The 227,819-nt window shown below is 68.1% G+C and carries 214 protein-coding genes, 4 tRNA genes, 2 pseudogenes and 1 riboswitch (2 of these 221 only partly in view); of the genes and pseudogenes, 138 read left to right on the forward strand and 82 right to left on the reverse strand.

Annotated elements, in window-relative coordinates; genetic code table 11:
* From ASF51_RS14435 to ASF51_RS14455, 5 genes are all read left to right on the forward strand, one after another.
* Positions 1-76: the end of an ABC transporter ATP-binding protein gene (locus ASF51_RS14435; protein WP_055931299.1), read on the forward strand. Its footprint begins 800 nt before the window's first position; the window shows 76 of its 876 coding nt (coding positions 801-876); the start codon falls outside the window, past its left edge; the stop codon is at positions 74-76.
* Positions 73-852, forward strand: coding sequence for an ABC transporter permease (locus ASF51_RS14440; RefSeq protein ID WP_055931302.1), 780 nt, complete (start codon positions 73-75; stop codon positions 850-852). The genes ASF51_RS14435 and ASF51_RS14440 overlap by 4 nt, the downstream gene beginning before the upstream one ends.
* A 59-nt stretch (positions 853-911) precedes the next feature.
* Positions 912-2,060: an ABC transporter substrate-binding protein gene (locus ASF51_RS14445; protein WP_055931305.1), complete on the forward strand. Its 1,149-nt coding sequence runs from the start codon at positions 912-914 to the stop codon at positions 2,058-2,060.
* Positions 2,061-2,173: 113 nt separating this feature from the next.
* Positions 2,174-3,499, forward strand: a complete 1,326-nt coding sequence (locus ASF51_RS14450; RefSeq protein WP_369797324.1) for an aspartate aminotransferase family protein — start codon at positions 2,174-2,176, stop codon at positions 3,497-3,499.
* A gap of 275 nt (positions 3,500-3,774) precedes the next feature.
* Positions 3,775-4,710, forward strand: a complete 936-nt coding sequence (locus tag ASF51_RS14455; RefSeq protein WP_055931310.1) for a LysR family transcriptional regulator — start codon at positions 3,775-3,777, stop codon at positions 4,708-4,710.
* Positions 4,711-4,719: 9 nt separating this feature from the next.
* Here the strand turns inward: ASF51_RS14455 and ASF51_RS14460 are convergent, their stop codons facing one another.
* From ASF51_RS14460 to ASF51_RS14470, 3 genes are read right to left on the reverse strand one after another with little or no spacing between them, the layout of a single operon-like run.
* Positions 4,720-5,511 carry a hypothetical protein gene (locus ASF51_RS14460; RefSeq protein ID WP_235497267.1) on the reverse strand — a complete coding sequence of 264 codons (792 nt, stop codon included), beginning with the start codon at positions 5,509-5,511 and terminating at the stop codon, positions 4,720-4,722.
* On the reverse strand, positions 5,508-6,404 hold the full coding sequence (locus ASF51_RS14465) for an ABC transporter ATP-binding protein (RefSeq protein ID WP_055931312.1): 897 nt from the start codon (positions 6,402-6,404) through the stop codon (positions 5,508-5,510). The genes ASF51_RS14460 and ASF51_RS14465 overlap by 4 nt, the downstream gene beginning before the upstream one ends.
* A complete protein-coding gene (locus ASF51_RS14470; protein ID WP_055932192.1) occupies positions 6,401-6,757 on the reverse strand; it encodes a GntR family transcriptional regulator in 357 nt (118 codons plus the stop codon). The genes ASF51_RS14465 and ASF51_RS14470 overlap by 4 nt, the downstream gene beginning before the upstream one ends.
* Positions 6,758-6,883: 126 nt before the next feature.
* Here ASF51_RS14470 and ASF51_RS14475 point away from each other — a divergent pair, with 126 nt between their 5' ends.
* The 7 genes from ASF51_RS14475 (at position 6,884) to ASF51_RS14505 (ending at position 11,723) form a co-directional block, all read left to right on the forward strand.
* Positions 6,884-7,447, forward strand: coding sequence for a DUF177 domain-containing protein (locus tag ASF51_RS14475; protein ID WP_369797325.1), 564 nt, complete (start codon positions 6,884-6,886; stop codon positions 7,445-7,447).
* A gap of 27 nt (positions 7,448-7,474) precedes the next feature.
* The gene (gene rpmF, locus ASF51_RS14480; protein WP_044442139.1) at positions 7,475-7,678 is read left to right on the forward strand and encodes a 50S ribosomal protein L32; all 204 of its coding nucleotides are present in this window, start codon (positions 7,475-7,477) and stop codon (positions 7,676-7,678) included.
* 50 nt (positions 7,679-7,728) lie between these two features.
* Positions 7,729-8,463, forward strand: coding sequence for a ribonuclease III (gene rnc / locus ASF51_RS14485; protein WP_055931314.1), 735 nt, complete (start codon positions 7,729-7,731; stop codon positions 8,461-8,463).
* Position 8,464: 1 nt separating this feature from the next.
* The gene (mutM, locus tag ASF51_RS14490; RefSeq protein WP_055931316.1) at positions 8,465-9,370 is read left to right on the forward strand and encodes a bifunctional DNA-formamidopyrimidine glycosylase/DNA-(apurinic or apyrimidinic site) lyase; all 906 of its coding nucleotides are present in this window, start codon (positions 8,465-8,467) and stop codon (positions 9,368-9,370) included.
* Positions 9,371-9,432: 62 nt separating this feature from the next.
* On the forward strand, positions 9,433-9,666 hold the full coding sequence (locus tag ASF51_RS14495) for a type II toxin-antitoxin system ParD family antitoxin (RefSeq protein ID WP_055931318.1): 234 nt from the start codon (positions 9,433-9,435) through the stop codon (positions 9,664-9,666).
* A complete protein-coding gene (locus ASF51_RS14500; RefSeq protein WP_055931319.1) occupies positions 9,663-9,953 on the forward strand; it encodes a type II toxin-antitoxin system RelE/ParE family toxin in 291 nt (96 codons plus the stop codon). The genes ASF51_RS14495 and ASF51_RS14500 overlap by 4 nt, the downstream gene beginning before the upstream one ends.
* A 120-nt stretch (positions 9,954-10,073) precedes the next feature.
* A complete protein-coding gene (locus tag ASF51_RS14505) occupies positions 10,074-11,723 on the forward strand; it encodes a DUF4407 domain-containing protein (RefSeq protein ID WP_157412175.1) in 1,650 nt (549 codons plus the stop codon).
* A gap of 14 nt (positions 11,724-11,737) precedes the next feature.
* On the opposite strand, the gene ASF51_RS14510 is transcribed toward ASF51_RS14505, so the two are convergent.
* Positions 11,738-12,457, reverse strand: coding sequence for a YoaK family protein (locus ASF51_RS14510; RefSeq protein WP_235497268.1), 720 nt, complete (start codon positions 12,455-12,457; stop codon positions 11,738-11,740).
* A 106-nt stretch (positions 12,458-12,563) separates the two neighbouring features.
* On the opposite strand from ASF51_RS14510, the gene ASF51_RS14515 reads away from it, so the two are divergent.
* The 5 genes from ASF51_RS14515 (at position 12,564) to ASF51_RS14535 (ending at position 18,964) form a co-directional block, all read left to right on the forward strand.
* Positions 12,564-13,661, forward strand: coding sequence for an acetamidase/formamidase family protein (locus ASF51_RS14515; protein WP_055931324.1), 1,098 nt, complete (start codon positions 12,564-12,566; stop codon positions 13,659-13,661).
* Positions 13,654-15,216: an AtzH-like domain-containing protein gene (locus tag ASF51_RS14520; protein ID WP_082480077.1), complete on the forward strand. Its 1,563-nt coding sequence runs from the start codon at positions 13,654-13,656 to the stop codon at positions 15,214-15,216. Before ASF51_RS14515 ends, ASF51_RS14520 begins: the two co-directional genes overlap by 8 nt.
* A gap of 428 nt (positions 15,217-15,644) precedes the next feature.
* Entirely contained in the window at positions 15,645-16,862 is a 1,218-nt protein-coding gene (locus ASF51_RS14525; protein WP_082480080.1) for an alanine--glyoxylate aminotransferase family protein, read from the forward strand.
* Positions 16,859-18,106: an allantoate amidohydrolase gene (locus tag ASF51_RS14530; RefSeq protein ID WP_055931331.1), complete on the forward strand. Its 1,248-nt coding sequence runs from the start codon at positions 16,859-16,861 to the stop codon at positions 18,104-18,106. Before ASF51_RS14525 ends, ASF51_RS14530 begins: the two co-directional genes overlap by 4 nt.
* A gap of 3 nt (positions 18,107-18,109) precedes the next feature.
* Positions 18,110-18,964, forward strand: a complete 855-nt coding sequence (locus tag ASF51_RS14535) for a MurR/RpiR family transcriptional regulator (protein ID WP_055931334.1) — start codon at positions 18,110-18,112, stop codon at positions 18,962-18,964.
* A gap of 114 nt (positions 18,965-19,078) precedes the next feature.
* On the opposite strand, the gene ASF51_RS14540 is transcribed toward ASF51_RS14535, so the two are convergent.
* From ASF51_RS14540 to ASF51_RS14550, 3 genes are all read right to left on the reverse strand, one after another.
* Positions 19,079-19,714 (reverse strand): NADPH-dependent F420 reductase, encoded by a 636-nt coding sequence (locus ASF51_RS14540; RefSeq protein ID WP_055932203.1) that lies wholly within the window; start codon positions 19,712-19,714, stop codon positions 19,079-19,081.
* Positions 19,715-19,769: 55 nt separating this feature from the next.
* Positions 19,770-20,726, reverse strand: coding sequence for a nucleoside hydrolase (locus ASF51_RS14545; RefSeq protein WP_055931337.1), 957 nt, complete (start codon positions 20,724-20,726; stop codon positions 19,770-19,772).
* Between the two features lie 63 nt (positions 20,727-20,789).
* Positions 20,790-21,425, reverse strand: a complete 636-nt coding sequence (locus ASF51_RS14550) for an NTP transferase domain-containing protein (RefSeq protein ID WP_055931342.1) — start codon at positions 21,423-21,425, stop codon at positions 20,790-20,792.
* 95 nt (positions 21,426-21,520) lie between these two features.
* Here ASF51_RS14550 and uraD point away from each other — a divergent pair, with 95 nt between their 5' ends.
* Together uraD and uraH are read left to right on the forward strand one after the other, a co-directional pair.
* On the forward strand, positions 21,521-22,024 hold the full coding sequence (gene uraD / locus ASF51_RS14555) for a 2-oxo-4-hydroxy-4-carboxy-5-ureidoimidazoline decarboxylase (protein WP_055931344.1): 504 nt from the start codon (positions 21,521-21,523) through the stop codon (positions 22,022-22,024).
* Positions 22,021-22,365: a hydroxyisourate hydrolase gene (gene uraH / locus ASF51_RS14560; RefSeq protein ID WP_055931346.1), complete on the forward strand. Its 345-nt coding sequence runs from the start codon at positions 22,021-22,023 to the stop codon at positions 22,363-22,365. The genes uraD and uraH overlap by 4 nt, the downstream gene beginning before the upstream one ends.
* Before the next feature lie 123 nt (positions 22,366-22,488).
* Here uraH and ASF51_RS14565 read toward each other — a convergent pair whose 3' ends face one another.
* The 3 genes from ASF51_RS14565 to allB are packed head-to-tail and all read right to left on the reverse strand — an operon-like array spanning position 22,489 to position 26,227.
* Positions 22,489-23,895 carry a guanine deaminase gene (locus ASF51_RS14565; protein WP_235497270.1) on the reverse strand — a complete coding sequence of 469 codons (1,407 nt, stop codon included), beginning with the start codon at positions 23,893-23,895 and terminating at the stop codon, positions 22,489-22,491.
* A gap of 7 nt (positions 23,896-23,902) precedes the next feature.
* Positions 23,903-24,808, reverse strand: a complete 906-nt coding sequence (gene pucL / locus ASF51_RS14570; protein WP_055931356.1) for a factor-independent urate hydroxylase — start codon at positions 24,806-24,808, stop codon at positions 23,903-23,905.
* 42 nt (positions 24,809-24,850) lie between these two features.
* Positions 24,851-26,227, reverse strand: coding sequence for an allantoinase AllB (gene allB, locus ASF51_RS14575; RefSeq protein ID WP_055931359.1), 1,377 nt, complete (start codon positions 26,225-26,227; stop codon positions 24,851-24,853).
* A 176-nt stretch (positions 26,228-26,403) separates the two neighbouring features.
* On the opposite strand from allB, the gene ASF51_RS14580 reads away from it, so the two are divergent.
* Together ASF51_RS14580 and ASF51_RS14585 are read left to right on the forward strand one after the other, a co-directional pair.
* On the forward strand, positions 26,404-27,447 hold the full coding sequence (locus ASF51_RS14580; RefSeq protein WP_055931360.1) for a methylenetetrahydrofolate reductase C-terminal domain-containing protein: 1,044 nt from the start codon (positions 26,404-26,406) through the stop codon (positions 27,445-27,447).
* Positions 27,448-27,647: 200 nt separating this feature from the next.
* On the forward strand, positions 27,648-28,595 hold the full coding sequence (locus tag ASF51_RS14585; protein WP_157412176.1) for a hypothetical protein: 948 nt from the start codon (positions 27,648-27,650) through the stop codon (positions 28,593-28,595).
* 82 nt (positions 28,596-28,677) lie between these two features.
* Here the strand turns inward: ASF51_RS14585 and ASF51_RS14590 are convergent, their stop codons facing one another.
* From ASF51_RS14590 to ASF51_RS14620, 7 genes are all read right to left on the reverse strand, one after another.
* The gene (locus ASF51_RS14590) at positions 28,678-29,286 is read right to left on the reverse strand and encodes a pyridoxal 5'-phosphate synthase (protein ID WP_055931365.1); all 609 of its coding nucleotides are present in this window, start codon (positions 29,284-29,286) and stop codon (positions 28,678-28,680) included.
* Positions 29,283-30,110 carry a creatininase family protein gene (locus tag ASF51_RS14595; RefSeq protein ID WP_055931368.1) on the reverse strand — a complete coding sequence of 276 codons (828 nt, stop codon included), beginning with the start codon at positions 30,108-30,110 and terminating at the stop codon, positions 29,283-29,285. The genes ASF51_RS14590 and ASF51_RS14595 overlap by 4 nt, the downstream gene beginning before the upstream one ends.
* Entirely contained in the window at positions 30,107-31,426 is a 1,320-nt protein-coding gene (locus ASF51_RS14600; RefSeq protein WP_055931371.1) for an FAD-binding oxidoreductase, read from the reverse strand. The genes ASF51_RS14595 and ASF51_RS14600 overlap by 4 nt, the downstream gene beginning before the upstream one ends.
* Positions 31,427-31,540: 114 nt before the next feature.
* Positions 31,541-32,716, reverse strand: a complete 1,176-nt coding sequence (locus tag ASF51_RS14605) for an ABC transporter substrate-binding protein (RefSeq protein ID WP_157412177.1) — start codon at positions 32,714-32,716, stop codon at positions 31,541-31,543.
* A gap of 118 nt (positions 32,717-32,834) precedes the next feature.
* Positions 32,835-33,707, reverse strand: a complete 873-nt coding sequence (locus ASF51_RS14610; protein ID WP_082480081.1) for an ABC transporter permease — start codon at positions 33,705-33,707, stop codon at positions 32,835-32,837.
* Positions 33,704-34,474, reverse strand: coding sequence for an ABC transporter ATP-binding protein (locus ASF51_RS14615; protein ID WP_157412178.1), 771 nt, complete (start codon positions 34,472-34,474; stop codon positions 33,704-33,706). The genes ASF51_RS14610 and ASF51_RS14615 overlap by 4 nt, the downstream gene beginning before the upstream one ends.
* 8 nt (positions 34,475-34,482) lie before the next feature.
* A complete protein-coding gene (locus tag ASF51_RS14620; protein ID WP_055931378.1) occupies positions 34,483-35,748 on the reverse strand; it encodes an amidohydrolase family protein in 1,266 nt (421 codons plus the stop codon).
* Between the two features lie 205 nt (positions 35,749-35,953).
* Between ASF51_RS14620 and ASF51_RS14625 the strand changes: the two genes are divergently transcribed.
* Entirely contained in the window at positions 35,954-36,910 is a 957-nt protein-coding gene (locus tag ASF51_RS14625; RefSeq protein WP_055931380.1) for a PDR/VanB family oxidoreductase, read from the forward strand.
* A gap of 18 nt (positions 36,911-36,928) precedes the next feature.
* Here ASF51_RS14625 and ASF51_RS14630 read toward each other — a convergent pair whose 3' ends face one another.
* A complete protein-coding gene (locus ASF51_RS14630; protein WP_055931383.1) occupies positions 36,929-37,615 on the reverse strand; it encodes a FadR/GntR family transcriptional regulator in 687 nt (228 codons plus the stop codon).
* 222 nt (positions 37,616-37,837) lie between these two features.
* Here ASF51_RS14630 and ASF51_RS14635 point away from each other — a divergent pair, with 222 nt between their 5' ends.
* From ASF51_RS14635 to ASF51_RS14655, 5 genes are all read left to right on the forward strand, one after another.
* Positions 37,838-39,016: a hypothetical protein gene (locus ASF51_RS14635; RefSeq protein WP_055931386.1), complete on the forward strand. Its 1,179-nt coding sequence runs from the start codon at positions 37,838-37,840 to the stop codon at positions 39,014-39,016.
* Positions 39,017-39,018: 2 nt separating this feature from the next.
* Positions 39,019-40,428 carry an amidohydrolase family protein gene (locus ASF51_RS14640; protein WP_055931389.1) on the forward strand — a complete coding sequence of 470 codons (1,410 nt, stop codon included), beginning with the start codon at positions 39,019-39,021 and terminating at the stop codon, positions 40,426-40,428.
* Positions 40,425-41,180, forward strand: a complete 756-nt coding sequence (locus tag ASF51_RS14645; RefSeq protein ID WP_055931392.1) for a cysteine hydrolase family protein — start codon at positions 40,425-40,427, stop codon at positions 41,178-41,180. The genes ASF51_RS14640 and ASF51_RS14645 overlap by 4 nt, the downstream gene beginning before the upstream one ends.
* A gap of 92 nt (positions 41,181-41,272) precedes the next feature.
* Positions 41,273-41,749, forward strand: coding sequence for a cupin domain-containing protein (locus tag ASF51_RS14650; protein WP_055931395.1), 477 nt, complete (start codon positions 41,273-41,275; stop codon positions 41,747-41,749).
* Positions 41,749-42,537: a creatininase family protein gene (locus ASF51_RS14655; RefSeq protein ID WP_055931398.1), complete on the forward strand. Its 789-nt coding sequence runs from the start codon at positions 41,749-41,751 to the stop codon at positions 42,535-42,537. Before ASF51_RS14650 ends, ASF51_RS14655 begins: the two co-directional genes overlap by 1 nt.
* Here ASF51_RS14655 and ASF51_RS14660 read toward each other — a convergent pair.
* The gene (locus ASF51_RS14660) at positions 42,506-43,822 is read right to left on the reverse strand and encodes an amidohydrolase family protein (RefSeq protein ID WP_055931401.1); all 1,317 of its coding nucleotides are present in this window, start codon (positions 43,820-43,822) and stop codon (positions 42,506-42,508) included. The two genes, ASF51_RS14655 and ASF51_RS14660, sit on opposite strands and share 32 nt — an antisense overlap.
* A gap of 88 nt (positions 43,823-43,910) precedes the next feature.
* Here ASF51_RS14660 and ASF51_RS14665 point away from each other — a divergent pair, with 88 nt between their 5' ends.
* Both ASF51_RS14665 and ASF51_RS14670 read left to right on the forward strand, forming a co-directional pair.
* Positions 43,911-45,068 (forward strand): XdhC family protein, encoded by a 1,158-nt coding sequence (locus ASF51_RS14665; protein WP_055931403.1) that lies wholly within the window; start codon positions 43,911-43,913, stop codon positions 45,066-45,068.
* Positions 45,065-46,429 (forward strand): 8-oxoguanine deaminase, encoded by a 1,365-nt coding sequence (locus tag ASF51_RS14670; protein ID WP_055931406.1) that lies wholly within the window; start codon positions 45,065-45,067, stop codon positions 46,427-46,429. Before ASF51_RS14665 ends, ASF51_RS14670 begins: the two co-directional genes overlap by 4 nt.
* Before the next feature lie 24 nt (positions 46,430-46,453).
* Here ASF51_RS14670 and ASF51_RS14675 read toward each other — a convergent pair whose 3' ends face one another.
* Together ASF51_RS14675 and ASF51_RS14680 are read right to left on the reverse strand one after the other, a co-directional pair.
* A complete protein-coding gene (locus ASF51_RS14675; protein ID WP_082480083.1) occupies positions 46,454-47,158 on the reverse strand; it encodes an SDR family NAD(P)-dependent oxidoreductase in 705 nt (234 codons plus the stop codon).
* Positions 47,145-48,860: an IlvD/Edd family dehydratase gene (locus ASF51_RS14680; protein ID WP_055931409.1), complete on the reverse strand. Its 1,716-nt coding sequence runs from the start codon at positions 48,858-48,860 to the stop codon at positions 47,145-47,147. The genes ASF51_RS14675 and ASF51_RS14680 overlap by 14 nt, the downstream gene beginning before the upstream one ends.
* Positions 48,861-48,960: 100 nt before the next feature.
* On the opposite strand from ASF51_RS14680, the gene ASF51_RS14685 reads away from it, so the two are divergent.
* Positions 48,961-49,962, forward strand: coding sequence for a zinc-binding dehydrogenase (locus tag ASF51_RS14685; RefSeq protein WP_235497271.1), 1,002 nt, complete (start codon positions 48,961-48,963; stop codon positions 49,960-49,962).
* A 59-nt stretch (positions 49,963-50,021) separates the two neighbouring features.
* Here ASF51_RS14685 and ASF51_RS14690 read toward each other — a convergent pair whose 3' ends face one another.
* The 3 genes from ASF51_RS14690 to ASF51_RS14700 all read right to left on the reverse strand — a co-directional run bounded on the left by ASF51_RS14690 (position 50,022) and on the right by ASF51_RS14700 (position 55,108).
* Entirely contained in the window at positions 50,022-52,856 is a 2,835-nt protein-coding gene (locus ASF51_RS14690; protein ID WP_055931415.1) for a molybdopterin-dependent oxidoreductase, read from the reverse strand.
* The gene (locus ASF51_RS14695; RefSeq protein WP_055931418.1) at positions 52,853-53,674 is read right to left on the reverse strand and encodes an FAD binding domain-containing protein; all 822 of its coding nucleotides are present in this window, start codon (positions 53,672-53,674) and stop codon (positions 52,853-52,855) included. Before ASF51_RS14695 ends, ASF51_RS14690 begins: the two co-directional genes overlap by 4 nt.
* 87 nt (positions 53,675-53,761) lie before the next feature.
* Positions 53,762-55,108, reverse strand: coding sequence for an HNH endonuclease signature motif containing protein (locus ASF51_RS14700; protein WP_162236966.1), 1,347 nt, complete (start codon positions 55,106-55,108; stop codon positions 53,762-53,764).
* A 346-nt stretch (positions 55,109-55,454) separates the two neighbouring features.
* Between ASF51_RS14700 and ASF51_RS14705 the strand changes: the two genes are divergently transcribed.
* Positions 55,455-55,772: a hypothetical protein gene (locus ASF51_RS14705; RefSeq protein ID WP_157412179.1), complete on the forward strand. Its 318-nt coding sequence runs from the start codon at positions 55,455-55,457 to the stop codon at positions 55,770-55,772.
* Between the two features lie 39 nt (positions 55,773-55,811).
* Here ASF51_RS14705 and ASF51_RS19440 read toward each other — a convergent pair whose 3' ends face one another.
* Genes ASF51_RS19440 through glp form a run of 4 tightly spaced genes read right to left on the reverse strand, consistent with a single transcriptional unit; the run spans position 55,812 to position 58,611 of the window.
* The gene (locus ASF51_RS19440; protein WP_157412180.1) at positions 55,812-56,321 is read right to left on the reverse strand and encodes a molybdenum cofactor biosynthesis protein MoaE; all 510 of its coding nucleotides are present in this window, start codon (positions 56,319-56,321) and stop codon (positions 55,812-55,814) included.
* On the reverse strand, positions 56,311-56,832 hold the full coding sequence (locus ASF51_RS19445) for a molybdenum cofactor biosynthesis protein B (protein ID WP_055931427.1): 522 nt from the start codon (positions 56,830-56,832) through the stop codon (positions 56,311-56,313). The genes ASF51_RS19440 and ASF51_RS19445 overlap by 11 nt, the downstream gene beginning before the upstream one ends.
* On the reverse strand, positions 56,829-57,308 hold the full coding sequence (moaC, locus tag ASF51_RS14720; protein ID WP_055931432.1) for a cyclic pyranopterin monophosphate synthase MoaC: 480 nt from the start codon (positions 57,306-57,308) through the stop codon (positions 56,829-56,831). Before moaC ends, ASF51_RS19445 begins: the two co-directional genes overlap by 4 nt.
* On the reverse strand, positions 57,301-58,611 hold the full coding sequence (gene glp / locus ASF51_RS14725) for a gephyrin-like molybdotransferase Glp (protein ID WP_055931435.1): 1,311 nt from the start codon (positions 58,609-58,611) through the stop codon (positions 57,301-57,303). The genes moaC and glp overlap by 8 nt, the downstream gene beginning before the upstream one ends.
* A gap of 157 nt (positions 58,612-58,768) precedes the next feature.
* Between glp and ASF51_RS14730 the strand changes: the two genes are divergently transcribed.
* The 7 genes and pseudogenes from ASF51_RS14730 to ASF51_RS14760 all read left to right on the forward strand — a co-directional run bounded on the left by ASF51_RS14730 (position 58,769) and on the right by ASF51_RS14760 (position 63,367).
* Positions 58,769-59,110, forward strand: a complete 342-nt coding sequence (locus ASF51_RS14730) for a hypothetical protein (protein WP_055931438.1) — start codon at positions 58,769-58,771, stop codon at positions 59,108-59,110.
* 41 nt (positions 59,111-59,151) lie between these two features.
* Entirely contained in the window at positions 59,152-59,556 is a 405-nt protein-coding gene (locus ASF51_RS14735; protein ID WP_055931441.1) for a molybdopterin-binding protein, read from the forward strand.
* Positions 59,553-60,365, forward strand: coding sequence for a molybdate ABC transporter substrate-binding protein (gene modA, locus ASF51_RS14740; RefSeq protein ID WP_055931444.1), 813 nt, complete (start codon positions 59,553-59,555; stop codon positions 60,363-60,365). The genes ASF51_RS14735 and modA overlap by 4 nt, the downstream gene beginning before the upstream one ends.
* Positions 60,365-61,210, forward strand: a complete 846-nt coding sequence (locus tag ASF51_RS14745; protein ID WP_082480090.1) for an ABC transporter permease — start codon at positions 60,365-60,367, stop codon at positions 61,208-61,210. The genes modA and ASF51_RS14745 overlap by 1 nt, the downstream gene beginning before the upstream one ends.
* A pseudogene (locus tag ASF51_RS14750) lies at positions 61,207-61,896 on the forward strand (sulfate/molybdate ABC transporter ATP-binding protein); the annotation flags it as partial. The gene ASF51_RS14745 and the pseudogene ASF51_RS14750, both read left to right, overlap by 4 nt.
* A 144-nt stretch (positions 61,897-62,040) precedes the next feature.
* The gene (moaA, locus tag ASF51_RS14755) at positions 62,041-63,126 is read left to right on the forward strand and encodes a GTP 3',8-cyclase MoaA (protein ID WP_082480093.1); all 1,086 of its coding nucleotides are present in this window, start codon (positions 62,041-62,043) and stop codon (positions 63,124-63,126) included.
* 1 nt (position 63,127) lies between these two features.
* Positions 63,128-63,367 (forward strand): MoaD/ThiS family protein, encoded by a 240-nt coding sequence (locus tag ASF51_RS14760; RefSeq protein WP_055931458.1) that lies wholly within the window; start codon positions 63,128-63,130, stop codon positions 63,365-63,367.
* Here the strand turns inward: ASF51_RS14760 and ASF51_RS14765 are convergent.
* The 4 genes from ASF51_RS14765 to ASF51_RS14780 form a co-directional block, all read right to left on the reverse strand.
* Positions 63,364-63,936, reverse strand: a complete 573-nt coding sequence (locus tag ASF51_RS14765) for a DinB family protein (protein WP_055931461.1) — start codon at positions 63,934-63,936, stop codon at positions 63,364-63,366. The two genes, ASF51_RS14760 and ASF51_RS14765, sit on opposite strands and share 4 nt — an antisense overlap.
* 8 nt (positions 63,937-63,944) lie before the next feature.
* The gene (locus ASF51_RS14770) at positions 63,945-64,445 is read right to left on the reverse strand and encodes a hypothetical protein (RefSeq protein WP_055931464.1); all 501 of its coding nucleotides are present in this window, start codon (positions 64,443-64,445) and stop codon (positions 63,945-63,947) included.
* A 37-nt stretch (positions 64,446-64,482) separates the two neighbouring features.
* Complete coding sequence (locus ASF51_RS14775) at positions 64,483-65,517, reverse strand: hypothetical protein (protein WP_055931467.1); 1,035 nt, start codon at positions 65,515-65,517, stop codon at positions 64,483-64,485.
* Positions 65,518-65,627: 110 nt separating this feature from the next.
* Positions 65,628-66,896, reverse strand: coding sequence for a ThiF family adenylyltransferase (locus ASF51_RS14780; protein ID WP_055931469.1), 1,269 nt, complete (start codon positions 66,894-66,896; stop codon positions 65,628-65,630).
* A gap of 77 nt (positions 66,897-66,973) precedes the next feature.
* Between ASF51_RS14780 and ASF51_RS14785 the strand changes: the two genes are divergently transcribed.
* From ASF51_RS14785 to ftsY, 5 genes are all read left to right on the forward strand, one after another.
* Complete coding sequence (locus ASF51_RS14785; protein WP_235497272.1) at positions 66,974-67,867, forward strand: endo alpha-1,4 polygalactosaminidase; 894 nt, start codon at positions 66,974-66,976, stop codon at positions 67,865-67,867.
* 79 nt (positions 67,868-67,946) lie between these two features.
* Positions 67,947-71,480: a chromosome segregation protein SMC gene (gene smc, locus ASF51_RS14790; RefSeq protein ID WP_055931474.1), complete on the forward strand. Its 3,534-nt coding sequence runs from the start codon at positions 67,947-67,949 to the stop codon at positions 71,478-71,480.
* A gap of 39 nt (positions 71,481-71,519) precedes the next feature.
* Positions 71,520-72,182 carry a lipoyl(octanoyl) transferase LipB gene (gene lipB, locus ASF51_RS14795; protein WP_055931477.1) on the forward strand — a complete coding sequence of 221 codons (663 nt, stop codon included), beginning with the start codon at positions 71,520-71,522 and terminating at the stop codon, positions 72,180-72,182.
* The gene (gene lipA, locus ASF51_RS14800) at positions 72,179-73,177 is read left to right on the forward strand and encodes a lipoyl synthase (protein ID WP_055931480.1); all 999 of its coding nucleotides are present in this window, start codon (positions 72,179-72,181) and stop codon (positions 73,175-73,177) included. The genes lipB and lipA overlap by 4 nt, the downstream gene beginning before the upstream one ends.
* A 23-nt stretch (positions 73,178-73,200) precedes the next feature.
* A complete protein-coding gene (ftsY, locus tag ASF51_RS14805; RefSeq protein WP_055931483.1) occupies positions 73,201-74,076 on the forward strand; it encodes a signal recognition particle-docking protein FtsY in 876 nt (291 codons plus the stop codon).
* An 88-nt stretch (positions 74,077-74,164) separates the two neighbouring features.
* On the opposite strand, the gene ASF51_RS14810 is transcribed toward ftsY, so the two are convergent.
* Entirely contained in the window at positions 74,165-75,040 is an 876-nt protein-coding gene (locus ASF51_RS14810; protein WP_055931486.1) for an LLM class flavin-dependent oxidoreductase, read from the reverse strand.
* Positions 75,041-75,118: 78 nt separating this feature from the next.
* Here ASF51_RS14810 and ASF51_RS14815 point away from each other — a divergent pair, with 78 nt between their 5' ends.
* A complete protein-coding gene (locus ASF51_RS14815) occupies positions 75,119-76,159 on the forward strand; it encodes an alcohol dehydrogenase catalytic domain-containing protein (protein ID WP_055931489.1) in 1,041 nt (346 codons plus the stop codon).
* A 15-nt stretch (positions 76,160-76,174) separates the two neighbouring features.
* Here the strand turns inward: ASF51_RS14815 and ASF51_RS14820 are convergent, their stop codons facing one another.
* Positions 76,175-77,521, reverse strand: coding sequence for an MFS transporter (locus ASF51_RS14820; RefSeq protein WP_055931493.1), 1,347 nt, complete (start codon positions 77,519-77,521; stop codon positions 76,175-76,177).
* Entirely contained in the window at positions 77,518-77,949 is a 432-nt protein-coding gene (locus ASF51_RS14825) for a MarR family winged helix-turn-helix transcriptional regulator (RefSeq protein WP_055931495.1), read from the reverse strand. The genes ASF51_RS14820 and ASF51_RS14825 overlap by 4 nt, the downstream gene beginning before the upstream one ends.
* Positions 77,950-78,043: 94 nt before the next feature.
* On the opposite strand from ASF51_RS14825, the gene ffh reads away from it, so the two are divergent.
* Positions 78,044-79,615, forward strand: coding sequence for a signal recognition particle protein (ffh, locus tag ASF51_RS14830; RefSeq protein ID WP_055931497.1), 1,572 nt, complete (start codon positions 78,044-78,046; stop codon positions 79,613-79,615).
* Between the two features lie 108 nt (positions 79,616-79,723).
* Here ffh and ASF51_RS14835 read toward each other — a convergent pair whose 3' ends face one another.
* Positions 79,724-80,500 carry a M23 family metallopeptidase gene (locus ASF51_RS14835; RefSeq protein WP_055931500.1) on the reverse strand — a complete coding sequence of 259 codons (777 nt, stop codon included), beginning with the start codon at positions 80,498-80,500 and terminating at the stop codon, positions 79,724-79,726.
* A gap of 74 nt (positions 80,501-80,574) precedes the next feature.
* On the opposite strand from ASF51_RS14835, the gene ASF51_RS14840 reads away from it, so the two are divergent.
* On the forward strand, positions 80,575-81,399 hold the full coding sequence (locus ASF51_RS14840) for an LLM class F420-dependent oxidoreductase (protein WP_055931503.1): 825 nt from the start codon (positions 80,575-80,577) through the stop codon (positions 81,397-81,399).
* Positions 81,400-81,537: 138 nt separating this feature from the next.
* Here the strand turns inward: ASF51_RS14840 and ASF51_RS14845 are convergent, their stop codons facing one another.
* Positions 81,538-82,683, reverse strand: a complete 1,146-nt coding sequence (locus ASF51_RS14845) for a glutamate--cysteine ligase (protein WP_055931506.1) — start codon at positions 82,681-82,683, stop codon at positions 81,538-81,540.
* A 247-nt stretch (positions 82,684-82,930) separates the two neighbouring features.
* Between ASF51_RS14845 and rpsP the strand changes: the two genes are divergently transcribed.
* The 5 genes from rpsP to trmD all read left to right on the forward strand — a co-directional run bounded on the left by rpsP (position 82,931) and on the right by trmD (position 86,119).
* Entirely contained in the window at positions 82,931-83,365 is a 435-nt protein-coding gene (rpsP, locus tag ASF51_RS14850; RefSeq protein WP_055931509.1) for a 30S ribosomal protein S16, read from the forward strand.
* Positions 83,366-83,367: 2 nt separating this feature from the next.
* A complete protein-coding gene (locus tag ASF51_RS14855; protein ID WP_055931512.1) occupies positions 83,368-83,604 on the forward strand; it encodes an RNA-binding protein in 237 nt (78 codons plus the stop codon).
* Positions 83,591-84,214, forward strand: a complete 624-nt coding sequence (gene rimM / locus ASF51_RS14860; protein WP_055931515.1) for a ribosome maturation factor RimM — start codon at positions 83,591-83,593, stop codon at positions 84,212-84,214. Before ASF51_RS14855 ends, rimM begins: the two co-directional genes overlap by 14 nt.
* Before the next feature lie 702 nt (positions 84,215-84,916).
* Positions 84,917-85,270, forward strand: a complete 354-nt coding sequence (locus ASF51_RS19605) for an endonuclease domain-containing protein (protein ID WP_255354447.1) — start codon at positions 84,917-84,919, stop codon at positions 85,268-85,270.
* A 117-nt stretch (positions 85,271-85,387) separates the two neighbouring features.
* Positions 85,388-86,119 (forward strand): tRNA (guanosine(37)-N1)-methyltransferase TrmD, encoded by a 732-nt coding sequence (gene trmD / locus ASF51_RS14870; protein ID WP_055931520.1) that lies wholly within the window; start codon positions 85,388-85,390, stop codon positions 86,117-86,119.
* Here the strand turns inward: trmD and ASF51_RS14875 are convergent.
* A complete protein-coding gene (locus ASF51_RS14875) occupies positions 86,075-86,737 on the reverse strand; it encodes a helix-turn-helix domain-containing protein (protein ID WP_055931522.1) in 663 nt (220 codons plus the stop codon). The genes trmD and ASF51_RS14875 overlap by 45 nt on opposite strands.
* Before the next feature lie 185 nt (positions 86,738-86,922).
* Here ASF51_RS14875 and ASF51_RS14880 point away from each other — a divergent pair, with 185 nt between their 5' ends.
* Positions 86,923-88,473: an NCS1 family nucleobase:cation symporter-1 gene (locus tag ASF51_RS14880; protein ID WP_055931525.1), complete on the forward strand. Its 1,551-nt coding sequence runs from the start codon at positions 86,923-86,925 to the stop codon at positions 88,471-88,473.
* Between the two features lie 41 nt (positions 88,474-88,514).
* On the forward strand, positions 88,515-89,255 hold the full coding sequence (locus ASF51_RS14885) for an aspartate/glutamate racemase family protein (RefSeq protein ID WP_055931528.1): 741 nt from the start codon (positions 88,515-88,517) through the stop codon (positions 89,253-89,255).
* 34 nt (positions 89,256-89,289) lie between these two features.
* Here the strand turns inward: ASF51_RS14885 and map are convergent, their stop codons facing one another.
* The gene (gene map, locus ASF51_RS14890) at positions 89,290-90,063 is read right to left on the reverse strand and encodes a type I methionyl aminopeptidase (protein WP_055931530.1); all 774 of its coding nucleotides are present in this window, start codon (positions 90,061-90,063) and stop codon (positions 89,290-89,292) included.
* A gap of 84 nt (positions 90,064-90,147) precedes the next feature.
* Here map and ASF51_RS14895 point away from each other — a divergent pair, with 84 nt between their 5' ends.
* From ASF51_RS14895 to ASF51_RS14935, 9 genes are all read left to right on the forward strand, one after another.
* Positions 90,148-90,651, forward strand: a complete 504-nt coding sequence (locus ASF51_RS14895) for a hypothetical protein (protein ID WP_055931533.1) — start codon at positions 90,148-90,150, stop codon at positions 90,649-90,651.
* Between the two features lie 152 nt (positions 90,652-90,803).
* Complete coding sequence (rplS, locus tag ASF51_RS14900; RefSeq protein WP_044442052.1) at positions 90,804-91,154, forward strand: 50S ribosomal protein L19; 351 nt, start codon at positions 90,804-90,806, stop codon at positions 91,152-91,154.
* 101 nt (positions 91,155-91,255) lie between these two features.
* Entirely contained in the window at positions 91,256-92,002 is a 747-nt protein-coding gene (lepB, locus tag ASF51_RS14905; RefSeq protein WP_055931537.1) for a signal peptidase I, read from the forward strand.
* Positions 91,939-92,661 carry a ribonuclease HII gene (locus ASF51_RS14910; protein WP_369797321.1) on the forward strand — a complete coding sequence of 241 codons (723 nt, stop codon included), beginning with the start codon at positions 91,939-91,941 and terminating at the stop codon, positions 92,659-92,661. Before lepB ends, ASF51_RS14910 begins: the two co-directional genes overlap by 64 nt.
* A gap of 12 nt (positions 92,662-92,673) precedes the next feature.
* Positions 92,674-92,997: a DUF2469 family protein gene (locus ASF51_RS14915; protein ID WP_044442048.1), complete on the forward strand. Its 324-nt coding sequence runs from the start codon at positions 92,674-92,676 to the stop codon at positions 92,995-92,997.
* 108 nt (positions 92,998-93,105) lie between these two features.
* Positions 93,106-93,468, forward strand: coding sequence for a YraN family protein (locus ASF51_RS14920; protein WP_055931540.1), 363 nt, complete (start codon positions 93,106-93,108; stop codon positions 93,466-93,468).
* A complete protein-coding gene (locus ASF51_RS14925) occupies positions 93,465-94,997 on the forward strand; it encodes a YifB family Mg chelatase-like AAA ATPase (protein ID WP_055931543.1) in 1,533 nt (510 codons plus the stop codon). Before ASF51_RS14920 ends, ASF51_RS14925 begins: the two co-directional genes overlap by 4 nt.
* Positions 94,994-96,253 (forward strand): DNA-processing protein DprA, encoded by a 1,260-nt coding sequence (locus ASF51_RS14930; protein WP_055931546.1) that lies wholly within the window; start codon positions 94,994-94,996, stop codon positions 96,251-96,253. The genes ASF51_RS14925 and ASF51_RS14930 overlap by 4 nt, the downstream gene beginning before the upstream one ends.
* 4 nt (positions 96,254-96,257) lie before the next feature.
* Positions 96,258-97,124 carry an SDR family oxidoreductase gene (locus ASF51_RS14935; RefSeq protein WP_055931549.1) on the forward strand — a complete coding sequence of 289 codons (867 nt, stop codon included), beginning with the start codon at positions 96,258-96,260 and terminating at the stop codon, positions 97,122-97,124.
* An 18-nt stretch (positions 97,125-97,142) separates the two neighbouring features.
* Here ASF51_RS14935 and ASF51_RS14940 read toward each other — a convergent pair whose 3' ends face one another.
* Positions 97,143-98,165: a LacI family DNA-binding transcriptional regulator gene (locus ASF51_RS14940; RefSeq protein WP_055931552.1), complete on the reverse strand. Its 1,023-nt coding sequence runs from the start codon at positions 98,163-98,165 to the stop codon at positions 97,143-97,145.
* Between the two features lie 195 nt (positions 98,166-98,360).
* Between ASF51_RS14940 and ASF51_RS14945 the strand changes: the two genes are divergently transcribed.
* The 6 genes from ASF51_RS14945 (at position 98,361) to ASF51_RS14970 (ending at position 106,713) form a co-directional block, all read left to right on the forward strand.
* A complete protein-coding gene (locus ASF51_RS14945; protein WP_082480102.1) occupies positions 98,361-100,412 on the forward strand; it encodes a beta-galactosidase in 2,052 nt (683 codons plus the stop codon).
* A gap of 3 nt (positions 100,413-100,415) precedes the next feature.
* Positions 100,416-101,321, forward strand: coding sequence for a carbohydrate ABC transporter permease (locus ASF51_RS14950; RefSeq protein ID WP_055931555.1), 906 nt, complete (start codon positions 100,416-100,418; stop codon positions 101,319-101,321).
* Complete coding sequence (locus tag ASF51_RS14955; protein WP_055931557.1) at positions 101,318-102,181, forward strand: carbohydrate ABC transporter permease; 864 nt, start codon at positions 101,318-101,320, stop codon at positions 102,179-102,181. The genes ASF51_RS14950 and ASF51_RS14955 overlap by 4 nt, the downstream gene beginning before the upstream one ends.
* Before the next feature lie 54 nt (positions 102,182-102,235).
* Positions 102,236-103,570 (forward strand): ABC transporter substrate-binding protein, encoded by a 1,335-nt coding sequence (locus ASF51_RS14960; RefSeq protein WP_055931560.1) that lies wholly within the window; start codon positions 102,236-102,238, stop codon positions 103,568-103,570.
* Positions 103,571-103,589: 19 nt separating this feature from the next.
* Positions 103,590-105,728, forward strand: coding sequence for an alpha-galactosidase (locus tag ASF51_RS14965; protein ID WP_055932241.1), 2,139 nt, complete (start codon positions 103,590-103,592; stop codon positions 105,726-105,728).
* Positions 105,729-105,795: 67 nt separating this feature from the next.
* Positions 105,796-106,713: a tyrosine recombinase XerC gene (locus ASF51_RS14970; protein ID WP_055932243.1), complete on the forward strand. Its 918-nt coding sequence runs from the start codon at positions 105,796-105,798 to the stop codon at positions 106,711-106,713.
* A 73-nt stretch (positions 106,714-106,786) separates the two neighbouring features.
* Here the strand turns inward: ASF51_RS14970 and ASF51_RS18825 are convergent.
* A pseudogene (locus ASF51_RS18825) lies at positions 106,787-107,251 on the reverse strand (murein hydrolase activator EnvC); the annotation flags it as partial.
* A 132-nt stretch (positions 107,252-107,383) separates the two neighbouring features.
* Here ASF51_RS18825 and ASF51_RS14975 point away from each other — a divergent pair.
* The 13 genes from ASF51_RS14975 (at position 107,384) to ASF51_RS15035 (ending at position 119,838) form a co-directional block, all read left to right on the forward strand.
* Positions 107,384-108,874 carry a sugar porter family MFS transporter gene (locus tag ASF51_RS14975; RefSeq protein WP_055931562.1) on the forward strand — a complete coding sequence of 497 codons (1,491 nt, stop codon included), beginning with the start codon at positions 107,384-107,386 and terminating at the stop codon, positions 108,872-108,874.
* Between the two features lie 9 nt (positions 108,875-108,883).
* The gene (locus ASF51_RS14980) at positions 108,884-109,807 is read left to right on the forward strand and encodes a metallophosphoesterase (protein WP_055931564.1); all 924 of its coding nucleotides are present in this window, start codon (positions 108,884-108,886) and stop codon (positions 109,805-109,807) included.
* Between the two features lie 254 nt (positions 109,808-110,061).
* On the forward strand, positions 110,062-111,096 hold the full coding sequence (rpsB, locus tag ASF51_RS14985) for a 30S ribosomal protein S2 (protein ID WP_055931567.1): 1,035 nt from the start codon (positions 110,062-110,064) through the stop codon (positions 111,094-111,096).
* A gap of 51 nt (positions 111,097-111,147) precedes the next feature.
* Positions 111,148-111,975 (forward strand): translation elongation factor Ts, encoded by an 828-nt coding sequence (gene tsf / locus ASF51_RS14990; RefSeq protein WP_055931570.1) that lies wholly within the window; start codon positions 111,148-111,150, stop codon positions 111,973-111,975.
* 187 nt (positions 111,976-112,162) lie between these two features.
* Entirely contained in the window at positions 112,163-113,395 is a 1,233-nt protein-coding gene (locus ASF51_RS14995) for an LCP family protein (protein ID WP_055931573.1), read from the forward strand.
* A gap of 51 nt (positions 113,396-113,446) precedes the next feature.
* A complete protein-coding gene (gene pyrH / locus ASF51_RS15000; RefSeq protein ID WP_055931576.1) occupies positions 113,447-114,172 on the forward strand; it encodes a UMP kinase in 726 nt (241 codons plus the stop codon).
* Positions 114,173-114,221: 49 nt separating this feature from the next.
* Positions 114,222-114,776 carry a ribosome recycling factor gene (gene frr / locus ASF51_RS15005; protein ID WP_055931579.1) on the forward strand — a complete coding sequence of 185 codons (555 nt, stop codon included), beginning with the start codon at positions 114,222-114,224 and terminating at the stop codon, positions 114,774-114,776.
* A gap of 10 nt (positions 114,777-114,786) precedes the next feature.
* Positions 114,787-115,746, forward strand: coding sequence for a phosphatidate cytidylyltransferase (locus tag ASF51_RS15010; RefSeq protein WP_235497274.1), 960 nt, complete (start codon positions 114,787-114,789; stop codon positions 115,744-115,746).
* Between the two features lie 34 nt (positions 115,747-115,780).
* Complete coding sequence (locus ASF51_RS15015) at positions 115,781-116,335, forward strand: DivIVA domain-containing protein (RefSeq protein ID WP_055931582.1); 555 nt, start codon at positions 115,781-115,783, stop codon at positions 116,333-116,335.
* 125 nt (positions 116,336-116,460) lie between these two features.
* Positions 116,461-117,156 (forward strand): lytic transglycosylase domain-containing protein, encoded by a 696-nt coding sequence (locus ASF51_RS15020; RefSeq protein ID WP_157412183.1) that lies wholly within the window; start codon positions 116,461-116,463, stop codon positions 117,154-117,156.
* 45 nt (positions 117,157-117,201) lie between these two features.
* Positions 117,202-118,803 (forward strand): sodium:proton antiporter, encoded by a 1,602-nt coding sequence (locus ASF51_RS15025; protein ID WP_055931588.1) that lies wholly within the window; start codon positions 117,202-117,204, stop codon positions 118,801-118,803.
* A gap of 14 nt (positions 118,804-118,817) precedes the next feature.
* Positions 118,818-119,117, forward strand: a complete 300-nt coding sequence (locus ASF51_RS15030) for a hypothetical protein (RefSeq protein ID WP_055931591.1) — start codon at positions 118,818-118,820, stop codon at positions 119,115-119,117.
* A gap of 10 nt (positions 119,118-119,127) precedes the next feature.
* Entirely contained in the window at positions 119,128-119,838 is a 711-nt protein-coding gene (locus tag ASF51_RS15035) for an alpha/beta hydrolase (RefSeq protein WP_055932249.1), read from the forward strand.
* 10 nt (positions 119,839-119,848) lie between these two features.
* Here ASF51_RS15035 and ASF51_RS15040 read toward each other — a convergent pair whose 3' ends face one another.
* Positions 119,849-120,901 carry an AI-2E family transporter gene (locus ASF51_RS15040; RefSeq protein ID WP_055931594.1) on the reverse strand — a complete coding sequence of 351 codons (1,053 nt, stop codon included), beginning with the start codon at positions 120,899-120,901 and terminating at the stop codon, positions 119,849-119,851.
* 163 nt (positions 120,902-121,064) lie between these two features.
* On the opposite strand from ASF51_RS15040, the gene ASF51_RS15045 reads away from it, so the two are divergent.
* Both ASF51_RS15045 and ASF51_RS15050 read left to right on the forward strand, forming a co-directional pair.
* The gene (locus ASF51_RS15045; protein ID WP_055931596.1) at positions 121,065-122,903 is read left to right on the forward strand and encodes a hypothetical protein; all 1,839 of its coding nucleotides are present in this window, start codon (positions 121,065-121,067) and stop codon (positions 122,901-122,903) included.
* Positions 122,900-123,862, forward strand: a complete 963-nt coding sequence (locus ASF51_RS15050; RefSeq protein WP_055931599.1) for a tetratricopeptide repeat protein — start codon at positions 122,900-122,902, stop codon at positions 123,860-123,862. Before ASF51_RS15045 ends, ASF51_RS15050 begins: the two co-directional genes overlap by 4 nt.
* A 93-nt stretch (positions 123,863-123,955) precedes the next feature.
* On the opposite strand, the gene glgB is transcribed toward ASF51_RS15050, so the two are convergent.
* A complete protein-coding gene (gene glgB, locus ASF51_RS15055) occupies positions 123,956-126,169 on the reverse strand; it encodes a 1,4-alpha-glucan branching protein GlgB (protein ID WP_055931602.1) in 2,214 nt (737 codons plus the stop codon).
* Positions 126,169-128,250: a maltotransferase domain-containing protein gene (locus tag ASF51_RS15060; RefSeq protein WP_082480109.1), complete on the reverse strand. Its 2,082-nt coding sequence runs from the start codon at positions 128,248-128,250 to the stop codon at positions 126,169-126,171. The genes glgB and ASF51_RS15060 overlap by 1 nt, the downstream gene beginning before the upstream one ends.
* A 171-nt stretch (positions 128,251-128,421) precedes the next feature.
* Between ASF51_RS15060 and glgP the strand changes: the two genes are divergently transcribed.
* Positions 128,422-130,989, forward strand: coding sequence for an alpha-glucan family phosphorylase (gene glgP, locus ASF51_RS15065; protein WP_055931605.1), 2,568 nt, complete (start codon positions 128,422-128,424; stop codon positions 130,987-130,989).
* Positions 130,990-131,035: 46 nt separating this feature from the next.
* Here the strand turns inward: glgP and glgX (ASF51_RS15070) are convergent, their stop codons facing one another.
* Positions 131,036-133,084 carry a glycogen debranching protein GlgX gene (gene glgX, locus ASF51_RS15070; protein ID WP_055931608.1) on the reverse strand — a complete coding sequence of 683 codons (2,049 nt, stop codon included), beginning with the start codon at positions 133,082-133,084 and terminating at the stop codon, positions 131,036-131,038.
* Between the two features lie 53 nt (positions 133,085-133,137).
* Between glgX (ASF51_RS15070) and ASF51_RS15075 the strand changes: the two genes are divergently transcribed.
* Positions 133,138-134,334: a cysteine desulfurase family protein gene (locus ASF51_RS15075; protein WP_055931611.1), complete on the forward strand. Its 1,197-nt coding sequence runs from the start codon at positions 133,138-133,140 to the stop codon at positions 134,332-134,334.
* A gap of 220 nt (positions 134,335-134,554) precedes the next feature.
* Here the strand turns inward: ASF51_RS15075 and ASF51_RS15080 are convergent, their stop codons facing one another.
* Positions 134,555-135,532, reverse strand: coding sequence for an endonuclease/exonuclease/phosphatase family protein (locus ASF51_RS15080; protein ID WP_082480124.1), 978 nt, complete (start codon positions 135,530-135,532; stop codon positions 134,555-134,557).
* 134 nt (positions 135,533-135,666) lie between these two features.
* On the opposite strand from ASF51_RS15080, the gene ASF51_RS15085 reads away from it, so the two are divergent.
* The 8 genes from ASF51_RS15085 to gatB all read left to right on the forward strand — a co-directional run bounded on the left by ASF51_RS15085 (position 135,667) and on the right by gatB (position 145,340).
* Complete coding sequence (locus ASF51_RS15085) at positions 135,667-136,110, forward strand: Fur family transcriptional regulator (protein ID WP_055931617.1); 444 nt, start codon at positions 135,667-135,669, stop codon at positions 136,108-136,110.
* Between the two features lie 42 nt (positions 136,111-136,152).
* The gene (locus ASF51_RS15090; protein WP_055931620.1) at positions 136,153-137,652 is read left to right on the forward strand and encodes a catalase; all 1,500 of its coding nucleotides are present in this window, start codon (positions 136,153-136,155) and stop codon (positions 137,650-137,652) included.
* 175 nt (positions 137,653-137,827) lie between these two features.
* Complete coding sequence (gene trxA / locus ASF51_RS15095) at positions 137,828-138,211, forward strand: thioredoxin (RefSeq protein ID WP_055931623.1); 384 nt, start codon at positions 137,828-137,830, stop codon at positions 138,209-138,211.
* Between the two features lie 130 nt (positions 138,212-138,341).
* Positions 138,342-139,544, forward strand: coding sequence for a tRNA 2-thiouridine(34) synthase MnmA (mnmA, locus tag ASF51_RS15100; RefSeq protein WP_055931626.1), 1,203 nt, complete (start codon positions 138,342-138,344; stop codon positions 139,542-139,544).
* Positions 139,544-141,865 carry an NAD-dependent DNA ligase LigA gene (gene ligA, locus ASF51_RS15105; RefSeq protein WP_055931629.1) on the forward strand — a complete coding sequence of 774 codons (2,322 nt, stop codon included), beginning with the start codon at positions 139,544-139,546 and terminating at the stop codon, positions 141,863-141,865. The genes mnmA and ligA overlap by 1 nt, the downstream gene beginning before the upstream one ends.
* 123 nt (positions 141,866-141,988) lie before the next feature.
* Entirely contained in the window at positions 141,989-142,288 is a 300-nt protein-coding gene (gene gatC, locus ASF51_RS15110) for an Asp-tRNA(Asn)/Glu-tRNA(Gln) amidotransferase subunit GatC (protein ID WP_055931632.1), read from the forward strand.
* On the forward strand, positions 142,288-143,823 hold the full coding sequence (gene gatA, locus ASF51_RS15115) for an Asp-tRNA(Asn)/Glu-tRNA(Gln) amidotransferase subunit GatA (RefSeq protein ID WP_055931637.1): 1,536 nt from the start codon (positions 142,288-142,290) through the stop codon (positions 143,821-143,823). Before gatC ends, gatA begins: the two co-directional genes overlap by 1 nt.
* Positions 143,823-145,340 (forward strand): Asp-tRNA(Asn)/Glu-tRNA(Gln) amidotransferase subunit GatB, encoded by a 1,518-nt coding sequence (gene gatB / locus ASF51_RS15120; RefSeq protein ID WP_044442839.1) that lies wholly within the window; start codon positions 143,823-143,825, stop codon positions 145,338-145,340. Before gatA ends, gatB begins: the two co-directional genes overlap by 1 nt.
* Before the next feature lie 66 nt (positions 145,341-145,406).
* Here the strand turns inward: gatB and ASF51_RS15125 are convergent, their stop codons facing one another.
* On the reverse strand, positions 145,407-146,336 hold the full coding sequence (locus tag ASF51_RS15125) for an SDR family oxidoreductase (protein ID WP_055931640.1): 930 nt from the start codon (positions 146,334-146,336) through the stop codon (positions 145,407-145,409).
* Positions 146,337-146,423: 87 nt separating this feature from the next.
* Positions 146,424-147,026 (reverse strand): TIGR03086 family metal-binding protein, encoded by a 603-nt coding sequence (locus tag ASF51_RS15130; protein ID WP_055931643.1) that lies wholly within the window; start codon positions 147,024-147,026, stop codon positions 146,424-146,426.
* A gap of 67 nt (positions 147,027-147,093) precedes the next feature.
* Between ASF51_RS15130 and ASF51_RS15135 the strand changes: the two genes are divergently transcribed.
* Positions 147,094-147,624, forward strand: coding sequence for a GNAT family N-acetyltransferase (locus tag ASF51_RS15135; protein WP_055931645.1), 531 nt, complete (start codon positions 147,094-147,096; stop codon positions 147,622-147,624).
* Positions 147,625-147,634: 10 nt separating this feature from the next.
* Here the strand turns inward: ASF51_RS15135 and ASF51_RS15140 are convergent, their stop codons facing one another.
* On the reverse strand, positions 147,635-149,326 hold the full coding sequence (locus ASF51_RS15140; RefSeq protein ID WP_055931647.1) for a long-chain-fatty-acid--CoA ligase: 1,692 nt from the start codon (positions 149,324-149,326) through the stop codon (positions 147,635-147,637).
* Between the two features lie 98 nt (positions 149,327-149,424).
* On the opposite strand from ASF51_RS15140, the gene ASF51_RS15145 reads away from it, so the two are divergent.
* The 6 genes from ASF51_RS15145 (at position 149,425) to ASF51_RS15170 (ending at position 153,997) form a co-directional block, all read left to right on the forward strand.
* Positions 149,425-150,504, forward strand: coding sequence for a type III polyketide synthase (locus ASF51_RS15145; protein WP_055931649.1), 1,080 nt, complete (start codon positions 149,425-149,427; stop codon positions 150,502-150,504).
* On the forward strand, positions 150,501-151,049 hold the full coding sequence (locus ASF51_RS15150; protein ID WP_082480137.1) for an isoprenylcysteine carboxyl methyltransferase family protein: 549 nt from the start codon (positions 150,501-150,503) through the stop codon (positions 151,047-151,049). Before ASF51_RS15145 ends, ASF51_RS15150 begins: the two co-directional genes overlap by 4 nt.
* Positions 151,046-152,092, forward strand: a complete 1,047-nt coding sequence (locus ASF51_RS15155; RefSeq protein ID WP_235497275.1) for an NAD(P)/FAD-dependent oxidoreductase — start codon at positions 151,046-151,048, stop codon at positions 152,090-152,092. Before ASF51_RS15150 ends, ASF51_RS15155 begins: the two co-directional genes overlap by 4 nt.
* 45 nt (positions 152,093-152,137) lie before the next feature.
* Positions 152,138-152,593, forward strand: a complete 456-nt coding sequence (locus tag ASF51_RS15160) for a helix-turn-helix transcriptional regulator (RefSeq protein WP_055931651.1) — start codon at positions 152,138-152,140, stop codon at positions 152,591-152,593.
* A 10-nt stretch (positions 152,594-152,603) separates the two neighbouring features.
* On the forward strand, positions 152,604-153,005 hold the full coding sequence (locus ASF51_RS15165; RefSeq protein WP_055932264.1) for a VOC family protein: 402 nt from the start codon (positions 152,604-152,606) through the stop codon (positions 153,003-153,005).
* Positions 153,006-153,067: 62 nt separating this feature from the next.
* Complete coding sequence (locus ASF51_RS15170) at positions 153,068-153,997, forward strand: oxygenase MpaB family protein (RefSeq protein ID WP_055931653.1); 930 nt, start codon at positions 153,068-153,070, stop codon at positions 153,995-153,997.
* 24 nt (positions 153,998-154,021) lie between these two features.
* Here ASF51_RS15170 and ASF51_RS15175 read toward each other — a convergent pair whose 3' ends face one another.
* Entirely contained in the window at positions 154,022-155,026 is a 1,005-nt protein-coding gene (locus ASF51_RS15175; RefSeq protein ID WP_055932266.1) for an aldo/keto reductase family protein, read from the reverse strand.
* Positions 155,027-155,099: 73 nt separating this feature from the next.
* On the opposite strand from ASF51_RS15175, the gene ASF51_RS15180 reads away from it, so the two are divergent.
* From ASF51_RS15180 to dinB, 4 genes are all read left to right on the forward strand, one after another.
* Positions 155,100-155,396, forward strand: a complete 297-nt coding sequence (locus tag ASF51_RS15180) for a DUF6412 domain-containing protein (RefSeq protein ID WP_055931655.1) — start codon at positions 155,100-155,102, stop codon at positions 155,394-155,396.
* A gap of 66 nt (positions 155,397-155,462) precedes the next feature.
* Complete coding sequence (locus tag ASF51_RS15185) at positions 155,463-156,227, forward strand: membrane protein insertase YidC (protein ID WP_055931657.1); 765 nt, start codon at positions 155,463-155,465, stop codon at positions 156,225-156,227.
* A 19-nt stretch (positions 156,228-156,246) separates the two neighbouring features.
* Positions 156,247-156,798, forward strand: a complete 552-nt coding sequence (locus ASF51_RS15190; protein ID WP_055931659.1) for a DUF1697 domain-containing protein — start codon at positions 156,247-156,249, stop codon at positions 156,796-156,798.
* Positions 156,795-158,027 (forward strand): DNA polymerase IV, encoded by a 1,233-nt coding sequence (gene dinB, locus ASF51_RS15195; RefSeq protein ID WP_055931660.1) that lies wholly within the window; start codon positions 156,795-156,797, stop codon positions 158,025-158,027. Before ASF51_RS15190 ends, dinB begins: the two co-directional genes overlap by 4 nt.
* A 321-nt stretch (positions 158,028-158,348) precedes the next feature.
* Here the strand turns inward: dinB and treZ are convergent, their stop codons facing one another.
* The 4 genes from treZ to ASF51_RS15215 form a co-directional block, all read right to left on the reverse strand.
* Positions 158,349-160,112: a malto-oligosyltrehalose trehalohydrolase gene (treZ, locus tag ASF51_RS15200; protein WP_055931663.1), complete on the reverse strand. Its 1,764-nt coding sequence runs from the start codon at positions 160,110-160,112 to the stop codon at positions 158,349-158,351.
* Positions 160,109-162,457 (reverse strand): malto-oligosyltrehalose synthase, encoded by a 2,349-nt coding sequence (gene treY / locus ASF51_RS15205; RefSeq protein WP_055931665.1) that lies wholly within the window; start codon positions 162,455-162,457, stop codon positions 160,109-160,111. The genes treZ and treY overlap by 4 nt, the downstream gene beginning before the upstream one ends.
* Positions 162,458-162,466: 9 nt before the next feature.
* On the reverse strand, positions 162,467-164,668 hold the full coding sequence (glgX, locus tag ASF51_RS15210; protein ID WP_055931668.1) for a glycogen debranching protein GlgX: 2,202 nt from the start codon (positions 164,666-164,668) through the stop codon (positions 162,467-162,469).
* A 74-nt stretch (positions 164,669-164,742) separates the two neighbouring features.
* Positions 164,743-165,672 (reverse strand): LLM class F420-dependent oxidoreductase, encoded by a 930-nt coding sequence (locus ASF51_RS15215; protein ID WP_055931670.1) that lies wholly within the window; start codon positions 165,670-165,672, stop codon positions 164,743-164,745.
* Between the two features lie 64 nt (positions 165,673-165,736).
* On the opposite strand from ASF51_RS15215, the gene ASF51_RS15220 reads away from it, so the two are divergent.
* From ASF51_RS15220 to ASF51_RS15245, 6 genes are all read left to right on the forward strand, one after another.
* Positions 165,737-166,069, forward strand: a complete 333-nt coding sequence (locus ASF51_RS15220; RefSeq protein WP_055931674.1) for a hypothetical protein — start codon at positions 165,737-165,739, stop codon at positions 166,067-166,069.
* Between the two features lie 27 nt (positions 166,070-166,096).
* Positions 166,097-166,199, forward strand: a riboswitch (TPP riboswitch).
* A gap of 69 nt (positions 166,200-166,268) precedes the next feature.
* Positions 166,269-166,910, forward strand: a complete 642-nt coding sequence (locus ASF51_RS15225) for an ECF transporter S component (protein ID WP_055931676.1) — start codon at positions 166,269-166,271, stop codon at positions 166,908-166,910.
* A 20-nt stretch (positions 166,911-166,930) separates the two neighbouring features.
* Positions 166,931-168,385: an ABC transporter ATP-binding protein gene (locus tag ASF51_RS15230; protein ID WP_082480141.1), complete on the forward strand. Its 1,455-nt coding sequence runs from the start codon at positions 166,931-166,933 to the stop codon at positions 168,383-168,385.
* Positions 168,382-169,164: an energy-coupling factor transporter transmembrane protein EcfT gene (locus ASF51_RS15235; protein WP_055931679.1), complete on the forward strand. Its 783-nt coding sequence runs from the start codon at positions 168,382-168,384 to the stop codon at positions 169,162-169,164. Before ASF51_RS15230 ends, ASF51_RS15235 begins: the two co-directional genes overlap by 4 nt.
* Entirely contained in the window at positions 169,161-169,661 is a 501-nt protein-coding gene (locus tag ASF51_RS15240; RefSeq protein ID WP_055931682.1) for a hypothetical protein, read from the forward strand. The genes ASF51_RS15235 and ASF51_RS15240 overlap by 4 nt, the downstream gene beginning before the upstream one ends.
* A 62-nt stretch (positions 169,662-169,723) precedes the next feature.
* A complete protein-coding gene (locus tag ASF51_RS15245) occupies positions 169,724-169,978 on the forward strand; it encodes a hypothetical protein (RefSeq protein ID WP_055931685.1) in 255 nt (84 codons plus the stop codon).
* 24 nt (positions 169,979-170,002) lie between these two features.
* Here ASF51_RS15245 and ASF51_RS15250 read toward each other — a convergent pair whose 3' ends face one another.
* The 4 genes from ASF51_RS15250 to orn all read right to left on the reverse strand — a co-directional run bounded on the left by ASF51_RS15250 (position 170,003) and on the right by orn (position 172,463).
* Positions 170,003-171,256 (reverse strand): D-alanyl-D-alanine carboxypeptidase family protein, encoded by a 1,254-nt coding sequence (locus ASF51_RS15250; protein ID WP_055931688.1) that lies wholly within the window; start codon positions 171,254-171,256, stop codon positions 170,003-170,005.
* A gap of 35 nt (positions 171,257-171,291) precedes the next feature.
* The gene (locus ASF51_RS15255; RefSeq protein ID WP_055931691.1) at positions 171,292-171,642 is read right to left on the reverse strand and encodes a metallopeptidase family protein; all 351 of its coding nucleotides are present in this window, start codon (positions 171,640-171,642) and stop codon (positions 171,292-171,294) included.
* A 76-nt stretch (positions 171,643-171,718) separates the two neighbouring features.
* Positions 171,719-171,794 (reverse strand) — tRNA-His (locus ASF51_RS15260).
* Between the two features lie 48 nt (positions 171,795-171,842).
* The gene (gene orn / locus ASF51_RS15265) at positions 171,843-172,463 is read right to left on the reverse strand and encodes an oligoribonuclease (RefSeq protein WP_055931694.1); all 621 of its coding nucleotides are present in this window, start codon (positions 172,461-172,463) and stop codon (positions 171,843-171,845) included.
* 44 nt (positions 172,464-172,507) lie between these two features.
* Between orn and ASF51_RS15270 the strand changes: the two genes are divergently transcribed.
* The 5 genes from ASF51_RS15270 (at position 172,508) to ASF51_RS15290 (ending at position 175,839) form a co-directional block, all read left to right on the forward strand.
* Complete coding sequence (locus ASF51_RS15270) at positions 172,508-172,726, forward strand: SCO4848 family membrane protein (RefSeq protein WP_055931697.1); 219 nt, start codon at positions 172,508-172,510, stop codon at positions 172,724-172,726.
* Between the two features lie 39 nt (positions 172,727-172,765).
* Positions 172,766-172,838 (forward strand) — tRNA-Arg (locus tag ASF51_RS15275).
* A gap of 163 nt (positions 172,839-173,001) precedes the next feature.
* Positions 173,002-173,487, forward strand: a complete 486-nt coding sequence (locus tag ASF51_RS15280) for a hypothetical protein (RefSeq protein ID WP_055931700.1) — start codon at positions 173,002-173,004, stop codon at positions 173,485-173,487.
* Positions 173,474-174,334 carry an FAD:protein FMN transferase gene (locus ASF51_RS15285; RefSeq protein WP_055931703.1) on the forward strand — a complete coding sequence of 287 codons (861 nt, stop codon included), beginning with the start codon at positions 173,474-173,476 and terminating at the stop codon, positions 174,332-174,334. The genes ASF51_RS15280 and ASF51_RS15285 overlap by 14 nt, the downstream gene beginning before the upstream one ends.
* Positions 174,335-174,354: 20 nt before the next feature.
* Positions 174,355-175,839: an FAD-dependent oxidoreductase gene (locus ASF51_RS15290; protein WP_235497276.1), complete on the forward strand. Its 1,485-nt coding sequence runs from the start codon at positions 174,355-174,357 to the stop codon at positions 175,837-175,839.
* Between the two features lie 29 nt (positions 175,840-175,868).
* On the opposite strand, the gene ASF51_RS15295 is transcribed toward ASF51_RS15290, so the two are convergent.
* The 3 genes from ASF51_RS15295 to ASF51_RS15305 all read right to left on the reverse strand — a co-directional run bounded on the left by ASF51_RS15295 (position 175,869) and on the right by ASF51_RS15305 (position 178,075).
* Positions 175,869-176,663, reverse strand: coding sequence for a hypothetical protein (locus tag ASF51_RS15295; protein WP_055931707.1), 795 nt, complete (start codon positions 176,661-176,663; stop codon positions 175,869-175,871).
* A 76-nt stretch (positions 176,664-176,739) separates the two neighbouring features.
* Positions 176,740-176,991: a hypothetical protein gene (locus ASF51_RS15300; protein ID WP_055931710.1), complete on the reverse strand. Its 252-nt coding sequence runs from the start codon at positions 176,989-176,991 to the stop codon at positions 176,740-176,742.
* A gap of 76 nt (positions 176,992-177,067) precedes the next feature.
* A complete protein-coding gene (locus ASF51_RS15305) occupies positions 177,068-178,075 on the reverse strand; it encodes an aldo/keto reductase (protein ID WP_055932272.1) in 1,008 nt (335 codons plus the stop codon).
* 206 nt (positions 178,076-178,281) lie between these two features.
* Here ASF51_RS15305 and ASF51_RS15310 point away from each other — a divergent pair, with 206 nt between their 5' ends.
* From ASF51_RS15310 to ASF51_RS15325, 4 genes are all read left to right on the forward strand, one after another.
* The gene (locus ASF51_RS15310) at positions 178,282-178,854 is read left to right on the forward strand and encodes a single-stranded DNA-binding protein (protein WP_055931713.1); all 573 of its coding nucleotides are present in this window, start codon (positions 178,282-178,284) and stop codon (positions 178,852-178,854) included.
* 103 nt (positions 178,855-178,957) lie between these two features.
* Positions 178,958-179,485: a hypothetical protein gene (locus ASF51_RS15315; protein ID WP_235497277.1), complete on the forward strand. Its 528-nt coding sequence runs from the start codon at positions 178,958-178,960 to the stop codon at positions 179,483-179,485.
* A 39-nt stretch (positions 179,486-179,524) separates the two neighbouring features.
* The gene (ettA, locus tag ASF51_RS15320) at positions 179,525-181,207 is read left to right on the forward strand and encodes an energy-dependent translational throttle protein EttA (RefSeq protein WP_055931718.1); all 1,683 of its coding nucleotides are present in this window, start codon (positions 179,525-179,527) and stop codon (positions 181,205-181,207) included.
* Between the two features lie 11 nt (positions 181,208-181,218).
* Positions 181,219-181,704 carry a thioesterase family protein gene (locus ASF51_RS15325; protein ID WP_055931721.1) on the forward strand — a complete coding sequence of 162 codons (486 nt, stop codon included), beginning with the start codon at positions 181,219-181,221 and terminating at the stop codon, positions 181,702-181,704.
* Here ASF51_RS15325 and ASF51_RS15330 read toward each other — a convergent pair.
* Positions 181,685-182,581 (reverse strand): acyl-CoA thioesterase II, encoded by an 897-nt coding sequence (locus tag ASF51_RS15330; RefSeq protein ID WP_055931723.1) that lies wholly within the window; start codon positions 182,579-182,581, stop codon positions 181,685-181,687. The genes ASF51_RS15325 and ASF51_RS15330 overlap by 20 nt on opposite strands.
* Positions 182,582-182,628: 47 nt before the next feature.
* Here ASF51_RS15330 and ASF51_RS15335 point away from each other — a divergent pair, with 47 nt between their 5' ends.
* Complete coding sequence (locus tag ASF51_RS15335) at positions 182,629-183,285, forward strand: hypothetical protein (RefSeq protein ID WP_055931726.1); 657 nt, start codon at positions 182,629-182,631, stop codon at positions 183,283-183,285.
* Between the two features lie 25 nt (positions 183,286-183,310).
* Here ASF51_RS15335 and ASF51_RS15340 read toward each other — a convergent pair whose 3' ends face one another.
* The 4 genes from ASF51_RS15340 to pepN all read right to left on the reverse strand — a co-directional run bounded on the left by ASF51_RS15340 (position 183,311) and on the right by pepN (position 189,203).
* Entirely contained in the window at positions 183,311-184,966 is a 1,656-nt protein-coding gene (locus ASF51_RS15340; protein WP_055931729.1) for an FAD-binding dehydrogenase, read from the reverse strand.
* Positions 184,967-185,025: 59 nt separating this feature from the next.
* Positions 185,026-185,469: a globin gene (locus ASF51_RS15345; protein WP_082480259.1), complete on the reverse strand. Its 444-nt coding sequence runs from the start codon at positions 185,467-185,469 to the stop codon at positions 185,026-185,028.
* A 1-nt stretch (position 185,470) separates the two neighbouring features.
* Positions 185,471-186,517 carry a mechanosensitive ion channel family protein gene (locus ASF51_RS15350; protein ID WP_157412185.1) on the reverse strand — a complete coding sequence of 349 codons (1,047 nt, stop codon included), beginning with the start codon at positions 186,515-186,517 and terminating at the stop codon, positions 185,471-185,473.
* A gap of 136 nt (positions 186,518-186,653) precedes the next feature.
* Positions 186,654-189,203, reverse strand: a complete 2,550-nt coding sequence (gene pepN / locus ASF51_RS15355) for an aminopeptidase N (RefSeq protein WP_055931732.1) — start codon at positions 189,201-189,203, stop codon at positions 186,654-186,656.
* 111 nt (positions 189,204-189,314) lie between these two features.
* Here pepN and ASF51_RS15360 point away from each other — a divergent pair, with 111 nt between their 5' ends.
* Genes ASF51_RS15360 through ASF51_RS15375 form a run of 4 tightly spaced genes read left to right on the forward strand, consistent with a single transcriptional unit; the run spans position 189,315 to position 192,911 of the window.
* Positions 189,315-189,806 (forward strand): ribose-5-phosphate isomerase, encoded by a 492-nt coding sequence (locus tag ASF51_RS15360; RefSeq protein WP_055931735.1) that lies wholly within the window; start codon positions 189,315-189,317, stop codon positions 189,804-189,806.
* 3 nt (positions 189,807-189,809) lie between these two features.
* Positions 189,810-190,796: an Fpg/Nei family DNA glycosylase gene (locus ASF51_RS15365; protein ID WP_055931738.1), complete on the forward strand. Its 987-nt coding sequence runs from the start codon at positions 189,810-189,812 to the stop codon at positions 190,794-190,796.
* Position 190,797: 1 nt separating this feature from the next.
* Positions 190,798-191,424, forward strand: coding sequence for an FMN-binding negative transcriptional regulator (locus ASF51_RS15370; RefSeq protein ID WP_055931741.1), 627 nt, complete (start codon positions 190,798-190,800; stop codon positions 191,422-191,424).
* Positions 191,421-192,911: an amidohydrolase gene (locus tag ASF51_RS15375; RefSeq protein WP_055931744.1), complete on the forward strand. Its 1,491-nt coding sequence runs from the start codon at positions 191,421-191,423 to the stop codon at positions 192,909-192,911. The genes ASF51_RS15370 and ASF51_RS15375 overlap by 4 nt, the downstream gene beginning before the upstream one ends.
* A 245-nt stretch (positions 192,912-193,156) precedes the next feature.
* On the opposite strand, the gene ASF51_RS15380 is transcribed toward ASF51_RS15375, so the two are convergent.
* From ASF51_RS15380 to ASF51_RS15395, 4 genes are all read right to left on the reverse strand, one after another.
* Positions 193,157-194,455, reverse strand: a complete 1,299-nt coding sequence (locus ASF51_RS15380; RefSeq protein WP_055931747.1) for an HNH endonuclease signature motif containing protein — start codon at positions 194,453-194,455, stop codon at positions 193,157-193,159.
* A 305-nt stretch (positions 194,456-194,760) separates the two neighbouring features.
* Positions 194,761-195,042: a hypothetical protein gene (locus ASF51_RS15385; protein WP_055931750.1), complete on the reverse strand. Its 282-nt coding sequence runs from the start codon at positions 195,040-195,042 to the stop codon at positions 194,761-194,763.
* A 9-nt stretch (positions 195,043-195,051) separates the two neighbouring features.
* On the reverse strand, positions 195,052-195,975 hold the full coding sequence (gene ppk2 / locus ASF51_RS15390; RefSeq protein ID WP_055931753.1) for a polyphosphate kinase 2: 924 nt from the start codon (positions 195,973-195,975) through the stop codon (positions 195,052-195,054).
* A gap of 162 nt (positions 195,976-196,137) precedes the next feature.
* The gene (locus ASF51_RS15395) at positions 196,138-196,626 is read right to left on the reverse strand and encodes a Dps family protein (protein ID WP_055931756.1); all 489 of its coding nucleotides are present in this window, start codon (positions 196,624-196,626) and stop codon (positions 196,138-196,140) included.
* A 165-nt stretch (positions 196,627-196,791) separates the two neighbouring features.
* Between ASF51_RS15395 and ASF51_RS15400 the strand changes: the two genes are divergently transcribed.
* Both ASF51_RS15400 and ASF51_RS15405 read left to right on the forward strand, forming a co-directional pair.
* Entirely contained in the window at positions 196,792-198,234 is a 1,443-nt protein-coding gene (locus ASF51_RS15400) for a sensor domain-containing protein (RefSeq protein ID WP_235497278.1), read from the forward strand.
* Positions 198,235-198,238: 4 nt separating this feature from the next.
* Entirely contained in the window at positions 198,239-198,919 is a 681-nt protein-coding gene (locus tag ASF51_RS15405; protein WP_235497279.1) for a response regulator transcription factor, read from the forward strand.
* A gap of 40 nt (positions 198,920-198,959) precedes the next feature.
* On the opposite strand, the gene ASF51_RS15410 is transcribed toward ASF51_RS15405, so the two are convergent.
* Positions 198,960-202,802, reverse strand: a complete 3,843-nt coding sequence (locus ASF51_RS15410) for an SCO7613 C-terminal domain-containing membrane protein (RefSeq protein WP_055931759.1) — start codon at positions 202,800-202,802, stop codon at positions 198,960-198,962.
* 123 nt (positions 202,803-202,925) lie between these two features.
* Positions 202,926-202,999 (reverse strand) — tRNA-Gly (locus ASF51_RS15415).
* Positions 203,000-203,201: 202 nt separating this feature from the next.
* Here ASF51_RS15415 and ASF51_RS15420 point away from each other — a divergent pair.
* Positions 203,202-203,279 (forward strand) — tRNA-Pro (locus ASF51_RS15420).
* A 74-nt stretch (positions 203,280-203,353) separates the two neighbouring features.
* Entirely contained in the window at positions 203,354-204,700 is a 1,347-nt protein-coding gene (gene tig / locus ASF51_RS15425) for a trigger factor (RefSeq protein WP_055931762.1), read from the forward strand.
* Between the two features lie 73 nt (positions 204,701-204,773).
* Here the strand turns inward: tig and ASF51_RS15430 are convergent, their stop codons facing one another.
* Positions 204,774-205,367, reverse strand: coding sequence for a TetR/AcrR family transcriptional regulator (locus tag ASF51_RS15430; RefSeq protein ID WP_055931765.1), 594 nt, complete (start codon positions 205,365-205,367; stop codon positions 204,774-204,776).
* Between the two features lie 60 nt (positions 205,368-205,427).
* Here ASF51_RS15430 and ASF51_RS15435 point away from each other — a divergent pair, with 60 nt between their 5' ends.
* From ASF51_RS15435 to ASF51_RS15445, 3 genes are all read left to right on the forward strand, one after another.
* Positions 205,428-205,817, forward strand: coding sequence for a hypothetical protein (locus ASF51_RS15435; RefSeq protein ID WP_055931768.1), 390 nt, complete (start codon positions 205,428-205,430; stop codon positions 205,815-205,817).
* A gap of 23 nt (positions 205,818-205,840) precedes the next feature.
* Positions 205,841-206,614, forward strand: coding sequence for an aminoglycoside 3'-phosphotransferase (locus ASF51_RS15440; RefSeq protein WP_235497280.1), 774 nt, complete (start codon positions 205,841-205,843; stop codon positions 206,612-206,614).
* Positions 206,615-207,028: 414 nt separating this feature from the next.
* The gene (locus tag ASF51_RS15445) at positions 207,029-207,775 is read left to right on the forward strand and encodes a hypothetical protein (RefSeq protein ID WP_157412186.1); all 747 of its coding nucleotides are present in this window, start codon (positions 207,029-207,031) and stop codon (positions 207,773-207,775) included.
* A 145-nt stretch (positions 207,776-207,920) separates the two neighbouring features.
* Here ASF51_RS15445 and ASF51_RS15450 read toward each other — a convergent pair whose 3' ends face one another.
* On the reverse strand, positions 207,921-209,213 hold the full coding sequence (locus tag ASF51_RS15450) for a DUF445 domain-containing protein (protein ID WP_055931774.1): 1,293 nt from the start codon (positions 209,211-209,213) through the stop codon (positions 207,921-207,923).
* A 138-nt stretch (positions 209,214-209,351) separates the two neighbouring features.
* Between ASF51_RS15450 and ASF51_RS15455 the strand changes: the two genes are divergently transcribed.
* The 4 genes from ASF51_RS15455 to ASF51_RS15470 all read left to right on the forward strand — a co-directional run bounded on the left by ASF51_RS15455 (position 209,352) and on the right by ASF51_RS15470 (position 213,330).
* The gene (locus tag ASF51_RS15455) at positions 209,352-209,963 is read left to right on the forward strand and encodes an ATP-dependent Clp protease proteolytic subunit (protein WP_055931777.1); all 612 of its coding nucleotides are present in this window, start codon (positions 209,352-209,354) and stop codon (positions 209,961-209,963) included.
* A 33-nt stretch (positions 209,964-209,996) separates the two neighbouring features.
* Complete coding sequence (locus tag ASF51_RS15460) at positions 209,997-210,677, forward strand: ATP-dependent Clp protease proteolytic subunit (RefSeq protein ID WP_055931780.1); 681 nt, start codon at positions 209,997-209,999, stop codon at positions 210,675-210,677.
* A 168-nt stretch (positions 210,678-210,845) separates the two neighbouring features.
* A complete protein-coding gene (gene clpX, locus ASF51_RS15465) occupies positions 210,846-212,123 on the forward strand; it encodes an ATP-dependent Clp protease ATP-binding subunit ClpX (protein WP_055931783.1) in 1,278 nt (425 codons plus the stop codon).
* Between the two features lie 19 nt (positions 212,124-212,142).
* On the forward strand, positions 212,143-213,330 hold the full coding sequence (locus ASF51_RS15470; protein ID WP_200926141.1) for a benzoate/H(+) symporter BenE family transporter: 1,188 nt from the start codon (positions 212,143-212,145) through the stop codon (positions 213,328-213,330).
* Here ASF51_RS15470 and ASF51_RS15475 read toward each other — a convergent pair.
* The 6 genes from ASF51_RS15475 to ASF51_RS15500 all read right to left on the reverse strand — a co-directional run bounded on the left by ASF51_RS15475 (position 213,293) and on the right by ASF51_RS15500 (position 220,223).
* Positions 213,293-214,228, reverse strand: a complete 936-nt coding sequence (locus ASF51_RS15475; RefSeq protein WP_082480163.1) for a siderophore-interacting protein — start codon at positions 214,226-214,228, stop codon at positions 213,293-213,295. The two genes, ASF51_RS15470 and ASF51_RS15475, sit on opposite strands and share 38 nt — an antisense overlap.
* Positions 214,225-214,473, reverse strand: coding sequence for a hypothetical protein (locus ASF51_RS15480; RefSeq protein ID WP_235497281.1), 249 nt, complete (start codon positions 214,471-214,473; stop codon positions 214,225-214,227). The genes ASF51_RS15475 and ASF51_RS15480 overlap by 4 nt, the downstream gene beginning before the upstream one ends.
* Entirely contained in the window at positions 214,470-215,087 is a 618-nt protein-coding gene (locus ASF51_RS15485; protein WP_055931791.1) for a hypothetical protein, read from the reverse strand. The genes ASF51_RS15480 and ASF51_RS15485 overlap by 4 nt, the downstream gene beginning before the upstream one ends.
* Positions 215,088-215,128: 41 nt before the next feature.
* Complete coding sequence (locus ASF51_RS15490) at positions 215,129-215,578, reverse strand: GNAT family N-acetyltransferase (protein WP_055931793.1); 450 nt, start codon at positions 215,576-215,578, stop codon at positions 215,129-215,131.
* A 31-nt stretch (positions 215,579-215,609) separates the two neighbouring features.
* Positions 215,610-218,222 carry a valine--tRNA ligase gene (valS, locus tag ASF51_RS15495; RefSeq protein WP_055931796.1) on the reverse strand — a complete coding sequence of 871 codons (2,613 nt, stop codon included), beginning with the start codon at positions 218,220-218,222 and terminating at the stop codon, positions 215,610-215,612.
* Positions 218,223-218,324: 102 nt separating this feature from the next.
* Positions 218,325-220,223: a phosphoenolpyruvate carboxykinase (GTP) gene (locus tag ASF51_RS15500; protein WP_082480167.1), complete on the reverse strand. Its 1,899-nt coding sequence runs from the start codon at positions 220,221-220,223 to the stop codon at positions 218,325-218,327.
* A 134-nt stretch (positions 220,224-220,357) separates the two neighbouring features.
* Here ASF51_RS15500 and ASF51_RS15505 point away from each other — a divergent pair, with 134 nt between their 5' ends.
* Positions 220,358-221,797, forward strand: a complete 1,440-nt coding sequence (locus tag ASF51_RS15505; RefSeq protein ID WP_055931800.1) for a helix-turn-helix transcriptional regulator — start codon at positions 220,358-220,360, stop codon at positions 221,795-221,797.
* Between the two features lie 65 nt (positions 221,798-221,862).
* Here ASF51_RS15505 and ASF51_RS15510 read toward each other — a convergent pair whose 3' ends face one another.
* Together ASF51_RS15510 and ASF51_RS15515 are read right to left on the reverse strand one after the other, a co-directional pair.
* Entirely contained in the window at positions 221,863-224,574 is a 2,712-nt protein-coding gene (locus tag ASF51_RS15510; RefSeq protein ID WP_055931803.1) for an amidase, read from the reverse strand.
* 148 nt (positions 224,575-224,722) lie between these two features.
* Entirely contained in the window at positions 224,723-225,316 is a 594-nt protein-coding gene (locus tag ASF51_RS15515; RefSeq protein WP_055931806.1) for a TetR/AcrR family transcriptional regulator, read from the reverse strand.
* 120 nt (positions 225,317-225,436) lie between these two features.
* On the opposite strand from ASF51_RS15515, the gene ASF51_RS15520 reads away from it, so the two are divergent.
* The gene (locus ASF51_RS15520) at positions 225,437-227,068 is read left to right on the forward strand and encodes an ABC transporter substrate-binding protein (RefSeq protein ID WP_055931809.1); all 1,632 of its coding nucleotides are present in this window, start codon (positions 225,437-225,439) and stop codon (positions 227,066-227,068) included.
* A 24-nt stretch (positions 227,069-227,092) separates the two neighbouring features.
* Positions 227,093-227,819, forward strand: the 5' portion of a protein-coding gene (locus ASF51_RS15525) for an ABC transporter permease (protein ID WP_055931812.1). Its footprint extends 218 nt past the window's final position; only the first 727 of its 945 coding nucleotides appear in the window; it begins with the start codon at positions 227,093-227,095; its stop codon lies off the right edge, out of view.

Below are 227,819 nucleotides of genomic sequence, written 5' to 3' on the forward strand. Positions count from 1 at the left end.
CGTGGTGTCCGTGCGCGAGAGCCTGCACGGCGAGGCCGCGGGTGCGCCGGCAGCGCGAGGGGTCGACATCCGATGAAGCAGTCAGCCTCGCTGCCGCGCACGATCCTCGCACCCGTGCTCCTCGGGGTGCTCGCGGTCGCCCTCTGGCAGCTGGCCGTGGTCGCCCTCGAGATCAAGCCGTTCGTGCTGCCCTCGCCCGTGTCGATCGCGACCGAGTTCTCCTCGAGCGTGTCGAGTGTGTGGACGTCGAGCCTCGTCACCGGGGCGAACGCGCTCATCGGCCTGCTGATCGGCGCGATCGTAGGCATCGTCGCCGCGATCATCGCCACTGTGCTTCCGATCACCGACGAACTGAGCGCCCCGCTGGTCGCCGCGGCATCCGTCATACCGATCGTCGCCCTCGCCCCCGTGCTGTACACGATGTTCGGCGCAGACAAGGAGACCGCGAGGCAGCTCGTGGCGGCGCTCGCGGTCTTCATTCCCGTGTACCTCAACACGCTGCGGGGCCTGCGCCAGGCCAGGCCGGTGCACCGCGACCTCATGCGGGCATACGGCGCCTCGTCATGGCAGGCCACGCGGGCTGTCACCCTGCCGGGCGCCGTTCCGTTCCTCTTCATCGGGCTGCGGATCGCTTCGAGCCTCGCGGTGATCTCCGCGCTCATCGGCGAGTACTTCGGCGGTCCCATCGGGGGGCTCGGCAAGTCGATCACCTCGGCGGCGGCCTCGAGCAACTACTCGCTCGCCTATGCCTACGTTCTCGGCGCGATCATCCTCGGCCTGGTCTTCTACGTCGTGACCCTCGGTCTCGAGAAGATCGTCTCGCCGCACCGGGCCCCGTCGACGGGCCCCTGACGACGTCCGCCGATCCCGGCGGCCCAAGCACCATTCACCGCACCAACACAGGAGGAACAATGAAACACAGCAAACGCCTCATTGTCACCGGCGCCATCGCGGCCGTCTCAGCGCTCGCGCTGGCAGGCTGCAGCTCGAGCGGCTCCGACGATTCCACCGATTCGGCGAGCGGAGAACTCACGCCGGTGACCCTGCAGCTGCAGTGGTTCGCCCAGGCGCAGTTCGCGGGCTACTACGCCGCCCTCGACCAGGGGTACTACGAAGACGAGGGGCTCGACGTGACGATCCTCGAGGGTGGCGCAGACATCGTTCCGCAGGACGTGCTCTCGGGCGGCGACGCCGACTACGCCATCTCGTGGGTTCCGAAGGTTCTCGGCTCCATCGAACAGGGCGCCGAGATCACCGACGTCGCGCAGATCTTCGAGCGCAGCGCCACCACGCAGATCTCGATGAAGGACAAGAACATCACGACCGCGGCCGACCTGGCCGGCAAGAAGGTCGGCAGCTGGGGCTACGGCAACGAGTGGGAACTCTTCGCCGGAATGCAGAAGGCCGACGTCGCCACCGACGACATCTCGCTGGTGCAGCAGGCGTTCGACATGAACGGCTTCCTCGCCGGCGACATCGACGCGGCGCAGGCCATGACCTACAACGAGTACGCCCAGGTGCTCGAGTCGGTGAACCCGGCGACGGGCGAGCTCTTCACGCCCGACGACCTCAACGTCATTGACTGGAACGACGAGGGCACGGCCATGCTGCAGGACGCGATCTGGGCCGACTCGGCCAAGCTCGCAGACGACGACGCGTACGCCGACCAGACCGTCAAGTTCATCAAGGCCTCGATCAAGGGCTGGATCTACGCGAAGGACAACCCCGAGGAGGCTGCGGAAATCGTGACCGCCGCCGGCTCCACGCTCGGCGAGAGCCACCAGCTGTGGATGACCAACGAGGTCAACAAGCTGATCTGGCCGTCGACATCCGGCGGAATCGGCATGATCGACGAAGACGCCTGGAAGCAGACGGTCGACATCGCCATGGGCACCAAGAACGAGACCGGCGCAACCGTCATCTCCGAGGAGCCCCCGGCGACCGCCTACTCGAACGACTACGTCACGAAGGCTCTCGACGAGCTGAAAGAAGAAGGGGTCGACGTCGAAGGCGCCGACTTCACGCCCATCGAGGTCACCCTCAAGGCGGGTGGCGAGTAACACCAGCGTCACCATCACCATCGTTCCCTGAGCCCGTCGAAGGGAGCCCGTCGAAGGGCTTCCCTTCGGCGGGCTCAGGGAACGCAACACAGAAAGAACAGGCACCACACGTGATTCCCACATCAGACGACGGCAAGCGCGCGTACGACCTCGACCGGGCCTACGTGTTCCACTCCTGGTCGGCGCAGGCCGCCCTCGATCCCATGGTCATCGCCGGGGGGTCGGGCACGCTCGTGTGGGACCACGACGGCAACGAGTTCCTCGACTTCTCGAGCCAGCTCGTCAACGTGAACATCGGCCACCAGCATCCGGCCGTGCGCGACGCGATCAAGGCCCAGGCCGACGTTCTCACCACCGTCGCGCCCGCCCACGCCAACCTCGCCCGCGGCGAGGCTGCCCGGCGCATCCTCGATCGCGCCGGCTCCGGCTTCGGCAAGGTCTTCTTCACCAACGGCGGTGCGGATGCGAACGAGAACGCGATCCGCATGGCCCGGCTCTACACGGGGCGCGACAAGGTGCTGTCGACGTATCGCTCGTATCACGGCAACACCGGCGCGGCCGTGGTCGCGACGGGGGACTGGCGCCGCGTTCCGAACGAGTACGCCCGCGGACACGTGCACTTCTTCGGCCCCTTCTCGTATCGCTCGGAGTTCTGGAGCGACAGTGTCGCGCAAGAGGGCGAGCGGGCCCTGCACCACCTGCGCCGCGTCATCCAGAGCGAGGGCGCGTCGTCGATCGCCGCGATCCTCATCGAGACCATCCCGGGCACGGCCGGAGTGCTCGTGCCGCCGCCCGGCTACCTGGCGGGGGTGCGTGCGCTCGCCGACGAGTTCGGCATCGTGCTGATCTTCGACGAGGTGATGGCTGGCTTCGGCCGCACGGGGGACTGGTTCGCGTTCCAGTCGCTTGCCGATGAGAACGGTGACATCGTCGTGCCCGACCTCATCACCTTCGCCAAGGGCGTCAACTCGGGCTACGTGCCCGTGGGCGGCGTCGTCATCTCGCCGTCGATCGCCGCGGCGTTCGACGACTCGGTCTTTCCCGGCGGGCTCACGTACTCCGGGCATCCGCTCGCGATGGCCTCGATCGTGGGTGCGCTCGACGCCATGGAGAGCGAGGGGATCGTGGCCAATGCGAAGCGCGTGGGAGCGGATGTCATCGGGCCGGGCCTGCGTGCGCTGCAGGCCAAGCATCCATCGATCATCGGAGAGGTGCGGGGCCTCGGCGTCTTCTGGGCGCTCGACCTGGTGGCCGACCCTGAGACGCGCGAGCCGGTCGCTCCCGCGGTGATCGCAGCGCTGAAGAAGTCGCTGCTCTCGCTCGGGCTGCTGCCGTTCTTCGCCGACAACAGGTTGCACGTCGTGCCGCCCTGCGTGGTCACCGACGACGAGGTCGCCAAGGCGCTCGACATCTACGACCGGGCGTTCTCGAGCCTCTGACGCGGTTGGTGCAGCGGCGGCTCATGGCCTGCCGCTGCACCGTCGGTGTCAGCGCGTGGGCTGGGGTCGGTAGCCATCCCGAACGACGGTCACGATGCTGGCGGCGACGCCTGCGAGTGCGAGAAGAGAGAATGAGACGAGTGCGATGATCATGGTTCCTGTCCTTTCCGGGATGAGTGATGTTGTCTCAACTCTGGCCTCGCCAACCATGTATCACAAGTGAATTGTCCTTTGCTCACTGTGTAGTCCAGCTTCCGTGATCTAGACTGCTGATCATGGACGTCGGACGACTCAATCTGTTGCGCGAACTCGCCGAGCGGGGGAGTATCACCGAGGTGGCCAGAGCCACCCATCGCACCGCATCGGGAATCTCTCAACAGCTGCGCAAACTCGAGTCCGAGGCGGGTCTTCCGCTCACCGAGAAGGTGGGTCGAGGCATCGCCTTGACCGACGCCGGCAGGGCTTTGGCCCGCAGTGCCACCGACGTGGCCATCGCGCTCGAGAAGGCCGAGGCGGTGTGGGACGAGTTCCGCAACGACCCCACGGGCACGGTGTCGCTCGCCACGTTCCCGACGGCAGGGCAGATGCTGCTGCCGGGCATGCTCAAGCGCGTGGCCGAGACCGGCGGGCTCACGGTGCACTGCTCCGACCGCGACCCGGAGTCCGAGGGCTTTCCCTCGCTCACCAGCGACTTCGACATCGTTCTGGCCCACTCGCCGAAGCCCGCGGCCTTCTGGAACGACAAGAACCTCCTCGCCATCCCGCTCATGACCGAGCCGCTCGACATCGCGCTCCCTCCGGGGCACCGCCTGGCCGACAAGGACTTCCTCGTGCCGAGCGACCTGATCGGCGAGCAGTGGATCGGCGTGCCCTGGGGCTACCCGTTCGAACGCACGCTCAACGACATCTTCGAGGCCGCGGGGGTTCCGGTGAACTTCTTCCAGCGCTTCGGTGACACCCGCGTCACCGAGGCCCTCGTGGCGGCCGGCCTCGGCGTCGCCGTGCTGCCCTGCTACACGGCCGCGGGCGCCTATCGCGACCGCATCGTGTTGAAGAATCTGCAGGGCGTCGTCGCCGAGCGCCACATCGCTATTCTCATGCGGCCCGATCGCGCCGAGCGCCTGGCCGTGCGCACCGTGGTGGATGCGCTGCGCGCCGAGGCGGCCGCCGTGGTCGAGGCGAACAAGCACCGCAACCCGCCGGCCGCCTAGCGGTCGCCGTCAGTTCTTCGGGGTGGCCCTGCGCAGGATGAAGTATCCCGTGACGGCGGCGACTACCGTCGGCACCAGGCTCCATGCGATCACGCCAGACGGTCCGTTCGAGTCGAACCAGGCACCGACCGCGGGCCAGCTGTTCGTGAACGAGACCAGCGCGATGCCGGCGATCAGCACCAGGCCGAGGGTTCCGAACAGCGCCAGCATGCCGTTGTTACGCCAGCGCTGGTAGATGGTCGCGATCGCGGCGCCGACGAAGTAGAAGAACAGGTACGTCGCGAAGTAGAGCCCGAAGCGCTCGATCCACGACGCATCCGCGCCGCCGAAGTAGTAGCTGGCGAACATCGTGCCGCCGAGCCCCCACCCGTCGGTCGCCACCTCGATGGCGGCCAGGATGGTGAGGCCCGCGCTGTAGACCGCCGAGAGGGCGACGAAGGTGAGCGCACTGCCCAGCCAGAAGTCGCGGCGGGTCACGCTGAAGCCCAGCGCGAACGGGAAGGTGTAGGCCACTGCCTGGATGCCCAGCACCAGCATGTACACGAAGATGTAGAACAGCGCCCCGGAGTAGGCGATGCCGTCGCGAGCGTCGGCCCTGTCGGCCTCGTCGGTCACCGAAGCGAAGATGATCCACCAGATCGTGACGTTGACGACGAAGATGCCACCCATGATCATCCACGGCACGGCGAAGACGCTGTAGCGATTCACGAGGTGCAGGCGAACGACCGAGAGGATGCGACTGCCGGCGTCGTGTCCGTCGGCCATCGGCTCTGTCGGTTCGGTTCGAGTGACGGTGCTCATGCGCTCTGCTCCAATGCTGTCTCGGTCTGGTTTCCGCCGGTGAGGCGCACGACCAGCTGCTGCAGGGACACGGGCGAGAGTTCCAGCCCCATCTCCGAAGCGCGTGCGCGATCCTGCGGGGAGAGTCGGCCGACGGTGACCGATGCGAGTCCGCCGATGCCGTCTCGGTGCAGCACCTCGCGGTCGGCGACGAAGGCGTCGACGCCCTGCCGGGTGCCGACCACGGTGGTGGCCGAGCCGCGGAGGGTCTCCGCGTCGTCGTCGATGAGCAGCCTTCCCTCGTCGATCACGAGAACGTGCTCGAGCAGGTTGCTGACCTCGTCGATGAGATGCGTCGAGAGGATGACGGTGCGGGGGTGGTCGCCGTAGTCCTCGAGGAGCCGGTCGTAGAAGATCTGCCGGGCCACGGCATCCAGACCCAGGTAGGGCTCGTCGAAAAACGTGAGCGGGGCGCGGGATGCTAGCCCGACGATCACGCCGATGGCCGACAGTTGGCCGCGCGACAGCTTCTTGATGCGCCGGTTCAACGGAAGCCTGAAATCGGCGATCAGGCGGTCGGCGAAGGCCGCGTCCCAGTTCGGGAAGAACCAGGGCGCGCTGGTGAAGACGTGCCGGGGCTTGAAGTCGTCGGGGTAGCGCTGGCTCTCCTTGATGAAGCACACGTTCTTCAGCACGCCGGAGTTCTCGACCGGGTTCTCGCCGAAGACGCGGATGTCGCCGCGCGTGGCGAAGTCCTGGCCGGTCAGAAGCTGCATCAGCGTGGTCTTGCCGGCTCCGTTGCGTCCGAGCAGACCGTGGATCGTGTTCTTCTGCACACTGAAGCTGATGTCGTCGACGGCTGTCGTGTCGCCGAATCGGCGGGTGAGGTGGGATGCCTCGACTACTGCACTCATGCGGTGCCTTCCTTTCTGATCATGTCGATCACCTGCGTCTTGTCGATGCCGAGCTTCTCCGCCTCGACGATCAGGGGCGCGATGAATTCGTTCTGGAACTGGTCGCGGCGCTTGGCGACCAGACGATCGCGGGCGCCGGACGCCACGAACATGCCGATGCCGCGCTTCTTGTAGAGGATTCCGTCGTCGACGAGCACGTTGACTCCTTTGCCTGCGGTTGCGGGGTTGATGCGGTGGAATGCGGCGAACTCGTTCGTCGACGGAACCTGCGTCTCTTCGGGCAGCGCACCGGCGATGATGTCGTTCTCGATCAGCTCCGCGATCTGAACGAAGATCGGTCGGGAGTCATCCATGACGATCACTCTTGGTTGGTTCGTTACTCATGTAACTAACCAACCAGCCTCCCGTCAAAATGTCAAGACTTTCCCGTGCGGACCTTCAGGGGAGCGTCCGTCGGGACGGGGGTAGACTCGAATGTTGTGAACAAATTCAAGAAGACGCCCTACACGGTGGGGGTGCACGATCTCATCCACCGTCCTGGCGAGATGCGCGAGCACGAGCTCGAGATCGTTGTTCCCGAGAAGCTCGGCGAGGGCCTCGTGGCCGTTCAGGCCGACTCGATCCTCGATGTCGACCTGCGTCTCGAGGGCCTGCACGACGGCATCCTGGCCTCGGTTCATGTCTCCGGAACGGCCGACGGAGTCTGCGGTCGCTGCCTCACCGACATCCATCTGCCGGTAGAAGTCGAATTCCAAGACGTTTTCGCGTATTCTCTTGACGAAGCTTTTGATTACTCGGTTCTCGACGATCACGTCGACCTCGAACCGATGATCAGGGATGCGGTGGTACTTTCACTGCCGTTCCAACCGGTCTGTCGGCCGGATTGCCCAGGACTCGACCCGGAGACGGGTGAAAAGCTGGCCGATCAGCCGCATGGCGAACCTCAGCAGATCACCGATCCGCGCTGGGCTGCGCTCGCAGGCTTCGAAGCTTCCACACAGACTGACCAAGCAGACACCGACGCGTCCACGCGACCCGAGTGACCTGAACGATAGAGAGAAGAGAAGATCATGGCTGTTCCGAAGAGAAAGATGTCGCGGGCTTCCACCCGCATGCGTCGCGCTCAGTGGAAGGCTACGGCCCCCACCCTCGTCAAGACGATCGAGAACGGCAAGACTGTCTACAGCCTGCCGCACCGCGCCAAGATCGTCGAGGACTCCGCAGGCACCCCCCTGTTCATGGAGTACAAGGGCCGCAAGGTCGCAGACATCTAAGACTCCTGCTGTCGGCAACGACATCAGAAGCGTCACCAAGGAGCGCCTCGATGGTTTCGGAACATGAAACCGACGGGTCGCTCCTTTTGGCGACTCTGCAGATCGATCTTCCCGACGATCTGCTGGAGCTCGCCCTGACCCACCGCTCGTACTCCTACGAGCACGGCGGCATCCCCACGAACGAGCGTCTGGAGTTCCTCGGCGACTCGATTCTGGGGCAGGCCGTCACGGTCATGCTCTACCACCGCTTCCCCGACCTCGAGGAGGGCGAGCTGGCCAAGCGTCGCGCCAGCCTCGTGTCGACGGTCGCCCTCGCCGAGATCGCCCGCGGCATCCAGCTGGGCCGTTTCGTGCGGCTGGGCCGGGGCGAAGAGCTCACGGGTGGACGAGACAAGGCCTCGATCCTCGCCGACACGATGGAAGCCGTGATCGGCGCCAGCTATCTGGGTGCGGGTCCGGATGCGGCGACCGCCCTCGTGCTGAGACTCGTCGCGCCGCTGGCCACGGCCCCGGGCCACTTCCGCATCTCGATGGATCCGAAGACGTCGCTGCAGGAGGTCGCGGGACAACAGGGCCTGGCCGCCCCCGTCTACGAACTCACGGAGTCCGGGCCCGATCACCAGAAGGTGTTCGTGGCGACCGTGCGCGTGACGAGCGCCGCCGGTGTCGTCGTGGCCGAGGCATCCGGCACCGGCCCCTCGAAGAAGCAGGCCGAGGCATCCGCCGCCCGCGACGCCGTCGCGGCCCTGTCGGCCGCACCGACGACCGACGCGGTCTCGGCCTAGCGTGCCCGAACTCCCCGAAGTCGAGGTCGTTCGCGCGGGCCTCGAAAGAGCCGTCTCCGGCGCGGTCATCACGGCCGTCGAGGTCTTCGAGCAGCGTTCGCTCAAGCGGCACAGCCCCGTGGTGGGCGCGTTCGTCGACCTGCTCGAGGGTCGCCGGATGCTGTCGGCGGTTCGCCGAGGCAAGTTCCTCTGGTTTCCGCTCGACGATGCGACAGACGCCGGAGGACATGCCCTCGTCACGCACCTCGGCATGAGCGGACAGGTGCTGCTGCGCACCCCGGGCGTCGAGGAGGACGGCCTGCTGCGCATCCGGCTGCACATCGAGCATCCCCAGCACGGCGAGTTCTGGGTGAACTTCGTCGACCAGCGCATCTTCGGATCGATGGCGGTCGACGGCCTCGTTCCGACGCCCGACGGGCGCGCGGCCGGCCGGGGGAGCGAGCTCGCCTCCCTTCCCGGCCAGGTGTCGCACATCGCCCGCGACCCGCTCGATCCCGCGTTCAGCGACGCGGCCTTCTTCGCCGCGCTCGCCCGCAAGAACACCGGCATCAAGAGGGCGATGCTCGACCAGAACCTGATCAGCGGCATCGGCAACATCTATGCCGACGAGTCGCTGTGGGCGGCGCGCATCCACTACGAGCAGCCCGCGTCATCGCTGTCGCGCGCCAAGGCCAAGCTGCTGCTCGCCGAGGTGCGACTGGTGCTCGAGAAGGCGCTCGCCGAGGGCGGCACGAGCTTCGATGCCCAGTACGTGAACGTGAACGGGGCGTCGGGTTACTTCTCGCACAGCCTCAACGCCTACGGCCGGCAGGGCGAGCCGTGCCCCCGCTGCGGGCGCCCGATCGTGCGCGAGAGCTTCATGAACCGCGGCTCGCACTTCTGCGCGCACTGCCAGCGGCTGCGCTGAGCCGACTTTCGTGGAATCGGGTCACCCTTCGACTGCGTACCAATATTTGGTACATTGGCCTCATGGCGACGAACACATCCATCAGTCTCGACGATCACTTCACGGGCTTTCTTGCGCAGGAGGTGGCCACCGGGCGGTATCGCTCGGCCAGCGAGGTGGTCCGCGCGGCACTGCGGCTGCTCGAAGACCAAGAAACGCAGATGTCGGCGCTGCGCGCCGCGCTTGTTGCCGGTGAGCAGAGCGGCGATGCCGAGCCGTTCGACTTCGACGCGTTCGTCGCGTCGAAGAAACGGTGAGCACGTACCGACTCACCCCTGCCGCGCAGCACGACCTCTCGTCTATCTGGGATTTCACGGAGGAACGCTGGGACGGGCGTCAGACGGAAACGTACATCACCGAGATCAGGTCAGCGATCGAACGCGTGGCAGCCGATGCCGAGCGAGGGCGAGCCTGTGACGACATTCGTGAGGGATACCGGCGTTACGCGATCGGCAGCCACCTGATCTTCTTCGTCGAACGCGGCGGCGGCATCGACGTGATCCGCATTCTGCACCAGCGGATGGACCCGACCCTTCATCTCTGACGGTCCGGACAAACGAATGCGACGGACGCTCGCGCTGGGCTGATTGAGAGCACGCTCACCGGATGCTCAGGGTAGGTGGATGCATACTTGCCGCTGACCATTCGACAGGAAGGACTCGGCGTGAGCGAGAACGACGAATCGACCGGGCCCCAGCTGGAGCCCTGGTTCAGCGAGACCCCGAAGCCGCGCAAGCGTCCCGAAGCGGAGACGGTTCCGATCGAGGCTTTGACCGCCGATCTGTCGAACGACTCGACGAACACCGCGCCGACCGAGCAGCTCTCGTTCGAGCAGCAGGAACAGCCCTGGTTCGAGCGAGACATCGACGCCCAGACCGCCGAGACCGCCCAGACCGCCGAGCCCACCCTGTCCGGCCAGCCCGACGCATCCGGCACCGAGGGCGACGCAGCGACGGCCGAGGCCGCGGCCGCCGAGAACGGCGAGAGGCCGAACGCACGCCGTCGCCGCCTGCGCCGCACCAGCCTGGCCGTGCTCGGAGGAGCACGCCCCGACGCCATCGAGGGCGCGCCCGGTGACCGCCAGGCCTACTCGTCCATGGCCCTCATCCTGATGTTCACGGCCACCGTCGCCGCACTCTCGATGTCCTTCGCGCTCGGCATGGTGTTCCACGCCGACTGGTTCTGGTTCATTCCCGTCGGCATCTTCTGGGGTGCGGGAATCTTCGCCATCGACCGCGCCCTCACCATCCAGCTCTCGAATACCAAGGGTGCGTGGAAGACCACCTTCGCTGTCGTGCCCCGCGTGCTGCTTGCGGCCATTCTCGGCGCCGTCATCTCGACTCCGGTCACCCTGCAGATCTTCGCGCCGGAGATCAGCGCCCAGATCCTCGTGATGGAGGCCGAGTCCCGCACGGCCTTCGCCGACCAGCTCGCGAGCGACCCCGTGCTCGCGACCGAAGACGACGTGCGCGCCACGATCGCCAGCAACCAGGCGATCATCGATACGAGCGACGCGGTCGATCCCCTCGACGACCCCACCTACGCCGCGGCCAAGGCGGCAGAGGACGCCGCACTCGCCGATCTCAACGCCAAGACCGCCGCGTGGCAGGCCGAGGCGAACGGCACGGGAGGATCGGGGCAGGTCGGAGACGGCGCCGTCACCGAGATCGCGAAGCAGGCCGTCGACGCTGCCCAGGTCATCTACGACCAGGCGCAGGAGGCATCGGCGGCAGCCCTGACCAGCGCCCAGACCGCCCTCGGATCCCAGCTCGCCGAGTCGAAGACCACCGCCGAGGCCGCGCTCACCAAGGCCCAGGCCGAGCTGGCCACGATCGAGCAGCGCAAGGCAGACTTCCAGGCCCAGAACGATGCGGCCGTCTCCTCGAGCGACGGCATCAGCAACCGGCTCACCGCGCTCGACCGGCTCAGCGCCGAGAGCCCGTCGGCCGGGCTCGCGCACGTCATGGTTTTCCTGCTGTTCTTCGCGATCGAACTGCTGCCCGTGATCATCAAGCTGCTGCGCAACCTCGGCAACAAGGACTCCGTGCACGACGAGACCGCACGCGAGCACGATCGAACCGAGATCAACCGGGTGCGCCAGCAGTTCGCACTCGAGCGCGACCAGGCACTTCTGGATGCCCAGATCACGTCGGGCAGGCTGGCCACACTCCGGCAACTGGCCGAGCACGAGGAAGAACTGGCGCTGGCCACGGGCAAGGAGCGCAACGTCGGACTCGACGACCGCGTTCGCCGCAAGAGCCAGGACTTCTTCGACGAGTGGGATCGTGACCAGTCGGCCCAGCGCCAGCGCTGATCAGGGCGGCCTGATCAGGCAGTGGCTTCGACCTCCGACGGCTCCACGGGCGCGTGGTGCGGCCGGCCGGTGAGGTGTCCGGTCAGCGCGACCACGAGAGTGATGAAAGCGGCCAGCGCGACGCCCCAGCCGATGTGGACAGTCATCAGCAGAGCACCCACGGCGGCGCCTCCACCGATGAGCAGGATGGCGCCGGCCCGCCGGAACCACGGCTGACCCGAGCCGCCGGCCAGTCGCGAGTCGGCGGCGAGACCCGTGATGGTCGACGTGACCACGACGGTGGTCACGTCTTTCACGGCGATGTGCCGGGCCGTCGCGGCCTGCACGCCCATCACCAGGGCGAAGAAGCCCGTGAAGATGTACTCGTAGGGAGCAGGGGGAGGGCCGTCGTTCACGAAGAGGGCGATGGCGAGGCCCACCATGACCGTGCCGACGATGCTGAAGAGCACGGTGGTGCGGGTGGTCCAGCCGACCTTGACGGGGCGCAGTACTCGCCCGCCGATCGCTGCGCCCAGCATGAATGCGAACAACGCCACGAGCGGGCCGATGACCGGCAGGTCGTCGGCGCCCGCGAGGGCCATTCCGAGGATCACCACGTTGCCGGTCATGTTGGCCGTGAAGACCTTGTCGAGGCCGAGGTAGCCCACGGCGTCGGCGATGCCGGTCGAGAAGGTGAGTGCGAGCATCAGGCCGAGGTGCAGATTGGCGGGCTTGCTTCGGAGTCGGCGGAGCACTGGGCACCTGCTCTTTCGATGTCGTGGTTGCGGGCGGGGCGGCTGGCGCACGATACTCTCGAAGCGACCGACCCCATCTTTCCAGACTTCGGAAGGCCCGCACCGGATGCCCGTGACAGCCCCGCTCCAGCCCGGCCAGGGATTCGTCCAGGCCGCCCACTACCTGCCGGCCACGATCGGCAACGTGCTGTGGGGCAGGCTGCCCTGCGAGAGCGATGCGGCTGTGCTCACGATCGACTCCGGCGACGAGGTCACGATCGACACCATCAGCCACGAGGGCGTGCTCGAAGACCAGGGCCGCGATCCGGCCGCCTTCTTCGCCGCACACGGTGTGGCGCGCGAGAATGTGCTCGACGACGCGATCGCTCTCGCGGCATCCGGATACCAGCGCGACCCCAAGGTCGACGGGCCGCACGTCGTGACCGGGCCCATCCGCATCCGGGGGGCGAAGCCGGGCGACCTGCTCAAGATGACCGTGCTCGAAGCGACCCCGCGCGTGCCCTACGGAGTGATCTCGAACCGGCACGGCAGAGGGGCGCTGCCCGGGGAGTTTCCTCAGGTCGAGGGCTCCGTCAGCATCTTCGCGGCCGTCGACCACGACCCCGACGGCAGCCAGGTGGGCACCCTGCCGCTCGTCGCGGGGGGAGAGCGCTCGGTGCGGTTTCCGCTTCACCCGTTCCTCGGCATCATGGGCGTCGCGGTCTCGGGGTCGACGCGTCCCCACTCCGTGCCGCCCGGCCCGCACGGCGGCAACATCGACATCAACCTGCTGACCGCGGGCAGCTCGCTCTACATTCCCGTGCAGGTCGACGGGGCCCTCGCCTACGTCGGCGACCCGCACTTCGCCCAGGGAGACGGAGAGGTCGCGCTGACCGCGATGGAGGCCTCGCTGCGCGTGACCGTGCGGTTCGAGGTCGTGCCGCAGAGCGACGCGCTCACCGCCTTCGGAGCCCTCGTCGGGCCGCTCGCCGAGACGCGGGAGTTCCTCGTTCCCACGGGAATGGACGCCGATCTCGACGAGGCGGTGCGCCGATGCGTGCGGGCCGCGATCTCGCTGCTGCACGCCCGCTACGGCATGCAGGAGGACCTGGCCTACGCCTACCTCAGCGCCGCCACCGACTTCAACATCTCCCAGGTCGTCGACCTGGTCACCGGCGTGCACGCCCGCGTGCGCGTCTCCGACTTCGAAGGACATCATGCCTGATCAGATTCCTCCCACGTCCGTCACCGGCGAGTTGCCCGACGGCCTGATCGACGCCTTCTGGGCCTACGAGAACGCGCTTCTCACGAACGACCTCGAGGCGCTCGACTCAGCCTTCGCTCCGGGCGACACCACCCTGCGCGGAGACGCCGGCGGCCTGCTGGTCGGCCACGACCGCATCAGCTCCTTCCGTGGCGCCCGGGGTGGCGCCCCCGTTCGCACGATCACCTCGATCCACGTGCGTGTGCTCTCCGACGAGTACGCGCTCATCGTCAGCGAGAACGAGCCGCGCTCCGGCGGGCGCGGGCTCGTCACACAGCTGTGGGCGCGGCATGCGGATGCCGGGGGCTGGGTCGTCGAATCGGCCCAGGTCGCGGGCGCACCGGCCGCCATGAACACCGCCATCTGGCGAGTGCTCGGCAACCCGCTCGTCGCCTCGACCGCCTCCGACGGCGGCCCGCTCGCAGGCGAGACGGTCGCGGTGAAAGATCTCTTCGATGTGCAGGGCTTCGCCGTGGGCGGCGGAGTCCCCGAATTCCTGGCCGAGGCCGAACCCGCCCAGGCGCACGCGCCCGCGGTAGCCGCCCTGCTCGCGGCCGGCGCATCCATTCGAGGAATTGCGCAGACCGACGAATTCGCCTACTCGATCGCCGGAAAGAACGTGCACTACGGCACCCCGCCCAACGTGAAGGTGCCGGGCGCGATCCCCGGCGGCTCGTCGAGCGGACCGGCAGCGGCCGTCGCGCTCGGGCACGCCAGCATCGGACTCGCGACCGACACGGCCGGGTCGATCCGGGTGCCCGCGTCGTACCAGGGTCTCTGGGGGCTGCGCACGACGCACGGCGCGGTCGACGCCGGCGGGCTGCTGCCCCTGGCCGAGTCGTTCGACACGATCGGATGGCTGACGAGGTCGCCCTCCGTGCTGCGTGCCGCTGCCGCGAGCTCGCTCGACGGCGACGCGCAGCAGTCGGTCGAGCCGCGGTTCGTGATCTCGACCGAGCTGCTCTTCGCGGCCGACGACTCGATTCAGGGCGCGATGGTGGATGCCGTGGGCCGGCTCGAGGCCGACGGCCTCATCGGCGAGGTCGGCGTGGTCGACCTCGGCGACACGTCGGGATTCTTCGAGGCGTTCCGCACCGTGCAGGCTGCCGAGGCGTGGCGTCGTCACGGCGACTGGATCACGGCGCACCCCGGGGTGCTCGCTCCCGATGTCGCTTCCCGATTCGAGTCGGCGTCGACGGTGACCGCCGAGGCCGAGTCCTTGGCCCGCGAGGTACTGCCGGCCGCTCGCACCCAGCTCGACGACGCGCTCGCCGGGCGCATCCTGCTTCTGCCGTCGACGTCGTCGACCGCGCCGAGCGTCGGAGCGGACTCCGATGAGATCGACCGCACTCGCGCCGCGACCCTGGCGATGACCTGCTTCGCGGGCATCGGTGGGTATCCGGCGCTGTCGGTTCCGCTGCTCGAGGTCGACGGTGCGCCCGCCGGCCTCTGCCTCGTGGGCCCGCGCGGCACCGACCTCGCGCTCATCGACATCGCGGCCCCTTTCGTCCGCTGACGGCCCGTTCCCTGAGCCTGTCGAAGGGGCCCCAGTCTCCACCCCGTTCCCTGAGCCTGTCGAAGGGCCGCGCTGTCACCGCCGTTCCCTGAGCCTGTCGAAGGGCTGCCGCGCATCGACTCGGCGCATATGCATTCACAATCGCTGCTGAGGGTGCCTTCGCGCCGAGTCGATCTGGGAGGCCCGATCGACTCGGCGAAGATGCACCTTCACGAGGCGAGGAGGGTGCGTTCGCGCCGAGTGGATTCGCGATCCCTTCGACAAGCTCAGGGAACGAGGGTGGTCAGGGAGCGCCATTCGTAACACGCATGAAACGCACGTTCCGTAGAATCGAAGCCTGAAACAGGTGAATCATTCTCAGCGAAAGCGGTCAGCTCATCTCCCTCTCGTCACTGCCCCAGCCCATCAACCCGCCCCAGCGACTCCTTATGGGACCGGGGCCGATCAACGCCGACCCGCGAGTGCTGCGCGCCATGTCTGCGCAACTCGTGGGCCAGTACGACCCGGCGATGACGGCCTACATGAACGAGACCATGGAGCTCTACCGCGGAGTCTTCAAGACCGCGAATGAGCAGACGCTCGTGGTCGACGGCACCTCGCGGGCCGGCATCGAGGCCGCGCTCGTCTCGCTGATCGAGCCCGGCGACCGCGTGCTGGTTCCCATCTTCGGCCGCTTCGGCCACCTGCTGCGCGAGATCGCGGAGCGCTGCGGCGCCGAGGTGCACGTCATCGAGGTTCCCTGGGGCGAGGTCTTCGCGCCCGAGGCCATCGAGGCAGCGATCATCGAGGTGCAACCCTCGCTGCTCGCGGTCGTGCACGGCGACACCTCCACCACGGTTGCGCAGCCGCTCGACGAGCTCGGTGCCATCTGTGCGCAGCACGGCGTGCTCTTCTACACCGATGTCACCGCCTCGCTCGCGGGCAACACCATCGAGACGGATGCCTGGGGCATCGACGCCGTCACCGCGGGCCTCCAGAAATGCCTGGCCGGGCCCTCCGGTTCGGCTCCCGCCACGTTCTCGGCGAAGGCGGTCGAGCGCATCGTCGCGCGCAAGAGCATCGAGGCGGGAATCCGCGAGGCGGGCGACGCGGTCACCGCGCATCCGATCCGTTCCAACTACTTCGACCTCGCGATGATCTTCGACTACTGGGGCCCGAAGCGGCTCAACCACCACACCGAGGCCACGACCATGCTCTACGGGGCACGCGAGTGCGCCCGCCTGCTGGTCGACGAGGGCATGGAAAACGCCGTCGAACGGCACCGCCTGCACGGCTCGGCCATGCTCGCCGGTGTGCAGGGACTCGGCCTCGCGGTGTTCGGCGACCTCGCCCACAAGATGAACAACGTCGTGGCCGTCATGATCCCCGACGGGGTCAACGGCGACGCCGTGCGCGGCGAGTTGCTGAACGACTTCGGCATCGAGATCGGCACCTCCTTCGGCCCGCTGCACGGCAAGGTCTGGCGCATCGGAACGATGGGCTACAACGCCCGCCGCGACACCGTGCTCACGACGCTCGCCGCCCTCGAGGCCGTGCTGCGCCGGGCAGGCGCATCCGTGACCCCCGGCGGCGGAGTCGGGGCGGCCTACGAGATCTACGCCGACGCCGACCGGGCCGTTCGGGCGTCGTCGGGAGCCGGCGCATGACGCAGCCCGACTCGACCAGCGCGCACGCCATCCTCGAGCGCTGCGACGAACTCGCCACTTACTCCTCGATGGAGGACGGGCTCATCGAGCGCGTGTACCTCTCGCCCCAGCACGCGGCGGTCAATGCCCTCGCCGGTCGCTGGATGACCGAGGCGGGCATGACCACCTGGCAGGATGCCGCCGGCAACCAGTGCGGTCGGCTCGAGGGCGCGACCCCCGGCCTGCCCGCGCTGCTGCTCGGATCGCACCTCGACACCGTCCCCTCGGCCGGACGCTACGACGGAATCCTCGGCGTCTTGTCCGCCATCGCCGTGGTCGACCGCATCCGCTCGTCGGGGCGCACGCTTCCGTTCGCCCTCGAGGTCGTGGCGTTCGGCGACGAGGAGGGCACCCGCTTCGGCCGCGCCCTGCTCGGCAGCCGCGCGCTCGCGGGCACCTGGCTCGACGAGTGGTGGCAGCTCGAAGACGAAGACGGGGTGTCGTTGCGCGACGCGTATGTGCATTTCGGCCTCGATCCGGATGCCGTGGGCGAGGCCGCGCGGTCGCGCGGAGATTTCGTGGGCTACCTCGAGACCCACATCGAGCAGGGGCCGTACCTCGAAGACGAGAACAAGGCGCTGGGCGTCGTCTCGTCGATCGCCGGAGCGCGCCGCTTTCTGCTCACGATCACCGGCCAGGCGGGCCACTCGGGAACGCCCTACGAGCGTCGCCGCGACGCCCTCGCGGGTGCGGCCGAGGCCATCACCACCATCGAGCGCATCGCCCGCTCGGCCCAGCTCATCGCCACGGTGGGCCACCTCGAGGTGTTCCCCGACGCGGTCAACGTGATTCCCGGAAAGGTCGAGTTCAGCCTCGACCTGCGCGGCGAGTACGACACCGAGCGCGACAAGGTGTGGCTGCAGATCGAGGAGGCCATTCTCGAGATCTGTCAGCGACGACGGCTGCGGCTCACGAGCATCCAGACCCACTCGGCCAAGGCGGCCGTCTGCGCGCGCCGGCTGCGCGATGCGATCTCCGACGGCATCCGGTCGACGGGCGACACACGACCCATGTCGCTGTTCTCGCGCGCCGGCCACGACGCCATGGCCATCGCCGAGATCGCCGACATCGGCATGATCTTCGTGCGCTGCAAGGGCGGCGTGAGCCACAATCCCGAAGAGCACGTCACCGAGGCCGACGTGGCGAAGGCGCTCGACGCGTTCGAGGCCACCGTTCTGCGGCTCGCCGACGGCTACGAGGGGTAGTCCATGATCGCGGCCGCGCCCACGATCGGGCAGCGCATCGACGCGCAGTACGGCGCCCTGTCCCGACAGGAGCAGCGTGCCGCCGACTTCATCCTCGATCACCTCGGCGACCTTGCCGTGTACAACGCCACCGAGCTCGCGAAGCTCAGCGGGGTGTCGAAGGCCACGGTGTCGAGGCTGTTCCGCCGGCTCGGGTTCTCGGATTCGGCCGAGGTGCGCGAGCACGCCCGCGGTCTGCGCAGTCAGGGTGCACCCCTCGGGGGAATCGGCGCCGCCGCGGGCACCCCGTCGGCTCTCGCTGCGCACGCCGTGCAAGAGCAAGAGAACTTGCAGAAGCTCCTGGCCGGCCTCGACGACGGGCGACTGGATGCCGCGGCCCGGCTCATCGCGGGCGCCGGCGAGGTCGTGCTGATCGGCCTGCGCAACAGCTACCCGCTCGCGCTGCACTTGCGGCAGCAGCTCGCGCAGGCTCGCGATCGGGTGCGGCTGGCGCCCGTTCCCGGGCAGTCGCTGGGGGAGGACATCGCGGCTCTGGGCTCGCGCGACGTTGTCGTACTCGTGGGCTTCCGCCGCCGCCCCTCGGGGTTCGGGCTGATCATGCAGACGCTCAGGGAGCGCGGCGTTCCCGTGATCCTCATCTCGGACTCGTCGGCTCGCCGGCACGCTGAGGGCGCCGCGTACTGGCTGGAGTGCCCCGTCGACAGCGTCTCGGCGTTCGACAGCTATGCGGCAGCCATGAGCCTGGTGAACCTGCTCGCGAGCGGGGTGCTCGGCGTCGATGTGCGCGATGGACGGACCCGCATCGCGTCGATCACCGGCGTGTACGACGCCCTCGACGAGCTCGAAACCCCCTGGTAGGACTCTCGATCTGTGCTCGGCTCGGCGCTAACGGAGCACGTTCTTAGCGACACGCCGACGCTTCACGGCTGACGCGCCGCGAGGATGTCGATCTGTGCTCCGTTAGCGTCGGGGTCAGCGGGTCGCTGCCGCCAGCATGTCGGTGATCTCCGCTACCGTGCCGCGCGGGCCGTAGGCCGGAGTACCCGGCTCGACGCGCCAGCTGTTCGCCAGCGAACCGTCGTCGACGACGTCGAAGCCGAATCCGTCGATGAGGCTGGAGACGATGGTCTTCGCATCGCCGTTGTCGCTGGAGATCACGAGCGCCCGACGGTTCTCTGTGCGGGGGGCCTGTGCCTCGGAGGTGAGCTTCGCCGCCTCGATGTGGTTGAACGCCTTGACGACCTTCGACGTGGGCAGGTGCTTCTGCAGGAGCCCGGCCGACGTGGTCGACTTGGAGTCGAGCTCGGCGATGTTGCCGTCGCGCTGCGGGTAGTAGTTGTTGGTGTCGATCACGATCTTGCCGGCGAGCGGCTCCACGGGAACCGACTCGTAGGCCTTCAACGGGATCGTCACGATCACGAGGTCTCCGGCCTTGGCCGCCTCTTCGGCAGTGGCCGCTCGCGCCTTGGGGCCGAGCTCCTCGACGAGCGCGCTGAGGGTCTCGGGGCCGCGCGAGTTGCTGATGACGACGTCGTAGCCGCTGGCGATGCTGAGGCGCGCCAGCTGGCTGCCGATATGTCCGGCCCCGATGAGGCCGATGGTCGTGATTCCGGGAATAGTCATGACCGGATCAACGCACGTACCCCGCCGAGGATTCCTGTTGTCAGGCGAAGCTCAGCAGCCGGTCCATCAGCAGAGGAGCGTACGGCCGGTCGAGTTCGAGCACCACCCGCACGTGGGCGCCTCGCTGCGGCGGGTAGCCGTTGTAGACGCCGCGCATGTCGCAGATCGTCTGTCCGCGCCCCGGCCCGTCCGTCGCATCCACCGTCACCCGCACCAGCGGGGCGAGGGTCGGAACGATCTCACCCGTGCTGATCGCCACGGCCAGCGGATCGTGCAGAGCCGAGCACGGCCTGCCGAAGACCGATACGTAGAAGTCGAAGTAGACACCGAGCATGTCGGCCAGCATCGGCGCGATCGCGCCGGGCGCCGAGCGCAGCCGTTCGCGGTCGTCGGCCTCGATGAGCTCGCCCATGGTCACGTCGAGTCCGACCATCGTGATGGTCCAAGGGGCATCGAACACGATCTCGGCCGCGTGCGGGTCGTTGATGATGTTCGCCTCGGCGACGGGTGAGGCGTTGCCGGGAACCAGCGCGGCGCCGCCCATGATCGTAAGATCTCCGATCAGTTCGGGAAGGCGAGGTTCTAGTTCGAGCGCGAGGGCCAGGTTGGTGAGCGGTCCGATGGCGATGACCCGAAGCTCGCCCGGGTACTCGCGGGCCATGCGCACGATGAACTCGGGCCCGGATTCGGAGAGCGGATCAACGTGCGACTCGGGAAGCTGAACGCCGCCGATGCCGTTGTCTCCGTGGATGTGCGGCACCCCGCCGTCGAACTCCGCCATGCGGAAGTGGTGCGCACCGATGGCCACGGGCACGTCGGTGCGGCCGGCGAGCGAGAGCAGCCGCAGCGTGTTGTCGGCAGCCTGCGCCGCCGAGGTATTTCCCGAAACGGTCGAGACGCCTACGAGGTTCACGTCGGGGTCGCTCAGCAGGTGGAACAGGGCGAGCGCGTCGTCGACCCCGGTGTCGCAATCGAGCAGGTAGGGGCGTGCGGGCATCGGGTTTCCTCCACAGGATCGGGCTGGGGCTTCCTTCGATTATGGCGCGGCGGCGCGGGCGTCTCAGACCGCGGTATCGTCGGGCGTATCGACGTCGACGCCCGATCCCAGGTCGGAGCAGTCGACCAGTCGCACCCCGTGCGCCACGAGGTAGGGGCGCGCCCCGACGTCGCCGGTCACGCTCTCGGCAAGCGCCTCCCAGTGGTCGCGGCCGATGACCACCGGATGCCCAGGGCGACCCGAGAAAACGGCCTGGCGCAGGGTGTGGCGACCCACGGCATCCGGCTCGGGCGCGATCAGCCGCCGCACCTCGGCGGGGCCGAGCGACGGCACGTCGACGGTGACGATCGCGACGGCGACGGGTGCGGACTCGGATGCGGGCTCGTACTCGAGGGCTCTCGCGGCGGTGAGGCCACGACGCAGCGACGCGGCCATGCCCGTCTGCCAGTCTTCGGCGCGCACCACGTGAACCGATCCGTTGTGTATGAAGGAGCGCTCGACCAGAGCCTCGGCCTCGTCGGCTGCGGCGCCGAGAACGACGATGACGGGGGAGCATCCGCCCGCGAGCAGGCTGCGCACGGCGTTCGCGAGCCACGACGTGCCATCGGCGGACTCGACGAGCGCCTTCGGTCGGCCGAAGCGTATGCCGCCGCCTGCCGCGAGCACGATTCCCGCGACGGGTGCGGGTGCGTTCGACATGGCCTCATCGTACGGCTCGCGGTGGAGCCGCCGAATAGAATTCAGGTGTCGCCCGCGAACGACCGCGGGGCGCATTCTGCCCGAAAGGCCGACCAATGAATGACCTCTCCGTCGACCATCTGCGCGTCGACCTGCGCGCCTGCCTGGCTGTTCCGCGGTGGATCGACGAGGTCGCGGAGCAGGCTCCGTTCGCCTCTGTCGACGATCTGCTCGAGGCCGGTCGAACGGCCGCGAACCCGCTGACTCCCGACGAGGTCGAGGCGGCGCTCGCCGATCATCCGCGCATCGGCGACAAGCCGGAGGGTGAGGGTGCGGCGCAGGCCTTCTCCCGCTCGGAGCAGGCGTCGCTCGATGACGACGACGCCGAGACCGCGGCGGCCATCGCCGAGGGCAACGCTCTGTACGAGAAGCGGTTCGACCGCGTGTTCCTCATCCGCGCGGCGGGACGCAGCCGCGGCGAGATCCTCGCCGAGCTGAACCGTCGCATCCGCCTCGACGACGACGAGGAGTTCACCATCGTCGAGCAGCAGCTGCGCGAGATCGCCCTGCTCCGACTCGAGAAGACGTTCACCGAGCGCGGCATCGAGCCCGCCGAATGAGCGCGCGCAGCCACATCACCAGCCACGTGCTCGACGCGGCCACGGGAACGCCGGCGACTGGTGTGCCGGTCACGCTGTCGCACCTCTCTGCCGACGGCTGGGTCACTCTCGCCGAGGCGGTGACGGACGCCGACGGCCGGGTCTCGCAGTTCGGTCCCGAGACCGTGCCGGCCGGCCGGTACCGGGTGACGTTCGATACGCAGGCGTACTTCGCGTCGCTGGGGCAGACAGCATTCTATCCCGAGGTGCAGGTGGTGTTCGAGCTGTCCGAGGTCGACGCGCACTATCACGTGCCGCTTCTGCTGAGCCCGTTCGCGTATTCGACGTACCGCGGCAGCTGAGGGAGGCGCGCGTTCGAGCGCGCCTCCGGCGGGCAGGCGCGCGCTCGCCGACCGCGCGTTCGCCCGCTAAGGGCGCGCTCGGCGAGGTGAGGCGAGGCGAGACGGCACGGCACGACGCGCGAACTACTCCGGCGACACAGCCCGCCTGCCCTGCACGAACGTGCCCACGATCGCCGGCTCGCGCAGCCCCATGAGCAGCGCGAACAGCTCCCGGTCGGTGTCGACCTGATCGTCGTCGGCACGAACCCGCCCCTCGAGCAGCATCGCGAGCGGCTCCCAGCGTGCCGGGTCGATCAGCAGAAAGTCGGCGTCTTTGCCCACGTCGAGGTTGCCGAAGCGCTCCTCCATGTCGAGCGCCCGAGCCCCGGCGAGAGTGCCCGTGAACAGCAGCTCGGCCGGATGAAGCGACACGCTCGCCTCGCCGGGCTCGCTGATGTGCACCTTGAACGCGTCGTTGAGCACCCTCGAGATGAGCCACTCGTCGCCCGCGCCCACGTCGGTTCCGAGGGCCACGGTCACACCCGAACCGGTCGTGCGCGTCCACGGCATCGTGCCCGATCCGAGGAACTGTTGCGAGGTCGGGCAGTGCGCGATCGACGATCCGGTCGCCGCGAGCCGAGCCAGCTCGTCGTCGGTGCAGTGCACCGCGTGCGCGAAGATGCTGCGCCGCCCGAGCAGCGTCGAACCGCCCACCTGCGACCCCGGCAAGAACTTGCCGTCGTACGTGTCGAGGTAGCTGCCCGTCTCGTACACGGCCTTGACCGCGGCGATCTCGCCGCCGACGGCGCTGTCGTTCTCGCTCAGATGACTGTGGAAGTACACGCCCGCGGAGCGCACCTCGTCGTACAGCTCGCCGAGCGCACGCAGCGTCTCGCGCGTGACCGACAGGCTGAACCGCGGCACGATCGCGACCTGGATGCGCGCCGTCGCCGCATCGCCGGTATCGACGGCGTGCCACCTCGAGATCTCATCGCGCACGAGCGCGATCGCCTCGGCCTCGCCGGTGATCAGCGCGCCCGCCGACTCCGGCCCCACGGTCTGGATGCCGCGGCCCGACACCACGCGAAGCCCGGCATCCCGCGTGGTGCGGAAGAGGGCATCCTGAGCGTGCGGAAAGGCGGAGCCGAAGACCATGGCGGCCGTTGTGCCGGCGGCGACGCGGCGACGCGTGAAGTCGCGCGCAATGCGCTCGGCGAATTCGGGATCGGCGAGCCGCGACTCGGCAGGGAAGATGCAGTTGTCGAGCCACTCGAGCAGCTGGCCGCCGCCGTACGAATCGGTGGAGTACGTCTGCGGAAAGTGCACGTGCGCGTCGACGAAGCCCGGCACGATGTAGCCGCCCCTGTTGTCGACGACGGATGCGCCGGCGAACGTCGACGGCAGCTCGGCGGCAGCGCCAATCCATTCGATCGTGCCGGCATCAGACACGACCAGCGCGCCGTCGGGAAGCGACACGAGGTGCTCCCGCGCATCCACAACATTGGGGGAGCCGGAGACGTGAAAGATGTGCCCCCGGTAGATGGTGCTCACGGGCGGTCTACGCGAGGTTCGCCGCGGGTGTCCACGCGGGTCCGGCATCCGGCGCGTCGTCGCGCATGACGGTGGCCTGGATGAGCCCGTAAGGGCGGTCGTCGGCGTGGAACACCTCGTTGTTGTTCTCGACCCCGAAGGTCTCGAGGTTGTAGAGGAAGTGGTGCTTGTTGGGGGCGGAGAACTTGATCTCGGCGATGAACGGGTACTCCTCGAGCACGGCCTTGCCCATCTCGTAGAGCGTCTGCTGCAGGGCCAGCGAATGCAGCGTGGCGAACTGGGCGATGAGAATGCGCTTCACTCCGGCGTACACGGCGTTCCAGTCGACCTCGGTCTCGGTGAACCGCCACTGCGCGACGAGGGCCGTGGCCATCACGCGGTCGGTGGTCGGCTCGAGGCGCGTGTACTCGTCTTCGAGGAATCCGTGGAACTCGCTGCCCGTCGACTTGAGGATCACGAAGTCATTGAGCCCGCCGATGACCCACGTCTTCTGTTCTGCGCCTTTTCCCTCGACCGTGATGGAGGCGGTGCGCACCTCCTGGCCGAGGCGCACGAAGGTGTGCTCGTGCTCCACACCATCGACAATCGCGTGCTCCCATGCATACTCCTCGATCTCGATGCGGGCGCCCTCCACGGGAACGACGTCGTCGACGAAATGGCGGGCCAGCTCGAGCCCGTACGCCTCGATCGACTCGATGCCCTTCTCCTTGGCGTAGGAGTAGGCGGTCTGCTTCTGCGTGTCGGTGGGCAGCACCTGCGACTGGTCGCCCACGAGGTGTGCGGCCGAGAAGTCTCCGCGCAGGGCCGTCGACACGTTCAGGTCACGGATCTCGTGACGCGCGCTGTCACGCGTGATGCGCACGACGCGGTTCTCCGCCTTGCCGTACTGGTTGGGTCCGAGAACGATTGCCATGGGTGAACTCCTGCTGTCGAGAAAGGGTGGGTGTCGTCGGGGTCAGACGCGTGAGAGCAGTCGACCGGTGGGGGTGGATGCGGGCGCGTCGTCGACGGCGCCTGACGTGTAGACCGGCACGCCGGCCAGCCACGTGACGGCGACCAGGCCGGTGAGCTCGGAGCCGTCGAAGGCCGAGACCTTGTTCTTGTGCAGCAGTGCGTCGGCGCTCGCGGTGAAGGCGGCCTCCGGGGCGAACGCCACGAGGTCGGCGTCGGCTCCCACCTCGATGCGGCCCTTCTGCGCGAGGCCGGCGAAGCGGGCGGTCTTGGTGGACATCCACTCGACGACGGTCTCGAGCGGGATGCCGCGTGCCTTCGCGCCTGTCCACACGGCGCTGAAGCTGAGCTGCAGGCCCGAGATTCCGCCCCAGGCGAGCTGGAAGTCGCCGTCGTGGGCGAACTTGAGCTCTTTCGTCGAGGGGGAGTGGTCGGAGGCGACGATGTCGATCAGCCCCGACTCGAGCGCCTGCCACAGCAGCTCGCGGTTGCCCGCGTCGCGGATCGGCGGGCAGCACTTGAACTGCGTGCCGCCGTCGGGGATGCCCTCGGCCGAGAAGCTGAGGTAGTGCGGACAGGTCTCCACCGTGATCGGCAGACCCTCGGCCTTGGCCGCCTCGATCTGCGGCAGGGCGCGGGCGCTCGAGAGGTGCAGGATGTGTGCGCGGACGCCGGTGGAGCGCACGGCCTCGATGATGTGCGCGATGGCGTCTTCCTCGGCGAGGTCGGGGCGGCTCGAGACGAAATCGAGGTAGTCGGGGCCCCCGTGGCTCTCGGCATTCTCCGACATCGCCTTCTCCAGCACCGCCGGGTCCTCGGCGTGCACGATGAGCAGGCCGCCGAACTCGGAGATCTCGAGCGCGGCGGCGAACAGCTGCTCGGTCTCGAGGTGGGGGAACTCGTCGACCCCGGAGGGCGAGAGGAACGCCTTGAACCCGAACACACCGGCGTCGTGAACGGACTTCAACGATCCGAGGCTCGAGGGGATGGCGCCGCCCCAGAACCCGACGTCGACGCTGGCCTGGGGAGCGGCCGCCTGGCGCTTCAGCTCGAGCGCCTCGACGGTAGTGGTGGGCGGGATGCTGTTGAGCGGCATGTCGATGATGGTGGTCACGCCTCCGGCCGCGGCGGCGCGGGTCGCGCTGGCGAACCCCTCCCAGTCGGTGCGCCCGGGTTCGTTCACGTGCACGTGGGTATCGACGATGCCGGGAATGAGAACCTGGTCGTCGGGCAGGGTGACCGTCTCTGCGGCGTCGAACGGGGCATCCAGCTCGGCGATCGCCACGATCACGCCGCCGGCCGTGGCGACCGACGCGGGGCGGAACTCGCCATCGATGAGCACCTTCTCGGCCCTCACGACCAGGTCGTACTGTTCTGCCATGGTGTCGTGATCTCCTCGTTCGTCGGTGGTTCTATCGACGGATCAAGCCTACTGACGGGGCCCGATCCGCCGAGGCGGGTTCGGAAACACCCGTGTTACACGCCGGAGCTAACATGAAATGTTCGCACCCCCGAAGATGAAACTCGTCGGGCCTGCGACTCTTCGGAAGGACCCTCGTGGAATCGCTTCTCACCCCTGCCGCCGCCCACGCGGGCTGCCCCAAGAACATGGAGTACGGGCCGTGCGGAGGGGTCGACTTCGACGGCAGCTGCGAGGTGGCCGACTTCCGCTGCGTCTTTCTCGGCGACCCCCTCGTGACCTGGCACGGCGCAGTGCCGTCCGAGCCCGACGTCGTGCCGCGCTCATCCGGCGCCACAGAGATGATGGCGCTGATGGACACACGCCCGATCGTCGTCGCCGATTTTCCTGCACGGGCGATGGATGCGGAATCGCTGGCAGAGTGCGCTTCCCTGCTCGCCGGCCCCGTCGACGCGGCGCTCGCGGGCGACCACGGCAAAGCGCGCGTGCAGTTCTCGCCCAGCTACCGGGCGTCGCTCATTCGCGCTGCCGGGCTGCAGGTGTGGACGGGCATCAACTGTCGCGACCGCAACCGCGTTGCCATCGAGGGCGAGCTCGCGGGCCTGGCGCATGTCGGCGTCGCCGGGGTGCACTGCGTGACCGGCGACCACACCCTGCTCGGCTCCCGCCCCGACGCCGCGCCGGTCTTCGACCTCGACTCGCCGCAGGTCGCCGCCCTCGCGCGGGCCGCCGGCCACCTCGTCTCGGTGGGGGAGTCGCCGACCACGCCGCCCGTCGAGCTCCGGGCGGCGCGACTGCTCGAGAAGACGCGCGCGGGCGCCGACGTCTGCTTCGTGAACCACTGCGGGGGTGTGGATGCCGTGGGCCGGTTCGTGCGCGAATCGCACGACCTCGGCGTGACGGCCCGGTTCATCCCGTGTGTGCCGATGGTCACGGATCACGCGAGTGCGCAGCTGTTGCGGTCGTTCACCACGCTCGTGCTTCCGGAGGGGTATCTCGACCGCATCCTGTCGGCCGCGGATCCGCGCGAGGAGGGCATCCGGGCGGCCGTGGAACTGGGCCTCGAGCTGCTGGAGATCGAGGGCGTGGCGGGAGTGAACCTCTCGGGCGGAGCGGGACCGGGCCGCGAGGCGGAGTTCGCGATCGTGCTGGCAGAGACGGCGCAGCGCCTGGCCCTGTGACGCTCGGTCGTTTCGTCACGCCGGGGCCGCTTTTGTGCACGAATACCTCCAATCGTGCAGAGGTGGCGTGCGCAAATGGAGGCATTCGGGCACAGTCACCGCCGCTCTTCCATTCCTGTCCCTTGTCGAGGCACGCCGATCTATCCACAGGCGGCGGATCCTGCGCCGCTAATGCCGGGGTGACCCGGTTGGCTGTGGTCATGGATACCCCCTCGCCTGACGATCCCCTCGTTTTCGCTCGCGATGTGCGGAAGACAGGAGAGAATCCGAACTCACTGACTCGGGCTGTTCGACGCAACGAGCTCGCACGCATCGCTCCGGGCAGCTACATGTCACGTCAGCACTGGGACGCGCTGAACGAGATTCAGAGAACGACGCAGCGGGCACGCGCTGCGTCGGAGCGATGGAAGTCGGCGCCTGTCTTCTCTCACTGGACCGCAGCCGCGATCCACGGGATACCTTTGATCGGCGCGTGGCCCACCCGAATTCATGTCATTGTCGAGCGAGACTCCTCGGTGCGTTCGCGCGGGGAGATCGTTCGCCATGCGGTCGGGGTGAATCCGGATGACGTCGTGCTTATCGATGGAATGCTCGTGACCTCGGTGGCCCGCACTGTCCTCGATCTCGCCGTCGATGCCACGTTCATGTCGGCCGTTACCGCTGCGGACTTCGCCCTGTGTCATAGGAGGGAGGCGCGGATCGAGAAGCCTGCGCTCGACGAGATGTGGGAAAGACGACTGCCTTTTCGTGGCCACGTCCGTGCTCGACGGGTGTTGGACTTCGCCACGCACCTTGCGGAGAGTCCTTTGGAGTCGGGCAGCCGAGTGAACATGCACCTGCTGGGATTTCCGGCGCCCGAGTTGCAGGTTGAGTGGCGCGACTACCGAGGACTCATCGGATACAGCGACTTCTTCTGGCGCGCGTTCAATCGTGTGGGCGAGGCAGACGGACGCGCCAAGTACTTCGACGACGCGCTGACCCGCGGCAAATCGCTCAAACAGATCCTCTTTGACGAGAAGATTCGTGAGGATCGGATACGCGCTCTCGGTCCGGGCTTCTCACGATGGGACTGGGACATCGGAATGAACCCGCGCCGGCTGAAGCCGTTCCTGCTTGCGGCTGGGCTTCCGATCGTGCCGCGGCGGTGACCGTGCCCGAATACCTCCATTCGTGCAGTGGAAGCGAGCGCAAATGAAGGTATTCGGGCACGAAAGCACTCCCAGGCGAGGGTCAGCCGGGGAGGGTGGCCGTGCTCCAGGTGCCGTCGGCCGCGCGGCGGTACTCGGTGCGGCGGCTCGCCGTGAGCGGGGTCCCGTTCCAGAACGTGATGCGCGTGGGCTCGATCACGAAACCGAGCCAGGTGTCGGGCGGGGTCAGGGTGCCGTCTGGGTGCGCGGCGTCGAACTCGGCCCACGCCTCCTCCCGCTCGCCCGTCGGGCGCAGCGCGAACTCGGGAGAGTTGAGCCACGCCAGCAGCTGCAGGTAGCGGGAGCGGCGCGCGTACGCGACGCTCTCCTCCTCGGCCGACGCCCGCCGAGCGACGCCCTGCACCGTCAGCTGCCGGAGCTCCGCCGGCCACGCGATCGAGAACGCCACCTCGGCGTGGGCCGCGATGTCGGCGACCTTGCGGGAGCGCGAGTCGGTGTGCACGAAGAAGCCCCCCTCATCGAATTCGCTGAGCAGCACGCTGCGCGAATCCGGGCGCCCCTCGGCGTCGACCGTGGCCAGCGCGATCAACGGACGCGCGTGGTCGTCGTTCGTCGGCAGCCACTCGGTCAGCACGGCGAACGCGTCGGCAGGGATCACCGCGGCGGCCGGAGCCGGGTCGGTCGAGGTCACGCCGACGGTCCGGCGGGGTCGAAGCGCGCGATCTCGGCGAACGCCGCCGCGGCCTGCGCCACGGAGTGCTCGAACAGCGCCGCGCCGTACGCCGCGTTGGCGGCGGTCGGGTCGCCCAGCACGCCGTCGGTTCCGAAGTCGTTCGACAGCCAGCCGAACGACACGGGCTTCTTGAACCCGATGTGTTCGAAGTCGGCCAGATGCTCGGGAACGCTGCGCTGTGCCAGCGACAGATCGACCAGGTCGGGGCGGATGTGCATGATGAGCGACGTCTCGCTGTGGCCGCCATGGATGCCGAGGCCCAGCTCGTCGGGCCCGTCGCCCGTGCCGTCGGCCATGGGAGGCACGATCGGTCCGAGCAGGAACGTCTGCAGCCCGAAGCGGCGGCGCAGCTCGCGGCAGGCGACCTGCAGCAGGGCGAGGTTGCCTCCGTGTCCGTTGAAGAACGCCACCTTGTTCGCGGGCGTGGCCGCGATCGAGTTGCCGAGGTCGACGATGGTGTTCATCATCGTCTCCCACGTGAGCCACATGGTTCCGGATGCCCAGTGGTGCTCGTCGCTCTTGGTGTAGGCGAGGGTGGGAAGGATCCACGCGTCGACGCCCTGCCAGGCCGCGCGTTCGACGGCGGCGTTCGCGATCGCATCCGCGAGCAGGTAGTCGGTCATCAGCGGAAGGTGCGAGCCGTGATGCTCGATCGCGCCCGTGGGGATGACGACGACGGAGTCGGCGTCGAGCGCGGCGGTGGCGGCGGGACCGGACAGCTCGACGAGCTTGCGCGTGCCCAGGTCGTTCACGACCGCGTCGTTCGCATGCGCGCCGCTCATGCGTCGGCTCCGACAGTCGGCTTGCCCTGCAGCTTGCCCGGGTTGAGGAGTCCCTGCGGGTCGGTGGTCTCGGCGAGGGCGAGCGTGCGCTCGACCTCGTGGTCGACGAACCAGATGTGCGGGTTGTGCACGCCGACGCCGATCGCGGCGAGCTTGCCGAAGCCCTCGTAGACCTTCTCGGCGCTCTCGTAGATACCCGCGAGCATGCCGATCGGGCGGTTCCTCTGGGCTTCGATGTGCAGCATGCCGCCGGGGTACACGGCGTGCACCTCGTCGATGCGGTCGACGAGGGCGTCGCCCGCGACCTCGATGTGGAAGTACTTTCCCGGGTCGCTCTTCTGCAGCCACTCGATCGGGTGGTTGTACGAGATCATGCTCAGCTTCATGGCGGTCTGGGCCCCCTCGCGCACCTCCTCGACGCGGCCGCCCGCGGCCTCGATGAGAGCGGTCGCGGCCGGAACAGCTGCGATGTCGATGATCGCTCGCAGGCTCGCCCGGTCTTTCGGGATGCCCGGGTCGGCCGGAAGGGCGTTGGCCAGAACCGGGAGGTCGGCCGACACGAGTCGCGGCGTCGGCTCGAGCCGCCCGATCTCGCGGATCACCGAGATGGCCTCGTTGAACGTGTCGAAACTGGCGAACAGGCCGCGCCAGTCCTGCAGCGGCTCGAGGGCGATCGTCGCCTGCGCGATGATCCCCGCGGTGCCGTAGGTGTGCACATAGGGCTGCGCCTCGTCGCCGTCGACGTGCACGAGCTGCGCATCCGCCGCTGCGTGCACCACGTCGAGCGCGAGCACAAAGCCCTCGTGGTTGGAGCCGTGGGCGATCGACCCGGTGCCGCCGGAGCCGCCGGAGAGGAAGCCGCCGATCGAGGACTGGGCCGTCGACGGATACATGAGGATCTGCTGGCCCGACTCACGGGCGGCCTGCTCGATCGTGACGATCGGGGTGCCTGCGAGCGCGGTGAGGAACCCGTTTCCGACCTCCACCACCCCGCGCAGCTTCGACAGGTCGAGCACGAGGCCGTTCTCGATCGGAATGGCCTGTCCGTAGTTGCCCGTGCCCTTGCCCCGGGGCGTGATTCCCACCGAGTGGCGAACGGCGGCGGCGACGACCTGCGCCACCTGCTCTGCCGTCGTCGGGAACGCGACGATGTCGGCGAGCCCGAGGGGGAGCTGTTCGGTGATGATCGGCGACAGGTACGAGCCGTCGGCCGAGGCCTTCTCGCGGGCTCGCAGTTCGGTCGTCACTCCCCGCTCGCCCAGGATGTCGGTGAGCTCGGCGGCGAGGGAGGTGATGTTCTCGGGCAGATCGGTCATGGTGCAGGTCCTTAGATGGTGCCGAATGGTGATGGCCCTGCGCCTGCCGTCCGACGCCCACACGAGGTGAGCGTCGGACGGCAGGCGGAGGGCCGACGGTGGTGCAGTCGCGGGTTACTTGAGACCGATGCTCTGGTCGAGGAACTCGTTGGTGAACAGGTCGGCGGGCGTGATGCCCTCGACGGGCGGCGTTCCGAGCTTGGTGAAGATCGGAGTGTCGCTGTCGATGATCTTCTGCACGCGGGCCTCGTCGAAGTCGCCGATGTAGTCGTTGTCGCCGTTGCTGACGAGTCCGAGGTCGATCATGGTCTTCACCGAGTAGTCGGCGACGCCCTCCGAGTAGACCCAGCCGGTGTCGTACTGGTCGACGAGGTCGAGGATCAGCGCGTTCGTGGCGGCCGGGTCGTCGAAGTAGTCGACCTCGGCCTGCTGCAGAACGGGCACGAGTGCGGTGAGGCACGGGCTCAGCTCCTCGAGCTCGCCGGTGCGTACGGTGACCGCGGATGCGTAGATCTGGTAGCCGGCATCGTGGATCAGCTGGAACTTCACCGGCTTGTCCCAGGCGTCGACCTCGTTCTCGTAGATGTAGGGCTCGGCGCTCGCGAAGCCCTGCTGCGCGTCCTTGCCGCCCGAGGCGACGAAGTTGGCGGGCGTGCCGTCGTAGCCGCCGTCGGCCTGGGCCTCGGGCACGATGCCCGCTCCGATGAAGTAGTCCATGTACGCGGCTCCGCCGAAGTACTTGATGACGGCTCCAGCCTTGGTGAGATCGGCGATCGTCTCGACGTCGGGGTACGTCTCCGGATCCCACATGATCATCTGGGGGTTGATCTCCATCGGAGCGAAGACCGCCGTGGTGGGCATGTCGGGCGAGAGCCGGAGCGACTCGTCGGTGTTGGAGTATCCGAGCGTGATGTCGGAGTCGGTGTACATCTGCGAGCTGACCGTCTGGAAGCCGATGGCAGGGCCGCCGGCGCGCACCTCGAGGTTGACGCCCGTGTACTCACCGCTCGAGTACAGCGGACCGGAGACGCTCTTGTTGCTGGCGTCGATCACGGCGTCGTCTCCGAACATGGAGTAAAGGTGGCCGTGCTCCGATTCCGGGTTCCAGTCGGTCTGGATCGTGACGGTCGCCGGGCAGCCGGCTGCGGCCAGGTCGATCGCGCCGATGGTGAGATCCGACGCGGCGTCGGTGGCCGTGTCGGTTCCGCCGGAGGCGCAACCGGTGAGGACCAGTGCGGTTGAGGCGAGAACGCCCGCGGCCATGAGTGACCTCGATCGAGTGATACGCATGTCTTCTCCTTGAGTGATGTGCAGGGTGTGGAGGGTGCTGTTCGGTGCTGTGAACGGGTGCTGCTGAATGACGTGCTGAGTGACCGATGAGTCGAGGGGGCGTGCTGTCGCCCGGCGCCTACTTGCTGTAGTCGTACCACTTGCCGACGGCGAGCTTGCCCAGCCAGCCGAACACGAGGAAGACCACGACGCCGAAGAGCGCCGCCGTGATGATCGCCGCGAAGAGTTCCGGGCCCTGCACGCGCGACTGGTAGTTGCTGATGAGTGCTCCGAGGCCGGGCTCGCCACGACGGAAGAAGAAGTCGCCGACGATGGCGCCGACGACCGCGAGGCCGGCGGAGATGCGCATGCCCGCGAAGATCGCGGGAAGGGCGGCGGGGAACTCGAGCTTCGTCAGCACGGTCCAGCGATTCGCCTTCTGCAGCTGGAACAGCTCGCGCTGGCCCTTGTCGACCGACTGCAGGCCGAACAGGGTGTTCGAGACGATCGGGAACAGCGCGATCAGGATGCAGACGATGACGCGGGCGGGAAAGTCGAAGCCGAACCAGAAACCGATGAGCGGAACGAGCGCGAGGATCGGGATGCACTGCAGGATGACGGCGTAGGGGAAGAGCGAGCGCTCGATCCACCGCGCCTGGCTCATGGCGACGGCCCAGACGAAGCCGATGACGATGGCGATCGCGAGGCCGGTCAGGGCGACGCCGGCCGATCGGGCGAGCGCCTCCATGATGTCTCCGAGCGTCTTCGGGTCGAAGAACGCGTCGGTGAAGATCGTGTGCGGCGGCGGAACGAGGAACGACTGCTTCGGGTCGATGACCACGTAGCTGACGAAGTACCACAGGGCGACGATGACGACGAAGACCAGCACGGGCGGCACCCACGACGGAAAACGTGCGCCTCTGCGTGCGGGCATCTCCGATGCCCGGGAGATGGTTCTGATCTTCGGGTTGCTGGTGGTCACGGGCCCGGTCGGGGGAGCGGTGGTGGTCATGAGTGTCCCTCTCGGAGCGCGTGGGAGACCTCGCCGGCGAGTTCGGCGAACTCGGGAGTGAAGCGGATCTCGGGGTCGCGGGGGTAGGCGAAGGGAACATCGAAGGTCTCGACGATCTTTCCCGGTCGGCCGGACATCACGACGACCCGTGTCGAGAGGTATACGGCCTCGGAGACGGAGTGCGTGATGAAGAGGCCGGCGAACTGCTGCTCGGTGAAGAGCTTGATGAGTTCGTCGTTGAGGCGCTCGCGGGTGATCTCGTCGAGGGCGCCGAACGGCTCGTCGAACAGGAACAGCTCGGGGTCGAGCGTCAGGGAGCGGGCGAGGGAGGCGCGCATGCGCATGCCGCCCGAGAGCGTCTTCGGCAGGTGCTTCTCGAAGCCCTTCAGTCCGACGAGCTCGATGGCCTCGGCGGCCTTGGAGACGCGCGTCTTCTTGGGGATGCCGTTGAGTTCGGCGAGCAGTTCGACGTTCGCCTGCACGGTGCGCCAGGGCAGCAGGGTCGCGTCCTGGAAGACGTAGCCGATGCGCTTGGTCGCCACGTGCGTCTCGCCGGCCGTCGCGGGGGTGAGTCCGGAGGCGATGCGGAGCAGCGTGGACTTGCCGCATCCCGACGGGCCCACCACGGTGACGAACTCGCCTTTCTTGACCGTGAGGTCGACGCCGGAGAGCGCGGTCGTGCCGTTGGGGAACGTCATGGCGACGTCGGAGAAATTGAGAAGCTCGGTCGTCGTTGTGGCCACAGGGGGATCTGTCGTCAGCGTCATTCGGCTCATCACCTCTTTTCGAGAAGGAGTTCGGTCGGCTCGGTGGTTCGAGCCGGGAGGGCTGTGTGGTGCGTGACCTCGCTGAAGGCGACGAGGCGCCCCGCGTGGATCACGTACCGGTCGGCGGGCGCGTTCGCGACCACATCCGCAAGATTGTCGCCGCGCACGGCGAGCAACTCTGCTTTCGCACCGACGGAGACGCCGGCGGGTTCGAGGTTCATCACCGAGCGGGCCCCGGTGCTGACGGCGGCGTACGCCTCGGTCAGGGTGAGGTGTCCGGCGGTGACGAGAAGTGAGGCGGTTTCGAGGGCGTCGCTGCGGCCGACGGGGTTGAACGGGTCGCGCACGTTGTCGGCGCCCGCACCCAGCCGCACCCCGGCATCCAGAAGCCTGCGCACGGCCGTGAGGCCGCGCGGCGTCGACACCGGATGCTGCCAGCCCTGCAGATAGAGATTGGTGATCGGCAGGGTCACGATTCCGATGTCGCTGGCCAGCACCTCGTCGATGACACGATCGAGTTCGCCCTGTTCGAGGGTGCCGAGGCGCACGCAGTGGCCGGCGGTCACGGGCCTCGAGTCGGGCCAGTCGCGCACGGTGCGCGCGAGTTCGGCGAGCGTGTAGCCGCCGGTGAGGCTCTCGTCGGTGTGGATGTCGACGCCGACGCCGCGGGCGGTCGCGATGGCGAGCAGCCTCTGCAGGTCGGCGCTCTGGTCATCGGCCAGATGCGGGGCACCGCCGACGAGGTCGACGCCGAGGTCGAGGGCTGCCTCGACGTCGGCCGTGGGAATCGTGGGCCCGGCGAGGGCGGCGAGCTCGATGTGCATCAGCTCGCTGAGTTCGTCGCGCACCTGAACCAGTGCCTGCACGCCGCGCAGGGGCTCGTCGCCCGACAGCACGTCGACGTGGCAGCGCACCGCGGTGGTTCCGTTCTGCAGCAGCAGCAGGGCTGCCCGGCGGGCGCGGTCGGCGATCGACTCGACACTCATCGTGGCCGAGTAGGTCTTCCACGACTCGATGGCCAGCCCGAGGTCGCCCATGGGCGGTTCGATCAGGTCCCAGGACAGCGCCTTGTCGAGGTGGGCGTGGGGTTCGGCCGGTGCGGTGAGCAGCACGAAGCCCGTCAGATCGAGGGTCTCGGATGCGGCGACCGGCGTGGAGCCGCCCGCCGGACGGATCGCGGTGACCGTGTCGGCGGTGATCTCGACGTCGACGACGGAGCCGTCGTCGAGGGTCGCCGAGCGGAGCAAGGAGATGTCTCTCGGCAGTGCGCTCATTCTGTGCCTCCCGATGAACTTCTGGGGCCCGCGCCGGCCGGTGGTGACTTCACTCTAAGAGGTGGATATTTCGACGACGTAACACGAACATTTCCTCCGGTGACGATGCGAGGAATGCTCGACGCCTGCGGTCTCGCCGGGGCCGTGCGCGAGGTACTGTCTGGAGATAACGTCGCCCGAACCTCACCGAAAGTCCTCGCCTCACATGTCTGTGCACCTCACCGAGATCCCCGCCGTCGTCTCCCGCATCGTCGATGTGGCCGACGGGGTCAAGACGATCGAGTTCCGTGCCGTCGACGGTTCCGAGCTGCCCGTGTGGACGCCCGGCGCCCATCTCGACGTGGTCATCCGCGATGGCGTCGAGCGGCAGTATTCGCTGTGCGGCGATCCGGCGTACAGGCAGTCCTACCGCATCGGCGTGCTGCGCGAAGACGGCGGTCGGGGCGGTTCCCTGTCGATGCACACCGAGCTGGCGGTGGGCAGTCGCGTGCGACTGCGGGGCCCGTTGAACCACTTCGAGCTCGTGCCCGCCGACAGCTACCTCTTCATCGCGGGTGGTATCGGCATCACTCCTCTTCTCCCCATGATCCGCTCCGCCGAGATGGCCGGGGCGACCTGGACTCTCGCCTACGCCGGTCGCAGCCGGCGAACGATGGCGTTCCTCGACGAGCTCGAGAGGCAGTTCGGCGACCGGGTGCGCGCGTACACCGCCGACGTCGACGAGCGAATGGATGTCGCGGCTCTCGTCGCCGGGGCGAGTGACGGCACCCTCGTCTACTGCTGCGGGCCCGCCAGGCTGCTCGCCGCGGTCGAGGACGCATCCACCTCGCTTCCGCACGGCAGCCTGCACCTCGAACGATTCGAGGCGCGCGAGACCGGCGCGCCCATCCTCGACGATTCCTTCGAGGTCGAGCTGACCCTGTCGGGGGAGACGCTGACGGTGCCGCCCGACCGGTCGATCCTCGACGTCGTCGAGGAGGCCGGAGTACTGGTGCTCTCGTCGTGCCGGGAGGGGACCTGCGGAACCTGCGAGACCCCGGTGGTGTCGGGCGAGGTCGATCACCGCGACTCCGTGCTCACCCCAGACGAGCAGGCCGACAACGAGGTCATGATGATCTGCGTGTCGCGGGCCGCCTGCCCGCGTCTGGTGCTGGAGCTCTGAGGCTGGAGTTCTGACGCCCTAGAGAGCTTCGGACTCGGCATCGATCGCGCGGTCCTCCACGAGCCGGCGCACATCGGCCAGGTGGTTCTCCATGGCGAGGCGCGCCGCCGCGGGCTCTCCGGCGACCACCGCGTCGAGGATGTCGCGGTGTCCCTCGATCGAGCGCCGGCGGGCATCCGGCGTGGCGTGAGAGTGGCGACGGGGCTCGAGGGTCCAGTCGTTGGTCACGCCCACCAGCGTGCTCAGCAGGGGATTGTGCGCGGCGTGCGCCAGCTCGAGATGGAACTCGACGTCGAGCCGCAGCGACTCGTCGGCGCTCAGCGCGTCTGCGCTTCTGCGAAGGGTCTCCTCGAGCCTCTGGATGTTCGTGGTCGCGCGCCGGGTCGCGGCAAGAAATGCGATGGTCGGCTCGACGATGTCGCGCAGCTCGGCCGCGTTGCGCTGCTCGACCTGCTGCTTCGACAGCTCGTCGAGAAGCGAGAGCCGCTCGGCGGTGGGCTCGGCGACGGTCGTGCCTCTTCCCTGGCGCCGGTCGATGAGGTTGCGCGACTCGAGGTCGTGCATGGCCTCGCGCAGGGAGGCTCGAGAGACGCCGAGCGTCTTGGCGAGCACCCGTTCGGGCGGAATGCGGTCGCCGGGCTGCAGCTCGCCGTCGACGATGAGCTGCTCGATGTGCGAGGCGATACCCGTGATGAGAGCGGCCATGCAGGCGTTCCCCTCCCTCTGATCATCCTCATGCTAGGGGTAGAGAGCGGGTGGGCTCCGCAACGCGGTTCGACCCATATTTCGGGAGTATTTCGGGCTCGTTATTTTTGTCGTCATCGACGAATGTCGAGTATTTCCATGGCCTACCGTGGCGAGAGTCAGATGGTCAGACCAATCCTGATTCCCCCACACACGCACACGACCCGCACCGGGAGCACACCCATGACGTCACGCCACTCGAAGGCCTTCCTGGTATTCGGCCTCATCGGAACCGCGGCCATAGGCCTCACCGCCTGCAGTGCCGGTTCGACCCCCGAGGCGACCAGCTCCAGCAGCATGGAGATCGGATCGGTCGACCTGAAGGCGGCCGGATGTCCCGCCACCATCTCGATCCAGACCGACTGGAACCCGGAGGCGGAGCACGGAAGCCTCTACGAGATGCTCGACCCGTCGGCGGTCACCGTCGACACCGACGCCAAGACGGTATCGGGACCGCTGATGGCCGGTGGCGAGTACACGGGCGTCGACCTCGAGGTTCGCGCCGGAGGCCCGGCCATCGGATTCCAGAGCGTGCCCGCACAGATGTACACCGACGACACGATCACGCTCGGCTACGTCTACAGCGACGAGGCCGTGCAGAACTCGGTCGCCCAGCCGACCGTCGGAGTGTTCGCACCCCTCGACAAGACGCCCACGATGATCATGTGGGACCCGGCCACCTACCCCGACGTCGACACCATCGAAGACCTCGGCAAGACCGACGCCTTCGTGCGCTACTTCGGCGGATCGGCCTACATGGAATACCTGATCGGCAGCGGACTCCTGAAGCAGGAGCAGACCGACGGCGGCTACGACGGCACCCCGGCGAACTTCGTCGCCGCGGGCGGCAAGGACGCCCAGCAGGGCTACGCCAGCGCCGAGCCCTACATCTACGAGAACGAGGTCTCGGCGTGGATGAAGCCGGTCAAGTACCAGCTCATCAACGACGCCGGCTGGGAGATCTATCCGGTCGTCGTGTCGGCCCGCACGGAGGACATGGAAGACCTCAAGCCCTGCCTCGCCGCGCTGGTTCCCGTGATGCAGCAGGCCGACGTCGACTACTACAGCGACCCCTCCACGGCGAACGGGCTCATCCTCGACCTCGTCGAGCAGTACGACACCGGCTGGGTCTACTCGCAGGGCGTCGCCGACTACTCGGTCGAGACACAGAAGGAGCTCGGACTCGTGGGCAACGGATCGGACGAGGTCGTCGGAAACTTCGACATGGACCGCCTGCAGAAGTTCGTCGACCTCGCGACTCCCATCTACGAGGGGATCGGCAGCGCACCGACCGAGGGTCTGACCGCCGACGACATCGCGACGAACGAGTTCATCGACGACTCCATCGGCTTCACGAAGTAATCATGACGACACCACGCAGCATCCTGATCACGGGCGCCACCCTGCTGCCCGTGGCGAACGACGCCCCGGAGACCATCTTCGACGGCTGGATGCTCGTGGAGGACGGCATCATCGCGTCGCTCGGGGAGGGCGAACCTCCCCGGGTCGACGCGCATGTCGAGGTCGTCGATGTGGCGGGCGCGTTCGTGGCGCCGGGATTCGTTTCGGCCCACAGCCATCTCTTCACCAGCGGCTCACGTGGACTCGGTGTGAACGAGACGCTCTACGGCTGGTGCACCGCGATGTTCGCCGTGACGGGTGCGGCGACGCCGGAGCAGATCTACTGGTGCACGCTGCACGGCGCCTTCGACATGCTCAACAACGGCGTGACGACGGCGTTCGACTTCACCGACGGGAGGCTCGCCTGGGAGCCGCTCGTCGACGGCCGACGTGTCGACGACGGGCCGCAGGAGCTGCGGGCCCTCGAGTATCTGACCCGGCAGGCCGACGCGAAGCTCGACAGCGGAATCCGCTTCGTGAACTCCGTGATGATCGACGACACCGTCGGCACCCGAGAGGATGTTCTCGCCCGGCTCGGCGGGATCGTCGCGCACTGCGAATCGCTCGACCGCGACTTCATGCTGCGCGCCGCGATCTCGGGAGCCGGCCAGTGGTCCCCGAATCCCGACTGCGCCGAGATCGAGGTCGAGGCGATGCGTCGCTTCGGGCTCATCAACCAGGCTCATCTGCTCGAGACGCGCGAGGCCGTCGAGCTGCAACGCGAGAAGTTCGACCGCTACGAGGCGGCGGGCGCCCTCGGGCCCGACTTCATCTTCGGGCACTTCATCCAGACCACGCCCGACATCCTGCGCCGCACGGCCGACGGTGGAGCGAGCATGTCGTGGCAGCCGAACGCGAATGGCCGACTCGCCTCGGGCGTCGCGGCCATTCCCGAGATCCGGGCCCTCGGCATCCGGGTCGGCATGGGCCTCGACGACCAGGCCTGCACCGATATCTCCGACCCGTGGCAGAACATGCGCATGGGCATGTACGCCGTGCGCGCCACGACCGGCGACCCCGATTCGCTCTCGACGGCCGACATGCTGCGGATGCATACACTCGGCTCGGCGGAGATTCTCGGCATCGACGACAGGGTCGGCTCCCTCGAGCCCGGCAAGTTCGCCGACTTCGTGATCGTCGATCCCCGGTCGCCCGACATCGGGCCCCTCTGGGAGCCGATGTCGAGCTACGTGCTGGCGTGCGGCCTGCGCAACCTCAAGAAGGTGTACGTCGGGGGAGTGCTGCGCTCGGTGAGCGGCGACGCGATCGACCCCCTGGCCTCCGAGGCGAGTCGTCAGATCCACCGCATCCTTCCCGAGATCACCACGGGCGCGCCCCTGGCCGCCGCGGCCCTCGCCGGAGCCCGCTCGTGAGCACTCCGTTCTCGCCGCACGGCTGGCCCGTCGTCGACGGCCGCGTCGACCTCACCCGCACCGGCCGCGCTCCGGAGCCCGTCGACCTCGAGGCTCAGCCGCAGCCACTCACCCTCGACCTCGACCGCACCGCGATCATCGTGGTCGACATGCAGAACGACTTCTGCGCGCCCGGCGGATGGCTCGACGGCATCGGCGTCGACGTCTCGCCGGCGCTCGCGGCCATCGAGCCGCTGAACGACATCCTTCCGGCGCTTCGCGGCGCCGGCGTGCCCGTGATCTGGCTCAACTGGGGTAACCGGCCCGACCGGCTCAACCTGCCGGCGAACGTGCTGCACGTCTACGACGCCGACGGCTCGGGCGGCGGCATCGGAGATCCGACGGAGAACGGCGACGCCGTGCTCACGAAGGGAAGCTGGGGAGCGGCCATCGTCGACGGCCTCGAGGTGGCGCCCACCGACATCCATGTCGACAAGTTCAGGATGAGCGGCTTCTGGGACACCCCGCTCGACAGCATCCTCCGCTCCCTCGGCGTCGACTCGCTGCTCTTCGCCGGTGTCAACGCGGACCAGTGCGTGCTCGCGACCCTCACCGACGCCGCGTGCATCGGCTACGACTGCGTGATGATCGAGCAGGCCAGCGCCACCACGTCGCCCGACTTCTGCCTGGCCGCCACGGTCTACAACGTGCGCCAGTGCTTCGGCTTCACCACCACACCGGATGCGCTCTTGAACGCGCTTCCTCGACCCTGACCACGAAACACCTTCCGACACCCCGAACAAGCACACCCCGAACAAGCACACCCCGATCAAGCACACACCCCGAACAAGCACAGGAGAGCCCCATGGCCGCCGCACCCATCCTCAAGCACCTCAGCGATCTGAAGGCCCACCGCATCACCCCTGGCGACACCGTGCGCCTCGTGCCGCTCGCCGGCCCCGACGACGACTCTCCCGCGAGCGTCTTCTTCGAGATCTGGGACCCGTCGGGCGTGCAGCCGGACAACTCCCACCCCGACTCCGTCGAGATCTTCGTGTTCCTCGAGGGAGAGGGCGAGGCCTTCAGCGACGAGCACTCGGTGAAGGTCGCCGCGGGCGACGTGCTCATCCTGCCCAGCGGCTCGGTGCACCACATCAAGAACACCTCCGAGACGGAGCGCCTCTACGCCGTCACGATCATGGCGAACGACCTGGGATCTCAGGAGCTCGGCGCGACGACCGGGTTCGAGCACCTCGTGAAGAGCGGCGGAGAGGTCGAGTTCGAGGACTCCGACAAGGCCGTGCTCTTCGCGAGCCTCCGCGCGCTCGCCGGCCCCGCCTGATGCCGCATAGGCCCCTGCTCGCCCGCCTGTCGACCACGCGGGTCGCGGCGATCGATATGACCGACGCTGTCGTCATCCAGCCGATCGGCGCCTTCGAGCAGCACGGCCCGCACCTGCCGCTCGACACGGATGCGCTGGTGGCCGAGACGGTCGCGGCGCGCGCGGTCGCCGGCCTGCCCGACGACTCCAACGTGTGGATCCTGCCGACGCTGCGCTACGGCAAGTCGAACGAGCACGCGGGCCGCGTGGGCACCATGACCCTCAGCGCCTCGACCCTCATCTCCCTGCTGCTCGACGTCGGCGAATCGGTCGCCGCCTCGGGCTTCCGCAAGCTGGTGTTCGTGAACGCGCACGGCGGCCAGCCGCAGCTGCTCGAGATGGTGTCGCGAGACATCCGGGCGGCCACCGGCCTGCAGGTCTTTCCCGTGAGCGCCATGCACCTCGGCGAGCCCGAGGGCATGACCTGGGACGACGAGGGCTTCAGCATTCACGGCGGGCAGTCGGAGACCTCTGTGGTGATGGCGATCGACGAGAGCCTCGTCGATCTCGACGTGGCGGCCGCCGACGGCGTGGCACTGGGGAGCCTGTTCGCGGGCTTCACCCACCTGACTCTCGAGGGGGCCGTTCCCACGGCGTGGCTCACGAACGACGTGTCGACGAATGGCGTGATCGGCGACCCGCGGCGCGCGAGCCCTGAGCTCGGTGCGCGCGTGCTCGGCCACTGGAGCGGCGCCCTCTCGGAGGCGCTGCTCGAGATCAAGCGGTTCGAGTGGCCAGAACTGCGCTGAGCCGCGAGGCCAGCTCGCGCTGGTCGTGGTCGACGAGCTCGTAGTCGCGCACGACCACGCGGCCTGCCACGACGACGTGCTTCGGCCGGCGGCCGGGATTCGCCCAGAGCAGGCCGGCGACGGGATCGGCGACCCCCGCGTCGGCGACCCCCGACACGTCCCAGACGCACAGGTCTGCGGCGGCGCCGTGGCGCAGGTGGCCCAGTTCGTCTCGGCCCAGCCCCCGTGCGGAACCCTCGGTCGCCATGCCGAGCACCTCGCGCGCGGCCAGGGCCGGGCCGACGAGAGGCGCGACCTGCATGGCCAGGCGCGCGTCTGCGAGCAGGTGTCCGGCGTCGTTGCTGCCACCCCCGCTCGTGCCGAGGCCCACCGGGATACCCGCGGCGCGCAGGGCGGCGACGGGCGCGATTCCCCAGCCCATCGGCAGATCGCAGCCGGGCGCGTGCGTCGCCGTGACGCCGGTGGATGCGAGTCGGGCGATCTCCTCGGGCGTGACGGCGCAGAGATGGGCGATCGTGACGTCCGGCGCGAGCCAGCCCCACTCGTCGAGCAGCTCGATCGGTCGGCGGCCGTACTTCTCGAGGGCGATCGCCACGTCGACCTGCTCGTTGGCCTGCGTCCTGCGGCGCAGCCCGTGCCGCTCGGCGACCTCGCCGAGAAGGCGGAACGTCTGCTCGCTGTCGCTGTGCACCCCGGCCGGCCCGACGGCGAGCTGCAGCATCCCGTCGTTCGAGACGCCGCCCTCGGCGTTGGCCACCAGATCGGCGACGATGCGTTCTGCCGAGAGGGCGGCCTGCTCGGGGTCGTCGCGGGCGGAGCCGCGCACGAAGACCAGGCGCCCGCCCAGCTCGGCGGCCGCCGACGCGGTGGCGCGAGCGATACCCACGTCGTCGCACCCCTCAGGCCACGTGAGGTGGTGGTCGGCCACGGTGGTGACGCCCGAGAGCAGCCCCTCGGCGACACCCACGAGCCCCGCCGTGCGCGCGAGTTCTGGGTCGATGCCGACCGCGCCATAGGCTGCCGCCATCGTCTTCAGCCACTCGCTCATCACGACACCGCGCGTGCCCGGAAGCGTTCTGAATGCGCTTTGCAGCAGGTGATGATGCGCGTTGACGAGACCCGGCGTCACGACGCAACCGGATGCATCCAGCACCTCGGTCTCGTCGCTCTCGCTCGTCGCCGCGATCGCGTCGGAGACGACGAACCCGTCGACCAGGGCCAGATCAGCGGTGCTCTCGCGGGTCTCGTCGATGAGGGTGGTCACGGCATTGCGGATGAGAAGCATTGACCAGTTCTAGCACCTCCGTGTGTCAGGATTGTTGCAGTCGCAACGAGGCCTCTCCACCGCCCTCCTCGCCGAAAGAGACGCTCCCATGCTCGACATCGCAGACGACCTGCTCGAGGCTCTCGGCGAGGGCCGCCGTCTCGCCGTCGCGACCGTCACCACCGTGGATGGCTCGGCCCCGCGGGCCCTCGGCACCTCGATGGCCGTCGACGACCGAGGGCGCGTGCTCGGCAGCATCTCGGGCGGGTGCGTGGAAGGCGCCGTCTACCAGGCGGCCGAAGGCGTGCTCGAGACGGGCGAGCCCGTTCTCGCCGAGTTCGGCTTCACCGACGGAGACGCCTTCGCCGCCGGCCTCAGCTGCGGCGGACGCATCGAGGTGTTCGTGCACGAGATCGCTATGTCGGGCGCTCGTGGGCGGCTCGGCGACCGGGTCGTGCACGAGCTCAAGGCCACCCGCGACCGGCGCCCCGCGGGCATCGCCGTGGTGGTCGCCGGCGCAGCGGTGGGAACCGTGATCGCCGCGACGGCCTCGGCGACCGAGGTCGAACGCGACGGGCTCGATCTCGCCACCGCGCAGCGCATCCTGCACGAACTCACGGCGCGGGTGTCGTCCGGCCTCTCGGGCACCGTCGACATCGAATGCGACGGCGAGCCGCTGCGGGTGCTGTTCGTCGTGGCGGCGACGGCCCCCCGCATGATCATCTTCGGCGCCGTCGACTTCTCGGCCGCGCTCGCCGACGCCAGCAGCCTTCTCGGTTACCACGTGACGGTATGCGACGCGCGGCCGCTGTTCGCCACGTCGCAGCGCTTCCCCTCGGCCGACGAGGTCGTCGTCGCGTGGCCCTCGGAATACTTGCGCACCACCCCAGTCGACGAGCGAACCGTGATCTGCGTGCTCACCCACGACGAGAAGTTCGACATCCCCTTGCTGTCTCTGGCTCTTGGACTGCCCGTGGCGTACGTGGGGGCGATGGCGTCGCGCACGACGCACGAACGTCGCGTCAGGGCTCTCGAAGACGCGGGTCTGAGCGCGGCCGAGCTCGGGCGCCTGCACTCGCCGATCGGTCTCGACCTGGGCGGCAGCACACCGCAGGAGACCGCGGTGTCGATCCTCGCCGAGGTGATCGCAAGTCGAACCGGCTCGGCCGGGGTGTCGCTGCGCACGCAGACCGGGCCCATCCATCGCACCGAAGCGGCCCGCACCGAGTCGGCTTCAACGGTCTCGACCGGGGCGGCCCGGCCGTGACCGGCGCGCGCACCGTGATCGAGGGCGCCTACATCGCCACGGTCGACGCCGCCGACACAGAGCACGTCTCCGGTCACGTGGTGATCGACGGCACCGACATCGTCGCGGTCGGCCCCGGTGCTGCGCCGCAGTGGGCGACAGAGGGGCCGGTGACGCGCATCGACGCACGCGGGCACCTGCTCACTCCGGGCCTCATCAACACGCACCACCACCTCTACCAGTGGCTCACCCGAGGCATCGCCCAGGATTCGATCCTCTTCGACTGGCTGACCGCGCTCTACCCGATGTGGTCGAAGATCGACGCCGAGGTCGTGGCGGCCGGCGCTCTCGGCGGCATGGCCGTGGCCGCTCGATCGGGATGCACCACCCTTGCCGATCACCACTACGTGTTCCCGCAGAACTCCGGCGACATCCTGGGCGCGATCGTCGACGCTGCCGGCAGGCTCGGAATCCGCCTGCATGCGACCCGGGGGTCGATGGACCTCGGCCGAAGCCAGGGAGGGCTGCCGCCCGACTTCGCCGTCGAGACGACGTCGGCGATCCTCGATGCCAGCATCGACGCGGTATCCCGTTTCCACGACCCCTCCCGCGATGCCATGACGCAGATCGCCCTCGCGCCCTGCTCGCCGTTCTCGGTGACCTCGGATCTGCTGAGGGAGTCGGCCGTGCTCGCCCGCTCGCTCGGCGTTCGACTGCACACCCACGGGTCGGAGACGGTCGAGGAGGACGCCTTCTGCGCCGAGAAGTTCGGCCGCACGCCCACCGAGTACCTCGACGACCTCGGCTGGCTCGGCGACGACGTGTGGATGGCGCACTGCGTGCACCTCGACGACTCGGCGATCGCGCGGTTCGCGGCGACGGGAACGGGCGTCGCGCACTGCCCCTCGTCTAACGCGCGCCTCGCCGCCGGCATCGCGCCGGTGCCGCAGCTGCTCGCCGCCGGTGTGCCTGTCGGTCTCGGCGTCGACGGCTCGGCATCGAACGAATCCGGCCAGCTCGGCACCGAGATCCGTATGGCGGTGCTCATGAACAGGCTCCGCGCGGGCGCCGACGGGATGTCGGGTCGCGCGGGGCTGCGCCTCGCCACCATGGGCGGCGCCCGGGTGCTCGGCCGAGAACGGGAGATCGGTTCGATCGAGGTGGGCAAGCTCGCCGACCTGGCCCTGTGGAAGGTCGACGGGATCGAGCACGCCGGCATCGCCGACCCGGTGGCCGCCCTCACCCTCGGCGCTCAGCCGCCGCTGGCGCTGCTGCTCGTGAACGGTTCGGCCGTCGTGCGCGAGGGAGAACTGACCCGCCTGCGCGAGGCCGACGTCGCGCGCGACGTGGCCACGGCATCCGCTCGCCTTCGGTCGCGCTGACCGGCGACCGTCGCCCTGCCGGGGTCAGTACGTGGCGCGGCCTCCGCTGATGTCGTAGACGGCGCCGGTGGAGAAGCTGACCTTGTCGGAGACGAGCCACGCCACGAGTTCGGCGAGCTCCGACGGCCTGCCGAGGCGCTTCATGGGGATGAGGTTCGTCATGTACTCGAGCACCTCGGGAGTGTTGTGCTGATTCATCGGCGTCTCGAACACGGCGGGGGCCACGGCGTTGACCAGCACGCCCGAGGTCGCCAGCTCCTTGCCGAGCGACTTCGTGAGGCCGATGACCGCGGCCTTCGACGCGGAATACACGCCCAGGTTCGGGTTGCCGTCCTTGCCCGCCATGCTCGCGAAGTTCACGATGCGACCCCAGCCGCGCTCGCGCATCCCGGGCACGAACGCGCGACAGGCGTTGAACGTGCCGGTCACATTCACCGCGAAGACGGCTTGCCATTCGTCGTCGGAGACCTCCCAGATCGGCTTGTTCGGTCCCACGATTCCCGCGCAGTTCACGAGGATGTCGATGGGCCCGACGTCGCCGGCCACGCGCGCGACCGCAGCCGGGTCGGACACATCGAGCACGACGTCGGCGCCCGGGGCGAGGTCTGCCGTGATCACCTCGATGCCGTCGTCGGCGAGGCGATGGGCGGATGCCGCGCCCAGTCCGCTCGCCCCACCGGTCACGAACGCCCGGCGGCGCGGCTGGCTGGCCTGGTCAGTGCGATTCACGAGACACCTTCGATCCGGATGAGCCTTGCAGGAAGTCGAGGTCGGCACCCGTGTCGGCCTGGGTGACGTGCTCGACGTAGAGGCGCTCCCAGCCACGCTGCGGGTTCGCGAACCCGGCGACGGTGGCGGCGTTGGGCCGGCGCGCGTCGAGCTGTTCCTGGGTCACGTCGAGGGTCAGCCGCCTGGCGGGCACGTCGAGAACGATCCAGTCGCCGGTCTCCACGATGCCGAGGGGGCCGCCGGCCGCGGCCTCCGGCGTCACGTGCAACACCACGGTTCCGTAGGCGGTGCCGCTCATGCGGCCGTCGCAGATGCGCACCATGTCGCGCACGCCCTGCTCGAGCAGCTTCTTGGGAAGGGGCATGTTGGCCACCTCGGGCATTCCCGGGTAGCCCCTCGGCCCGCAGCCGCGCAGAACGAGCACGCTGTCGGCGTCGACCTCGAGGAGGGGGTCGTCGATGCGCGCGTGCATGTCCTCGATGGTGTCGAAAACCACCGCCCGACCGCGGTGCACCAGCAGGTGCGGGGATGCGGCGGCCGGTTTGATGATGGCACCACCGGGCGCGAGATTGCCGCGGAGGACGGCGATGCCGGCATCCGGAATCAGCGGGGTGTCGCGGGGCGTGATCACCTCGGGGTCCCAGATGCGCGCCTCGTCGAGGTGGTCGACCAGGGGGAGGCCCGTGACCGTGAGCGCTGTCGGATCGAGCAGGTCGCGCACCTCGCGCAGCACAGCCTGAAAGCCTCCGGCGCGGAAGAAGTCGTCCATCAGGAATCGACCGGCGGGCTGCAGATTCACGAGCAGCGGAACATCGGCGCCGATGCGGTCGAAGTCGTCGAGAGTGAGGTCGATCCCCAGTCGCCCGGCGATCGCGAGAAGGTGCACCACCGCGTTGGTCGACCCGCCGATCGCCGCCAGAGCCACGATCGCGTTGTGGAACGAGGCACGCGTGAGAAACGTGCTCGGGCGTCGGTCGGCCTCGATCAACTCCACGATGAGCCTGCCGCTCGCGTGCGAGTTCTCCAGCAGCCGGCTGTCTGCGGCGGGGGTGCCGGCGACGCCGGGAAGCACCGTGCCCAGGGCCTCCGCGACGAGCGCCATCGTCGAGGCGGTGCCCATCGTGTTGCAGTGACCCCGACTGCGGATCATCGACGACTCGGACTTAAGGAACTCCTTCTCCGAGAGCGTGCCCGCGCGCACCTCCTCGCTGAGTCGCCAGACGTCGGTTCCGCAGCCCAGCGCCACGCCTTGGAAGGTGCCGGTGAGCATGGGCCCGCCAGGCACCACGAGAGCGGGGATATCGACCGATGCAGCAGCCATCAGCAGCGAGGGGATCGTCTTGTCGCAGCCACCGAGCAGCACCACGCCATCGATCGGGTTGGCGCGGAGCATCTCCTCTGTGGCCATCGCGGCCATGTTGCGCCACAGCATCGCGGTGGGTCGCACCTGGGTCTCACCGAGGGAGACCACGGGCAGGTTGAGCGGAATGCCGCCGGCCTCGTAGATGCCCTGCTTGACGCTCTCGGCCACCTCGTCGAGGTGGGAGTTGCACGGGGTGAGGTCGGACGCGCTGTTGGCGATCGCGATGTGCGGTCGGCCGTCGAACGCGTTCTCGGGCAGCCCCCTCCGCATCCATGCCCTGTGGATATAGGAGTTGCGGTCGGTTCCCTCGTACCATTCGGAGCTTCGTCGCTCTGACATTCGATTGCTTCCGCTCGAGTCGGTGCCTGCCTACACTGGCCTACACGATGCACACTACAGTCAACGTCGACGCGGGCGCCACGCCGTGAGGGCGTTCGTCGTGACGGCCCCCGGCGAGTCGGCTGTGGTCGAGGTCGACGCGCCCGTAGCCGCGGCAGGCCAGGCGGTGATCGACGTGGAGCGCGTCGGCGTCTGCGGCACCGACGTCGAATTCTTCACCGGCGACATGGAGTATCTGCACTCCGGCCACGCCGCCTTTCCGTTGCGCCTGGGCCACGAGTGGGCGGGCACGGTCGCGTCGGTGGGGGCCGGGGTGGATGCCGATGCCTGGCTCGGCCGGCGCGTCACGGGAGACACGATGCTCGGCTGCGGCGCCTGCCGGCGGTGCGATCGCGGCGACCAGCACGTGTGCGCGAACCGCTTCGAAGTGGGCATCCGCGGAGGCTTCGCCGGTGCGCTCGCGGAGCAGCTCGTGGTGCCCGTCTCGTCGCTGCATCGGCTGCCGGATTCGGTCGACGCGACGCTCGGGGCGCTCGTGGAGCCCGGGGGCAACGCGCTGCGAGCGGTGCGCGCCGCGGCCCTGTCGCCCGGAGACCGCCTGCTCGTTCTGGGGCCGGGAACCATCGGACTCCTCGTCGCCCTGATCGCCCGTGCCCACGGTGCCGAGGTGCATCTGCTCGGTCGCGAGCCCCGCTCACTCGATGGTGCGCGTTCGCTCGGCTTCACGGGCGTCTGGACCGATGAGACCCTGCCCGATCTGCCGTTCGACGCCGTGATCGACGCCTCGAATGCGCCGACACTCCCCGCTCGGGCGTTGGAGCTCGTCGAGCCGGCGAAGCGGGTGGTGTACATCGGACTGGCGGGCGTACCGAGTCTCATCGACACGCGAACGCTCGCGTTGAAGGATGTGACGGCCGTCGGCATCCTGAGCGCATCACCCGGGCTGGCGGGAACGATCGAGCTGTACGCCTCCGGTGCCGTCGACCCGAGCCCGCTCGTAGCGGCCACGGTCGGACTCGGCGAGGTGGGCGCGGTGCTGGCCGGACACCGCCCGCACGGAGCCGGCGACGGCCCAAAGCTGCACGTCGACCCGCGCCGGTGAGTGCAGGCACCGCTGAGTGCAGGCGCCGCTGAGTGCAGGCGCCGCTCAGTGCACAGCCGCTAGTTCTGCAGCAGGCGCCAGATGCGGTCGCGCGACATGGGCAGCTCCGTGGGTCGACGACCGATCGCGTCGGTGACGGCGTTCGCGAGGGCCGGGGCCACGGGGTTGTAGGGTGCCTCGCTCATCGACTTGGCGCCGAACGGGCCCAACGGGTCGCGGGTATCGGCGAAGTAGACCTCGGTGACGGGCAGGTCGGAGAGCTGGGGGATGTGGTAGTTGCGCAGCACGGTCGTGAGCACTGTTCCCTCGCCGTCGTTGATGATCTCTTCGTAGAGCGAGGACCCGATGGCCTGCGCCACGCCGCCCTCGATCTGGCCTCGCAGCTGGGCGGGGTTCAGCACGAATCCGGCATCGGCAGTCTGGATCGACTGCAGAATCAGCACCTCGCCGGTGAGCGTGTTTACGGCGACGCGGAACGCGTGCACGTTGAACGCGATCGAGCGTCGCGCCCCGTCTTCGTTGGCCGTGGCGGTGAGTCCCTCGGGTGCGACGAGCTCGGAGATTGGGAGCCGGCGATCGCCTGATGAGAGCGCGCCGTCGTCGAGGGTCCAGTCGTCGGGTGCGGTCTCGGTGTGGTCGGCCGCGAGTTGCCGCAGCTGGCGCGCGAGAGCCTGCGCCGCGGCGAGCACCGCCTTGCCCGCGACGACCGTTCCCGCAGACCCGAACGCGCCCGTGTCGTAACGGGCGGCGTCGGTATCGCTCTGCTTCACCCGGATGCGCGAGGGCGTCGTCGACAGCGCCGTGGCGGCGAGCTGGGTGTGCACCGTGGTCGTGCCGTTTCCGAACTCCGCCGTGCCGACGCCGATCGTGAAGCCGCCGTCGGCATCCGCGGTGACGGTGACCTCGGAGAAGTGACCGCGCGGGGGCATCGTGGCGATCATCGACGAGGCCATTCCCTGACCCACCCGCCAGTCGGCACCCGTCGGTGCAACCGCGGAGTTGCCTCGGGCGAGCGCCTGCTCGGCCAGGTCGAGGCACTGGTCGAGCCCGTAGCCGCCCAGGATCAGGTCGTCGCCTTCGACGTGCGTGACGATCAGGGGGTCGGTGGCGGTGACGGAGTTGAGCCTGCGCAGCTCGAACGGGTCGATGCCCGTCACCCGGGCGAGCTCGTCGAGCGCGGATTCGATCGCGAAGATCACCTGCCCCAGGCCGTAGCCGCGGAAGGCGCCCGACGGAACGTTGTTCGTATAGACGCATCGGGCATCCACCCGCTTGTTCGGGGCGTTGTAGAGGCTGATCGACTCGGAGCACGAGTGGTACATGGTGCCCGGGCCGTGGTTGCCGTAGGCACCGGTGTCGGAGAGCAGCTCGACCTTCATCGCGGTGAGGAGGCCGGCGGTGTCGGCGCCGAGCGTGACCTGCACCTCCATCGGGTGCCGAGTGGGCGAGAGCGTGAACTCGTCTTCGCGGGTGAACTCGTACTGCACGGGGCGCCCCGTTGCGAGAACGGCGAGGCTCACGATGTCTTCCGTGAGGATCTCCTGCTTGCCGCCGAAGCCGCCCCCGACTCGTGCCGTGAAGACGCGAACGGTCGACGGGTCGCGGTCGAAGAGCCTGCAGATCTCGGTCTGCACGAGAAACGGCACCTGCGAGCTCGTGCGCAGCACCAGCCTGTCGGCCTCGTCGATCCATCCGATCGTGGCGTGGGTCTCGAGGTGCGTGTGCGCCACGCGCTGGGTCTGCCAGGTGCCGCTCACGGTGTGCACGGCATCGGCGAGCCCCTGCGCCACGTCTCCGTATTCGCCGTGCAGTTCGGCCACCAGATTGTGCTGGGGGTCGACGATGCGCGACGTCGTTCCGTTCTTGTCGCCGTGGATGCTCGGCGCCCCGTCGAGCGTCGACAGGTGCGGGTCGAAGACGGCCGGCAGCACCTCGTAGTCGACCTCGATGAGACGCGCCGCGGCTTCGGCGATGCCGACGGATTCGGCCACGACGGCGGCGATGCGTTGGCCCCGGTAGCGCACGACGTGATCGAGGATGAGAGTGTCGTCGGGGTCGTCGAGCCGGGACTCGTGGCGCGCGGTCGAGAACAGGGTCTGGGGGGAGTGCTCGTGCGTCAGCACGGCGTGCACTCCGGGCAGGGCTGATGCGCGCGTCGTGTCGATCGCCGTGATGCGCGCGTGCGCGTGCGGCGACTTCAGAACGACGAGGTGCAGCAGCCCGGGGATCGCGACGTCGAGGGTGAAGGGCTCCTGGCCGCTGACCACCCGTTCGCCGGCGGGTGCGCCGACCGAGGTTCCGATGGGCGCGCCGGTCGCCGGCGCCTCGATGGATGGCACCTCGATCAGCGGAGTGTCGGCACCGGCTGCCCGCGGCCGGGTCTTGATCACGGGGGTCGTGCGCGACTCGGGAAGCAGGGTGCCCGCCGCGCGCGCATCCGGCTCGAGTTCGACGCCGCACGAGTCGGTGTGAACGTGGTCGATGGCCTCGTCGATGGCGCGGTAGCCGGTGCAGCGGCAGAGGTTGCCCTTGAGCAGGCGGGGCAGGTCGGCCATGTCGTCGTCGTCGAAGGTCGACGCGGTGACGACCATGCCGGCGGTGCAGAACCCGCACTGGAACGCCGCATGGTCGACGAACTTCTGCTGCACGGGCGAGAGCTCGCCGGGCAGGCCGAGCCCGGCGGCCGTGGTCACGTCTTTGCCCTCGACCCGGAACGCCGGATAGACGCAGGAGTGCACGGGCGTGCCGTCGACGAGCACCGAGCAGGCGCCGCAGTCGCCGGTGTCGCAGCCCTTCTTGACCTCGAAGTGCTCGTGGTCGCGGATGAAGGTGCGCAGGCTCTGGCCGGCGCGGGGTTCGGAGTCGAACGCCTCGCCGTTGATGGTGAACGTCATCGTTTGGCTCCCTCGGAGAGTTCGACCCGGATCTGCTCGGCCAGCACGCCGCTCACGGCGAGCCGCCAATCGGCCGCGCCGTGCGCATCCGTGAACCAGCTGTCGATGCCTTCGATCGCCGCGTGCAGCTCGGATGCCGTGGGCAGGGCGGCGAAGCGCAGCTGCTCCGGTCGCACGGTGGCCGCCGAGACAGTGAGCACGAAATTGCTGTCGACGGGGTCGAGGCGGCCGATGACGACCGCGCCGCTGCGGCCGAGCGCCGAGAGGGCGATCTTGCGATACGCGGTGACGGAGTCGAGCGATCGGGCGGGAACGTGCAGCGATCGCAGCACGTCGCCGGGCTCCAGCGCGGTCGTGGTGTTGCCTGTGACGAGTTCGCTCACCGGAACGCGCTGGTCGCTGCCGTCGGCCTTCCAGATGAGCGCCTGCGCGTCGAGCGCGCTGAAGAGCGAGGTCATGGGACCGGCCGGCAGGGCCGTGCAGATGTTGCCGCCGATGGTGGCGACGTTCCAGACCTTGAACGAGCCGAACAGGGCCGTGCAGCACTGGCGGAAGAGCGGATGCGCCTGCCATCCGTGGTCGTCGGGCAGCGTGGAGAGCTGGGTCAGCGTCGTGGTCGCAGCGACCTCGAGCCCCTCGTCGGTGACCATGAACGGCTGCCACTCGAAGGTCTGCAGATCGACGAGGGTGTGGATGCTCGGGTTCGGCTCGGCGAACAGCACGCTTCCCCCCGCGAGCGGGACGGCTCCGCCGCCGAGGCTGCTGAGATCGGTGCGTGTTCGAGCGGGAATGACCCGGGTCACGGTGTTGAGGTCCATGTACGTCTCCTCGTACCGAAGGATTGCTGTGGTGCTGTCCTCCAGTACACCTCACACATGTGTCGAGCGTGTAAACCGCGCCGGAGTTCATGCCCGCCTGCGTTTCACGGCATGGGCTGCGCCTGCGCTGAGAGAGGGGTTGTGCCGCACGGCACCGGAGAATCGCAATCGCCGAGGCCGTTGTCGTGGATCGGCCGATCGAGGGGGAGTGAGCCAGTACCGGTTCTCGTACCGGTCGTCGGCGGAGGACGCGTCTCGGTGGATCCTCCACCCGTTCGAGTGCAGGAGCAGATGGTGGTGTTTGCAGAGAAGCACACCGTCGTGGATGTCGGTCTTCCCTCCTGTATGCCAGTGCTCGATGTGGTGAATCTCGCAGAACGATGGCGGTTTCTCGCAACCGGGCCATACGCATCCGCCCTGGACCGCGTTCAGAGCGAGGCGTTGAGCAGGCTGAAAAAGTCGATGTTCGCGACCGAGATCGAGGGGTGATCCGTCGGCGGAGATGACGACGGGCTGGTAGCCCGTGTCGCAGACCAGTCGATCGACCGTCTTCATGGTGACGGCAATGCCGGTGCCCTCGATGAACGCGATGCCATCGCCATCGGGCCTGGTCAATTCGGAGGCGGTGACGACGATCTGGACTGCGGGGCGCTTCTTCGCGAGAACAGCGCCGTGCTCCACGGCTGCTCCGGCCCTGACGAGCGCGACAAGCGCGCCGGCGGTGAGCTGCTCGATTGTGCGCGGGTCGTCTTGCACCAGTTGCGACTGGGCCATGGCTTTCTTGTCGGCGAGACGCGGACCACCGATCCGTGGCCCGAGGAGGAGGTCGAGGGCGCTCTTGACGAACGTTCCGTCTTCGGGGGCGAAGACGGCGCTGAGGTGCACCATGCCTTCGCGGTCGCGCCAGACCTTCGCCTGTTGCCGTGTGTACTGCTCGTTCTCCCTCTCGGCCACTCCTTCACGGTCGATAAGGGCACGGGCCGCACGGGAGTCTCGGTAGACGGTTTCTGGCAGGTCTTCGGGATGAAGAAACGACAGAACCTGTTGCGCGGCGGCCGCGAGGTCTGCAGCCGACACCTGCGCGGTCGGCTCTCCCAGGCCCGAGTGGAGCGCTTCGAATCGATCAGGCGTTATCTCGCCGGCGATCATTCGAGCGCTGATCGCGGCATGCCACGGCGGCGTGACCGGCGAGTCATCAGACGCGTCGGAAGCCTCGTTCGGTCGTGGAAGAGGAACCGCCTGCATGATCGATCTGCCGAGCCCGTCGAGCTTCTTCGCCTCTGACCTCGAGCATCCGGTGAGCAGGGCGATCATGTTCTGCGGATTGACGTGCCCCTCGGCCTTCGCCATGCCTGCGGGCCCGAGTTCGCGACGTGAACGCTGATGGATCTCCGCTGCTCCCAGCGCGAGAACCCGGTCGGTTGCATTCTTCACCACCGAGGCAAGACGCATGAGAGTTTTCAGCTCGTCGCCGGACGCGCCCGAGAGGTTCACGGAAGCGCACATGGTCGAAAGCCGAGTCTCAAGGGCTCGCAGTTCATCGAATACGGCTTCCATGAGTATAGACTACCATTCGACTATTAATAGAACAAGTGTTCGATGCGTCGAATTGCGTGACGTAGCTCGTGTGGTTGGCCAACTCTCTGATCGCACCCCGGCGGCTCAGTACCATGAGCGGATGATTGCTCTCGCCTTAACAGCACGAGCGCTCAGAGTGTTTCAGGCCATGTGGGTGATCGGGTTCCTCGTTGGAACGACCACTCACACGGCGGATCTGATCATGGGCGGAGTGGACGCCTACAGCGGCTTCCCTCTGGGCGTCCGGCTGTTCTGGGTGACACTGACGATCCTGGATCCGGCCACCGCTCTGCTGATCATCTGTCGACGACGCTCCGGCGTCGTGCTCGGAAACGCCGTGATCATCGCCGACATCGCCGTGAACTGGACCGTCTTCGCTGTCGTCGGCGGACTCTCCTACTTCGGCGTCATCAGTCAAAGCCTGTTCGCGGTGCTCATCGTCGTCACGGCTCGCCCCCTGTGGAGATGGTTCGGGCCATCTTCTTCACGACAACGCGCCGACACGAACAAGGTGGCCTGAGCACCCACGATCGTGACGCGGGCGACCAGCGCCCGGGAGTCACCCGAGCGCGGCCACCCACTCCGTCGAGCCGTCGGTGAATCCCTGTTCCTTCCAGATCGGAACGCGCGCCTTGATCTCGTCGACCAGCTCGGCACATGCGGCGAAAGCCGTGCCCCGGTGCGCCGAGGCGACGGCGCACGCGAGAGCGACGTCGGTGATCGCGAGGTCGCCCACCCGATGGGCCGCGGCGATGGTCGTTCCCGGATGCGCGAGGGCGACCTCGGCGACGACCTCGCGCAGAACGGCGTCGGCCGTCGGATGCGCGGAGTACCGCAGCCAGGTGACGCCCTTGCCCTCGTCGTGGTCGCGCACCACGCCGGCGAACGTCACGACGGCACCCGCGTGATCGTTCTCGACCGCGGCCACGCACTCGTCGACCGACACGACCTCATCGGTGACGCGGGCGAACGCGACGACCGCCGGCGCGGACTCGCCGAAGGCGGCAGCCGCAGCGGCAGCGGCAGCCGCAGACGAAGCCGAAGCAGCCCCCACAGACTCAGCGCTCATGATCTCCTCCGTGCAGCTGATCGATCACATGGTCGAGCAGGTCGTCCAGAACGGCCAGTCCGTCTTTCACGCCCCCCGTCGACCCCGGCAGGTTGACGACGAACGTCGTTCCACGGGCGATGCCCGCGTGCCCTCTCGACAAGGCAGCGAGGGGCGTCGACGCGGAACCTCGCAGGCGGATCGCCTCCATGACCCCCGGCAGCTCGCGATCGAGCAGCGGGAGTGTGGCCTCGGGCGTGCGATCGCTCGGGTTCACGCCCGTTCCGCCCGTCGTCACGACGAGATCGACACCTGACGCGACGGCATCCTGGAGCGCGGCGGCGACCTCCTCGCCATCCGGAACCACCTGCACCAAGGGCTCTGCCCACCCGCGACTGCGCAGCCACTCGGCGATCACAGGGCCGGTGCGGTCGTCGTAGACGCCCGTCGCGGCCCGCGTCGAGGCCACGATGACACAGGCTGTGCGCGTGCGATCGCTGCTGCTGTCGGATTCGCCTGCGTCGACCGTCATTCGGCGACCCAGTCGCCCGACTTGCCGCCGGACTTCGCCGTGACGTGGATGTCGGTGATCACCACGTGCTTGTCGACCGCCTTGATCATGTCGTAGAGGGTCAGGGCGGCCACGGAGGCCGCGGTGAGCGCCTCCATCTCGACCCCCGTCACGCCGCGCGTCTTCACGGTGGCCGTGATCACGATGCGGTCGTCGTGGGGTGCGAAGTCGATCGTGGCGCCCGACAGGGGCAGCGGATGGCATAGCGGGATGAGCGACGACGTCTGCTTGGCCGCCATGATCCCCGCGACCCGCGACACCGCGAGCGCCTCGCCCTTCGGCAGTTCGCCCGCGAGCAGGAGCTCGAGCACATCGGGGCGGGTGATGACCGTGGCGACGGCGCTCGCGCGCCTCGACGTCTCGGCCTTGTCGGTCACGTCGACCATCAGCACGGCGCCATCGGCGCGCACGTGGGTGAGGGCGGGTTCGTCAGTCATCGATTCTCCAGACGTCGACCGGGTCGCCGACATCGGCATGGCCGAGTCCGACCGGCAGGTGAACAAGCGCGGTCGAGGCCGCGTAGGAATGAAGGAGGTGCGAGCTCGGGCCGCCCACGAGGCGCACGCGCCCGTCGGGGTCGATGGATGCGCGGCGCACCTGATGCTTGCCGGCCGGCGACTCGACGGCCTCGACCAACGGCAGCCGCAGGGTCTCGCGTTCGGTTCGGGCGAAGCCGGCGAGGCGGCGCAGGAGGGGGCGCACGAAGATCTCGAACGACACGAGGGCGCTCACCGGGTTGCCCGGGAACGTGACCACCGGGATGCCGTCTGCATGGCCGGCCGCCTTGACGAGACCCAGGCCCTGCGGTCCGCCGGGTTGCATGGCCACGTGCGAGAACTCGACGCCGAGCGGGCCCAGAGCGTCGCGCACGACCTCTCGGGCGCCGGCGCTGACGCCTCCGACGGTGATCACGAGGTCGGCCGTGGGGGCGCCCTTCTCGATGATGCGCAGCAGGTCTGCCGCGTCGTCGGAACGGCACGGCCAGGCGACCACGGTGCAGCCGCACTCGATGAGCGCCTGGCTCAGCACGGCGCTGTTCGAGTCGTAGATCTGGCCGGGCTGAAGCGGGGTTCCGGGCTCGCGGATCTCGTGACCGGTGGCGACGAGCAGCACCCGGATGCGCCGGAGCACGTCTATCTTCGTGAGCCCGGTCGCCGCGATCACGCCGAGCTGCGCCGGGCCGAGAACGGAGCCTGCCGTCAGCAGCAACTCGCCCCGGGCGACGTCGCTTCCGCGGCGTCGCACGAACTCGTCGGAGTCGGGGACGGCGGCGAAGTCGACCGTCAATGCGGCGCTCCCATCGGCATCGAGCGTCGGGCGGAAGTGGTCGGGAATCGCGCGCTCGATGGGAACGACGGCGTCGGCGCCGGTCGGCAGAGGCGCGCCCGTCATGATCGGGGCGGCGGTGCCCGGCTCCAACTCCGAGATGGTGTCTCCCGCGTTGATCTGGGGGTCGACGCGGAGCCGCACCGTCGCATCCGGTGTCGCACCCGCCAACTCGACGGAACGCACGGCGTAGCCGTCCATCTGCGAGTTGTCGAACGGCGGCAGGTCGGTGGGGGAGGCGAGGTCTTCGGCCAGCACGCGATGGCGGTAGGCGTCGGGGGCCCCGGCGATGCGTGCGGCCGAGAGCGAGATCGACTCTGTTGCGCGCCCCTGCGAGAGAGGCGCGAGCAGCGCCTCTACCGCGGCGCGGTGCTGATCGAGCGAGAGCGAGGCCATGGTCTCATTCTTGCTCATCGGTTCTTCCACGAGCGTGGATGGGGGACCGAATAGTTCGAGACAGGCCCCGAACGCGGGGGTGACCGGGCCACGGAGCTGCGCATATGGTCGAGAGCACAGCGTCGCCCGGTCCACTCGACTCGCTCACCGGTACGCAGCCAACGAGGAGTATCGAATGTCGCCCACAGTGCCCGTGACCGCTCGCCCCTTACCCGCTCCGTTGCGCGTCGTGACCATCGTGTTCACCGTGCTCGCCTCGATCGGGCTCGTCGTGGCGGTGGCCCTTGTCGTCGCCACACTCGTGGCCCTGGGCGACGCGAGCGAGGACGCGGCGTGGTACCTCGGGTTCTCGGTGATCGCATCCGTTCTGAACGTGGTCGCGGCTGTGGTCGCGCTCGTGCTCGGTATCGTCGGCCTGCGGCGAGTCAGGAATCGTGTCTCGCTCGTTGCGGTCCTGGTCGGGGCAGCGGTCCTTCTGGTGCTGGTGGCGCAGCTGATCATCGCGGCTGCGGCGTAACTGTCGCTAATCACCGCAAATGAGGAGCTAGGCTCTCATTTGTGACGCAGATACGGATAAAAGACGCCGCGCTCTTTCTTGGAGTCAGTGACGACACTGTGCGGCGCTGGATCGACAACGGCGCACTCGAAGCATCCGTCGACGAGGCGGGGCGCAAGGTGGTCGACGGTGTCGACCTGGCGCGTCTTGCGCAGGAGCATGCGGCCAACCCCGCCGATCCCTCCGACATGAACAGCTCGGCCCGCAACCGCTTCGTCGGTCTCGTCACGCGCGTCACGAGCGACGTCGTGATGAGCCAGGTCGAGCTGCAGTGCGGCCCCCATCGTGTCGTCTCGCTGATGAGCACGGAGGCGGTGCGCGATCTCGATCTCAAGCCCGGATCCGTGGCCGTGGCCGTGATCAAGTCGACCAACGTCATCGTCGAGGCATCTCGGAGCGCCTCGTGATCAGACGACCCTTTCTCGCCGCGCTCGCTCTCGCCGGTGCCGCGACGTTGCTGGCTGGGTGCGCGTCCCCTTCGACAGGCTCAGGGAACGGATCCACGGAGTCGCCAAGCGAGACGAGCGCAACTCCCGTCGTCGAGCAGACCCTCACCGTCTTCGCCGCAGCCTCGCTGAAAGACACGTTCACCGAGCTGGCCACCGAGTTCGAAGAGTCGCACCCCGGAGTGACCGTCTCACTGAATTTCGCGGGCTCCGCCGACCTGGTGTCGCAGGTCACCGAGGGCGCGCCGGCCGACGTCGTGGCGTTCGCCGACGAGAAGAACATGGCGAAGCTCACCGACGCGGGCCTCATCGACGGCACGCCAGAACTCTTCGCAAGCAACACCCTCGAGATCGCGGTTCCACCGGGCAACCCCCAGGGCATCACGTCCTTCCAGGACCTGGCCAAGCCCGATGCAAAGGTCGTCATCTGCGCCGCGCAGGTTCCCTGCGGCTCCGCCACGGTGAAGATCGAAGAGGCCACCGGCATCACGCTCACCCCGGTGAGCGAGGAGTCCGCCGTGACCGACGTGCTCGGCAAGGTCTCGTCGGGCGAGGCGGATGCCGGGCTCGTCTACGTGACAGACGTCGAGGCCGCGGGCGACACGGTCGAGGGCGTCACCTTCCCCGAGTCCTCCGGAGCCGTGAACACGTACCCCATCGGTGTCGTCGCCGCGTCGACACTGCCCGACCTCGCATCCGAATTCTCGACCCTGGTCACCGGCGCAGACGGCCAGAAGATCCTCGCTGCGGCGGGCTTCGCGAAGCCCTAGTGCCTGACACCGTCCGACGGCCGGCATCCCGACGCCCGGAATCCCGGCAGCGCGCATCCCGGCGCGCGACCCTCGGCGGCATCCCCGCCTGGGTGGCGGCTGTCGCCGTCGTCGGCGCCCTGCTCATCGTCGTGCCGATCGTCAGCCTGGCGACGCGCGTCGACTGGGCACACTTCGGCTCGCTCATCACGAGCGAGTCGTCGCTCGCTGCCCTCGCCCTCAGCCTGCGCACCTCCGTCGCGAGCACCGCGCTCTGCGTCATCCTCGGCGTGCCCCTCGCCCTGGTGCTCGCGCGCACGAGCTTTCCCGGCAAGCGCATCTTGCGGGCCCTGATCCTGCTGCCCCTCGTTCTGCCCCCGGTGGTCGGAGGCATCGCCTTGCTGGCCGCCTTCGGTCGACGCGGTCTGCTCGGCGCGCCTCTCGAGGTGCTCGGAGTCACTATCGCGTTCTCCACCGTCGCGGTCGTGCTCGCGCAGACCTTCGTCGCCCTGCCGTTCCTCGTGCTCAGCCTCGAGGCCGCGCTGCGCGCGGCCGGGTCGCGGTACGAGGCCGTCGCATCCACCCTGGGCGCCTCGCCGAGCACCGTCTTCCGCCGGGTGACCCTGCCGCTCGTTCTCCCCGGGCTGGTCACCGGGGCCGTCCTGGCGTTCGCCCGTGCGCTCGGCGAATTCGGGGCGACGCTCACGTTCGCGGGCAGTCTCGAGGGCGTCACCCGCACCCTTCCGCTCGAGATCTACCTGCAACGCGAGACCGATCCCGAGGCCGCGGTGGCGCTCGCCCTCGTGCTCGTGCTGGTGGCCGTGATCGTGATGGTCGCCACGTACGGACGGAGGGAGATCCGATGAGCCTCGACGTTCGCGCGGTCGTCGAACCCGGCCGGCTCGACGTGCGCTTCACGCTCGGCGAGGGCGAGACCCTGGCCGTCCTCGGACCGAACGGCGCCGGCAAGTCGACCCTCCTCGACGTCCTGTCGGGACTTGTGCGACCCGATTCCGGCCACGTGCGCCTCGACGGCACGACGCTCGTGTCGACGGGAGGCGACGAGCGCGACAGCTGGGTGGCGCCCCACGCCCGTGGCGTCGCGCTCCTCGCTCAGGAGGCTCTTCTCTTTCCTCACCTCAGCGTGCGCGACAACGTGGCCTTCGGCCCCCGCAGCGCGGGCGCAGACCGGGCCGCGGCCCGACGCATCGCCGAGCGATGGCTTCGCCGGGTGGATGCCACGGGGCTGGCCGACCAGCGCCCGCGCCGGCTCTCGGGTGGCCAGGCCCAACGCGTCGCGGTGGCCAGGGCGCTCGCGACGGAGCCGCGGCTGCTGCTGCTCGACGAACCGTTCGGCGCCCTGGACGCGGGTGTCGCCCCTGCGATGCGCCGCCTGCTGGCCGAGGTTCTCGCCGAGCGCGCGGTCGTGATCGTGACCCACGACCCCCTCGACGCACTGGCGCTCGCCGACCGGGTGATCGTTCTCGACGAGGGGCGCATCGTCGAGGAGGGTCCGACCCGCGAGGTGCTCCTCACCCCTCGCACCGAGTTCACGCGACTCCTCACGTTCGGGCTCGGCGCGATCTGAGCGTCTCGTCTTCGACGAACGTCGCATTTTCGGCGAACCTCTGATCTTTCGCGAACCTCGGGGGCCGCCGCACGGTCCGCGTCGCCGCGAACGACGTAGGCTGGAGAAATGAGCATCATGCTCGGCATGCCGACGATCCCGATCCGCCTGGGCCAGCCCCAGGCATCCGATCGCCCTGCCGTGCCGGGCCTGCTCGACCGCTTCGGGCGCACGGCCACCGATCTGCGCATCTCGCTGACCGACAAGTGCAATCTGCGCTGCACCTACTGCATGCCGGCCGAGGGCCTACCGTTCCTCGCGGGCCCCAAGCTGCTCACCCGCGAGGAGATCGCGCGGCTTGCGCGCATCGCGGTGGAAGAGCTCGGCGTGCGGCAGATCCGCTTCACCGGCGGCGAGCCGCTGCTGCGCAAAGATCTCGTCGAGATCATCGAGGACTGCGCGGCTCTCGAGCCGCGACCCGAGATCTCGCTGACCACCAACGCGATCGGTCTCAAGAGTCGTGCCGTAGCGCTCGCCGCTGCGGGCCTCGATCGCGTCAACGTGTCGCTCGACTCCATCTGCGCCGAGACGTTCGCTACGATCACGCGGCGCCCGTTCCTCAACCGGGTGCTCGAGGGCATCGACGAGCTGCGCACCGTGGGGCTGGAGCGCACCAAGATCAACGCGGTGCTGATGCCGGGCATCAACGACGACCAGGGCGTCGAGCTGCTCGAGTGGGCGCTCGCGGGCGGACATCAGCTGCGTTTCATCGAGCAGATGCCCTTGGACGCCGACCACTCGTGGACCCGCGACGGCATGATCACGGCGGCGCAGATCCGCGAGAAGCTCGAGGTGCGCTACGTGCTCACGCCCGACGAGGCTCCCCGTGACGGCGCCCCGGCAGAGCTGTACCAGGTGCGCGACAAGTCCGACCCGACCGGCACGCTCCTCGGCATGGTCGGCATCATCGCCAGCGTCACCGAGAACTTCTGCGACGACTGCCGCCGCACGCGAGTGACCGCCGAGGGCGGCGTCCGCAGCTGCCTCTTCTCCGAGGGCGAGACCGATCTGCTCGGTTCTCTTCGCGGCGGGGCGACCGATTCTGCCATCGCCGATCTCTGGCGCGCGGCGATGTGGGCGAAGCCGTCCGGTCACGGCATCAACGCGGCCGGGTTCGAGCAGCCGGCTCGTTCCATGAGCGCGATCGGCGGCTGACATGCAGGTGCAGGTGAGGTACTTCGCCGCGGCCAAAGCCGCCACGGGCGTGGCCGAGGAGACCAGGGAGATCGGCGAGGCGCAGACGATCGGCGCCCTGCTCGACGAGCTCGGTGACGACCCGCGAGCGGTGTTCGCCCGCTGCTCATTCATCCTCAACGAGGTCACCACCACCGACCGTGACATCGTCCTCCGCGACGGCGACCGCCTCGACGTGCTGCCCCCGTTCGCCGGCGGCTAGGCTCGGCGGGCCTCTGCGTCGACTCGGGCGCGGTACGCGGCCCATTCGTCGGGGGAGCGGCCGGGGATGTTCGGGTCGCCTGAGCGCAGGCCCACCTCTCCATCGAGGGTCTCCCGCAAGATGTCGGCGTGTCCGGCATGCCGGGCGGTCTCCGCGATCATGTGCACGAGTATCTGATGCAGCGTGACCTGGCGGCGATCCGGCTGCCACCAGGGAACCTCGCCGACGGCGTCGAGGCTCAGCGCCTCGATGGTCGCGTCGCTGTGCGCCGCGGAGTAGTGGTGGAACTCGACGATCTCGGCGCGCGACTCGGCGGCGGGAACCCACATGTCGGCATCCGGTTTGGCGTCGTCGGCAAGCCACGGAACCACACGATCGGCGGGCCGATCGAATGTCTCACCGAAGTAGCCCAGCTGCACGCTCGCCACGTGCTTGACGAGGCCGAGCAGGTTCGTGGCCGTGGGCGTCAACGGCCGACGCGCGTCGTAGTCGCTGAGCCCCTCGACCTTCAGCAGCAGGCCGTCTCTGGCCCGCTGCAGGTACCCGTGCAGAACCGCCTTGTCATCCATGAGAGACCCTACTGAAAGACGCTGCGGAGGATGAGGGTTTGGCCGTCAGCAGACAGGTGCACGGTGCTTCGGAAAGTGTCTTGCGAGAACGCGGCGTCGAGTTCGGGCGAGGCGAGGTACTGGCCGTCTGGCAGCTGCTCGTCCAGGGGCGACTCCACAACGGGTGCGGTCGTGGTGTCGACGGCCTTGTAGTCATCGAGAAGGGCCTGGTAGTCGGCTTCCGAAAGAGTGACGATCGCGTCTATCCAGTAGGTGGACGGTCCGGGTACCGAGTCGTCGCCCATGCGCCCGGACAGCCAGGTGGCCGACTCGGCGCTCTCCAGCAATCCGAAGCGGGAGGTGAGCGGTGCGAGGTCGGTTCGCAGTTCGCCGGTGCCGCCGCGCTGCATGGGGGTGTCTGTCGTCATCGGGCTCTCCGGATTTCGTGAAGTCGAGTCATGGGGAATGATCGCGCATCCGCCGAGCATGAGGCCTGCAGCGGTCACCAGGGTTGCCGCGATGCGGATCACGGCTGTTGCTGGCCTTCTCGTGGGGGTCTGTGCGGCGTCAGCGTTCACTGGGCTCCTCCGGTTCCGAGACCTGGGCCGAGGCGGGGTCTCCGACGGTCCAGGTGACTGTGCGAGTCACAGACCCTGAGCTGTCGAACGGCTTCGCCCATCCGAGTTCCGTGAACCTGCCGTTCTCGTCATCGGGTTCGCCGGAGGCGATGTCGTTCTGGCCGGAGTTGAAGTTGTAGTGATCCTCAGCGTGCACCGTCACCGTCATCGTCACCTGATCGCCGGTGACCGAGACATCCGCGCTGCTCCACTGCTGGTAGCCGCCGATCGTCTTCGCCCAGTTCTCCGTCTCGGGGTACGCCGACGACGCCGTCGGCTCACCGGTGAACTCGAACGTGTCGTGCCCCGCTGCGATCAGCTCTTCGGCCGCCGCCTGAGCCCTGGTGATCTCGCCGTCGACGTTGCTGGCGATCGAGGAGTCCTCCCGAACAGCTTCCTCGTAGTCGAACTCGAGCGGGTCGCCGTTGTTGTCCCAGTAGTGCCCGTACGCGTCCATCGCATCGTCGAGGTCGGGTTTCAGAACGCCGGCTCCTGCCAGCATGGCCTTCCACTTCGCGGCGGACGCGTAGTCTCCCGGCCCCGGACTGTCGGAGTCGTACTCGAAGTCCTCGTCCCACTCGATGTCGGGCCGCGAGGGCGGCCCCACCGTGTACTGGCCATCGGCCGTCGTCGACGGGGTCTCATCCGATGCCGAGGTCTTCGATCCCGGGCTGAACGACGCCGGCGTCGCGCTGTGGGGCGAGCTCGAATCCGATCCGCCTCCGCTCGTCGCATCCTGCTCGTCGGCGTTGCGTTGCACGGTCTCGTTCGCTGCGGCAAGCAGCACGCTCGCGCTCTGGAGTCCCGGCCCGAGCTTGCTGTGCCAGAGGGCTGTGAAGTCTGCGCCATCGGGGCCGACCCACGCCGACTGTCCGACGGTCACCGACAGCGACGCGCGAATACCGGCGAGCTGCTCGCCACCCTGTGCCAGGGTGCGCGCGAGGCGTCGGAGCTCGGCGACGTCAGCGCCAACGAATCCAGCCATTCCGACCCCGTCCCGTCTCCTCGGATTCCTGAGACTCTACGCACACGAGCGCAGAAGGTCGATGGGGACAACTCCCCACTCGGCGTTCCGACGTGACCGACGAACTCCGCTCAGTACCGCGCCTTCTCCGGTTCCACCTCGGTGACCCATGCGTCGACCCCGCCGCCGAGGTCGGAGATGTTCGACCAGCCGTTCTGCGCCATGTAGTCGCGGGCCTGTCCCGAGCGACCGTCGTGGTGGCAGTAGAGGATCACGCGGTCGTCCTGCGGCATCTTCTCGCGCGCCTCGTCGCTGAGCAGCTGGCTCATCGGAATCAGCTCCGAGCCCTCGATGTGCACGATGTCGCGTTCCCACGGCTCGCGCACGTCGACCAGCACGAAGCTCTGCTCGCCGCGCTCGCGGGCGTCGAGCAGGGCCTTCAGCTGGGCCGGCGTCATGCGCTCGGCGGTCGGTTCGGGCAGGGCGGTGGATGCGTCGGGCTGGGTCACGGGGGTGCCTTTCGGTTGGTCGGTCGCGGGGGATTCCGGGGGTGTCGGGGTGGTCTGCGGCGAGAACTCCGAGGCGGACGACGGGGCCGCCGCCCGCTCGCGCGGAGCCGCGCCGCGAGCGGCCGGGCCGAAGCGGATTTCGCGCCACGTCGCATCCAGGCCGTCGTGCACGAGCAGCCGGCCCAGCAGCAGTTCGCCGAAGCCGAGCAGCAGTTTGATGGTCTCGGTCGCCATGACCGAGCCGATCGAGGCGCAGATCGAGCCGAGCACTCCCGCGGTGGCGCAGGTCTCGCCCTCGACGGCCGGGGGCTCCTCGGTGAACAGATCGCGCACCGTGACGCCCGTGCCGAGAGAGGCCGGCGGCTCGGCCCAGAAGACCGTCGCCTGGCCGTCGAATCGCAGCACCGACCCCCACACGTAGGGCTTGCCGAGCAGCTTGGCCGCGTCGTGGGCCAGGTAGCGGGTCTCGAAATTGTCTGTGCCGTCGACGATCACGTCGTAGTCGGCGACCAGAGCGAGCACATTCGCGCTCGTCACGCGAACGACCAGAGGGAGGACGTCGACCAGAGGGTTCAGCTCGGCGAGGGCCGCCGCCGCCGCCTCGGCCTTGCGGCGCCCGACGTCCGCTGTGCCGAACAGGGTCTGGCGTTGCAGATTGGAGGGCTCGACCGTGTCGGAGTCGACGACGCCGACGGTTCCGACGCCGGCCGCCACGAGGGAGGTGAGGATGGGCGATCCGAGTCCGCCCGCGCCGAGCACGAGCACGCGCGACGCCTTGAGCCGGCGCTGGCCGTCGATGCCGATCTGCGGGAGCGTGAGCTGTCGGGCGTAACGGCTGAGCTCGGCCGGCGTCAGCGCGGGGCCGGGCGAGACGAGCGGGGGATGAGCCATTCCGGCGGGAGTCCTATCGGATCGATGCCCCGGTGCGACCGGGAGCGAGCAGACGCTTCAAGCGTACGCCGCCTAGCATGAGCGATATGCAGGCAAGGATCTCGACGGCGTTGGCCGCAGGCGCAGCGACCATCGCCATTCTCGGGCTGCTCGCGGCCTGCACAGCGGATGCCCGGGAAGACGACCAGGCATCGCCCACGCCGACGGGGAGCACCTACCTCGTCGCGACCTCCGATACCGTCACCCTCCCGCCCTTCGGCGAACCGGCCGACTACCAGCTCGGAGGCAGTTACGACATCGACGCCGACGTGAAGATCGTCACTCGCGACAGCACGTCCGAGCCCGCCGAGGGCGTGTACTCCATCTGCTACGTCAACGGATTCCAGTCGCAGCCCGGCGACGACGAGCGCTGGGTCGTCGACAATCCCGACCTCGTGCTGCGAGACGACGACGGCACGGCGATCATCGACCCGAACTGGCCCGACGAGTTCATCCTCGACACGTCGACGCCCGAGAAGAGGCAGCGCATCTCACGCATGATCGGGGCATCCATCGAAGCATGCGCCGACCAGGGGTTCGATGCCGTCGAGATAGACAACCTCGACACCTACTCGCGCAGCGAGGGCCGGTTGAGCATCGACGACAACCTCGCACTCGCGAAGCTCTTCGCCGACCGCGCCCACGGGCGTGCCATGGCGATCGGTCAGAAGAACTCCGCCGAACTGGGAGATCGCGGCCGGAGCGCCGCCAACTTCGACTTCGCCGTCACCGAGGAGTGCTTCCGGTTCGAGGAATGCGGCGCGTATGCAGACGTCTACGGCACCGCGGTCATCGACATCGAGTACACCGACGACCTGCCCGTGCCGTTCGACGAGGTCTGCGCCTCCGACGACCGGCCGGCCACGACCATCCTGCGCGATCGCGATCTCGTCGCGAAGGGCGAGCCCGAGCACGTGTTCGAGCATTGTTGACGAGCCTCGCCCGCGTAACGGCGCGGGTTCGGTACCGTAGAGCAACCAGTGGCAGCCAGAACGAAGCGGAGGGTCCCGGGTGTATCTCAAGAGCCTGACCCTCAAGGGCTTCAAGTCGTTCGCGCACCCCACCACCTTCGCCTTCGAGACGGGCGTGACCTGCGTCGTCGGTCCGAACGGATCGGGCAAGAGCAACGTCGTCGACGCCCTCGCCTGGGTCATGGGCGAGCAGGGTGCGAAGACCCTGCGCGGCGGCAAGATGGAGGACGTGATCTTCGCCGGCACGGCGACGAAGGGCCCGCTGGGCCGGGCCGAGGTCATCCTCACGATCGACAACTCAGACGGCGCCCTCCCGATCGACTACTCCGAGGTCACGATCAGCCGCACCCTGTTCCGCAACGGGGGAAGCGAATACGCGATCAACGGCGAGGGCTGCCGCCTGCTCGACGTCCAAGAACTCCTGAGCGACTCCGGCCTCGGCCGTGAGATGCACGTGATCGTGGGCCAGGGCCAGCTCGATGCCGTGCTGCACGCCACCCCCGAGGGGCGACGCGGCTTCATCGAAGAGGCGGCCGGAATCCTCAAGCACCGACGCCGCAAGGAGAAGACGCAGCGCAAGCTCGAGGCCATGCAGGCCAACCTCACGAGGCTCAGCGACCTCGCGGGCGAGATCAGGCGCCAGCTCAAGCCCCTGGGTCGCCAGGCCGAGATCGCGAAGGAGGCCCAGTCGATCGCCATGATCGTGCGGGATGCCCGGGCCCGGCTGCTCGCAGACGAGGTCGTGACGCTGCGCACCGCCCTCGCCGACCACGGGCGCTCCGAGAACGAGCGCCGCACTGAGCGCATCGTGCTGCAGGAGCGCCTGGAGCAGAATCAGCTGCGTGTCGCCCGCATCGAGGGCGCGCAGGTGGGCGACGCCGTCGACATCGCCCGGCGCACCAGCTTCGGCCTCGAATCGGTGCAGGAGCGCCTGCGCGGCCTCTACACCCTGGCCAACCAGCGGCTCGCGCTGCTGGGTTCGGATGCCGAGGGTGCGGCCGCAGGGCCCACGGTCACACCGCAGATGGTCGCCGACGCGGTTGACGAGATCGCTCGGCTCCGCGGGGAGGTCGCCGCAGCCGAACTGGCTCTGGTGGCGGCGCAGGCCGGCTCCGTGTCGGCGCGCTCGGCGCTCGACTCGGTCGACGAGGAGATCGCCGCGCAGAGCGCCCTCGTCTCCAAGCACGACCTCGAGATCTCGAAGCTCCAGGGGCAGGTCGACACCGCGAACTCCCGACTCGCCGCCGTGCGCGGCGAGGTGCTGCGCCAGACGAATGCCCTCGAGGCCGCGACAGCGCGTCGCGAGTCCGCGCAGGCCGAGTTCGCCCTGCTCGAAGCCGAGGCCGCCGTCTCGGGAACCTCGGAGACCGATCTCCACGAGGCCTACGAGTTCGCCCAGGCCCGACTCTTCGAGGCCGAGGCCGAGATCGAGACCCTGCGCGAGACCCTTCATGGACACGAGCGTGAACGCGATGCGCTCGCAGCCCGCACGAGTGCATTGACGCTGGCGCTCGACCAGAAAGACGGCACCAGCGACCTGATCGCCGCCAAGGTTCCGGGCGTGCTCGGCCTCGTGGCCGACAACGTCACGGTCGATCCGGGCTTCGAGGCCGCCATCGCGGCAGCCCTCGGAACGCTCGCCGACGCCGTTCTCGCCGAATCGCTCGACGCGGCGCGCACAGCGATCGACCTGGCCCATGGCGACGAGCTCGGCCGGGTCGAGATCGTCGTGGCCGACGCCGACGCGCACGAGTCTCCCATCGCATCCGATATCGCCGGAGCGACCGCCGCCGTCGACGTGATCGCGGCCCCGGCCGGTGTGCTGGGCCTGCTCGCCCGGACGCTGATCGTCGACGATCTCGCCACGGCCCGCGAGGTGTGGCCGTCGGTGGCGCATCAGGCGGGGGTCACTCTCATCACCCGGTCGGGTGACGTTCTCACCGAGTACGTGCTGCGCGGCGGCTCCGGAGCCAAGCGCAGCCGGATCGAGTTGAGGGCCGAGCGCGACACCGCATCGGTGAGCCTCGACGAGACGGTCTCGCTGATCGAGAGGGCGAAGTTCGCCCTCGCCGAGCAACGGGGCATCGTGCAGGTCGCGAAGGAGCAGTCGGCGAACGCGCTCGCGGCCCTTCGGGAGTTCGATTCGGCGCTCGCGGCCCAGACCGAGAAGCTGGCGCGGCTGAAGGCCCAGCTCGACGCCTCGACCGGAGAGTTCGATCGTCTCGGCACAGCCTTGGCGGCGTCGGAGGAGACCGTGGCCCAGGCCGAGCGCGCGGCGGCGACGGCGAAGGACGAGCTCGAGACCGCGCAGTCCCGACCGCGCCCGATGCTCGACGTGAGCCAGCGCGACACGCTGTACGCCGAACTCGAGGGGGCCAGGGAGCGCGAGATCGAGGCGCGACTGCAGCTCGAGACCGCTCGCGAGCGGGTGCGCGCCGAGGAGGCGAGGCGGGTCGCGCTCGAGAAGCAGGTCGAGGCCGACAGGGCTGCTGCCGAAGAGGCGGCGAGGCGCGCGGTCATTCGGCGCCGCCAGATCGATGCGGCCACCGACGTCGTGCGGTCTCTGCCCGCCGTGCTCACCTCGGTCGACGCGTCTGTGGCCGAGGCTCGTCTCGAGCAGGCACGGGCGGAGGCCGAGAGGGCTGAGCAGAACCAGGAGCTGCTGGCCCTGCGCCGCGACGAGGCGGCCCTGCGCGAGCGGCTGCAGGCGATCACCGAGAACGTGCACGGGCTCGAGCTGCAGATCTACGAGAAGAAACTGCACCTGTCGAGCGTGCTCGAGCGGGTCGGCAGCGAACTGGGTCTGGTCGAAGACGTGCTGGTCGCCGAATACGGGCCCGACCAGCTCATCCCCGATCCGGATGCTGCATCGCCTGAGCCTGTCGAAGGGCAGCCCGCAGGCATCCCGTTCGACCGGGCCGCGCAGCAGGCCCGACTCGCGAAGGCCGAGCGCACGCTCGCCGAGCTGGGCCGGGTCAACCCGCTCGCGCTCGAGGAGTTCGACGCGCTCGAGCAGCGGCACAAGTTCCTCACCGAGCAGCTCACCGACCTCACGAAGACCCGTGCAGACCTGTTGACGATCATCGACGAGATCGACGTGAAGATGCAGGTGATCTTCGATGAGGCGTTCACCGACACGAAGGCCGCGTTCCACGAGGTGTTCCCGATCCTGTTCCCGGGCGGAACGGGCAGCATCAGCCTCACCGATCCCTCGAACCTGCTGACGACCGGCATCGAGGTCTCGGTCAAGCCGGCGGGCAAGAAGATCGAGCGGCTGTCGCTGCTGTCGGGTGGAGAACGATCGCTCGCCGCGGTGGCCCTGCTGATCGCGATCTTCAAAGCTCGGCCGAGCCCGTTCTACATCATGGACGAGGTCGAGGCGGCGCTCGACGACGCCAACCTGGGCCGCCTCCTCACGATCTTCGAAGACCTGCGTCAGACGAGTCAGCTCATCGTGATCACGCACCAGAAGCGCACCATGGAGATCGCCGATGCCCTCTACGGCGTCTCGATGCGGCAGGACGGCGTCTCGGCTGTGGTCGGCCAGCGAGTGGGCGAGAACCAGTCGGCATGATTAATTGGACCGCGTCCATTAAATAGTTAGACTGCCGGAATGACTCAGCTTCTTCTGGCCGGTTTCGGTGACGATGCCGTGGAGTATGCCGACGGATGGGCGCTTCAGCGCGGTGTGCACGAGGGCGTCGTCGCGGGCGATGCGCCCGACACGGTGGTCCTGCTCGAGCACCAGTCGGTCTACACGGCGGGGCGTCGAACGGATGCGTCGGAACGGCCCACCGACGGAACTCCCGTGATCGACGTCGATCGCGGAGGCAAGATCACGTGGCACGGCCCGGGTCAGCTCGTGGGCTATCCCATACTGCGGCTCGCCGAGCCGATCGATGTCGTGGGCTACGTGCGACGGCTCGAGGGGCTGCTCATCGACGTCCTGATCGAACTCGGAGTCGACTGCGGTCGGGTCGAGGGGCGCTCCGGCGTGTGGGTGTCGAAGAACGGGGCCGATCTCAAGATCGCGGCCATCGGCATCCGGATCGCCCACGGTGTGACCATGCACGGATTCGCCCTCAACTGCAGCAACAGCCTCGAGCCGTACTCGCACATCGTGGCGTGCGGTATCCGCGACGCCGGTGTGACGACCGTGAGCGAGTGTCTCGGTCGCGTCGTGACGCCACAGGAGGTCGCGCCGCTCATCGCCGACCGATTCAGCGACTCGGCGGCGCTCGCAGGCTTCGCGTCGTCGGTGGGGGTCGCCGCGTGAGCGCCGTGCCCGAAGGACGCAAGCTGCTCCGGCTCGAGATCCGCAACGCCGAGACGCCCATCGAAAAGAAGCCCGAGTGGATCAAGACGAAGGCGCGCTTCGGCCCTGAGTATCGCGCCCTGCAGAACCTCGTGAAAGACGAGGGGTTGCACACGGTCTGTCAGGAGGCCGGCTGCCCGAACATCTTCGAGTGCTGGGAGGACAGGGAGGCGACCTTCCTCATCGGGGGCTCGCAGTGCACGCGTCGGTGCGACTTCTGCCAGATCGACACCGGCAAGCCGGCCGACTACGACACCGACGAGCCGCGTCGGGTGGCCGAATCGGTCGAGAAGATGAACCTGCGTTATGCGACCGTCACCGGCGTGGCCCGCGACGACCTGCCCGACGAGGGTGCGTGGCTGCACGCCGAGACGGTGCGCGAGATCCATCGGCGCAACCCGGGAACGGGCGTCGAGATCCTCGCCACCGACTTCTCGGGCAACAGCGAGCTGCTCGCAGAGGTCTTCTCGTCGAGGCCCGAGGTCTTCGCCCACAACGTCGAGACCGTTCCCCGCATCTTCAAGCGCATCCGCCCGGCCTTCCGATATGAGCGATCGCTCGACGTGCTCACGCAGGCCAGGGCGGCGGGCCTCATCACCAAGTCGAACCTCATCCTCGGCATGGGGGAGGAGCCGGCCGAAGTGAGCCAGGCGCTGCGCGACCTGCACGATGCCGGCACCGACATCATCACGCTCACGCAGTACCTGCGACCGAGCCCGCGCCACCTGCCCGTGTCGCGCTGGGTCAAGCCGGAGGAGTTCGTGGCGTTCAAGCAGGAGGCCGAGGAGATCGGCTTCCTCGGGGTGCTCGCCGGCCCGCTGGTGCGCTCGAGCTACAGGGCTGGCCGCCTGTGGGCCCAGTCGATGGCCCGCAAGGGTTTCGAGCTGCCCGAACGGCTCGCCCACCTCGCCGCCGAGGCCGAACGTTCGGACGGCTTCGTGCAGGCTGTCGGCTAGGGGCGCGCCGGTAGTCTTGTCGCATGGCTGAACGCACCCCCTGGTCTCTGTCCGGCGCCCTCCGAGGCATGTTCACCAAGCCCACGATCGACGCGAACACGTGGGAGGACCTCGAAGACGCGCTCTTGAAGGCCGACTTCGGCCCCGATGTCACCGACTCCGTCGTCGGCGACCTGCGGGCGAAGGTCGACCGCTTCAAGACGACCGATCCCAAAGACCTGCAGCGCATGCTGCGCGAGACCATGGAAGAGCGGCTGTCGCGGCTCGACACGACCCTGCATCTGTCGGAACGCCCCGCCATCGTGCTCGTCGTCGGAGTCAACGGCGTCGGCAAGACCACGACCATCGGCAAGTTCGCGAAGTTCCTCGCCACCTACGGCCGCTCGGTCGTGATCGGCGCGGCCGACACCTTCCGCGCCGCCGCCGTCGAACAGGTCGCGACGTGGGCCGAACGGGCGGGCGCCGCCATCGTCCGTCCGCAGCACGAGGGCCAGGACCCGGCGTCGGTCGCGTTCCAGACCATCGAGTACGCCAAGCTGCACGGCACCGAGATCGTGGTCATCGACACCGCCGGCCGCCTGCAGACCAAGGGCGGGCTCATGGACGAGCTCGGCAAGATCCGCCGGGTCATCGAGAAGCAGGCCCCTGTGGCCGAGGTGCTGCTCGTGCTCGACGCGACCACAGGCCAGAACGGGCTCGCGCAGGCCGAGGCATTCATTCAGCACGCGGGCGTGACCGGCCTCGTTCTCACCAAGCTCGACGGATCGGCGAAGGCCGGCTTCGTGCTGGCCGTGCAGGAGAAGACGGGCATTCCCATCAAGCTCATCGGCCAGGGCGAGGGCATCAACGACCTCACCGGCTTCACCCCGCACGTCTTCGCGCAGAACCTCGTGGGCTAGCCGCTGCTCGTTCCCTGAGCCCGCGGCCCCGTTCCCCGAGCCTGTGGCCCCGTTCCCTGAGCCTGTCGAAGGGAAGCTCCCCGAAGCCCTAGAACCGCGAGGCCACCTCGTAGAGAACCTCTTCGTCGCCCGCGTAGATGCCCTCGGCCCGCGGCCAGTGCGAGATCACGTCGGTGAACCCGAGCTGCGCAGCTCGCCCGCCCATGTCGTCGAACGCACCGACGCTCTCGAGCGAGAACTGGCCGCCCGAGTCGAGCGACAGGTAGCGGTCGATGGATGCCGGGTCGCGGCCCGCCTTCTCGGCCGCGTCGTCGAGACGGCCGGCCAGGGTCGCGACCGCTGACCACCACTCTTCGCCCGTGGCGCCGTCTTTGCCTGTGGTGACCCAACCCTGGCCCTGTTCGGCTACGAGGGCCAGGCCCTTCGGCCCGTTGGCGGCGAGCACCATCGGAACCCGCGGCTGCTGCACCGGAATGCCGACCATGCGCGCGTCGACGGCCGTGTGCCACTCGCCGTCGAAGCTGATGCCCCGGTCGTTGTCTCCTTCGTGCCGCAGCAGCTCGTCGAGCAGCGTCACGAACTCGGCGAAGCGCGCGTGGCGTTCGCGGGGCGTGTACTCGCGCTGGCCGAGAACGAACGCGTCGAACCCCGTGCCGCCGGAGCCGATGCCCAGAAGGAACCGGCCGCCAGAGATGTCGTCGACGGTGGCGATTTCTTTGGCGAACGGCACCGGATGCCGGAAGTTCGGCGACGAGACGAAGGTGCCCAGGCGGATGGTCTCGGTGACGACGGCCGCCGCGGTGAGCGTGGGAATGGTCGCGTTCCACGGTTCGTCGGCGAGGGATCGCCACGAGAGGTGATCGTAGGTCCACGCGTGGTCGAACCCGAGCCCTTCTGCCGACTGCCATTTTCGGCGGGCGATCGACCAGGGGTCTTGGGGCAGGATGACGATTCCGTGGCGCATGAGTCCGAGTCTAGGGACTGCCTCCGACGGCGATCGAGAACGGTATCGTCGGAGACGTTCCACCAGAGAAAGAGACTCATGCGCGCTGTTGTATTCACCGAGTTCGGCGGTGTCCCCGAGCTCCGAGAGGTGCCTGACCCGGTTCCCTCCGCCGCGGGAGTCGTCGTCAGGGTCGAGACGACAGGCGTGTGCCGAAGCGACGCCCACGGGTGGCTCGGCCACGACGATGGAATCGCCCTGCCGCATGTTCCCGGGCACGAACTCGTGGGCCGCATCGCCGCCGTCGGGCCGGAGGTCACGAACTTCCGAGTAGGGGAGCGGGTGACGGTTCCGTTCGTGTCGGCCTGCGGAAAATGCCCCGAATGCGCAGACGGCAACGGCCAGGTCTGCCGCAACCAGACCCAGCCCGGGTTCACCCACTGGGGATCCTTCGCCGAGCTGGTCGCCCTGCACAACGCGGACATCAACCTCATTCGCGTTCCCGACGAACTCGACTCGGGCGCTGCGGCGCTTCTTGGCTGCCGTTTCGCGACCGCGTATCGAGGACTCGTGCACCGGGCACGGCTTCAGCGCGGCGAGAGACTGCTCGTCGTCGGCTGCGGCGGAGTGGGCCTGAGCGCGGCGATGATCGGTGTCGCCCTCGGTGCCGAGGTGATCGCCGTCGATATCGACCCCGTCGCGCTCGACCGGGCGTCATCACTCGGAGTTGCGCACACGATCGACTCGTCCGGCTTCTCCGAGTCCGAGATCCTCGATGCGATCGCATCCCTGGCCCCCGCCGGTGTGCAGGTGTCCGTCGAGGCCCTGGGCCGGCAGGCAACAATGCGGCTCAGCGTGCTCGCCCTCGCGCCCCTGGGCAGGCAGGTGCAGATCGGCCTGTTCTCCGCAGAGCCCGTGATGCCGATGCCGACGATCATCGCCAGGGAACTGTCGCTGCACGGCAGCCACGGCATGCCGGCGACGGACTACCCGGCGCTCCTCGACCTCGTGCTGAGCGGCGCCCTCGACCCGGCGCGCCTCATCGAGCATCGCATCCCGTTGGCCGAGGCCCCGGCCGCGCTTCAGGCCATCGCCGCGGGAGACCGTTCATCGGGAGTCACAGTCGTCGATATCGCGTGACGCGGCGGCCCGCACTCAGGCCCGGCGGGCATCCGCCTCGTCGAGAGCCAGGTCTTCCTCGAATTCCTCCGTCGTCTCGGGCGACCGACGCGGCACATAGGGTCGACCGTCGTGGCTCACGACGAACCTCGGATGCGCGGCACCGTCGTAGTGCAGCCGCAGGTGCCGGAACACGATGAGCCAGCCGAGCCCGATCGCGGCCGCGACGAGACCAGAAGCGGCGGCGACGCCGATGGCCCAGCGGGGACCGAACGTGTTGGCGACCCAGCCGACGATGGGTGCGCCGAGGGGCGTGCCGCCCATGAAGACGGCCATGTAGAGCGCCATCACGCGCCCTCGCATCTCGGGCGCCGTCGTGGTCTGCACTGTGCCGTTCGCGGTCGTCATCAGGGTCTGCGCCGAGAGACCTACGAAGACGAGCACCGCCGCGAACCCCCAATAGCTGGGCATCACGGCCGCGACGAGACAGCTCACTCCGAAGGCGGCGGCGGCCACGAAGGTGAGCCGGAGCCGCGGTCGATCCCTGCGTGCAGACAGCAGGGCGCCCGTGACGGAGCCGATCGCCATCACCGACGAGAGCAGGCCGAATGCCTCGGCCCCACGACCGAATTCGACGCTCGCCATCGTCGAGGTGAAGATGGCGAAGTTCAGGCCGAACGTGCCGATGATGAAGACGATCACGAAGATCACCAGCAGGTCCGGCCGTGAGCGCACGTAGCGGAACCCCTCCAGCAACTGGCCCCGACCCTGCGGCGCGCGCTTGGTCGCCCGCAGCTGATCCACCCTGATGAATGCGAGCGACGCGAGAACAGCCCCGAACGTCACCGCGTTCAGCAGGAACACCCAGCCGGCGCCGATCGCGGCGACGAGGATGCCGGCGACGGCGGGCCCGATCATGCGGGCCGCGTTGAACGACGCCGAGTTGAGGGCCACGGCGTTCGAGAGGTTCGAGCCGCCGACCAGCTCGGAGACGAACGTCTGCCGCACGGGCGCGTCGATCGCCGACGCGATGCCGAGCAGCAGGGCGAACAGGTAGACGTGCCAGAGCTGGGCCACGCCTGTCACCACGATCAGTCCGAGACCGAGCCCCAAGATGCCCATGGATGCTTGGGTCACCATCAGCGTGCGTCGCCTGTCGAGACGGTCGGCTATCAGGCCGGACCAGGGAACCAGGAGCAGCTGCGGGCCGAGTTGAAGCGCCATCACGATGCCGACCGCCGCCGCGTCGTGGTTCGTCAGCTCGGTGAGAACGATCCAGTCCTGGGCGGTGCGCTGCATCCAGGTGCCCACGTTCGAGACGAGGGCCCCGGCGAACCAGATGCGGTAGTTGACGCTCGAGAGCGAGCGGAACATCGCGCTCATGGAGCAACGATCGTTCTCAGAATGACCGTCGCCTCCTCGAGCACGCGTCGTTCGGCGGGGGTGAGCGCGGAGAGACGCGAGTGCAGCCATGCGTCGCGCCGGCGCCTCGTCTCCTTCACGACCGCGAAGCCGCTCTCCGTGGCCGTGACGAACACCTTGCGGCCGTCCGAGGCATCCGGTGTTCGTGTGACCAGGCCCGCGGTCTCGAGCACGTTGAGCGTGCGGTTCATCGACGGGGGAGTGACGTGCTCCCAGACGCTGAGCTCGTTCGGTGTGTGGGGACCCGTGCGCACGAGGTAGGCGAGCACGCTGAACTGCGAGTCGCCCAGGTCGATGTCGGCGCGCTCGTTGCGCAGCCTGCGGGAGAGGTGCATCGTGACGCCGCGCAGCTCCGAGCTGAGCGCGGGAAGCGAAAGAGGTTGAGCCATATCGTTAGCCTAACTCATTAGCTAGGCTAACGACCCCGCATTCGTCGAGCCTGTCGAGACGCCCCCTTCGGCGGGCAGGTAAACTTGCCTCACCATGGCTACTTTCGGAAACCTGTCTGACAGGCTCGCAGAGACCTTCAAGAACCTTCGCACCAAGGGCAAGCTGAGCCCTGCCGATGTCGACGCGACCGTGCGCGAGATCCGGCGCGCCCTGCTCGACGCCGACGTCGCGCTCGAGGTCGTCAAGGACTTCACCGGAAAGGTGCGCGAGCGTGCCCTGGGCGACGAGGTCAACAAGGCCCTCAACCCCGCGCAGCAGGTTGTGCAGATCGTCAACGAAGAACTGGTGGCGATCCTCGGTGGCGAAGCCCGTCGCATCCAGTTCGCGAAGAAGCCGCCGACCGTCATCATGCTCGCCGGTCTTCAGGGTGCCGGTAAGACCACCCTGGCGGGCAAGCTCGCCAAGTGGCTCGCGAAAGACAACCACACCCCCCTGCTGGTCGCCGCCGACCTCCAGCGCCCCAACGCCGTGAACCAGCTGCAGGTCGTGGCGGGCCAGGCCGGCGTCGCCGTGTTCGCGCCCGAGCCGGGCAACGGAACCGGCAACCCGGTGAAGGTCGCGAAGGACTCGATCAAGTTCGCCATCGACAAGCAGTACGACGTGGTCATCGTCGACACCGCCGGCCGTCTCGGTGTCGACGCCGACATGATGAAGCAGGCCGCAGACATCCGCAAGGCCGTCGACCCCGACGAGGTGCTGTTCGTCATCGACGCCATGATCGGTCAAGACGCGGTCGCCACGGCCAAGGCCTTCCAGGACGGCGTCGACTTCACCGGTGTGGTGCTCACGAAGCTCGACGGCGACGCCCGCGGTGGAGCCGCACTCTCGGTCGCCTCCGTCACAGGACGCCCGATCATCTTCGCGTCGACGGGCGAGTCGCTCGACGACTTCGAGCCCTTCTACCCCGACCGCATGGCGAGCCGCATCCTCGACCTCGGTGACATCCTGACCCTCATCGAGCAGGCCCAGTCGGCCTTCGACGAGGGCGAGGCCATGAAGATGGCCGAGAAGTTCGCCACCGACACCTTCACGCTCGAGGACTTCCTGTCGCAGATGCAGCAGCTCCGCGGGGCCGGCTCGATTAAGAAGATGATGGGCATGCTCCCCGGCATGGGCGGCATGAAGCAGCAGCTCGAGAACTTCGACGAGCGCGAGATCGTGCGCACCGAGGCGATCATCCAGTCGATGACCAAGGCCGAGCGGCAGAACTCGAAGCTGCTCAACGGCTCGCGCCGCGTGCGCATCGCCAAGGGATCCGGCATGACGGTCACCGACGTGAACCAGCTCGTGCAGCGCTTCGAGCAGGCAGCCAAGATGATGAAGACCGTCGCCAAGGGCGGCATGCCCAACATCCCCGGAATGGGCCCGGTTCCCGGCGCCCACGGCGGACGCAAGCAGGTCGCCAAGAAGAAGGGCTCGAAGTCGGGCAACCCGGCCAAGCGCGCAGCAGAGGACGCGGCGCGTGCCGCGGGCATCAAACCGGATGCGACGCCCGTCACCGCAGGCGGCTCGGGCTTCGGTCTGGGGCTGGGCAAGGGCAAGGCCGCGCCCGGTGCGCCGAGCGAAGAAGAGCTGGCCTCGCTGCAGAAGTTCCTGGGCCGCTAGCGGCGCGACCCCCGCTCCCTGAGCCCGCCGTTCCCTGAGCCTGTCGAAGGGCGTCTCGACAAGCTCGACGAACGCGAACCGCCGTTCCCTGAGCCTGTCGAAGGGCGATCAGTAGCTGGCGTTCGCCTCGAGATAGGGAATCGGGTCGAACCGCACGCCGTCGGCGAAGAACAGCTCGAAGTGGCAGTGCTCGACGGTCGCGTTGCCGGTGTCGCCGGTGAGACCGATCACTGTTCCGGCGGTGACCTCTTGGCCGACCGTCACGGTCACCGAGCCGTCTTCGAAGTGCATGTACATGCTGCAGAGGCGCTGGCCGCCGATCATTGTGGCGATGGCCACATAGTTGCCGGCCGAGCCGTTGTAGCCCGACGCGGTGACGATGCCGTCGCCGATCGCCTGGATCGGGGTTCCGTCTCCGGCGAGCATGTCGATGCCGTCGTGCATGCCCTCGGCGCGCGGACCGAATCCGTCGCCGATCTTGACGGGGTGGTCGTAGGGCCAGGTCAGCCGGGTCGTCTCGGCGGGGGCGTCTCGCTGGCAGCCCCAGCCTCCGGGGCTTCCGCCCGTCGACGCTGCGACGGCCTTCGCCACGGGCGTGGGTGTCGGCGTGGGGGTGGGCGTGTTCACGGTGTAGCCGTCGCGCAGCACGCTGGCGTCGGCGGCGGATGCATCGACCGAGAGCGACTGGTCGGCCGTCTGAGGTCCACCCGTTGCTCCGGTCATTCCGAACGACGAGCCGGGGCCGAATGCGGCTGCGGGAAGCGATGTGGCGACGGCCAGGGCCCCCACGAACAGCAGGGCCGCCGGGGGGAGAAACCGGGAGGCGAGGTTGCGACGGGTGCGCTGAGGGCGCACGTTCGCAGACTTCGGCTCTATCGACTTCACCTGTTCATTGTGAGGTGCGATGTCGGATGCCGCAAGGTGAGTGCGCGATCACGACGGATAAGTAGGCTCTGATCATGACGACACACTCTTCGCGCCCCGTGCGTATCGGCATCCAGATCGCACCCCAGCACTCCGACTACACGACCATCCGCGACACTCTTCGACAGCTCGAGGAGCTCGGCGTCGATATCGCCTTCAACTGGGACCACTTCTACCCCCTGTCGGGCGACCCGGCGGGTCTGCACTTCGAGGGCTGGAGCATGCTCGCCGCCTGGGCCGAGCAGACGTCGACGATCGAGTTCGGACCGCTCGTCACGTGCAACAGCTACCGCAACCCCGACCTGCTGGCCGACATGGCCCGCACGGTCGACCACATCAGCGCCAAGACCCCGGGTGCGGAGGGCCGGCTCGTGTTCGGCATCGGCTCGGGCTGGTTCGAGCGCGACTACGACGAGTACGGCTACGAGTTCGGCACCGTGGGCCAGAGACTGGATGCGCTGGGTGAGGCGCTCCCGCGCATCGAGGCGCGCTGGGGCGTGCTCAACCCGGCTCCCACCCGCAAGATCCCCGTCCTGATCGGCGGCGGCGGCGAGAAGAAGACCCTCAAGCTGGTCGCCAAGCACGCCACGATCTGGCACAGCTTCTCCGACGTGCCGACGTTGCAGCACAAGCTCGAGGTCCTGAAGGCCCACGCAGCTGACGTGGGTCGCGACGTGTCCGAGATCGAGATCTCGAACGACGTGAAGCTGACCGGTGCCTTCGGGTCTGCCGACGCGGCTGTGCTCGACGAGAAGGCCGAGGTGGGCGTCACGCTCTTCACCCTCGGCATCACCGGACCGTCGATCGACCTCGGACCGGTGAAGGACCTGCTCGCCTGGCGCGACGAGAAGAACGCCTAGGCCTCTTGTTCCCTGAGCCCGTCGTTCCCTGAGCTTGTCGAAGGGCCCTTCGACAAGCTCAGGGAACGGGGCCTCCCGAACCCATGCCCTTCGACAAGCTCAGGGAACGGGGTCTCCGGGCCGTGCCCTTCGACAGGCTCAGGGAACGGGGTTCCCGAGGCCGTGGCGCAGTTCGCGAGTCAGCGACGCGACCACGGCCTTGAGGCTGCCGCCGTTCGCCTCCGCCACGCGCAGCTGTCGCTGGTAGCTGGCGCCGTGCTCGAGAATGAGGTTCACCTGGGCGAGCTCGTCGACGCAGTCGAGCTGCTCGGCGATCGGCGCGAGTGTGACCAGCAGGTCTCGCACGTCGTCGGTGACCAATTTCTCGGCGCCATGCGCATCCACGATGATCTCGGCGTCGAGGCCGTAGCGCGCGGCGCGCCATTTGTTCTCGCGCACGTACCAGGGCTGCAGTGTGGGCAGCGTCTCGCCCGCGTCGAGGCGCTGCGACATGTACTCGACCAGGCACTGGATGAGCGCGGCGACAGCGCCGATCTCCTCGGGGCTCGACAGCCCGTCGCAGGCGCGCATCTCGAGCGTTCCCCACTGGGGCGAGGGCCGGATGTCCCAGCGCACCTCGGTGTGGTCGTCGACGATGCCCGTGACCTTCATGTCGTCGACGTACGCCTCGTATTCGCTCCACTCGGCGAATTGGTAGGGCAGGCCTGCGGTCGGCAGCTGCTGGAACATGAGCGCCCTGTTCGAGGCGTAGCCCGTGTGTTCTCCGGCCCAGAACGGACTCGACGCCGACAGCGCCTGAAGATGCGGGTAGTAGTTCAGCAGTCCGCCGAGAAGGGGGAGCACCTTGTCGCGACTCTCCACGCCGACGTGCACGTGGATGCCCCAGATCATCATGTTGCGACCCCACCACTGGGTGCGGTCGATGAGCTTGTGGTACCGCTCCTTGTCGGTGACCTGCTGATCGAACCACTGAGCGAAGGGATGCGTGCCCGCGCACATGAGCTCGACGTCGAGCGGATCTGTGATGGCCCGCACCTCGGCGAGCTGTCCCTGCAAGTCGTCGACGGCATCCGATACCCGCGTGTGCACGCCCGTGACGAGCTCCACGGTGTTGAGCAGCAGCTCCTCGGTGATGCGCGGATGAGCGTCGCCGTCGGGGCCGCGAAGCGACTGGAGCACCTCGCCGGCCACGTTGACCAGATCGCCGGAACTCTGCTCGACGAGCGCGATCTCCCATTCGATGCCGAGTGTCGAGCGTTCGGAATGGGCGAACGAGATCTCCATGAGCGGCTCCGATCGATATCAGCGGGTGGCCTCATCCTGACAGACTCGGCGGATCGGACTCCTGAATTACGCGCGGGCGGCGAATATCTGACAGAATGATCTGTCGAGTCTGCCCGCCCGACCCTCTAATCAGGTTGCGGCAGAACCCTCGAGAACTTTTTACGCCGAGTGTGCACCCCACGCTCACGGCTGCCAGTTCACCCACATTTAGGCCCAGCAGGGCCGAGAGAAAAACCTAGGAAGAATTGTGGCTGTAAAGATCCGTCTGAAGCGCATGGGTAAGATCCGTGCACCGTACTACCGCATCGTCGTCGCCGACTCGCGCACCAAGCGCGATGGTCGTGTCATCGAGGAGATCGGCCAGTACCACCCCACCGAGGAGCCGTCGGTCATCAAGATCGAGTCCGAGCGCGCCCTCTACTGGCTCGGCGTCGGCGCACAGCCGACCGAGCAGGTCGCCGCGCTCCTGAAGCTCACGGGCGACTGGGGCAAGTTCAAGGGCGACAAGGACGCGGTCTCCACCGTGCGCGTCGCAGAGCCCAAGGAGGCGTTCGTCGCCGACGAGAAGAAGAAGCCTGTTCTGAAGCCCAAGGCTGAGGTCAAGGTCGAGGCTCCTGCCCCCGCCGCCGAAGAGGCGCCGGCTGCCGACGAGGCTCCCGAGGCCGAAGCAGAGAAGGCCTAGCCTTGCTCGCTCCTGCTCTCGAGCACCTGGTCAAGGGCATCGTCGACAAGCCTGCCGACGTGCATGTCATCGCGAAGAGCTCGCCGCGCGGCGAGGTCCTCGAGGTGCGTGTGCACCCCGACGACCTCGGTCGCGTGATCGGTCGTGCGGGTCGCACGGCCAAGGCTCTCCGCACACTCGTCGCCGCGCTGGCTGATGGCAAGCGCGTTCGTGTAGACGTGGTGGATACCGATTTCTAAGAACGAGACGCAGCAACTTCGGGTTGGTCGTCTCCTGAAAGCCCACGGGCTCAAGGGAGCGATCAAGCTGGAGCTCTTCACCGACGACCCGGCACGACGCTTCGTGCCGGGCGCGGTGTTCACCCTCCAGGTTCCCACCGGCTCGCCGTGGCACGGCAAGACCCTCGAGCTCATCGAGCTCAAGTGGTTCAACAGCCACGCCGTCGGCTTCTTCAAGGGCGTGCCCGACCGCACGGCCGCCGAGGGGCTGGTCAAGGCGATCCTCTGGATCGACCAGGACTCCGACGAGCAGTCGGCCGAGGAAGACGCCTGGTTCGACCACCAGCTCGTCGGCCTCGACGTCATCCGCGACGGCGAGAAGATCGGCGTCGTGCGCCAGGTCAACCACATGCCGGCGCAAGACCTGCTGGTCATCGAGCAGGCATCCGGCGAGGTGCTGGTTCCGTTCGTCAAGGCGATCGTTCCGGCGGTCGACATCACGGCGGGCACGATGACCATCACGCCGCCTCCGGGCCTCCTCGAAGAACTCCCGGAGTCCGACGACGACGAGGCTCCCACTGCGGAGCCCCCGGCCGAGGACACCCCGACCGAGAAAAGCCAGACCGAGTAGACGCTTCACCCGTCAAACGGGAGGAGATCCGGTAGACCGACGCGAATAGAGCGTCGGATTGCCGAATCTCCTCCCGTTTCCGGTTAACCCTTGTCCACAGATCGTCCCGTCCTCGGTTTCGCAGCCCGGGCGCAGGGCATCCTTCTGGCTATGACCAGCTTCAGCCTCCTCCTCGGACCAGACGGTGTCGCATCCATTCGGTCCATCGAGCAGAGGGGCGTGCCCCGTGCGAGGGTCCTGCGCGCGATCCAATCCGGCGAAGTTCGACGTATCCGAAACGGGTGGGTAGCGCGCCAGGGAGCTGCCGAAGACGCGGTGCAGGCCGTTAGAGTCGGTGGTTCACTCAGCTGCTTGTCCGTGCTGAGGCGCCGAGGGATCTGGTGCGACGATGACCACCTGCTTCACGTGCGAGTCGGGCGACACGCAGGCCACTTGTCGGCGCCCCACGATCGCGCGGTCGAACTGCGGCGTCCCGAGGCCCACGGCATCCGCTTGCACCGTGATCGGGGCGCTTCGCTCCCGAACAGGGCTGTTGATCCCATGCCGATCGTGCTGGCGCACGTCTTCCGATGCCAGCCGCGAGAGAATGTGATCGTCTCTGTGGACTCGGCGCTTCGGGGCGGGCACATTCTTCTTCCCGAACTGCGCGACGTCGTCGCACAATTGCCCGCGAGGTACCGTCCGTACCTCGATCTTGTCGACATGTCGGCGGAGTCGGGGCTCGAGACGAAGGCACGGCTCCGGCTCCGAACACTGGGTATTCCGTATCGAGCGCAGGTGCGGATCTCGCGAGTGGGACACGTGGATCTCCTCATCGGCGAGCGCCTCGTGCTCGAGCTCGACGGGGAGGCGTGGCATTCTGGGCCGCTCGCGTATGCGGAGGACCGTCGGCGGGATCTCGAGTTGATGCGTCAGGGATTCATCGTGATGAGGCTGAGCTTTTCGCAGGTGATGGGTGAGTGGGCATCGGTGGAGTCCGTCATTCGAGCGCTTGTCTCGCGGCGGGAGCATCTGTGGACTTCGCGACACCGCCGTGACGGCTTGGATCGACGGTGAAACGGGAGGAGATTTAGCAGACCGTCCTAAATAGGAGGTCGATTTCGCGTAACTCCTCCGCTTTTCGTTGCCGCTCGACGGCAACCCGGGGCAGGCCAGCGCAGCTAGGCTTTCAGGATGCGTATCGACATCGTCTCGATCTTTCCGAGCTTCTTCGACGCGCTCGACATCTCGCTGCTCGGCAAGGCGCGCCAGTCCGGTCTCATCGAGCTCGGCGTGCACGACCTGCGCGACCACACCCACGACAGGCACCGCAAGGTCGACGACACTCCCTTCGGCGGTGGCGCCGGCATGGTCATGAAGCCCGAGCCGTGGGGCGACGCGCTCGACACGATCCTCGATGCCGCACCCGAGGCATCCGGCCGGCCTCTCGTCATCTTCCCCTCGCCGGCCGGCGAGGTGTTCACGCAGGCCATGGCGCGCGAGCTGTCGACGCGAGAGCACCTGGTGTTCGGATGCGGTCGGTACGAAGGCATAGACCAGAGGGTCTTCGACGAGACGGCCGAGCGCGCCGAGGTACGCCTCGTGAGCCTGGGCGACTACGTGCTGAACGGCGGCGAGGTGGCCGTCATGGCGATGATCGAGGCGATCGGGAGACTCATCCCCGGGGTGGTCGGCAACCCCGAGAGCCTCGTCGAGGAGTCGCACGAAGACGGACTCCTGGAGTATCCGAGCTACACGAAGCCCGCCGAGTGGCGCGGCCGCGAAGTGCCGCCGGTGCTGCTGAGCGGCAACCACCGCCTCATCGCAGAATGGCGCCGCGAGCAGCAGCTCGAGCGCACGGCGCGTGTGCGCCCCGACCTGCTACGCGTGCACGATCACCCAGACGGCGACGCAGGGCTCGCCTGATCGGTTGCTCAGGCGGTGCGGCCTCGTCGCGGGAAACGTGATCGAGTCGCCTGCCGAGAGGGTGACGTGCTCGCCCTCGAACGTGATCGTGAGAGTGCCAGAGGTGATGCTGCCGATCTCGAAACCGTCGTGCCGGATGAGGTCGCCGTGGGCGCTGCCGGTCGAGCCCGCAGGGTAGGTGGACTCGAAGATCTCGAGGCCGGGAACCGGGCCGGGGGAGAGTCGGCGGTAGACCACGCCCGATTCGAGATTCATGTCGGGTGTGCGGCCGGCACGCGAGATGACATAGCCGTCGCGCTCGACGGGGTCGTCGGCGAGGCCGGCGAGCCTGTCGCCGAGGGTGTCGGCGGGCGCGGTGGATGCCGACGAGTCGGCCCCCGGAGCCTCGAACGCGGCCGATAGGGGCACACCCAACGCGGTCACGATCGCGATGAGGCGGTTGACCGAGGGCACCATCACGCCTGTCTCGATCTGGGAGACGGCGCTCGGCGAGATGTCGAGCGAGCGGGCGAGCGCCCGAAGCGACAGTCCTGACTGGGTGCGCAGTTCGCGAAGGCGTCGACCGAGCGACTCGTTGGCGCTGAGAGCGCCGTCATCCGACTCGAGCGCGTTCTCCACCCGTCAATTGTCACATGCCTGTAACAGGCGCGAAATCGCAGGCGGGGTGTTAAGCAATAGCTTTATGAGCACTGACGGAGCCCCTGGGGAGCTGCCGGATAGGGAACGTGTTCCGACTACGACGGTGCGCCGACCACCACCCTCCACATACCTGTCGCATCACTGATGAGAAACCGGAGAATTCCATGACCGAGGTCATCCATCCCCACGGGGAGAAGCCCGGCGACGTGCTCGAAGCCGCAGGACTGCCCACGGGCAGCGGCGTCGTCGAGCCGTTCCACGACCCGCGCCTCAGCAATGAGGATCTCGCGCCCCTCAAGAAGCAGACCTGGAGCGCCTACAACTTCTTCGCCTTCTGGATGTCCGACGTGCACAGCGTCGGCGGATACGTCACGGCCGGCAGCCTGTTCGCCCTGGGGCTCGCGAGCTGGCAGGTGCTGATCGCCCTGCTCGTCGGCATCACGATCGTCTACTTCCTCTGCAACCTCGTCGCGAAACCCAGCCAGCAGTCCGGCGTTCCCTACCCGGTGATCTCGCGAACGGTCTTCGGAGTGCTCGGGGCCAACATCCCCGCGATCATCCGCGGCCTGATCGCGGTGGCCTGGTACGGCATCCAGACCTACCTCGCCTCGGCGGCGCTCGTGGTCGTGGCGCTCAAGCTGTGGCCCGATCTGGCGGGCATTGCGGATGCCGACACCGTCGGTTTCGCAGGTCTGTCGCTGCTCGGCTGGATCGCCTTCCTGATCCTCTGGGTCGCGCAGGCCTTCGTCTTCTGGCGCGGAATGGAGTCGATCCGCAAGTTCATCGACTTCTGCGGACCTGCCGTCTACGTCGTGATGATCATCCTCGCGATCTACCTCGTCTCGCAGGCGGGCTGGGAGAACATCGACCTCAACCTCGGCTCGGTGCAGTTCGAGGGCTGGGACGCCGTTCCTGTCATGCTCGGCGCCATCGCCCTGGTCGTCTCGTACTTCTCTGGCCCGATGCTGAACTTCGGCGACTTCTCGCGCTACGGCAAGTCGTTCAAGGCGGTCAAGCGCGGCAACCTGCTCGGGCTTCCGCTCAACTTCCTCGTCTTCTCGATCCTCGTCGTGATCTGCGCGGCGGCCACGGTTCCGGTGTTCGGCGAGCTCATCACCGACCCCATCGAGACGGTCGCCCGCATCGACAACGTCTACGCGATCATCCTCGGCGCCCTGACCTTCGCGATCGCGACCGTGGGAATCAACATCGTGGCGAACTTCGTGTCACCCGCGTTCGACTTCTCGAACGTGGCACCGCAGAAGATCTCGTGGCGCATGGGCGGCATGATCGCCGCTGTCGGAAGCGTGCTGATCACCCCGTGGAACCTCTACTCCAGCCCGGAGATCATCCACTACACGCTCGACACGCTGGGTGCGTTCATCGGCCCGCTGTTCGGAGTGCTGATCTGCGACTTCTATATCGTGCGCAAGCAGACGGTCTACGTCGACGACCTCTACACGATGAGCGAGAAGGGTCGTTACTGGTACAAGAAGGGCTTCAACCCGAACGCGATCATCGCGACCGCCGTCGGCGCCGCGCTCGCGGCCAGTACGGTCTTCATCCCCGCGCTTCAGGGCGCGGCGTCGTACGCATGGTTCATCGGCTGCGGGATCGCCCTTGTCGTCTACTGGATCGCCGAGAAGGTCAGCCCGCAGGCGGCGCGCAGCATGCAGGCCGCCGAGGAGCACGAGACCGCGTCGGTCATCCAGTAGCAGTCCACCGCTCCACCGCTCCACCGAACGGACACGCCCTCGTGCACATCACCGTGATCAACCCGAACACCACCCGGGCCATGACCGAGATGATCGGATCATGCGCCCGGGGGGTGGCCGCACCCGGCACCCGGATCGCCGCCGTGAACCCGCCCATGGGGCCGGCGTCGATCGAAAGCCACTACGACGAAGCGCTCTCGGTGCCCGGCCTGCTCCACGAGATCGCGGCCGCCGAGAGCGAGGGCTCCGACGGCTACGTCATCGCCTGCTTCGGCGATCCGGGGCTGGATGCCGCTCGCGAGCTCGCGGGCGGCCCGGTCGTGGGCATCGCGGAGGCGGCGATGCACGCGGCCACCCTGGTGGGCCGCAGTTTCAGCATCGTCACGTCGCTGTCGCGCACGGTCGGTCGTGCGCAGGATCTCGTGAAGCACTACGGATTCGCCGACCGCTGCGTGGGCGTCTACGCCTGCGACATCCCGGTGCTCGCCCTCGACGACCCGTCGAGCGAGGCGGCCCAGGTGATCATCGACCTGTGCAGGGAGACGATCGAGCGCGACAAGTGCGATTCGATCGTGCTGGGCTGCGCGGGCATGGCCGAGCTCTGCAGCTATATCTCGGCGCAGGTCGGCGTTCCCGTCATCGACGGGGTGAGCGCCGCGACCAAGCTCGTGGAGTCGCTCGTGACCCTCGGCTACACCACGTCGAGGCGCGACGAATTCGCGCGGCCCCTGCCGAAGGCGTACGTCGGAGAGCTGGCCGCGTTCGAGCTCGCCGCCTCATAGACCAGTCCTGAACCGGTCCCGAATCAGCCCCGGATCAGCCCCGGGCGCGGGCGGTCAGCACGATCGGGCCGTCTTCGGTGATGGCGACGGTGTGCTCGGAGTGCGCGCCCCGCGAGCCATCGGCGCTGCGCAGGGTCCAGCCATCCGGATCGGTGACGATCTTGTCGGTCGACTCGAGGAACCACGGCTCGATCGCGATGACGAGGCCGGCGCGCAGAGGGAGCCCCCGGTTCGGCCGGCCGTTGTTGGCGACATGGGGATCGCCGTGCATCGTGCGTCCGACGCCGTGTCCGCCGAAGTCGGTGTTCACGCTGTAGCCGGCTTCGGCCGCCACCTGCCCGATGGCGGCCGAGATGTCTCCGACGCGCGAGCCGACCCGGGCGGCCGCGATGCCCGCATCCAGAGCCCGTTCGGTGGTCTCGATGACCCGCAGGTCTTCGGGGCGGGGAGTGCCGACAATAACCGACACGGCCGAGTCGGCCACCCAGCCGTCGACGGATGCGGCGAAGTCGAGACTCACCAGGTCACCGTCGCGAAGAACGTAGTCGTGGGGGAGTCCGTGCAGCACGGCGTCGTTGACCGACGTGCACAGCACCTTTCCGAAGGGGCTGGCGCCGAACGACGGGTGGTAGTCGATGTAGCAGGACTCGGCGCCCCGTGCCCTGATCATCTCGTGGGCGATCGCGTCGAGCTTCAGCAGGTTGACGCCGACGGCGGCCCTCGATTTCAGCTCGGTGAGCACGTCGGCGACGAAACGCCCCGCAGCCCGCATCTCGTCGATTTCTCCTGGGGTGCGCAACTCGATCATGTGTCTATTCTGCCCGCACTCCTGTTCGCCCGGGGCGCACAGCATCCCAGCCAATTCCCGAGCTGCCGCGCATACCCTGAATGTGTGATCATTCGTCGGGCTTTCTACTCCATCCTCTTTCCCGCAGCGGTCGTGCTGCCGGCGTGGATGCTCATCGGCAGCGCCGTCTTCGGCGGCGGCGGATGGCAGACGCTGGGCGCACTCCTCAGCAGCATCGTTCTCTTCGTCGCGCTGGCCGCGATCTCAGGCATCGTCTTCGCCCGCCCGGGTGTGCGCACGGCCAAAGCCGTGTCGTGGCTCGACGTGGGAATTCTCACGGTCATCGCGGCGTCGGCGATCACGCTGGGCTTCGATTCCGTGGCATCGACGGCGGCCACCGTCGTGCTCATCGTGGCCGTCATCGGCGGTTTCTGGGCCGCGGTCTGGCAGTTCTTCACCGAGGCCCGCAAGCGTGTGCACGATGTGTTCGCCTCGTTCGAGGTTCCCCCGGCCGCCCCTGGTGCGGGATTCGGGCCTGCCCAGGTGCCCGCGGGCATCCGGAACGACGGCGAGTACATCGTGATTGAGACGAGTCGCGACACTCACTGATTGTGGGTCGCCCCCCGCGTGTGGCAGAATAAACGATTGTGCCTCGGCCCGACTCTGCCACAGGGGAGTCTGCGATAAACGATGGCACCGAAACTCACACTTCTTTTACCCCGTAGTCGACCTGTGGCGGTTGCAGAGAGCGAATCATCATCATGAGCCACATTCTCGATTTCGTCGACGCGGCGTCGCTGCGTAGCGACATCCCCGAGTTCCGCGCCGGCGACAACGTCAAGGTGCACGTCAACATCGTTGAAGGTACGCGCTCGCGTATCCAGGTGTTCCAGGGCGTCGTCATCGGCCGCTCGGGCGAGGGCGTCCGCGAGACGTTCTGCGTGCGCAAGGTCAGCTTCCAGGTCGGCGTCGAGCGCACCTTCCCCGTGCACTCCCCGGTCATCGACCACATCGAGGTCGTCACCCGTGGCGACGTGCGTCGCGCGAAGCTCTACTACCTCCGTGCCCTCCGCGGCAAGAAGGCCAAGATCAAGGAGAAGCGCGACGCGTAACGTCCGCCTCCGAATCGCCTGACAGCCGAAACGCCGTCGGCCTCACGATTCACAACCCTGAGCTCCCTGCCCATAAAATGGCAGGGAGCTCAGGCGGTTAAATGACAGAAACGACCATGCCATCGCGTACGTCACGCCGGCAGAAGAATTCGCGCAGGCAGCGCAGCGCATTGCTGTTCCTGCGCGACATCCTCATCATCTTCCTCGTCGCCGTTCTGGCGTCGGTGCTGATCAAGACCTTCCTGGTGAGGTCGTTCTACATCCCCTCCGGGTCGATGGAGAACACCCTCCAGATCAACGACCGAATCCTCGTCAACCAGCTCGAGCCGAACCTCATGCCGATCGAGCGCGGCGACGTCGTGGTCTTCGCCGATCCGGGCGGATGGCTTCCCGCCACGATCGAACCCGAGAAGCCGCCGGTTCAGGCCGCCCTCGACTGGGTTCTCGAGACGGTCGGGCTCACGGCCAGCGACGCCAACGACCACCTCATCAAGCGGGTCATCGGTCTGCCGGGCGACCACGTCACGTGCTGCAACGCGCTCGGCCAGATGTCGGTCAACGGCGTTCCGCTCGAAGAGCCCTACATCAAGCTGCCTGACGGCCAGACGGCGGCATCCGGTGTCTCCTTCGACGTGACCGTGCCCGAGGGCTCGCTCTGGGTCATGGGCGACAACCGCTACAACTCCAAGGACTCCCGGTTCAACCAGGATCAGCCCGGCAAGGGCTTCGTGCCGATCAAGAACGTGGTCGGCCGAGCCCTGTGGATCACCTGGCCGACCGATCGGTGGACCTTCCTCGACAACTACTCCGACGTGTTCGCCGGCGTCGAGAGCGAGGGATCGAAATAGCCGTCTCCGATCCCACCCTCACCGTCGAGCGCGGCCTCGAACGCAAGGGCGCGAGCCTCGTCATCGGAATCGACGAGGTCGGCAGGGGTGCTCTCGCCGGCCCAGTCGCCGTGGGCCTCTGCGTGATCCGTGCCAGCAGGCGTTCGCCCATCCCGGCGGGCCTGCGCGACTCGAAGATGCTCTCCGAGGCGGCGCGCGAGCGCATCGCACCGCTCGCTGCCGAGTGGGCGATCGACAGTGCCGTGGGGCTCGCCAGCCCGCAGGAGGTCGACGAGCTCGGCATCATCGCGTGCCTCGGCCTCGCCGCGAAACGCGGGCTCGGCCTGCTCTACGGCCGCGGGGTGGATGTCGCCGGTTCCGTGATCCTGCTCGACGGCTCCCACGATTGGCTGGCCCCCGCGCTCTCCACTCCCTTGAACGTGGTGACCCGCGTCAAAGCCGACCGCGACTGCGCGTCTGTCGCCGCCGCATCCGTCGTGGCCAAGGTGCACCGCGACCGTCTGATGATCGACCGTCACGCCGATACGCCCCACTACGGCTGGGACAGCAACAAGGGCTACGGCAGCACCCTGCACATGGAGGCCATCGCCAGCCACGGCGCCAGCGACTTCCACCGTCGCAGCTGGCTCAAGGAACCGGCCCTCGTTTCGACGCCGTAGACTGGGCGCACCATGGAAGATGATGAGATCGAGGACTACGACCGCGAAGTCGAACTGGCCCTCTACCGCGAATACCGCGATGTGGTCTCGCAGTTCAAGTACGTGATCGAGACCGAACGCCGGTTCTACCTGGCGAACGACGTCGAACTGGTTCGCCGCGACACCGAGCACGACTTCTACTTCGAGCTCGTGATGAACGACGTGTGGGTGTGGGATGTCTACCGCTCCGACCGCTTCGTCAAGAGCGTGCGCGTGCTGACCTTCAAAGACGTCAACGTCGAAGAGCTGTCGACGAAGGACTTCGAGCTTCCGAAGGAACTCGCGCTCGACGAGTAGCCCTCGTCCTCTCCTCGGCTGAGCCTGTGGAGAGCGGTTCATCCCCGTTCTCGTCGTTCGACGGAAGCTGCGTTTCGCGCGCTGCCATCCTCGGTGGCGGAGGCGCGAATGAGAGCGAAAGATGCCCTGGGTCGCCAGGGTGAAGACGTGGCGGCGAGCTATCTTGCAGACCAGGGCTTCACCGTGGTCGAACGCAACTGGCGATGCGAGCACGGTGAGATAGACCTCGTCGGGGTCGACGGCCGAGACACCGTGTTCGTCGAGGTCAAGACGAGATCGTCGACGGCGTTCGGGCATCCGTTCGAGGCGATCACCGACGCGAAAATGGCGAGGCTGCGGCGACTCGCTGCCGCCTGGTGCGATGCGCAGACGGGCCCGCGGCCCCAGGTGATCCGCATCGATGCGGTCTCGGTGCTCATCCGCGACGGCGCATTGCCGTTCGTCGAGCACCTGCGCGGGGTCTTCCGATGATCGGCACGACCACCGCCGTGGCCCTGCTCGGCCTCACCGGGCAGATGGTCGAGGTCGAGGCCGACATCACGCCGGGCCTGCCCTCGTTCACCATCATCGGCCTGCCCGACACCGCCCTGTCGAACGCCCGCGAGCGGGTGCGGCACGCCACGAGCAATGCCGGCTGTCCACTTCCGGCCCGGCGCATCACGGTCAACCTGTCGCCCGCGGCCCTGCCGAAGTTCGGTCCCGTCTTCGACCTGGCAATCGCCATGGCCCTGCTCGCCGCGTCGCGCAGCATCAGCGCCGAATCCATCGGACGGGTCGTGCACCTCGGCGAGCTGGGGCTCGACGGCAGGCTGCGGCCCACCAGCGGCATCCTGCCGGCGGTGGCCGCGGCCGCGCGCCTCGGGCACACGCGGTTCATGGTGCCTGCCGGCAACGCCGACGAGGCCGCGCTCGTGCCCGGCATCGAGGTCATTCCCGTCGCGTCGGTGAGGGATGCCGCGATCTTCCATGGCAGCACGCTGCAGCCTCAGCCCGTCGAGCCGATCCTGCTGGCTCGGGAGAGCGCCACGGAGACGCCTGTTCTCGAACTGGCCGACGTGGTCGGCAATCGAGATGCCACGCAGGCGATGGTCGTCGCAGCGGCGGGCGGCCATCATCTCTTTATGCTCGGCCCGCCCGGAGCGGGCAAGACCATGCTCGCGGCCCGGCTGCCCGGGCTCCTGCCCGACCTCGGCCCCCTCGAATCGCTCGAGGTCAGCTCGTTGCGTTCGCTCAGCGGAGACATCGTCGGGTCGCAGCTCATCACCCGGCCGCCCCTCGAGAGCCCGCACCACACGGCGACCGCGGCCGCGCTGGTCGGAGGCGGCTCCCGGCAGATCCGGCCCGGCGCCGCGGCACGTGCGTCGCACGGGGTGCTGTTCATCGACGAGGCCCCGGAATTCAACTCGTCTGTGCTCGACGCGCTGCGGCAGCCGATCGAGACCGGGGTCATCAGCATCCACCGGGCGAATGCCGTCGCGACATTTCCGGCGACCTTCCAATTGGTGCTCGCCGCGAATCCGTGCCCGTGCGGCCAGTACGGCGCGCGCGACTCCGAGTGCACGTGCACACCTCACTCGCGTCGCCGGTATCTCGCGCGCATCTCCGGTCCGCTCATGGATCGCATCGACATCCAGCTCCGCGTGCAGAGAATCACCGCGGCCGAGCTCCGTATGGCCGACGGGGAGGAGCGGCTCGACACGGCCACGGCCCGCAGCGCCGTCGTGGCAGCACGGTCGCGGTCTGCGCACCGGCTCGAGGGCACGCCGTGGAAGCTCAACTCGCAGGTTCCCGGCTCGTGGCTGCGCACCGGACCGCGACGTCTGGCACGGTCGACGACAGCGTCTCTCGACAGGGCGCTCGAGAGGGGTGGTCTCACGATGCGCGGCTACGACCGTGTGCTGCGCCTGGCGTGGACGGTGGCCGACCTCGACGCCGTGGAGACGCCGACCGCGGAGCACGTCGGACGAGCCCTCTACCTCAGAAAGTCGCTGCAGTCATGACCACCTTCGGACTCGACTCGAACCAGGTCGTGCGTCTCGCCTCGGCCGTGTTGGCCGACGGCGATGCGGAGATCGACGAATCCGGCGCGGCCGAGGTCTTCGCACGGGCGTCGTGGAGCGGGATCGCAGAGCCCGGGGATTCCGTCGCGGGGGCGCTTGTCGCGGCCCTTGGTCCGGTGCAGGCGCTCACCGCGCTCGTCGATGGATGGGCGATGGAGCGGGTGGCCGGTGCGGTGGGCGACGCGGCCTCCGACTCCTTGACGACGCGCGACCTCGCGCTCGCCTTCGACCGATGGAGGCCGCGCCTCGTGTCGAATGCCATCATCACCTCTCTTCGCCAGGCCGCCCGGGTATCGGCCCGTCTGATTCGCCCGACAGACCGGCTCTGGCCTGCAGGCGTCGACGACCTCGGCGTTCATGGGCCCATCGCGCTCTGGGCGCGGGGAATCGACGCTGCAATCGAATCGCTCGGTTCGTCGATCGCGCTGGTGGGCGCTCGCGCGGCCACGGGCTACGGCGAGCACATGGCCATGGAACTCGGCGCGGGCCTGAGCGACCGAGGCGTCTCGGTGGTCTCGGGGGCCGCCTACGGAATCGACGGCATGGTGCATCGGGCAGTGCTCGCGAGCGGGGGACTCACCGTCGCCTTCCTCGCCGGCGGCGTCGACAGGTTCTACCCCAGCGGTCACGACGCCCTGCTCGGCCGCATCGCCACTGTCGGAGCGGTCATCTCCGAACTGCCCTGCGGATCGCCGCCCACCAAGTGGAGATTCCTGCAACGCAATCGCCTGATCGCCGCTTCGAGTGTCGCCACGGTCGTGGTGGAGGCGGGGCACCGGTCCGGGTCGCTCAACACGGCCGCACATGCCGCCTCGGTGGGGCGGCCGCTCGGAGCGGTACCCGGGCCCGTGACCTCTCCATCGTCGGCGGGCTGTCATCGCCTGATCCGGGAGTTCGATGCAGCCTGCGTGACGAGCGTCGACGAGGTTCTCGAGCTCGCTTCAGGACTGGCGGCCGACGGCGCCGATCACCCCGAACTCGATCTGGGTCTGGATTCGGCATCCGATCGCCGGCCTCCCGAGCAGGTGCGTGTTCTCGATGCGCTCAGTGCCCGCGCGGCACGATCGACCGCCGATATCGCGAGACGCACGGGTCTTGCGGTCTCGGCGACCGAGGGAGTGCTGGGGCTGCTGGCTCTCGAGGGGGCTGCGATCGAGACGGAGGCCGGATGGAGGAAGCAGAAAAAGGTAGCGTGAAGACATGAGCCGCGAAGAGTCCCGTACGAACAACATTCCGTCGCTTGCCATCACCGGCTCGACGGGTCATCTCGGCGGGATCGTGGCGAGAACCCTCGCCGATCTCGGGCAAGAGCAGACTCTGGTGGTGCGCGACGCGAGCCGCGCGCCTCAGCTAGCCGGCGCGCGGGTGCGCGAGGCGGGCTACCGCGACGGCGCGGCGAGCCGGGCCGCGCTCGACGGTGCGCAGACACTGTTCATGGTGTCGGCATCCGAGAGTGTCGACCGTGTCGACGAGCATCGCTCGTTCATCGACGCCGCCGCTGCAGCGGGCGTCTCGCACATCGTCTACACGTCGTTCTTCGGGGCACACCCGGAGGCCGTCTTCACCCTTGCGCGTGACCATTTCGCGACCGAGCAGCACATCAGAGACTCCGGAATGGACTTCACCTTTCTGCGAAACAACTTCTACATGGACTTCTTCGCGCTGCTGGCCGGTGAGGACGGTGTGATCCGTGGGCCGGCAGGCAAAGGTCGAGTCTCGGCCGTCAGCAGGGCCGACCTCGCCGACTCGGCGCTCGCCGTGCTGCGCGACCCGGCCGCTCACCGCGGCGCCGTCTACGAACTGACGGGCCGCGAGGCGCTGGGTCTCGACGATGTGGCCCGCATCATCACGGAGAAGACGGGGCGCGAGGTGACGTTCCATGACGAGACTCTGCCCGAGGCGTATGCGTCTCGGGCCGGCTACGGTGCGCCGGACTGGCAGGTCGATGCCTGGGTGTCTACCTACACGGCCATGGCGGCAGGGGAGCAGGAACGGATCACCGGCGACATCCGCGCCCTGACCGGGCATGATCCGGAGACGCTGGGGGAGTTCCTCGACAGGGCGTGAGCCCCGGCCGCACGGGTCTCAGGCCGAGTCGCGCCAGACGATGGCGGTCTCGAGAAAGATCCCTGCGGTATCCACCGTCTCGCCCCTGAGCTGGGCGAGCACGCTCTCCGCTGCCCGCCGACCGAGCTGTCCGGCCGGTTGGTGCACGGTCGAGAGCGGCGGTTGCGCTCGCGTCGCCCACGCGCTGTCGTCGAATCCCACGACGCCGACATCGCCGGGAACGGAGCGGCCGACCTCGCGAAGCACATCGAGGACTCCGGCGGCCATGGCGTCTGAGGCGGCGAAGACGCCGTCGACGTCGGGCGCTCGATCGAGCAGCAGGCGCATGCCGTCGACTCCGCTCGTGTGCGCGTACAGCGGCGTCGTGATCACCAGCTCGGGGTCGAAGTCGTCGCCCATCGCCGCACGGAACCCCGCCATGCGGTCCTGCCCGGAGTCGCGGTCGAGGCCGGCCGCGATCATGCCGATACGACGCCGCCCCGTCTCCTTCAAACGCGTGGTGATGGCCTTCGCCGCGCTGAAGTTGTCGATGCCCACGTAGGGAATGCCTTCGATGTCGACCGGATGGCCGACGAACGCCGCCGCGATGCCGAGCTCCGCGACGACCTCGGCGATGGGATCGTGAGCGCGCGCCGACACGATGATGACACCGTCGACGAAGCCGCCGCTGAGGTACTCGGCCACTCGATGGCTGTCGCGCTCGGAGTCGATGACGAGCGAGACGAGCTGGTAGTCGGCGTCGGAGAGGGCGGAGTTGATGCCCAGCAGGATGCTGCCGATGTTGGGGTCTTCGAGGAAGAGCGAGTGCGGTTCGTGAACGACCAGGCCCACCGCGTGCGACTGCCTCGTCGCGAGGTTGCGGGCCGCGCTGTTGCGCACATACCCGACCTGAGAGATCGCGTCGGTCACGGCCAGACGGGCCGCTTCGGAGACATACGCCTCGGAGTTCAGAACCCGCGACACCGTTCCGCGCGACACGCCTGCCACTGCAGCCACGTCGTTGATGGTCGCGCGTGCGGATGCGGCTCGACGGGCGGTCATATGCCCACTGTACTGGGCTGAAAGTCTGCTGGACACGGCTGCGACGGCACGCCGAAATTGACAGCCGGATATCCGTGTGCATATTCTGGGAGCGTTCCCAGAGTCGATCTCCGCTTTTTATGTGCGGGCGACTGGGAGCGTTCCCAGAGCGCGACGCCGCGGGATCGAGCATGCACAGACAATGGAGCCCGTACCGTGAGCGAGACCGCCGTAGCCACCCTGATCGATGGGGCCGTCTCCGCATTCACGTACGGCTGCGACTACAACCCTGAGCAGTGGGACCGTGAGACCTGGCTCGAGGATGCCCGCCTGATGAACGAGGCCGGGGTCACTCTGGTCGCGATCAACATCTTCGGATGGGCGCAGCTCGAACCTGTGCGGGGGAGCTACGACTTCGCCGCCCTCGACGCCATCATCGAGATCCTCCACGAGCACGGCATCGGCATCAACCTCGGCACAGCGACGGCGAGCCCGCCGCCCTGGCTCAGTGCCGACTACCCCGAGTCGCTGCCCATGATGGCCGACGGCACCAGGCGGGAATTCGGCGGACGGCAGGCGTTCTGCCCCAGTTCGCCGGCCTACCGCGAGCACTCGCTCGCGCTCGTCGAGAAGATCGCCGAGCGGTACGGCGCGCATCCGGCCGTTCGTCTGTGGCACGTCTCGAACGAGATCGGCTGCCACAACGCGCACTGCTATTGCGACATCTCATCCGAGGCCTTCCGCGGATGGCTGAAGGAACGTTACGGCCGCATCGACGACCTGAACGACGCGTGGGGCACCTCGTTCTGGAGCCAGCGCTACGCATCGTGGGAGCACATCCGCACGCCACGCCTCACCGTGTCCACAGGCAACCCGGGCCAGGCCCTCGACTTCATGCGGTTCAGCTCGGACGAACTGCTCGCGCACTACACGGCGGAGCAGGCCATTCTTCGCAGGCACAGCTCCGCGCCCGTCACGACCAACTTCATGGTCACGGCGCACATCCGCAACCAGGACTACTGGGCATGGGCGCCGCACATGGATGTCATCGCCAACGACCACTACCTCGACCACCGGTTGGGTGACCCGCGCGCCGAGCTGTCGTTCGCCGCGGATGCGACGCGCGGCCTGGCAGGCGGGCGGCCGTGGATGCTCATGGAGCAGGCGACGTCCGCCGTGAACTGGCAGCCGCTCAACCTCGCCAAGGCGCCGGGGGAGATGATCCGCAACACCCTCAGCCATGTGGCCCGCGGTGCCGACGGGATCAGCTTCTTCCAGTGGCGGGCGTCGCTCCAGGGCAGCGAGAAGTTCCACTCGGCGATGCTGCCTCACGCGGGAACGGACTCGACCGTCTGGCGGGAGGTCGTCGAACTCGGCGGCATGCTCACGAAGCTGGCCGAGGTCACGGGCAGCCGCGTCGAGGCCGACGTGGCCATCGTCTTCGACTGGCAGGCCTGGTGGGCCACCGACCTCGACTCCCACCCGTCGGCGCACGTGCGCTACCTGCCGCAGGTGCACGCCGCGTACAACGCGCTCCTCGACGCGGGTGTCACCGTCGACATCGTGGCCCCCGGCGCCCCGGTCGACGCGTACAGACTGGTCGTCGTTCCGAGCCTCTACAGCGTCACGGATGCCGCGGCTCGCGTTCTCGCAGACTACGTGGTGGCCGGCGGGCACGCCGTGGTGACCTTCTTCAGCGGAATCGTCGACGAGCACGACCGGGTGCGCCCCGGCGGCTATCCCGGTGCGTTCCGCGAACTCCTCGGCGTGCGGAGCGAGGAGTTCGTTCCCCTTCACCCGTCGACCGTTCTCGAACTGAGCGATGGGCAGAATGCCGGCCTGTGGTCGGAGCGGCTCCGGCTCGAGGGAGCGGAGGCGATCTCCGTGTTCACGAACGGCCCCGTTCCCGGCGTCGCCGCCGTCACCCGCAACGCCGTCGGTGATGGCGTGGCCTGGTACCTCGCGACGGCCCTCGACCCGGCGTCGCTCGCCGCGACCCTCGTGCGTGCCGCCACCGACGCGGGCGTCGCCGTCTCCGCAGGCCGCCCCACCGGCGTCGAGATCGTGCGCAGAGTCGGCGCATCCGCCAGCTGGCTCTTCGTCATCAACCACACGGATGCCCCGTTCGAGTACCGAACGCAGGGTACCGAGATCATCACGGGGGCCGAGATCGGCATCCACGCGTCAGCAGAGAACGAGATCTCGCAGGACGGCACGCTCCACGTGCCGTCCGGCGAGGTGCGCGTCGTGAGAGAGAACAGGAACTAAGAAGTGACGACCACCTCCGTGCCGCGGCTGAAGGCCCGCCGCGTTCCCGTGAAGCACAAGAAGGCGATCGCGATCTTCCTCGCGCCGTTCGCCGTGCTCTTCGCGGCGTTCTACCTGCTCCCCATCGGCTGGGCGATCTTCCAATCGCTGCTCGTCGTCGAGAGGAACGGTACTTTCGGCAAGCCGACCCAGGTGTTCGGCGGCCTCTCGCAGTACGTGCTCGTGTTCCAGAACGAGGCGTTCTGGTCATCGGTCGGTCGAGTCCTGCTGTTCGGCGTCGTTCAGGTGCCGGTCATGCTCGGCTTCGCGCTGCTCCTTGCCCTGCTGCTCGACTCGCCCCTCGTCAAGGGCAAGAAGTTCTTCAGGCTGGCCTTCTTCGTGCCCTACGCGGTGCCCGGAGTGATCGCGGCGATCATGTGGGGCTATCTCTACTCCCCGAACCTGTCACCCTTCGCCGCCTTCACCTCGAACGTCGACCTGCTGGCTCCCGAGACGGTGCTCTGGTCGATTGCGAACGTCGTCACGTGGATCTACGTGGGCTACAACATGCTCATCATCTACTCGGCGCTTCTGGCGCTGCCCTCGGAGATCTTCGAGGCGGCCCGACTCGACGGCGCCAACCAGTGGCAGATCGCCTGGTCCATCAAGATCCCGCTCGTGGCCCCGGCCATCGTGCTCACCGCGATCTTCTCGATCATCGGAACCCTGCAACTGCTTGCGGAGCCGCAGGTCTTCCGCAGCTTCACCTCATCGGTGTCCAGCACGTTCACGCCGAACATGACGGTGTACGCGACCTCTGCCGTGCCGAACGTGAGCCTGGCCGCGGCGATGTCCGTCGTCCTCGCCATCGCCACGTTCATCATGTCGTTCACCTTCCTCCGACTCACCCAGCGTAAGGGCGACAAATGAGCCAGATATCCGCCGGAGCTCCGAAAGAAAAGCTCGCCTCCCGCACCGCCGCCATGATCGTCATGGGCATCTCGACGCTCTACTTCCTGGTGCCCATCTGGTGGCTCTTCGTCGGTTCGACGAAGTCGAGGGCCCAGTTCTCCAGCACGATCGGGCTGTGGTTCGCCGACTTCAACCTGTGGCAGAACATTCACGACCTCCTCGCCTACAACGACGGCGTCTACCTGCGGTGGATGCTGAACAGCATTCTCTACGCGGGCTTCGGTGCCCTGCTCGGAACGCTCTTCGCCGCGATGTGCGGCTACGCCCTCGCCAAGTACCGGTTTCCGGGTCGCGAGCTGATCTTCAACGTGGTGCTCGGCGGTGTGCTTGTTCCCGCGACGGCGCTCGCCCTGCCCCTGTTCCTCATCTTCAGCCAGTTCAACGCGACCAACACGTTCTGGTCGGTGTTCCTGCCCAGCCTCGTCAGCCCGTTCGGCGTGTATCTCGCGCGCATCTTCGCCTCGGCCAGCGTGCCGGATGAGCTGCTCGAGGCAGCCCGCCTCGACGGCGCCGGAGAGGTGCGCACCTTCTTCTCGGTATCCCGCAGGCTGATGACCCCCGCGCTCGTGACGATCTTCCTGTTCCAGTTCGTCGCCATCTGGAACAACTTCTTCCTGCCGCTGATCATGCTGCGCGACCAGACGCTCTTCCCGGTCACCCTCGGCCTCTACACCTGGAACTCGCAGGTGAACCAGATTCCCGAGATCCGCACCCTCGTCATCGTCGGGGCATTCCTGTCGATCATTCCGCTCATCATCGCCTTCCTCAGTCTCCAGCGCTTCTGGCGCGGGGGGCTGGGGGCCGGCAGCGTCAAGTAGCCGCTGTCACCGCACCACCCTGTCCCCACTGCACATAGATAAAGGAAGAGAAAAATGCATCTCAACAACAGCAAGCGCATCGTCGCGCTCGGTGTTCTCGCGGCACTGAGCCTCACCGGCTGCGCCGCCGGAACGAGCGGCAGCGGTGGCAGCGATGCCGCGGCCGACTGCGCGCCGAGCGACGGCAAGGTCGACCTCACCTACACGTCGTGGATCCCCGGAATCGATAAGGTCGTCGACATCTGGAACAAGGAGAACCCCGACATCCAGGTCACCGTGCAGACGGGACCGAACGGCAACGGCGGAACGTACAAGAACTTCTTCAATCAGCTCAGCGCGGGCAACGCCCCCGACCTCGGCCAGATCGAGTACGACGCGCTGCCGAACTTCCGGGTTCAGGACGGCCTGACCAACATCGCCTCGTGCGCGAACGTCAGCGAGAGCAAGGGCGACTTCATCGACTGGACCTGGAACCAGGTGACCTTCGGCGAAGACGACTCCGTCTACGCGATCCCGCAGGACACCGGCCCCATGGCCATGTACTACCGCAAGGACCTCTTCGAGAAGGCCGGCATCGCCGTTCCCACCACGTGGGACGAGTACGCCGCTGCCGCGAAGACCATCCGTGCCGAGGGCGGCTACATCACGAACTTCCCGCAGAACGACGTGAACTGGTTCGCCGGTCTCGTCTGGCAGGCAGACGGCAAGTGGTTCGAGAACGACGGCGACAAGTGGGATGTCTCACTCGACGGCGCCGAGTCCGAGAAGGTGGCCGACTACTGGCAGAACCTCATCTCCGACGACCTCGTCTCGAAGGTTCCCGCGTGGACCGACGAGTGGAACAACGCCTACAACACGGGCAGCGACTGGACCTGGATCTCGGCCGTCTGGGGAGCCAACTCGATCTCGAGCGGCGCCCCCGACACATCCGGCAACTGGGCTGTTGCACCGATGCCGCAGTGGAATGCGGGCGAGAACAAGGCGGGCAACTGGGGTGGATCCTCGACCGCCGTGCTGAAGGGCTCGGATCACCCGTACGAGGCAGCGCAGTTCGCCCTGTGGCTGAACACGAGTGACGAGGCGCTCACCGCGCTGAACCAGGAGGCCAACCTGTACCCCGCGACGAAGGACGGACTGAAGCTTCCGGTGCTCGCCGAGGGCGTGCCGTTCTACGGCGACCAGAAGATCTACGACACCTTCGCCGAGGCGGCCAACGAGACGAACGCGGACTTCACGTGGGGCCCGACGATGACGCAGACCTACAGCGACGTCGCCGACGGCTTCGGCAAGGTTCTCGGCGGATCGGGAACACTGAACGACGCCCTGAAGACGGGCCAGGAGAAGACCATCGCGGCGCTCACCGCGGCGGCGATCCCCGTCAACGAGTAGGCATGATCACCACGTGAGCATGATCCACCACCTCCGTGCCGCGGGCACCAGCTTCGTGCTGGACGCCCGCGGCACGGCCGTGCCCGCCGTCATCCATTTCGGAGCCGATCTGGGCGAGCTCGACGAGCGCGCCCTGCAGAATCTCGTCGAGGCCCAGCGCCCGGCCATCGGCCCGAGCTCCATCGACTCGATGCTCACGCAGCGGATCGTTCCCCTCATGGCCGACGGGTGGTCGGGCAGGCCCGGCCTCGCCGGTTATCACGAAGGCACACCGATCTCCGCTCTCGGTGCCCAGAAGACGGCCGCGCTCCGGCTCACGGACACGCGCCGCGGAGACCTCAGCGTCACCCTCGTTCTCGAGACGGTTCCGGCGGTCGCCGGTGAGCCGGATGCGACGGGTCTGGTCGTCGAGATCGACATCGAGTTGTCGGACGAGGGCGTGCTGCGCCAGCGGCTCAGCGTGCGCAACGAGGGATCGAGCGTGTACTCCCTGGCGTCGCTCGACGCCACCCTCCCGGTACCCGCGAGGGCACGGGAGCTGCTCGACTTCACGGGCCGCTGGCCGCGCGAGCGCCAGCCGCAACGCCACGATCTGGGCGTCGGAACCTGGACGAGGGACAGCCGGCACGGCCGACCCGGCCACGACGCGGCCTTCCTTCTGGTCGCGGGCACCCCCGGCTTCGGATTCCGGCACGGCGAGGTCTGGGGTTCTCACCTCGCGTGGAGCGGCGACCAACGGCTCTGGGCCGAGGCCTCCGCGACAGGGCATGCCCTAATCGGCGCGGGGGAGCTGTTCGAGCCGGGCGAGGTCCGCCTGGCCACGGGCGAGAGCTACTCCTCGCCCTGGCTCGTCTCGGCGTGGTCGAACGGCGGCCTCGACGGCCTGACCCGGCGACTGCACGGCTTCGTCCGCTCGCGGCGAGCCCTCGGCGAGCGCAAGGTCATTCTGAACACGTGGGAAGCCGTCTACTTCGACCACGATCTGGAGAAGCTCACCCGTTTGGCCGAGACGGCGGCACGAGTCGGCGTCGAGCGCTTCGTGCTGGATGACGGCTGGATGACCGGCCGCACCGACGACCGACGCGCGCTCGGCGACTGGACCGTCGACGCATCCAAGTGGCCGAATGGCCTGCACCCCTTGATCGAGCGGGTGCACGCCCTCGACATGGACTTCGGCCTGTGGGTGGAGCCGGAGATGGTGAGCGTCGACTCAGCCGTGTTCCGCGCGCACCCGGACTGGGTGCTTTCGGCCGGAAACGCCGAGCATCCGCAGCCCTGGCGCCACCAGCAGGCCCTCGACCTGTCGAACCCGGAGGCCTTCTCCCACGTGCTCGGTCAGCTCAGGGCTCTTCTCGACGAATACCCGATCGCGTACCTCAAGTGGGATCAGAACCGCGACCTGCTCGGGGGCTCTGCCCATAGACAGACCCTGGCGTGCTACCGGCTCATGGACGAGCTGCGACGCGAGTTTCCGCAACTCGAGATCGAATCGTGCTCGTCGGGCGGCGGCCGCGTCGACCTCGGCGTGCTGGAACGAACCGACCGCGTCTGGCCGAGCGACACCAACGACTCGCTCGAGCGCCAGGCGATCTACCGCTACACGGCGGGGCTCGTGCCGCCCGAGTTCCTCGGCGTGCACCTCGGTGCGCCGACCGCCCACACGACCGGCCGCAGTCACGAACTGAGCTTCCGTCTTGCGACGGCGCTGTTCGGTCACGCCGGCATCGAGTGGGCTCTCACGACCGCGAGCGAGGCGGAGCTCGATGCGATCCGGGAGTGGACGTCGTTCTATCGCGAGCAGCGCGCCCTGCTGCACTCGGGCGTGCTGGTGCGGGCAGACGACGTCGATCCGGCTCGTCAGGTGCACGGCATCGTGGCTCCGGATGCCGTGGCCGCGATCTTCGCGGTCGTCACCGTGGCCGCGACCCGCGATTCTCCCGTCGCGCCTGTCGTGTTCCCCGGGCTCGACCCCGACCTCCTGTACTGCGTGCGCCCCGTCAGACTCGGGGAGTGGCCTCGCGTGCTGCAGGATGCTCCGCCCCCGTGGTGGGCCGACGGCGAGATCACGCTGACCGGCCGTGTGCTCGGCGAGCTCGGTCTCACCATGCCGCTGCTCCTTCCCGAACAGGCGCTCGTGCTTCATCTCGCAGCAGTCTGATCGATCAGTTCGCCCGGGTGGGCGGGCCTTCGAGCGAAGGCCCGCCTGACGCGGCATGCTGGGGGGCATGCAGCTCGAACGTGCGATCGACGACTTCGTGTCGTACCTCATCGCAGAGCGCGGCTACTCGCCCCACACCGTTCGCGCCTACAGATCCGACCTCGCCTCGCTGAGCGGGTTCGCGCAGGCGCGCGGCATCGACGATGCGGCGCAGCTCACCCTCGACGCGTACCGCGACTGGCTGTGGACCGCCTCGCAGGCCGGGCTCTCCAAGGCGACCCTGGCGAGGCGATCCGCCACGGCCAAGAGCTTCTCGAGCTGGTTCACCCGCTCGAACGAGAATGCGCTCGACGCCGCGTCGAGGCTGCGGGCTCCCAAACCCGACCGCAGCCTTCCGCGCGTGCTCTCGAGAGACGCGATGGACTCCGTGCTCGACTCCCTGGTGGCCCGGACCCACGACGGAGAACCCCTCGCCCTGCGCGACCTGGCTGTCGTCGAGCTGCTCTATGCATCGGCCCTGAGGGTCTCGGAGCTCGTGGGCATCGACACCGCCGACCTCGATCTCGATCGGCGCACCGTGCGCGTGCTCGGAAAGGGCAGCAAGGAGCGGGTCGTGCCCTTCGGCCAGCCCGCGCACCTCGCGCTCGTGGACTACCTGCAGCGCGGACGCCCGGCCCTCGCGGCGCGATCCGACGATAGCTCGGGCACCAGGGCCGTCTTTCTTGGCGCGCGCGGAGCCCGGGCCGGAACCAGATCGGTCTACGGCATCGTCTCGAAGCTGCTGATGGATGTTCCGGGCTCGGGCCCCGAGGGGCCTCACGCCTTCAGACACACGGCCGCCACGCATCTGCTCGACGGAGGCGCAGACCTGCGTGCCGTGCAGGAGATGCTCGGGCACGCGAGTCTCGGCACGACCCAGATCTACACTCACGTGACGACGGAGAGGCTGCGGGAGACCTACCGCCAGGCGCACCCGCGGGCGTGACCCGATCAGCCGCATTCACCGGCAGCAGGATCGCCCTCGCGGGCGGCTCGAGCACGAGCATCGGCGAGATGTAGCGGCCGTCGCGTCGAACGCCGAAATGGAGGCACGACTCTGCGCAGTGCGACGCCGACACAGGCGCCACCGTGCCGATCTGCTGGCCGCGCGCCACCTGATCGCCCTTCTTCAGCGTGGTCTCGACCGGCTCGAAACTCGAGACCAGCCCGCCCGAATGCTCGATCGACAGAACGGGACGGTCGACCACACGGCCGGCGAAGCGCACCGTGCCCGACTCGGGAGCGGTGACGGGTGCCCCGGCCGAGGCGGCGATGTCGACTCCCCGGTGGCCCGCGGAGTAGTCGTCGGCCGGCGCCCGCCACTCGCGCACGACGACGTGGGGATCGGCTATCGGCCACGCCCAGTCGCTGTCTCCGGCGGCCGGCGCAGCCATCGGGCCGACGAGTGCGGGGGAGACCAGGATGATCGGCCCGACCGCCCTCATCGCGCGGCGGCCGAAGAAGGAGAACAGGGTGCGGCGCATGCGGTCCAGCCTGTCAAGGGGGAGTGCCCGTTACGAAGGCAATGCCCCGGTCGGGGGACACTTCGTGCCAAGATCGAGGTGTTAGGGACAGCGTCGTGATGCGCACTGTCGGTCACAATGAGGGAGCGGATCATGGCAACCAGTGGGGGCGCGGCGCAGGCCGACACCGATGTGAAAACCGATAAGAAGCTGAGGCGCAAGGTCATCGCGCTTGCGGCGGCGGGCGCGATCGGCGGCTTCCTCTTCGGATTCGATTCCTCGGTCGTCAACGGCGCCGTCGATGCGATCCAGGACGACTTCAGCCTCACCGCCGCATTCACCGGCTTCGCCGTCGCATCCGCCCTTCTCGGCTGCGCCGTCGGCGCCTACCTGGCCGGCCGCCTGGCCGACCGCCTGGGCCGCATCCCGGTGATGCTCATCGGCGCCGTGCTGTTCCTGGTGAGCTCGATCGGTTCCGGCCTGGCCTTCGCCGCCTGGGACCTCACCGTCTGGCGTCTCGTCGGCGGACTCGGGATCGGCATCGCCTCCGTCATCGCACCGGCGTACATCTCGGAGATCGCCCCCAAGGCCATCCGAGGCAGTCTCGCCTCGCTGCAGCAGCTCGCCATCACGGTCGGTATCTTCACGGCCCTCCTCTCCGACGCGATCCTGGCGAACGTCGCCGGCGGGGCGAACGAGGTCTTCTTCCTCGGCCTCGACGCCTGGCGCTGGATGTTCCTCGTCTGCGCCGTTCCCGCGATCGTCTACGGCCTCGTCGCCCTCAGGCTGCCGGAGTCGCCGCGCTACCTGCTGATGACCGACAAGAAAGAGAAGGCCACGAAGGTTCTGGCCTCGATCACCCCGCAGAACCAGCTCGACAAGGCGGTCGCCGACATCGAGGCGGGCATTCGCGAAGACGCGGCCAACGCCGACAAGAGCTCGCTCCGGGGCAAGCGCTTCGGCCTGCTGCCCATCGTCTGGGTCGGCATCATCCTGTCGATGCTGCAGCAGCTCGTGGGCATCAACGTGATCTTCTACTACTCGACCACCCTCTGGTCGAGCGTCGGATTCAAGGAGAGCGACTCCCTCACGATCTCCGTGATCACCTCTGTCACGAACGTGGCCGTCACCTTCGTGGCGATCTTCCTCGTCGACAAGGTCGGCCGCCGTCCCATCCTGCTGTTCGGATCGGTCGGAATGGCGGTGGCGCTCGGTTCGATGACGCTGGCGTTCAGCCAGGCCCAGATCGTCGACGGAAAGCCGAGCCTCGAGGGCGCGTGGGGAATCATCGCGCTGGTCGGCGCCAACCTCTTCGTCGTCGCGTTCGGCGCCTCGTGGGGTCCGCTGGTCTGGGTCCTGCTCGGCGAGATCTTCCCGACCCGCATCCGCGGCCGGGCCCTCGGAGTGGCCGCGGCCGCGCAGTGGCTGACCAACTTCGCCGTCACCATGACCTTCCCGATCATCTCTCAAGACGTGTCGCTCACCCTGGCCTACGGTCTGTACGCAGCGTTCGCCGCGCTGTCGTTCTTCTTCGTCTTCTTCAAGATCCCCGAGACCAAGGGCGTCGCCCTCGAGGAGACCGGAAGCCTGAGCGTCGTGCGTGGACGCCGGCGCGAGAAAGACGGAGTCGGCGGCGCCAAATAGGCTGCAGTCATGCAGCTCGGTCAATACCCGCCCGCCGACCACGTGATCGCGCACATCAGCGACACGCACTTCCTCGGCGGCGGCAGGCCGCTCTACGGCAGCATCGACACCGATGCCAACCTCGCCCGTGCCCTCGCCGCCCTCGAGGCGTCGAAGATCGACATCGACGCGCTCGTCTTCACGGGCGACATCGCCGACCTCGGCGAACCGGATGCCTATGGCCGGGTGCGCGGGCTCGTCGAGCCCGCGGCCGCCCGCATGGGGGCGGAGGTCGTGTGGGTCATGGGAAACCACGACGACAGGTCCGCCTTCCGGGCGGAGCTTCTCGGCGCGGTCGAGGCCGATCAGGCGGTCGACGTGCGGCCCGACGACGTCTCGCCCATAGACCGGGTGATCGACCTCGGCGGCCTGAGAGTGATCGCCCTCGACACCTCGGTTCCCGGCTACCACCACGGCGAGCTGACCGACGAACAGCTCGACTGGTTGCGGCGGCAGCTGTCGGTCGGCGCCCCGCACGGCACGATCCTGGCGCTGCACCACCCGCCCGTGCCGAGCCCCGTCGCCTACATGCAGGTTCTCGAACTGCAGCGGCAGCACGACCTCGCCGAGGTGATCCGCGGCAGCGACATCCGCACCATCCTCGGCGGGCACCTGCACTACTCGACGCACGGGCTCTTCGCCGGCATTCCCGTAGCCGTGGCGGCGGCCACCTGCTACACGATGGATGTCTCGGCGCCGGAATCGACGCTGGTCGGCCGCGACGGCGGCCAGTCGATCACGCTCGTGCACGTGTACGCCGATCAGGTCGTCCACTCCATCGTGCCGCTCGGTGACTTCCCCGTCGTCGCCCGCTTCGATACCGACTTCACGCGCCGTCTCGAGGCCGCCGATCCGGTCGAGCTACGCGAGTACTACGCCAAGCAACAGGGGTGATATAGTTTCCGGAGCACCTCGATCCGTCGGGGTGACTACGCGTGCCCGCTGACTTTCGTCACGACTCCACTCGGTCCTCCCTTCTCCCTCCTGTTCTGCAGGAGTGCGTGATCGGTGGTCGGAGGCGTGCTGGGCACCAGGAACCGCCGCCAACAGGCCGGTGGTAAGAAACCGATTGACGTGTGCCTGCGGTGCGGGCAGTTCTGATGGACTGCGGCGTGCTCAGCCCACGTCGAAGAACAGGAGAACGGCTCATGGCCGTCGTCACCATTCGCCAGCTGCTCGACAGCGGCGTTCACTTTGGACACCAGACCCGTCGTTGGAACCCGAAGATGAAGCGATTCATCCTCACCGAGCGTTCGGGCAGCCACATCATCGACCTCCAGCAGTCGCTGGTGCACATCGACAAGACGTACGACTACGTCAAAGAGACGGTCGCCCACGGCGGAACGGTTCTCTTCGTCGGAACGAAGAAGCAGGCTCAGGGCTCCATCGCCGAGCAGGCCCAGCGCGTCGGCCAGCCCTACGTCAACCAGCGGTGGCTCGGTGGCCTCCTCACCAACTTCCAGACCGTCTCCAAGCGCCTCGCGCGCATGAAGGAGCTCGAAGAGGTCGACTTCGACGACACCACCCGCGGTTACACCAAGAAGGAGCTTCTGATCCAGAAGCGCGAACTGGTCAAGCTGCAGAAGAGCCTCGGCGGAATCCGCAACCTCACGAAGACGCCCTCCGCCATCTGGATCGTCGACACCAAGAAGGAGCACCTCGCCATCGACGAGGCGCACAAGCTCGGCATCCCCGTCATCGCGATCCTCGACACCAACTGCGACCCCGACGACGTTCAGTACCCGATCCCGGGCAACGACGACGCGATCCGTTCCGTGGGCCTGCTCACGCGCATCATCGCCGACGCTGCCGCCGAGGGCCTGATCCAGCGTCACCAGAAGCCCGAGGAGACCGGCAACGTGTCTGCCGTCGAGCCTCTCGCCGAGTGGGAGCGCGAGCTCCTCCAGGCGTCGGAGAACCCGTCGACCGAGGCCGAGAAGATCGAGGCCGTCGACGGCCTCGTCGAGAACGCCGTCGAGTCCGACGCCGCGAAGGCCGCCGTCGCCGACGTCGTCGCCGCCGAGACGCCCACCGAGGAGAACGACGCAGACGCCGTCGTCGCCGAGCACGAGGCCGCCGCCGACGCGACCATCGTTCCCGAGCACGCCGTCGAGTCCGACGCCGCGACCGAGGCCCGCCTCGAGGCGGAGGCCACCGACGCCGAGAAGACCCCCGCGAAGTAGTTCGCGCCTTCTTTCGACACACAACTCTTTAGCCAAGTAAGGAAGAAAACCATGGCAGATTTCAGCCTGGCCGACCTCAAGACCCTGCGCGAGCGCCTCGGCACCGGCATGGTCGACAGCAAGAACGCGCTCGTCGAAGCCGGCGGCGACCTCGAGAAGGCGACGGAGATCCTGCGCCTCAAGGGTGCCAAGTCGAACGCGAAGCGCGCCGACCGTTCCACCAGTGAGGGCCTCGTCGCCGCCAAGGAGAGCGGCAACACCGCGACCCTGATCGAGCTCGCGAGCGAGACCGACTTCGTCGCGAAGAACGACAAGTTCGTCGCCCTGGCCGACGCCGTGCTCGACGCGGCCGTCGCGGCCGGCGCCACCTCGGTCGAGGAGGCCCTCGCGGCCCCCGCGGCCGGCGGCACCGTCGCCGACCTGATCAGCAACGAGGCGGCGATCCTGGGCGAGAAGCTCGAACTGCGTCGTCTCGCGGTCGTCACCGGCGACGCGTTCGCCATCTACCTGCACAAGACCTCCAAAGACCTGCCCCCGCAGGTCGGCGTGGTCGTGGGCTACACGGGTGCCGACGCCGACACGGCTCGCTCGATCGCTCAGCACATCTCGTTCGCCAACCCCGAGTTCCTCGCCCGCGAGGACGTCCCGGCAGAGGCCGTCGAGAACGAGCGACGCATCGTCGAGGAGATCTCGCGCGGCGAGGGCAAGCCCGAGGCCGCCCTGCCCAAGATCATCGAGGGTCGCCTCGGCGCCTACTACAAGCAGGTCGCCCTGCTCGAGCAGGACTACGCCAAGGACAACAAGCAGCAGGTCAAGAAGGTGCTCGCCGACGCCGGCATCACCGTCTCCGGCTTCGCACGCTTCAAGGTCGGCGCGTAACTCCCCGACCGACTGCATCAGACCGAAGGCCCATCCCGTTCTAAGGGATGGGCCTTCGGCCGTTAAGTATGATCGACTGAGACCGCGCCCGCCCGGCGGCCGAAGAGTTCCGGAGGACATGCCTGTGAAGACGAGCCCGCAGCCCACCAGGCATGCCCGTAATCCGAACGCTCGGGCATGGTCGCGAGTGCTGTCTCTCGTCGGCATCGTGGCCGCCGTCGCCCTGGTCAGCACGGTGAGCATCGCCGCCGTCGGCGCATGGACCTTCACCTCGAAGGTCGAGGAGAACGCGGTCGACATCCACCCGGAGCAGCAGGGCGACGAGCAGGCCCCTCCGGCGATCGGCGCCCTCGAGGGCGGCTTCAACGTGCTCGTGGTCGCCGCCGACAACGACGCGAACCAGTCCCAGGATCTGTACGGAGAGCGTGACGGCGCGACCCTCAACGACGTGAACATGCTGCTGCACGTGTCGCAGGATCACAAGACCGCGGTCGCCGTGAGCTTCCCGCGAGACCTGATCATCGCGCATCCGGAATGCGAGAAGGGCGACGCCATGAGCGCCGCGCCCATCAACGAGGCCTGGGGCAGAGGCGGCCTGCCGTGTGTCGTGGCGACTGTCAGCGAACTCACGGGCCTCGACATCCAGTACGCCGTGTCGATGACGTTCGACGCCGTGATCGCGCTCACCGACGCGATCGGCGGCGTTCCGATCTGCCTCACCGGGCGAGTGACAGACGACAACGTCGTCTACCCCGACGAGAACGGCGAACTGCAGCACCTCGACATGCCGGCCGGCATCACCGAGGTCAAGGGCGGTCTCGCGGCCGGGTTCCTGCGATCAAGGCACGGCGTGGGCGACGGCGGCGACCTCAGCCGCATCTCCTCGCAGCAGCAGTACCTGTCGTCGCTGGTGCGCAAGATGAAGAGCAACGACACGCTGGGCGACTTCGGCAAGCTCTACTCGTTGGCCAACGTCGTCGCCGATCCGCAGTACTTCACCCTCTCGACGTCGCTCACGAAGGTCGACACCATGGTCTCCATGGCGCAGGCGCTGCGCACGATCGACCTCAACAACATCACCTTCGTGCAGTACCCGGGAACGACCAACGATCCGGACTATCCGGGCAAGGTGGTGCCGACGGTGGATGCAGCAGATCAGCTCTTCGCGCTCATCGCGGCCGATCAGCCGTTCACCCTGGGCGCCGACTCGCAACCGGTGGGCAGCACGACCGAACCCACGGCGCCGGGAGACCCGGCGGTTCCCGAGGCTCCGACGGACCCGACCGTTCCCGAGGCTCCAGCCGACCCGTCCGTGCCCGTCGAAACGCCGGCACCGGATGCCGGTGCGCCCGCGGTGCTCGACGGAGTTACCGGCTCGACGGCTCTCCAGGAGACGTGCGCGATCCCGTTCGAGGACTAGCTTCGACTGCCCCCTAAAATTGGGAGGACGAGATCGAAGGGATCCACACACATGACTTCACCAGAACCCCGACGCCGAGTACTCCTGAAACTGTCTGGTGAGGCGTTTGGAGCCGGCTCACTCGGGGTCAACCCCGACGTGGTCAGCGAGCTGGCCCGCGAGATCGCGGCGGCGGCGAAGCAGGTGGAGATCGCGATCGTCGTCGGAGGAGGCAACTTCTTCCGCGGAGCCGAGCTCTCGCAGCGCGGAATGGATCGAGGACGTGCCGACTACATGGGCATGCTCGGAACCGTCATGAACGCCCTCGCCCTGCAGGACTTCCTGGAGCAGGCGGGCGCCGCCACGCGCGTGCAGTCGGCCATCTCCATGACCCAGGTCGCCGAGCCGTACATTCCCCGGCGGGCCGAGCGCCACCTCGAGAAGGGCCGCGTCGTCATCTTCGGCGCGGGAGCCGGCCTGCCGTACTTCTCGACCGACACCGTGGCGGCGCAGCGCGCGCTCGAGATCGGGGCGAACGTGGTGCTCGTGGCGAAGAACGGGGTCGACGGCGTGTACGACTCCGACCCCCGCTCGAACCCCGACGCCAAGAAGATCGACAGGCTCACCTACCTCGATGCGCTGCAGCGTGAGCTCAAGGTCGTCGACTCGACCGCCTTCAGCCTCTGCATGGACAACGGGATGCCGATGATGGTCTTCGGAATGGAGCCCCAGGGCAACGTCACCAAGGCCATCCTGGGCGAGCGCATCGGCACCCTGGTGAGCACGTCGCACGATTGACCCGGGCCCGTCGCCCTAAACTACTCAAGAACCAAAAGAAGGAGTTGCCGTGATCGCGGATGTACTGGCCGGCGCAACAGAGCGCATGAAGAAGGCCGTCGACAACACGAAGGAAGACTTCTCGAGCATTCGCACCGGGCGCGCGAACCCGGGCCTCTTCCAGAAGATCCTGGTCGACTACTACGGCACCCCCACGCCGCTCAGCCAGCTCGCGGGCCTGCAGAACCCCGAGGCTCGCACCATGCTCATCACTCCCTACGACAAGGGTGCCCTGCGCGACATCGAGCAGGCCATCCGCGACACCCCGAACCTCGGAGCGAACCCGTCGAACGACGGCAACGTCATCCGCGTGACTCTTCCCGAGCTCACCGAGGAGCGTCGCAAGGAGTACGTGAAGATCGTGCGCACCAAGGCGGAGGACGGCAAGGTCTCGCTTCGCAACATCCGTCGCAAGGCCAAGGACGAGCTCGACGCCCTCAAGAGCGAGGTCGGAGACGACGAGGTGGGCCGCGCCGAGAAAGAGCTCGAGCAGCTCACCAAGTCGCACGTCGACGGCATCGACGACGCGCTGAAGCGCAAGGAAGTCGAACTTCTCGAGATCTAGGCCCACACCTATGACGAACGATCCCGACACACCCGCGTCCGAGGCCGATCCGGCGCGCCGTCATCCGGGAATGACGCGCGCCGAGTTCGAGGCCAAGGTGCGCGAGCGTCGAGACCAGTTCGATCGCGCGAACGACAAGATCACCGCCCGCTCGGGTCGCAACCTCGTGAGTGCGATCGGAATCGGCCTGGGACTGGGCCTCGTGATGGTGTTCAGCCTGGTGTTCATCAAGGACATCTTCGTGGTGTTCGCCACGGTGCTCATCGCCTTCACCGCCTTCGAGCTCGCGACGGCGCTGCGCCACGCGGGTCGGGACGTGCCCCGCATCCCCAGCGTTCTGGCGCCCGTCGTCGTTGTGCCCGTGGCGTTCTACTTCGGCGCCGAATGGCAGTGGATCTGCACGATCGGCGGCGTGCTGCTCGTCGTTCTCTGGAGGCTCGCCGAACTGGCGATACCGCGTCACCGGGCGTCGATGCGCAGTGTCGCGCTCGACATGTCGGGCGGGGTGTTCATCCAGGTCTACGTCACCTTCCTCGGCAGCATCGCAGCCCTCCTGCTGCGCAACGACAACGGCCAGTGGTGGGTCATGTCGTTCCTCATCGTGGTGGTGTCGGTCGACGTGGGCGCCTACGCGACCGGGCTGAATTTCGGCAAACACCCGATGGCTCCCACGATCAGTCCCAAGAAGACCTGGGAGGGATTCGCGGGCTCGTGGATCTTCGGCATGGCGTCGAGCGTGCTGCTCTCGATCTTCCTGCTCGACATGCCCTGGTGGTTCGGACTGATCCTCGGAACCGTGCTGGTGCTGAGCGCCACCGCCGGCGACCTGTCGGAGTCGCTGCTCAAGCGAGACCTCGGCATCAAGGACATGAGCACCTGGCTGCCGGGCCACGGCGGATTCCTCGACCGACTCGACTCGATCCTGCCGTCCGCCGCCGCGGCGTACGTGCTCTTCATCGTCTTCGCTTAGGCGTCGACCGACAAGTGTTGGCAGAATAGTCCTCGTGAGCCAAACCTTCCCCAGATCACGATCATCGCGACCCGGATACAAGGTCGACGAGGTCGAGAAGTTCCTGGCCGCCGCTCGAATTGCGTACAGCGCAGAACCCGGTGACACCGGCACGATCATCACGGCGGAGGCCATCCGGCACATGGCGTTCGGTCTCGAGAAGGGCGGCTACTCCACCCTCGCCGTCGACGCGGCGCTCGAGCGGCTGGAGGAGGCCTTTGCCGCGCGTGAGCGGGAGAAGGCATCGTCGTCGCTGGGCGACGAAGCCTGGTTCGCCGACGCGAGAGACAGGGCCAGAGAGATTCTCGCCCGGCTCGAGCGACCCGCGAAGCACCGCTTCCGCAGCAGCGGACCGTTCAAATTGGGCTATGACAAGCGCGATGTCGACGCGTTCTCCGAGCGGCTCGTCTCCTTTTTCCGCGAGGGCACGGCGGTGTCGGTCGACGACGTGCGGCAGGTGTCGTTCCGCTCCCGCACCGGCGGATACTCCGAGGCACAGGTCGATCTCGTGCTCGACGCTGTTATCGACGTGATGCTGTCGGTGCGCTGAGATCTTTCCGTCAGCCTGCAATTCCGCGCGAAGTTCGCTAAAGTCGAGGAATCGTGGGTAGAAATTTCGAACGTGACGCAGCCGCGGGAGTCTCTCTCAAACCCCGCGTGAGTTCAGCTCCCGCCTTGTCGAGGAGCACCGGGCCGATCCGAGTACTCGATCCCGTGGCGCAGCGCCCGGCCAAGATCGTCTCGAGGCCGGGGCGACTCGCCCTTCAGCTGCTGGGCGTCGCGGCCGTCGGCGCATCCGTTCTCGTGAATGTCGTCGATCCGTATTCCGGTGTCGCCGCATCCGAATACTTCACCGTGGCACTCGAGCCCGGCTCCACCCTGCCGTCGCAGACCGTCACGTCCTCGAGCCAGGCGGCATCCATCGTTCGTGACAGCTTCACGATCACCGAGCCGCCGAAGCCCACCCCCACTCCGACGCCGACCCCCACTGCGACGGAGTCGCCGAGCAGTGCGAGCAAGGAGAAGGAGTCTTCGGGAGCGTACGCGCCGCCCGCCGCCGCGCCCGATCCCGGCAGCGCGCAGGCCATCGCCGCACAGATGGTGGCAGACCGCGGCTGGCCGGAGACCGAATACGACTGCCTCTACTCCCTGTGGTCGCGTGAATCCGGATGGCGCTACAACGCGTACAACGCGAGCAGCGGCGCCTACGGCATCCCTCAGTCGCTGCCCGGCAACAAGATGGCATCGGCCGGAGCCGACTGGGAGACGAACCCGGCAACCCAGATCATCTGGGGGCTCGGCTACATCACCGGCCGCTACGAGACCCCGTGCGGCGCCTGGGGTCACTCCGAGAGCGTGGGCTGGTACTAGCCGCAACACGGTGGGTGCGGTGATCGCGCCCAATATGCTGGCCCCATGGGGTTGGCTCTGATCGCAGTTCTCGGCGTCGTCGTCATCGTGGCGGTGTCTCTCCTCGCGCCCAAGGTGAAGCTCGCGGCTCCGCTGATCCTCGCCGTGATCGGCATCGGCATCTCTCTGCTGCCGGGAATGCCGCCCGTGCATGTCGCGAGCGCGATCATCCTCTCGGGCGTGCTTCCGCCGCTGCTCTACGCCTCGTCGATCAGCCTGCCGCTCGTCGACCTGCGGTCGAACGTCGGCAGCATCTCGGCGCTCGCCGTCGTGCTCGTCGTCGCCAGCGCGTTCGGCACGGGCTTCCTGCTCTACACGCTCTTCCCCGACCTCGACCTGGCGGCGGCGATCGCCCTGGGTGCGGTCATCAGCCCGACGGACGCCGTGGCGGCCACGTCGATCGGCAAGAGGCTCGGGCTTCCTCCGCGCCTGCTCGCCGTTCTCGAGGGGGAGAGTCTCGTCAACGACGCCTCGGCGCTCGTTCTGCTCCGAACCGCCATCGCGGCGACGGCGGGTGTGGTCAGCGCGTGGCAGGTGCTGGGCACCTTCGCGTACTCGGTGATTCTCGGCGTCGGGCTGGGTGTGGCGATCGGATACCTCACCGTGTTCGTGCGGGCTCGCGTGCCCGACCCCGTGCTCGCCACGGCGATCTCGTTCGTCGTGCCCTTCGCCGCGTACCTTCCCGCCGAGACGATCGGGGCATCCGGAGTTCTGAGCGTCGTGGCCGCCGGCCTCATCACGGGGCATCTGGGGGCGACCAGCTTCTCCGCCCCGGCACGACTGAGCGAACGCCTCAACTGGCGGACCTTCCAGTTCCTGCTGGAGAACGGCGTGTTCCTCCTCATGGGCCTGGAGCTCAAGACGATCGTCGAGGGGGTGCGGCACGACCGCCTCGATGTTCCCCAGGCGATCCTGTTCGGACTCCTCGCCACGGCCGTGCTGATCGGCATCCGGTTCGCCGTGGTCGCGGTCATGACGGTGTTCGGCCGTCGCCCGAGAAGGCGACCCGATCCCGAGGCCCTGGGCGCGCGGGAGGGCGTCGTGCTGTCGTGGAGCGGAATGCGCGGCGTCGTGACCGTGGCTGCCGCGCAATCGCTGCCGGAGAGCATCCCGTATCGGGAACAGCTCGTGCTCATCGCCTACACGGTGGCGATCACCACCCTGGTCCTCCAGGGCGCGACCCTGCCCGCGGTCATCCGGCTCACCGGGGTGCGGGGCACGTCGCGGGATCGCCGGCTCGAGGAATTCGCCGAGCTCATCGACCACATCAGGCAGAAGGGCACGGAGCGGCTGGACGACCCCGGGTTCACGGTGGCGGGCGGGGGAGCGCCCGACCCGAGCGTGATCGAGCGCGTGCGTCTCGAGGCCGCCCGGCGCAGCGAATACGCGTGGGAGCAGTACTCGGCGTCGAGCGGCGACATGCCCGCGGTGAATGAGCAGTACGCACTCGTGAGGCGCGACGTGCTGCTGCACGAGCGGGCGGCCCTGGTGGCGGCGCGCAACAAAGGCAGCTATTCGTCGACAGCCCTCGCCCGTGCGCAGGAGATGCTCGACCTCGAGGAGGCGAGCCTCGACCATTTCCGCGACGGCACCGGCGCGGGGCACTGACCTAGGATTGATTCATGCCCCGCAGCAACCGACCTCGTCGCCGCGGGCCGGCAGACGACGAACCGGAGCTCGACCTCGGCCGCATCCTCACCGGCGGGCGCCGGGTGGAGCACCGCCGCAGCGGATCGTGGAACGTGCAGTCCGTCTCGCCTGCTCAGGCGATCAAAGACTACGTCTGCCCCGGATGCTCGTTGCCGGTCGTCGCAGGCACGGGCCACATCGTCGCGTGGCGCGCAGACGGCCTCATGGGAGAGGCGAGCGACCTCGCCGGCCGCCGCCATTGGCACAGTCACTGCTGGAAGATCGGAAACTGACGTGAGCACCATCGATATCCGCAGCACGACCGTGCTTCCCGCGATCCGCGAGGACATCGTGCTGCACACCGACGACGGGTTCGACCTCGTCGGAGAGCTCGCGCTTCCGGAATCCGGCGACCCCGTGGCGACACTGGTCACGCTTCATCCTCTGCCGCCGGGGGGCGGGTTCATGGACTCCCACATCCTTCGCAAGGCCGCCAACAGGCTTCCTGCCCTCGCCGATCTGGCGGTGCTGCGGTTCAACACCCGGGGCACCTCGTCGCCGCGCGGCACGAGCGGCGGCGCCTACGATCACGGTGTGGCCGAGCGGTGGGACGTGAAGGCCGCGATGGCCTTCGTGACGCAGCGCGGGCTCCCTCATCCCTGGCTGGTCGGCTGGTCGTTCGGCACCGAGCTCGCCCTCAAGTACGGCGTCGAGCACACGGTCGACGGTGTGATTCTGCTCTCGCCGCCGCTTCACCGCACCTCGGAGGAGGAGCTGTCGGCATGGAACGATCTCGATGTGCCCGTGACCGCGCTCATTCCCGAGCTCGACGACTACCTGCGTCCCGCCGAGGCCGAGACCCGATTCGCCCCGATGCCGAAGATCGAACTCGTCACCGTCGAGGGAGGCAAGCACCTGTGGGTCGGCGAGTCCCAGACGCGGCGTGTTCTCAGCGAGATCGTCGCCAGGGTCAACCCCGCTGTACTGCCGTTGCCCGACAGCTACGAGGCCTGAGCGGGGTCGCTCAGCGCTCGTTCTGAATGGGTATGACCACCTGTTTGATGATGAGCAGCAGCGATGCTGCGACGGGGATGGCGATGAGCGCCCCCAGGATTCCGAGCAGCGTGCCGCCCGCGAGGGCCGCGATGACTACGACGGCTCCGGGAACCGAGACAGCCCTGTTCATGATGTTCGGGCTCAGCAGGTAGGCCTCGACCTGCATGTAGATCAGATAGTAGATCGCCGCGGCGATGAAGGTGGGCAGGGAGCCCAGCCCGGGGATCAGGCAGACCAGCGCGATGATGATCGACCCCGAGAGCGTTCCGACGAGCGGGATGAGGGAGAGCATGCCGGCGAGGAAGGCGAGCACGGCGGGGAAGGGTGCCTGGATGATCGACAGGAAGATGTAGCTCAGGAGGAAGTTGATCGCACCCAGCGACAGCTGGCCCACGACGTAGCGACCGACGGCGTCGGTCACCTGTTCGCTGAGATCGGCGAAGCGAGCGCGTCGCGACGCGGGCACGAGACAGTAGAGCGAACGCTTGATCGAGTTGAGCGACGCCGTGAAGTACAGGGTGAGGATGAGCACGATGATCGTGCCGAACACGCCGTTGGCGATGCTGGCGCCCACCGCCAGGGCTCCGCTGGCGATGATCGAGTAGTTGCCGACGTCGGTGAGGTACTTGGTGACCTGGTCGATGACGGCCTGCACATCGAAGCCGCCGAGCTGGTTCGACAGATCGGCCACCCAGGTGCCCTGCTGCGCCCGGTCGACCAGCACGGGAACGATGTCGAACAGCTGGCCGAGCTGGTCGACGATGATCGGGACGACGGCGAAGACGAGTCCGGCGACGATACCCGCCACCGCGATGAAGACGACGATGATGGCGAGCCAGCGGGGGAGTCTTCTCTTCTCGAACCAGGAGACGACCGGGTCGAGGCCCAACGCGATGAAGATCGCCGCGCCGATATAGGTGAGGATCGTGGCGAGCGACGCGATCGAGGTGAGGATGAGGATGCCGACGCCCACCCCCAGCGTGCCGACGAGTCCCAGGGTGAACGCGTTGTGGATCTTCACGGAATCTGCCTGCCCAGAGCTGTCGGATGTCGCCGGTCGAACTGCCCCGAATTCTATCGACTGCCCGGTACCGACGAATGCCGCCGCGCCCGCACTGGGCGTACCCTGAGTGCGGCGTCAGGGTTCATCGGCTATCTTTTAATGTCTTTGTCTGGAGTAATCTGTGCGCTTTGTATTCGCGATCATCGCCTTCGTCGTTGCGACGGCCCTCATCGGTGTCGGTGTTGCCCAACGCACCTTCCTCCTGCCCCCGGGGAGCGTGAGTGCGGCGACTGCGGGTGCCACCGACGAGGCCTACGTGCTGCTCGATTCCGACACGCTCCGCGCGAACCCCGGTTCGCAGACGGTGTCGCTCGCCGGTGACTCCTCCGTCTTCATCGCCTATGGCCGCGACGCCGACGTCGAGGCCTGGCTCAACGGCTCCAGCTACGCCCAGCTCGAGGTCGACGCCGACTCCGGCGAGTTGACCGAGGCGATCGTGGCCGCCGACCCGGCGGGCGCCGAGAACGTCGCGAGCGGCTCGGCCGATCCGGCTGGCAGCGATCTCTGGCTCGAGCAGTACACGGGCGACAAATCTCTGACACGCACCATCAATGTTCCCGCCGGATACTCGGCGATCATCGCCTCGAACGGCACCGACGCTGCGCCGTCCAGCATCACCGTCTCCTGGCCGATCGACAACTCCACGCCCTGGGCCGTACCGCTTCTGCTGGCCGGCGCATTCGTGCTCCTCATCGGTCTCGCCCTCCTCCTCTGGGGGCTGTGGCACATGCGCAGACAGCAGGGGCCACGACGCAAGCCGCCCACCGGAACGCCGCGCCGGCGCTTCTCTCCCGCACGAACCAACGCGATCGAGTCTGGAATGTCGAAACGACGCAAGGCGATTACCCGGTCGATGACCGCGATCGTGCCCGTGCTGCTCATCGCCGCCCTGGGGGCGGGAACGCCGCTGACGGCGTCGGCCAGCACGGTCACTCCCACACCCCGTCCGACCCCCACGGTCGATTCGGATACGGATCCGACGAGCGAACCCTCGAACATGCAGACCGAGACGCCGACACCGACACCGACGTCGACTGAGCCCGCCACGGAGGCCGTGCTTCCGGCTGTCACCGAGCAGCAGGTGAAGACCATCATCGAGCGGGTCATCGCGGTCGAGAGCGCCGCGAATGCCGCCTTCGACAGCACAGCCCTTGACGCGCGCTTCACCGGCCCCGCCCTCGAACTCCGCAAGGCCTCCTACGCCATCCACGCGGCGCTGCCCGAGTACGTATTGCCCACGGCCATCCCCTCGGGGAGTGCCTCGGTGGTGCTTCCGCAGGCGAGCACGGTGTGGCCGAAGACGGTCTTCACCATCGTCGAGAACGAGGACAAGACCGTGGCCCCGCTCGCGGTCACCCTGGTGCAGGAGTCGGCCCGGGCCAACTACAAGGTCGAATATGCGATCTCGCTCGAGCCCGACACCACGCTCCCGCCCGTCTCGGCGGCGACTGTCGGCGCCGCGCGCCTGGCGCCCGATTCGAAGCTGCTGTCGATGACCCCCGACGCCGTCGAGGAGGCATACGCCGACATCCTCGCGCAGGGCTCTGCCAGCCCGTCGTACGGTCTCATCGACACCGAGGGCGACACCCTGCTCACGAGCGTCGGCTCCGACTACAAGGCGGCCAAGAAGGCCAAGATCGAAGAGACCGGAACCGCGACGATCGAGTTCTCGAAGGTGCCGGCCATCTCCGATGGAATCGCCCTGGCGACGAACGACTCGGGCGCGATCCTGTCATTCAACCTGAGGGAGTCGGAGGTCGTGAAACCCACGCAGACGGGCGCGACGATCACCCCCGAGGGCGCGGTCAAGGCACTGTCCGGCCTCGGTGCCACGGGCAAGGGTGTCGAGTCCACCTACGACTACCAGTTGCTGTTCTACATTCCGTCCGCGGGTGAGACGGGCAAGCCGACACTGCTCGGATTCACCCAGGGCCTCGTTCAAGCCAAGGAGCTTCCATGAGTTCAGTTCCCCCGTCCGCAGCAAGCCTGCGCGGCGCCGTCGACCTCTCCTCGCTCGTCAATCGCCCGGCGCCGGGCGCGCCGGCCCCGCAGGCCGCAGGTGCGACCGCGACCCCGGGGGCACCTGTCTCGCTGCCGAGTCTCGTCATCGAGGGCACCGACGCCGCCTTCAGCGCATTCATCGAGCTGTCGAACACCGTTCCCGTGATCGTGGTCGTCGGCGCCTCCTACAACGAGCCGAGCACCCAGCTCGACACGATCCTGCGGGCGCTCACCGCGGAGTACGAGGGTCGGTTCGTGCTCGTCAGGGTCGAGGCCGATGCCAACCCGCAGCTGTCGCAGGCGTTCCAGGCCCAGACGCTGCCCACGGTCGCCGCCGTTGTGGGCGGCAGGCCGATCGGCCTCTTCGCCGGCGTGCACCCGGCCGACCAGGTGCGCGACGTCATCGAGCAGGTGCTCGAGCTCGCCGTGCAGCAGGGCGTCACGGGCGTCGCCGTGGCCGACGACGCATCCGACAGCGCCCCCGCTGAGCCCGTGGAGGCCCCGTTGCCGCCGCACCACGCCGAGGCCTACGACGCCATCGCCCGCGGAGACTTCGACGAGGCCATCCGCGAATACGAGACGGCCATCAAACAGGATCCCCGCGACAGCCTCGCCGTCGCCGGGCTCGCTCAGGTGAGCCTGCTGGCTCGTCTGAAAGACAAGACCCAGGCCGAGATCCGCAACGACGCCGCCGCGCGTCCGGGCGAGCTCGAGCCGCAGCTGCTCGTCGCCGACCTCGACCTGTCGGGAGGCCACGTGGAGGACGCATTCGACCGCCTGCTCACCCTGTTCCCGACGCTCGACCAGGCCGGCAAGAACACGGTTCGGGCCCGCCTGATCGAGCTGTTCGAGGTCGTGGGAATCGACGACCCCCGCGTGGTCAAGGCCCGCGCCCGCCTTACAGGACTTCTCTACTAGATCGTTCCCTGAGCTTGGCGAAGGGCCCCTTCGACAAGCTCAGGGAACGATGTCGAAGGGGCCCGCAGGCGAGGCTCAGGGAACGGCGCGCTTCTACCTGCGCGGCTTGAGGTACAGCGCCGCCAGGGGAGGCAGCGTCAGCTCGACAGACGCCGGGCGTCCCGACCAGGGAACGTCCTCCGCCTCGACGGCGCCGAAGTTGCCGACGCCCGATCCGCCGTACTCCACGGCGTCGGTGTTGATCAACTCGTCCCAGGTTCCCGCGAACGGCAGCCCCACTCGGTAGGGGCCGACCGGAGCGCCCGAGAAGTTCATGAGAACCGCGATCGGGTTGCCCTCGTCGTCCCAGCGCAGGAACGACACCAGGTTCTGGTTCGACGAGCCGCCGTCGATGAACTCGAAGCCCGAGGAGTCGTGGTCGCGCTGCCAGAGCGCCGGGTTGTCGGCGTAGACCCGGTTGAGCTGTGCGACGAGCCCCAGCAGGGCGCGGTGCACGGGCTGGTCGAGGATCCACCAGTCGAGTCCGCGCTCCTCGGACCACTCCGACGGCTGGCCGAACTCCTGGCCCATGAACAGCAGCTGCTTGCCGGGATGGGCCCACATGAACGCGAGGTAGGAGCGGAGGTTCGCGAGCTTCTGCCAGTGGTCGCCGGGCATCTTGTTCAGCAGCGAGCCCTTGCCGTGAACGACCTCGTCGTGGCTGATCGGAAGGATGAAGTTCTCGCTGAAGGCGTAGACGAACGAGAACGTGATCTCGCCGTGGTGGTAGGAGCGATACAGCGGATCGGTCTCCATGTACTGCAGCGAATCGTGCATCCAGCCCATGTTCCACTTGAGCCCGAAGCCGAGCCCGCCCTGGTTCGTGGCGTGCGTGACACCGGGCCAGCTGGTGGACTCCTCGGCGATCATGATGACGCCGGGATAGAGCTTGTAGGCCGTCGCCGTCGCCTCCTGCAAAAAGCTGATGGCCTCGAGGTTCTCGCGCCCGCCGTACTGGTTGGGCAGCCACTCGCCCTCCTTGCGGGAGTAGTCGAGGTAGAGCATGCTCGCCACGGCGTCGACCCTCAGGCCGTCGACGTGGAACTGCTCGAGCCAGTAGAGCGCGTTCGCAACGAGGAAGTTGCGCACCTGCGAGTCGCCGAAGTTGAACACGAGGGTGCCCCAGTCGGGCTGCTCGCCCCGGCGCGGGTCCGGATGCTCGTACAACGGCTGCCCGTCGAAGTTGGCCAGCGCGAACTCGTCTTTCGGAAAGTGTCCGGGAACCCAGTCGACGAGCACGCCGATGCCGGCCTGGTGCAGACGGTCGATGAGGTAGCGCAGGTCGTCGGGGTGGCCGAACCGCGAGGTGGGCGCGTAGTACGACGTGACCTGGTAGCCCCACGATCCGCCGAACGGGTGCTCCGCGAGGGGCATGAACTCCACGTGGGTGAAGCCGAGCTCCTGCATGTAGTCGATCAGCTGGTCGGCGAGCTCGCGGTAGGAGAGCCCGGGGCGCCAGGATCCGACATGCATCTCGTAGACGCTCATGGGACCGGAATGGGGATCGCTCGACGCGCGCCGCGACATCCATTCGTCGTCGCCCCAAGTGTGGGCCGACTGGCCGATGACCGACGCGGTGAGCGGCGGGATCTCGGTGTAGCGGGCCATCGGGTCTGCGCGCCTGACCCACTCGCCCGACTGCGAGAGGATCTCGAACTTGTACGTGCTGCCGGGCTCGAGGCCGGGCACGAAGAGCTCCCACACGCCAGAGCTGCCGAGGCTGCGCAGCGAGTGCTTCAGGCCGTCCCACGAGTTGAAGTCGCCGATGACGCGCACGGCCTGGGCGTGCGGTGCCCACACCGCGAACGAGGTGCCCGCGACCTCGTCGGCGACGCCGTGCCACGAGCGGTAGTGGGCGCCCAGCACGTCCCACAGGCGCTCGTGCCGGCCTTCGCCGATGAGGTGGATGTCGACGTCGCCGAGAGTGGGGGAGAACCGGTAGGGGTCATCGCTGGCCCAGACCGTGTCGTCGTCGTAGCGGGCCTCGATCGTGTAGTCGCTGGGGCCGGTGAGGGTGTACCCCTGCCAGATGCCACCGTGCAGGTGGGTGAGCTCGGTTCGTGCGCCGGATGCCAGCACCGCGACCACCGATTTGGCGAGGGGCCGCAGGGTGCGGATGACGGTGACACCATCGGCGCCCGCACCCTCGATGGGGTGCTGCCCGAGAACGCTGTGCGGGTCGTAGTACGAGCCGGCCGCGACCTTGTCGAGAATGTCGCCGGCCACGTCGGGAATAGAGAGCACGCCGGCTCCGTCGAGAGTGGACATCAGTGAGCCGCCTTGTCTGCACCGCTCGGGTGCGTTTCGGGCCAGGTCCCATCGACCGGCTCCACGTGAAGAATGTGTACGGGCTCGGTGAACGCGTCGAGCCGCACGAAGTTGTGGCTCACGCCCCAGATCCAGGACGCCCCGGTGATGAGGTCGGTGACCCGGAACTGCTCGACACCCGGCAGGCCGAACTTCGAGACGTCGAAGTGCACGCTGGTCTCGCGCACCGAGTGGGGATCGACGTTGGCCACGACGAGGATGGCGTCGGGTCGACCCGTGCTGCTGAACTCGGCGGCGATGTACTTCGAGTACACGAGGATCGCGTCGTCGTCGCTCCAGTGCAGCTCGAGGTTGCGCAGCTGCCGCAGCGCGGGGTGCTCGCGCCGGATCTCGTTGAGCCTCGTGACGTACGGCGCGATCGACTGGCCGGTCTGCTCGGCCAGGGCGAAGTCGCGGGGGCGGTACTCGTACTTCTCGTTGTCGAGGTTCTCTTCGGCGCCCGGGCGGGCGACGTTCTCGATGAGCTCGTATCCCGAGTACATGGCCCATGTGGGCGCGGCCGTTGCCGCGATCGCGGCGCGGATCTTGTAGGCCGCCCGCCCGCCGAACTGCAGGTACTGCGTGAGGATGTCCGGGGTGTTGACCCAGAGGTTGGGCCGGAAGAACGCGTCGGTCTCGTGCGCCAGACCGGTGAGGAACTCCTCGAGCTCCTCTTTCGTGTTGCGCCACGTGAAGTAGGTGTACGACTGCTGGTAGCCCACCTTGGCCAGGCCCTGCATGATGGCCGGCCGAGTGAACGCCTCGGCGAGGAAGACGACCTCGGGGAACTCGGCGTTGATCGTGTGGATCACGTACTCCCAGAAGTCGAGCGGCTTGGTGTGCGGGTTGTCGACCCGGAAGATGCGCACGCCGAGCTTGATCCAGTAGCGCAGCAGACGCAGCGTCTCGCGCCGGATGCCCTTCGGATCGTTGTCGAAGTTGATCGGGTAGATGTCCTGATACTTCTTCGGCGGGTTCTCGGCGTAGGCGATCGATCCGTCGGGCAGGGTGGTGAACCACTCGGGATGCTCGGTGACCCACGGGTGGTCGGGGGAGGCCTGGAGGGCGAAGTCGAGCGCGACCTCGAGACCGGCCTTGGCCGCCTGCTTCAGGAAGTAGCCGAAATCGGCGACGGTTCCGAGGTCGGGGTGGATGGCGTCGTGTCCGCCGGCCGGGCCGCCGATGGCCCAGGGCGACCCGGGGTCGTTCGGGCCAGCATCCAGCGAGTTGTTGGGGCCCTTGCGGAACGAGCGACCGATCGGGTGGATGGGCGGCATGTAGAGCACGTCGAACCCCATGGCCGCCACCTCGGGCAGGCGCTTGGCCGCCGTGCGGAACGTGCCGCTCGTCCAGCTTCCGTCGGGGTTCTTCTTCGCTCCGATCGACCGGGGGAAGAACTCGTACCAGGATCCCGAGCCTGCGCGCTCACGCTCGACGGTGATGTCCCGCCACTCGGAGAAGGTCGTGAGGCTCTCGAAGGGGCGCTCCGCGATGGCGTCGAGCACGGCCGGGCTCGTCGCCGCGGCGAGACGCTCGACGGGGTCGATCGAGGAGTCGCCGAGGGTGTTGGCCACCTTGCCGAACAGCACGCGCTGCGCGTCGGGACGCGTCGCATCCACCCGGCCCGCCTCGAAGAGCTCGCGGCCGATCGCCAGGGTCACGTCGACGTCGAGGCCCGCGGGGAGTTTGATCGACGCCGTGTGCTGCCAGGTGGCGAAGTCGTCGGAGTAGGCGCGGATGCGGAATCGCCACAGGCCCTCCTCGCCGAGCTGCTCGAGGGCGCCATATCTGTCGGTGCCCGGCTCGAGGGGGAGGAGCAGTCTTTCGCTGCGCTGCCCGGAAGGGCCGGCCACCTCGACGCGTGCTCCGACGGCGTCGTGGCCCTCGCGGAACACCACGGCGCCGAAGGGCACGACCTCGCCGGCGAAGGCCTTGGGAAGCCATCGTTGGCCGGGAACGCTGGGGAAGATGTCGAGGATCGGGATGCGCCCGAGTCCGGAGTCGGAGAGGGTCGGCTGCTTGGATGCTTGCGTCTTTGCCACGGTTCGACCGTACCAAGAAAGGCCAAACGTTCGCGGGGGATTATGGAAACGGTTCCCGGTCGTTTATGCGGGCTGAGCGCCGCTGTCCTAGGCTGGGCAACGCCTGGCCCACGGTGTCCACCGCGGGGCGCGAGACGAGTGGCGGTGGCGCGCCGGTATGGAGACTTTTTCGTGAAGGCGATCAGGAGATTCACCGTCCGTTCCGTGCTGCCCGAGCGTCTCGGTGCCGTCGGCGAGCTGGCATCCAATCTTCGCTGGTCGTGGCACGAGCCCACCCGAGCGCTGTTCTCCCGCATCTCGCCCGACGACTGGCAGCAGACCGGATGCGACCCGATCGCACTCCTCGGCGCCGTCAGCCCCGAGCGTCTCGAGGAGCTGTCGCACGACGAGGGATTCGTCGCCTGGGCGAACAGCCTGCGCGACGACCTGAACCGCTATCTGTCCGAGCCCCGCTGGTACCAGCAGCTCGAGGGTGAGAAGCCGCACAGCATCGCCTACTTCTCTGCCGAGTTCGGCATCGCCGCCGCGCTCCCGCAGTACTCCGGCGGACTCGGAATCCTTGCCGGAGACCACCTGAAGGCCGCGAGCGACCTGGGCGTGCCGCTCACGGGAGTCGGGCTGTTCTATCGCGCCGGCTACTTCAGCCAGGCCATCTCGCGCGACGGCTGGCAGCAGGAGAGCTACCCGGTGCTCGACCCCGACGGCCTGCCCCTCACTGTGCTCAGACTCGCCGACGGCTCGGCGGCCCACATCGCGCTCGCCCTGCCCGACGGTCGTGCCCTCTTCGCCCGCATCTGGCAGGCCCAGGTCGGCCGAGTGCGCCTGCTGCTGCTCGACACCGACATCCCCGAGAACGCAGAAGACCTGCGCGGCATCACCGACCGCCTCTACGGCGGCGGCGGCGAGCACCGCCTGCTGCAGGAGCTTCTCCTCGGCATCGGCGGAGTGCGGGCGCTCAAACTGGCGGCCGAGCTTCGGGATGTGCCGGAGCCCGAGGTCTTCCACGCCAACGAGGGGCACGCCGGCTTCCAGGGCCTCGAGCGCATCTCGCGCCTCATCGGAGACGGACTCTCTTTCGACGCGGCGCTGCAGGTCGTGCGCGCCGGCACCGTCTTCACGACGCACACCCCTGTTCCCGCGGGCATCGATCGCTTCGAGCGCACTCTCATCGAGCGGTACTTCGGCGGCGACCTGCTGCCCGGCCTCAGCGTCGACGACATCCTGCACCTGGGAGCCGAGGACTACGACGGCGGATCGCCCGACGTGTTCAACATGGCCGTCATGGGCCTGCGCCTCGCGCAGCGGGCGAACGGCGTGTCCGAGCTGCACGGCGCCGTGAGCCGCGGCATGTTCCAGGGACTCTGGAAGGGATTCGACGTCGACGACGTGCCGATCACCTCGGTGACGAACGGCGTGCACGCCGCCACGTGGACCGATCCGCTGCTGCAGGAACTCGCGAGCTCGAAGCTCGGCACCTCCGACACGACCCACGCCGACTGGAACAGCGCCGACGTCAGCGACAGCGACCTCTGGGCCGTGCGCGGCGACATGCGTCGCCAGCTCGTGCACGACGCGCGTCGCCGCGTGACCGAGGCGTTCGAGCAGCAGAACCCGGGCTCGATCGCTCCGGCCTGGTACCAGACCCTGCTCGACCCCACCGTGCTCACCATCGGATTCGCCAGGCGGGTGCCGACCTACAAGCGCCTCACCCTGATGCTGCACGACCCCGCGCGACTCAAGTCGATCCTGCTCAACCCGCAGCGCCCCATCCAGCTGGTGATCGCCGGCAAGTCGCATCCGGCCGACGAGGAGGGCAAGCGGCTCATCCAGAAGCTCGTGCAGTTCGCGTCAGACCCCGAGGTGCGTCACCGCATCGTCTTCCTGCCGAACTACGACATCGGCATGGCGCAGCTGCTCTACCCGGGCACCGACGTGTGGCTGAACAACCCGCTGCGCCCGCTCGAGGCGTGCGGAACATCCGGAATGAAGGCCGCGCTCAACGGCGGACTCAACCTGTCGATCCTCGACGGATGGTGGAACGAGTACTACGACGGCGAGAACGGCTGGGCGATTCCGACGGCCGACGGCGCCAGCACGCCGGAGGAGCGCGACGCCATCGAGGCCGGCGCCCTCTACGACCTCATGGAGCACCAGGTCGCGACCCGCTTCTACGACCGCAATGCCGACGGCATCCCCGAGCGCTGGCTGGCCTCGGTGCGGCACACGCTCTCGACGCTGAGCCCGAGCCTGTCGGCCGAGCGCATGGTTCGGGAGTACACCGAGCGCCTCTACACGAAGGCCGCCGCTGCCGAGAGGGTCATGTCGGTCAGGGACCACGAGGCGGCTCGTGAGCTGTCGGCGTTCGCCGAGCGCATGACCGCGCACTGGCCGAAGGTGCAGGTCGTGCACGTCGAGTCAGGCGGCCTCGACGACACCCCGCAGGTCGGCGACTCGCTGCACCTGCGCGCCCAGGTGCAGCTCGATCGTGTCAGTCCCGACGACGTGGCGGTCGAGGTCGTCTACGGGCAGGCCGGATCGGGCGACGAACTGCGCGACACCGCCACGTTCTCGTTGTCGCCGTCGCCGGCGGCGGGGGCGGATGCCTCGGGCGTCGTTCTCTTCGAAGGCACGCTGCCTCTGTCGAGGGCCGGAGCGTTCGGCTACACGGTGCGCGTCGTGCCCAAGCACGCGCACTTGGCGTCGGCCGCCGAGCTGGGCCTCATCGCGACCGCGCACTGACGCCGTGCCCTTCGACAGGCTCGTTCCCTGAGCCTGTCGAAGGGGGTCAGTTGGCTCGGAACAGGCGAAGCGACGAGGGCGACATCTCGATCTCCGTGCCGGGCTCGTAGGTGGGCCCCTCCTCCGGGTTCGGGGCGTCCTCGCCCGAGTTCCAGAGCTCCGTGTACGAGGCCACTCCCCTGTGCACGGGCAGGGTCACGGTGACCGGAGCCTCGATGCCGTGGATCACGAGCAGGATGCGATTGAACTCCTCGTGCTCGGGCGTGGACGCCGCCATGTACTGCAGGGTGCGGTTCTCCGCCGAGTTCCAGTCGTAGACCGACATCGACGATCCTGTGGCGTCGTACCAGTCCATCTGGCTGGCGCTCGGGGTGGTCTCGCCGAAGATGCCGAACCGGACCGGCCGCAGCGCGGGGTTCTCGCGCCGCAGCTTCAGCAGGTGCTGGGTCGTCTTCCAGTGGTCCTTCTGCCAGCGCCGCCTGTCCCAGCTCAGCCAGGTCAGCTCGCTGTCGTGGCAGTACGCGTTGTTGTTGCCCTTCTGGCTGCGACCGAACTCGTCGCCGGCGGTGATGAGGGGCACGCCCGCCGAGAGCAGGAGGGTGCCCATGAGGTTGCGCATGGCCTGGCGCCTGGCGGCCTCGATCGGCCTCGACGAGGTCGGCCCCTCCACGCCGTGGTTGAACGACATGTTGTTGTCGGTGCCGTCGCGGTTCGACTCGCCGTTGCCCACGTTGTGCTTGGTGTCGTAGGCCGTGAGGTCGGCCATCGTGAACCCGTCGTGGGCCGTGATGAAGTTGATCGACGACAGGGGCCCCCGGTGCTGGGCGAAGGTGTTCGACGATCCGGCGAGGCGTGTCGCGAGCATTCCCACGCCGTCGCCCGGATCGCCGTGCTCCCGGATCGAGCGGATGTCGCGCAGCCAGAACTTGCGCATGCGGTCGCGGTAGCGGTCGTTCCACTCCGACCAGCCGTCGGGAAAGTTGCCGGTCTGCCATCCGCCCATGCCGACATCCCACGGCTCGGCGATCATCTTCACGTTCTGAAGCGCCGGGTCCGAGACGATGTCGGTGAGAAGCGGATGCTGCGGGTCGTAATAGTGGTCGGCGTTGCGTCCCAGGGTGGCCGCGAGATCGAAACGGAATCCGTCGACCTGCACCTCGTTCGCCCAGAAGCGCAGGGAGTCGAGGATCATGCGTGAGACGGCCGGGGTGGCGGTGTTGATGCTGTTGCCGCATCCGGTGACGTCGATGTACGTGCCGCCGGCGGTCTGCCGGTAGTAGCTGGCGTTGTCGATGCCGCGGAAGCTCGTGGTCGGGCCGCCGGGACCCTCCTCTGCCGTGTGGTTGTAGACCACATCCAGCAGAACCTCGATGCCGGCCTCGTGCAGCAGCTTGACCATGCCCTTGAACTCGCGGAGGTTGGCGCTGGCGCCCTGGGCCTGGGCCGATTTCGAGGCGTAGAGCGCGTGTGGGCTGAAGAACCCGAGCGTGTTGTAGCCCCAGTAGTTGCGCAGTCCCTGCTTGATGAGCCGCTGCTCCGACACGAACGACTGCACGGGAAGCAGCTGCACCGCCGTGACGCCGAGGTTCTTCAGGTAGCCGATCGTGGTCTCGTGGGCGAGGCCGGCATAGGTTCCGCGCAGCTCCTCGGGGATGCGGGGATTGAGCTCGGACAGGCCCTTGAGGTGCGCCTCGTAGATGACCGAGTGGTCGAGTGGAGTGTTCGGCTTCGTGACGCCGGCCCAGTCGAACGACTCGTCGACCACGACGGAGCGCTGCGACCCCGAGCTGAGCCGCTGGATTCCCTTGCCGTACGGGTCGAGCAGCAGCTTGGTGGGGTCGAAGCGGTGGGTCGGACCCTGGGGGCCCGCGACGCGCAGGGTGTACCGGCGGCCGGGAACGAGCTCACGGGTGCGGCCGAACCACACCCCGTGCCGGTCGCGGGTCAGCTCGACGGTCTTGTAGATCCAGTTCGCATCCTTGTCGTCGAACAGGCACAGCTCCACCTTCTCGGCGTGTTCCGACCAGACCCGGATCTCGCCTCCGTGGGCCGTGAGGCGAACGCCCATGTTGGCGAGGGGATCGGCGACAGTCATGCGTCTTAGAGTAGTGATTGCCAGGTTTCGAACAGATCACGGAAAGAGTCGTCGTGCCCGTCTACCTCGACCATGCGGCCACAACGCCGATGCTCCCCGATGCGCGAGACGCGTACATCGAGGCGCTCGGGGTCGTCGGCAACCCCGCGTCGATCCACAGCCAGGGTCAGCAGGCGAAGCGCATGCTCGAGGAGGCTCGCGAGCTCGTCGCGGCGAGCGTGTCGGCCGAGCCCGTCGAGGTCGTGTTCACCTCGGGGGGAACAGAAGCGGTGAACCTCGGCATCAAGGGCCTCTTCTGGAAGCGGCAGGAGGCCCGTCCGCGCCCTCGCATCCTCGTTCCCGGCGGGGAGCACCACGCCACCATCGACGCGGTCGAGTGGCTGGCCGCCCACGACGGCGCCGAGATCGACTGGCTGCCGATCGACGAACTCGGCCGACTGCATCCGCAGACCCTGCGCGAGGCGATCGAGCGCGATCCCGAATCGGTGGCCCTCGTCTCGGTCCTGTGGGCGAACAACGAGGTCGGCACGATCCAGCCGGTCTCCGAGCTCACCGCCGTCGCGGCCGAGTTCGGCGTTCCCACCCACGTCGACGCCGTGTCGGCGTTCGGATACCTGCCGCTCGACTTCCACGCGTCGGGCGCCGCCGCCCTGAGCATCTCGGCGCACAAGATCGGCGGTCCGGTCGGCGTCGGCGCGCTCCTGCTCTCGCGCTCCGCCGAGATCGTGCCCCTCTTCCACGGCGGCAGCCAGCAGCGCGGCCGCAGCGGAACACAGGACGTCGCCGGCGCCGTCGCGTTCGGGGTCGCGGCCCGCCGCGCATCCGACGAGGTGCACGGCCACGCGGCCGCGCTGGCCGTCTTGCGCGACCGGCTCATCGAGAGCGTGCGGCTGGCAGTTCCCGAGGCGGTGCTGCGGGGCGATCCGGATGCGGCGGGCCGGCTTCCCGGAAACGCCCACTTCACCTTCCCCGGCTGCGAGGGCGACTCGCTCCTCTTCCTGCTCGACGTGGCGGGGCTGTCGGTCTCCACGGGATCCGCCTGCCAGGCCGGCGTTCCCGAGGCGTCGCACGTGCTCACGGCCATGGGCCTCAGTGAGGCCGATGCGAGGGGAGCGCTGCGCATGACGCTGGGACACGGAACGACGGAGGCGGACGTCGACGCGCTCGTGGCCGCGTTGCCCGCGGCCTTCACCCAGGCATCCAAGGCGGGCCTCAGCGACAGGCTCGTGCCGCTGGGCCACGCGCGCTGAGCGGCGCCGCGGTTCTGCGCTGGTCGAGTAGCGAGGAACGAGCGTATCGAGGCCACCGTGGGGTGATTTCGATACGCCGGCTCGTTCCTCGCCCGGCTACTCAATCAGCGCAGGCGGCTGGGCCACGCTTGTGATGAGACGACTCCTGCGTGCCGTCGCGTCGCGCCATTGCGCCCATCCCGACGCGCTGGACGGGCGCGACAGCGCCACCGGACTTGCCCTACAGGTTGACGGTGGCCACGATCGCCAGGTGATCGCTGCCGCCGGCGGGAATGACCGTGTTCGACGTGACGTCGAGTCCGCGCTGCAGGAAGTGGTCGAGTCTCGCCAGGGGGAACGGCGTCGCCGGCCACGTGAAGCCGAACAGTCCGTCGCTCTGGTTGGGCTCGTTCAGCTGCGACAGGATCGGCTTGAACGCCCTGTCTGTCGAGGCCGCATTGAAGTCGCCGACCGCGATCACACGATCGTTCTCGTCGTTCGGCAGAACGTCGGCGAGGTTCTTCAGCATCTCGTCGCGATCGGCGTGGTCGCCGATGCGAGCCGACGCGGCATGGATGACGTAGATGCTGACCAGGCCCTCGGGAGTCTCGAGGTCGGCGGCGAGGGCGCGCTGCCAGCCGAGTCCGAGGTCCCACGGCTGGGCGTTCAGAATCGGGTAGCTGCTCCAGAGGCCGACCGTGCCGACCTGGTAGGAGTACTCGTAGCTGGCGTCGAGCACCGACGACACCTGGGCACTCGACTCGGCGTCCATCTCCTGGATGGCCACGACCTGGGCGCCGGTGGCGACGAGGTCTGCGGCAGAGGCCGCCCCTGTTCCCGAACTCGCCTCGACGTTCTGACTGGCCACGGTGAGCGTGTTCGCGCTCGCGGGCGGCGCGGTCCACTTCAGAGGGATGATCGTCGCTCCGAAGACGAGGCCCCAGGCTGCGACCGGCACGATCACGGCGGCCCACGGCCGGCCGCGGCGGGCGAAGGCCGCGAGCACGATGAGCAGCGGGATGAACACTCCCAGCCATGGCGCGGCGGAGTCGACAAGCAGGCCGAGGCCGCCCACGTCGGGAACCCAGTTGTGCAGCACGATGAGGGCCGCGAGAAGCAGGGAGGACGCCACGACGACGGCGTTCAGCGCGCGTCGACCTCCAGACGGCCGACGCTTCCGTGAGGGTGACGCCCGGGGCGTCTCGGCCAGGAGAGACATCGCCCTCCAGTCTGCACGGGCAGGCTGGACGAATGCCCAGCCCCGCCGGTGAACGGTTGATGACGACGATGACGTGACACGCCGGGGCGTGTCGTTATTTTGAGTAATTCAAAACAAGCACCTAGGGTTGACGCATGACGACAGAGCGAGCGGATGCGACGGCCCTGGCCGACAGCATCCGTCACGCCGGGTTGCGGGTCACCGAGCCCCGGGTCGCCGTTCTCGGCGTGCTCGAGAACGAGTCCCACATCGAGGCCGAGCGGGTGTTCCGCGCGGTGCTTCCGCTGGTGCCGGGAACGAGCGTGCAGGCCGTGCACGGAATCCTCGCCGCGTTCACGCAAGCCGGGCTCGTGCGACGCATCGAGCCCGCCCACTCGCCGGCGCTCTACGAGCGCCGTGTGGGCGACAACCATCACCACGTCGTCTGCACCGGCTGCGGAGCGGTCGAAGACATCGACTGCACCGTCGGCCATAGCCCGTGCCTGACTCCGTCGTCATCCGGCGGATTCCAGATCCAGACCGCCGAGGTCACGTTCTGGGGTCTCTGTCCTGCCTGTCAGGCAGCAGTGCCAGCCTAGATCTCGTACATCCTCCCGACCGCCCGATTTACAAGGAGAACAATGTCCACCGATGCCTTCACCACCACCAACTCCGGCGCCCCGGTCGCCAGCGATGAGCATTCGCAGACCGTCGGAACCGACGGACCGATCACGCTGCACGATCACTACCTGGTCGAGAAGCTCGCCCAGTTCAACCGCGAGAAGGTGCCGGAGCGCATTGTGCACGCCAAGGGCGGCGGCGCGTTCGGAACCTTCGTCACCACCCACGATGTCTCCGCCTACACGCGCGCCAGCCTCTTCCAGCCCGGCGCATCCGTCGACATGCTCGCGCGCTTCTCGACCGTGGCGGGGGAGCAGGGCAGCCCCGACACCTGGCGCGACCCGCGCGGCTTCGCGCTGAAGTTCTACACCGACGAGGGCAACTACGACCTCGTCGGCAACAACACGCCCGTCTTCTTCATCCGCGACGGAATCAAGTTCCCCGACTTCATCCACTCGCAGAAGCGCCTGCCGGGAACGCACCTGCGCGACCACGACATGCAGTGGGACTTCTGGACGCTGTCGCCCGAGACCGCCCATCAGGTGACCTGGCTCATGGGAGACCGCGGTCTGCCGGCTTCGTGGCGGCACATGGACGGCTTCGGATCGCACACCTACCAGTGGATCAACGCCGCCGGCGAGCGGTTCTGGGTCAAGTACCACTTCAAGACCCACCAGGGCATCGAGATCCTGAGCCAGACCGACGCGGACCGCATCGCCGGAGAGGACGCCGACTTCCACATCCGCGACCTGTCTGAGGCGATCAAGCGCGGCGACTACCCGAGCTGGACCCTGAGCGTGCAGATCATGCCCTATGCCGACGCGGCCACCTACCGCTTCAACCCCTTCGACCTCACGAAGGTCTGGCCGCACGCGGACTACCCGCTGCACGAGGTCGGAACCATGACGCTGACCCGCAACCCCGAGAACTACTTCGCGCAGATCGAGCAGGCCACGTTCGCGCCGTCGAACTTCGTTCCCGGAATCGCCGCCAGCCCCGACAAGATGCTGCTCGCGCGCATCTTCAGCTACGCCGACGCGCACCGCTACCGCGTGGGAACGAACCACGCGGAGCTGCCCGTGAACGCGCCGACCGCGCCACTGCACAGCTACTCGAAAGACGGGGCGATGCGCCACGGATTCACGTCTGCCGAGACGCCCGTCTACGCACCGAACTCGCACGGAGGCCCGCACGCGGACCCCGCCCGGGCCGGTGCCGACGCGGGCTGGGAGTCCGACGGCGAGCTCGTGCGCGCCGCCGCCGAGCTGCACGCCGACGACGACGACTTCGGCCAGGCCGGCACGCTGGTGCGCGAGGTTCTGGATGACGCGGCTCGCGACCGGCTCGTCGCGAACATCGCGGGTCACGTCTCGAAGGTGACCGATGCAGGCCTCCGCCAGCGCGTCTACCAGTACTGGACGAACGTCGACGCGACGCTCGGCGCCCGCGTGGCCGCAGCGGTCGAGCCCAGCGCCCCCGGCTCGAACGAGCAGCCCGAGGTCGTGGGCATCGGGGCATAGCGCGACCGATCCCTGAGCCTGTCGTTCCCTGAGCCTGTCGAAGGGCAACGTCGACAGGCTCAGGGAACGCCCGCCCCGGGAATGCAGCGCAACCCCGTTCTGTTGTAGACACCGTGCGGTAGCGTTTCGCGAACCGCACGACCATCAATCGACAATCTTCACGAGGAGGCCCCTTTTGCCTACCGTTACCGTCACCGCCGAATCCCTCGACAAGACCATCACCGACAACGAGATCGTTCTTCTCGACTTCTGGGCCGACTGGTGCGGCCCGTGCAAGCAGTTCGCGCCCGTCTTCGAGAAGTCCAGCGAAGACAACACCGACGTGGTCTACGGAAAGATCGACACCGAAGACCAGCAGCAGCTCGCCGCTGCCGCGCAGATCACCTCGATCCCGACCCTGATGGCGTTCAAGAACGGCGTGCCCGTGTTCCGCCAGGCCGGTTCGCTTCCGGCGCCCGCCCTCGCCGACCTCGTTGCGCAGCTCAAGGCGCTCGACGTCGAGGCCGCGATGAAGGCCCAGGCCGAGGCAGACGCAGCAGAGGCTAAGCCCGCAGAATAGTCTCATCGTCGCCGAATGGCGTCGTCGCGCCCATCCCGTACGACGGGACGGGCGTGACGGCGCCATTCGGCATTCGGAGGCCCGTCGCTACTCCGGTGACGCTGTCCGAGGCCTCACGTAAGCTCGTCACGTGAAGGTTTTAGCAGCAATGAGTGGCGGGGTCGACTCCGCCGTGGCCGCCGCACGCGCGGTCGAGGCAGGGCACGACGTGGTCGGGGTTCATCTGGCGCTGTCGCGCATGCCGGGCACCCTGCGAACCGGTGCCCGCGGCTGCTGCACCATCGAAGACTCGATGGACGCGCAGCGTGTCGCAAACAAGATCGGCATCCCCTACTACGTATGGGATTTCTCCGAGCGGTTCAAGGCCGACGTCGTCGACGATTTCGTCGCCGAGTACACGGCGGGGCGCACCCCCAACCCGTGCATGCGCTGCAATGAGCGCATCAAGTTCGCCGCCCTCCTCGAGAAGGCCGTCGACCTGGGCTTCGACGCGGTCGCCACGGGCCACTACGCCAACATCGTCACCGACGCCGAAGGCAACCGCGAGCTGCACCGCGCCGCCACATGGGCCAAAGACCAGAGCTACGTGCTGGGTGTACTCACCAGCGAGCAGCTGGCGCATAGCATGTTCCCCCTGGGCGCGACGCCCTCCAAGGCCGAGGTCCGTGCCGAGGCCGCCGAACGCGGCTTCTCGGTGGCGTCGAAGCCCGACAGCCACGACATCTGCTTCATCCCCGACGGCGACACGAAGGGCTGGCTCGCCGAGCGCGTGGGCGCCGAGACCGGCCAGGTCGTCGAGCGTGACGGCAGCGTCGTGGGCAGTCACGACGGGGCCCACTCGTTCACCGTCGGCCAGCGCCGTGGCCTCCACCTCGGCATGCCCGCGCCCGACGGCAAGCCCCGGTTCGTGCTCGAGGTGCGACCCGTGAGCAACCAGGTCGTCGTCGGCCCCAAGGAGGCGCTCGACATCTCCGAGATCGCCGGCGCCCGGTTCACCTGGGCCGGGCTCGCTCCCGAGAACCCGCAGATCGCCTTCGAGTGCGAGGTCCAGATCCGCGCCCACGCCGACCCGGTTCCCGCGACCGCCGTCGTGCGCGCGCTCGACGTGCCCGTTCCCGTCGAGGGCCAGCGACCGGCATCCGATCACGAACTCGTGATCACGCCGCACACGCCGCTCAACGGGGTCGCTCCCGGCCAGACGGCCGTCGTCTACATCGGCACCCGCGTGCTCGGCCAGTGCACCATCGATCGCACGGTCAGTGCTGACTCGACCAGTGCCGATTCGACCAGTGCAGTCCCAGCCGTGCCCGCTGCGGCGGGAGCCGTGGCCTGATGGCCGAGGTCCTGCCCGACGAGGTCACCCCCGACCTCGCAGAGGCCAAGGTCGAGGCCGACGAGCTCACGACGCGCATCCTCGAACTGCGCGACCAGTACTACGATAAGAACGCGTCGACCGCCTCCGACGCCGAGTACGACGCCCTCGTCCGGCGACTCGACGCCATCGAACGGGCGCACCCCGAGCTGCAGAGCGCCGACAGTCCCACGCAGACGGTGGGCGGCCGCGCCGAGACCACGATGTTCGCGCCGGTCACGCATGCCGAGCGCATGCTCAGCCTCGACAACGTCTTCAGCGAAGACGAGCTGCGCGAGTGGGCCGCGAAGATCGAACGCGATGCCGGCCGCAGCGCCGTGCGCTATCTCTCCGAGCTCAAGATCGACGGGCTCGCCATCAACCTGCGCTACGAGAACGGTGTTCTCGTCACGGCAGCCACCCGCGGCGACGGTGTGGTCGGAGAAGACGTCACCGACAACGTGCTGCAGATCAAGCAGATCCCGGCGCGGTTGAAGGGCACCGGGCATCCGCCCCTGGTCGAGGTGCGCGGCGAGATCTTCTTTCCCGTGGCATCGTTCGACGAGCTGAACGCGGCGCAGGAGGCGGCGGGGGAGCGCGTGTTCGCCAATCCGCGCAACGCGGCGGCCGGCTCTCTTCGCCAGAAGACCGAGGGCAAGAACGCCAAGCAACTCGCCCTCGTCGAGAACCGCCTGTCTCGCCTGCGCATGCTGGTGCACGGCATCGGCGCATGGCCGAATCCGCCCGTCGCGGCGCAGAGCGAGGTCTACGGCCTGCTCGAGCATTGGGGTCTTCCCATCTCGACCCACTTCAAGGTCTTCGACCTGGTCGACGACGTCGTCGAGTTCATCCGCTACAACGGCATCCATCGCGCGAGCGTCGAGCACCAGATCGACGGCATCGTCATCAAGGTCGACGACCTCGCCCTGCACGCCGAGCTCGGGGCCACGAGCCGCGCGCCACGCTGGGCCACCGCCTACAAGTACCCGCCCGAAGAGGTCAACACCCGTCTGCTCGACATCGTCGTGAGCGTCGGGCGCACGGGCCGCGCCACGCCGTTCGCGGTCATGGAGAAGGTCGAGGTCGCCGGCTCCGAGGTGCGCCAGGCCACACTGCACAACCAAGACGTGGTCAAGGCCAAGGGCGTGCTCATCGGCGACATCGTGGTGCTGCGCAAGGCGGGCGACGTCATTCCCGAGGTGCTCGGCCCGGTGGTCGAGCTGCGCACGGGCGACGAGCGCGCGTTCGTGATGCCCGAGAACTGCCCCGAGTGCGGCACGAGGCTCGCCCCGGCCAAAGAGGGCGACGTCGACCTGCGCTGTCCGAACGCGCGCAGCTGCCCCGCCCAGGTGCGCGGCCGCGTCGAGCACGTGGGATCCCGAGGCGGCCTCGACATCGAGGTGCTCGGCGAGGTGTCGGCCGCCGCGCTCACCCAGCCGCTCGAACCGTCCGATCCTCCGCTCGAGACAGAGGCGGGTCTGTTCGCCCTGCGCATGCAAGATATCTTCCCGATCACGGTGGTCGTGCGCGACAACGAGACGGGCATGGTCAAGCTCACCGACGACGGCGAGCCCAAGCGGGTTCAGCCCTTCCAGCGCCGACGCCAGAAGCGCGACGGCGCCTACAATCCCGACACGCGCGAACCGAAGGCGGCGGAGTTCGCGGGCGACGAGTTCTCGGTTCCGTCGACGAACGCCGTGAAGCTTCTCGCCGAGATCGAGAAGGCCAAGACCAAGCCGCTGTGGCGCATCCTCGTCTCGCTGTCGATCCGGCACGTCGGCCCTGTGGCCGCGCGCGCCCTGGCCGACTACTTCGGCTCGCTCGACGCGATCCGTGCGGCGAGCCGCGAGGAGCTCGCCGCCGTCGACGGTGTGGGGCTGATCATCGCCGATGCGCTGATCGACTGGTTCTCCGTCGACTGGCACGTCGACATCGTGGATTCCTGGGCCGCCGCTGGTGTGCAGTTCGCGACCCCCGGGCATCCGGGCCCCGGCGCAGCCGTCATCGAGGGCGGCGTGCTCTCGGGCGTCACCGTCGTCGCCACAGGCTCGCTCGACGGGTTCACCCGCGAGGGCGCGCTCGAGGCGATCATCAATGCGGGCGGCAAGGCCGCGTCGAGCGTGAGCAAGAAGACCGACTTCGTGGCCGCGGGCCCCGGTGCCGGCTCCAAGCTCACCAAGGCCGAGGCCCTCGGCCTGCGCATCATCGACGCCGAGCAGTTCGCGATCCTCGTCACGCAAGGGCCGGATGCGCTGGGCCCGGCCCCCGAGGCGGAGAGCGCGCCCGACGACGTCGCTCCCTGACCCTGTCGTTCCCTTCGACAGGCTCAGGGAACGGGTGGTTCCCTTCGACAGGCTCAGGGAACGCGGCTCCGGTAGAATCGGTGGGTTCGTCCGAACTCCCCCCGAATGAAGACACGGAGCAGCATGTCCGAAATCACGCAGGAGCAGGTCACCCACCTGGCCAGCCTCGCCCGTATCGCGCTGACACCCGAGGAGATCGTGTCGCTCACGAGCGAGCTCGGGTCGATCATGGACCACGTGGCCACGGTCACCGAGGTCGCGACGCCCGATGTGCCGGCCACGAGCCACCCGATTCCACTGCAGAACGTGTTCCGAGACGACGTGGTGGGCCAGACCCTCACCGCCGAAGAAGCACTGGCCGGTGCGCCCGACCACGACGGCTCGAGATTCCGGGTCACCGCCATCCTGGGGGAGGAGCAGTAATGACGACCGATCTCACAAGGCTCACCGCCGACGCACTCGCCATCAAGCTCAGCTCGGGCGAGGTCAGCTCGGTCGAGGCCACACAGGCGCACCTCGACCGCATCGCCGCGGTCGACGGGTCCGTTCACGCCTTCCTGCACGTCGCATCCGACAGCGCCCTCGCCGAGGCGGCCGACATCGACCGTCGTCGCGCGGCCGGAGAAGAGCTGCACCCGCTCGCCGGCGTTCCCATCGCCATCAAAGACGTCATCGTCACCAAGGGCATGCCCACCACGAGCGGTTCCAAGATCCTGGAGGGCTGGGTTCCGCCCTACGACGCCACGGTCATGACCAAGCTGCGTGCCGCAGGCCTCGTCTCCATCGGCAAGACCAACATGGACGAGTTCGCCATGGGCTCGTCGACGGAGCACTCCGCCTACGGTCCCACGCACAACCCGTGGGACCTCGAGCGCATCCCCGGAGGCTCCGGTGGTGGCTCCGCCGCCGCGGTCGCCGCCTTCGAGGCGCCGTTCGCCCTGGGCAGCGACACCGGCGGGTCCATCCGCCAGCCCGCGCACGTCACCGGCACGGTCGGCCTCAAGCCCACCTACGGCGGGGTCAGCCGCTACGGCGCCATCGCCCTCGCCTCCAGCCTCGACCAGATCGGTCCGGTGTCGCGCACGGTCCTCGACTCCGCACTGCTGCACGACGTGATCGGCGGGCACGACCCGCGCGACTCCACGTCGCTCACCGACGTCTGGCCGTCGTTCGCCGAGGCGGTTCGCAACGCCGACGTCGCAGGCCTCCGCATCGGGGTCATCACAGAGCTCCAGGGCGACGGGTTCCAGCCCGGCGTCATGGAACGCTTCCGTGAGGCTCTCGCCCTTCTCGAGGGCGCCGGCGCGATCATCACCGAGGTCGCACTTCCGAGTGTCGAGCACGCGATCGCCGCGTATTACCTGATCATGCCCGCCGAGGCCTCCAGCAACCTGGCCAAGTTCGACTCCGTGCGCTTCGGCCTGCGGGTCAACCCGAAGGGCGGCGGCACCGTCGAAGACGTGATGAGCGCCACCCGCGAGCAGGGCTTCGGCGCCGAGGCGAAGCGCCGCATCATCCTCGGAACCTACGCGCTCTCGGCTGGCTACTACGACGCCTACTACGGCAGCGCACAGAAGGTGCGCACGCTGGTGCAGCGCGACTTCGCGGCCGCCTTCGCGAACGCCGACGTGCTCGTGTCGCCCACGGCGCCCACCACTGCGTTCAAGCTGGGAGAGAAGACCGGAGATCCGCTGTCGATGTACCTCAACGACATCGCCACGATCCCGGCCAACCTCGCGGGAATCCCCGGAATCTCGGTGCCCGTGGGACTGGCCGCCGAAGACGGGCTGCCCGTCGGCATCCAGTTCTTGGCACCGGCACGCGAAGACGCCCGACTGTATGGGGTGGCCGCCGCGCTCGAGGCGCTCCTCGAGCAGAAGTGGGGGCACACGCTCCTGAGCCAGGCGCCCGACCTGTCTCCCAGTGAAATGAACGCGACCGACGAGGGAGCCGTCTGATGGCGAAACTGATGGACTACGACCGCGCGCTCGAGCTCTTCGAGCCGGTGCTCGGCTTCGAGGTGCACATCGAGCTCAGCACCAAGACCAAGATGTTCTCCGACGCGCCGAACTACTTCGGCGGCGAGCCCAACACGAACATAACCCCCGTCGACCTCGGTCTGCCGGGCTCGCTTCCCGTGGTCAACGGCCAGGCGGTGCGCTACGCCATCAGCCTGGGCCTCGCGCTCGGCTGCTCGATCGCGCCCACGAGCCGCTTCGCCCGTAAGAACTACTTCTACCCCGACCTGGCGAAGAACTACCAGATCTCGCAGAGCGACGAGCCCATCGCGTTCGCGGGGTCGGTCGAGGTCGAGTTGCCGAACGGGCGCATGTTCACGGTGCCGATCGAGCGTGCGCACATGGAGGAGGACGCCGGAAAGCTCACCCACGTGGGCGGCGCGACCGGTCGCATCCAGGGCGCCGAGTACTCGCTCGTTGACTACAACCGTGCGGGTGTTCCCCTGGTCGAGATCGTCACCGACATCATCTACGGAGCCGAGGCAGACGCCCCTGAGCTCGCCAAGGCGTACGTCTCGACTATCCGCGACATCGTGGTGGGACTCGGCATCTCCGAGGCGCGCATGGAGCGCGGAAACCTGCGCTGCGACGCCAACATCTCGCTGCGTCGACGCACCCCGGAGGGCGAGCCGCCCGCGCCGCTCGGAACACGCACCGAGACGAAGAACGTCAACTCGCTGCGCAGCGTCGAGCGGGCCATCCGCTACGAGATCCAGCGCCAGGCCGCCATCCTCGACGACGGCGGAACCATCACGCAGGAGACGCGCCACTGGCACGAGGACACGGGCCAGACCTCCGCCGGTCGACCCAAGTCCGACGCCGACGACTACCGCTACTTCCCGGAGCCAGACCTGCTGCCCGTCGTTCCGTCGGCCGAGCTCATCGAAGAACTGCGCGCAGCTCTTCCCGAGGCCCCGGCCATCCGCCGTCGTCGCCTGAAGGCCGAGTGGAACTTCACCGACCTCGAGTTCCAGGACCTCACGAACTCCGGTCTCGTGAACGAGGTCATCGAGACCGTCGCGGCGGGTGCCGCGCCCGCTGCGGCCCGCAAGTGGTGGACGGGCGAGATCGCCCGCACCGCCAACGCGCAGGGTGTCGACGCGACCACGCTCGTCACCCCGCTGCAGGTCGCACAGCTCGTGGCGCTCGTCGACGCCGGCACTCTCACCGACCGCCTCGCGCGGCAGGTTCTCGAGGGCGTCATCGCCGGCGAGGGCACGCCCCAGCAGGTCGTGGATGCGCGCGGCCTGGCCGTCGTGTCAGACGACGGCGCGTTGATCGCCGCCATCGACGAGGCGCTGCAGAGCCAGCCCGACGTTCTCGCCAAGATCCGCGACGGCAAGGTGCAGGCCGCCGGTGCCGTGATCGGTGCTGTGATGAAGGCGATGAAGGGTCAGGCCGACGCGGCGCGCGTTCGCGAACTGGTTCTCGAGAGGGCCACGGCGCTTCCCGAGTAGTCGCGGGTCGGCCCTTCGACAGGCTCAGGGAACGGACATCCGCTCCCCGAGCCTGTCGAGGGGCTACTAGAAGTCGATGCCCGTCAGGTCCTCCGACACGGTCCAGAGCCGCGACGCCACCCTCTCGTCGAGGGCGCGTCGGCTCTGCTTCGCCCGTCCGGGAGGACCGGTGAGTCCGAATGCACCCGTGGGTCCGACGTAGTCTCCGCCGGAGACGCTGGCCCACGTGGCCGCGAAGATCTCGGGTTCCGCACCCTGCTCGGCCCCCTGCGAGAGGCCGGGCATGTTCATGAACCTCTCGACGAGCGCGCTCGCCGGCTTGTCGCGGCCGAGCTGCGGGCCGGCGTTCTGCAGGTTCGTGCGGCTCGAGCCGGGATGAGCTGCTGCGCTGAGCAGACCCCAGCCCGCGCCGTCGCTGCGTCGCTGCAACTCGTGCGCGAAGAGCAGGTTCGCCAGCTTGGACTGGCCGTAGGCGAGCCAGGCGTTGTACTTCTTGTCGGCGTTGAGATCGCCGAATCGTATGCGTCCGATCCAGTGCATCACGCTCGACAGCGTGACGACCCTCGGCGCATCCGCAGCCATGAGCGACGGGAGGAGACGCGCCGTGAGGGCGAAGTGCCCCAGATGGTTCGTGCCGAACTGCAGCTCGAAGCCGTCTTCGGTCGTGTGCTTCGTGGGCACGGCCATCACACCGGCGTTGTTGATGAGCACGTCGACGGGCAGCTGATCGGCGAGGATGCGCTCCGAGAACGCCCGCACGCTCGCGAGGGAGGCGAGGTCGAGGCTCTCGAGCTGCAGTGACGCGTCGGGCACGCTCTGCCGGATGGTGTCGGCCGCCGCCTGGTTCTTCTCCTGCGTGCGTGCCGCCATGACCACATGGGCGCCGGCAGCCGAGAGGCGCCGCGCCGTCTCGAGACCGAGTCCGCTGTTGGCTCCCGTCACGATGACGCGCTTGCCGTACTGGTCGGGGATGGACAACTGGGGTGCGGCCGACATGAATCTCCTTGCGCTCAGGCGGAATCTCGGGTTCGCCGCCTAGGCGTTCAGGCTAATCCTCATTCATGAGTGTGCATAGATCGAGGGCTACGCGGAGAGCGGAAGCCTGTCGTCTCGCCCGGTCAGAGCCAGCAGCCGGGACTGCAGCGACGCGTGCTCGGGAACGGGAACGGGGGAGCTGAACAGACCGGATGCCTCCAGCGTCTCCTTCTGCGGTTCGAACACGGTCCAGACCGCGGCGATGAGCTGGTCGTCGAGCGTCTCTGACGTGCGGGTGGCACGCGCCAGGTCCCATGTGTGGATGGTGACGTCGGACACCTGCTCGCGCAGGTACTCGGTGACCGTCACGGTGTCGTACGACAGCTGCACACGGGCATCCGGTGCCGCCGATCGCCAGGCGTCGGTGGCGGCCTTGGAATACAGGGCCCACTCGGTGACGAGGTCGCTCGACAGTGGGCGCTTGAGCGCCTGCGCCTGTCGCAGGGTGCGCCCCTCGAGAAGCAGGGGAACCCACTGCTGCTCCTCGATCACGTGGGTGACGAGCTGGCGGGTGTTCCAGTCGGTGTCGGGGGTGGGGGCGTTCCAGTCGCTCACCGCCTCGAGGCGCGTGGCGAACTCGGCGTGTGCGGTGTTCTGCAGTGTCAGCCAGTCGATGGTCACGATGGGGCTCCTGTCGGCGATGCTCGTCATGGTTCTAGGTGTAAGTCCATCACGCTCGCGTGCATTCCACCGAGCGTCTCTTGGATAGGCTCGCGGGGTGACCTTGACGACCAGAGACATCGATGCCACCGACCTGACTCCGCTGCTGGCCATGAACAACAGGGCCATCCCCGCGGTGAACCTGCTCGACGAGGCAGAACTCCTCGACCTCGTGTCGATGGCGCACGCAGCCGTGATCGTGGTCGACGACGAGGCTCCGGAGGAGCCGCTCGGTCTCGTCGTCACACTGGCCGCCGGCAACGACTACGAGAGCGAGAACTACCGCTGGTTCGAGGAACGGGGCGGCGACTTCCTCTACGTCGACCGCATCGTCGTCGCCGAGGGCATGCGGGGCCGCGGCCTGGGCCAGCTGCTCTACGAGCGCGTCTTCGCCGAGGCCGAGCTCGCCGGTCTCACCGAGGTCACGTGCGAGGTCAATCTCGATCCGCCGAACCCCGGCTCGCTGGCGTTCCACGACCGCCTCGGCTTCGTGCAGCTGGGCGAGCAGGTCACCAAGGGCGGCTCCGTGACGGTCGCTCTTCTCTCCGCGCCCGTCTTCCCGGCCTCGTCGCTGCCCGAACCTTCCTGATCGGTTCTGATCAGCCCTTGCCGGCCAGCAGCTGCTCCCGCACGGCGCGGCGCAGCACCTTGCCGATGAGCGACTTCGGAAGCTCGTCGATCACGACGATCCGCTTCGGCACCTTGTAGGCCGTGAGCTGCCCGCGGCACCAGTCGCGGAACTCCTTCTCGTCGAAGTCTGCCCTGGACGAGAGCACCACGGCCGCGACCACGTCTTCTCCACCGCCCCCGCTCGGCATGCCGACGACGGCGACGTCCGCCACACCGGGATGCTGGCGCAGCGCGTCTTCGACCTCCGACGGCGCCACGTTGAATCCGCCCGTGATGATGAGTTCCTTGATGCGGTCGACGATGGTGACGAAGCCGTCGGCATCCTGCGTGCAGATGTCGCCGGTGCGGAACCAGCCGCCATCGAGCAGCACGGCGTCGGTCTCGTCGGGTTTCTGCCAGTACCCCTGGAACACCTGCGGTCCGCGGATGAGCAGCTCGCCCTCCTCGCCCGGCGTGCGGTCGATCGAGGTGTCTTCGGGGTCGACGACCCGGATGTCTGTGCTCGGGAAGGGGACGCCGACGGTGCCGGGGCGGCGGCTCGGGCCGATGGGGTTTCCCAACGCCACGGGCGAGGTCTCCGTGAGTCCGTAGCCCTCGACGAGGTAACCCCCCGTGGCCTTCTCCCAGAGCTCGACGGTGGAGACAGGCAGGTTCATGGCTCCGGAGATCGCGAAGCGGATTCCCGTGAGGTCGACCTTGCGCTTCTGGGCGCCCAGCGCGAGGCGCTCATAGATCGGCGGCACGGCGGGCAGGAAGGTGGGCGGATGCGACTTCGCCGCGTCGAGCACGAGATCGACGTCGAACTTGGGAAGCAGCACGAGTCGGGCGCCGCTGTTCATGGCGAAGGTGAGGCAGAGCGTGAGCCCGTAGGCGTGGAACATCGGCAGAACGGCGTAGATGACCTCCTTGCCCGCCACCATTCCGGGCACCCACGCGCGGCCCTGAAGGGCGTTGGCGTGCAGGTTGAAGTGGGTGAGCTTGGCGCCCTTGGGCGTTCCGGTCGTGCCGCTCGTGTACTGGATGACAGCGAGGTCGTCGACGGTCGGGCGAGGCACGGAGCGGCGCACGGGCCGGTGGTTGATCAGCTTCTCCCAGGGCATGCTGCGCTTCGAGTCGGCCGTGAGCGCCTTGCGGGCGTCGCGGGCCTTGGGCACGGGCAGCCGCAGCGCCAGTCGCTTCGACAGGGGCATCGCGCGGGTGATATCGACGGCGACGACCGTGTCGAACGCCACGTCGGCGGGCATCGAATGGATGCGATCGCCCACCTTGTCCCACACGATCGCGACCTTCGCGCCATGGTCTTCGAACTGGTGGCGCATCTCGCGGTCGGTGTAGAGCGGATTGTGCTCGACGACGATAGCGCCGAGTCGAAGGACGGCGTAGAAGGCGATGACGTGCTGCGGACAGTTGGGCAGCACGAGGGCCACCCGGTCACCGGGGCCGACGCCGGCTCGTCGCAGGCCCTCTGCGGCGCGCGCGACCAGCATGCCCAGCTCGGCATACGTCGTCGTCGAGCCGAAGAAGTCGAGGGCGACGTTGGACTTGTACGCACGCACCGAGTCGTCGAACATGTCGACCAGTGAGCCGGAGGGCAGCGCAATCGTCGCGGGAACGCCGTCTGCGTACTGGGAAACCCATGGCCGGTCGGTCTCGATGCTCATACGGTGCCCTTCGCGTTGTCGAAAGAGACATTATGGCGCAGTCGTTTCGGCTTTCCATGGGCATCGATAGGCGTGAGTGGCCGTGCTAGCGTGCGAACGTGTCGAGAATCGTCGGGGTATCCGCCGCACTGCCCGCCCTCTCGTATGCCCAGACGGAGATAACCGACACGATCGCCCCGATGATCACCGCGGATCTCTCGAAGCAGGCGGTCCTGCGACGGCTCCACCAGGGCAGCCGGGTCGAGCGACGCCACCTGGTGCTTCCGATCGAGCGCTACCTCGAGGAGCAGAGCTTCACAGAGACGAACGGCCTCTTCATCGAGGCGGCCACCGACCTCGCGGAGGAGGCCCTCGCGGCAGCGCTTTCGCAGGCGGGCGTGCGTGCCGACGAGGTCGACTTCGTGCTGTTCACCTCGGTGACGGGTGTCTCGGCGCCGTCGATCGACGCGCTCCTCGTGCCCCGACTCGGGCTGCGGCCCGACGTGAAGCGGGTGCCGATGTTCGGCCTGGGCTGCGTCGCCGGTGCCGCCGGCATCGCCCGGCTCGACGACTACCTGGCGGGCCATCCGACCGGCGTCGCCGTGCTCATCTCCGTCGAGCTGTGCTCGCTCACCGTGCAGCGCGACGACGACTCGATGGCGAATCTCGTCGCATCCGGGCTCTTCGGCGACGGCGCGGCAGCCGTTGTGATGGTGGGCGCCGAGCGCGCGATCGCGAGGTCGGACGACGGATTCGACGTCGTCGGCTCGCGCAGCGCCCTGTACCCCGACACCCGCCACGTGCTCGGCTTCAATCCGGGGGAGACGGGCTTCCGCATCGTGCTGACCGCCGGGGTCGCCGACGTGATCGACGAGCATTTCGGTGACGACATGACCCTGTTCCTCGCCGACCACGACGCGACGATCGACGACATCCCGCGCTGGATCGCGCATCCGGGCGGCCCGCGGGTGCTCGACGCGTTCAGCGAGGCCCTCGACCTGCCGCCGGGTGCGCTCGACGTGAGTTGGGATTCGCTCGCCCGGGTCGGCAACCTGTCGTCGGCATCCGTGCTGCACGTGCTGGCCGACAGCATCCGAGACTCGCCGCCGACGGGCGGGGAGCTGTGCGCCCTGTTCGCCCTGGGCCCTGGCGTGTGCGCCGAGCTGGTGCTTCTGCGTTGGTCGGGAGCGACTGAATGACCCTCTCCGTACTGTTGTACACGATCCTCATCCTGCTGACCGGCGGTGAACGCATCGTCGAGCTCTTCGTATCGACCCGCAATGCGGCGTGGGCGTTCGCCCGCGGCGGCCTCGAGTTCGGCCGACGCCACTTCGGGCCGATGGTCGCGCTGCACACGGGGCTGCTGCTCGCCTGCCTGCTCGAGACGATCCTCGCCGACAGGCCGTTCATTCCGTGGCTGGGCTGGCCCATGCTCGTGATCGCGCTTGCCAGCCAGGTGCTGCGCTGGTGGTGCATCGCCTCGCTCGGCCATCGCTGGAACACGCGGGTCATCGTGGTCCCCGGCCTGCCGCTCGTGCTGCGTGGACCGTACCGGTGGCTGCGCCACCCCAACTACATCGTCGTCATCGCGGAGGGCATCGCCCTGCCCCTGGTGCACAGCAACTGGGTGACCGCCCTCGCGTTCACCGTGCTCAACGCGGTGCTGCTGTTCGGGTTCCGCATTCCGGTCGAGGAGCGGGCGCTCGAGGCGGCGCTCGGCGAGAAGCCCGTCGCACCCCGATGAGCGCGATCGACGTCGATGTCGCCGTCGTGGGGGCCGGGCCCATCGGCCTCGCCGCAGCGATCGAGGCGCGGCTCGCGGGACTGTCGGTCGTGGTGATCGAGCCGCGGTCGTTTCCCATCGACAAGGCCTGTGGCGAAGGCCTGATGCCCGGGGCCGTCGCCGCCCTCGCGCGACTCGGCGTCCATCCGGAGGGAGCCGCGATCGCCGGCTTTCGATACTCGAACGCACGCACCCTTGTCGAGCACCGGTTCGCGGGCCCCTCCGGTCTCGGTGTGCGCCGCACGGCACTGCACGATGCGCTCTCCGAGCGGGCAGACGAGTTGGGCGTGATGCGTCTGGATGCCCGGGTCTCCGACCTTGTGCAGAATGCAGAGGGCGTGACGGTCGGCGACGTGCGGGCGTCGTGGCTGCTCGCCTGCGACGGCCTGCACTCCACGGTGCGACGGCTGGTCGGCCTCGAACGGCCGGCACCGGGCCGCGCCGACCGGCGCCGCTTCGGCCTGCGCCGGCACTACGCGATCGAGCCGTGGACAGACCTCGTCGAGGTGCACTGGGTCGCGGATGCCGAGGCCTACGTCACGCCGCTGGCCGGCGGCCTCGTGGGTGTGGCGGTTCTCGGACGGCCGCGCACCGACTTCGACGAGATCCTGGCGCAGCTGCCGGAGCTCTCCGATCGCCTCCGCGGATCTCACCCGGTCGACAGCCTGCGCGGGGCCGGACCGCTCAGACAGCGCACCGCGGCCCGCAGCGCCGGGCGGGTGCTGCTGCTGGGTGATGCCTCGGGCTACGTCGACGCACTGACCGGCGAGGGCATCCGAGTCGGTCTGGCCCACGCGCGGGCCGCCATCGAGGCGATCGTGGATGCGGGCCCCCGGCCGGCGGCGACCTACGACCGGGAGTGGGCCCGCGTCAGCCGGGACTTCCGTGTGATCACCTCGGGGCTGCTCGCCGCGGCGCAGTCTCCTCTCAGGCCGTTCATCGTGCCGGCCGCGCGGGCGATGCCCGCGCTCTTCGGTGCGGCGGTGGAGCGCCTCGCCCGATGAGGCGGCAGGCGTGACCTCGAGGGGGCACGCTGCTACGGTCGAGACATGTCCCCGGAACGACTGGCCGCGCTGGTGCAGCTGCGTCGTGCGCGCGACCTGATCGACAGGGAATTCGCGCGGCCGCTCGACGTGCCGACGATGGCGAGGCACGCGCTGATGTCGCCGGCGCACTTCTCCCGCCAGTTCAAGGATGCCTACGGCGAGACCCCGTACGGCTACCTGATGACCCGGCGCATCGAGCGTGCCATGGCCCTGCTTCGGGCAGGAGTCTCGGTCACCGACGCCTGCATGGCGGTCGGCTGCACCTCGCTGGGCTCCTTCAGCTCCCGGTTCAGCCTGCTGGTCGGGGAGACGCCCAGCCAGTACCGCAGACGGGAGCACGACGCCGTGCAGCTGATGCCGTCGTGCGTGGCGAGCGGGTACACGCGTCCGCGCACCGCCGACTCGGCGACCGCCGAATCGAGCAGGATTCGAGAAGCCGCGATGGCCCTCTCGGCCTAGCGTGGCATCCATGACCATCTCACTTCAGTACGCAGGAATCACCGTCACGGACGTCGACGAGGCGCTCGGCTTCTATCGCGACGCGCTCGGCTTCGAGGTGCAGAATGACGTCGCCAACGGAGGCTTCCGCTGGGTGACGCTCGGCAGCCCGGGCCAGCCCGACCTGTCGATCGTGCTCTCGGAGCCGCACGCCGGCCGGTCCCAGGCCGACGGCGACGCGCTCGAGGAACTGCTCGTCAAGGGCGTGCTGCAGACGCTCGTGTTCCGCAGCGACGATCTCGACGCGAGCTTCGAGAAGGTCCGCGCCTCCGGGGCCGAGGTGCTGCAGGAGCCGATCAAGCAGCCGTGGGGACCGCGCGACTGCGCATTCCGTGACCCCTCGGGCAACACGGTGCGCATCTCCGAGGCGTAGGCGCGGCGAGGCGCGTCGTCAATGCCGGGCGGCCCACAGCCGGCCGCGCGCAGACTGGGGGAGTGAAACTCGTTCCCCCCGCCCTGCGCGATCGCATCCGCCTCGTCCTGAGCGGCTCCAGCGACGAGCCGCCCGAGTGGTCGGTTCGTCTCGACGAGGGCGACGACGGAGGATTCTTCGCGCCGGGCTCTGCCACCTGGAGCGTGCACGGGGGCATGTCGACGATCGTCGCGGGTATCCGTGCGCTGCTGATCCAGGCGCTCCACCCCGGGGCGATGGCCGGAGTGCATGACCACTCCCGGTACAAGGAGGATCCCCTCGGCCGCCTGGCGGGTACCATTCGCTGGATCTTCACCGTCAGCTACGGCGATACGCGAACGGCGATCGGCACCTCGAACTGGGTACTGAAGATGCACGAGCGCGTCGTCGGCAGCTATCTCGATGCGCGGGGCGTCTCCCGCCCCTACGCGGCGAACGACCCGGAGCTGCTGCGCTGGGTGCACCTCGCGTTCACCGACTCGTTCCTCGCCACGGCCAAGCTCTATGGAAAGCCGATTCCGGGTGGGCCAGACGCGTACGTGCGCGAGTGGGCGATCGCGGGCGAGCTGATGGGCGTGCAGGACCCGCCGCGCTCGGAGGCCGAACTCGCCGCCCAGCTGCGGGGCTACCTCGACGCCGGCGACCTCGTCTTCACCGACCGCGTCGCCGAGGCCGTATCGTTCATCCGCCGGCCCCCGATCGGCCGCTCGCTGATGCCCGGCTACGCCCTGCTGTTCGCGGGCGCCGTCGCATCCATCCCGGAGCCGTATCGCGGCATGCTCAAGCTGCGCGTGCCGTCGCTGGGGCCCATCCGGATGCCGGTTGCAGCCGTGACCCGGCTCACGCTGCGGGTGATCGCGGGCACGTTGGAGAAGGACCCGCCGAGCGAGCTCGCGGCGCGCCGCAGGCTCGCCCGGCTGGGCATCGACGGCCCCGCGATCACCCGCCGGTAGCGCGGATCACACGGGGCCTGTCGATCAGACGGGGCGCGTGTCCGGCGAGACCGTGTGCTTGGCGTCGCGCACCACGACGGAGCCGAGGGCCTCGTCGATGCGCGCGAGGATGCCCTCGTCGAGGGTCACGCCGGCGGCCTTCACATTCGACTCGACCTGCTCGGGTCGCGATGCGCCCATCAGGGCGGATGCGACGTTCGGGTTCTGCAGGACCCACGCGATCGCGAGCTGGGCCATGGTGAGCCCGAGGTCGTGGGCGATGGGCTGCAGCAGCTGCACGCGGGTCAGCACGTCGTCGTTGAGGAAGCGCTTGACCATGTCGGCCCCGCCCTTCTCATCGGTGGCCCGGCTGCCCGGGGGCAGCTCCGCGCCGGGCTTGTACTTGCCCGTGAGCACGCCCTGCGCCACGGGAGACCAGACGATCTGCGACAGGCCGAGCTCCTCCGAGACGGGCACGACCTGGTCTTCGATCACTCGCCAGAGCATCGAGTACTGGGGCTGGTTCGAGATGAGCTGGAAGCCGAGCTCCTTCGACAGGGCGTGGCCCGCGCGGATCTGCTCCGCGTTCCACTCGCTGACGCCGATGTAGAGCGCCTTGCCCTGGCGCACGATGTCGGCGAAGGCCTGCATCGTCTCCTCGAGCGGCGTCTCCACGTCGTAGCGGTGTGCCTGGTAGAGGTCGACGTAATCGGTCTTCAACCGGCGGAGCGAGCCGTCGATCGACTCCATGATGTGCTTGCGCGAGAGGCCCACGTCGTTGGGACCCTTGGGCCCGGTCGGCCAGTAGACCTTCGTGAAGATCTCGAGCGATTCGCGGCGCTGGTGCTTGAGCGCCTTGCCGAGCACCTTCTCCGCCGCCGTGTTCGCGTAGGCGTCGGCCGTGTCGAACGTGGTGATGCCGGCGGTCAACGCGGCTTCGACGCACTGCGCAGCGATGTCGTTCTCGACCTGCGATCCGTGGGTCAGCCAGTTTCCGTACGTGATTTCCGAGACTTTGAGCCCGGACTTGCCGAGGTACCTGAATTCCATGTCCATCACGCTACTCCTCGCACTGAACGGCGGCTGGGGGTAGCGTGGGAGGCCTCCGATACGACAGGACCTCATGACCGCCACGCTCGAGATGATGAATCATCTGCTCGGTCTGGCCGTCGCGCTGTCGTTCGGCACGGGCACGCTCGACACGGCGGCCGTCGTCGGCGTCGTGGCCCTCGGCTCTCTCGCCGTCGCGTTGTGCACGCAGTACCTGGTGAGCCTGATCGGCCGCTCCGGCGTCTCGCTCATCGAGCAGACGGGTTTCGACCTCGCCGCCCTGCGCGTGCTGGTCGTGCAGAGCGATCCCAACGCGGCGGGCAGGCCGCGCACCAGGGCCCCGGCGCGCTCCATCCCGGTCGCCGCCTAGCCCTTCGGCTCGGCAGGCAACCACACGTCATCCATCTTCCGCCCATGACGTTGGGATCTCTCTGCCATGAATCCGTACACCCTCGGCCCCGTCGCGGCCGTCCTCGACGCCGCCTACGCGGTCGTCCAGCACCTCGCATCACTGCTCGAACCCCTCTTTCCCGTGGCCGCCGCCGGCGCCGCCATTGTCGTCATCACCCTGCTCGTCCGCAGTGCGCTCATCCCCGTGGGAGTCTCCCAGGCGCGGGCCGAGGTCGATCGGCGACGGCTCGCACCGCTCGTCTCCCAGCTCCGCCAGAAGCACGCGAAGAATCCCGAACGCATGCAACGCGAGCTGATGGCCCTGTACGCGGCCGAGAAGACGTCGCCGTTCGCCGGCTTCCTGCCGCTGCTGATCCAGCTGCCCATCGTGTCGCTCGTGTACGGGCTCTTCACCCAGCTGCACGTGAACGGGCACTCCAACGGCCTGCTCGAGCAGACCGTCTTCGGCGTGCCGCTCGGCACGAGCCTGCTGTCCGTCTTCGGTTCGGGCATCGGCCTGCAGCAGGCGATCGTCTTCGGCGTACTGCTGGCGACGATCGCGATCGTGGCCACCCTCTCGCGGCGCTTTCTCGCCCCGCTGCCCCCGGTGTCACTGCCGGGCACCCCGGCGGCGCCCGCCGCCGCGACCGTGCCGGGCGCCGAGTCGCTCACGCGCATCCTGAGTTACCTGCCCTACATCACCGTGCTCTTCGCGGCCTTCGTGCCGCTGGCGGCCACGATCTACCTCGCGCTGACCACGCTCTGGAGTTTCGTGGAGCGGCTGATCCTGCGGCGTCGGATGGCAGGATGAGAGCAACAAGGAGGTCGCCATGACGACGTACGTGGCGCTCGTGCGCGGCATCAACGTGGGCACGAGCACCCTGGTTCCGATGCCCGAATTCCAGAGCGTGCTCGAGCAGGCGGGGTTCACGAACGTGAAGACGCTGCTGAGAAGCGGTAACGCGGTCTTCGACTCGGCGACGTCGCTCTCGGCGGCCGGCGTCGTCGACCTCGAGACGCGCTTCGCAGAGGCCACCGGGGTGTCGGCACGCTTCGTCGTTCTCGAGGGGAGCGAGTTCGTGGGTGTCGTGCGGGAGAATCCGCTCGTCGATGTCTCCGACGACCCCTCGCGCCTGATGATCTCGTTCCTGCCGGATGCGGCGCCGCGCGAGTCGACCCTCGTCTTTCCCGACGCCGACGGCCTGCTGTCCGAGATCATCCGCCTCGGCAGCAGGGCGGTCTACGCGTGGTGCCCGAACGGAGTGTCGAAGTCGGCGATCCCGCCGGCGTTCTGGAAGCAGTTCGGCCCGGCCGCGACGACGCGCAACGCGAACACCGCGAACAAGCTGGTGTCACTGGTGCTGCCTAGACTCGAAGGATGATCGTGCAGGGCGGAGCAGACGACTCGACCGCCACCATGCTGCACATCGATATGGACGCGTTCTTCGCCTCGGTCGAGCTGCTCGACCACCCCGAACTGCGAGGCCAGCCGGTCATCATCGGCCACGCGGGCGGTCGTGGCGTCGTCACCAGCGCCACTTACGAGGCTCGGCGTCTCGGCGTCCACTCCGCGATGCCGGTCTCCGTGGCCATGCGACTCGCGCCGAAGGCGCACATCCTCGCCCCGCACATGCACCTGTACAAGCACTACTCGGCCGAGGTGATGCGCATCTTCCGAGACGTCACGCCCCTCGTCGAGCCGCTCAGCATCGACGAGGCCTTCCTCGACGTCTCCGGCGCCAGGCGGCTGCTCGGCAGTCCCAGCACCATCGGCTCGCTCGTGCGCGCGCGGGTGTTCGACGAGACGGGGCTCACCTGCTCGGTCGGAGCGTCGTCGACGAAGTTCGTGGCCAAAATGGCGTCGCAGCGCGCCAAGCCCGACGGCATGCTCGTCGTTCCCGAGTCCGAGATCCTCAACTTCCTGCATCCGCTTCCCATCAAGGCGCTCTGGGGTGTGGGGGCGAGCACTGAGGCCGCGCTCGCTCGCATCGGCATCAAGACGGTGCGTGAGCTCGCCGAGATGCCGCTCGCCGCGCTCACTCGCGCGGTCGGCGAGGCCTCGGGCCAGAAACTGCATGCCCTGGCACGGGGCATCGACCCGCGCGGTATCGTGCTCGAGCGCCAGGAGAAGAGCATCGGTCACGAGAACACCTTCGAGTTCGACGTGGGCGATCATCGGGTTCTCCACCGCGAACTGCTCAAGCAGGCCAACCAGGTGGCCGTCAGGCTGCGCAGGGCAGGCCTCGAGGGTCGCACGGTGGCACTCAAACTGCGCTTCAGCGACTTCACCACCATCACGCGTTCGCGCACCCTCGCAGAGCCGAGCGACCTCGGCAAGCAGATCTACGACGAGGCCAAGGCCATCTTCGATGCGCTCGACCTGCGCGATGATCAGCGCGTGCGGCTCATCGGTGTGCGTGTCGAGCAGCTCGCCGAGGCCGGCTCGGTCGTGCACCAGCCGTCGCTGTGGGCCGACGAGGCCGAAACCCAGACCGACGGATGGCGCGACGCCGAGCGCACCATCGACAAGCTGGCGGCTCGCTTCGGATCGGGCGCCGTCGGCCCCGCGTCGCTCATGCGCAAGAAGAGCCCAGGGTCCTCGCCGGAATAGCGGACCTGCGCGTCTCGGCTGCCCTTCGACAAGCTCAGGGAACGCCGCGGCCGTATCGAGACCACCGTTGGTGACCTCGATACGCCGGCTCGTTCCTCGCGCGGCTACTCGATCAGTGCGTGGCGTCGTCGCGCCCATCCCGACCCGCCGGACGGGCGCAACGACGCCACACAAGCGACGAGCCGACGTCGCGTGGCGCCATGGTGCCCATCGCAAGAACTCGGATGGGCGCGACGACGCCACCGGACAGCGCCGTTCGGATGGGGTCCGCCCTTCGACAAGCTCCGGGAACGCGCGCGGCTACTCGATCAGCGCGAGTCGTCAGACGCTGGGGCGGTAGACCGTCACCGAGTGGCCGGCGACGCGAGGGTTCTCGCCCCGCGGGCTCGACTCGAGGAGGACGTCGCTCGACGAGAGCAGGCCGTGAGGGGCATCCATCGGATCGGCCGAGAAGTTCACCAGCACCGTCACGTCGCCTCGGGTCAGCTGCAGCCACCGCTCGTCTTCGGAGAAGTCGACCGACAGCGTTGGCCAGCGCGGGTCGGTGAAGGCGGGAACGGTGCGGCGGAGCGTCGTGAGTGCGCTGTAGAACTCCAGCAGGCGCGCGTGCGCCGATCCCTCCGAGGCGGGCTCGCTCCAGTCGAGCTTCGAGTCGGTGAAGGTCGACAGGTCCTGCGGGTTCGGAACCTGCGACTCGTCCCAGCCCATGCGCTCGAACTCCGCGATACGGCCCTCCGCCGTGGCCTTGCCCAGCTCGGGCTCGGGATGCGAGGTGAAGAACTGGAAGGGCGTGGATGCTCCCCACTCCTCGCCCATGAAGAGCATCGGCGTGTACGGGCCGAGCAGGGTCAGCGCCGCCGCGATCGCGAGCTGCCCCTCGTCGAGGGATGCCGTGAGACGATCTCCGATCGCCCGGTTGCCGATCTGGTCGTGGTTCTGGTTGGCCACGACGAGACGCCAGGTGAGCACGTTGGCCGTGTCGATGTGCTTTCCGTGGTGGCGACCCCGGAAGCTCGACCAGGTGCCGTTGTGGAAGAAGCCGGAGGTCAGGGCCTTCGCGAGCGCGCTCAGAGGCTCGAAGTCGGCGTAGTACCCCGAGACCTCGCGGGTGAGGGCCACATGCACGGAGTGATGGAAGTCGTCGCTCCACTGGCCGGTGAGGCCGTAGCCGTTATGGTCGCGAGGGGTGAACATGACCGGGTCGTTGAGGTCGGATTCCGCGATGAGGCTGAGCGGTCGACCGACGAACGCCGACCAGGCATCCGTCTCCGCAGCGAGTTCACTGAGCAGGTGCCGCGAGCTCTCGTCGTGCAGGGCGTGCACGGCATCGAGGCGCAGCCCGTCGACGTGGTACTCCTCGAACCACATGCGGGCGTTGTCGAGAATGAACCGCCGCACCTCGGTGGAGCCGTGGCCGTCGAGGTTGATCGCTTTGCCCCAGGTCGTTCCCGCGGCCTCGTGCTCGTAGGGCCCGTAGACGCCGAGGTAGTTGCCGCTCGGGCCCAGGTGGTTGTAGACCACGTCCTGGATCACGGCGAGGCCGCGCAGGTGACAGGCGTCGACGAACCGGCGGTAGGCATCCGGACCGCCGTAGGTCTCCTGGATCGCGAACCAGAGCACGCCGTCGTAGCCCCAGTTGTGGGTGCCGTTGAAGGCGTTCACCGGCATGACCTCGACGAAGTCGATGCCGAGGTCGACGAGGTGATCGAGGCGGTCGATGGCCGAGTCGAGCGTGCCCTCGGGCGTGAAGGTGCCGATGTGCAGCTCGTAGATCGCGCCGCCCGCGAGCTGCCGCCCCGCCCAGTCGTCGTCGTTCCAGACGTGGGTCGACGGATCGACGGTGCGGGACAGTCCGTGCACGCCGTCGGGCTGCCGGCGGGAGCGGGGGTCGGGGAACGGGCCCACGGTCTCGCCGTTCGCATCGTCGACGAGGTAGCCGTAGTCGACCTCGCCCTGCGGCGACGAGGCGCCGGCCGTCCACCAGTCGCCGCCGGTGCGGGTCATCTCGATCGTCTGGCCGTCGGCGACCAGGCGCATTCGGGCGGCTTTCGGCGCCCAGACGTCGAAGGGGTGTCTGGCGGTCATTCGGAGAGATCCTCTCGGACGGCGGCAAGGAGTGCCACGGGAAGGTCGGCGAGCAGGTCTGACAGCGACACCGGGCCGGCATCGATCTGCCGCCCGGTGAGCACATCGACGCTGTCGCGCTCGATGGTGATCTGGGTCGAGCCCCAGCCGTCGGCCTGGGCGAGCGACCACGGAAGGCGCGTCGCGACCGTGATCGCGCCGCCCCTGTCGAAAGCGATGACGTGGCTGGCCGCGTCGCCGTGCGCCTCGACGGGTGCATAGCCCGAGAAGAGTTCCGGATGCTCGTGCCGCAGGCGAAGCGCCCGCGAGGTGACGAGCAGCTTGGCTGCGCCGGTCTCGTCGACGCTCGGCAGCGCTCCCGTGTCGAGAATCTCGAGCAGACGGCGCCTCTCGTCGAAGTCGACGGGTCGGCGGTTGTCGGGGTCGACAAGGGAGTTGTCCCACAGCTCGGTGCCCTGATAGACGTCGGGCACGCCCACCATGGTGAGCTGCAGCAGCTTCGCCGCGAGCGAGTTCGACCAGCCCGCGGGCCGGATGCGCGCGGCCAGCGACTCGACGAGCTCGTGAGTGCGCGGGTCGTCGTAGGCCGCGTCGACCGCCGCGTGCAACGCCTCTTCGAACGCCTCGTCGGGGTTGTTCCACGTAGTGGACGCACCGGCTTCGCGGGACGCCTTCTCGGCGTAGGCGTGAAGCCGCTCGCGCTCGATCGGCCAGGCCCCGATGGCCGTCTGCCACAGGAGCGAGTCGAAGGTCTCATCGCCGATGGGCGCCGACTCGCGCAGCTTCGCGAGCGTCTCGAGCCAGGTGTGCGGCAGCTCGCTCAGCACGTCGATGCGTGCGCGCACGTCTTCGCCGCGCTTGGTGTCGTGAGTGGAGAGGGTGGTCATGGTGCGGGGGAGCGACGCCATGCGCTGCCACTGGCGCGCGTGGAACTCCGTGGGCTCGATGGCGAACTCGGCGGGCTCTCCACCGACCTCGTTGAGTGAGACGAGCCTGTTCCAGCGGTAGAACGCCGTGTCCTCCACGCCCTTGGCCATGACCATGCCCGAGGTCTGCTGGAAGCGGATCGCCGCCGCGTTGCTCGGGTGGGACAGGGCAGCTGTCACGGCCTCGAGCTCTGCCGCGAGATCGGGCCGGGCCGTGAGCGCGTCGCGGTGGGCCTCCTCGAGCTTCTCGACGCCCGAGGGAAGATACGAGCGGTAGACGGGGAAGCAGGTCAACAGCTCGGCGATGGCATCGGCGATGGCGGGGGAGCCCCGCCACGTGGAGCCTTCGAGCGCGTCCTCACGATCGAGGTCGCGCTGGATGCGCAGCACCTCCGAGCGCAGGATGCCGTCGGCGACCTGGCGCTTCGTGTCGTGGATCAGCGACGTCCAGCTGTCGTGCGCACTCTCGCCGTCACCCAGGCCCAGCGCGACGTTCAGGAACGGCTCGCCCGAGGCATCCACCAGCACACGATCGATGTCGCCCAGCGCGTCGTAGCCGGTGGTGCCGGCCGTCTTCCACGAGGCAGGCAGCTTCTCGCGCCCCTCGAGGATCTTCTCGACCAGCACGTAGGCGCCGCCCGTGAGCTCGGCGAGGTGCTCGAGGTAGTCCTCGGGGTCGGCGAGGCCGTCGGGGTGATCGACCCGCAGGCCGTCGGCGAGTCCGTCGGCGAACCAGCGCCCGATCTCGGCATGCGACTCCTGGAACACCCACGGCACCTCGACCTTGACACCGGCGAGCGTGGTGACGGCGAAGAAGCGCCGGTAGTTCAGCTCGGAATCGGCGCGCCGCCAGTTCATGAGCTCGTAGTGCTGGCGCGAGTGCACCGTGATCGCGTCGGCACCGTCGTCGGCCGTGCCGGGCGCGACGGGGAAGCGGTTGTCGTAGTAGTGCAGCTCGCGCGTTCCGTCTGGTGCGGTCGCGAGCTCGAGGGCGTCGAGCGAGTCGTCGCCGAGCATGGGCAGCCGCACCTTGCCGTGGCCGAACTCCCAGTCCACGTCGAAGGCCTCGGCGTAGCGCGAGTCGCGCCCGTGGGTCAGCAGGTCCCACCACCACACGCTCAGGGGCGGGGTCGCCACCCCCACGTGATTCGGCACGATGTCGACGAGCACGCCGATGCCGCGGGAGTGCGCGGCCTCGGCGAGCCGCTCGAGCCCCTCGGGTCCACCCCGCTCCGGATCGACCCTCGAGTGGTCGATCACGTCGTAGCCGTGGTTGCTTCCCGGCTCCGCCTCGAGGATCGGCGACAGGTAGACCCAGTCCGCTCCGAGGTCTGCGAGGTAGTCGATGAGCTCGGTCGCCTTATCGAGTGTGAACGACGACGAGATCTGGAGTCGGTAGGTGGAGAGGGGTTCGCGCATGGTTCCTCGCTAGCCGTTGGACGGCTTGGTCAGGGGGATGGTGTCGATGGTGCCGGTCATGGCGGTGAGGGAGGCTGCCACCGAATGGTCTGCCTCGGTCACCGCTTCCTGGTGGGCGCGGAGCACGACGAGCGACTTCGCCAGTACCTTGACCTTCTCGTTCGCGCTACGGAGCGGACCGTCTGCAGCCTGGCCGGCCGAGTCGATGACCACGTCCCACGACTGCGAGTATTCGCCGGGAGGGAGAACGAAGTCAACGTCTTGCGGTTCGGCGTTGAAATAGACAAGGAAGTTCACGTCGGTGATGCGCTGACCGCGCTGGTCGCGTCCGCGGATGCCCTGCCCGTTGAGGAAGACGCCCACCGATCGGCTGAGCGGAGCGTCCCATTCCTCGGGTTCCATCTCACGGGCATCCGAGTTGAGCCAGACGATGTCGGGCAGCGGCTCGCCCTTTCCTCGCCTGACCGGCCGGCCGTCGAAGAAGCGGCTGCGGCGGAACGTGGGGTGCTCCTTGCGCAGCCGCGAGACGGCGGCGGTGAACTCGTTCAGGGGCACATCGGCGTGGTCCCAGTGGATCCAGCTGATCTCCGAGTCCTGGGCGTAGGTGTTGTTGTTGCCCTGCTGGGTGCGGCCGATCTCGTCGCCGTGCAGCAGCATCGGCACGCCCTGCGACAGCAGCAGCGTGGCCAGGAAGTTGCGCTGCTGGCGCGCGCGCAGCTCGAGGATCACCGGGTCGTTGGTGGGACCTTCGATGCCGGAGTTCCAGGAGCGGTTGTGCGATTCGCCGTCGTTGTTGTTCTCGCCGTTGGCCTCGTTGTGCTTCTCGTTGTACGAGACGAGGTCGCGGATGGTGAAGCCGTCGTGCGCCGTGACGAAGTTGATGGATGCGACGGGTCGGCGACCGGAGTGCTCGTACAGGTCTGCAGACCCCGTGAAGCGCGAGGCGAACTCGCCGAGGCTCGCGGGCTCGCCGCGCCAGAAGTCGCGCACCGTGTCGCGGTACTTGCCGTTCCACTCCGTCCACTGGGCGGGGAAGTTGCCGACCTGGTATCCGCCGGGTCCGACGTCCCAGGGCTCGGCGATGAGCTTGACCTGCGAGATCACCGGGTCCTGCTGCACGAGCTCGAAGAACGTCGAGAGCTTGTCGACGTCGTAGAACTCGCGGGCCAGCGCCGAGGCGAGGTCGAAGCGGAAGCCGTCGACGTGCATCTCGGTGGCCCAGTAGCGCAGCGAGTCCATGATGAGCTGCAGCGAGTGCGGGTGGCGCACGTTCAACGTGTTGCCGGTACCCGTGTAGTCCATGTAGTAGCGCTTGTCATCGTCCATGAGCCGGTAGTAGGCCGCGTTGTCGATGCCTCGGAACGAGATGGTCGGACCGAGGTGGTTGCCCTCCGCCGTGTGGTTGTAGACCACATCGAGGATCACTTCGATACCCGCCGCGTGCAGCGACTTGACCATGCCCTTGAACTCCTGCACCTGCTGGCCGCGCTCACCCGCGGAGGAGTAGCTCGACTGGGGCGCGAAGAAGCCGATCGTGTTGTAGCCCCAGTAGTTCGACAGGCCCTTCTCGAGCAGCGTGCTGTCCTGGACGAACTGGTGCACCGGCATCAGCTCGATGGCGGTGACGCCGAGCTTCTTGAGGTGCTCGATGACGGCCGGATGCGCGACGCCCGCGTAGGTTCCGCGCTGCTCGCGGGGCACGTCGGGATTCAGCTGGGTGAGGCCCTTCACGTGGGCCTCGTAGATGACGGTCTCGTTGTAGGGGATGTCGAGAACGCGGTCGCCGGACCAGTCGAAGAACGGGTTGATGACGACGCCGGTCATCATGTGCTTGGCCGAGTCGTCGTCGTTGCGGGAGTCGGGGTCGCCGAAGTTGTACGAGAAGAGCGACTGATCCCAGTCGATCGTTCCGCTGGTGGCCTTGGCGTAGGGGTCGAGCAGCAGCTTGTTCGGGTTGAACCGGCAGCCGTTCTCCGGGTCGTAGGGCCCGTAGACGCGGTAGCCGTAGCGCTGTCCCGGCTGCACCTGGGGCAGGTAGCAGTGCCACACGTAGGCGTCGACCTCGGTGAGTTCGATGCGGGTCTCCGCGCCCTTCTCGCCGAAGAGGCAGAGCACGACGCGCTCGGCAGCCTCGCTGAAGATCGCGAAGTTCGTGCCGCTCCCGTCGAAGGTCGCGCCGAGCGGGTAGGCCGATCCGGGCCAGCTTTCCATGGAGTTCTCCTGAGACGTGATTAAGGCGTGATGAGTCGGGTCGAGCGGGATGCTCGGAGGCGTGCGGTGAGAAGTCAGTCGAGCTTCGACATGACTTCGGCCGCGATGAGTTCGAGGTGGTCGAGGTCGTGGATGTCGAGAATCTGAAGATAGAGGCGTTCGACGCCGTCTTCGCGAAGGGCACCGATGCGATCGACGACCTCGGCGGGAGACCCGGCGAGCCCGTGCTCGCGGAGTTCGCCGGGCTCACGGCCGATGGCGGCGGCCCTGCGCTCGAACTCCGACGAGGTCGAGCCGACGGCGGCGACCAGGGCGGCCGAGTAGACGAGCTCCGAGGGGTCGCGCCCGATGCTCTCGCACGCGTCGCGCACGCCCCTGAACCGCAGGGGGATGTCGGCGAACTCGGCGAACGGCACGTTGAACTCGGTCGCGAATCGCGCTGCGAGCTTCGGGGTGCGCGTGGGGCCGCTGCCGCCGACGATGATCGGCACCGGATGCTGCACGGGTTTCGGAAGGGCGGGGGAGTCGACCAGGGTGTAGTGCCGGCCCTCGAACGAATAGGTCTCGCCGACGGGGGTTCCCCACAGGCCGGTGATCACCTCGAGCTGCTCCTCGAGCAGGCCGAACCGCTTCGCGGGGAACGGGATGCCGTAGGCGAGGTGCTCCTGTTCGAACCAGCCGGTGCCGAGGCCGAGCTCGACCCGGCCTCCAGACATCGCGTCGACCTGGGCGACCTGGATGGCGAGGATGCCCGGCTGCCGGTAGGTGACGCTCGACACGAGCGTGCCCAGCTTGATGCGCGTCGTCTCCCGTGCCAGCCCGGCGAGGGTCGTCCATGCGTCCGTCGGCCCGGGCAGTCCGGCTGTGGGATCGTCGCCCATGCGCAGGTAGTGGTCGGAGCGGAAGAAGGCGTCGAAACCGAGTTTCTCGGTCGCCTGTGCGAGGGTCAGCAGGTCGTCGTAGCTTGCGCCCTGCTGCGGTTCGGTGAAGATGCGTAGGTCCACACCCCCAGCGTGTCACACACCCGGCACTCTGGTGGCACGGTTGCGCTGGAGGTACCGTGACCTCATGACAAACATCGCCGTGAAGCTCGCAGAGACCGTTCGATCGTTCGGAGTGGGAGCCGTCTACGGCGACCCCGTCGAGATCGAGGGGCAGACCCTCGTGCCTGTCGCCATCAGCTGGTTCGGATTCGGCGGCTCGGGCTCCGACGACGCGGCCTCGGGGCTCGCGGGCGGAGGCGGCGGCGGCGCCGCCATTCCCGTGGGCGCCTATGTCACGCAGGAGAACGGGCGGGTCGCCTTCGAACCCAATCTCATCTCCTTGCTCGCCGTGTCGATTCCCACCATCTGGGTGACGGGAAAGGCTTTCGCGCGGATCATCCGCGCGCTGAAGAAGTAGTCGCAGCGGCCCTATACTGGGTCGCAACACGGGAGTCCGGTGAGCCGGGCTGAGAGGAAGGTTCTCCAACCTTCGACCGTCGAACCTGATCTGGATCATGCCAGCGCAGGGAGGACATCTCACGGTGTCGTCTGCAGGGTCTTCCTGCGGCGGCCCCACCCGTGCCCTGACATTCGCTTACGACGAAAGGGCACGATCAGTGCGCACTTCACCCTCCTCCACGGAATCCGTAACAACCGCCGTCGGCTCGAGCCGACCCGATCGCTTCAGGTGGCGGGTCGTCGACATCGTCGTCGCCAGCGTCATCGGCGTGGCCTCCGGCCTCGTCTTCTGGATCTGGGGCCAGGCCTACAACCCCATCTCGATTCCTTTCGAGGCCGCGCTGCCCGGCCTGCAAGCGCTTCTCGGTGGCGGATGGCTCTTCGCCGGCGTGCTGGGAGCCCTCGTGATCCGCAAGCCGGGTGCCGCTCTCTTCACCGAACTCGTCGCCGCCGCGGTCTCTGCGCTTGTCGGCACGCAGTGGGGTCCGCTGACGCTGCTCTCCGGTCTGGTGCAGGGACTGGGAGCCGAGATCGTCTTCGCCCTGTTCCTCTACGCGAACTACCGGGCTTATGTCGCGGTTCTCGCGGGCATGGGCGCCGGTCTGGCGCTGGCCATCAATGACCTCATCAACTGGTACCCGGGCTCCACCACGGGGTTTGCGATCACCTACACGGTGTCCTCAGTGGTATCGGGCGCCCTTCTCGCCGGAGTGCTCTCGTGGCTCGCCATGCGCGGCCTCGCGCGAACGGGCGCCCTCAGCCGTTTCGCCTCGGGACGAGAGGTCTCGGCGCGGGTCTGACAGGCATCCGGATTCACGACATGACGCTCGCCCCCCAGCCCCCCGCCGCCGTCTCGGCGCGCGGCTGGGGGTGGCGGCACGCGTCGCGCAAGGCCTGGGCGGTCGACGGGCTCGACCTCGAGATCGACCCGGGCGAGCGCGTCCTGCTGCTCGGTGCGTCGGGAGCCGGCAAGAGCACGCTCATGCACGCCCTCGCCGGCGTGATCGGCGGAGACGACGAGGGCGAGCAGAGGGGTGAGCTTCTGGTGTCCGGGCGGCGGGCAACGAGCGCTCGCGGAATCGCCGGCCTCGTTCTGCAGGATCCGGACTCGCAGGTGATTCTCGCCCGCGTCGGCGACGATGTCGCCTTCGGCTGCGAGAACCTCGGCGTGCCCCGCGACGAGATCTGGCGGCGCGTCGCCTCATCGCTCGATGCGGTCGGGCTCGACCTCCCGCTCGATCACCCGACCTCCGCCCTCTCGGGCGGACAGAAGCAGCGGCTCGCGCTCGCGGGCGTGCTCGCCATGCAGCCCGGCCTGATCCTGCTCGACGAGCCCACGGCCAACCTCGACCCCGAGGGCGTCGCCGAGGTACGCGACGCCGTGGCCAGGGTCGCCTCCTCGACCGGCGCGACCCTCGTCGTGATCGAGCACCGTGTCGAGGTGTGGCGCGACATCGTCGACAGGGTCGTAGTGCTCGCGCCCGGCGGGGGAGTGCTGGCCGACGGGGATCCGCGTCGGGTGCTGCGGGACCGCGGCGCCGAGCTCAGCGCGTCGGGAGTGTGGATTCCCGAGTTCCCCCCTCGCTTCACCGAGCGCCGGGTGGCCTCCTCCGGCGAGCGCCTGCTGGATGCCACGGGGCTGGGCATCGCGCGCGTGCGCGGTTCGCGCATCGCCGACGGCCTCGACATCGGCCTCGACGAGGGCAAGGCCGTGGCCATCGTCGGACCCAACGGAGCGGGCAAGTCGACTCTGGCCCTCACCCTGGCGGGTCTCCTGCGTCCCGACTCCGGAGCCGTATCTGCGACGCGCGCTCTGGCCGGCCCGCTGAAGTCCGCCTCGCCGATCTCCTGGCGCTCGAAGGATCTGCTCACCCGCATCGGCACCGTGTTCCAGGATCCGGAGCACCAGTTCCTCTCGGCCACCGTCCGCGACGAGCTGTCGGTGGGCCCGAGAGCCCTCGAACTGGGCGACGTGGAGGTCGACGCCCGCGTCGACGAGCTGCTCGAGCGTCTGAGGCTCGACCACCTGGCCCTCGCGAATCCCTTCACGCTGTCGGGGGGAGAGAAGCGCCGGCTGTCTGTTGCCACCGTGCTCGCGACCAGGCCGAGACTGCTCGTGCTCGACGAGCCGACCTTCGGCCAGGATTCGCGAACCTGGAGCGAACTCGTCTCGCTTCTCGCCGGCCTCCTCGACCAGGGCCAGTCGATCGTCGCCGTCACCCACGACGCCGACTTCGTGGCCGCTCTGGCGGATGACGAGGTGAGGCTGACATGAGCATCCTCACCCCGACGGCGGGACCCCAGGCGATCTACCGGATCAACCCGGTGGCCAAGCTCGCGACGGCGTTCCTGCTGGGTTTCGCACTCATCCTCACCATCGACTGGCTCTCCGCCGCCACGGCGCTCGTGCTCGAGAGCGTGCTGCTCGTCTGGGCCGGCCTCAGCGTGCGCCAGTTCCTGCTCCGCACGATCCCCGTGTGGATCGCCGCCCCGACCGCCGGGTTCACCACGCTTCTCTACGGGCAGCCCTCGGGCCAGACCTACGTCGAGTTCGGCCTGATCCACGTGACCGATGGGTCGGTCTCGCTGGCCATCGCCACCGCATTTCGGGTGCTGGCGATCGGCCTTCCCGCCATCGTGCTCTTCGTGACCATCGACCCGACCGACCTCGCAGACGGGCTCGCCCAGGTCTGGCATCTGCCCAGCCGCTTCGTGCTCGGCGCGCTCGCGGGCCTCCGGCTCGTGGGGCTGTTCCTCGACGACTGGCGCTCGCTCGAGCTCGCCCGTCGGGCACGGGGCGTGGGCGATCGGGGGCGCATCCGTCGCCTTCTGTCGCAGGCCTTTGCACTCCTCGTGCTGTCGATCAGACGCGGCAGCAAGCTCGCCACCGCGATGGAGGCCCGCGGCTTCGGGGGAGACACGCCGCGCACCTGGGCGAGGGAGTCGGTGTTCGGATGGCGCGAGATCGCCCTGATCGCCATCGGCGCGGCGATCGCCGCCATCGCGATCACCGTCGCGGTGGTCTTCGGAACCTGGAACTTCATCGTCGGATGAGCACTCGCAACGTCGTTCTGCTCGACGGCCCCAGCGGAGCGGGAAAGAGCACTCTCGCCGATCGGCTGGTGGCCGGGTGGCCGGATGCCGTGCGGCCGCAGCTCGTGCGGCTCGACGACATCTACCCGGGGTGGGGCGGCCTTCGTGCGGCGGGAGAACACGTGCAGCGGTTCATTCTCGAACCTCTCGCCGATCGCAGGGCCGCACGCTGGCAACGCTTCGACTGGAGCGCCGACGCTCCGGCCGAATGGCACGAGATCGACCCGGATCGCCCGCTTCTGATCGAGGGGTGCGGAGTGCTCACCCGGGCGAACGCGCGGCTCGCAGACGTGCGGATCTGGCTGGATGCGCCGGACGAGGTGCGCAAACGACGGGCCCTGGAGCGCGACGGGGAGACGTACGAGCCGCACTGGGACGAGTGGCAGCGGCAGTGGGAGTCGTTCATCGCACGTGAATCTCCCGAGTCGTGGGCGGACCTCAGGCTCGACGGGTCCTAGCAGACTTCTCAGCACGGCCGCGGCTGGGAGCTGAATGCAGCCTGACGGTTTACGGTGGAGCCATGACTGAGAAAACCTACACAGCCCTGTATCTGGACGGTCCCCTCGAGGGACAGACCGAGGAGCGCGCGTTCATCGACGGCGAGTTCGACACGCGGTTCCCCGCGCTCGGCGCCGTCGGAGGCCTCGAGTCGACGTTCTGGTACGAGTCGGGAGACACCGAGGAGGTCGAAGGCCACCTCACCGTGAAGTACTCCTTCGACGCGGCAGACTCCGACCCCACCGTTCGCACCGGCGACATCGGAGACGACCACTAGGGTCGTACCGCCCGCGGCCGGCCCCTACTCGGAGTCGGTTCGAGATCGGATGAAGGCGTCGATCACGGGAGCCGGATGGGTCATCCGCCAGACCGGCCCCGGATCGGCTATGCGCCTGTCGAGCTCGAGCAGCACGGTCACGTCTCCCGTGGGCGTGTGGAACGTCACCTGACCGACGCGCGTTCCCTTCGCCGCGGTGGTCACCGGCTCCACCGTGATCGTCTTCGTGACCGGTGTCGTCAACCAGATCAGCTCGGATTTCGTGGTCACGGCCACCCCGTGGGCCTCGTCGCCCCAGGGGGTCGTGTACGTCACCAGCTCGTCGGCCTCGGCGACGAGCACCGTCTCGGTGAGTGTCTCGGCCGCGCTCGAGACGAGCGTCGTCAGGTCGCCATCCAGTGTCTCGTAATCGGGTTCGCGCAGGAAGGCGCCGTACAGCGGGACGGCATCGTCGCCCGTGCCGACGGTCAGTCGGAACAGGAAGCACAGCCCCGCCGCATCGGTGAAGCTGCGCGACAGGCCCGTTATGCCGTCTTCGGCGCGGTAGGCCGCGACGTTGTCGACAGGCCGATTGCCCGCGACCACCACGCTGTCACGGCTCATGATGTCGGCGATCACGGGGTCGCCGAAAGCGCGTGACGCCAGGGCGGCGAGGTCGGATGCCGTGCCCTCCGATCCCTCGGCCAGTCCGGTCGCGTCGACCACGGTCGTGCCCGGGTATCCGTTCGCGGCCAGCCAGGCGTTCGCGGCCACGACGTAGTCGTCGACCGACCCGAACGCCCACCGTGCGAGCGCATCGGCGTGGGTGTTGCTCGAACCCAGCAGCATGGCCTGCAGGTACTGCTGCTCGGTCCAGGTCTCGCCGGCGATGAGCGAGATCGAGCGCGCCGCTTCGGAGATGTAGGTGACGTAGCCCGCGTAGTCCTCGGCGGTCACGACGATCGACGGCCCCGGCTTGCCGGCCTCGATCGGCTTCTCGTCGAGCACGACGAGAGCGGTGATCACCTTCGTCACGCCTCCCAGGGGAACAGCAGCGGTGTCGCCCCCGGATGCCAGCACCGAGCCGTCGGCCGTGGCGATCGCGCTCGCGCCGTTCTGCGAGACGGTCGGGGCGCCGCGAGTCGGAACGATGTCGGAGGCGTCGTCGATCACGGCCTCGGTGCGGGGGAGCGGACCCACGAGTGTCGCCGGCCCGTACAGCCCGATGGCGAGGATCAGGATGGCCACGAGCGCGATGCCCAGAGCCCGGTTGATTCGTGATGCCGCTGATCGAGCCATGGGCCAAGGCTAACCGGGTGGCGGTGGATCGCCGGTCAGCCCCAGCCGAGTTCGTGAAGTCTGGTGTCGTCGATGCCGTAGAAGTGGGCGATCTCGTGAACCAGGGTCACGTGGATCTGCTCCTTGAGCTCGTCGAGGTCGTCGACGAGTTCGAGCAGCGGCTCGCGGTAGAGCACGATGCGATCGGGCATCTCGCCGAACCCGTACTGCCCCCGCTCCGTGAGGGCGACGCCGTCGTAGAGGCCCAGCAGGTCGAGGGAGCCGTCTTCCGGCCTGTCTTCGACCACGAAGACCACGTTCTCGAGTCCGTCGATCATGTCGTCGGGCAGGAGGTCGAGTTCGGCCACCACGAGCGCCTCGAACTGCTCGGCGTCGATGTCGTGCACGGAGGGCTCTCCTTCGGACTGATACGCGCGGGATACGACAAAGGCCCGGATCGTGATCGACCCGGGCCTTTCTCTCTGGGGTGAATAACGGGGCTCGAACCCGCGACATCCGGCTCCACAAGCCAGCGCTCTACCAACTGAGCTATATCCACCATGTGCCACTCGATGAGAACTCATCGAAGCGACAGAAGAAGACTCTACTACAGACCGGCGGCGAACTCGCGCACAATCGTCGAGGAAAGCTCCTTCAGGTCGTCGGTGGCCGGTCCGGGTTCGGCCACGAAGGCCCCCTTGCGGTAGTAGCCGAGCTCGCGGATCGACTCGAGGATGTCTGCGAGGGCGCGGTGGCCGCCGTCTTTCTTCGGTGCGTTGTAGTACACCCGGGGGAACCACCGGTGCACGAGTTCTTTGATGCTCGAGACATCGACGCTGCGGTAGTGCAGGTGGCCGTCGACGCGCGGCATGTACTTGGCGAGGAATGCGCGGTCGGTGCCGATGGTGTTTCCGGCGAGCGGTGCCTGCTGGCCGGTGGGAACGTACTTGAGGATGTACTCGAGCACCTGGAACTCGGCCTCTGCCAGGCTCACGCCGTTCGGTATCTCCTGGTCGAGACCGCTGGACGCGTGCATGTCGCGCACGAAGTCGTTCATGTTCTGCAGCGCCGAGTCATCGGGCTTGATCACGATCGCGAACCCGGGATCGATGATGTTGAGGTCGAAATCGGTGATGACGACGGCCACTTCGACGAGCTCATCGACGCTGAGGTCGAGTCCCGTCATTTCGCAGTCGATCCAAACGAGACGATCCGTGAGTGAAGCCATATGCGCAATCCTATCCGTGTGCTGAGAATCGTAGGATGGACGCGATGATCATCACTCTCTCCATCCTGCTTCTGGCCAACGCCCTCTGGAACGCGCTCGTGTGGCCGCGGTTCTATGCACGCATCAGCAAGGATCCCCGGGCGCGAGACTCCTCGGGCAGGGCGACGACCTTCCTCAAGGTCCACGCCGTGCTGATCGGCGTCTCGCTGCTGCTCGCCGCGGTCTCCCTCGTGGTGGCGATCATCGCGCTCGTCACCGCCTGACGCGCTATCGTAGAAGCGCCTCGCCGTCGTGGCGCGCACGCCTCCGTAGCTCAGTGGATAGAGCAAGAGCCTTCTAATCTCTTGGTCGTAGGTTCGATTCCTACCGGGGGCACCGTATTCATAGCCGTGTGATCAGCCTTGAGTTCGCCTCAATAGTTGTCGCTTCAACTATTCTCAGGATTTCCACAGTCCTCACAAAGAAGTCGCAAGAGTCACGCCCCTAGGGTCTAAGACGTACGTACTTGCCGTGTACATCCCGACTGATGGAGAGAACAATGATCACCCGCCACCAGAAAACCGCTGTCACCGCCCTTGCCGGACTCTCGCTCCTCGGTGTCGTCACCGGTTGCTCGACCGAGGCCGCAACCACCGACTCCGCGAGCACGCCTGTCGCCACACCCACGAGCACCACCGAGGCGACCACCGACGCGGCCGAGTCCACCCCCGCTGCCGCAGGGTCGTCGGTCTACGCCGACGGCGAGTACTCGGCCGAGGGCGAGTACACCTCGCCGGGCGGCGAGGAGCACGTCTCCGTCTCGCTGACCCTCGCCGACGACGTCATCACGGCCGTCACGGTCACCCCCGAATCCACCAACCCCAACGGCAAGAAGTACCAGGGCGAATTCGCCGACGGTATCGCTGCCGTTGTCGTCGGCAAGAGCATCGACGACATCTCCGTGTCGAAGGTGGCCGGTTCATCTCTGACGAGCGGCGGCTTCAACGACGCCGTCGACCAGATCAAGGCCGATGCCGCCGTCTAGTCTCCGTTTCGAAGGAATCGGCACGGCCTGGCAGATCGACACCCCCGACGAGCTCTCCGAGGTCGTCGTGGGTCGGGTGCGAGGCCGTGTCGAGGCTTTCGACCGTGCATACTCGCGGTTCCGCCCCGACTCCCTCGTCGCGAGGCTGGCCGAGGCGCCGGGAACGGTCGACTTTCCCGACGACGCCGCCGAGCTGTTCGACCTCTACGACCTGCTCGACGAGGTCAGCGAGGGGGCGGTGACCCCGCTCGTCGGCCGTTCGCTCGAACACCTCGGCTACGACAGCGGGTACAGCCTCACGGCCGGGCCCGGTCGGGTCGTTCCTGCGCGATGGCCGGATGCGGTCAGCCGCGTAGGCGCGAGCGTCACCACGACCGCTCCCACCGTCATCGACGTGGGCGCGGCCGGCAAGGGATACCTCATCGACCTGGTCGCCGAGGTGCTCGTCGAGTCCGACGTGGAGAGTTTCGTCATCGACGCGAGCGGAGACCTCGTCAACAGGGGTGAGCCCCTGCGCGTCGGCCTCGAGCATCCGTTCGACCCGAGCAAGGCGATCGGGGTCGTGACACTCGGCAACGAGTCGCTGTGCGCATCCGGCTCGAACCGCCGCGTGTGGGGCGAAGGCCTGCACCACATTCTCGACGGGCGCACGGGCGCACCGACATCCGACATCATCGCGACCTGGGCGATCGCGAAGAACGGGCTCCTGGCCGACGGCCTCGCCACCGCACTGTTCTTCGTTCCGCCCGCCCGATTGGCCCCCCACTTCGATTTCGACTGGGTGCGCATGCACTCGAACGGAATCGCCGAACGATCCCGCGCTCTGCGGGGAGAGGTCTTCTCCTGATGGCTCGACTGGATGCCCTTTTGGGCAAAGTTCAGATGTACCGGCTCGTCAGTCTCGTGCTGGCCGCGATCGCACTCATTGCGATCGTCGAGAGCCTCGTCGGCGTTCTCGGCTTCGAGCCGCTGGCGCTGGTGGCGACCCTGGCCACCGTTCTGGTCGCCTGCGTCGTCGCCAACCGCGTCATGGCCCTGCTCTTCCGGGTGAGGCCGCACACGGAGTCGTCGATCATCACCGGACTCCTGCTGTTCTTCCTCTTCTTTCCCACGACAGACGGCCAGGAGCTGCTGACCGTCGCCCTCGTCGCCGCGATCGCCGTGGCCTCGAAGTACGTGCTCGCCTGGCGCGGCCGCCATATCTTCAACCCGGCCGCCATCGGAGCGGTCATCATCACGCTGACCGGGCTCAACGCATCCGTCTGGTGGGTGGGCACACCGGTGCTGCTGCCCGCCGTCGCGATCGGCGCCCTTCTCGTGCTCTACCGCACTCGCCAGCTTCCGATGGGCCTCACCTTCATCGTGCTGGCCACCGTCGTCGTGACGATCGTGCAGTCCTCCTTCGGACTCGCCCTGCCCGACGCCCTCGTCTACGCTCTCGGATCCACCCCGCTCGTGTTCCTGGCCGGATTCATGCTCAGCGAGCCGCTGACTCTGCCGCCACGCCTGTGGCAGAGGCTCGCGCTCGCCGGCATCGTCGCGCTGCTCTTCTCCATTCCCTTCTCGGTGGGCCCGCTGTACAGCAGCCCCGAGCTCGCCCTGGTCGTCGGAAATCTGCTGGCGTTCCTCGTGGGACAGCGCCGCGGGCTGTCGCTCTCGTTCGAACGCGCGACGAAGCTCACCCCCTCGACGACGGAGTTCGTCTTCTCGTCGAAGCGGCCGGTGTCGTTCCGGGCCGGGCAGTACATCGAGCTGTCGATTCCCCACCCCGGCGCCGACTCGTCGGGAACGCGACGGGTGTTCAGCATCGCGTCCGCTCCGAGCAACCCGCACGAGGTCCGCGTCGGGGTGCGCATGGGCGAATCGCCGTCGAGCTTCAAACGTGCGCTGGCGTCGCTGAAGCCGTCGCAGTCGGTGCGGGCGAACCTCGTCGCGGGCGATTTCCTGCTTCCCGGCGATGCATCGAAGCCGGTACTGCTCGTCGCCGGCGGCATCGGCATCACGCCGTTCATCAGCCAGCTGGAGCACGACGCTGCGGCGGGCGTCTCGCGCGACCTGGTGCTCGTCTACGCCATCAGGGCGCACGAGGAGTTCGCCTACTCCGAAGCCCTGCAGCGATTGGGCGTGCGGGTCGTGCTCATCGCGCCCCGTGAGCCGGACTCCCTCACCGACAGCTGGACCTACGCCGGCTCGGGCCGTCTGACAGGCGAGCTGATCGAAGAGCAGGTGCCCGACGTGCGCGAGAGAATCGCATTCGTCTCCGGCCCGCCGCGGCTCGTGGGTGCGGTTCGCACCGCACTGCGCCGGCTGAAGGTGCGCCGCATCGTCACCGACGCCTTCTCGGGATACTGACGGACGCTGCCGTCAGCCGGGTCTGCTCTCTAGTCGTTCTCTGACGCCCGACGCGGCGGGAAGGCGTTGACCGGAGGCGGCGTCGAGCCGTCGTCTCGGGACTCGACGTGGCGCTCGACCGCGTTCAGATTCTCGAGCACGCGCTTCGTCTCGTCGCGCGCGGCCTGCTGCTCGGGCGTCTCGATCGGGGCCTCGATGCGCGCGGTCGCTGCCGGTGCCGTCGGCGTGATGACGGTCGTCGCCTCGGCCTCGGGACGGCTGTGCTGCTCGTGGTGCTGCTGGGCGACCCACTCCTCCTGCTGGCGGAGGAGCTGCCTCTCTGCGTCGTCGTCCTCGGCCCTCCAGCGATCGAGGTCGCCCTGGAAGACCTTGCGGCTGCGGCCGGGCCGTTCCTGCCATTCGATGAGACGGTCTCGGAACTCGATGACCGCGGGCTCGACCTGGTAGCCGAAGGTGGCGGAGTTGCGTCGCATGTCGGCAAGCGAATGGGCGGCCCAGTCGGCAGCGACGGCGGACCCCTTGATCGGGAGGAGGCGGATCTGGATGTCGGCCTGCCCGACGGCGCGGTCGGACATGATCTGCTCCTGCGGCGTCAGCGAGTTCCACACGGAGGCCTGCTGAGCCGAGTCGATCAGCGAGGCTATCGCTGCAACCTTGATCTCGCGGTCGTGCTTGGCGAGCAGCCGTTTGATCGAGCTGCTGGCGATCCAGGCACCGAGCAGCGCGGCCACGATGATCGCCACAGCGGGCACCACGATGCCCGACACGACGAAGCGTCCGTCGCTCGAAGTAAACCAGTCTGCGAAGTCGTTCCACCATTCCATGAGGCGAAGACTACGTCGAAGATCGCGGGCAGGCCGTCGCGACGAGCCGAGGAGAGATCGATTCGTGGTGCATCGATCAGGCGAAGCAGGCTCGAGCGCTCTCGAATGACCAGAAATCGCCGATGTCGACCAGCCGGGTGGTGTTCGCCACAAGGCGGCGCGCGGAGAAGTGGTGTGCTGCGCCCGAGCTGACCTCTTCGATGTACCCCTGCACGTGACCGGCGGGGTGCACCACCCGCCAGAAGCCCGGTCGCAGGGCGATGAGCGACGTCGCGGTCGTGGTGGACGCAGTGGTGGTGGACGCAGTGGTGGTGGATGTGCTGATCATTGCTGCTCCTGTCTTCGCGCCGGCCCGGCATTCTCGTGATGAGAAGAGGCTAGGACCAGCCACCGACAGTGCCGCGTCAGAGACCGGTGCCGTGCACCGCGTGCGGCTCGATCAGCTCCAGCTCGGCAGCGCTGAGCGGATCGGCCTGCAGGGCGTCGAGATTCTGGTCGAGCTGGTCGACGCTGGATGCGCCGATGATCGCGCTGGTCACCTGGGGCTGGCGGAGCACCCAGGTGAGTGCGAGCTGGGCGAGGGTCTGCCCGCGGTCCCGTGCGAGGGCGTCGAGCGCTCGCGCCCGCGACAGGTAGCCTTCGTCGATTCGCGACTCGGGCAGGAAGCGGCTGGTCGCCGCCCTGGAGCCTTCCGGGACCGATCCGGTGAGGTAGCGGTTCGTCAGCAGGCCCTGCGCCAGCGGGGAGAAGACGATGCCCCCGATTCCGAGCTCGTCGAGCACGGGAAGAAGCCCCTCGTGCTCGATGTGACGGTCGAACATCGAGTAGCGAGGCTGGTGGATGAGGAGGGGCACCCGATGCTCGGCCAGCGCCGCGTGCATGCGACGCGTGTCGTCGGGGGAGTAGTTGGAGACGCCTACGTACAGTGCCTTGCCCTGGCTCACCGCGGTGGCGAGGGCGGCGGCGGTCTCCTCGATCGGCGTCTCGGGGTCGGGCCGGTGGTGGTAGAAGATATCGACGTAGTCGAGCCCGAGACGGCCGAGGCTCTGGTCGAGGGAGGCCAGCAGATACTTGCGCGAGCCGAAATCGCCGTACGGACCCGGCCACATGTCGTATCCGGCCTTCGACGAGATGACGAGTTCGTCGCGGTAGGAGGCGAGGTCGTCTGCGAGGATGCGTCCGAAGTTGGCCTCGGCTGAGCCGTAGGGCGGTCCGTAGTTGTTCGCGAGGTCGAAGTGCGTGACGCCGCGGTCGAAGGCCCGGTGGACGATGTCGCGCTGCGTCTGCCGGGGCCTGGTGTCCCCGAAATTGTGCCAGAGGCCCAGAGAGAGGGCGGGCAGTTTCAGGCCGCTGCGCCCCGTGCGGTTGTACTGCATCGAGTCGTAGCGGCTGTCCTCGGCGTTGTAGGTCACGGATACACCGTAGGGCACGCGCACGGGTGAGACGAGTCGACCTCTCCTCCTCCGGCCCGACGAAGCGTGAGCTGTGCACAGATCTCGGATCCCGCCGCCGAACGCCGTGCGAGGGAGCGATTCTGGTGCAACCGGTGCGAGGCCGGAATCAACTGGCACGAGTGCCGGTCTCGCGCCGGCCCATCCATCGAGACAAGGAGAATGACGTGACAGACACGGTGACGCTGACAGGCGTCGTGGCAACGAAACCCGAGAACGTCCGAACCAGCACCGGCCTCACGGTCACCAACTTCCGTCTGGCCTCGAGCCAGCGGCGATTCGACCGGGCCACCTCGACCTGGGTCGATGGCGACACCAACTGGTACACCGTCAACGCCTACCGGTGGATGGCCAACAACGTGGCCAACTCGCTGCAGGTAGGCAACCACGTCGTGCTCACGGGGCGGCTTCGCGTGCGCAACTGGACCAGCGGCGACAAGCGCGGCACCGCCATCGAGGTCGATGTCGATTCCATCGGTCACGACCTCGCGTTCGGGGTGTCCCACTTCACCCGGCTGAAGGCGGCCGCACCGGCCGGCGAGTCGGGCGGCGCCGCCGCCTACACCGGTCCGGAGCCCGATCCGTCGGCCGCGGACTCGTCGTACTCCGGGCACGACGCCGGGCACGACGTCTGGTCGACCCCGGTCGCGAGCGACGAGGCGTCGTATGAGACACCCGCCTCGGAGCAGAACGACGATTCGGTCTCCGAGATCGCCGAGGAGGAGAAGGTCCCCTTCTGATTCATGCGACGAACCGGTGAATCCGCCGTGCCGTTGCAGCCTCCCGGAAGCCCTCACCTAGAATCGGTGGGGGCATACGGGGGACACAGCGAAAGAGGGCATAGTGACGCGCACGGCGACCGGCAGCACCGGCACACGACGACGAGGCGCGACAGCAGTGGCCGCCGTCCTGGCGGCGGGGGCTCTCGCCCTCGTCCTCACGGGGTGCGTTCCGGAGTCCACGCCGACGTCCACGGCCGCGTCGAGTGCCCCCGCGGTGTCCGAGACTCCGACACCCACAGCATCCGACGCGCCGCCGCCGGCGCTCGTGCCGAACGGAACGGCCGCCGAGAACAAGCCGTACTTCGACTACCTCAACAACCAGGCCATCGCCGCGGCCGGCGGACAGCCCGACGGCCCGGCCTTCATCAACTCGCTTCGCGCCGGCGGCTTCGTCGTCGAGGTCATGGAGTTGACGCCCGACATCACCACGGTCGGCGTCAAGGCCGACTCCGTGCAGTTCTCCGTGCGTGCGCCAGACGCATGCATCATCGGCCAGTGGGGCACCGTCGGCGGATACACCAGCATCATCGCCGCGCCGCTCTCGACCGGCAAATGCTTCATCGGCCAGACGCGCCCCATCGACTTCTGACCCGATTCGGTCGACGCGAAGAGACCATAGACTGGTCGAATGGCCGAATATATCTACTCGATGGTCCGCGCCCGCAAGGCCGTGGGAGACAAGCTCATCCTCGACGACGTCACGATGGCGTTCCTGCCGGGGGCGAAGATCGGTGTCGTCGGCCCCAACGGTGCCGGAAAGTCCACGATCCTCAAGATCATGGCCGGACTCGACACGCCGTCGAACGGCGAGGCTCGTCTGACCCCCGGCTTCAGCGTCGGAATCCTGATGCAGGAGCCCGAGCTCGACGAGACCAAGACGGTGCTCGAGAACGTTCAGGAGGGTGTGGGCCCGATCAAGCAGAAGGTCGACCGCTTCAACGAGATCGGTCTCGCGATGGCCGAGCCCGACGCCGACTTCGACGCTCTCCTCGCAGAGATGGGCACGCTGCAGGAGGAGATCGACGCCGCCGACGCGTGGGATCTCGACTCCCAGCTCGAACAGGCGATGGATGCGCTCCGCACCCCGCCCGGCGACTACAGCGTCGCGAACCTCTCCGGTGGTGAGAAGCGCCGCGTGGCCCTCACCAAACTGCTCCTCCAGAAGCCCGACCTCCTCCTCCTCGACGAGCCCACCAACCACCTCGACGCCGAGAGCGTGCTCTGGCTCGAGCAGCACCTCGCGAAGTACCCGGGCGCCGTGCTCGCCGTCACTCACGACAGGTACTTCCTCGACCACGTCGCCGAGTGGATCGCCGAGGTCGACCGAGGCAAGCTCTACCCCTACGAGGGCAACTACTCGACCTACCTCGAGAAGAAGCAGGAGCGCCTGCAGGTGCAGGGCAAGAAAGATGCCAAGCTCGCAAAGAGGCTCTCGAGCGAGCTCGAATGGGTGCGATCGAACGCCAAGGGTCGCCAGGTCAAGTCGAAGGCCCGTCTCGCCCGCTACGAGGAGATGGCGGCGGAGGCCGAGAAGACGCGCAAACTCGACTTCGAGGAACTCGTCATCCCCGTCGGCCCGCGACTGGGTTCGCAGGTCATCGACGCCAAAGACCTCAAGAAGGGCTTCGGCGATCGCGTGCTGATCGACGGCCTCAGCTTCACCCTGCCGCGCAACGGCATCGTCGGCGTCATCGGCCCGAACGGCGTCGGCAAGTCCACGCTCTTCAAGACGATCACCGGCATCGAGCCCCTCGACTCCGGAAACCTCAAGATCGGCGAGACGGTCGACATCTCCTACGTCGATCAAGACAGGGGCGGAATCGACCCGCAGAAGACGCTGTGGGAGGTCGTGTCCGACGGGCAGGACTACATCCAGGTCGGCAAGACCGAGATCCCCTCGCGCGGCTACGTGTCGCAGTTCGGTTTCAAGGGCCCCGACCAGCAGAAGAAGGCCGGTGTGCTCTCGGGTGGAGAGCGCAACCGCCTGAACCTGGCGCTCACGCTGAAGCAGGGCGGAAACCTCCTGCTCCTCGACGAACCGACCAACGACCTCGACGTCGAGACCCTGTCGAGCCTCGAGAACGCACTCCTCGAGTTCCCCGGCTGCGCTGTGGTCATCACACACGACCGGTGGTTCCTCGACCGTATCGCCACGCATATCCTCGCCTACGAGGGCACCGAAGAGGCGCCGTCGAACTGGCACTGGTTCGAGGGCAACTTCGAATCCTACGAGCAGAACAAGATCGAGCGACTCGGTCCGGATGCCGCGAAGCCGAACAGGTCGGCGTACCGCAAGCTCACCCGCGACTGAGCACGGTCTCGATGCGCCTGCACGTTCCGATCCGCCTGCGCTGGTCCGATCTCGACGCCTACGGACACGTCAACAACGCCGAGATGCTGCGCCTCCTCGAAGAGGCGCGCATCGAGGCGTTCTGGACACCGGATCCGGGAGCGGTCGAGTCCGCCGTGGGCGCGTCCACGGCGGTGCTCGACGGGCGTCCCGGCTCGGACACGCTCACGCTGATCGCGCGCCAGGAGATCGAGTACCTGGCGCCGGTGCCCTATCTGAGACAGCCCGTCGACATCCAGCTGTGGATCGGACGGCTCGGAGGGGCGAGCCTCGAGGTCTGCTACGAGGTGTGCAGCCCGGTCGGAGTCGAACCGCATGTGCTGTTCACCCGGGCCACGACGACGATCGTGCTCGTCGACGCCACGACCCAGCGACCGCGGCGCATCAACGACGTCGAACGTGCCGCGTGGGAGCCCTACCTCGACGCGCCGGTCGAATTCACGAAACGCGCCCGCTAGCCGGAACGCGCACCATGCCCTCCTGGGCGACGCTGGCGAGCAGCACACCGTCGCGCGAGTAGATGCGTCCCAGCGAGAGCCCGCGCCCGCCGTGGCCGCTCGGCGATTCCTGCACGTACAGCATCCACTCATCGACGCGACCGAAGCGGTGCCACCACATGGCGTGGTCGAGGCTCGCGGTCTTGAGGCCCGGAGTCACCCACGCGATGCCGTGCCGGCGGTAGATCGGCTCGAGGATCGTGTAGTCGCTCGCATAGGCGAGCGCGGCGCGGTGCAGGTTCGGGTCGTCGGGCAGGGCGCCCAGCGTCTTCATCCAGACTGCCTGGTGGCCGACGGGTTCGCCCTCGACCGAGAGGTAGATCGGCGAGTCGACGTGACGCATGTCGAAGGGGCGCTCGGTCGCCCAGAATCGGGCTACGGGGTGGTCGATGCCCGCCAGCCGTTCCGCCGTACTGGGGATGTCCTCGGGCTGCGGGATGCCGGCGGGCATGTCGATCTGGTGGTCGAGTCCCTCGTCTTCGGTCTGGAACGAGGCGATGAGCGACAGGATCGGGATGCCGTCCTGGTACGCCTGCGTGCGCCGCGTCGCGAACGAGCGTCCGTCGTGGATGCGGTCGACGGCGAAGGTGATGGGCTTGTCGATGTCGCCCGGGCGCAGGAAGTACCCGTGCATCGAGTGCACGACCCGTTCCTCGTCGACGGTGCGCATGGCGGCGGTGATCGACTGCGCGAGCACCTGTCCGCCGAAGACGCGACCCTGCGGCATCCACTGCGACGGTCCTGTGAAGATGTCTTCGTTCGTGCGCGCGCCGGTGTCGGTGAGGTCGAGGGCCGTGAGAAGCCCTTCCAACGGCGTAGCACGGATTTCGTCGGTCATGCGGCCTCCAATATCGGGGTTCCCAGTGAAGTAGTTTAGACAGCGAGATGGTTCAGTCATTCGCGCTCGTCGATTCGCCGTCGCTCGGCGACCTCAAAGTGTTCCTCGGTCGTGCGGCCAGGCTCGACCAGGGCGGGGTGCGTCTCATCGGCGGATCCGGTGTGCTGGCCGTATATGCGCCCGTGCTGCACCCGCGGGGGCTCCTCGACAACGCTCCCACCGTGCTCGGGCTCCGCACGTTCGCCCTGGCCGAGACCGCGTCGTTCGACGTGGTCGTGTCGGCCCGCCAGCTGCTCGATCGGCTCGCCCTGCTCTCGGTCACCGTCAACGCCGACGACGGCCCGATCGGCGTGCTCATTCCGCCGCCCGAGTCCTCGCCGGCGTGGGTCGGCATCTCTCCGCCCCGGGGCGGCTGGCTTCCGGTCGGAGAAGTGGCGGCACCGGTGCTCGAGGCCGCGGCCAGGGCCGGTGTGGCCGAAGTGGCCGCCGCGTTGCCGCCCGACACGGGCGAGCAGCTCGTGCACAAGGTGCGGGCCGAGGTGTGGGGTCGGGCGATTCCGGATGTCGTCCCCCCGATTCCCGCGGGCGTCGGTCTCGCCGCCGACAGCTTGGGCTTCCTGCGCACCGACGAGCCCGCGCGCATCCTCGTGTCGGGTGCCTGGACGCGCGTCTCCACCCGCCGCGGGCACGTCCTCTCCCGCTGACTCGGTCTCACGCGCTGAGAGGCGCTCAGAGCTGCGCCACGACCGCGCGACCGGCCTGGCGTCCGGAGAACAGGCATCCGCCGAGGAAAGTGCCCTCGAGCGAGCGATAGCCGTGCATGCCCCCGCCGCCGAACCCGCTCGCCTCACCCGCCGCGTAGAGGCCGGGAATCGCCCGACCCTGCGCATCCATGGCCTGGCCCGCGAGGTTCGTCTCGATGCCGCCCAGGCTCTTGCGGGTGAGCACGTGCAGCTTCACGGCGATCAGCGGGCCGGCCTTGGCATCGAGCAGGCGGTGCGGCGTCGCGACTCGGATCAGCCTGTCGCCCCGGTAACGGCGGGCGCCGCGGATCGCGTTGACCTGCGCGTCTTTCGTGAAGTCGTTCGCCATCTCCCTGTCGCGACCGAGAACCTCGCTCTCGACGCGGGCGCCGTCGAGAACACCGGGCGGCGACAGGGCCTGCATCGACTCGATGAGTTCGGGCAGGGTCGGTGCCACGGCGAAGTCGACGCCGTTGCGCTTGAATGCTTCGACGGGCCCAGGGGCACCCGGCGCGACGCGCTTCGCGAGCAGGCGCAGGTTCTTGTCGGTGAGGTCGGGGTTCTGCTCGCTGCCCGACAGGGCGAACTCCTTCTCGATGATCTTCTGCGTCAGCACGAACCAGCTGTGGTCGTATCCGGTCGTGCGCAGGTGCTCGAGGGTGCCCAGCGTGTCGAATCCGGGGAAGAGGGGCACGGGCAGCCGCCGTCCGGTCGCATCCAGCCAGAGCGACGACGGCCCCGGCAGAATCCGGATGCCGTGCGACGGCCAGACCGGATCCCAATTGGTGATGCCCTCGGTGTAGTGCCACATGCGATCGCCGTTGATCAGGTGGGCGCCGGCCGATTCGGAGATGGCGAGCATGCGCCCGTCGACGTGTGCCGGAACCCCGGAGAGCATCGTCGCCGGGGGAGTGCCCAACCGTTCGGGCCAGTTCGCGCGCACCAGCTCGTGGTTGCCGCCGATGCCGCCGCTCGTCACGATGACGGCCTGGGCCTCGAGCTCGAAGTCGCCGACCACCTCCCGCGAGCTGGACGCACCCCGCGCTGCGTCGTCGTCGACCAGCACGGAGCCGCGGACGCCCACGACCGAGCCGTCTCTCGTGACGAGTTCGTCGACGCGATGACGGTGCAGCATGGTCACGAGGCCGCGCGCGATCCCGTCGTCGAGGATGCGCAGGAAGGGGGCGAGCACACCCGGGCCGGTTCCCCAGACGATATGGAACCGGGGCACGCTGTTGCCGTGGCCGTTGGCCGTGTACCCCCCGCGCTCGGCCCAGCCGACGACGGGAAAGAACCGCACGCCCAGGGAGTGGAGCCAGGCGCGCTTCTCCTCGGCCGCGAACTCGAGGTAGGCCTCGGCCCACTTTCTGGGCCACGCGTCCTCCTCGCGGTCGAAGTCGGCGCTGCCGAACCAGTCCTGGCGGGCCAGTTCGGCTGAGTCGTGCACTCCGAGCCTGCGCTGTTCGGGCGAATCGACGAGGAACAGTCCGCCGAACGACCACCAGGCCTGCCCGCCGAGGGATGCGGCGGGCTCCTGCTCGACGATGGTCACCCGCTTGCCCGCGGTGATGAGTTCGGATGCCGTGACGAGGCCGGCGAGGCCCGCCCCGACGATGATCGCGTCGCTTCTGGTCGATGACACAAAGACTCCTTCGTCTCGTATGCTCGCGTGCCGTGTGCTCAGGGCCGGCGCGCGCCCCGCTACTCCTCGAAGGTATTGACCATGGCGTGCGCCGCCCTGTCGAGGTATCCCCAGAGCGTAGCGTCCTGCAGGGGCGGAAGCTCGAGCGAATCGACCGCGACGCGCATGTGGGCGAGCCAGCGGTCGCGGGCGTCAGGGTTGACCTTGAACGGCATGTGCCGCATGCGCAGCCTGGGGTGGCCGCGCTCCTCGCTGTAGGTTCCCGGTCCGCCCCAGTACTGCTCGAGGAACCCCGTCAGGCGTTGGATGGCACCCTCGTGGTCCTCCTCCGGGTACATCTCGACCAGCACCGGGTCGGTCGCGACGCCGGCGTAGAACGCCCGCACGAGCTTCTCGAACGTGGCCCGGCCCCCGACCTCGTCGTAGAACGATCGGGAGAGCGCCGAGTCGCCGTTCTGCGACACCCTCAGGGTGATCGGCGACGGTTCCGAGGGGATCGACATGTCAGTTCTCCGTGCTCTTGGGCGCCCGGGGTGCTCTCGGCGGGCGCGTGCCCGTCTCGCCGGACTTCGTGGTGTTCTCGTCGACACTGGTCGTGAGGGGAACCGGCTTGGTCTTCGGAGTGCGGGCACCGGAGACGCTGGCTGCGCCCTCGAAACCCGAGAGGACGATGCTGTTGAGGGCCGGCAGCCGCACGTCCATCTCGTCGAGCGCGCGCTTGAGGCGCATCCGCAGTTCTCGGGCGACCGTGTCCTTCGACGACGTGCGGGTCTTCACGACGAGTCGGATGACGAGGGCCTCGGCCGAGATCGACTCCAGGCCCCAGATCTCCGGCTTCTCCATAATGAGGCTGCGGTACTTCGGGTTGGCGGCCAGCTCGACGGCGGTCTCGAGCATCTTCTGCTGCACGGCGTCGACGTCGGTGTCGTAGGGCACGGCGAGGTCGATGATGACCCGGGCCCAGCCCTGCGACATGTTGCCGACGCGCAGGATCTCTCCGTTGCGCACGAACCACAGCGTGCCGTTCACGTCGCGCACCTGGGTGACCCGGATGCCCACGGCCTCGACGACGCCGGTGGCCGGCCCGAGGTCGACGACATCACCGACGCCCAGCTGGTCCTCCATCACCATGAAGAGCCCGTTGAGCACGTCCTTCACGATGTTCTGCGCCCCGAAGCCGAGTCCGGCACCGAGGGCCGCCGTGAGAATCGCGAGGGAGCCGATGATGTTGGGATCGATCGTGGTGACGATCAGGATCAACGTCACGACGACGACCGTGACGTTCACGATGTTCGTCAGCACGGTGCCGAGGGTGCGCGTGCGCTGCACCACCCGCACCGCGGCCAGGGGAGAGGCGATCAGCGCCTGCGTGTCCTGCACGTTCTGTTTCTTCTTGACGCCGGAGACGACCTGCTGCACGACGCGTTTGATGACGAAGATCAGCACCAGCCGGATCACGAAGGCGAGCACGATGATGATCACGACGTTGATGGGTGTGCCCCACACGAGCATGAACTCGTTGAAGCCGGTCCAGAATGCGTTCCAATCCATATTCACGTCACTCTATCGATCGAGGTTCAGCGCTGTCTGTGCGCCTGCCGTTCCCTGAGCCTGTCGAAGGTCCGTTCCCTGACCCTGCCCGTTCCCTGAGCCTGTCGAAGGGCACAGGCTCAGGGAACGCTCCAAACTAGTCGGCGTCGCGAGCCTGCGCCGCGATCGCGCGATCCACACCCGCCAGGTTCTCGACGACGAGACGGCGCAGCGCGGGCGGCTGCTCCGAGTTCGTGTCGAGCCAGGCGCGCGTGGCGTCGCGGAGCTCGACGTTCGCCAGCGCCGCGGGGTAGAGACCGTTGATGAGCGACGAGGCGATGCCGTAGCTCCGGGTCTCCCAGATGGTGACGAGGGAGTCGAAGTAGCGGCCGACGAACGGCTCGAGGAGCGCCGTGTCGTGCGCACGCTGGAAGCCGAGGGCCGTCGCGCGCACGATGGCGTTCGGGGCCTCGTCGGTGTCGACCAGCGAGGACCACGCCGCGTTCTTGCCCTCGGCGGTCGGGATCGCGGCGGCCGCGTGTGCGGCCGACTGGGCTCCGGATGCCGTGTTGTCGTCGGCGAGGGCGTCATCGATCTCCGTCTGGCCGGCCTTCGCACCGGCGACGAGGGCGATGAGGAGTTCCCAGCGCAGGTCGGTGTCGATCTCGAGCCCGTCGAGCGCGGTCTCCCCGTTGCGGAGCGACGCGACGGTCGCGAGCTGCTCGTCGGTCGACGCGAGGGCGGCGAAGAAGCGCACGAACTGGAACTGCGCGTCGCTGCCCGCGTCGGCGGCCTGCGCGAGCGACCACAGCTCGTCGGCGGCGACCTCGATGACCTCGGTGCGGGCATCCGGAGCGATGAAGTTCGTGCTGGTGAGCACGAGCTGGTTCAGCGCTGTGCGCAGCGTGGTGCTCTCGGTCTCGGTGGCGACGTTGGCGAGAACGAGGCGCACGAAGTCGCGTCCGCGGGTCTCGGCGTCGCGGGTCGAGTCCCAGGCCGACCCCCACAGGATGGCGCGGGCGAGCGGGCTCGTGACGGCGGCGAGACTTTCGGCCGCGACGGCGAGCGATGCGTCGTCGAGACGAACCTTCGCGTAGGCCAGGTCGTCGTCGTTGAGCAGCACGAGGTCGGGGCGCTTCTCGCCGACCAGCTCGGAGACCTCGGTGCGCTCGCCGTCGACGTCGAGCTCGACGCGCTTCGTGCGAACGAGTGCGTCACCGTCGAACGAGTAGAAGCCGATCGCCAGACGGTGCGGGCGAATCGTGGGGTACTCGGCGATCGCCGTCTGCAGAACGGAGAACGAGGTGATCGTGCCGGTCTCGTCTGTTGCGATCTCGGGACGCAGGGTGTTGACCCCGGCTGTCTCGAGCCAGAGCTTCGACCACTCGCCGAGGTCGCGGCCGCTCGTGGTCTCGAGCTCGGTCAGCAGATCGACGAGCTCGGTGTTGCCGAACGCGTGCGCGTCGAAGTATCGGGCCACTCCGGCCATGAACTCCGTCTGGCCCACCCACGCCACGAGCTGCTTGAGCACGGACGCGCCCTTCGCGTAGGTGATGCCGTCGAAGTTGACCTGCACGTCTTCGAGGTCGTTGATGGTCGCGACGATCGGGTGCGTCGAGGGCAGCTGGTCCTGCCTGTAGGCCCAGCTCTTCTCGGTCGAGGCGAAGGTGGCCCATGCCTCGGTCCACTCCGTGGCGTCGGCGGTGGCGAGGGTCGACATGTACTCGGCGAACGACTCGTTCAGCCAGAGGTCGTTCCACCAGCGCATGGTGACGAGGTCGCCGAACCACATGTGCGCGAGCTCGTGCAGCACGGTGACGACGCGACGCTCGCGCACGGCGTCGGTGACCTTCGAACGGAAGACGTAGGTCTCGGTGAACGTGACCGCGCCCGCGTTCTCCATGGCGCCCGCGTTGAACTCGGGAACGAAGAGCTGGTCGTACTTGTCGAAGGGGTAGGGGTAGGCGAACTGCTTCTCGTAGAACTCGAAGCCCTGGCGGGTCTTCTCGAAGATGTAGTCGGCGTCCATGTACTGCGAGAGCGAGGCGCGCGAGAAGACGCCGAGGGGAATCACTCGACCGTCGCTCGAGGTGAGCTCGCTGCGCTCGACCACGTAGGGGCCGGCGATGAGGGCCGTGATGTACGAGGAGATGCGAGGGGTGGGCTCGAACGTCCAGATGGCGTTGTCGGTGCCGTCGATCGCGACGGGCTCCGGCGTCGGCTGATTGGAGACCATCTGCCAGTAGGCGGGAGCGGTGACGGTGAACGAGAATGTCGCCTTGAGGTCGGGCTGCTCGAACACGGCGAACATCCGACGCGAGTCGGGCACCTCGAACTGGCTGTACAGGTAGACCTCGCCGTCGACGGGGTCGACGAAGCGGTGCAGTCCCTCTCCGGTGTTCGTGTACTCGGCGTCGGCATCGACGACGAGCACGTTGTCGTCGGCGAGTTCGTCGAGCTGGATGCGCACACCGTCGTTCACGGCCGCGACGTCGAGCGACCGGCCGTTCAGGGTCACCGAGTGCACCGAACGGGTGATTGAATCGATGAACGTCGACGCATCCCCGGTGGCGGAGAAGCGCACGGTCGTCGTCGACCGGAACGTCTCGGCGCCCTGCGTGAGGTCGAGCACCACCTCGTAGCTCGAGACGCTGACGATTCCGGCGCGCTCCTGCGCCTCGATGCGGGTGAGGTTTTCTCCAGGCACTGATGACTTCTTTCGTACTCGTGTGAGTTTGCGGCGCGCGGGCTCGTGGCCCGCGACGCGTGACCCACCCAGCCTATCTTCGCCACCGGGCGGCCTCAGTAAACTCATCCCATGCGCATCCATATCGCCACGGATCATGCCGGACTCGATTTCTCACAGACCATTCAGCAGCATCTCGCATCCCTCGGTCACGACGTGGTCGACCACGGGCCGACCAGCTACGACCCCATCGACGACTACCCCTCGTTCTGCATCAACGCGGCGCAGGCCGTGGTGCGCGACCAGCAGGCGGGCGTCGAGGCACTCGGCGTCGTCTTCGGCGGCTCCGGCAACGGCGAGCAGATCGCAGCGAACAAGGTGACCGGTGTGCGGGCCGCACTGGTGTGGAACCTGTCGACCGCGGTGCTCGCCCGACAGCACAACGACGCGAACGTCATCTCGATCGGTGCGCGCCAGCACACCGTCGACGAGGCGATGAGCCTGATCGACGCCTTCGTCGCCGAGCCGTTCTCGTTCGAGGAGCGGCACGTGCGCCGCATCGCTCAGCTCGCCGAGTACGAGGCCACGGGGGCCATCGCCGGACACGACGTCGACCCGGCCTGATCCATGCCCGAGGGACACTCCGTACATCGCATCACCCGGCAGTTCACGCGCAACTTCGTCGGTCGTCGCGTCGAGTCGTGGTCGCCCCAGGGTCGCTTCGCCGAGGGGGCCGCGATCCTCGACGGGCGCACGATGACCGACGCGAAGGCGGTCGGCAAGCAGATGTTCCTCGAGTTCGACGGCGAGGTCTGGCTGCGCGTGCACCTCGGCATCTACGGTGCGTGGGACTTCGCGGGCGACATCACGCGCGACGACACCATCGCGTCGGCGAACGGGCGTATGGGCCAGACCAACCAGCGGGGCACCGTCGTCGATGAGGACGGCGAGGACTCGATCTCGAGCATCGGTGCGCCACGGCGTGCCCGCCTGCGCATGTCGGAGCAGGAGCAGCTCGGAGACGACATCACCGAATGGCCGCCGGCTCCCGTCGGAGCTGTACGGGTGCGCCTGCTGACCGACACCGCGGTCGCCGACCTGCGCGGCCCGACCGCGTGCGAGATTCTGGATGCGGCCCAGGTCGCCGCCGTGATCGCCAAGGCCGGGCCGGATCCACTTCTCGAGACCACGCCGAAGGCCCGCCGCGCGGCCGAGGACCGCTTCACGGCGGCCGTGCGCAAGAAGCAGACCCCCATCGGTCTGCTGCTCATGGACCAGTCGGTCGTGAGCGGCATCGGCAACGTCTACCGGGCCGAGCTTCTGTTCCGCGCCAGGCTCAACCCGCACACCCCGGGCAAGCTCGTTGCCGAGGACACGGTTCGCGCGCTGTGGAAGGACTGGACGAAACTGCTCACCATCGGTGTCGAGACCGGCCAGATGATGACGATGGACAAGCTCTCGAAGGCCGACTATCTCAAGGCGCTCGCCAAGCGCGACGATCGGCACTGGGTGTACAAACGAGACGGGTTGCCGTGCCGCGTCTGCGGAACGAACATCATCGTCGAGATCATGGGCGGCAGGAAACTGTACTGGTGCCCGAAGGACCAGGCCTGACATGAGAAGAACACCCGTCTTCACCCTCACCGATGAGGCCGAGCTGCGCCGACTCATCGAGCAGAACCCCTGGATCACCCTGGTCAGCCACACGTCGAAGGGCCTCGTCGCGTCGCACTACGCGGTGCTTCTCGACGACACGCGTGACGAGCTCGCCATCGTCGGCCACGTGGGCCGCCCCGACGAGAGGCTCCACGAGCTCGGCGAGCACGAGGTCATGGTGATCGTGCAGGGGCCCCACGGGTACATCTCGCCGTCGTGGTACGACGCCGACCCTGCGGTTCCGACCTGGAACTTCACCTCGGCGCACCTCTCCGGCGTTCCCGAGGTCCTCGACGCAGACGAGAACCTGCGCGTTCTCGATCGGCTCGTCGAGCACTTCGAGCAGCACGTCGACGCACCGAGGCTGATGCGAGGAACCGCCGCTGACTCGGCATACGCCGACGCGATCAGCGCCGGCACCGTGGGATTCCGCCTGGTTCCGACGCGCATCGAGGCCAAGAGCAAGATGAGCCAGAACAAGCCTGAAGAGACGGTCGATCGCATCATCTCCGAGCTCGAGGGAGACGGACCCTACGCCAGCGAGGCGCTCGCGGCCGAGATGCGACGAGTACGAGGAGAGAAGTGACCGACTCGCTGCTTCTGGCCGGCGGCAGGCTGCCGGGCGGATCACGCGTCGACGTGCGGGTGGTGGACGGTCTCATAGAGTCCGTCAGCACTGTCGGCGAGCTGTCGCGCGATCAGTCCGCCCGCGTCGTCGATCTCGATGGACGGTTCGTGATCCCCGGACTATGGGACAAGCACGTCCATGCCACCCAGTGGGCGCTCGTGTCGCGACGACTCGATCTCGCGGCGGCCGAGTCGGCGGCGGATGCCGTGGCGATCGTCGCCGCGCGGCTCCGGCACGAGGATGCGACGGCAGAGACGGATGCCGGCCCGCTGGTCGGCTACGGCTTCCGCGACGGGCTCTGGCCCGATGCTCCGCATCGTGCGCTGCTCGATGGCGTGTCGGGCTCGCGCCCGGTGATCCTCGTCAGCGCCGACCTGCACTGCTGCTGGCTGAACTCGGCCGCGCTGGCGCAGCACGGCCGCTCCGATCATTCGACGGGCCTTCTGCGCGAGGACGACTGCTTCGCCGTCACCCGCACCCTCGGCGCCGTCGAGACGCAGACGCTCGACGGCTGGGTACGCGACACCGCGAAAGCCGCCGCTGCCCGCGGAGTCGTCGGAGTCGTCGATCTCGAGATGTCGTGGAACGTCGACGACTGGACCCGTCGCATCCGCTCGGGGTCGACCGAGTTGCGGGTGCGGTTCGGCATCTATCCGCAGCATCTCGACCGTGCGATCGACGCGGGCCTCGTCACGGGCGCGCTTGTCGCGGGCACGCACGGACTGCTCGAGGTCGGCCCGTTCAAGGTGATCACCGACGGGTCGCTGAACACGCGCACCGCCTTCTGCTTCGACGAGTATCCCGGCCTCGAGGGGCAGCGCAATTCGCGGGGACTGCTCACCATTCCCTACGACGAGCTCGTGCCGCTTCTCAGACGGGCGACTCATGCCGGGCTCGTTCCGGCCGTGCACGCCATCGGCGATCACGCGAACAGGCTCGCGCTCGACGCCTTCGAGCGGCTCGGCGTGAGCGGCAGCATCGAGCACGCCCAGCTCGTCGACGACGCCGACTTCGAGAGGTTCGCCCGTCTCGGAGTCGTCGCCGGCGTGCAACCCGAGCACGCCATGGATGACCGCGACGTCGCCGACAAGTACTGGCCCGGGCGCACAGGGCGGGCGTTCGCCTTGGCGTCGCTGCTCGCGGCGGGGGCCGAACTGGCTCTCGGCTCCGACGCGCCGGTCGCGCCGCTCGATCCGTGGATCACCATCGCCGCCGCCGTCGGGCGAACGGGTGACGACAGGGCGCCGTGGCATCCGGAGCAGGCCATCTCCGTCGAAGACGCACTCATCGCCTCGGCCGACGGCCGCCGTTCGCTCGAGGCGGGAGGGCCGGCCGACATCGCCGTTCTCGACATCGACCCGCTTACCGCAACCACAGACGAGCTGCGCCGGATGCCCGTGGCCGCCACGCTGCTCGCCGGCCGCTTCACACACGACGCGCTCTGATTCCGGGCGCGCCGCTACTCGATCGGCGCACTCCTCGCCGGTCGCGGCAGCTCTTTGGGCAGCACCGTCTCGGTGTCGGGCGCGCTGCATTGTCGACACTCGGCGGAGGCGCTCTCGTCGACCCTGCGTCGGTCGAGTGGGTAGCCCTTCGACAAGCTCAGGGAACGGGGCGGCTGTTCTCGGCTCCCTTGCGTCGGTCGAGTAGGCCGCTTGCGGCCGTATCGAGGCCCCGGACTTCGGGTTGGTTAGAAGGGGCAGTCGTCGAGGTCCTCCTCCGGGGTCGTCATGTTCTGTGTGGCGGCCTTGATGAGTGCCTGTGGTGCTGGCCTCATCTTGCCTTCCGGCCGGACCGTATAGATGTGGCCTGCGGGTGACGTTGCGGTGAGGGTGTCGTCTCCGTTCTGGACGAACTGCCACCTGGTGTGGTGCTTCGCCCGATGATGTCCGGCGCTCAGAGGCGCCAGGTTCTCCGGGATGGTGCCGCCGCCGTAGGCGTGGTCTTCGGTGTGGTCCATGTCGGCCTGCTCGGACGGGACCGTGCACCCAGGAAACACGCATTCCGGGTGCACGAGTCGGGCATGGTCGATCATTGCTGCGGTGGGTCGGTAGTCCCGCGGATCGGTGGCAAGGATCCGCCCGGTGATGGGGTCGGTGAGGATGCGCCGCCACGACGTGGCATCGGCCGTCAACTGGGCGGCGGTGGCGGGGTCGATGGGACCGTAGCCGCGGAGGATCGCTGCCTCGTCACCCACACCCAACAGTGTCATCGCGGGGACCATGACATGCACCCTGCCGCGGATACCGCGTGTGGCTCCGGGGATCGACGGTTCTCCGTTGAGGAGCAGGTCGGTGAGGACATCGACCTTGAGGTGTCCCATGCTCCGCGGGTCACCAGCTCTTTTCAGTCCGGCGGCGAGGTGAACGGCGCGGTCTGCGATGGCGTGGATTTCCGGTGCTGGGGCGAGGAGGGTGAGTTGAGCCATGCCGTCCGCCGCCGGATCCACGTAAATGCGCCGCGTGCCCGCTGCCTTCTCTGCTCGTTCGACCGCGGTGGACGGTTGGGCGAGTTCGACCTCGTGGCGGGCCTTCTTCTCGAGCTGCTTCGGGTTCACCTCGACAGCCAGAGAAGCGAGCCTCGTGTCATACGTGGCCAACGCGTCGCCGTCGAGGTTCTCGGCGTGTTTCGCGATGACCTCTGCGTGCTCCCACGAAACAGCACCGGCGGCCACCGCGGCCAGGGTCGCGGGGAGCCGGTCGACGAGGGCGATGCTGGTGTCGACGAGAACGGCAGTTCGATACTCGGTACGGCGCGTCAGCAGGGCGAGTTCGGTGAGGAGTTCGACCCGTTCAACCCGGGCGGTGGACCAGGCCGGACCGGCGGTGGACGTGTCGACTGGTGCTTGCCGGTGGAGCTGGCGGGCGGCCTCGACGACGCGTCTGGCCCTTACTGCGGATAGGCGGGCTATCTGCGTGTCGAGGGCGGCGACCTCGCCGAGCGCGACCAGGTACGGGTCGGTCGAGAGGGGTGGGCTTTCTAATGTCATGGGACAAGTCAAACAGTGACCACCGACACTCGGTCGGAACCAGCATTCGACACTTGATCAGGTAAAACGGCTGTGGATAAGTGTCGTGAGGGGTGGGCTGTGGAGGAGAAGAAGTCGCCGGGTTGACTGCCCTTCGACAGGCTCAGGGAACGGGGTCTCGATACGGCCGCGGGCGGCCTACTCGACCGGCGCAGGCGCGGAACAGGGGCGGGCCCCTTCGACAGGCTCAGGGAACGGGGTCTGGACCGGAGGGGGGCTTCGACAAGCTCAGGAACGTGCTGCCGAGCCGTCGTCGAGGGCGGTGCTCAGCGGCGGGTGACGAGTGACCAGGCGGCGCGGCGAAGCTCGGGGTAGTCGAACGCGATCGACCTCAGGATCTCGAAATTCGACAGCCTGGGTTCGGAGGGGTCGCGCTGCTCGACGTGGGCGGTGCGCAGGCCGATGACGACGCACTGGTCGACCGTCGGCAGGTCGGGAAGAAAGTCCCACGGGTCTTCGCCCTCACGGCAGCGGGCCTCGATTCCCGCATCGAGAACGTCGCGGGCCTCCTGCCGGAGCTGCGCCAGGGCGAGCAGATCTTTTTCCACCCGACAAGGCTACGCGACGATGCCGGCGTTCTCCCCGCGCTCGTAGATTCGGGCCGCCGAGCCGACGATGTTCTCGTCGGGTCGGCCGACGATCTCGTGGTCCTTGTTGTCGTACTCGAACAGGCTCAGCACGTGACGCATCGCCTCGAGGCGGGCGCGCTTCTTGTCGTTGCTCTTCACCACGGTCCACGGGGCATTCGACGTGTCGGTGTGCGCGAACATGGCCTCCTTCGCGGCCGTGTAGTCGCCCCATTTGTCGAGTGAGGCGATGTCCATGGGGGAGAGCTTCCACTGACGCACCGGATCGACCTGCCGGATCGCGAACCGAGTGCGCTGCTCGTCGGACGAGACCGAGAACCAGAACTTCACCAGGTCGATGCCGTCGCCGACGAGCATCTCCTCGAACCTCGGCGTCTGCCGCATGAACTCGTCGTACTGCTCGGGGGTGCAGAAGCCCATCACCCGTTCGACGCCAGCGCGGTTGTACCAGGAACGGTCGAACAGCACGATCTCGCCGGCTGCGGGGAGGTGCTTCACGTAGCGCTGGAAGTACCACTGGCTGCTCTCGCGTTCCGACGGCTTCTCGAGTGCCACGGTTCGCGCTCCCCGCGGATTGAGGTGCTCGGTGAACCGTTTGATCGTTCCTCCCTTGCCGGCAGCGTCACGGCCTTCGAAGACCACGACGAGTCGGCGGTCGGAGGCCTTGATCCAGTTCTGCAGTTTCAGCAGTTCGATCTGCAGCAGCCGCTTCGAGAGCTCGTATTCGTCTCTCTCCATACGCTCGGCGTAGGGATAGCCCTCGCGCCAGGTGTCGATGCGCGTGCCGTCATGGGAGATGAGAACCGGGTCATCGTCGTCATCGTCGAGAACGGTGTAGCCCGACACGTCTTCGAGGTCGGGCGGCAGTGCATAGTGGCTCACGAGCTGCGTCATAGCGCCAGAGGCTACCCTCCGGTGGCATCCCGCCGGTGTCCACGAGGTGGACGCCCGGTTAACCGGCACGGCTCTTGACCGGCACAGCCCTTAACCGGCACAGCCCTCCGACAGACCCGGCACGATGTGCCGGCCCGTCGAAGGGCTGTGGTGCGAGAGGCTCTACTCGGCGATGTGAGCCGAGAGGAACCAGCGCGACTTCTCGAGACCGCGGGCGATCTCGAGCACGACGTCCTGGCTGGTGAGGTCGATGTCGTTGAGCTCGATGATGGCCTTGCGGATGCCGACGAGCGTGGCGTCGATCTGCGCCACCATCGCGGCGATCATGTACTCGGAACGCTGGAAGCCGGGCTCCATCGTGGGAATGACGGTCTTCGAGGCGACGGTTTCGATGCGCGCATCGAGGGGCAGTCCGAGAGCGACGACCCGCTCGGCGGCGAGGTCTGCCCAGTCCTGCGCGTGGCTCACGACGTTGTCGAGAAGCTCGTGCACGCCGATGAAGTTCGCGCCGCGAACGTGCCAGTGCGCCTGCTTGCCGTTGATGGCGAGGGCCTGGAGGTCGACGACGATCGGTGCGAGGAACTGGGCCGTGGCGGCTGCGACGTCGGGGCTCGTCGAGCTGGTGGGAACGGTGACGGTGGTGTTGGTCATTGTGTGACTCCTATCGTGTCTGACACGTACAACCGTACTCAGCACAGATTGTTCCGCAAGCAAGCTGAGGCTGGGCTAACTCAGGCCTGACCGGGGGTTAACCCCCGGTCGAATCCGGATGCCGGTCGCATGTCGCCGAGGCGACGTGACGGTGAGGGTTGAGGAATGACAACAGACACGACAACCGACATGACGACAGACACGACAGCGCAGACACTCGACATGACACTCGCGCAGGACTCTGCCACTCTGGGCACGATGATCGACAACGACGACAAGGCGCCGGTGCGCGGCCGCTTCCGTCGACGGTGGTCCCGCGTGCCTCGCGAGGTGGGCTTCCTTCTCGGCACCCTCCCTGTCGTCACCGTCGCCTTCATCGTGCTCGTGACCCTGTTCGCGCTCGGCATCTCCACCGTCGTCATCGTGGGCGGCGTCTTCGTGCTCGTCGCTGCTCTGGTCGCGGCCCGGTGGTTCGGCACCATCGAGCTGGTGCGCCTCGAGGCCGCCGGAATGCCTCGGATCGCTCGTCCCCTGTGGGACATCGAACGCGCGCCGGGCGTCATGGGGATGCTCCGCCACTACCTGGGGAGCGCGCATCACTGGCTCTACCTGCTCCATGGAGGGCTCGTGAACTTCGCCGTCGGTCTCGCGAGCTGGTGCATCGCGTTCACCTGGCTCGTGAGTGGGCTCGGCGGCCTCAGCTACGGCATCTGGTCGCGGTTCCTTCCCGAGCACGGACCGGACAACCTCTGGTTGAACAAGGTGGTCATCGAATTCGTGGTGCCCGGGGTGCAGATCGGCAACGACCCCGACGGTCTCCAGCGCAATGAGACCATCCTCTACACGCTGTTCGGCCTGGCGATGCTCGCCGTGCTTCCCTTCGTCACGCATGGCCTGGTGCGGCTGCACGATGTGATCGCCCGCGGCATGCTCGGACGCTTCTCGTCGGACGAGCTGAAGCGCGAGGTGGCTGCCCTTGGTGCGTCCCGCGACGCGGCCGTCTCGGCCGAGGACCACAGTCTGCGCAGACTCGAGCGCGACATCCACGACGGGCCGCAGCAGCGCCTTGTGCGCCTGCAGTTCGATCTCGCCAGTGCGGAGCGCGCCCTCGACTCCGATCCCGCCGCCGCACGGGCCCTGCTCGAAGGCGCCAGGGAGCAGTCGCGTGAGACCCTCGAGGAGCTCCGCGACCTGTCGCGTGGTTTCGCGCCGCCCCTTCTGCAGGACAGGGGTCTGGCTGCCGCCCTCGAGTCGCTGGCCGCACGGAGCACCGTGCCCACCGACATCCGGCTGGCTGTGGGGCAGGAGCGCATTGCGCCGGAGATCGAGCGAAGCGCCTATTTCATCGCGGCCGAGCTGCTCGCGAATGTCGCCAAGCATGCGGGCGCGACCGCGGCGACGGTGTCGGCGTCGACTCTCGAATCGGACTCGGGGGAGCGACTCCTTGCGCTCACCGTGCTCGACGACGGCCACGGCGGCGCGACGATGGTCTCGGGCCACGGCCTGGAAGGTCTCGCCGAACGGGTGAGTGGGCTGCGCGGAGAGATCTCGATCACGTCACCCGAGGGTGGACCGACGATAGTCACGACCCGCATCCCCCTATCCTGAGGGGGTGAGCGATCGGGACGAGAGGCCGCAGCCGCGCGGCAGGATCCGTCTCGTTCTCGCCGAGGACTCGCTTCTGCTCCGCGAGGGGCTCGTGCGGCTGTTCGATGAGGCGGGATTCGAGACGGCCGCCGCCTACGGGGACGCCGACGCCCTGCTGTCGGACATCGCGGCGGTGCGGCCCGACGTCGCGGTGCTCGACGTGCGGATGCCGCCGACATTCCGAGACGAGGGCGTGCGTGCGGCGCTCGAGTTGCGCCGACGGCATCCCGACATCGGCATCCTGCTGCTGAGTCAGTACGTCGAGGAGACCTACGCTGTCGAGCTGCTGGCGGCGGGCGACGGGGGAATCGGCTATCTGCTCAAAGACAGGCTGGCGTCGCTCGACGAGTTGCAGGATGCCGTCACCCGCATCGCCGGCGGAGGAACGGTGCTCGACGAGCAGGTGGTGCGGCACCTGTTGGGACGGCGACGCGACCCTCTGGCGACGCTCACAGCGCGGGAGCGCGACGTGATCTCTCTGATGGCCGAGGGGCGCACGAACGCGGGGATCGCGGCGCAGCTCGTGGTGGGGACAGGCGCGGTCGAGAAGCACGTCTCGAGCATCTTCTCCAAGCTCGGGCTCGACGACTCGGGAACCCACCATCGCCGCGTTCTCGCCGTTCTCGCCTGGCTGCGCGCATCCTGAGTCAAGCGCAAGCAGTCGACCGCGCTCGCGGTCGACGGGCTCAGCGCAGCGCCCTGATCGACCCCACGAACGACCTGAGGTTGCGCACGCGGTGCTCGTAGCGCGCTGCCACGGCGATCAGCACGATGCCGCCGACTCCGAGCCAGATCCACCAGGGCACGGCCGAATAGAGCCCCTGTATCCAAGGCCAGGACTGGGCGAGGGCATGCGCGATCAGCACGACCGATCCGACGACGAGGGGTGCCTGCCACCGCAGCGCGACGGCAGCCACGACGGTGATGACCGACAGCACGCCGAGGGCGATCACACGAATGAGGTCGGTGCTGCCGAGGTCGGCCAGCAGCGACGGCACCAGAAGCACGGTGACACCGAGGCCGAGGTGCGGCCACGACCTCGCCTGCGCGTCGCGGTGCAGGGTCACGACGCCGCACACGATGAGGGCGAGGGCGAGGGGCGCGGTCGACAGCTCGAATGGACGCGCGGCTGAGGTCGCGAGACCGGTGATACCGAGGATCACGAGAATCGAGATCGCGGTCGCCCACGTCGCGCGGTCGGTGGGAACCCGTCTGCGCACCGCCGCCACGACGCTGACGGCGGCGAGTGCGACGCTCGCGAGCACGAGTCGCGTGGCCGCAAACATCTCGGGCAGGGCCACCAGGCAGACGAGCACGGCCAGACCGACGATAACGACCGCGGCAGGCACGCCGAGCTGGGCGACTCGGAACGGCAGTGCACGACGTCGCGTCCAGACGATCGATGTCGCGACCAGTGCGAGCGCGGCGGGAACGACCCAGGTTTCAGGCACGATGACGGTGCTGTCGACGGCGTCTCGGACGGTGCCCGCCGAACCGACCACGATGAGGATGGACAAGCCCGCGAGCAGGACGCTGTCGCGCACCAGGATCGCGCGGATGACTCGGGGTGCGATGAGCGCTGTCGCCACGAGAACGGCGGCGATGGCGAGGAGGACGACTCCGCGCGCAGGCGACCCGATGATTGCGGGCACTGCCGAGGGCCCGAGTGCGACGAGGAGACCGACCGCGAACAGGGTGGAGCGACCTGCGACCGGGGTCGCTGAGCGGCGCCCGAACACGGCACTGGCCGCGGCGATGCCGAGCAGCAGACCGGCGACCGGAAGCGAATAGGGCTCGATGTCGGATACGTCGCGATAGACGAGGAACTGCCACAGTGCCGCAACCGCGAGGATGCACGACGCGATGACGAAGTGACGCCGAGGGGCTGCGCTGGTGAAGGGATTTCCCGCGCCGAGCGCGACGATGAGCGGTGCCACGGCCAGAAGCAGGAGGATGAGCCAGGTCGCTTCGCCGACGTTCGTCGCCGTGCGGGCCACGGCCACCACGATCACAAGAGCGGTGGCGCTCTGCCATGCGATGCGGGCGGCGGCCCGCAGGCCGGTCGACGCTCGGGCGAAGATCAGGAGGCCGGCTGTCGCCGACAGGATGGCTGCGACCGGTCCGCTGAGATAGTCGCCCACCAGCGCGGACGACGGCTCGACGAGCGATGCGACGGCCGCGAGTGCGGAGGCGATCGCCAGGGGCGCCAGGGATGCGAGGACCACGCGTTCCACGAAGCCCACCACAGGGGCCCGACGCTGCCAGATAATGCCGGCGACCGTGAGGATCAGGGGGATCGCGATGCGGGCGACGTGCACCGGGGGCGTCGTCGCGGGCGTCGCGTTCGTCAGGGTCGTCACGAAGGCGACGATCGAGCAGATGGTCGCGACGGCGAGGGCGACGCTGGCGGCGGCCCGCACATCTGCGGCGTTCGATGTCGCTCGACCGTCGACGGAGCGGCGCACAAGGAACGGTGCTGCCACCAGCAGGAGTGCCGAGAGGATGCCGGGGATTCCGACGAAGTCGATCGGACTCGAGGCGAGGAGCTCGACGACGAAGGCGCCCGTGGGCAGGCCGGAAAGCCACGGGGCCAGGAGGGTCGCCTCGGCGAGAATCAGGGCGATGGCGAGTGCGGTGAGCGCCGCGCGAACGGGTCGCCGCGCGGGACCCTCTGTCGCGACTCCGTGCCGCGTGGCGACGACGAGGAGGGCTGCTGCGAGAACCGCCGGCAGCCACAGGGCCGCACTGGCGTGGGAGAGCACGACGAGGGCGAGCGTCGCCATGCCCAGCGCGACCGCCGCCGGGACCTGCGCCGCGGGAGCGCTGCGTCGGAGAGTGAACAGGAGCACAGCGAGGCAGGCGCCGGCGACGACCAGGTACCCCGACAGCACGAGGAGGACGGTGCCGCCATGACTGGCCGCGGCGAGCACAGCGAGAGCTGACAGACCGCCCACGATGGCCCGGGCAGCATTCGGCAGATTCCCGAGCCGGATGGCGACAGCGCCGGGGGTGGCGGCGACGGCCGGCCCGAGCACGGCAGCCCACGCCCCGACCTCGAAGACCACGCCGATCGGGTCATCCGGGCTCGCACCCCACAGGGAGTACTGCGGCACGAGGGAGCCGAGGACGTGCACCGACGCGATGACCACACTCGGGAACAGGCCTATCGCGGCCACGACCAGTGCGGGCCCCTGCGCCCACGTGAATGTGCGTCTCGCGGCGACGTTCGTCGATCTGCGCGCCAGGACGACGAAGACGGTCGCCACGATGCCGGCCGCGACGCCGGGAGCCCACAGCGCGAACCCGGTCGACGCCTCTCGGAGAACGGCGACGGCCGGAGCGAGCGCGACCGACAGGCCCAGAAGGGCCGATGCCGTGTTGCTCCACGCTGCGGCGTCGGACTCTCGTCGGAGTCGAGCGCCGAAGGCGCCCCAGACGAGAGCGCAGACCGAATACGCCGCAGCCGGGATGCCCGGGACGTCGGGGAGCAGCAGGGCGGCGGGGATGAGTGCCGCTGTCGAGAAGGCGACGGCGAGCGACCGTACGAGTGCGGCCTCTGCGCCTCGGCCCGTGAGGCGTCGCACGAGCAGAGTCGAGGCGCCCGCCGCCGACAGCCCTGCCCACCACGCCAGTCCCGTGTCTACCGGTGCCACTGCGCCGATGACGACGAGCGCGATGCCCGTCGGCACCAGGATCAGGCTGCCGATGCGCGCGAAGCGGAGGGTGGTGAGGCGATGGAGCATGACGAGGAGAGCCGCGAGAACCAGAAGCCCGCCGCCCCAGAACAGGGTCGGCGAGACCGCAGCAGACCCGAACACCTCCGCGCCGCGGATGAAGCCGAGCGTTCCGACGAGGATCGCGGCGCCCGCCACCCCGACGCCCTCGCCCGTCGCGGGGAGGCGACGGCGTGCGAGCAGCCACGCGACCCCGAAGACGGCGAGACCGGCGAGGGCCGTGACGACGACGCGCACCTCGACGGTGGCGAAGAGGTAGGCGACGGTCAGGAAGAACAGGGCGAAGACCGAGAGGAGGACGATTCCCGTGACGAGGAGGAAGACCTGAACGCCGGAGCGCCGAGGTGCGGCCGGTGCTGGTGGCCCGGCGGGTGCTGCCGGCACGGCCGGCCGAGCGGTCTGCGACGACGGGAACGACGGAGGCAACGGGGGAGTGGCCGCCGGAGCGGAGGGCACACTCGCGGCGGCCGCGACAGCGGCATCCGGAACGAATGCGTGCACGGGCGGCGCGACCGCGCGAGTCTGGGCGAGCGCCTCTGCCTCGGCGGCCAGCTGCTCGCTCCACAGGAGATCGATCAGCTCCCGCCGGCGCTGCTCTGCTTCGACGAGCTCAGTCGAGAGGGCGATCAGCTGGGCGGCGCGTGGCACGGCCAGCTCGAGGCCGCACGCTGCGCAGCGGCTGCTGGGCAGAACGGAGAAGCAGCGCGGACACAGTGCGGTGTCGGTGAACGCTCGAGGCGTCGTCGGCCAGGAGGCGCCGGGCACGGGAGCGGGGGCAGGCACGAGGTCTGTCATGTGCACAGCGTGTCAGAGAACCCGCGGCCACCGTGGCGCGTGCGTGAGGTCTGTGGACAATGCCGATATGTGTGCGGAGACGAGGAAGGCCCCCGGTATCGACTACCGGGGGCCTCGTAAAAATGGAGGGGCTGACGAGAATCGAACTCGCATCATCTGTTTGGAAGACAGAGGCTTTACCACTAAGCTACAGCCCCGAAAAGGGTGGTGCGCCGCAAGCGGCACTGGAACATCGTAGTACACAGTTTCCCCGAGCGCGTAACCGGGCGTCGGAAACTGCTCAGCAGCCGCCCAGCCTGTGCAGTAGACTTGCCGAGGCCAATTCGCCCGGCACTACCCTCGTGCCAGACGCCCTGTGCGTCACCCGGTGACTGGCCTCGCGGGACTTGTGACGAGAACCGGGGCGTAGCTCAGCTTGGCTAGAGCGCCCGTTTTGGGGGCGGGAGGTCGCAGGTTCGAATCCTGTCGCCCCGACCACAGCGCGAGTTCCCAGCAACACTTGATCCAGCCACACGGTGCAGCACAGTACTAAACCTCAGGAGAAGCCAAACGTGAAGACCACGGTCGAACAGCTCACCCCGACACGCGTGAAAATCGCCATCTCGGTCACCCCCGACGAGCTGAAGCCCAGCATTGATCACGCCTACGGCCACATCGCCGAGTCGATCAACATCCCCGGCTTCCGCAAGGGCAAGGTTCCGCCGCCCCTGATCGACCAGCGCGTCGGAAAGGAGGCCGTGCTGGAGCACGCCGTCAACGACGGCCTCGACGGCTTCTACCGTCAAGCCATCACCGAGAACGAGCTGCGCCCCCTGGGCAAGCCGTCTGCCGACATCGTCGAATGGCCCAGCAACAAGGACTTCTCCGGAGACCTCGAGCTCGCCATCGAGGTCGATGTGCGCCCCGATATCACCCTCCCCGACTACAACGACCTCGAGGTCACCGTCGACGCCGTCGAGGTGTCGGATGACGACATCGCCACCGAGCTCGAGAACCTGCGCAGCCGCTTCGGCACCCTCGTCACCGTCGACCGCCCTGCCAAGACGGGCGACTTCGCGCAGCTCGACCTGGTCGCCACCATCGACGGCGCCGAGGTCGACAAGGCCACCGGCATCTCCTACGAGGTCGGCTCCGGCGAGCTGCTCGAGGGCATCGATGAGGCGCTCGACTCCCTCTCGGCCGGCGAGTCCACCACGTTCGAGGCGCCGCTGCTCGGCGGAGACCACGCCGGTTCCGACGCGCTCGTGTCGGTGTCGCTGCTCGCGGTCAAGGAGCGCGAGCTTCCCGAGGCCGACGACGACTTCGCCCAGATCGCCAGCGAGTTCGACACGCTCGACGAGCTGAAGGCCGACCTCAAGAACACGGTCGCCAAGCAGAAGGCGTTCGGCCAGGCATCCGCCGCCCGCACCAAGCTCGTCGAGACCCTCCTCGAGAAGGTCGACGTCGCCGTTCCCCCCGCGCTCATCGAAGACGAGGTGCACCGTCACCTCGAGAACGAGAACCGCCTCGAAGACGACGAGCACCGCGCCGAGGTCACGACCTCGAGCGAGAGCACCTTCCGCACACAGATCCTTCTCGACGCAGTCGCAGAGAAGGAGCAGGTCAAGGTCGGCCAGGACGAGCTGACGCAGTACCTCGTGCAGAGCGCCGCCCAGTACGGCATGGAGCCCAACGAGTTCGTTCAGGCCCTCGACCAGAGCGGCCAGATTCCGGCGATGGTCGGCGAGGTCGCCCGCAACAAGGCTCTCGCCATCCTCCTGGGCAAGGCGAAGGTCGTCGACACCGACGGCAAGACCGTCGACCTCAAGGAGTTCGCGGCCGTCGTGTCCGAGCCCGATGACGCGATCGACGAGCACGCCGGTCACGACCACGACGACCACGAGGGTCACTCGCACTAGTCGTTTCACACGAAGGGCCCGGCATGCGCACGCATGCCGGGCCCTTCGTCGTTCCGCGGCCGGATGCCTGCGGTCAGTCGGCAGGCAGGTGCCCGAGGGCGCGCAGGGTCTCCGCGGCATGGCGGGCGGAATCCTCCGGCGTCGGGGCGGGAGCGAGGCCGAGCAGCCGCCGGCGATGCGGCTCGCCGAGAAGCAGGGCGTAGAGCCGCTCGGCATCCGAGGCGCCCGGTGCATCCGGGCCCGACCCGGCCGCTCGCAGGGCCGCGAGCAGCAGCTGCGTCGACCGGGCGGGTCCGGCGACATAGAACGACCGTGCCAGCTCGGGGAACCTCGTCGATTCGCCGACGACGATCCGATGCAGGGCGACGGCCTCATCGGAATGCAGCGTCTCGACCAGTGACGTGCAGAGCTCGAGCAGCGGGGCGGACTGCTCCGCGGTCTCGGCGATCCTGTCGTGCAACCGTTCGACGGCCGCGGTGAAGAGTCCCGCCTTGTCGGTGAAGTAGGCGTAGACGGTGCGTTTGCTCGCCGAACTGCGCTGCGCGACGAGATCGAGGCTTGTCGACGCATAGCCCTCCGCCAAAAAGAGGTCGACGGCATCGTCGAGCATTCGCGCACGACGTTCCGACCTCTGCGAATCCGGAATGCGTCCTCGAGATGTGGTCATCCACTAATGGTACTTGCTCGTATCATTAACGCTGTTCACGACGTACGAAGGAGAGCTGGAATGGGTTCACGAATACTGCACGTCGCCATCGCCGACGACTGGGGCGCCTCGGGCAACTTCGGCGAATACGAGGTGTCGACACGGGGCGTGGGATTCTTCGACGCCGGATATATCCGAGCGACCACGGCAGGAGGCATCGACGGCGTCCTGCAATCGATCTACGGAGACCTTCAGCTGCCGTTGCTTCTCGTGGTCATCGACGTGGCCGCGCTGGAAGCGGCCGGAATCGTTGTGCAACGGGTCGCCGAACAGAACGCCGCTCGGGACTCGTACCGAATCGAGGGCATCCTTCCTATGGACGACGCGGTGATCGTGGCAACCCTTGCCATAGAGCGGGTCGACGGCGTTCTGCGGGTACCGGATCTCGCGGGCCTCGACGTCATCGACTGACGCGAGGTCGTCGACTGACACGCGTGGTGCAGACTCGAGTGGTGGAGATTGCCGCGGTGCCCACCGGACCGGTTCCGGTTCCCGCCATCGTGGAACGCCTCGCCGGGGGTGACTCGATCACCCCGGTCTGGCGCAACACGCTCGGCGGTCTCACGTTCAGGCTCTCGTCCGGCGCATCCGCTCGCTTCGTCAAATGGATGCCGACGGGCACGCCCCGTGTCGACGCCGAGGTCGCGCGGCTCGGCTGGGCGGGCCCGTTCGCTCGGGTGCCTCGGGTCATGGATTCAGGTGATGATTCGACCGGCTCGTGGATGCTGACGGCCGCCTTGCCGGGCGACAGTGCGGTCGACACACGCTTCGTGTCGAACGATGCGGCCTCACGCGTGGCCGCTCGCGCCATCGGTACCGGACTCCGCGAGCTGCACGATCGACTGCCGGTGCAGGAATGCCTCTACTCGTGGTCGGCGACGAGCCGCGTAGCGCAAGCGAGGGCTGCGGGTCTCGATCTGCCCGTGGCCCTGGATGCTGCGCCTCCCGTCGATCGGCTGGTCGTCTGTCACGGAGATGCGTGCGCCCCGAACACGCTGATCGCAGACGACGGATCGTTCGCCGGACACGTCGACCTGGGCTCGCTGGGAGTCGCCGATCGCTGGGCCGACCTGGCGGTGGCAACGTGGAGCCTGGAGTGGAACTACGACGGGGGAGAGCTCCTCGAGTCGGAGATGTTCGACGCGTACGGTGTCGCCCGCGACGAGACCCGGATCCGCTACTACCGGGCTCTCTGGGCCGCCACCTGACCGTCGCTGCACTTCTCCTCCCCAGCCCGACGCATCCACTCGGCGCCAAAGCACTCACCTCTCGCCTGATCGGTGCATTTCCGCCGATTCGATGAGCCCGACGTCATCGAGTCGGCGTAAAGGGGTGCATGACGGTGGGTTTCGGTGCCTCTGCGACGACTCGACGCATCGTGCTGCCCTGTGGAGAGACGCACAAGCACCGGCGAAGACGGGGCACCATGTCGGGATGCCTCGTCGTGTAGCCCTCCACCCCAGCTGACGGGGCGGTCGTTCTCGGTTGCGGAAGGGCGGCACGCGGGTCTCGGCCGTCAGCGGATGCGGGGACGAGACCTCGAGCGGCCGTTCCACGGGGTTCGAGTCCGGCGGGGTGGCATCCACGGACTGTATGGCTTGTGCCTGGCCTACCTTGTGCGCATGCGTGCAGACGAATTCTTCTGCGGCCTGACGGCAGCTCGGATGTGGCGCATACCTCTGCCCGATGAGTTCCGCCGGTCGGAGGGCGTGCACGTGGGCCGGATGTCGCCGAATCGGGCCAGCCGAGCGCGCGGCGTCCGAGGCCACGCGTTCACCGACACCGGCATCCGAATTGAGAGGAGATATGGATTCCGTTTCACGGACGCAGCCTCCACGTGGTGCCACCTCGCCGGTGTGCTCTCGCACGACGACCTGGTCGCCGCAGGGGACCACCTCATCCTCGTGCCGAAGAAGGCTCAGCCGGGTGAGGCTCGTCCCTACGCGACGATCGAGCAGCTCACCGATCGTGTGAAGTCCTACTCGGGGCGGCATGTCAGGGCGGCTCGACGTGCACTTCTCGATATCAGGCAGGGGGCGGAGTCTCGTCCGGAGACCATCCTCCGCCTGCACATGATGCGTGCCGGACTGCCCGAGCCCGAACTCAACGTCGATGTCTTCAGCGCGTCAGGCACGTTCCTCGGCCGAGCCGACAGTCTCTTTCGAGACTTTCGAGTCATTGCCGAGTACGACGGCGAGCAGCATCGCACCGACTCCGTGCAGTACAACAAGGACATGCTCCGGATCGAGGGTTTCGTTCGCAACAAATGGACGCCCATCCGTGTGCGCAAGGGACAGCTTTTCGGCGACCCGGAGGCCGCGGTCGCCCGGATCGAAGGGGCCCTTCGCGACGCCGGTTGGCGCCCATGAACCCTTGCACGGACATCCACTAGGCGCATATGCACCAACGCCGTCATCGAGTCGTCGCAGATGCACCCGTGATCGGGCCGTTCGGTGCTTTCGCGCCGACTCGATGGTGACAGTGGCGACACCGACGGGCGGGGGTGGCGAGGCGTCAGCCGCCGAAGATCGCGTGCGCGACCGTGAAGATGGCGAGTCCGGCGAGGGAGCCGACGACGGTTCCGTTGATGCGGATGAACTGCAGGTCGCGGCCGACCTCCACCTCGATCTTGCGTCCGGTGTCCTCCGCGTTCCATCCGCGCACCGTGTCGGAGATGATCGCGGCGAGGTCGTGGCGGTAGGTCTCGACGAGGTATCCCGCCGCATCCTCGACCCACCGGTCGACCTTCTCGCCCAGCACAGGATCCTCGAGAAGCGAGTGTCCGAACTGCATGACCGCCTCGCTGAGGCGCGTGCGGAGCTCGCTCGCCGGGTTCTCGAGCGACGACACCAGGGCGGTGCGCGCCGCATTCCAGGCCTGGCCCGCGAGGTCGCGCACCTGCGGGCTGTCGAACACCTGGGTTTTCAGCTCCTCGACCTTGGCCATGGTGGCCTCATCGTGTTGGAGGTCGTCGCTGAGCCTGCGCAGGTACTCGTCGATGGCGATCCGCAGCTGGTGGTTCGGGTCGTCCCTGACCGCGGAGATGAACTTCAGGGCCTCCCGGTGCGCACGGTCGTCGACGACCCGGTCGACGAAGGAGGGCATCCAGCTGGGCAGCCGTTCGCTCACGGCCTGGCCGAAGGCATCCGGGTTGCGCTCGAGCCACTCGTGGAGCCGCTCGACCAGCAGATCGACGACCTGGCCCTGGTGCCCGCCGTCGACGAAGGTCGAGGTCATGCGCCCGAGCGGAGGCCCCCAGGCCGGATCGATCAGTTGTCGTCGCCCGATCTCCTCGATGACCTCCCGCATCGTGTCGTCGTCGACGAGGGAGAGGAATCCGCGTGCGGCATTGGCGGCCTCCGAGGTGAGCCGCGTGGCGTGGGCCGGATCGACGAGCCACGTTCCGACGGCGTGCGAGACGCCGAGCGAGCGGAGCTTCGTGGTGATCACCTCTCGCGAGAGGAAGTTCGTCTCGACGAATTCGCCGAGTGTCACGCCGATGCGGTCCTTCTCCGTGGGAATGATGGCGGTGTGGGGGATGCGCAGGCCCAGCGGATGCCGGAACAGCGCCGTGACGGCGAACCAGTCGGCGAGTGCGCCGACCATGCCGCCCTCGGCCGCGGCGCGCACGTACTGCAGCCACTCGTAGCGCTCCTGCAGTGCGAACGCCACCACGAAGATGACGGCCATGATCACCAGCAGGCCCGTGGCGAGACGCTTCATACCGCGCAGCGCGGCGAGCTTCTCGAGGTCGCGCTGAGAGAGAAGGGGGGTGGATGCGACGGGCGCGGCGATCGGGGTGGCCATGGCTTCATCGTAAGGCGGGTTCGCCGCCAATCTTTGCCTACGGCGGCAGTGCCAATCTTTGCCTACGGCGAACAACGGCACCGGCTGCGGCGGCCTCCAGTAGATTCGAGATCACGCAAGTAATAGAGGAGCAATCACATGGCCGAACCGGCTCTGGTATCCAGTGTTTTTGACCGACTACTCAAGGACCGCATCATCTGGTTGGGCAGTGCCGTCCGCGACGACAATGCGAACGAGATCTGCGCGAAGATCCTTCTGCTCGCCGCCGAAGACCCCAATCGCGACATCTACCTCTACATCAACTCACCCGGCGGATCGATCACCGCGGGCATGGCCATCTACGACACGATGAAGTTCGTCTCGAACGACATCGTCACCGTTGGCATCGGCATGGCCGCGTCGATGGGCCAGTTCCTGCTGTCGTCGGGCACGAAGGGCAAGCGCTACATCACGCCGAACGCCCGTGTGCTGCTGCACCAGCCGTCCGGCGGATTCGGCGGCACGAGCGCCGACATCCAGACCCAGGCGAAGCTCATCCTCGACATGAAGCGTCGCATGGCCGAGCTCACCAGCGAGCAGACCGGCAAGAGCATCGAGCAGGTCATCAAGGACGGCGACCGCGACAACTGGTTCACCGCCCAGCAGGCCCTCGAGTACGGATTCGTCGACCACGTGCGCGAGTTCGCGTCCGACGTCGCCGGCGGTGGCGGCACCGAAGAGGCCGACGTCGTGCCCAGTGAGTCCAAGTAAGTTCCGCCGAGACAAGACGAACAGAGAAGAAGAATGAACACTCCAGCATTCGGCGCGGCGTACAGCTCGCCCTACGGCAACGGCACGTCGCCGTCGAACCGGTACATCCTCCCCACCTTCGAAGAGCGCACGGCCTACGGCTACAAGCGCCAGGACCCCTACGCGAAGCTCTTCGAGGACCGCATCATCTTCCTCGGCGTGCAGGTCGACGACGCGTCGGCCGACGACATCATGGCCCAGCTCCTCGTTCTCGAGAGCCAGGACCCTGACCGCGACATCGAGATGTACATCAACTCTCCCGGTGGATCGTTCACCGCGATGACCGCGATCTACGACACGATGCAGTACATCCGCCCGCAGATCCAGACGGTCTGCCTCGGCCAGGCGGCCTCGGCCGCCGCCGTGCTTCTCGCCGCCGGCTCGCCCGGCAAGCGTCTCGCACTGCCGAACGCGCGCATCCTCATCCACCAGCCCTCCGCGGGTGGCGGCGAGGGCGGCGGCCAGGCATCCGACATCGAGATCCAGGCGGCCGAGATCCTGCGCATGCGCACCTGGCTCGAAGACACCCTGGCTCACCACTCGGGCAAGACGAGCGAGCAGGTGAACAAGGACATCGACCGCGACAACATCATGAGCGCGGCCGACGCCCTCGAGTACGGTCTGATCGACCAGGTCCTGACTTCGCGCAAGAACCTTCCGGCGCTCGTCAAGTAGGTCTGTTTTATCTGGCCCTTCGACGGGCTCAGGGAACGAGGCAATCGTTCCCCGAGCCTGTCGAAGGGCCCTTTTTGTTACGACATGAGCCGCTTCTGGCGGTGCCGCGCCCCGGATGTCGGTGGCACGGGTTAGGCTCGAATCAATCGTCATCGACAGGAGGCCGGCATGGCTCGCATCGGAGAAAGCGCCGACCTGCTCAAGTGTTCTTTCTGCGGAAAGAGCCAGAAGCAGGTGCAGCAACTGATCGCCGGCCCCGGCGTGTACATCTGCGATGAGTGCGTCGAGCTCTGCAACGAGATCATCGAGGAGCGCCTGTCCGAGGCGGGCGACGAGGCGGCGGGCGAGTTCGAGCTGCCCAAGCCGAAAGAGATCTTCAACTTCCTCGAAGAGTATGTGATCGGCCAGGTGGCCGCCAAGAAGGCCCTCTCCGTCGCCGTCTACAACCACTACAAGCGCACCAAGGCGCGCACCACGATCGGCCCGGCAGAGACGCAGGGCGACCAGATCGAGCTCGCCAAGAGCAACATTCTGCTGATCGGCCCGACCGGCTGCGGCAAGACCTACCTGGCACAGACCCTCGCGAAGCGGCTCAACGTTCCCTTCGCCGTCGCCGACGCGACGGCGCTCACCGAGGCGGGCTACGTCGGCGAAGACGTCGAGAACATCCTCCTCAAGCTCATCCAGGCCGCCGACTACGACGTCAAGCGCGCCGAGACGGGCATCATCTACATCGACGAGGTCGACAAGATCGCCCGCAAGGCCGAGAACCCGTCGATCACACGCGACGTCTCGGGCGAGGGCGTGCAGCAGGCGCTGCTCAAGATCCTCGAGGGCACGGTCGCGTCCGTTCCGCCGCAGGGCGGTCGCAAGCACCCCCACCAGGAGTTCATCCAGATCGACACGACGAATGTGCTCTTCATCGTCGCCGGCGCCTTCGCCGGGCTCGAGGAGATCATCGCCGAGCGCGCGGGCAAGCGCGGCATCGGCTTCAACGCGCCCCTGCACTCGAAGCGCGAAGACGTGAACTTCTTCTCCGACGTGCTGCCCGAAGACCTGCACAAGTTCGGTCTGATCCCCGAATTTATCGGTCGTCTCCCCGTGGTCACCACGGTGACGCCGCTCGACCAGACCGCGCTGATGCAGATCCTCACCGAGCCGCGCAACGCGATCGTCAAGCAGTACCAGCGCATGTTCGAGCTCGACGGGGTCGAACTCGAATTCGACCGTGAGGCACTCGAGGCCATCGCCGACCTCGCGGTGCTGCGCAAGACGGGTGCCCGCGGGCTCCGCTCGATCATGGAAGAGGTGCTCGGCCCGATCATGTTCGAGGTCCCCTCGACCGACGAGGTGGCGCGTGTCGTGGTCACCCGTGAGTCCGTGAACGACAACGCGGCCCCCACGATCGTTCCGCGCAAGCCCGTCCGTGCCGAAAAGTCGGCGTAGCGACAGCGACGCCGTTGGGGTGATCCAGCCCGTCTCGGCGGGTGTCGTCTCGGCGATCACCGGGTTCGCGAGCTCGTTCGTGCTCGTTGTCGCGGGCCTCAGGGCGGTCGGCGCCACCGAGGCGCAGGCATCGTCAGGACTGCTGGCGGTGTGCGTCACGAGCGGGCTCTGTTGCATCCTGCTCGCGTGGCACTACAGAATGCCGATCTCGTTCGCGTGGTCGACACCGGGTGCCGCGCTGCTGGTGGCCGCCGCCGCAGTGACAGACGACTTCGGGGCCGCCGTCGGGGCGTTCCTCGCGTGCGGAGCGCTGATCGTTCTCAGCGGCCTCTGGCCGGCGTTGGGCAGGGCCATCACGAGCATCCCTCGCCCGATCGCCAGCGCGATGCTGGCGGGCATCCTGTTCCCCATCTGCCTCGCTCCCATCACCGCGGCGGTCGAGATCCCGTGGCTGGCGCTCCCCGTGATCGTCACCTGGCTCGTGCTCTACCGGCTTGCGCCGAGATGGGCCGTTCCCGCCGCCATGCTCGTCGCCGCCATCGGCATCGCCGTCACCTCCGGCAGCTCCATGCTCGAGGGCGCCTCGCTCGCGCCCACCCTGCAGTTCGTGGTTCCGTCTTTCGACCCGGCGGTGATCGTGAGTCTCGGCCTGCCGCTGTTCATCGTCACGATGGCCGGTCAGAACGTGCCGGGCTTCGCGGTCATGTCGACCTTCGGCTATACGGTCCCGCCGCGTCCCGCGCTCGTCAGCTCGGGCGTCGGGTCGATGCTCGGCGCGTTGTTCGGCGGCCATGTCATCAATCTCGCCGCCATCACGGCGGCCATCATGGCCGGCCCCGACTCGCATCCCGATTCGACGAAGCGGTGGCCCGCGTCGGTCACCGCCGGGGCGCTCTACGTGTTGTTCGGTCTGGGCGCGGGCGTGGCGACGACACTCATCTCGGCGGCCCCGCCCATCCTCATCACCGCGGTCGCCGGTCTGGCCCTGCTCGGGGCGCTCGTCACGAGCCTGGTCAGCGCGCTCGAGCAGACCGATCGTCGCATCCCCGCGATCGCGACTTTCCTGGTCACCGCGTCCGGTGTGTCGATCGTGGGCATCGGCTCCGCGTTCTGGGGCCTGCTCGTGGGCGCGATCGTCATGATCGTTACTACGGTCGGTCGGCCGCGGGTCAGCCCTCGGCCCGACCGAGACGCCAGTACCCCATAAAGGCGACGCTCTTGCGATCGATGCCCAGCTCGCTCACGAGGTGGCGGCGCAGGGTCTTGATCACGCCCGCTTCGCCGGCGAGCCACGCATACAGCGGTGCATCCTGCTGGGCCGGTCCGCCGTGGTCGTCGGAGGGCACTTCCCACAGCAGGTCGTGATCGACATCGACGTCGACGAGTTCGCCCTGATCGGCGGAGGATGCTCGAGCCGTGCGCAGCAGGGTGGGTGCCACGGCCCGCACGGCCGGCACGAGCAGCTCGCCGTGCGCGCGGCCGTTGCGCGGGAGCACGTCGACCGTGAATCCGGGGTGCGTGGACACGCAGGCGGCGTCGTCGGCGTGGGGCACTTCGACGATCGCGCGACCGGATGCCGTGGGCGGGAGTCGCTCGAGGATGGCCGCGATGGCGGGAAGCGCTGTCTCGTCGCCGGCGAGCAGGATGCGCTCGGCGTGCGGAGGCGGCAGGAAGTCGACTCCGCCGTGGAATCCGTCGTGGCGGGCGTTGGGCCCGAGAACGATGAGCTCGTCTCCGACGACAGCTGTCTCCGCCCAGACCGATGCCGGTCCGTCGACGGGATGCACGACCACGTCGACGTCGATCTGACGCGACGCGGCCCGCACGGCTCGCACCGTGTAGGTGCGGATAGGGTTGCGCAACTCGTCGGGCAGTGCGCGCCACGCGGAGTACCAGTCGTCGGTCATCGGCATCGCGGAGAGGCCGTGATCGTCGAGGGGGAGGATCAGCTTGATGCGCTGGTCGAAGCCGTTGTCGGCGAACGAGTCGAGCCGCTCGCCGGTGAGAGTGAACCGTCGGAAGCTGGGCGAGAGATCGGATATCCGCGCGACTCGGCAGGTGTGGAGGTGGAAGGGGGAGGTGGGGGACTGATCGAACAGGGTCAGTCCTCGTCGTCGTAGGGCGTCACGATCGCCTCATCGGTATCGGGGTCGTACTCGACCAGGGTGCCGTCGTCGAGCTCGCAGACCGGCTTTCCCTCGAGCCAGGTGAGCGTCCAGTTCCAGCCCGAGGTGTCGGTGTCGCCCTCCGCCAGGGCGGCCTCGACCTCCTCGATGGCGTCGCTGACGACCTGGGGGAGTCGCGACGGGGTCTCGTCTCCCACGGCCCATCGGGTTCCGAGCTGAATCATGTGGTCTCCTTGGCTGGGTCCCCGGGTGCGCCGAGACCGATGTCGGTGGTGGTGACGCCGCTGTCCGTCTGGGTGAACGACACGACCGGTGTCAGCTCGAGCGCGGTGTACGCGGCCTTGGCTTCGTCGGTCGGGAAGCCGCAGGGGCCGACGGGGGCGTAGACGGGATAGCTGCGTTCGCCGGGATAGGTGAGCCACACGAGGAGCGGGTCCTCCAGCTGCAGTGTGCAGATGACGGTCGGATCGACCGGGGCATTGGGCACCGCGTAGGCCGCAAGGAGCTGATCGAGGCCGCCGCTCACGGAGCTGACAGTCGTGGTGGTGAAGCCGTCTTCGCCGAGCTCGGTGGAGCAGATCGCCGCGCTCGACACGGTGGCCGTCAGCTGGTGCAGGTGCACGGCCTCGACGTCGAGCGGGCACCACGACGCGAGCTCCTCCGAGTCGGGGAACGCGGCGAGCGGAACTTTCGAGGTCGGCTGGGTGCCGCCCTGGATGTCGTCCGCCGACGAGGTGGGCGTCGGTGTCGGAGTCGAAGAGTCTCCCGAGCCGGCGCAGGAGGTGAGGGCGAGCATCGCCGCGACGGCGGCGAGCGCGAGCAGTACCGGTCTCTTCACGATCCCCTGGCCTTTCGGGTCGGTTCGTTCACTCCGTCGGTTCACACCTTCAGATCGTACGTGACCCACTCGGTCTTCTGCGCGACCCGGTCGTACAGGCGCCTGGCGGTCTCGTTGTTCTCCGCGGTGATCCAGCGCACGACGAACGCGCGGCGCTCGTCGCCGATCTCGCGCACCCGCTCGATCAGGGCCGACCCGATTCCCCGGCCCCGCGCATCCGGACGCACGTAGAGGTCGTCGAGGTAGAGACCCGTGCCGCCCGCGAGGGCGTCGACGAACTCACGGAAATGGGCGAGGCCGAGCAGCATGCCGGTCTCGTCGTCGACGGCCACGAGAGCCTCGGCGAGGCGCCTCTCCGACGTGAACCACGACCAGGCGCGCACGGCCTTCTCGTCGTGCAGGGGGGATTCGTAGAAGTCGCAGTAGCCCTCGAACAACTCGTGCCAGGCGAAGAAATCGCGGTCTACAACGGGTCTGATGGTGAATGCCACTGCTGCTCCTAGGGTGTGCGACAACGCTGTCTCAGTTGAGACTATCGGGCGCGAAGACGATCTCCTCGACGACAAGCTCAGTGCCGACACGGAAGGTGAGATCCTCGATCTTTCCCACGGCGCGCAGGTCGTCGGACGCCCTCTCGAGGACCTCGAGCACTTCGGCGGGTGCGGCGATCACAGCGGATGCCACGGGCGCCTTCTGCGACGCCTTCGCGTCGGTCTTCGCGCGCCGGATGCCGATGAGCGCCTGGCCGGCCAGCTGAAGCAGTGGCTCGTGCGAAGGGACGCCGCCCGCGGGCACACCGGCCGCGTCGCGGGTGCCGACCGGCCACGGTGCGAGGTGCACCGAGCCATCGTGGGTCCACGACCAGACCTCTTCAGTGGCGAAGGGCAGGAACGGGGCGAAGAGGCGGAGCATCACGTCGGTGGCGGCGCGGAGCGCGAGAACGGCCGACGCGCGGGCCGCGGGCTCGGTGGCGTCGCTGTAGGCGCGCTCCTTGACCAGCTCGAGGTAGTCGTCGCAGAAGGTCCAGAAGAACGACTCGGTCGTCTCGAGCGCGCGGGCGTGGTCGTAGTTCGAGAACGCCTCCGTCGCCGTGGCGATGACAGAGTCGAGGGCCGTGAGCATCGACAGGTCGATGGGGTGGGTGACCTGGTGGTCGCCCTCGGGCAGCTCGAAGCCGTAGACGAACTTGGCGGCGTTGAGGATCTTGATGGCCAGTCGGCGGCCGATCTTGATCTGGGTCGGGTTCTGCGGGTCGAATGCGGCGTCGGTTCCGAGGCGACTGGATGCGGCCCAGTAGCGGACCGCGTCGGAGCCGTGCTGGGCGAGCACGTCGGCGGGCGTGACGACGTTGCCCTTCGACTTCGACATCTTCTTGCGGTCGGGGTCGACGATGAATCCCGAGACCGCGGCGTGCTTCCAGGGCTTCTCGTTGTCTTCGAGGGTGGCGCGCAGCAGGGTCGAGAACAGCCACGTGCGGATGATGTCCTGGCCCTGGGGGCGAAGATCGAAGGGGTAGACGCGCTCGAAGAGGTCTTCGTCGCGCTTCCACCCGCCGGCCAGCTGGGGGGTCAGCGACGACGTCGCCCACGTGTCCATCACGTCGACCTCGCCCTGGAAGCCGCCGGGCACGCCGCGCTGGCTCTCGTCGAAGCCGGGAGCCGCATCCGACGAGGGGTCGACGGGCAGCGACGATGCGTCGGGGAAGATGGGCTGGTCGAAGACGGGGTTGCCGTCGGCGTCGAGGGGGTACCACACGGGCAGCGGCACGCCGAAGAAGCGCTGGCGCGAGATCAGCCAGTCGCCGGTGAGACCGCCGACCCAGTTGTCGAAGCGCACCTTCATGAACTCGGGGTGCCACGAGATCTCGCTGCCGAGCTCGAGCAGGCGCGAGCGCAGCTCTTCGTTGCGTGCGCCGTTCGTGATGTACCACTGGCGTGTCGACACGATCTCGAGCGGCTTGTCGCCCTTCTCGAAGAACTTGACGGGGTGCGTGATGGGCTTGGGCTCGCCGATCATCTCGCCGGTCGAGCGCAGGAGCTCGACGATGGTCTGCTTGGCCGAGAACACCGTCTTGCCGGCGAGCTGGGCGTAGGCGTCCCGTCCTGTCTCGGAGGTGATGGCATCCGGTGCCTCGGAAATGAGGCGGCCGTCGAAGCCGATGACGGCGCGGATGGGCAGGTCGAGGTCGCGCCACCAGATCACGTCGGTCAGGTCGCCGAAGGTGCAGATCATGGCGATGCCCGACCCTTTGTCTTGCTGCGCGAGGTGGTGGGCGACCACGGGGATCTCGACGTCGAACAGGGGGGAGCGAACGGTGGTGCCGACGAGGTCGGCGTAGCGCGGGTCGTCCGGATGCGCGACGAGCGCCACACAGGCCGGCAGCAGTTCGGGGCGGGTCGTCTCGATGAAGACGTCGCCGGCGGGGCCGTGGAACGCGAGCCGGTGGTACGCGCCCGGCTGCTCTTTGTCTTCGAGCTCGGCCTGGGCGACCGCGGTGCGGAAGGTCACGTCCCACAGCGTCGGCGCCATGGCCTGGTACGCCTCGCCCCGCTCGACGTTGCCGAGGAAGGCCAGCTGGCTTGCCCGGAGGGATTCGTCGCCGATGGTTCGGTAGGTCTGGGTCCAGTCGACCGAGAGGCCGAGCTCGCGCCACAGGGCCTCGAACTGCTTCTCGTCTTCGACCGTCAGCCGTTCGCAGAGCTCGATGAAGTTGCGGCGTGAGACGGGCTTCTGGTCTGCGGCCTTGGAGCTCTTGTTGTCGCCGCCCTCGAACGGAGGCGTGAAGTCGGCTTCGTACGGCAGCGACGGGTCGCAGCGCACGCCGTAGTAGTTCTGCACCCGGCGTTCGGTGGGAAGGCCGTTGTCGTCCCAGCCGATGGGGTAGAAGACGCTCTTGCCGCGCATGCGCTGGAAGCGCGCGATGACGTCGGTGTGCGTGTACGAGAAGACGTGCCCGATGTGCAGCGACCCAGATGCGGTGGGCGGGGGAGTGTCGATGGAGTAGACGCCGTCGCGGCCGGCCGCGTCACGGTCGAAGAGATACGTCCCCTGGGTTTCCCAGGTCTCAGCCCACTTGGTCTCGAGCCCCTCGAGCACGGGCTTCGCGGGAATGGAGGAGGGCACGGTGTCGGTCACGGCGGAGACGTCCTTTTCGTATGGGCGGCACCGTGTCGATGGTGAGGTGCCTGATTGTCTCCTCAAGGATACCGGTACCCGCGCCGCGCCATCCGGCCCTCCTCAGTCGGGCACTGTCGCCCTGCCGAGCCGGCGCGTCAGGGAGTCGAGCTCGTGGTGCAGCTCGATCGGAAACCGCTCCGCGTCGAAGGTGTCGAAGTACTCGGCGATGGCCGCCGCCTCGCGCCGCCACGCGGCCGCGTCGAGACCGATGATGGCGGCCAGCGCGTCGGTGTCGAGGTCGAGGCCGTCGATGTCGAGGTCGCCCTCGAGCGGAAGGCCGCCGATCGGCGTTCTGCGGGCATCCACATCGCCCTCGAGGCGCCGCACGATCCACTCGATGACCCGCGCGTTCTCAGAGAACCCGGGCCAGATGAACCGGCCATCGGCGTCGGTGCGGAACCAGTTGACCGAGAAGACGGGCGGAGCGTGCTCGCCGAGCCGCTCTCCCATCGCGATCCAGTGCGCGAAGTAGTCGGCCATGTTGTACCCGACGAAGGGCAGCATCGCGAACGGGTCGTGACGCAGCAGGCCGACCTCCCCGGTCGCCGCGGCCGTGGTCTCCGACGCCATCGTCGCTCCCATGAAGACGCCCTGCTGCCACGATGCGGCCTGCGATACGAGGGGAACCGTGCTCGGTCGGCGCCCGCCGAACAGGATCGCGTCGATCACGACGCCCTCCGGCGAGTTCCAGTCGTCGGCGATGGAGGGGCACTGCTCGGCCGCGACGGTGAATCGGCCGTTCGGGTGCGCGGCGCGGGTTCCGGATGCCGGGGTCCAGTCGTTCCCCTGCCAGTCCGTCGCGTGGGCCGGCGGCGCAGCCGTGAGCCCCTCCCACCAGACGTCGCCGTCGTCGCGGAGCGCGACGTTGGTGAAAATGGTGTTTCCCCAGATCGTGTCCGTGGCGGTGGGGTTGGTCGCCGGCCCCGTGCCGGGCGCGACGCCGAAGAACCCGCGCTCCGGGTTGATGGCGCGCAGCCGACCGTCGGGTCCCGGGCGCATCCAGGCGATGTCGTCGCCGACCGTCTCGACCCTCCACCCCGGGATTGTGGGCGCCAGCATCGCCAGGTTGGTCTTGCCGCAGGCCGAGGGGAAGGCCGCGGCCAGGTGGAAGACCCTGTTCTCGGGCGAGGTGACCCGCACGATGAGCATGTGCTCGGCGAGCCAGCCCTCGTCCCTGGCCATCACGCTGGCGATACGCAGGGCGAAGCACTTCTTGCCGAGCAGCGCATTGCCGCCGTAGCCCGACCCGAACGACCAGATCTCCCGGCTCTCGGGAAAGTGGCAGATGTACTTCGTGTCGTTGTGCGGCCAGGCCGAGTCCTCGCGGCGAACCCCGTCGTCGCCGACCAGGGGAACGCCCACGCTGTGCAGCGCGGGAACCCACGGCGTGCCCGGGGTGATTCCGGCGAGCGCCGCCGTGCCCATCCGTGTCATCAGCGCCATGCTCGCGACCACGTAGGGGGAGTCGGTGATCTGCACGCCGTATTGCGACAGCGCCCCGCCGATCGGACCCATCGAGAACGGGATGACGTACATCGTCCGTCCGCGCATGCTTCCCGAGAAGAGCTCCGACAGCTCCAGGCGCATGATCGAGGGGTCGCGCCAGTTGTTCGTGGGGCCGGCGTCGTTCGGGTCGTCGGAGCAGATGAAGGTGCGATCCTCCACCCGCGCGACGTCGGCGGGGTCGCTTCGCGCGAGGAAGCTGTTCGGGCGCCACTCAGGGTTCAGCCGGATCAGCGTTCCCTGCGCGACCATCATCTTGGTCAGCCTGTCCCACTCGGCGGTGGAGCCGTCGACCCAGACGACCTCGTCGGGGGCGGTGAGTCGGGCCACGTCAGTGACCCAGTCGGAGATGTCGTGGTTCGACAGTGTCTCTGCCGAGAGTGACTGTGCCGATGGTTTCTGTGCCGATGGTTCCTGTGCCGCGGTCGGCGTCGAACGGGGTGCGAGCAGGGTCATGATTCTCCTTCGAATCCGTCGGTCGTGGCGTGCGAGGTGGGGAAATATCTTCCTGATCTCCACACTGGGCCCGTATCGGCGTAGATTCTGAAGAATCGATCGAAAAGAAACGACGATCTTTACAGGAGGGCAATGTGGCCGCCGAAACCGACCTGATCACGCTGGGGCGTCGCATCCGGCACCATCGCAAGAACGCCGGGCTCACGCTCGACCAGCTGGGCGAGCGCGTCGGCGTCGTCGGAAGCCAGCTCTCGCTCGTCGAGAACGGCCGACGCGAGCCCCGGCTCGCCCTTCTGCAGAACATCGCCGCCGAACTCGACGTTCCCCTCACGGATCTGCTCTCGGGCGACGCGCCGGATGCCCGTACGGCGCTCGAGATCGAGCTGTCGCGGGCGCAGCTCGGCCCGCTCTACCGCACACTCGGGCTGCCCGTCGTGCCCGCCTCGCGCAGCCTGCCGATCGAGACCCTCGAGTCGCTCGTGGGCCTGCACCGCGAGCTCATCCGTCGCGCCAAACGTTCGGTCGCGACCCCCGAGGAGGCCAGACGGGCCAACACCGAGCTGCGCATGCGCATGCGCGAGCGCAACAACTACCTGCCCGAGATCGAGCGGATCGCCACGGAGGCGCTCGCGGAGGTCGGTCACACCAGCGGGGCGCTCACCCATCGCAGTGTGAGCCTGATGGCCCAGAACCTCGGCTTCACGCTGATCCACGTCGACGACCTTCCCCATTCCGCGCGCTCGGTGATCGACCTCGAGAACGGCCGCATCTACCTTCCGCCGGCGTCGATTCCGGGCGGGCACGGCCTCAGGTCGATGGCCCTGCAGGCGATGGCGCACAGGCTGCTCGGGCACAGGGCTCCCGAGAGCTACGCCGAGTTCCTGCAGCAGCGGCTCGAGATCAATTACTTCGCCGCCGCCTGCCTCATGCCGCACGACGCATCGGTGCGCTTCCTGCGTGCGGCCAAGGAGCGCCACGACCTGTCGGTGGAGGACTTCCGCGACGCGTTCGGGGTGACGCACGAGGCGGCGGCCCTGCGGCTCACCAACCTGAGCACGGAGCAGCTGGGCCTGAAGATGCACTTCCTGCGGGTGGCCGACGACGGCGCGATCCAGAAGGCCTACGAGAACGACGGCCTCGCGCTGCCGATGGATGTGACGGGTGCGGTCGAGGGGCAGCTCGTGTGCCGCTTCTGGGCGTCACGGGCGGCGCTGCACCGCACGAACCGCACGACGGAGTTCTACCAGTACACCGACACCCCGGACGGAACCTTCTGGTGCGCGACGCAGACGGGCAAGACCGACGCGGGGGAGTTCTCGATCAGTGTGGGTGTGCCGTTCGCCGAGGCGAAGTGGTTCCGAGGGCGCGACACGACGGTGAGGGCGCAGTCGCGGTGCCCCGACGAGTCGTGCTGTCGACGGCCCGACGACGTGCTCGCCCGGCGCTGGAGGGACAGGGCGTGGCCGAGCGCGCGGCTGCACGCCCACATCCTGTCTCCCCTGCCGCAGGGCGAGTTCCCAGGCGTCGACACCCTCGAGGTCTACGAGTTCCTGGAGTCGCACTCCGGGCAATGACGAGCGCCCGGCCTCGTCGACCGGTCCGGTCGACGAGGCCGGGCGCCCCGGATGCCTGTGGCCGGTCAGCGACGCGCCGCGCGTCGCCGGATGCGGGCCAGCGCGAACACTCCGGCTCCGAGCAGGCCGAGCGCGAGCGCCGACAGCACGCCGCTGCCCGCGTCCGTTCCCGTCGCCGCGAGGGTGACCTTGCCCGCGTTGTCGGGCAGCGCGGCCGGCTCTGCCGGCGTCGCGGGGGTCTCCGGTGTCGTGGGCGTCGTCGGCGGCTCGGTGCCGGGCAGCAGCTCGAGCGCGGGAACGATCGTCGGAGTGATCTGCGCGTCTGCCTGCTGCTCGAGAGCGAAGCCCATGCCGAGAACCTCGGCATCGCTCCAGGCTCTGCCGACGATCTGCATCGACATCGAGTAGCCGCGGTCGTTGACGCCCACCGGAACGATGACGGTCGGCAGGCCGACCGTCGACGTCAGCACGCCGGTGCCTCGGTCGGAGCTCAGAGCGGCGGACGCGGCGTCGTTGTTGTAGACGTCGCTGAGGAAGCCGGGATAGACGACCGCGTCGACATCGTTCGTGTCCATCCACGTGGCGATGAGCGCCTTGTAGTCGGTGCGCCACTGGATGTAGGCGGTCACCTGCTCTTCCGTCATTCGCTGCGCCGTGCCCGGCTGCGACGGCAGGTTGTACGGCAGCACGAGCGGTGACGAGAGAAGGGCGTTGCCGTCGGCGTACGGGAACGCCGCCTGGTCGGCGATGTAGCGTGCCCAGCCCTCCGCGTTCAGGCTGCCGCCCGGCGCTCGGCTGGCGGTGGGTGCGTTCGGCATCCTCACGAGAGTGGCGCCGGCGGCCTCGAACTCGGACAGCTTCGCGAGCGCCGCCTCGGGTGTGCCGTCGTCCTCTGTCGTGAGCGCACCGGCGTCGCCGAACGCGCTCGGCAGGTAGCCGATCCGGGCGCCCTGCAATGCGGCGGTGTCGAGGGCCGTCTTCCAGTCCGCCGGCTTGCGCGTGTCCGCCTCCGCCGTGAGCGCGTCGGCCGGGTTCGTTCCGGCCGTCGCGTTGAGCAGCGACGCCAGGTCTGTGACGTCGCGGGCGATCGGCCCGGCGTAGTCCTGGATGTAGCTGAGGGGCATGACACCCGCCGCGCTGGCCATCCCATCGGTGCCGCGGAAGGCCGCGAGGCTCGAGCCGGTGGTCGGAGCGTAGAGCGAGACGCCGGTCTGCGTGCCGAGGGCGGCCGCGGTGAAGCTGGCGGCGACCGAGACGGCCGATCCGCCGCTCGACCCGAACGAGGTCTTCGACGGGTAGAGCACGTTCCAGACCTGCCCGTATCCGCTGTCGCTGAAGCTGCCCGAGTTCGCGAACTCCGAGAGGTTGGTCTTGCCGATCAGCACGGCACCCGCCTCGCGCAGCTTCGCCACCTGGAATGCGTCCGTGGTCGGCTGGTAGCCCTCGAGCGCCAGAGTTCCGCCCGTCGTCGGCATGTCCTTCGTGTCGTACAGATCCTTCAGGGCGATCGGAACGCCGAGCAGGTCGCCCGTGCGGCCGGCCGCACGCTCCGCGTCGGCCGTCCTCGCCTGCTCGAGAGCGGTCTCCGACACGTGGAGGAAGGAGTTCAGGCCGAGCTGTCCGCCGTCGTAGGCGGTGATGCGGTCGAGGTAGGCCTGGGTGATCTGCTCGCTCGTCGTGACACCCGAGACCATGTCGGCCCGCAGCTCGGCGATCGACTTGTTCACGACGTCGTAGCTCGAGGTCGTGAAGTGCTGCTCCACGGCGGGCGAGTCGGGAATCGGCAGGGCGCCGGGTACGCAGGCGGTCGCGTCGACTCCCGGAACGAGCGTCAGGTCCCAGTTGCTCAGGCTGCAGATCTCGGCGGCGTCGAGGCCCGTGAAGTCGGGGGCGAGGGCGAGGGCGGCGAGCCTGGTCGCCTCCGCGGGCTGCGAGTCGGCTGCCGCGGCTCCGACCGTGACGAACCGCGCGAGCGACTTCGTCTCGCCCGCGGGCACGATCACCGTGTTGATGTAGCCGTAGAAGCTCGCGGCGTTGGTGGTGGGGTCGTAGGCGTTGTCGAACGGCCCGAGCTGCTGGTTGCCCACCGAGGTGAGTGCACCGGCGAAGGGAGCGGGGCTGCCGAGCACGACGCCCACGGGCCGCTGATTCGTGGCGGACGTGGCCGCGAGGGTCCACGCGTCGTCTGCGCCGATGGTCGTGTCGCCGCTCGCGGTGGCGGTGATCGGGGAGAACGTGCTCGTGGTGGGATTGCCGTAGCCGAGGCTGCCGCCGAACGAGACGTCGACCGTCACGGGCTCGTCTGATGTGTTCGTGAAGGTATCGAAGAACCGGGCGCTGTTCTGGGTCGGATCGACCCGCACCTCCCGGGTGATGTCGATCGCCCCGAGCTCGACGGCCGCGGTGGTCTCGAAGGTGTCGCCCGTGAGGGTCAGTCCGAAGCCGCGCATCATCTCGCCGTTCAGGCGCGGCTCGGGTGTGCTCGACACCCGCACGAAGATGTTGCCGAAGCCGTCGATGCGGGAGTTGGTGACCCCCCTGATGCTTCCGGTGTCGACGGAGGGGCGCACGGCATCCTGGATCTGCCACTGCGGCACGGTCGTCGCTGGAGCCGAGGGCGCCGGCGGAACCGAGGTCACGGCGAGAGCGGCGGGCCCCTGTGCCAGCGCCCCGATCACGACGGTCGTTCCGATGACGAATCCGAGGCCGGCTCTGCGGCGTCGGTGATGCGGGCGGTCTTCGGGACTGCGCAGCCCGATACGCGCGATGGAGTTCATGCTTCTCGCTTCTCGTTGGAGTCGGGCTCGCACGATCGGCGCCCCCAGAGAGAAGCTATCCAGCGGCAGTGCGCCGTGGGTTTCCTACGTATTTCGGTTGTGTTACCTGATCAAGTGATCGAATTCGGCACAGACAGCCCGCGCCCTGCTATACGTGCGCAAATCCCGCCAGCAGAGGCGAGAGCGCCCGCTCGAGGTGGGGCGCGAGGATGCCCCGATCCGGACCGGCCTCGGCCCAGCTCATCATCGAGGCGACGACCGCCCCCACGCACGCGAAGGACAGGCTGCGGGCGAGTGCGGGTTCGACGGAGGCGGACGCCGCGCGCTCGATGAGGTGCGACAGCCGTGTCGCCCGCCCGATGACGCTGGCCATGACCTCGTGGGTGCTGCCGATCAGTTCGAAGTGGGTGAGCACCCACGGCACGTCCGACGGTCCGAGCAGGGAGGCGGCCCCGAGGAGGGCGTCGTGGAGCGTTCCGAGCGTCGGCGGGCCTGGCGTCGGCGCATCGAGCGCTGCCTCCACGCGGTCGATGCTCGCGTCGAGCCCCACCCAGAACACGTCGCTCTTCGCCGTGAAGTAGTTGAAGAAGGTGTTGCGGCTCACGCCGGCCCGCGTGCTGATCTGCTCGACGGTCGTGCCGGCGAAGCCGTTCTCCAGGAACAACTCGAAGGCGGCCTCCTCGAGCAGCGAGGCGGATCCGAGCCGCGGTCGCCCCCGGGTGGGTCGCGGCGCATCGGTCACGGCAGGTCCTCTCGGTATTCGCCCTCGGTCTTCGCTTTATTGGGCTGAGTCTATTTAAAAGCGCCTAGGCTGGAACCCGCGCCTCCCGATCGAGGCATCCCCACCCGAGAGAAGTCCACCATGTTTTCGCGCCATCGCCCGTTCCGCATCGCGGGTTCCCTTGCACTCGTCACCGCGGCCGCCCTCGTGCTCGCCGGATGCTCGACGCCCGCCGGCTCGGGCGAGAAGACCGAGGGCGGCACGATCACGTTCGGCGTCGACGTCGACCCCGTGGGGCACCTCGACGTGCACTCGTCGCAGCTCGATATCAACGCCATCCTGCAGCGGCCCGTGTTCGACTCCCTGGTGTCGCAGAACGCAGACGGCACCATCGTGCCCTGGCTGGCGACCTCGTGGCAGGTCTCCGACGACGGACTGCAGTACACGTTCGACCTGAGGGACGACGTCACGTTCTCCGACGGCGAGAAGTTCGACGCGGCGGCCGTCAAGGCGAACTTCGACCACATCGTCGACCCGGCCACCGAGTCGGCCCAGGCATCCAGTCTCATCGGCGGCGAGTACTACGCGGGCACCGACGTGATCGACGACAGCACCGTGCGGGTGAACTTCTCGCAGCCGTACGCCCCGTTCCTCGCGAACGCCGCCTCGGTGGAGCTCGGCTTCTACTCGCCCAAGGTGCTCGCGGAGCATGCCGACGAGCTGAAGGCCGGCGGCCCCGGCATCTCGGTCGGCTCCGGCCCGTTCATCCTGTCGGAGTACACGCCGGGGAGCGAGCTCGTCTACACGAAGAACCCCGACTACAACTGGGCCCCGGAGGGTGCCGCCGCGCAGGGACCCGCCACGATCGACGAGCTCGACGTGAAGATCCTGCCCGAGAGCTCCGTTCGCACGAGCGCGCTCACGTCGGGCCAGGTCGACGTGATCGGCGACACCGCGCCCTCGAGCCTCGGCCAGATCGGAGACGGGTTCACCGTGACCTCGACCGAGTCGCCCGGTGTGCCGTACTCGCTCTACCTCAACGTCACCCGCCCCGTCTTCTCCGACGTCGAGGTGCGCAAGGCGTTCGCCGGCGGCTTCGACCTCGATGCCGCTGTGAAGGCCGTGTTCGCAGGCAGCTACCAGAGGGCCTACTCGATCCTCGGCCCCACCACCCCCGACTCCTACGACGCGGCCCTCGAGACGAGCGCGTCGTTCGACGCCGACGCGGCGAACGACGCTCTGGATGCCGCGGGCTGGTCCGAGCGCGACTCCGACGGGTACCGCACGAAGAACGGCGAGCGCCTGAGCGCCCGGTGGATCTCGTACACGCCGGTCAACGAGGACAACGCGAACCTCGCGAACCTCATTCAGGACGGACTGAAGAAGATCGGCTTCGAGGTCGTGCACGACCAGCTCGAGCCCGGCGCGTACCTCGACGCGTACCTCGCGGGCGACTACGACCTCACCGACTGGGGCTTCCTGTCGGCCGATGCCGACGTGCTGCGCAGCCACCTGGGAACGGGTGGCTACCAGAACGCCTCGCACCTCAGCGACCCGGAGATCGACGCCACGCTCGCGTCGGCCGTCGCCACGACCGACGCCTCGCAGCGGGCCGAGCTGTACACGCAGCTTCAGCAGTGGAACGCCGAGAACGCGGTGATCGTTCCGCTCTACGTGCCCGAGTACATCCTCGCCTCCAGCAAGAAGGTCGGCGGCGTCGAGGTCGACATCCACGGCTGGCCGCTCTTCTCCGGGGCCTACGTCACGAAGTAGCAGCGGCTGGCATAGAGTTCGGGCATGGTATTCCGGCGCATTCTCGCGCGCCTCGCGGGAATGCTCGTGGTCGTGTGGGGCGCGGCCACGGCGGCGTTCCTCGTGCTGAAACTCGTTCCCGGCGACCCGGTCGACGTGATGCTCGGCGTCTCCGCGCAGGCGTCGCCCGAGCTCAAGCAGTCGATCCGGGTCGAGCTGGGCCTCGACCAGCCGCTCGCCGTGCAGTACGTCTCGTATCTGTCGCGACTGGTGCGCGGCGACTTCGGCACCAGCTACCAGCTGAGGCTGCCGGTCACCGACGTCATCGGCCAGCAGCTCGGCTACACGCTGCAGCTCGCCGCCGCCTCGCTGGCTCTTGCTCTCGTGATCGCCCTCGTCGGCGCGGTCGTGGTGCACGGGCGAGCGGCGCGCGGGATCGTCTCCGTGCTCGAGCTGCTGGCCATCAGCTCGCCGCCCTTCTGGATCGGCCTGGTGCTCCTCAGCGTGTTCGCGTTCGGGCTCGGCTGGTTTCCGGTGGCCGGCGCAGACGGCATCCAGGGCCTCGTTCTGCCCGCTGCGACCATCGCGCTGCCCGTGGCTGGAATTCTGGGGCAGGTTCTGCGCACCGGGCTCGAGGACGCCGAACAGCAGCCCTTCGCCACCACGGCGCGGGCGAGAGGAGCCGGGCCCGCCCGGCTCGTGCTGAGGCACACCCTGCGCCACGCGGCGATTCCCGCGCTGACCCTGGCCGGCTACATCGTGGGCTCCCTCC

It is taken from the genome of Agreia sp. Leaf283 (assembly GCF_001422485.1).
In the GTDB taxonomy this organism is placed as follows: domain Bacteria; phylum Actinomycetota; class Actinomycetes; order Actinomycetales; family Microbacteriaceae; genus Agreia.

Coding starts and splice junctions, on each gene's coding strand:
- ASF51_RS14525 (WP_082480080.1), top strand. CDS start 15,645: ATGGGACCGGGGCCGATCAACGCCGACCCGCGAGTGCTGCGCGCCATG.
- ASF51_RS15360 (WP_055931735.1), top strand. CDS start 189,315: ATGCGCATCCATATCGCCACGGATCATGCCGGACTCGATTTCTCACAG.
- ASF51_RS15235 (WP_055931679.1), top strand. CDS start 168,382: ATGAGCATCCTCACCCCGACGGCGGGACCCCAGGCGATCTACCGGATC.
- ASF51_RS14780 (WP_055931469.1), bottom strand. CDS start 66,896: ATGGCTCATCCCCCGCTCGTCTCGCCCGGCCCCGCGCTGACGCCGGCC.
- map (WP_055931530.1), bottom strand. CDS start 90,063: ATGATCGAGTTGCGCACCCCAGGAGAAATCGACGAGATGCGGGCTGCG.
- ASF51_RS15285 (WP_055931703.1), top strand. CDS start 173,474: ATGCCGCCGTCTAGTCTCCGTTTCGAAGGAATCGGCACGGCCTGGCAG.
- ASF51_RS14530 (WP_055931331.1), top strand. CDS start 16,859: ATGACGCAGCCCGACTCGACCAGCGCGCACGCCATCCTCGAGCGCTGC.
- ASF51_RS14970 (WP_055932243.1), top strand. CDS start 105,796: ATGCAGCTCGAACGTGCGATCGACGACTTCGTGTCGTACCTCATCGCA.
- ASF51_RS14515 (WP_055931324.1), top strand. CDS start 12,564: ATGCCCGTGACAGCCCCGCTCCAGCCCGGCCAGGGATTCGTCCAGGCC.
- ASF51_RS15090 (WP_055931620.1), top strand. CDS start 136,153: ATGTCCACCGATGCCTTCACCACCACCAACTCCGGCGCCCCGGTCGCC.
- ettA (WP_055931718.1), top strand. CDS start 179,525: ATGGCCGAATATATCTACTCGATGGTCCGCGCCCGCAAGGCCGTGGGA.
- rpsB (WP_055931567.1), top strand. CDS start 110,062: ATGGCCGTCGTCACCATTCGCCAGCTGCTCGACAGCGGCGTTCACTTT.
- rpmF (WP_044442139.1), top strand. CDS start 7,475: ATGGCTGTTCCGAAGAGAAAGATGTCGCGGGCTTCCACCCGCATGCGT.
- dinB (WP_055931660.1), top strand. CDS start 156,795: ATGATCGTGCAGGGCGGAGCAGACGACTCGACCGCCACCATGCTGCAC.
- ASF51_RS15510 (WP_055931803.1), bottom strand. CDS start 224,574: ATGAACTCCATCGCGCGTATCGGGCTGCGCAGTCCCGAAGACCGCCCG.
- ASF51_RS14605 (WP_157412177.1), bottom strand. CDS start 32,716: ATGCGTATCACTCGATCGAGGTCACTCATGGCCGCGGGCGTTCTCGCC.
- pucL (WP_055931356.1), bottom strand. CDS start 24,808: ATGGCAATCGTTCTCGGACCCAACCAGTACGGCAAGGCGGAGAACCGC.
- ASF51_RS14785 (WP_235497272.1), top strand. CDS start 66,974: ATGAGCGATATGCAGGCAAGGATCTCGACGGCGTTGGCCGCAGGCGCA.
- gatA (WP_055931637.1), top strand. CDS start 142,288: ATGACGACCGATCTCACAAGGCTCACCGCCGACGCACTCGCCATCAAG.
- lipB (WP_055931477.1), top strand. CDS start 71,520: ATGACTCAGCTTCTTCTGGCCGGTTTCGGTGACGATGCCGTGGAGTAT.
- ASF51_RS15025 (WP_055931588.1), top strand. CDS start 117,202: ATGGGGTTGGCTCTGATCGCAGTTCTCGGCGTCGTCGTCATCGTGGCG.
- ASF51_RS15395 (WP_055931756.1), bottom strand. CDS start 196,626: ATGACCAACACCACCGTCACCGTTCCCACCAGCTCGACGAGCCCCGAC.
- ASF51_RS15430 (WP_055931765.1), bottom strand. CDS start 205,367: ATGACCACATCTCGAGGACGCATTCCGGATTCGCAGAGGTCGGAACGT.
- trmD (WP_055931520.1), top strand. CDS start 85,388: ATGCGTATCGACATCGTCTCGATCTTTCCGAGCTTCTTCGACGCGCTC.
- ASF51_RS14595 (WP_055931368.1), bottom strand. CDS start 30,110: ATGAGCGGCGCGCATGCGAACGACGCGGTCGTGAACGACCTGGGCACG.
- glgX (WP_055931608.1), bottom strand. CDS start 133,084: ATGACTGTCGCCGATCCCCTCGCCAACATGGGCGTTCGCCTCACGGCC.
- ASF51_RS15165 (WP_055932264.1), top strand. CDS start 152,604: ATGACCATCTCACTTCAGTACGCAGGAATCACCGTCACGGACGTCGAC.
- ffh (WP_055931497.1), top strand. CDS start 78,044: ATGGCTACTTTCGGAAACCTGTCTGACAGGCTCGCAGAGACCTTCAAG.
- ASF51_RS14775 (WP_055931467.1), bottom strand. CDS start 65,517: ATGGCTGGATTCGTTGGCGCTGACGTCGCCGAGCTCCGACGCCTCGCG.
- ASF51_RS14845 (WP_055931506.1), bottom strand. CDS start 82,683: ATGGAGATCTCGTTCGCCCATTCCGAACGCTCGACACTCGGCATCGAA.
- ASF51_RS14620 (WP_055931378.1), bottom strand. CDS start 35,748: ATGAGCGCACTGCCGAGAGACATCTCCTTGCTCCGCTCGGCGACCCTC.
- ASF51_RS14635 (WP_055931386.1), top strand. CDS start 37,838: ATGACGTCACGCCACTCGAAGGCCTTCCTGGTATTCGGCCTCATCGGA.
- ASF51_RS15230 (WP_082480141.1), top strand. CDS start 166,931: ATGACGCTCGCCCCCCAGCCCCCCGCCGCCGTCTCGGCGCGCGGCTGG.
- allB (WP_055931359.1), bottom strand. CDS start 26,227: ATGGCAGAACAGTACGACCTGGTCGTGAGGGCCGAGAAGGTGCTCATC.
- ASF51_RS14730 (WP_055931438.1), top strand. CDS start 58,769: ATGTCGCCCACAGTGCCCGTGACCGCTCGCCCCTTACCCGCTCCGTTG.
- ASF51_RS14630 (WP_055931383.1), bottom strand. CDS start 37,615: ATGGCCGCTCTCATCACGGGTATCGCCTCGCACATCGAGCAGCTCATC.
- uraD (WP_055931344.1), top strand. CDS start 21,521: ATGAATGACCTCTCCGTCGACCATCTGCGCGTCGACCTGCGCGCCTGC.
- ASF51_RS15245 (WP_055931685.1), top strand. CDS start 169,724: ATGACTGAGAAAACCTACACAGCCCTGTATCTGGACGGTCCCCTCGAG.
- ASF51_RS19605 (WP_255354447.1), top strand. CDS start 84,917: ATGTCGGCGGAGTCGGGGCTCGAGACGAAGGCACGGCTCCGGCTCCGA.
- ASF51_RS14545 (WP_055931337.1), bottom strand. CDS start 20,726: ATGCCCGCACGCCCCTACCTGCTCGATTGCGACACCGGGGTCGACGAC.
- ASF51_RS15010 (WP_235497274.1), top strand. CDS start 114,787: ATGACGAACGATCCCGACACACCCGCGTCCGAGGCCGATCCGGCGCGC.
- ASF51_RS19445 (WP_055931427.1), bottom strand. CDS start 56,832: ATGACGGTCGACGCAGGCGAATCCGACAGCAGCAGCGATCGCACGCGC.
- tsf (WP_055931570.1), top strand. CDS start 111,148: ATGGCAGATTTCAGCCTGGCCGACCTCAAGACCCTGCGCGAGCGCCTC.
- ASF51_RS14460 (WP_235497267.1), bottom strand. CDS start 5,511: ATGAGCACCGTCACTCGAACCGAACCGACAGAGCCGATGGCCGACGGA.
- ASF51_RS15400 (WP_235497278.1), top strand. CDS start 196,792: ATGACAACAGACACGACAACCGACATGACGACAGACACGACAGCGCAG.
- ASF51_RS14935 (WP_055931549.1), top strand. CDS start 96,258: ATGAGCCGCGAAGAGTCCCGTACGAACAACATTCCGTCGCTTGCCATC.
- ASF51_RS14840 (WP_055931503.1), top strand. CDS start 80,575: ATGACGACACACTCTTCGCGCCCCGTGCGTATCGGCATCCAGATCGCA.
- ASF51_RS15370 (WP_055931741.1), top strand. CDS start 190,798: ATGAGAAGAACACCCGTCTTCACCCTCACCGATGAGGCCGAGCTGCGC.
- ASF51_RS15130 (WP_055931643.1), bottom strand. CDS start 147,026: ATGACGAGCATCGCCGACAGGAGCCCCATCGTGACCATCGACTGGCTG.
- ASF51_RS14550 (WP_055931342.1), bottom strand. CDS start 21,425: ATGTCGAACGCACCCGCACCCGTCGCGGGAATCGTGCTCGCGGCAGGC.
- ASF51_RS15365 (WP_055931738.1), top strand. CDS start 189,810: ATGCCCGAGGGACACTCCGTACATCGCATCACCCGGCAGTTCACGCGC.
- treZ (WP_055931663.1), bottom strand. CDS start 160,112: ATGACCGCCAGACACCCCTTCGACGTCTGGGCGCCGAAAGCCGCCCGA.
- ASF51_RS14810 (WP_055931486.1), bottom strand. CDS start 75,040: ATGCGCCACGGAATCGTCATCCTGCCCCAAGACCCCTGGTCGATCGCC.
- ASF51_RS14940 (WP_055931552.1), bottom strand. CDS start 98,165: ATGACCGCCCGTCGAGCCGCATCCGCACGCGCGACCATCAACGACGTG.
- glgB (WP_055931602.1), bottom strand. CDS start 126,169: ATGTCCACTCTCGACGGAGCCGGCGTGCTCTCTATTCCCGACGTGGCC.
- rplS (WP_044442052.1), top strand. CDS start 90,804: ATGAGCCACATTCTCGATTTCGTCGACGCGGCGTCGCTGCGTAGCGAC.
- ASF51_RS15480 (WP_235497281.1), bottom strand. CDS start 214,473: ATGATTCAGCTCGGAACCCGATGGGCCGTGGGAGACGAGACCCCGTCG.
- ligA (WP_055931629.1), top strand. CDS start 139,544: ATGGCCGAGGTCCTGCCCGACGAGGTCACCCCCGACCTCGCAGAGGCC.
- ASF51_RS15140 (WP_055931647.1), bottom strand. CDS start 149,326: ATGAGCATCGAGACCGACCGGCCATGGGTTTCCCAGTACGCAGACGGC.
- ASF51_RS14655 (WP_055931398.1), top strand. CDS start 41,749: ATGCCGCATAGGCCCCTGCTCGCCCGCCTGTCGACCACGCGGGTCGCG.
- orn (WP_055931694.1), bottom strand. CDS start 172,463: ATGGCTTCACTCACGGATCGTCTCGTTTGGATCGACTGCGAAATGACG.
- ASF51_RS14930 (WP_055931546.1), top strand. CDS start 94,994: ATGACCACCTTCGGACTCGACTCGAACCAGGTCGTGCGTCTCGCCTCG.
- ASF51_RS14925 (WP_055931543.1), top strand. CDS start 93,465: ATGATCGGCACGACCACCGCCGTGGCCCTGCTCGGCCTCACCGGGCAG.
- ASF51_RS14760 (WP_055931458.1), top strand. CDS start 63,128: ATGCAGGTGCAGGTGAGGTACTTCGCCGCGGCCAAAGCCGCCACGGGC.
- ASF51_RS14440 (WP_055931302.1), top strand. CDS start 73: ATGAAGCAGTCAGCCTCGCTGCCGCGCACGATCCTCGCACCCGTGCTC.
- lepB (WP_055931537.1), top strand. CDS start 91,256: ATGACAGAAACGACCATGCCATCGCGTACGTCACGCCGGCAGAAGAAT.
- ASF51_RS15150 (WP_082480137.1), top strand. CDS start 150,501: ATGACCCTCTCCGTACTGTTGTACACGATCCTCATCCTGCTGACCGGC.
- ASF51_RS15445 (WP_157412186.1), top strand. CDS start 207,029: ATGCGTGCAGACGAATTCTTCTGCGGCCTGACGGCAGCTCGGATGTGG.
- ASF51_RS14765 (WP_055931461.1), bottom strand. CDS start 63,936: ATGGATGACAAGGCGGTTCTGCACGGGTACCTGCAGCGGGCCAGAGAC.
- ASF51_RS14535 (WP_055931334.1), top strand. CDS start 18,110: ATGATCGCGGCCGCGCCCACGATCGGGCAGCGCATCGACGCGCAGTAC.
- ASF51_RS15330 (WP_055931723.1), bottom strand. CDS start 182,581: ATGACCGACGAAATCCGTGCTACGCCGTTGGAAGGGCTTCTCACGGCC.
- ASF51_RS15050 (WP_055931599.1), top strand. CDS start 122,900: ATGAGTTCAGTTCCCCCGTCCGCAGCAAGCCTGCGCGGCGCCGTCGAC.
- ASF51_RS15435 (WP_055931768.1), top strand. CDS start 205,428: ATGGGTTCACGAATACTGCACGTCGCCATCGCCGACGACTGGGGCGCC.
- ASF51_RS15240 (WP_055931682.1), top strand. CDS start 169,161: ATGAGCACTCGCAACGTCGTTCTGCTCGACGGCCCCAGCGGAGCGGGA.
- ASF51_RS15185 (WP_055931657.1), top strand. CDS start 155,463: ATGAATCCGTACACCCTCGGCCCCGTCGCGGCCGTCCTCGACGCCGCC.
- ASF51_RS15300 (WP_055931710.1), bottom strand. CDS start 176,991: ATGATCAGCACATCCACCACCACTGCGTCCACCACCACTGCGTCCACC.
- ASF51_RS15160 (WP_055931651.1), top strand. CDS start 152,138: ATGTCCCCGGAACGACTGGCCGCGCTGGTGCAGCTGCGTCGTGCGCGC.
- ASF51_RS15460 (WP_055931780.1), top strand. CDS start 209,997: ATGAACACTCCAGCATTCGGCGCGGCGTACAGCTCGCCCTACGGCAAC.
- ftsY (WP_055931483.1), top strand. CDS start 73,201: ATGGCTGAACGCACCCCCTGGTCTCTGTCCGGCGCCCTCCGAGGCATG.
- ASF51_RS14965 (WP_055932241.1), top strand. CDS start 103,590: ATGATCCACCACCTCCGTGCCGCGGGCACCAGCTTCGTGCTGGACGCC.
- ASF51_RS15280 (WP_055931700.1), top strand. CDS start 173,002: ATGATCACCCGCCACCAGAAAACCGCTGTCACCGCCCTTGCCGGACTC.
- ASF51_RS15250 (WP_055931688.1), bottom strand. CDS start 171,256: ATGGCTCGATCAGCGGCATCACGAATCAACCGGGCTCTGGGCATCGCG.
- glgX (WP_055931668.1), bottom strand. CDS start 164,668: ATGGAAAGCTGGCCCGGATCGGCCTACCCGCTCGGCGCGACCTTCGAC.
- ASF51_RS15455 (WP_055931777.1), top strand. CDS start 209,352: ATGGCCGAACCGGCTCTGGTATCCAGTGTTTTTGACCGACTACTCAAG.
- ASF51_RS14640 (WP_055931389.1), top strand. CDS start 39,019: ATGACGACACCACGCAGCATCCTGATCACGGGCGCCACCCTGCTGCCC.
- ASF51_RS15450 (WP_055931774.1), bottom strand. CDS start 209,213: ATGGCCACCCCGATCGCCGCGCCCGTCGCATCCACCCCCCTTCTCTCT.
- ASF51_RS15380 (WP_055931747.1), bottom strand. CDS start 194,455: ATGACATTAGAAAGCCCACCCCTCTCGACCGACCCGTACCTGGTCGCG.
- ASF51_RS15175 (WP_055932266.1), bottom strand. CDS start 155,026: ATGGAATTCAGGTACCTCGGCAAGTCCGGGCTCAAAGTCTCGGAAATC.
- ASF51_RS14695 (WP_055931418.1), bottom strand. CDS start 53,674: ATGGACCTCAACACCGTGACCCGGGTCATTCCCGCTCGAACACGCACC.
- pyrH (WP_055931576.1), top strand. CDS start 113,447: ATGACTTCACCAGAACCCCGACGCCGAGTACTCCTGAAACTGTCTGGT.
- ASF51_RS15410 (WP_055931759.1), bottom strand. CDS start 202,802: ATGACAGACCTCGTGCCTGCCCCCGCTCCCGTGCCCGGCGCCTCCTGG.
- ASF51_RS15030 (WP_055931591.1), top strand. CDS start 118,818: ATGCCCCGCAGCAACCGACCTCGTCGCCGCGGGCCGGCAGACGACGAA.
- ASF51_RS15325 (WP_055931721.1), top strand. CDS start 181,219: ATGCGCCTGCACGTTCCGATCCGCCTGCGCTGGTCCGATCTCGACGCC.
- ASF51_RS14815 (WP_055931489.1), top strand. CDS start 75,119: ATGCGCGCTGTTGTATTCACCGAGTTCGGCGGTGTCCCCGAGCTCCGA.
- ASF51_RS14920 (WP_055931540.1), top strand. CDS start 93,106: ATGAGAGCGAAAGATGCCCTGGGTCGCCAGGGTGAAGACGTGGCGGCG.
- gatC (WP_055931632.1), top strand. CDS start 141,989: ATGTCCGAAATCACGCAGGAGCAGGTCACCCACCTGGCCAGCCTCGCC.
- glp (WP_055931435.1), bottom strand. CDS start 58,611: ATGAGCAAGAATGAGACCATGGCCTCGCTCTCGCTCGATCAGCACCGC.
- ASF51_RS14680 (WP_055931409.1), bottom strand. CDS start 48,860: ATGTCAGAGCGACGAAGCTCCGAATGGTACGAGGGAACCGACCGCAAC.
- ASF51_RS14625 (WP_055931380.1), top strand. CDS start 35,954: ATGTCTGTGCACCTCACCGAGATCCCCGCCGTCGTCTCCCGCATCGTC.
- rnc (WP_055931314.1), top strand. CDS start 7,729: ATGGTTTCGGAACATGAAACCGACGGGTCGCTCCTTTTGGCGACTCTG.
- uraH (WP_055931346.1), top strand. CDS start 22,021: ATGAGCGCGCGCAGCCACATCACCAGCCACGTGCTCGACGCGGCCACG.
- ASF51_RS15500 (WP_082480167.1), bottom strand. CDS start 220,223: ATGACCCTGCTCGCACCCCGTTCGACGCCGACCGCGGCACAGGAACCA.
- ASF51_RS14495 (WP_055931318.1), top strand. CDS start 9,433: ATGGCGACGAACACATCCATCAGTCTCGACGATCACTTCACGGGCTTT.
- ASF51_RS15220 (WP_055931674.1), top strand. CDS start 165,737: ATGACAAACATCGCCGTGAAGCTCGCAGAGACCGTTCGATCGTTCGGA.
- ASF51_RS15155 (WP_235497275.1), top strand. CDS start 151,046: ATGAGCGCGATCGACGTCGATGTCGCCGTCGTGGGGGCCGGGCCCATC.
- moaC (WP_055931432.1), bottom strand. CDS start 57,308: ATGACTGACGAACCCGCCCTCACCCACGTGCGCGCCGATGGCGCCGTG.
- ASF51_RS14585 (WP_157412176.1), top strand. CDS start 27,648: ATGGATACCCCCTCGCCTGACGATCCCCTCGTTTTCGCTCGCGATGTG.
- ASF51_RS14615 (WP_157412178.1), bottom strand. CDS start 34,474: ATGACGCTGACGACAGATCCCCCTGTGGCCACAACGACGACCGAGCTT.
- moaA (WP_082480093.1), top strand. CDS start 62,041: ATGAGCATCATGCTCGGCATGCCGACGATCCCGATCCGCCTGGGCCAG.
- ASF51_RS15190 (WP_055931659.1), top strand. CDS start 156,247: ATGACGACGTACGTGGCGCTCGTGCGCGGCATCAACGTGGGCACGAGC.
- ASF51_RS15085 (WP_055931617.1), top strand. CDS start 135,667: ATGACGACAGAGCGAGCGGATGCGACGGCCCTGGCCGACAGCATCCGT.
- ASF51_RS14665 (WP_055931403.1), top strand. CDS start 43,911: ATGCTCGACATCGCAGACGACCTGCTCGAGGCTCTCGGCGAGGGCCGC.
- ASF51_RS15335 (WP_055931726.1), top strand. CDS start 182,629: ATGGTTCAGTCATTCGCGCTCGTCGATTCGCCGTCGCTCGGCGACCTC.
- ASF51_RS15295 (WP_055931707.1), bottom strand. CDS start 176,663: ATGGAATGGTGGAACGACTTCGCAGACTGGTTTACTTCGAGCGACGGA.
- ASF51_RS14955 (WP_055931557.1), top strand. CDS start 101,318: ATGAGCCAGATATCCGCCGGAGCTCCGAAAGAAAAGCTCGCCTCCCGC.
- ppk2 (WP_055931753.1), bottom strand. CDS start 195,975: ATGACGCAGCTCGTGAGCCACTATGCACTGCCGCCCGACCTCGAAGAC.
- ASF51_RS14975 (WP_055931562.1), top strand. CDS start 107,384: ATGGCAACCAGTGGGGGCGCGGCGCAGGCCGACACCGATGTGAAAACC.
- ASF51_RS14705 (WP_157412179.1), top strand. CDS start 55,455: ATGGGCGGAGTGGACGCCTACAGCGGCTTCCCTCTGGGCGTCCGGCTG.
- ASF51_RS15345 (WP_082480259.1), bottom strand. CDS start 185,469: ATGTCGATCCCCTCGGAACCGTCGCCGATCACCCTGAGGGTGTCGCAG.
- ASF51_RS14465 (WP_055931312.1), bottom strand. CDS start 6,404: ATGAGTGCAGTAGTCGAGGCATCCCACCTCACCCGCCGATTCGGCGAC.
- clpX (WP_055931783.1), top strand. CDS start 210,846: ATGGCTCGCATCGGAGAAAGCGCCGACCTGCTCAAGTGTTCTTTCTGC.
- ASF51_RS14470 (WP_055932192.1), bottom strand. CDS start 6,757: ATGGATGACTCCCGACCGATCTTCGTTCAGATCGCGGAGCTGATCGAG.
- ASF51_RS15125 (WP_055931640.1), bottom strand. CDS start 146,336: ATGTCGGCCGCACCCCAGTTGTCCATCCCCGACCAGTACGGCAAGCGC.
- ASF51_RS14660 (WP_055931401.1), bottom strand. CDS start 43,822: ATGCTTCTCATCCGCAATGCCGTGACCACCCTCATCGACGAGACCCGC.
- ASF51_RS14650 (WP_055931395.1), top strand. CDS start 41,273: ATGGCCGCCGCACCCATCCTCAAGCACCTCAGCGATCTGAAGGCCCAC.
- ASF51_RS15080 (WP_082480124.1), bottom strand. CDS start 135,532: ATGTCTCTCCTGGCCGAGACGCCCCGGGCGTCACCCTCACGGAAGCGT.
- ASF51_RS14455 (WP_055931310.1), top strand. CDS start 3,775: ATGGACGTCGGACGACTCAATCTGTTGCGCGAACTCGCCGAGCGGGGG.
- ASF51_RS14820 (WP_055931493.1), bottom strand. CDS start 77,521: ATGAGCGCGATGTTCCGCTCGCTCTCGAGCGTCAACTACCGCATCTGG.
- ASF51_RS15350 (WP_157412185.1), bottom strand. CDS start 186,517: ATGGATTGGAACGCATTCTGGACCGGCTTCAACGAGTTCATGCTCGTG.
- ASF51_RS14915 (WP_044442048.1), top strand. CDS start 92,674: ATGGAAGATGATGAGATCGAGGACTACGACCGCGAAGTCGAACTGGCC.
- ASF51_RS14880 (WP_055931525.1), top strand. CDS start 86,923: ATGACCGAGGTCATCCATCCCCACGGGGAGAAGCCCGGCGACGTGCTC.
- ASF51_RS15270 (WP_055931697.1), top strand. CDS start 172,508: ATGATCATCACTCTCTCCATCCTGCTTCTGGCCAACGCCCTCTGGAAC.
- ASF51_RS19440 (WP_157412180.1), bottom strand. CDS start 56,321: ATGAGCGCTGAGTCTGTGGGGGCTGCTTCGGCTTCGTCTGCGGCTGCC.
- ASF51_RS14610 (WP_082480081.1), bottom strand. CDS start 33,707: ATGACCACCACCGCTCCCCCGACCGGGCCCGTGACCACCAGCAACCCG.
- treY (WP_055931665.1), bottom strand. CDS start 162,457: ATGCGCGAACCCCTCTCCACCTACCGACTCCAGATCTCGTCGTCGTTC.
- ASF51_RS15180 (WP_055931655.1), top strand. CDS start 155,100: ATGACCGCCACGCTCGAGATGATGAATCATCTGCTCGGTCTGGCCGTC.
- gatB (WP_044442839.1), top strand. CDS start 143,823: ATGGCGAAACTGATGGACTACGACCGCGCGCTCGAGCTCTTCGAGCCG.
- ASF51_RS14690 (WP_055931415.1), bottom strand. CDS start 52,856: ATGACGTTCACCATCAACGGCGAGGCGTTCGACTCCGAACCCCGCGCC.
- ASF51_RS14980 (WP_055931564.1), top strand. CDS start 108,884: ATGCAGCTCGGTCAATACCCGCCCGCCGACCACGTGATCGCGCACATC.
- ASF51_RS15520 (WP_055931809.1), top strand. CDS start 225,437: ATGTTTTCGCGCCATCGCCCGTTCCGCATCGCGGGTTCCCTTGCACTC.
- ASF51_RS14520 (WP_082480077.1), top strand. CDS start 13,654: ATGCCTGATCAGATTCCTCCCACGTCCGTCACCGGCGAGTTGCCCGAC.
- ASF51_RS14960 (WP_055931560.1), top strand. CDS start 102,236: ATGCATCTCAACAACAGCAAGCGCATCGTCGCGCTCGGTGTTCTCGCG.
- ASF51_RS14825 (WP_055931495.1), bottom strand. CDS start 77,949: ATGGCTCAACCTCTTTCGCTTCCCGCGCTCAGCTCGGAGCTGCGCGGC.
- ASF51_RS14445 (WP_055931305.1), top strand. CDS start 912: ATGAAACACAGCAAACGCCTCATTGTCACCGGCGCCATCGCGGCCGTC.
- ASF51_RS14600 (WP_055931371.1), bottom strand. CDS start 31,426: ATGACCGATCTGCCCGAGAACATCACCTCCCTCGCCGCCGAGCTCACC.